A 230,686-nucleotide genomic window follows, 5' to 3' on the forward strand; every position below is an offset into this window, starting at 1 on the left:
AGATCTCGAACCCTGCGGCCTGCCGCAACATCCAGACCATCCGCTGGCATCGCAGCCGATACAGGGTGCCGATGGCCGCACCGACTTCCCGGCCGGAGCCCAGCTTGTCGCTGGTCAGAACCTTCGGCGTATGCACCACCGCGCTGGCTGGCATGGCCAGCCCCCGCATCATCCAGCGCAATCGCGCCCGAATGGTGGTTCCGTTCAACTGAAAAGCCTCTTGAGTGGTTCGCCGCCATTTGGTCTTCAGCGCCGGCCAGTCTTGGCGCGACGGGTGGCTGACGCGGAACCTATCCTCATAGATCAGGCTGTACCCGTGCGAGACCGCCCGCATGGTCCATTCCCGATCCTCAGACACGCCGTTCGTGAAACCGCCGATCGCGTCGAACACGTCCCGTCGCGTCAGCAGGTTTCCGGCACCCGAGAAGCCCTGGACCTCAATGTAGCGGCGGAAGTTGAAGGCAAAAACAGCCTCGAATGCCTCGGCCCCGCTGCGCGGTGGCGGGGTTTCGTCAAACACGTCGACCCGCCCGCCGATCAGGTCGGCGGTGTCGGCGACCTGGCGTCCGACCGTCAGCCAGTCGGCGGCGGGAATGCAATCGGCATCCAGAAAGAACAGCCGCGGGGCGCTGGTTTCGGCCACGCCCCTGTTGCGGGCATGGGCGGCGCCTTTTTGCGCTTCGACCAGAAACCGAACCATCGGGAAAGCGCGCTGAATTGCGTCCAGCGACACCGACGAGGCATTGTCCACGACCACGATCTCGGTGCTGGTGGTGTCATTTTCCATCAGTGCCCGCAAACAGCGTTCGAGCCTGGGAAGGTCGTTGTAGTGGGGAATGATGACCGCGTTTTCGGGGGCCGCGTCAGTACGATCCGTATTCATTGCCGAAGGCCCCGCTGACGTAGCGACACTTGGTCAGGACGATCCCCATGATCTTGGTCAATTCGGCCAGCTGGCGTTCCGCCACATCTATATGGTCGATGCTGGTTTCTTCTGCCGCAGCCAGCAGCAAGGCGCAATCGACGTTTCTGAGGAACCCGTGGCTGTCGTCGCTGACCATCAGCGGCGGCGTGTCGAACAGCATGATATCGGGCTGGTATTCGGATTCGATCCATTCCAGCAGCTCGATCGTCCTGCGGCTTTGCAGAATTTCGGCGGGATTGCGGGTAGGGCTGAAATTCAGTCCGAAAATCACGTTGTTGCCGTGCCGCCGCGCATGCTCCTGAAACGGCACCGATCCGGATATGATGTCCGCCATGTTGTGCGCGCCGCTCTGCCCCAACACGTCGGCCAGCCCACGGCGCCGTAGGTCGAAATCGATCACGACGGTGCGCAGATCTTCCTGCCGCCCCAGGCTGAAGGCAAGATTTGCGACCGCCGTGCTCTTGCCGCATCCGGCATAGGGCGACGTCAACGCAACCCGGCGCCAGCCATTGGACAGGATCTGTTGCAGCATCTTGGTGCGCAGCATGTCATAGGGCGCGGCGTCCGACCCGCCCTCCAACGACACCAGGCGGTTTTTGGAGGCGACGCGCGGGTTGATCTCGATGGCGGGTAGATCCGACCACAACGTTTCGACATTCGTCACCGAGGGCGCAACAGCCTGATCCGGGTCAAGCCGCAGCGGTTCCGCGGGCACGGTTCTTTGACGGCTTTCCCGTTCCTCTCGGGCCTTTTGAATCGCCTGTTGCAGACGGTCCATCACGCGCTCCCATCGCTGACTTGAACAGAACTCACCAATACACCTCCAGCTTGTCGATCACCTTTTCGGCAATCAGGTCGAGCGGTAAATAATACGTGTGAACCGACCAGACGGCGGCCGGCACGCTGCCCAAAATGGCCAGGATGACAACGGCCCAGGCCAATCGCGCGCGAATGACCTCGCCGCGCGTGCGGACATAAGGGATTGTCGCGATCGGCCAGACCTGCAACTTGTTGATCAGGTCTTCGGGTCGGCGGACGGATTTGTTCAGCAGTTCCAGCAGAACGACCAGCCCGATCCCCAGGGCGATACCGAAGGCGGTTCCGCCGCCAGCGATCATCAGGCGGTCCGGCTTGGTCGGTGAACTGGGCGCGACCGGATATTCGATCACAGAAATCCGCTGCCCCTGCGAGGTTACCTCGATCCGCTCGCCGGTCGAGGCCGAGGCCAGCCGCGCCACCGCTGTGTTGTACTGTGCCTGGACGTTGTTGTAGTCGCGCTGAAGCTCGGCGAGGGTAATCGCATTCGCCGGGGTCTGGTCGATGGTCCGTGTCACCTCGGCCAGGCGCTTTTCGGCATCGGTTTTCTGATCTTCCAGAGACTCGATCTGCGAATCCAGTTGCGCCAGTTGCAGATCCAGAGTCGAGTTCCCGGTCTGCGCGCCCGATGTTGCGGCGCTGGTGGCCTGCTCCGCGGCTACGACCTCTTCCAGGCGGGCGATCCGCGCGCGCAGGATTTTGATCTTGGGGCTGTTTTCCGAATAGATGCCCAGGTCATTGTCCAGCTGATTGCGCAGCTGCGCCAACTGTTGCTGGGCCTGGGTCTGCGGTTGTTGTCCGATCGTCGAGATCTGACCGGTCGTGGCATAGATCTCCAGCAACTTTTCACGCTGGTTTCGCAGTGAGAAAAGTTGTTGATCAAGCTGCTGGATGTTGGTTTGCAGCGTCGCCTGCTGGGTCAGTCTGAACTGCAGGCTGGCCGGCAGCGAGTCCGAGTTTTCGTTCTGGAACTCGAGGATCTGCGCGCTGCGCCGGTCCAACTCGTCACTCAGCCGGTCCACCTCCTGTTCGAAGAATTCCAGCGTGTCCGAGGCTCGCTCCTTGCGGTAATTCACGTCGAGCTTCTGGATTTCCGTCAGATAGGCGTTCAGGACACCGGCCGCGACCCGACCGGAACGGGCCTCGAAAGTAATGGTCATCAGGTTGGCCTGATTGCGCCCGGTGGCGATCCGGATTCGGGTGTTGGCGCGCATCGTGTCGACGATCTGGTCCGGGCTTGCCTCGTCTTGATTAGGCAGAACGTCGAACTCCTCGGCGATGTCCAGAAGGATCGGACGGGTCAGCAGGCGCTGTTCGATGATCTGCAGTTGCTCGGCCGCCGTGGTGTTGACGGTGCTGGCCGCCAGATTGCCCGGAATCTGCGGGGATTCGACGATCAACCGCATCTGCGACACATAGGTGGGCGGCAGGGTGCGTGCGATGATGATCGACGCAGCGGATACGATCAGGGCAACGATGAGGAAATACGGCAGGCGCCGCAGAAAGATCGAGATGTAGTAGCGAACCGGGCCCATGTCAGTCTGTCAGCTCCTTCTCGAGTGAGTTCCCGCCAAAGAACACGCCGTCGTCGATCACTTGTTGCACTATGTTTTCATCCACGTTTCTGGTCTCGTTGGTCCAGGCGTACAGCAAGGTGAAGTCGCACAGCTGGTTCACAAGCCGGGGAACGCCACGGGTCTTTTCGAAGATCAGCTTGCAGGCGTCTTCGGTGAATTCGTCCCCGGTCCCCCCGGCGACCTTCATCCGATGCCGGATGTAGCTTTCGACCGACGGCGCATCCATCCGCTCCAAGTGAAAGCTCGCGGCCACCCGTTGGGTCAGCTGGCGCATCTTCGGGTCCAGCACCATGTCGCGCAATTCGGGTTGCCCTACCAAGACCAGCTGGATCAGTTCATCGGTGTTGGCATTGATGTTGGTCAACATCCGGATCTCTTCCAACCCTTCGACGGTCAGGTTCTGCGCCTCGTCGAATATCAGCACGACACGCCGGCCCTGCGCGTATTCGGAGACCAGGAATTCCTGCAGCGCCTGAAACAGCTGGACATAGGCCGCGTCCTTTTCAAACGGCAGGCCCAAGGCATGCATGACCCACTGGAGCAGCTCGCCCCGCCCGCCCTGAGCGTTCGAGATCAGCCCGACGGTGATCGACTCCTCCATGTCCTTCAGAAGATGCTGGATCAGCGTGGTCTTGCCGGCGCCGATCTCTCCGGTCAGAACGGTGATCGGCGCGCAGCTCATGATTCCGAATTGCAAGATCGAATAGCCGCGTTTGTGCAGCGGCGACCAGTACATGAAACCGGGATCGGGCAGCAGAGTGAATGGCCGCTGGTCTAGGCCGAAATAATCCAGATAGAACCCGTCGCTGGAGGCCATGGCACCTCGGTCGCCTTCCGACTTGTCGAAAAAAATCCTGGCTCTCCAGAGATTACCCAAACTTGCACCCTGAACCACAGGTAAATCCTAACAAAATAACGAGACGCCACTATATCGGCCCTCAACATGCACGTCATTGTGCCACAACATCAAGATAGAGAGCATCCCCCATATCTCCAGAGTGACACATTAACCCGCCCAGAAGGTGCAATGGAAACATTTTTCGGTGATTGTTTCCGTCTGGCTGTCGCGCCCAAGCCGGTGCAACGCAGAATCAACGGGCGGGCCCGCAAAGCCAAATCGGGGCAAGATCGGGATTAAAGGGACCCATGCGGCTGCATTGATCCCGAATCATGCACAATGGACGGATGTTTTCTGACCGGGCGACCCGTGCGCTTCGTCACGCCATGCCGTTGAAATTCCGTGCGCTTCCCACTCAAACAGTGCGGTCCGAGCCCATTAATGTTTTGCAAGCCATTAAGAATTTGTTAGTCTTTTGGACGCAGGCGTTCATCAATTCATGTGAACAATGAAGAAAGGGTGAAGCGTCCCATTTGTATGAAAAAAATTTGAATAGCGCTTTGAGGCCGTGCGAGTAGTTGGTTCCTGAGTGTGTGATTGAGTGTAGGTGTCCGTTGTGTGCTGGGGGTTTAAATAGTGACAATCCATTCCAAGGAGGTAGCCGGGACTGGTTACCGCAGAGTTCCGGTATTGCCGGCCGCAGATCGGTGTTCCGGTTTTTATGGTCGCTTCGGAAAGCGAGCCTTTGACATTGTATTCGTGATCGCTGCCGCGCCCATCGTCGTGCCGCTGGTGGTGGTTTTCTCGGTGCTGCTGGCCTTTCAGGGCGCACAGCCCTTCTATCGTCAAAAGCGTGTCGGCCAAAATGGCAAGACCTTCCACCTGCTGAAGCTTCGCACGATGGTGAAGGACGCCGAAACCGTCCTCGAGGCGCATCTGGCAGCCAACCCTGACGCACGCGCCGAATGGGAGCGCAATCAGAAACTCACAGACGACCCCCGGATCATCCGCTTGGGTTCCTTCTTGCGCAAGTCGTCGCTGGATGAACTGCCGCAGTTCTGGAACGTGCTGGTTGGCGAGATGTCCCTGGTTGGACCGCGACCTATGATGGTCAAGCAGCAAAGCATGTATCCCGGGCACCTGTATTATGTGATGCGGCCGGGCATCACCGGCCGGTGGCAGGTATCCGAGCGCAACCAGTCCTCATTCGCCGAGCGGGCGCATCACGATTCGGAATACTGGAAAACGATGTCCTTCGGCACCGATCTTTCGATCATGTTCAAAACGCTCTTCGTGGTCCTTCGCGGCACCGGCTGTTGAGAATGGCCCGGCATCAGGCAGCGACGCTGGCAGTTGCAGGAGTGACGTGATGAACGCATTCGGAAACCTTCTTGGCAGGACCTTCGCGGCATTCCTGCTGACTGCCGCGCTTTTCCTCAGCGCCTGCGACACAGCGGAAGAACGGGCCGAGGCGCATTATCAGGCCGGTCTTGCCCATCTCGAGAACGGCGACGTCGAGCGCGCGCTGATCGAGTTCAAGAACGTTTTCAAACTGAACGGACAACATAAAGAAGCGCGGTTGACCTTCGCCCGGCTCGAGCGCGAACGCGGCAACGTGCCACTGGCCTATCGCCAGTATCTGCTGTTGGTGGAACAGTATCCTGACAACCTCGAAGGCAATCGGGCCTTGGCGGAAATGGCGTTGGAACAGGGGCTGTGGGAAGATCTGCGGCGCTATGTCACCAAGGCCGCGCAGTTGGCCCCGGAAGAGGCCGAGATAGCGTCGTTGCAGAACACGCTGGCCTATACCGACGCGGTGCGGGATGGCAACGATGCCGGCGTCGGACAGTCCGTCGCTGCGGCGCGCGCAATGCTGAATGACCGCCCCGACATGATGACGGCTCGGCACGTGGTGATCGATCACCTCGTGCGCGCCCAGGATTGGTATGATGTGATCGACCAGGTGGATGCCGCATTGGCTTTTGCGCCGACCGAGGGGAACCTTTACACTATCCGGCTCCACGCTCTTCAGCAGCTGGGCAAGACGGGCGAGATCGAAAAGCAGCTGCGCCAGATGATCGACGTCTTCCCCGGCGATCAGGGCGTCGAGCAGATGCTGGTAGAACATTTCATCGATCAGCGCCGTTTGGACGATGCCGAAGAGATCCTGCGGGCCAAGGCGGATCCGCTGTCCGAAGACTATTTTCCCGTTCAGCGTCTGATTGCCTTTCTGACCGAGCATCGCGGCCATGATGCCGCCATCGCGGAAATGACCCGGACCATCGCGGCGGGCGGGCCGAATGCCGCGCGATACCGAATGATGCGTGCCGCGCTGCGGTTCCAGTCGGGCGATACCGATGGGGCGCTGTCCGAGATGCGCGCCTTGCTGGATGGTGCTCCGCGCACGGCACAGACACGTGAGAACGAGGTGGAGTTCGCGCGGATGCTGATCCTGTCCGGCCATCGGGAAGAAGGCCGCGCCGTGATCGAACGCGTCCTGAGCGAAGACCCGACCCAGACCGAGGCCGTCAAGCTCAAGGCGGCGTGGCTGATCGAGGATGACACCATTGGAGACGCGATCCTGCTGTTGCGCGCGGCGCTCGAGACGAACGCACGCGACCCGCAGCTCGTGACCTTGATGGCTCAGGCGCATGACCGAAACGGCGACCGCAACCTGAAGGGCGAAATGCTGGCGCTTGCGGTCGAGTTGTCCGGCAACGCGCCGACCGAAACCCTGAACTATGCCCTGCACCTGATCGAAGAGAACGATCTGAAGATCGCCGAAAGTGTCCTGATCGACGCGTTGCGCAAGGCCCCGACCGACCCTCGGCTTCTGTTGACGTTGGGCGATGTTTATGTCGCCTTGCAGGACTGGCCCCGGCTGGACTCCGTGCTGCAGGCGCTCGACCCGCTGGATGATCCCGATACACGCCGCAAAACCAGCGAGCTGAAGGCGCGGATGATGGAAGGGCAGAACCGCACCGGCGATCTGGCGGCGTTTCTGGGCGAACTGGCGGAAGACCCGGAATTCGGATTGCCAGCCGATCTCGCCCTGATCCGTCTGATGGTGGTTCAAAACGACTTTGCCGGAGCCGAAGCCCGCCTGGATTCCCTGCTGGCTGAGGAGCCGGAGTCGAACATCCTGCGGATCGTCAAGGCGCATGTGCTCGAAAAGAAGGGAGAGCCGGAAGCGGCCGCGCGGCTGTACCGCGCAATCGTGGCCGATGACCCGGAATCGGCGCGGGCCTGGCTGGGGCTGATCGCGTTGCAAAAACGCCATGAAGATCCGCAGCAGGTCCGGGCCACGGTGCAGCAGGCACTGACCGCCTTGCCCGACAACGCGGACCTGCTGATGTTGCAGGCCGAAGGCTATGAGTGGGCCGGCGAATGGGAAGCGGCGATTGCAGCATATGAAAAGGCTTATACCGCTAGCAACCGCTCGCCGGTCGTGGCGAACAATCTGGCCAGCCTTTTGACGACCCGCCGCGATGACGACGAAAGCCTGCAGCGGGCGCAAGTTCTTGTGCGGAGCCTGCGTGGCAGCCGCATTCCGGCCTTTCAGGACACATATGGCTGGGTCGCCTATCGCTTGGGCAACTATGACGAGGCGCTGACATATCTGGAAAGTGCGGCAAAGGGGTTGCCGGATCATCCCGTGGTCCTGCAGCATCTGGGCAAAGCCTATGAGGCCGTCGGGCGTAGAGAGGACGCCCTGCGTGTCTATCAGGCTGCGCAATCGAGGGAAGCGGCCCCGGATGTGGTGACAAACATCGAAGCCGAGATCGAACGGCTGCAGATCGAGTTGAGCGGCGGTCAATAGAAGGTCCGCGGCAATTCTGCCGCACCGATCCCGTTTGCTGCGTCAGGCCGATTGTGACGAATGGAGAAAATGGGCATACTTTGGGAAAATGAGAGAATTGAACATGCGGACAGTCATCGGATCATTGATCACTTTCGTGACGGCCTTGGTGCTGTCGACCGGCGCCTTCGCGCAGGGTTCCTATCAGATCCAGCCGGGAGATGCGCTCAAAATCGAGGTTCTCGAGGACCCGACCCTGAACCGAACCGTGCTGGTTTTGCCTGACGGCTCCATCAACTTCCCGCTTGCGGGAACGATCCGGGCGGCCGGTAAGTCGACCAGCGGGTTGCAGACCGCGCTGGCGTCGGCACTGGCGAACAACTTCAACACACCTCCGACCGTCTATGCGTCGATCGCAGCCCTTGCGGCCCCGGCCCTTCCCGGCCTGACGCCGACAGGGCCAACGATCGACGTCTTCGTCATGGGCGAGGTCAACATTCCCGGAAAGCTTCCGGCGACGGAAGGCACGACAATTCTTCAGGTTCTGGCCCAGGCCGGCGGCCTGACCAACTTCGCGGCCCGCAAACGCATCGAATTGCGACGGGTGGACAGCAAAACAGGCGTGATGAACAAATACCTCTACAACTATGATGGCGCGGGCGGTGGCATTCAGGGCAATACGGTGCTCAAACCCGGAGACGTCGTGGTCGTACCCTCGCGCCGCTTGTTCGAATAGGGGCAGATACAGGTGGGGAAATTCAGGAAGAGGCAGGGCCTGACGCTTTTGGGCAGCGTCGCTTTCGTTGCGGCAGTGTCGCCCGCCACGGGCCAACAGGTGTCGGGGCAGCAGACAACGACGCAGCCGGCCACCACGCAGCAAGCGCCCAGCCAGCAGCTGATCGTGCAGCAGGCGCAGCGCAACCCTGCGCGACGGGTGGGCCAAGCCGCAGGTGCAGCGGGTACCGGCACCGGTCTGACCGTGACGCTGGACTATCTGTCGTCGCTGCGGCACGACGACAACCTGCGTCTGACGGATCCATCTTTGGGCTCGACCACCTGGTGGGAGAATACGCTGGCCCTGGGGATTCTGAACCAGACTCCGAACTCGACCCTGCAATTCGACCTGTCGGGGCTGTATCGCATCGCGAACGAGCCGATCATCGGGACCGATGGCAGCTTTTCCGACCCGTTTACCCAGCTGAACTATCAGCGCAGAAACGCCAACAGCAACTTCAGTCTGCTGGCTTCGTATCGCGAACGGGATCTGGCCTTCAACCGGTCGCTGACCGACGTCAACCTGGATGGGGTGATCGATGCTGCCGATGTCATCGGTACGATCGGCGATCAGGTCGATACCCGCGGCAATCTGAATTGGCAGACGGGACTGAACGACCCCCTGGGGTTCCGGTTTTCCTACAACTATCGTGAACGCAGCTATTCCAACACCATCGATCCAGGACTGTTCGACAACAACGCCAATGACTTCTTCGGAAGCGTGCTGACGCGGATCTCTCCGGTCTTGCAGACCAACGTCAGCCTGAACTACCGCGAATTCCAGGCCGATGACGCCGTGCAGACGGATCGCAACACCACTGTTCTGTCAACTGGCGCCACTTATGATGTTTCGGCCACCACGACCGTCAGTGCGAATATCGGCTACAGCAAGGTTGACGACACCCAGCGCGTTTCGAACACCAGCAACGTGACCGAGGATTTCGTCTGGGACTTTTCTTGGAACAAGACGCTGCCGGACGGGTCAGCCGATATTCTGATCGACCAGACCTTCGGCGTGAACGGCTCGCGCATCAATGCGACCTTCGGGCGTGATTTCCAGCGGGCCAACGGGACTTTTGGGTTTGATATCGGATTCACCCGAGGACCGTTCGACGAGGTGACGCCGATCGGACAACTGGACTATAGCTACAGGTTGGCCAGTTCTCGGATCGGGGCAACCATCCAGCGCCGGGTCGGCACCAGCACACAGAGTGTGGAAACGCGGCAGACGCTGGCTTTTCTGACCTATGACTACATCATCAATCCGGTGTCGGCCCTGTCGTTCAGCGTGAATTACATCGACCAGGAAAACGAAGGGTCAGGCCCTAAAAATCCGCGCCAGCGTAGTGTGTTCAACGCCTCCTATTCCCGTGCGATCACCCGGGACTGGGCGGTCAACATGGGTTATCAGTACGAATACGACGACCAGAACGGGTTCCGGGCAACATCCAACGGCGTGTTCGTGACACTGGGGCGGCGGTTCACCCTCAAGCCGTGATCGGCGCGATGCGTCGCAGGTGGCGATCACGATTTCGGGATTTCGATCTGCGAGGATGCTTGCGCCGCGGTTTCGATGCAATATGAGGGTTGATGCAACAGCTTGAGTCGAAATCCGGTCAGTCCGGCGGACCTCTGGGAACGGTCTGGCCACGGATCAACGTGGCCGGATTTGGCTGGTTCGTGCTGTTGCTGGCCGGATCGGTCCCGGTGTTCTGGATCGGGATCGTGTCGCTGGGCACTGCCTGGAGCACGCCTGAATACAGCCACGGCCCGCTGATCCCGATCATTTCGCTGTATCTCTTCCTGCGGGAATTGCGCAACGCGCCGGCGACGCTCCCCGAAGTTCAAGACCGCTGGCCCGGGGTTGCGGTCATCGCCCTGGCGCTTGCGGTGGCGGTTCTGGGCAATCTGGCGCGGATTCCGGACATCGTGACCTATGCCATGATCATCTGGACCGGCGGAGTCGTGCTGACCGTGTTCGGCTGGCAGCGCGGCCGCCACCACCAATTGCCGGTCTTTCACCTGGTTTTCATGCTGCCCCTGCCCCAGTTCGTGTACTGGAAGCTGACGATATTCCTTCAGTGGATCTCGTCCGAACTAGGCGTGTGGTTCGTGCAACTGGCTGGTGTGTCGGTCTTCATCGAAGGCAATGTCATCGATCTGGGTGTCTACAAGCTGCAAGTGGCCGAGGCCTGCTCGGGCCTGCGCTATCTGTTTCCCATTCTCAGTTTCTCGTACCTGTTCGCCCTGCTCTATCGCGGCCCGATCTGGCACAAGGTCGTGCTGCTGCTGGCGGCCGCTCCGCTGACCGTTCTGATGAATTCGATCCGCATCGGCGTGATCGGCATTTTGGTCAATCAATACGGCATCGAACAGGCCGAAGGATTCATGCATTTCTTCGAGGGCTGGATTATCTTCCTGCTATGCGTGGGGGTCCTGTTCCTGATGGCCATCGGGCTGCAGCGCATGGCCCCCGATCCCAAGCCCTTTGCACAAGCGATCGATCTGGATGTCGATGGGTTCGGCCCCATCGCGCTGCGCATTTTTGGTCTGAAGCCTTCGCTGCAACTGGCTGCCGCGGCCCTTCTGACGCTGTCGGTATCCGCGGCTTGGGTGCTGCGCCCCGCGGCCGATGTGCAGCCGGTGGAGCGCGATCCTTTTGTTCTGTATCCGCGGCAACTCGGAAACTGGTCGGGGTCGACGGCCAGCCTCGACCCGAAAGTCGAGCGGACCCTGGGCGCCAGCGACTATCTGAACGCAACATATGCCGACACCACGTCGGGCGAATTCGTGAACCTGTTCGTGGCCTTCTACGACAAGCAGACCGACGGCGACGGGATCCATTCCCCCGAGGTCTGTCTGCCTGTCGGCGGGTGGGAAATATTCAGCCTCGAGCCGTATCAAATTACCTTGGACAAGACGCCCTATGGCAGTTTCACCGTCAACCGGGCGGTGATCCAGAAGGAACTGTCGAAACAGCTGGTCTACTACTGGTTCGAACAGCGCGGAAAGCGGATGGTCAACGATTTTCGGGCCAAGCTGAGCGTCATCCAGGATGGCTTTGTCATGGGGCGGACGGATGGCGCCCTTGTCCGTTTCGTCACGCCCATCCTGCCCGGTGAAACCGAGGCGGATGCCGACGCGCGGCTGCAGCGGTTCATGGTGCCCAGCCTGAACCGCATGCCGCATTTCGTACCATTCTAGGCCCTACCCTTTCCACACCCGTTCGTAGGCCGCGATCAGGGCGGGCACCTGATGAGGCCAGGCCATTTCAGACTCGACCCGCGCGCGGCCATAGCGGCCCATTCGGGCCCGACGCTCTTCATCTTCAAGCAGTTCGGCAATCTTGGCCGCCATGTCCACCGGATCATTCGGCCGCGCGTACAGTGACGCGTCCTGCGCCGAGAACCGGCCCTCGGTCACGTCGAACTGGACGATCGGTTTTTCGAAGGCCATGTATTCAAGGATCTTGTTCATGGTGGATTTGTCGTTCATCTCGTTTACCCGGTCCGGGTTCACGCAGACATCCGCCGTCGACAGGATCTCGAACAGGTCCCGATCCGGTGCCCGCCCGGTGAAGGTGACGTAGTCCGACAGGCCCATCGCGGCGGATTGTTCGCGCAGTTTCTCGAGGCTGGGTCCGCCGCCGACCAAGCAGAACTGGATGTCGTCCCGGCCCTGCCCCTGCACCAGGTGGGCCACGGAATCAAGCAGCAGGTCGATCCCCTCCTGATCGCCCATCACGCCGACATAGCCCACCATGTATTTTCGACCGTTCCGCCAGGCCGGGTTGGGCGGGACGCGCTCCAGACGGCTCAGGTCCGGGCCCGAGCGCACAATGAATACATCCTCGGGCGCCATGCCCCCGCGATCGATGGCGATCCGGCGATAGCTTTCATTGGTCGCGATCGACACCCGGGCCGACGCGAAGGTCAAACGTTCGAAGGTCCTCATCAGTTTCCAGAAGAACCCGCGCCGGCCGAATTTGGCCTCGTAGAGTTCGGGATTGATGTCGTGATGATCGAACAGGTACCGCACGCCGAACAGTTTGAAGGGCAACGCCACCAGAAAGATCAGGTCAGGCGGGTTGCAGCCGTGGATGACGTGAAAGCCCCGGCTGAGCTTGATCCGCAACGCCAGCCAGGATTCCCAGAACAGCGCCGCGCCGTATTCCAGCAGATAGCCAAGCGCGCCGCTTGCATCCAGCGGCAGCGGGTGGCGATAGACCTTGATGCCTTCTTCTTCCCAGATACGCTCTTCGTGGCCCTTTCCGGTCGGGCAGATCACCGAAACGACGGCGCCGGCAGCGGCCAGCGTGCGCGCCTCCATCCAGACGCGCCGGTCGAAGGGGACGGGCAGGTTTTCGACCACGATCAGAACTTTCAGCCCCTGCAGCGGCCGGGCCCGCCGCAATTCATCCATCGAGACCGGCTGAACGGCCAGGGTGGTGTCAGTCATATTCATAGGTTCGCACCACCGGAAAATCGCCAAGGTTCAAATCGTTCACGATCGCATTCGATCCGATCACCAGATCCCACGGCCCCTTTTCGGCCGTGGCCCGATCGACCAGCAGGCTGCCGACCGAAGGCAGATGCGTGAAGGCATAGCCCAGGTTCTGCCCGCGCAGGTCGGCAGGGCGGATGGCCGGGTCGTAGACCGACAGCTTGTACCCGCCCTGAAGCAGCCGGCGCGCGATGTCGACATTCGGGCTTTCACGCAGGTCGTCGGTGCCGGCCTTGAAGGCCAGGCCCACCATCAGCACCCTGCCCCCATCGGGCAGACGGGCCATGATGTCCTGGGCCTGGTAGGTCTTGTGCGCCTCGTTGGTGCGCAGCAGGCTGTCGATCAGATGCGTATGCGCACCGATCTCGCCCGCGATATGTTGCAGGGCCCGCACGTCCTTGGGCAGGCAAGACCCCCCGAAGGCGCCGCCCGGCCGCGTGTAGTAAGGCGAAATGTTCAGCTTGGTGTCCGAGACAAAGATCTGGTGCATGGTTTTTGCGGATACGCCCATGCGATGGCAGATGCGGCCGATTTCGTTGGCAAAGGCCACCTTGGTGGCATGCCAGGTGTTGTCCACGAACTTGGTGATCTCGGCCTCTTCGTACGAGGTGTAGAAAACTGGCGCGTCAAGGCCCTCGTGCAGCGCGTCCATTACATCGGAGCGGCAGCCATCTTTCGTGCCGACGACGATCTTGGGTGGGTGAAAGAAGTCATGCACGGCCGAGACTTCGCGCAGGAATTCCGGATTGTAGACGATTTCGACCGCTTGCGCGACCCGATCGCCCAGAAAGCTTCGAAAGATCGGCTCGACCAGTTGCGCGACGGTTCCGGGCCGAAAGGTGGACCGGTAGGCAACCGTCAACGGACGCGCCCGGTCGTCGGATATGGTTTCGGCAATCTGCCGGGTGACTTCGGCCACATAGCTCATGTTGTGGGAGCCGTCGGTCGAACTGGGCGTTCCGACGCAGACGATGGCCAAATCGCAGGTTGAAAGATCGGGGCATTCGACGACCGCACGGATCAGTCCCCTGTCCAGTGCGTGGGTCAGCAGTTCGCCAACCTGCGGTTCCTTGATGGGCGGTTTGCCGGAGTTGATCTCGGACACCTTGTCGGCATTGACGTCGATGCCCAACACTTCGTGCCCTTGATGGGCCAGACAGCAGGCCGCAGTGAACCCAACATACCCCAAGCCAAAAATCGCGATTTTCATGTGGCGTCTCCGAACACCGAGTGGGCATCGCCGCCCTGTCGTACGGCTGCAGCAAGAGGCCGCAATGCTTGCCCAAGACCGAACCAGTCTGAGAAACTACCTGTGAAATTCACCTTGATGTGGGGTGCAGTGTTCTGACACGAAATGACAAGTGGTGTTGGAAGCCCTCGAAATGTTTTGATACCATTCAGGAAATGCATGTGACCATGTCTCAAATAAGCGGTTTTTTCTTGGTTATCAGTCAAATTCTTCGGTTGCCACATTCGGCCCCCTGTCGGGTACAGCAATGTACTTGTCGGCTCATGTCAAGAAACGACCTCGTCGAAACCGGCCTATTGGCTCAAGTTAGGAAACAGAATTTCCGTGCTCCAGCCCAACAACATTGATCCCGCGCCGAGCGGGCTGACACGGCGTTCGGCCTTGGCCGTCGGCGTGGCGACATTGCTTGCCTCGGGTGTCTTCCGGCAAGGGCTGGGGCTTGCGACAATCGCCATAACTGCTCGCTTGCTGACCCCTGAAGACTTTGGCGTCGTTGCCTATTTCCTGATTGCAACGGCTTTGCTGGAGATGTTCCAGCGGCAAATCGGGATGGTCCTGATTCGACTCGACAACATAACGCCCGAACATCTGCACACCGTCTTTTCGTTTCAGATCATCTTCGGCCTGCTGGCGGCGGCGATCTTCTGGGCCGCCCAACCTTTGGTAGAATTGCTGGGGATCCCGGCACTTGTCGACTTGATGCCGGTGCTTTCGGCGATGTCACTGATCGTCGCGATCAAAAGCCCGCGCTTTTTGCTGTTCGAAAGAGGATTGCGGTTTGGATACGCCGCTGGCGAGGAAACCCTGAGCCGCCTTGTCTATGCAATCTTCGCCATCGGCCTGGCGTGGTACTGGCGCGACTATTGGGCGATCGTCGTGGCGACTTTTGCCGGACAGATCACGCGCGGCCTTTGGACGTTTTCGATCGCACCGATGTCCCTCAAACTGTCCCTCAGCAGGTGGCGGGACAGCCTGTCTTTTTCGTCCTGGTCCATCGGCGCACAGCTTGCCCAGTTTTTGTCCACAAATGCGCCGCAGCTGATCATCGGCAGCACACTCGGTTTGGCGGATGCGGGACTGTTTCGCATCGGTACCCGGCTCGTGAACGTTGTGACGCATCAGCTGTTCACCCCCATCCTGCGGGTGGTTTATCCCGGCTTGGCGGATCTGTCGCGCAAGACTGACCAGGCCAAGGAGGGGTTCAGAAAGATCAATGCCGGTTTTCTGGCCATTCTGCTGCCGTGCAGTGTGGGGTTCGCTTTGCTGTCGGTCGACATCATCTGGATGTTCCTGGGATACAAATGGGTCGCAGCCGCGCCGGTGATCTGGGTTCTCGCACCGCTCTATGCCTTGAACGCGCTGCAGGCTTCGGTGCGGTCCGCCGTTTATATAGAAGGGTCGACTTCGCTGCTGTTTCTCCGCAATACGATTGTCTTGCTGGTCGTCTGCGCGGTGATGCTGATTGGTGTCCAATACGGGTTCAACGGCGCACTGATCGCTGCAGGTATCGCCAATCTGGTCGGCCTTTTCGCAACCCTGGTCATCGCGAAAAGATATGGAAACGGCCGCTTCTTCGAGCCACTGGCCGTCGGATGGCGCAGCTTCGTGGCCTGCGCCGTTATGGCGGTTGCCGTCATTGCCACCAACTATGTGTTGCGGGTGGGCATTCACTACTCCTACACGCCGTTCATCGTGCTGACCAAAGCCGGTGTCGGGGCCGTCGTCTATACCGGAACGCACATCGCATTGTGGGCCGTTTCCGGCCGCCCGGAGGGGTTCGAAACCATGGTGTTTTCATTGTTGGCGCGCATGCGCGATCACTTCCGGGGGCAGAAAGCCTAGGGGTCGCGCAGCGTTTTGCGCAGTTGGTCGGCGATGTGCCGGATGTGAGCAGGCCCCAGATACTGATGCAAAGGCAGAGAGAGGATGCTGTTCTTCAAATCGATCGCTTCGGTCTGTCCGGTCCAGTCGAGATTGCGGTTGAACCCGGCCCACCAGGGCGTGGCGCCGATCCCCAGCGCCTGCAATTCGCGGGCCACCCGGTCGCGATGGGCAATCCTGATCGGCATGTTGAGCGGACATGTGTGGGGCGCCAGATCGGGGTTCACCAACCGGACGCCCGGCATGTCATCCAACAACTCGCGGTAGATCTGCCAGTTTTGCCGACGGGTCCCTGACACGTCCGACACAGAAAAGGACCGGAGTGGCCGCAGCGCAAAGCTGCTGATCCGACGGTTTCGCAATGTGGGATCGAAATAGTAGTGCGGGGGGATGTCTTCCATTTCATCCGGCTTGCCGCGCTGGGTATTCGGGGCGTCTCCCCGACCCAGGCTATGTTTTAAAGTGCGTACCCGATCCGGACCCAAAGCCCTGCTGATCGTCGTTCGGAGCAGCGTTTTGGCAACGGTTTTTCGCGGCGGCGGCCGGACAAATGGCGGGTCGAAATCAAGGTCGTCTGCGTTCACGACCAGCGCGCCCCCTTCAAGCACAGGGACGAACTTGTAAAAGCAGAAGACCGACACATCCCCGGTGACGCCCTCTGCCGGTGCTGCCCCGCTCAACAGGCTCAGCGCGCAATCCTCGATCAGCCGCAGCCCGTGGCGGTCGCACAATGCGCGGAGCGCGGCCAGTTCGGGTTGGAGGATGCCGAAATAGTGTGTCACATACACCGCTTTTGTGCGTTCGGTTATCATCGGTGCGATGCGGTTGGGATCGGCCCGAAGATCCGCCGAGACCGGATACATGCGGATCGACAACCCCGCGTGGACAAGCGGATCGACTTCGGATCCGCAGTTGTAGGCGGGCACCAGTATCTCGTCACCGGGCAGAAGCTCCAGAAGGTCGCAGGCCGCGCGGATTGCGACCCTTGTGTTGAAACTCCAGTGAACATGACGGCCGTCAAAAAGACGCAGAAACCCGCCATCGGGATCTGTTCGGACCATTTGGCCGAGCCGCATCGGCGGATCACCACATGCAAGGCGGGCCTGACTATGCGCCATCGGCTTCACCCTTTTGGTTCAACTCGGCCTCTTTCGCGATTTTTTCAAGACACCCCATGATCTGACCACGAACGTCATCCTGCATGTGTCGCCGGGCCGAAATTCCCGGCAGAGTTTCCGTCTTGTGCTTTCGTGTGGGGGAAACGCCGTTTCGTCTGAAAAAGGATTCGACGTCCGAAAGCACTTGTTCGGGCTGTTCGCACAGGGTCTCGTAGCTGACTTTCATGACGCGTTCTGGTGCGCCCAGCCTCTCGAACCCCAGCCGCAGGTCCCGGTGGCTGAGAACCACTTGCGCGCAGGACTGGGTCATCGCATCGGCGTCGGCATAGGTTTCCCAACCTGTCGGCCGAAGCGACCACCAGCCGGTCGCGTCCATCGACGACTTGTCCTGTCTGGCCCGCACGAGCGAATCTGCATTGTCGGCCCAGTCGCGCTCGATGTAGATGAAAATCGCGTTCGTGAAGGTATCGAGCAGAAGCGGGAAATCGGACTGCAGGATCATGTTCTTGACGATCATGGGCTGCCCTGAAATCCGGCCGATGGCGGCCAGCTTCCGCTTCATCCGGGCGACCGGCACCCCCGGTTCGTCCAGAAAGTAAGGGGCCGCATAGGGCATCCAATACGCCCAGATCCGCCCCGCTTCGCTGGGGGCGGCGTTCCCTTCAAGCTCGCCATAGGAGCTGTCAAAGGATCCTTGCCTGTCCCGCATGGCCCGCCGGCAAAGCCAAGTGGCCGCCACCGGAACCCGGAACAGGCGTTTCGCGAAATTGCTGAAATAGCCACATTGGAACCGGGTGACCAGCAGCTCGTACAACAAGGTCGAGCCCGAACGAGGCGGCCCGACGATGAAACAAACGGGCTGCTCGCCCTGGCCGGTCCGGAGCTCCAGAAAGCGTTCCAGCGGCGACAACGCCCCGGAGACGACCAAGTTCAAATACTTAGCGCGTCGGCTGGAATAGGTAACCAGTGGCCCCTGATCGACCGCGCGCGCCATCAGTTGCCGCCCCGCGGAAACAGCCGGGCCGGGTGGAGATTGCGCAAGTGCGGGAAGGAGCGCTTCACGTGAGCTTTCAGTCGGCCGGGCAGGGTGTTAGCAAAATGATGGGCGGGGCTCAGGGCCAGGGTGTGCTCGGCAATGCGCCGCGCATGTGTCGGTTTGAACTCGCGCTTGTACTCGTAGACGTTGAAATTGGGGTGGGTCTTGTCTTCGACGGGCAGAAAACCTTCGACGTCGAATCGGGTGCAGCCGGCGCGCTTGGCCCAGAACATGCCCTCGAGCCACAAGGCCGGCGCGACCCGCAGATTGCCGATGGCCTGCGCAGCCCCGGGGTCGGCGACATAGCGTCGGGCATGGGCCGTGGTCCCGCTGCGGTACAGCAGAAGCCCGCCCAGGAACGCCTCTTGGTGATAGGCGCAGAGGATCACGCCGAGCGCACCGTCGCGGAATATCTGGTCGAAACCGGCGCTGTATTCGGCGCGGCTTACCGGGGTCAGATTGTGGCGCGCCACAACCAGGGTATTGAGTCGTTCAAAGAACGTCTCGGCCTCGGCGAAAGTGCGGGCGGTGCGAATCTCGATTTCGGATTTGTCCACCAGGCGGACCTTGCGGCGCGCGCTGCGCGAGAACGAGGCCCGCAACTCGTCCTCGGTTCCGGTCAGGTCGATGATGCCCGTATCGCGATGGGGTTCCGGGTCGCTGATCCGAAATCCCGCCTGTGCCAAAGCACTGGCCAGCCCGTCGCCTTCCTGGTCCAGCCAATAGGGCGTTATACGCAAGGAGTCCGTTCGAGAAAATGCCGGATGTTCCGACAGCCCTTGCAGAAATGTGACCATTTCCGCAGCCGTGTCACAAACAGGGCCGCTCAACGCGACGGCGGACGCCGACCGGCCGGGCATCACCCGGCTGGGCTGCATGACAAATATCCCGACGGCGACCAGTCGCCTACTGCGACGGCCGATCGCGAATATGACCCGGTTGCCAATGGCCTTGTCCACCTCGGCGAATTGTGGATGCTGGCGCGGGTGTTGATGTTGAGAAGTGGAAAGAAACTCACACCATTCTGTTCTTTGTGCCTCGGTCAAATCTTCCAGGCATTCAATGTCCATCTACAATCACTTTCTCTCTGCGCGCCGGGAGAAATCCACCGGCAATGCAGCTTCGGCACCAACGCCCAAAAATAATATTTGCAGAACCCATGGCTTCAAACCCAAAATCATGTAGCAGTCACGGGATCGTCCCTTTTTTGCACTTAGTTTAGCAGGATTTTTGCGGCCATGGCGTCAAATACCGATCATTCTCAGTCAGGCTGTACTGTTTCCATTGTCATTGTAAGCTGGAATACACGCGAAATTTTGCACGATTGTCTCGAATCCGTGGAAAAACAGACCAACCTGCCGCACGAAGTCATCGTGGTGGACAATGCCTCGACCGATGGCACGCCCGACATGGTCCGGCGCTGTTTTCCAAACGTGAAACTCATCGCCAATCCCGACAACCGGGGGTTTGCGGCGGCCAACAATCAGGGCCTGAAAATCGCCCGGGGTGACAAGCTTCTGCTGCTCAATCCCGACACGATCATCCTCGACAATGCGATTGACGTCATGAATGCATGGCTGGACGCCCATGCCGATGTCGGCTGTGTCGGGTGTCAGGTCTGGGAGGACGCCGACACCATTCAAAAGACCTGTTTCGCGGACCCAGGTCCGCTGAGCCTGGCGGTGGTTGAATTCGGCCTGAAGCGCGTGTTCCGCTGGCCGGAATACGACGATTGGGATCGGCGGTCGCAGCGGGATGTCGACGTGGTGTCGGGCATGTTCATGATGGTCCCGCGCGCTGTCTTCGAAGCGGTCGGACCCCTCGACGAGGCGTTCTTCATCTATTCTGAGGAAGCCGATTGGTGCCGTCGCATCCGCAACGCCGGCTGGCGGTGCGTCTTTGCTCCTCAGGCTAGGATCATGCATCTTGAAGGCGGTTCTAAAAGCACCGCCCAGATCAAGTCGCGCATGTATGTGCAGAAGCAAAAGAGCAAAACCATCTATGCCAGAAAACACCATGGCCGGTCCGGCGAGTTGGCGACGCGCGCGATTTTCGTGGCAAGTGCGGCCTTGCGGGGGATGGTTTTCGGATTGGCGGGCCTTGTAAAGCCCAGCCCGGACCGTGCCGCCCGATTGCGGCTGTCCCGGGCGGCGATCCGGTTCCATCTTTTTGGGCAAGAGCCGGCGACGTGATGGAAAATACGAAACCCAGGCCGGATACGGCTCTGAAATTCATCCGGTTGTCGGCGCATGAACTGCTGAACCGCGCCGAGTGGGATGATCTGGTCGCAGAAACTGGCGCCGACATCTATTTTCTGACCGAATGGCAGGCGGCGTGGTGGTCGCACTATGGCACGTCGTTTTCCTCCAGCCGCCAACCGGTCTGCTATGAGCTTCGCGACCAGACGGGATTGCGCGCAGCCCTGCCCTTCTGCATCGAGACCATCTGGGCCGGACCGGTTCCGGTGCGTGTCGCCCGCCTGGCCGGGGTCGATCCCAACTTTGCCGTCATGAGCCTGCCCATTTCCAAGGGGTTTGACGCGACCTTCTTCGATGCAGTCTTTGACCATCTGGTCAGCCAACTCAACTGTTCCGCAATCAGCCTGTCGCCGATGTCCGACCGCGCACGGCATCTTGCGTGCATGCGCAGGCCTGCCGGTCAATGCGTCTCGCCCCTACGGGATCAAAGCCCTCGTGGCCATACCCTGATGGCGTTGCCGGACAGTCTTGATGCGTTTATGTCGGCACTGTCCAAAAGCCGCCGCCGCGAAGTCCGCCGCGACCTCAAGCGCCTGAACGAAATCGCCCCGCTGAGGAACACCAGTGCGCGCCCGGATACGGTTGACCAGGCCATGGACCGGTTCGTCGAACTGCACACCCAGCAATGGGTGGCCGCGGGCAAAGGTGGGCATTTTTCGGATTGGTCAAAGGCTGCCGATTTCTATCGCGAGTTGCTGCGGCGGTTGGCGGCCAAGGGTCAGGCCACGATCGACGAGCAATGGCAGGAGGACAGGCTCTTGTCCAGCCAGCTTCGGTTCACCTTGGGGGCCAAGGCCTATTGGTGGCTGAACGCGCGCGAAACCGACCCTGCGTTTTCCAAGATCGGATTGGGACGCGTGGGATTGGTCGAGCGCGTCGCTGGGCTGATCGCGGAAGGAATCGGCTTGGTGGAGGCCGGTGCAGGGGAGTATGAATACAAGCTGAGTTATGGCGGCGAGCTTGTTCCGCTCCACTCAATCGTTCTGGTGAACGACCGCCCCTTGCCGCGCTTACGAACACGCTGCTTGCTTTTGTGGGCCGACGGCCTGCATCTGTTTTACTATCGGCTGTGGTTTCTCAGACTGCGGCCCCGATTGGGGACACGGCCCCGCGCGCTGTGGACAAGCTGGATTCGGACGCGGTTATGAACAGGCCCCTGAAAATGCGATGGGTCCCGGCCGAGGACTGGGGAGGGATTAGTGGTGAATTCGAGGATCTGACCTACGAACAGACCCTCGGCTATTCTCAGGCGGCCGCAAAGCGGATCGGGGCGGATGCCCGGTTTCTGTCGCTTTCGGATCACGCAGGCCGCCTCATCGCTGCGGCGTGCCTGCGCATTAAGCCGGTGCCCGTTCTGGGGCGGGGAATAGCGTGGATCGCCGCCGGCCCCTTGGTGCGGCATCGCGATAACCCGGATCCGGACTCCGAAACCCTGGCCAGAGTGTTTTCCAGTCTGCGCACCTATGCACGGGACAGCGGGCATATCCTGCGATTCAGGATGCCAGCCGTACCGCCACTGGATCCCGGATTTGTGGATCTTGCGGCTGCAGCCGCCGGGTTTGGCGCGACGAACCGCTCGCCGGTCTATCGGACGGTTGCCATAGATTGCCGGCAACCGGACGAGGAGTTGATGCGCTGCCAACACGGAAAATGGCGAAATCCCCTGCGTAATGCCCTCAAGGCTGGGATGGAAACCGAGACGCTGCCCATCGCTGAATGTGCCGCCCGGTTCAACGCATTGTATCGACTGGTGAGTTCGGCAAAAGGGTTCAGCCCGGATATCCCGCCGGAGTTTTACTATCCACTCAAGGAGGCGGATTTCAGTCACAAGGTCCTGTTTGCAATGAAAGACGGCGTGGACCTGGGTGCGATGACGATCGGGGCCGCGGCCAGTAACGGCATTTACCTGTTCGGCGCCACAACCGATGCCGGGCGGCGGTCGAACACGGGCCACTTCCTGATGTGGCAGGCAATACAGCATTGCAAATCGCACGGGTTGGAGTGGTTCGACCTGGGCGGCATCGATCCAGAGAACAACCCCGGGGTCACCCAATTCAAACTGCGAACCGGAGGGGTAGAAATAGTGGCACCGGGGCCATATCAATACCAGCCGCCGGGGCTGACGGCATCGCTGATCAGCCTGGCCGAAACCGTGCATCAACGCGTGAAAGGTCGCGGATGAAACCAGCAATTGCCCTGATTTTTCACGGCATTGGCCAACCAAGCCGGCTAGTGGGGCCGGACGAAGCGCCCTTTTGGGTCTCGGTGCCTCAGTTCGAACGGGTTCTGGCGGCCGTGGCGGACACCCCGGAAGCCTATCAGATAACCTTTGATGACGGAAACCTGTCGGACCACGAGATCGCGCTGCCGATTTTGCAGAAATACGATCTGCGTGCCCGGTTCTTTGTCCTGTCCGGGCGGATCGGTACCAGCGGCAGCCTGGACAAATCGCATATTCGGGACCTGTCTGCCGCAGGCATGACGGTCGGAAGCCACGGCATCGATCACGTGGCCTGGCCCACCCTGTCCGATGCCGAACTGCAAAACGAATTGCAAGGCTCGCGTGCATGTCTCGAGGATATTTGCGGCCATGCCATAACCGAGGCGGGAATTCCTTTTGGCCGCTATGACGCACGGGTTCTGCGCGCTCTGCGTTCAGCCGGTTATCACTCCGCGTGGTCCAGCGACGGAGGCCGGTACCGCGACTCCGGTTATCTCAAACCCCGGACATCCCTGCGGGGTGACATGCATGCAGGGGAAGTCGAAGCCGTTCTATCTGGTGAGATGCCCCTTCTGCGGCGCTTGCGTCGCACTGTGCGGATGGCCCAGAAACGCTGGACGGTCACGGGTTGATGACACCAGCACTAACGTAAAGACGTCGCATCGGCATGCGGGAACCGCGTATACCTGATCTCTCGGTTCGGGGTCTCGGGTGGGTTGTCCTTGTCCTCGTTGTCCTGCGTGCAGTCCGGATCGGACAGCCATACCCCGGCGCCCATCATGAACATGAAGAGGCAATATGTGGCGTCCCACAAATGCACGGTGAAGGCCGAAACGATCATGCTGATGAAGGCGATCAGATAACCCCGCCGAACCCCCGCAAGCAATCCGGTCAGAGGCGCGGTGATGGCCTTCCAGCAAATTAGGATGGTTGTAAGAGACAACAGGAACCACGCAATAATCCCGTAGCGCATCGCAAGCAGCAGCCAGAAATTGTCAACGCTTGATCGCAGCCAGTGCGGCCGGGTCCAATCGCGCAGCCCAAGGCCGAAGATCGGATTCGCGAAGACGTCGTCGATCGCATTGTTGAAGATATGAATCCTGTTCCAGGCGGCCCCCGGCGAAAACGTCAACTCCGTCGCGATGATCTGAAAGGCGTTTCGATTGGATGCCAGTTCCAGGATCACATAGAGGATACCAAACAACACCAAAAAGATCTTCCACCTGTTCTTGACCGTTTTCAATACCTCGTCCCATCCGATCAGCAAGGCCTGCAGCAGCACTCCCATGAAGGCGCCTGCCGACAATGAGCTGAACACGGCGACCCCAACGAGGAATGGTCGGCGCGCGCGTTTGAAAAGCCCGGCCTCTGGGTTCAGCGTGTACCATGACAAGGCGAAGGCAGGAGCGCAGAACACACCAAACAGGATGGGATGCGGCATGGTCGCCTGCGCGCGTTCAAGCCCTAGCCTGGGTTCCTGATGCACATCGAAATAGACGGAAAAAACGCCGCGGAAGGTTTTCAGCAGGATGGGGGTGCCTGTCATGTTTTCGTACAGCGCAAATGGCAGCAGAACCGCAACAACCAAGAAATACCAGCGGACGAATGCCTGAAAGGATGACAGGCTTCGGATCAGAACACGCGCAGCCAAATAGGGAACGACGGTTTCGATCACCAATATACCTGCAAACTGCCATTGCGCGCTCATCCCGTGATTGACGAACATTGCTATCATCATCCACAGGCTTGCCGTGATCACCAGAATGTCCGGCGCACGGATTTTTCCGGCCGAGCCATTTACCCAGCGGACAAAGAACAATAGCGCAAAGACAAGAAGGTAGAGGCGATAGACGCTCAGCCGAAGGCCGCCCAGAAAAAAGAAGAACGGCATCACCAGAGATACGACGAAGAGCGCAATCAAAAGCCGGTTGGGCGAGACGTCTTCCGCGCGCCCCCCAGATTGAATTCTGTCCTGTGCAGCCAGTGTCATCACTCTGTGTCTTTCACCGGCCCAATTGGGCACGGAGCCTCTTTTCGGCGTCCTCGATATCATACAACGAACCCAACAGATCATAGTCGGGCTGGGTTATTTCCAGCAACGCATCGATCTGTCGCTCTGTCAGAGTGCTGTCGCGCGGCCCAGGCTTGGATTTGTTGACATGCTGCACCGGAAACGGCCGCCCCAGGCGTTCGGACAGAAAAGAATACATGTCGTTGACCGACTCGAGCCGGAAGACATGATCGAAAAACCCCAAATCGGGGCCCAAGTGCCATGAATACGGGGTCGTGTGCACCCGAACGGGGCGGCTGACAGCGCGGTATTCACTGAAATGGTCGATAAATTCGCCAAAGGTCGGATCAAGGGGTAGCCCCTCGTTCTCGATATCCATCTCTTCGTCGCGCCAGCGGAACTGATTGCGGTGGACCTTGTCGCGCCAGGCCGATTGCAGCCGGGCGACCGGGTCACGGACCAGCGTGAATGTCGCAAAGCCATCCGGCACCACGGCCTTTCGGAAGATCTGGGTTCGAAATCCGTCTTGTTCATGAATGTTGCGCGCGCGTACCAGCTTGGCCCGTGCCAGGCGCCAACGCAGGTTGTTCAAGACGCGGGTGGCGCCGCGGCCCTTGAATGGTTCACCACGATCCAGTTCCCAGAGCATTTCCTTCAGGCTGCTGCTGCCAACTTTCGTGATGTCAAAATAGACTGCTTGCAGAACCTGCGAGACAACCGCCATCACTCTTCCTCGAAAACCGGAAAACCAATCGCTTGGAATCATAAAGCGACACCCATTGATTACAATGACCCTTTGACCGCAACGGAAACTTGTCTGCCCATCGGGCAACAATGGCTTGAAGCGCTGGTCATTGTTATGCCAACTGCACCAGGAAGGCTGGCGCGGCTTTCAAAGTAAATGACGTGCCGGCTGTTGTTGGTACATAGTGCGGATGGCCCTTGTGGCCGTTTGGTTGGTTCAGTGGAGATCGCATGCCCGCCGGCAAACTCAGGACGTGGCTCTTTGTTCTTATCGTGGGCGCGCGCATGTTGCCGACTTTCGGGCGAAGAGCCCGGAAGAAGATATGGGGCAAACCCAATTTCTTTTCGAAATCCGCACCGCGCAGCATTCCCAAGACGATCTGGATCTATTGGGATCGCGGTGAAGAAGGCGCGCCGCAGCTTGTGAAGGAATGCATCGCCTCGTGGCGCAGGCACAATCCCGGCTGGAGCATTCGTGTTCTTGACGCGAACACGGCGGCGGATGTCGCCGAGCTGCAGCACGATCCGACGGTGTTGCCTGTTCAGTCCTACGCGGACCTTCTGCGCCTGCGCCTTTTGCGGCGATTTGGCGGAGTTTGGGTGGACGCAACGACCTATTGCCTCCAGCCGCTCGACAATTGGCTGCCGTTTGCGTCGCAGCGCGGGTTCTTCGCTTTCACTTGGACAAAGAATGATCGCTGGTTCATCTGGCCGGGTATGCGCCGCTCCATGACCAATTGGTTTCTGGCCTCCGAGCCTGACGGCATAGTCGTATCCTATTGGGAGCACGCCAGTTTCCAGTATTGGGACGGCCGATCGAAACCGCACAACTACTATTGGCCGCATGTCATGCTGGACTATCTGCGCCTGACCAGCCGAACGTTCCGGCGCGCGTTCGACGACATTCCCAAGATCAGCTGCTATGGGCCGCATCTGGTGCATGATGCGGTGACTCACAGCATCAACATCGAAGAAACCTCCCTGGCCCTGAAAACCGGCGCGGTGCCCGTGCAGAAACTGCGCTGGAACTGGAGCGAGGAGCGTATCGAACAGGCGCTTGCGCTGCTGCGGGATGCCGAAGCGAGCACCGGCAGCCGCGTGAAGGAACCGCAGCCCTGAGCGCCGCCTCGGAGCGTCAAGCGGATTGGCGTATTCGCTGCCGGACCTTTTGGTGCAAGGCAACATCCGCGCTGTAATGGTTGGCCACGAAGTCCCGAACCTGCGCGGAATCGAAGACCGGCTGAGGGGTAGTTACGATTGGCTTCATCAGCAAACGGCGCGCTGATCGGCGCACGGCGTCGTGCACCGGGTCAGGCAGCATTCGCCGCGCCGCCGCACTGCCGGCCTGTGCCAGATTCTTCAACTGGGGATGACGAAATACCTGGGTCTTGTTGGCATGTCCCACCGGAAGGGTTTTCAGACCGATACGTTGCGCCAGTGCCTCCGCCAGATCATCCAGCCGTTCAACGGGGAACAGGTTGTGAACGAGAACCTCGTCGCCAATCTGTACAAAATCCGACTGGCGCGCGAAATGAATGAACTCCGGCGCGATCACGTCAGGTTCCTGCCGCAAATAGTCCTGAACGATCTGCAGCTCGGATCGTATCCTGTCTTCCGGCATCTGAGCGAGTTCGCATCCCAGATACATCTTGGCCCTTTGGGCCATCGCCGAGCGAAAGCGCTCAAAAGGGTCTCGGATCAGCGCATAGCTTTCGTAGACCGTCAGCTTTTCGAAGGCTTCAGGGTCCACTTCGCGCAGCAGGTGCAAAGGAAGATGGCGAAAATCCAACTCGCCGAACCTGGGGTGCCGCTCAATGGTGCGGATAAAGCGCTCATCGGCATCATGGTACGGCATCACCGCAACACGAACCGACGTGCCGGCGCATTTCGGGATGTGGATGAAGACAAACCTGTGGCGATCCGAAAAAATCATGAACAAACACTTTCAATTCAACCACGACTATATGCCGAATCCACAGAGGACTTGGCAATGAATTGGTTGAAAAACCACGAAGCGGGCAGAATGGTCGCCACCCTGCCCGCTCCTGTACCAAATCAGTCAGGTCTTCCCAGCCTCAGGCCAGAAAGTCGCCCGCGTTGCCACCCAGCGGATCGACAAACTGAACGTCATCGTCGATTGCGAAACCGCCGAGGTCACCGTCGGCATAGCGACCGTGGCTGAAGCCGATGTCCCAGCCCCATTCGCGGCCTCCGGAAAAATCGAGATCGATGTCCGTTCTGTCCAGAACGACCTGACCGTCAACCAGCACCTGCAGCCGATCAGCGACCTGATCGGCCATCACGACGATCTCGTGTTCCTGAGTATCGTTCAGCCCAAGATCCGCGACATAGAAGCCTTCGTGGAACTTGCCATCGTTGTTTCTGACATGGGCTTTCAACCCGTCGTCAACGATCGTGAGGCCGATGTGACCCTTATTCCAGACCAGCCGTTGCGCGCTGCCATCGGCCTCATCCCTGGCGAATTCCACCGCGAATGCCAGCTGATCCGAATTTTCGAACTGCTGCAGGCGGCCGATCTTCAGCTGGTCCTTGTGGCCATCGAAATGAACGACAGGGCCGTTCGCCGTGTCAACGACCTGCGCATCGTCCTTCAACGTGGCCTGCCCGTTGCCCGGAAGCCCAGCGATGTCTAGGACAAAGTCGTCGAATACCATCGCAGTAGACGCGCCAGATCCCGCGGACCCATTGCTAGGAACGACGGGTGCCGAAGTTCCCGCATCCGGCGACGTGGGCGCGGACAGACCGGAATCAGGGGCGGTCGGCGTCGATGCATCGTCGTTGGGTGTGGTCGTCGATCCCGATCCATCCGCTGGCGCAGACGTGCCGGTATCAGGGGTCGTTGGCGCAGAGACCGTTCCCGAACCACTTCCGTTCGACGGAGCAGCGCCGGTCCAGCTGCCCATGTCCATCGGATACCCGTCAACGATGCTGGATCCTGCATCCAGCAGGTCGACCGTACTGCCCGTCACGACGCCATACTGGTTGTAGCCGTCGGTCGCGGACGTAGCGTGGTACACGAACTGCGTGTCATAGTAGCCCGGCTGGGAGGGATCATTGTTCTGGATGATGGCGTTGTTCTGCACCGACCAGTGCGATTGGCCGTTGTAGCCCACAACCGAAGGCGTGGCGTTCTGTTCGATGGTGACATTCTGCGACCCGCCACCGACGATGATCTTGGGGGTGGCCACACCACCCGTCTGCTGGGTCGGCACCGCGATCAGAGTGTTGTTGTTGATTGTCAGGCCGTCGATCATATGAACCGCGATACCGTTGGCATGCGCGTTGTACAGAACGTTGTTTTCAATCACGATGTTGTGGTTCCAGTGCGTCGGATCGGAATAGACCGCCTTGTCTGCGCCTGCCCAGATCCCCTGGGTGTAGTCCCCTGCACCGATGTCCAGAACGTTGTTCCTGATGATGATATTGTCGCTGCCTGTCCCGTTCGAACGCTGAATCTGGATCATGTCGCGATGATCACCGGAACCTGCGGCGCCGCCGAAGTCGTGAATATAGTTGCCTTCGATCAGAACATTCTGCACCTCGCCCAAGGAGATACCGTCCGATCGGATGGTATGAATGTTGTTTCCGATGAAGTCGATGTCGCTCGACCGCGAGGCGCCCAGGGCCTTCCACCAAGAATGGAACTCGGTGTTCGTTACGTCGATATTGTTCGAGTCGCGAATGACAAGACCCTTTCCGAAGCCGGTGCCATCCGCACTGGTTCCCGTTCCGCTTGCAAAGTCACCGTCGAAGACCGAGTTGTCGATGGTGACGTTGCTGCTGTGCGAGATCAGGAACTTGGTGGTGTGGTTCCGATCACCTTGAGTGTAGGTATAGTCGAACACGATCTCATCGAACTTGATGTTAGAGACGTTCGTCAGGTAAACTTCTGAAAAACTTGCCATCGCATTCGGATCGGCGGATTTGATCGTCACATCCGACGCGAATTGAATGTTTTTCAGGCTGAGCTTTCCGTAGTCGCCGGCCGCAAGCAGTATCGTTTCCCCACCGACCGCTTTCGACAACGCCAATTTCAGTTCGGCCTCGGACGTCACAGTGATTGCTGTCGTCATGTTTCACCTTCTTTGTGTCAGGCGCTGTGAGTGCAGCGCTCCATTTCCCGCTACTTGGGACCAGAGGGAACAGCCGCACGAAGGCGACAGGTTGTCCGGAATGTGGCTATGTCTGGAAATTGTTGCCTGTATTGAGACAAAATTGCCCCAACGCCGTCATTTCCGAGCTAACTCGTTACTCGATACCGGGAATTGTTCCCCTTCCCTTCGCGGTAGCCTCTCGTTTGACGTATTGATTCGCTTAGCGCAACAACGGACACAATTTTGCCATTATCCGGGCATTTCTCTGCGCAACCTCGTGGGCGATGAGCAATCATTTGCTGGATGCCGCTACGTCAATTTGGCCTGCTACCACCTTCGCTCCTTTCAGTCGCTGTAGATTCGAATTGTGGACATGGCCTTCGGGCGCGCTTAGCCTGTTTGCATGCCCTTTGGGATTGTTCAGACAAATAGGTTTCAAATGTGTTTATTGTTGCGAGTTCTCACCCTAATCGCGGGTGTGTGCGCCCTGCAGCCTGGACGCACCGCCGCGGCCTCTTCGACCTGCAACGGTCACACCGTTCCAGCACTTGGGCCCGCGACGATAAAGAGCTTGGCCATCGCGGACGCAAACGCCCTGTCAAGCGCGCTGAAAACGGCCACCGGGGGTGAGGTATTTGTCTTGCAGGCCGGGAACTACGGTGCGCTGAAGGTCAAAAGGGCGTTCAAGGCGCCGGTCACGCTTCGGTCGGCATCTGCGGCGTCACCTGCCTGCTTTACCGAACTGAGGATCGATGCCGCGGGGAACCTGGTTCTTGATGGATTGGTCTTTGACTACGAGTATTCGCAGGGCGAAAAGGACTCGGCCAACCGTTTCAGCATCCTGAACAGTCGGGGCATCACTATCACCAATTCGGTTTTTGATGGAGGGCACAGGGCTGGGGCCGGCCATGGTCGGGGGCTGCGCATCCGGGACAGCGCCAAGATTTCCATTTCCGGCTCGGTCTTTCGCAAATGGTGGAAGGCACTGACAGGTGACAGCGTCGTCGACCTGACCATCCGGGGCAATGATTTCTCGGACATCCGATCGGACGGCATAGCGCTGGGAGTGATCGACGGGTTGGTGATCGAAGCCAACCGGATGCACAATTTCCGGGGCGTGAAGGGCAACAAGGACCATCGCGACATGGTGCAGATCCTGCGCAGTTCGAACCGGCGCAGCACGAACATCACGATACGGGACAATATCTTTGACATGGGCGCCGGCGACTATGCCCAGACCATATGGATGGGCGGCGACCGAAAGAACCTGGCCGATCCGATGCTGCGCCATCAGAACGTCCTGATCGAAAACAACGTTATCTACAATGCGCACACGCATGGAATTTCGGTTCATGGTATCGACAACCTGTCCATTCGAAAGAATTCGGTCATCCGGGTGCGCCGCGCGGAAACCGGCAAGGTTACGATCCCGCGGATCAATGTTTCCGCATCACGATATGTCGTGATCGAACAGAACGCCGTTGCAGGCATCATCGGCTACAAGAACCAACCCGACTGGGTCGTTCTGAACAACGCCCTCATTCAGGATCAATCCCCCTCGGCGCCCGGATACTACGACCGTGAGTTCATCTACTATGCCACCGGAGCAACCGACGGCTACAATGAATACGGCGTGCGCCCCGGTGGCCTGATCGACCAGCTCGACGCAGGGTCACCGCTGGTAGAGACCTATCCGACCCGCTAGTTCGGCCGATTTTGTCACGGCTGTTCGAGTTCTGAGGCGGAGATCGGGCCTCGGGTGAAGACCACATGATCCTGATCGCTGGATCGCCCTTTCAGGAAATAGATCGCACGTCCTGGATAGGCAGCGGCAACGGTCCGGTTGCTTTCCGGCCCCAAGTCCATCGCAAACAACGGGCTGTCTGCGCCCGGGGTGAAATCGTTCAGCCAGAAGGCGCTGCCGTATTCCCGGTCTGCATCGGTCGAAATAAACATAAGGCTGTTGCGGTATGCGTCCTGACGGGCCAGCGTTTCGTATTCGTCGTGATACCCGTTGATTTCGGGATACCGGTTGAAGCCCAGCCAGCTTTCGAACACCAGAACCGAGCACAGGCAGAGAAACGCGACGCCCGCGCCGATCCGCTGCTGCGCCAGCCCGTCGGGGTACAGTTGCGAAAACCTGCGCGCAGCCGTCGTGATCCCCAATGCCGTCAGGATCAACAGCGGGACGCTGGTCATGAACCAGTATCGCGGCCCGGCGAAATAGCCGCCATAGAACCAGAACAGCGCGTACAGGCAGATCGTGGTCACGACGATCAACGCCATCCCGCCGGCAAATCTGCTCCAACGGCCCCACAAGACGAAGAACAGCACAAAGGCCAGCGAGGCTCCACCCCAACCGAACAGCGAAAAGTTCAGTTCATAGAGGTTTTGCTGGCTGTTGATCAGCCCCTCAAGCGGGCTGTGCCCGGGAAAGACATCGACATTGCCCCAGTCCGGCGCGCCGATATCCGGCCCGAAGCCAAGCGCGTTGGATCCCGGCCCCCAATATTCTTCGTAATAGGCGTTCAACGGCGTGGTCAGCGGGTCGCCGGTCAGATAGGCGTTGTAGGGAAAAATCAGCCCGCCCACGACGATACAGCCCAACCCATAGGCCAGAACCGTGCGCCAATGCCGCCGGTCCGCAAGGAATGTCAGCGTCCAAAGCCCGGTCAGAACCCCCATGAACAACCCTTCCAACGGCCGTGTCATCAGCAGCCACCCCATCAGCGCGCCGGCGATGAACGGAAAAATCACAGACGGCTTTTCCCGGGCCTTCAGCAGAAGGACCCAGGCCCCCAGAACCAGTGCGTAAGTAAAGGTGTGGATCAACTGAGTGGCCGCCATCGAGATGATCCAGGGCGATACGGCCATGAGCAGAACCACCAGGTTGGCCGTGCCCCGGTCGGTCATCTTGCGGGTAAAGACGTGCAGCAGCAGAACGCTGATGCCAGCCAGAACCGGATTGACCAGCCAAGGCGCCCCCAGCTTGACCCCCAGCGCCAGGGCTGCCGCCCAGCCCGGGAAGGTCGTGACGAACCAGCGGTCCTGATAGGTATCCATCAGATAGTGGTCGAAAGCTTGGGTCGATGGCGGCACCGGCAGGGTCAGCAGCCCATCCGCAAGATAGCGGGCGTGGAACTGGTACAGAATGTCGTCCAGGTGCGGGACGCCCTCCAAAGCGGCCAGACTGACCAGAAGGGACATCAGCAACAGAAAGACCGCTCCACAGATCGGCACAACCCTGTCTAGCCTTCGGACCTGATCGCCGCTGCCCGGCAGGCTGAGGTTTCGCGCGACTCGCTGGGACAGGTCGCGCAACCGATGCGCTGGCAGGGACATCATGATAGCGAGGAAGCTGGCCAGGTTGATGCCGATGAAGGCCGAACCGATGACGACATGTTTGACCAGCCGGGGATAATTTTCGGTCGCTACGAAGCCCATCGCGCCCTTTGCTGCAATCACCAGAATGGCCAGGAAGATCGCCACCCGAAGAACGCCCAGATCGAGCAGCACTCGTGGCGCCTCGGCCAGCGCGCGATGTTTGAACAGGACCAGGGCCGCGACGGCGGACTGCGCCAACACGGCCCCCATCATTGCCACGGAAAAGACGTCGGACCGGAAGCGGACGTTCTGAAACCACGTCGGCTCTCGGACTGCAAGCTGAGCGCCAAACCCCACAAGGAAGGTTGCCGCAGTCAACCCGGCCGTCTGCCAGGGCGTGCCCAGCGTCAACGCGACCCCGAACAGCGCCACGGCCGCGACCATGAGCCACCAGCATTCCACGCGTCGGAGCACGGATAGGTCCAGCGCACCCCAAAGCGCAAAGGCAAACAAGCCCAGGGCCAGCATCGCCACGACAACCCGGATCGCCCCGAATGGCCAGGCCTCGGCCCGGCTCGAAGCTTGCATGTTGTCTTCCATTGCACCCCTCCCGTTTTGCGCAACCGGTTTGTCAGAATCCCTGGGCCAGAGCACCCGGAGCCCCGTCAACTTGCTCCGACGTCGACGACCAGAAACAGCTTGCGGATCAACGGCGGTTCGCCCCAGGAAAACAGCTGGGCGCATTTCACGTCGTATTTTTCGACGATCTCCTTGTGGGCCCGGCTTTCGCCAGCGGTCCAAAGATCGGTGTCGCCCCAGTCGTCATAGCCGATCAGCGTTCCCGGGCGGATCAGGCGGTGTTCGAACATGAAGTCCAGAACATCCATCGTGCTGTTGTAGAGGTCGGCATCGATATCGACATAGGCCGCGGGCTGAAAGACGCCGCTTTCCACCAGTTCGGGGCGCAGCGTTTCGGAAAACCACCCCTGGTGGATCGTGCATCGATCGTCGGTCATGTCCATGGCGGCCAGTTTTTTCTTCAGCTCGGGCAGCGGCGCGGAGAAGGCACCGACATTCCACACCGCCGGAACCTGGATACCCGGGTCTTCCTGGGGCAGACCTTCGAACGAGTCGAACAGGTGCATGAACGGAATCTCCATGCCGCGGTTCTGCAGGCCCATGACCAGCCCTTCTACTGTGCTGCCATGGGCAACGCCGAAACAGTAGAACTGACGCTTGTCTTTCAGCGTATCAAATCGCGCAAGATACCAGGGAATCAGCTGCCGCCACGAATGGATGCCCCATTTCATCTCGGCGATTTCATCATCAGTGAGGTCCAGATCGGTCGTGGCCATCAGCCGTTCGACTGGCCATTTGCGCGCCACGCGGCCCCATTTCACCAGAAACAGCTTTTTCTTGATCCAATCGATCATCACGTCCTCACACTCATACCAAAACCTTACCAAAACGAATTCAAACAAGCTTAGGGCACAATCCGGCGAACTGCACCCTTTCCTTTATGGCGGGCTCTGCAGAAACGCCCGCAACCGGTCCACCGCACGCGGCATGAAGCCCAGCAGAATAACCCCTGTCGATACCACGCCGATCCCGATGGCCGCGGCGACATAGATCGCATCGGGGATACGCCCCAGCATGGCCAGCCGCCAGCCGCCCACGACAACGGCCATCCCCGCCGCCAACAGCAACGGCGCGACCAGCATCTTGCAGAACTGAATGGGTCTGATTGCCTCGGGGGCGTGCGCGGCCCGCATCCGCAGCGGAAACGCCAGAAGCGCGCGCAGCGCCACCGCTGCCGCGGCCGTGACCGGCCCGAATTGGCTGGCCAGTCCGATCAAGACGAGGCCCAGCACCGCCTCGGCCCAAGCAGCCCAAAGAAGCGGCTGCACCCTGTCGAGCGCCAGCAGGTAAGCCTCCTGGATCGAACTCAGCGCAATGATTGCATAGGCCAGGCACAGGAACGGCAGGATGCGGCTGGCTTCATGCCATTCGGGACCCAGCAAAAGATCGACCAGCGGAAAGGCGATCAAAGCCAGCCCGGTATAGGCGACAAAACCGCTGAGTGCGGCCAGCTCGATCAGGTCGAGGTAGAAATCCGCCGTCGACTGCCGGCTCCGCCGCAGCGCCGCGATTGCCGGTTGCCCGACCCCCTGCAGGCTTTTGACGAACACGGTCAAAACGATCTCGGACAGTCGGGCCGCAAAGGCGAACAGGCCGACGGCTCGCGGATCGGCCATGTATCCCAGCATCACAGTGGGTGTCTGAAGAATCACAAGGGTGATAAACCGCAGCCGCAGAACTTGCGCCCCCAGCCCCTTCACCATGGCGAAATCGGATCGCGACGGCCATTTCTTGGGCACCCAACCCGCCGCGAGGAATGCCAGCAGACTGTTCACACCGATTTCCGTCAGCCGTTGGCCAACAAGGCTCCAGGCACCAAAACCCTTGGCCGCCATGGTGATGCCCACCACTCCGCCGGCCGCCACGCCGGCGATGGTGCGAATGGCCAGCGCCTTGAAGGCCAGCTGGCGCCGGAGCAAGGCTGTCGGCACCCCGGCGGCGGCTATCATCAAGACTGTCGGACTGGCGGCCATCAACAAGGGTTTGACGATGGGCTCTTGGTAAACAAACGCCGCGATGTTGGCGATTGTCGTCAAAATCAGAACGATCGCGACGGCCAGCCCCAGCAGAACAACCCATGTGGCCTCGAGCCGCCCGGGCTCGATGACTTCGCGTGCGACGATGCCTTCAGTGATCGTGTCGCGCACCAGAAATTCGCCCAGAAACAGGAAGGCAAAAGCCATGGACACCACGCCAAAGCTTTCCACGCCGATGAGCTTGGCAATCACCAGAAAAATAAGCGCTGCCGCGATTTGTTCGAGCCAGCTGGCGACCGTGCTCCATGCCACGTTCTGGGTGAACTGCCGTTTCATTGGTTTCCCGCTGCCGCCGATCGCTTTCTTGGCCCCTGCCCCGCAGCCGTCAAAACCGGGCGGGCCAGAGACCTGAAGCAAATGCGTGCATACCGGTCCGAACCTGTCAATCGCCCGTGTTGACGGGTGAATGATTTGCGGTCAGAGTTTTAAGGTGCGTCTCGGACGTTTCGGCCTTTCTGTCGCGGCCCTGCAGGCAGAGAGACCCTTGGTGAGTATACTGATTGAATTGGTTTGAAAGGATTTGAAAATGGATTGGTCTAAGAAGAACGTGCTCGTCACCGGCGGGTGTTCTTTCATCGGATCCCACCTTGTGGAAAGCCTGGTCGAGCGCGGCGCATATGTTCGGGCGGTCGATGACCTGTCCAGCGGCATCCGCGAAAATCTGGATGACGTCCTGAACAGCGGCCGCGTCGAATTTCGCGAGGCCGACCTGCTGGACCCGACCACCGCAGCCGAGGCCGTCGCTGACATGAATGTCGTGTTCCACCTGGCCGCGACCCATGGCGGACGGGGATATATCAGCACCCACCAGGCCGCCTGTTCGACCAACCTGGCGCTGGACAGCATCATGATCCGCGAAGCCCACAAGGCGGGGGTAGAGCAGTTTACCTTTGCCTCGTCAGGTTGCGTCTATCCGACCAGCATCCAGGCCGATCCGAGTGAAACCCTGTACCTGACCGAAGATCTGGTCAAACCGCCTTACGAGGCTGACGATCTGTATGGCTGGGCCAAGCTCATGGCCGAGCTGTCGCTGAAAGCCTATCACGAGGAGCATGGCTTCAAATGCGCCTCGGTGCGGTATTTCACGGCCTATGGCGAACGTTGCCCGGCCAACCATGCGGTCGTGGCGATGATCGGGCGGGCCTTTCTGCAGCAGAACCCATTTGTCGTGTGGGGCACCGGCGAACAGATTCGCAACTGGACCTATGTATCGGACATCGTCGAAGGCACGATCCGCGCGGCTGAACGGATCGAGGACGGCACCGCGGTCAATCTCGGCACGATGGAGCGTACCTCGGTTCTGCAGGCGGCCAAAATGATCCTCGAACGGACGCAGCTCGACGCCGAGATCCAGCGAGACCTGAGCAAACCCACCGGCCCCTACAACCGTGTGGCCGACAACAGCCTGGCCAAAAAGCTGCTGGATTGGGAGCCCAAGGTCAGCTTCTCGGACGGGCTCGACCGCACGATCCGCTGGTATTTCGCATCGCATGACCGCGATGCCCTGGCCAAGGATTTCGAAGAGTCATTGACCGAGCGCGGCTTGGAAAAGCCCGGACTGAAAACCGCGGCCGCAAACTGAACGCGCCTCCGGGTCGGACACCTGGGGGGCCGATCCGGCCTTGGCCCGCAGAGGGTGATATCAGTCATTCAGCAAGGCCGACAGCCGCTCGGACCCGTCGCGCAGCACGTCCAGAAACCCCAGCAGGCCGGAAAGATCGTGGCGCTGGGTCGGGGCGTGAACCGACAGGGTGGCCACCAGGCGCTGGCGCCTGTCCGGGACCGGTACGGCAACCGCCGCCATTCCGGTCATGAATTCTTCATCGTCGGTCGAATACCCTTGGCTGCGGATTTTCTCCATCTCGGCCCGCAAGGAATTCGGGTCGGTCATGGTCCGCTGGGTCCGGGGCTGCAGCGGGCGTCCGGACAGGACCCCATTCAGCGGCTTCTGCCGCAGGGTGGACAGATACATCTTGCCGCTGGCAGTGCAATGAAACGGCACTTGCGTCCCGATCGGCAACTGAATGCGCAGGGGCCACTTGGTCTCGACCCTATCCAGATAGATCATCCCCTCGCGGTCGGGGATGGCCAGGTTGCAGGTTTCTCCGATTTCGTCCGCCACCCCCCGCAGGATCGCAAGCCGCGCGGTGCGCAGATGTTCGGCCGAGATGGTATTGACCGCAAGGCGCCGCAGCCTTGGCCCCGGACCGTATGAACGGCCATCGAGGTCGCGCTGCAGAAACCCCTCGGCCTCGGCCGTCTGCAGCAGCCGGTGAACGGTTGGCTTGGCTAGGCCGAGCGTCTCGATCAGGTCGGCCGGCCGCACCGCCACTCCGCGCCGGGCCACCTCCTCCAGAATGACCAGCAGGCGCAGGTTGGGGGGAATCTGCGTGTCGCGTTCGGTTGCCTCGGGGTCTGTCATCCGGCCACTGTTCAGTTGTTCGGCAGCAGGATCAAGGCCAAATCGGGAACCATCGCCACTAGGAACCAGACCGAAAGCAAGGCCACCAGATAAGGCACCGTATAGCGCAGAAGGCGGAAATACGGCACCCCGGTCACGCCCGAGGCCACATAGAGGTTCAGTCCATAGGGCGGCGTGATGAAGCCGATCGACGCGCCGACGAGGAAAATGACAGAGAAATGGATCGGGTCCACACCCACCGACGCTGCGATCGGGGCCAGGATCGGAGCCAGAATGATTGTCACCGGCAGGCTTTCGAGGACCATCCCCGAAAAGAACACGATCACCATCGAGGTGAACAGCACCGCGTGATAGCCGCCCATCGAGGTCACGAAATCTCCGATCGTCTGCTGAGCCCCCAGCAGAGACAGGATCTGCTGCATCACGACGGAAATCGCGATCAGGGGGGCCAGGATGCCGGTGATCTGCGCCGACCGGATCACGATCGAGGGGATCTCGGGGATGGTGAAGCCTTCGACCACGATCATCTCGGCAAAGCTTTTTTCGGTGGGGGAAATGTCGCCACGCGCGCCCATGATCCGGTTGATCGGGTGGCTGACCAGACCGGCGATCACGCAGAACCCGACGGTAACCCCCGCGGCCTCGGTCGGAGAGAACTTGCCCGTGTAGATCCCCCACAGAACCAGCCCTATGGCAAAGAACCCCAGCCAGGCGCCAAAGGCGGTTTTCAGGATGCGGTTCATCTGCAGCGGAATCAGATGGCCCCAACCGTTCATGCGGCAGATGACCCAGCAGGCAAACTGCATCCCGATCACCATCAGCGCGCCGGGCAGGATGCCAGCCACGAACAGCTCGGAAATCGGCAGGTTCATCAGAAACCCATAGACGATGAAGATGATCGACGGCGGGATGATGATGCCGACCGTGCCGCCGGCCGCGGCGGTGGCGGCGCTGAACCGCTCGTCATAGCCGCCCTTGACCATCTCGGGGTGCAGCATGGACCCGATCGTCGCGGTGGTGGCCGAGTTCGACCCCGATATGGCGGCAAACAGACCACAGGCCCCCAACGAGGCCATGGCCAGACCGCCGCGTATCCATCCCAGACAGGCATAGGCGAAATCGCTCAGCCTTCGGGCGATGCCGGATTTGTTGATCAGGTCACCCGTCAGGATGAACAGCGGCATCGCCAGCAGCGCAAAGCCCTTGTTGAACACGTTGAGCAGCTCGGCCCCCATGTTGTCGAGCGTCAGCCCCAGCACGAAGGAACAGCCGACCACCCAATAGCCTATGACCAGCAGCACGGGCACGCCCAGCATGAACAGGAACGTCACCCCAAGCGAAATCAGTGTAACCCAGGTTCCATCGGTCATCAGTCTGCTCCGATCACGGCTTGCTGGATCAGCGGCTGCCCGGTTTTCCAGTTGTGCAGATCGTCGGCAAGGTTTTGGAACACCCTGCCGACCATCAGGAAGAAGGACAGCGGCGCAGTCAGCAGAAACCACCACTGCATCACGTTGTCGGTGCCCAGCACGATCTGGAAATTCGACGCCGACAACGCCACCAGACGCGAGGTCGTCACGATGACGATCACGGCAAACCCGTACCACAGAACAGCATCCAAGATCAGGCAGGCCAACTGCCCGCCGCGCGGCATGGCCGACCGGAATTCGCTGAAGCTCAGATGGGTGCGCAGCCGCACGTTGTACGAGGCGCCGAACCACGCCATCACCATGAACAGCAGCGGCGGAATGGTGGTCGACCAAGGCTCCTGATCGTTAAACACGAAACGGTCGATCACGCCCCAGAAAATGATCAGTGCGATCGCAAGATAGGAATACACCATGACCGACCGCTCGAAATGGCGTTCGATGAATGGAACCTTGCGATAGACGAACATGACCAACAGCCCCCCCAACGCCGCCACCACCGCGCCCACGGCCCAGGCGGCGTCTGATCGCAAGGCTGATTGAATCTCGAATGAATCCCTGCTGAGCAAGGCACCGAAAATCGCGCCGACATCTGCCCAAAACGACATGAACCCCGTCCTCCCAATCGGTCCCCGATAAAACCGGCCCGCCGATGCAGGCCGGTCCTGTCAGCCCTGGTCAGGCTTCGCCCTTCCACCAACGGCGCGGTTCGACATTTTCCGGCAGCGTGTCGGCCGGGATCTCGCGCGCGATATCGTAGATCTCTTGATAGGTGTCGATGCCGCCGGCCCATTTGTTCAGCCGCTCGCGCCATTCGGCCCAGGGTTCAGGATTGTAGTTCGGAGCACACATTTCCTCGGCCAGCTTCAGCTGATCGTCCGGCAGGAAGGCCGGGCGCACGCCGTTCTCGGCAAAAATCGTGTTGGGCAGTTGCGGGTCCGAGAAGCCCACGGTATTGACCAGCGCGGCTTCGTTCGCCCCCTGGATCAGGGCCTGCGTGAAATAGGCCGACTCCATGACCGCGTCCTGCAACTCACCGCCCAGACTGTCGAACACCTTGGCCGACATCGAGGTGTGTTCGGTGCCGCAGAAGAACTGCAGGTTGACCGACTGCGACACGACCGGCGCCATGTTGGCATAGGCCACAGCCGAAGCCCAGGTCTCGGCCCCGTCGATCAGGCCGGTTTTCAGTGCATCCAGCGTTTCCTCCCATGCGACGGGCACCGGATTTAGGTTCAGAAGCTGCATGGCAATCCGGCCTAGCTGGGTGCCGGTCACGCGGTTTTTGGTGCCGAACAGCTCCTCGAGCTTGGTAACCGTCGGCTTGTCGGCGAAGGTCGATCCCATCTGCAGGCCGCGCAGTTCGCAATGGGTGAACAGGAATTTCAGCCCGTGGCGTTTTTCAAGCGGGTCGCGCAGGATGCGCTGGCTGGCCGGGCTATAGAAGAAATGATATTGCGCAGCCCGGCTGGGGAACATGTAGGCATAATCCAGAACGTTCAGATAAGGCGCTCCGCCGGCCGAATTCTGGGTCGAGGCCGCATAGATGTCGACGATTCCCTGCTGGGTCTTCTCGACACAGCTCAGCTGCCCGCAGATCTGGTTGTCGCCGATGAACTCGATGCGAATCTCGCCATCCGTGCGCTCTTCCAGATCGCGCGCGAATTCGATCGCTCCGGCGCGCTCGATCAGCAGGTTGCGCGTGTTGAACCCCGCCGCACCAAATTTCAGCGTGTGCTTGGGTTCTTTCGAGAACCTCTTCTCATATGTAGATTCAGCCGCTTGGGCTAGGTTGGCCAAGCTCATCGCCCCTCCGAATCCGCCTGCGGCCAAAAGGGTCGAGCTCATCCCGTAGCGTCCAGCGACGCGGAAAAAATCCCTCCGGGAAATTCCACTCAGTTTCCGTCCGATCTCCATTGCCATCCTCCCTATCGCAATTTTTGAGACGTTATGTATCAAAAAATGCTAGTTTAGTTGATGCGTTTTGCATAGAGTTTTTTTCATCGGCAGCAAAAGGAGGCGATGATGGAGGTTGATTACGCGATTGTCGGGGCTGGATCTTCGGGCTGTGTCATCGCCAATCGCCTCAGCGCCGATCCCGGTACGCGCGTCGCGTTGCTCGAGGCCGGCGGTCCGGACACCAACCCGTGGATTCACATCCCTGTCGGCTATTTCAAGACGATGCACAACCCGTCGGTCGACTGGTGTTACCGCACCGAACCCGATCCGGGCCTGAACGGCCGTTCGATCGACTGGCCGCGCGGCAAGGTCCTGGGTGGTTCGTCTTCGCTGAACGGGCTGCTATATGTGCGCGGGCAGAAACAGGATTATGACCGCTGGCGCCAGATGGGTAACGCGGGCTGGGGCTGGGAGGACGTTCTGCCCCTGTTCAAACGCAGCGAGGATCAGGAACGGGGTGCTGACGACTATCACGGAACGGGCGGCCCGCTGTCGGTGTCCAACATGCGCATCCAACGCCCGATCTGCGATGCCTGGGTCGCCTCGGCGCAGGCGGCGGGCTATCCGTTCAACCCCGACTACAACGGCGCCACGCAAGAGGGCGTCGGCTATTTCCAGCTGACCACCCGCAACGGGCGGCGGTGCAGCGCGGCCGTGGCCTATCTGAAGCCGATCCGCAAGCGGCCGAACCTGAACATCATCACCCACGCCCTGGTGACGCGGATCCTGCTGGAGGGCAAACAGGCCGTGGGTCTGACTTATCGCGATCGGACCGGCGCCGAACAAAAGTTGCGGGTCCGGCGCGAGGTCATCCTGTCGGGCGGCGCGATCAACTCGCCCCAAATCCTGATGCTGTCCGGCATCGGTGACCCCGAACACCTGAAGGACAATGGGATCGAACCGATCCACGCCCTGCCCGGCGTCGGCAAGGGTCTGCAGGATCACCTGCAGGCACGGCTGGTGTTCAAATGCAACGAACCCACGTTGAACGACGAGGTGCGCAGCCTGTTCAACCAGGCCCGGATCGCCATGAAATACGCCTTGTTCCGCACCGGCCCCATGACCATGGCGGCCAGCCTGGCCACCGGTTTCCTGAAGACCCGCCCCGAGATCGAAACCCCCGACATCCAGTTCCATGTCCAGCCCTGGTCGGCCGACAGCCCGGGCGAGGGCGTGCATCCGTTCTCGGCTTTCACGATGTCGGTGTGCCAACTGCGCCCCGAAAGCCGCGGAGAGCTGCGGCTCGACGGGCCGGACCCGACATCATACGTCAAGATCGTTCCGAACTATCTGTCAACTGAAACCGATTGCCGAACCATCGTCGACGGCATCAAGATCGCGCGCAGGATAGCACGGCACAATCCGCTGGCTTCGAAGATTTCCGAGGAGTTCAGACCCAGGTCGGACCTACCGCTGGACGACTACGAGGGCACGCTGGACTGGGCCCGGTCGAATTCCGTCTCGATCTATCACCCGACCGGAACCTGTGCGATGGGGTCGACGCCGCAATCGGTGGTGGACGCCCGGCTGCGGGTGCACGGAATCGGCGGTCTGCGGGTGGCCGATTGTTCGATCATGCCGGAAATCGTCAGCGGAAACACCAACGCCCCGGCCATTATGATCGGCGAAAAAGCCAGCGACCTGGTGCTGGGAAACAGCTAGGCGCCACACCCCCTAGCGCGAGGACGGGCGCTCGGCATAGGCATAGCACTGCGCCGCAAGTGTCCGCAGCGCCCAGTCGAACCCGTCCGAGACGAAGCGCCGCGAAAACACCGGCGGCCGCGGGGCCTTTTGGCCTTCTTCGCGCTTGGTGTTCAGCGGCCGCGGCGTCCGGCCCACCATGACGACCTCGTCCCGAACGGAGACCACCCGCTCGAGCGCCATTCCGTTTTCGGACAACACCCGCCAAAGCGTGCTCAGCGCCCGGATGCAGGGCACGGCCACCGCGCGCAGGGGCTTGGGCCCGGCCACCATCGGCTGGTGGGCATAGTTCAGGTCGACGAAGTCGACGTCGGGGTTGAGGGTCACCGCCATTTCGCCCACAGCCGCGTGGCATTTGACGATGTAGTCGCAGCGGGACAACAGCAGCAGATCCATCAGCACCTCGGCGCCACGCGCGGCCTTCTCTTCGGCGTCATGGAACCGGTTGGCATCGGAGTCGCTCAGGGATTTCTCGGAATACGAGATGATCTTGCCCGGATAGGCTTCCTCGAGAACCTTCAGCCACTGCCGCTGATCCGTGGCGACGAAGATACCCCCGCAATCGGGATGGTCCGCAAGGTAGCGATCGATCACCGGAAAATACTCCTCGGGCACGACCTTGCGCGACAGATTCGGTCCGACTCCGAAATCGAACTTGTCCGAGCCGCGCAACTGCAGCCCAAGCGTATGTTCCGGGAACTTGGCGCGGGCAAAGCGCTCGGCCTGGCTCAGCAACGACGACCGGAACCGCACGGTCCCGTCGTCCAGCAAGGTTCGCATCTTCTGGCGTTCCTCGTGCCACCAGGCGGCCGGATATGTACCGTCGGCACGGTTTTCCACGCTGCGGAAATAGCCATAGGGGTTCATGAACCAGCTTCTGGGCTCCCATCGGTACAGCCGCATGAGTTCGGAGGCCGTTGACAGGGTGCAGACCTTGCCGGAGCGCACCAGCGCCTGCAGGTCAGAGCCCGACGCGCCAACGGGTTCGTAGTAGTAATCCCACACGTTGGGGCCGGTCTCGGCATCGAAATAGGGGTTGGGGCCCCCGAACATATAACTGCGTTCGTGCAGATGGATGATCGGCTTCAGGCCCATCCGGCGGGCGAACTGCAATTGCACGACCACCCCGTTGAGCTGCGCCACCAACCCGTCAGAGGTGTTGCAGATCAACAGGTACTCAAATTCACCAGATTTCATCGGCCAACACTCAACCTTTTCAACAATACAACAAACGGAACGGATATTGCCGCGTCCACCGCAGGTGGAACCCGCGCACCAGCCAACCCAGAGACCGCACCAAAAACATTTTCATTTCAACAACCTGTCCAGATAGGCCCCATAGTCATTCTTGGCGAACATCTCGGCGCGCCGGCGCAGCTGTTCTTCGTTGATCCACCCCAGTTGCCAAGCGATCTCTTCGGGGCAGCCGGTCTGCAGGCCTTGGCGTTCTTCCAGCGTGCGGACGAAATTGCCCGCATCCAGCAGGCTGGCATGGGTGCCCGTGTCCAGCCAGGCATAGCCCCGCCCCATCGTCTCGACCCGCAGCCGCCCCTCGGCCAGATACATCTGCAAAAGGTCGGTGATCTCGAACTCTCCGCGTGCCGAGGGCCGGACCCGACGCGCCCGTTCGGGGGCGGTACCATCCAGGAAATACAGCCCGGTCACCGCATAGTTCGAAGGCGGGTCGGCGGGTTTTTCGATGATTTCGCGCGCCTGCCCGTCCGAGTCGAAGGCAACCACGCCGTATCGCGACGGATCGGCCACGTGGTACCCAAAAACCGTCCCGCCCTCGGCCTGACGGTCCGCGGCCGCCAGCAGTCTGGGCAGACCATGTCCGAAAAAGATGTTGTCTCCCAGAACCAGGGCCGAGGGTGCGCCGTCCAGGAAATCTTCGGCCAGAATGAACGCCTGCGCCAGACCGTCGGGGCTCGGCTGCACGACATAGGTCAGGGATACGCCCCACTGGCTGCCGTCGCCCAAGGTGCGTATGAATTGGCCCTGGTCCTGCGGGGTGGTGATGACGCAGATATCGCGGATACCCGCCAACATCAGAACCGTCAGCGGGTAATAGATCATGGGTTTGTCATACAGCGGCAACAGCTGCTTGGACACGGCCATCGTGATCGGATAAAGCCGCGTGCCCGATCCGCCCGCAAGAATGATGCCTTTTCGCCCGCTCGTCATACCATTTCCAAATCGTTCAGAATATCTTTCAGACCCGCCCGCCAATCGGGGCGGGGAATGGAAAAACACGCCTCGAGTGAGGAACAATCCAGCCGGGAATTCAACGGCCGCCGCGCCGGTGTCGGATATTCGGACGTGGGGATGTCAACGACGTCACAGGTTAGACCCGCGGTGTGGAAAATCGCCCGTGCGAACCCGGCCCAGCTGATATCGGGCGCGCCCGCAAAGTGATAGATGCCGGCCTTGCCCGGATCGTCGGCCAGCTGCCGCGCCATCTCGAGACAGGCGCGCGCGATGTCACGGGCGGGGGTCGGCCCGCCGATCTGGTCGGAAACGATATTCAGCCGGCTTCGGTCGGCCCCCAGGCGCAGCATCGTCTTTACGAAGTTGTCGCTATGGGCCGAGACCACCCAGGAGGTGCGCAGAATGCCGTACGCCCCCCCTGCCCGCGCGATGCCCCGTTCACCCGCCAGCTTTGACCGGCCATAGGCCCCCAACGGGCCGGTCGGATCGCTGGGCTTGCGCGGCGACATGCCCGATCCGTCAAACACATAGTCCGTCGAGATCGAAACGAAGGGGATACCCAACTCCGCACATTCCCGCGCCATGGCGGCGGGTGCGCTGGCGTTGATCACCGTGGCGCGTGCCTCGTCTTCCTCGGCCCGATCGACTGCGGTGTAGGCCGCGGCGTTGATGACGGCCCGAGGTGCGGCCGCGCGGATCGCCGCGGCGCATTGGTCGGGGTGTTCCAGATCGGCCGTCATGCGATCGAGGCAGGTCACGCCGGTGTGACGGGCTAGTTCACGCGCCACCTGCCCGGTTCTGCCAAAGACCAGCACGGTCATGCGCGCACCCCCAACCGCTGCCCGACGCCGTTGCGGTCTTGCAGCGCCGTCCACCAGGCTTCGTTTTCCAGATACCAGCGGACGGTACGCTCCAGCCCCTCAGCCAGCGTCACCGACGGTTGCCAGCCCAACTCGGTGCGGATTCGGGTCGCATCGATGGCATAGCGTGCGTCATGTCCCGGCCGGTCGGCGACGAAGGTCATCAGCTCGGCATAAGGGCGCGACGCCGGGCGCAGCCGGTCCAATATGCCGCATAACATCCGCACCAGCTCGAGATTGGTGCATTCGCTGTCGCCACCGATGTTGTAGCTGCGCCCGACCCGGCCTTTTTCCACGACCAGCAGCAGGGCTTCGGCGTGGTCTTCCACAAAAAGCCAGTCCCTGACATTCGACCCGTCGCCATAGATGGGCAAGGGCCTGCCCGCCAGCGCATTGAGGATCACCACCGGGATCAGCTTTTCGGGGAAGTGAAACGGCCCGTAGTTGTTCGAGCAATTCGTCAGCACCACGGGCAGGCCGTAGGTTTCGTGCCAGGCGCGCACCAAGTGATCGCTGGCCGCCTTGCTGGCCGAATAGGGCGAACGCGGATCATAGGGCGTCTGTTCGGTGAACCGACCCGCGGGACCAAGCGAGCCATAGACCTCGTCGGTCGAGATATGGTGGAACCGGAACCCTTCGGGCCGACCTTGCCCGTCCCAATATGCCAGGGCGGCCTCGAGCAAGGTGTAGGTGCCGGTGATATTGGTGTCGATGAAAGCCCCCGGCCCGTCGATCGACCGGTCGACATGGCTTTCGGCGGCCAGGTGCATGATCGCATCAGGGCGGTGTGCGTCCAGGGCCGCATCCAGCGCACCCCGGTCGCGAATATCGGCCCTCACGAAGCTATAGCGCGGGTCCTGGGCGACCTCGGCCAAGTTGTCCAGGCAGGCCGCATAGGTCAACGCGTCCAAATTGACGACCTTGTGTCCGTCTCGAATGGCGCGGCGCACCACAGCCGATCCGATGAACCCCGCGCCACCGGTTACCAACAGCTTCATGGCGCTCCCTCCCAGACGAACGGGCTGTCGAACCGGGAAAAGGCCGGCGCATCCCTGTCCTTGTCCGACACGATCGGTTCGGTGGTCAGGCCCCAGTCAATGCCGCAACTGTTCCAATGCACGGCTCCGTCACATGCGGGCGCATAATAGTCGGTGCATTTATAGCAGATTTCGGTGTCGGGTTCGCGCGTCACGAAACCGTGCAGAAACCCTTTGGGAACCAGCAATTGCTTTGCGTTCTGGGCCGTCAATTCAACCCCCGTCCACCGGCCATAGGTCGGCGACCCCTTGCGGATGTCCACGGCGACATCGAACAGCGCGCCACGTCCGCAGCGCACCAGCTTGTCCTGCGCATGCGGCGGCGACTGAAAGTGCAGCCCTCGCAACGTACCGGCCGCGGCGGAAACCGAGTGATTGTCCTGAACGAATTCCAGATCGATCCCATACCCGGTCAGAACCCGGCGGTTCCAGGTCTCGGAAAAGAAACCCCGCGCATCGCCAAACCGCCGGGGCGTCAGGATCAGGACACCGGGCAAGGCGGTTTCTTCAATCTGCATGTACTCAAAACCCATTCAACACAGCGCGTTCATACCAATATGGGCCCTGCCTGTCACGAAACAGATGTCGTGGGAAAGTTCCGGAATCCGGCGCGTTTCGTGCTGAAGGTGCGCAAGCAATGCTGCCAAACCGCTGTCTGTCATTGTGCCGATGGCTTTGGAACACTCGCGTCGCGCCCAAACAATTCACGAAAAGCATACCAAATGTGCGGAATACAGAAACAATATCCCAGTGAGCGCGGCGGCATCGGTGGGATGTCGGCCGGAGCCATGGAATAGTAAGGGTTGATGCACCAAAGCACCCATCGTGGCCAAGGAAAAGCCATAGCGACGAAATTATTGTTCTTTGCACCGTGTCGCGACATTCCTACCATGAATGCCAAGCGAAACGGGGCGCCGTTTGGCGCGACATCCATTGGTTTGTTCGCTTGTGTCAGTGATTGAAGAGGTAACGGGTTGGATAAGTTTCTTTTCAAGAAGATCGAGATGTGGGTCGTTGCCCTGATCGTCGTCTTTCTTTTGCTAGTGACATTCGCATTCGGGGTCATCGTCCGCGATGCCGTCTATGGCAACAACCGACTTGGCGCCATCAGCCGTGTCTCACTGAAAATCGCGGCCCTTCCAGCCGAAGCCGCCAAGGCGGTTCGTATGGCGGCCGGAGGCGACCTGGCGGGCATGGCCACAAACAATTCGGGTCGGTTTCCCGACAAAAGCGGGTGGACCTTTTTCGATGAACGACTGGACAGCGGGCTGGACGCTTACCTGTTCTTCAGCCGTCACGACGGCGATGTCGGACATCACGTTTTGGAACTGGTGGATCTGAAGGCCGGTGCGGTCGTGCATCGCATCGATTTCGACTTCGAGAATACTTTTCGCAATGCGAGCCGCGACTCGCGACTGATCAACTATGACGATTGGCGCAATGAACGCTTTCAGGTCGTCCATCCCCTTGCGCTCGAGAACGGCGACATTCTGGTGAAAAGCATGTTCAGCCCCATGGTGCGCATGACCCCGTGCGGCGAACCGGTTTGGACACTGGAAAACGGCGTCTATCATCACACGACGGAACCGGGCCTCGACGGCACGATCTGGTCCTCGGCCTATGTCGAGCCTCCGCGCATCGAGGGGCTGAACAAATACTACCTCGATCCAGGCATCACCCAGTTTTCGGCAGATGGAGAGGTTCTGTATGATCGTTCGCTGACCAAGGTCATGCTGGAACAGGGGCTGGGCTACATGATCCTGGCCAAGCAATTCGACCCGGATCCCATCCACCTGAACGATGTGGAACCCATATTCGAAGATGGCCCATACTGGAAACGCGGCGACGTCCTGCTGAGCTTGCGCAACATTTCGACCATCATGCTTTTTCGCCCGTCCGAAGACCGGATCATCTGGTGGTATCAAGGCCCGTGGGCGGCCCAACATGACGTTGACGTCATCGACGAGAAGACATTTGCGGTCTACAACAACAACTCGCTGGATATCGGAGACGGGCGCGAGCTGGTCGTGAACGGAACCAGCCAGATCGTCTATTTCGACCTCGAAACCGAAACCGCATATCGGCCCTTCCAGGCGGTTCTGGATGCACAGGACTTCAAGAACGAGGCCGCCGGCCTATTCACACTGCTGCCAGATGGTCATCTGTATGTCGATGAATCCGAGTCTGGCCGCAGCATGATCTTCACCCCTGACGGCAAGTTGGCTGTCGAGCATGTGAACCGCGCCGAAAACGAACTGATTTACCATTTGGGTTGGAGCCGGATCATGGACCGCGAATCCGGTGACCGGTTTCTGGCTCAACTCAAGGAAAGATCCTGCGATGGTTGATGCCGTAGCCGATGATCCGGTTGCCGATCTCGGTTTTGAGACTGCGACGCAGCTGCGGGCCCGCAAACTATCACTCTTCCAAGTGGAGGACCGCCTTTGAAACAGCGCTCACCGGAAATCGGCCGCAGCGATCTGGGCATCCTTCTGTTCATTCTTTTGTTGGCCACCGTTCTCAGAACCGCAGGGTTGAACGGGCCGCTGTGGTACGATGAAATCTGGACCGTCGATACGCATGTCCGCCAGCCCTGGGGCGACATGATGCGCGAGTATTCGATGAACCATCACTATTTCTTCAGCATGAAGGCCAAGCTGTCGGCACAGCTGTTAGGGGAGACCCCGTGGGCCTATCGGTTTCCCGCCCTGGTATTCGGGGTTGGCACCGTGGCTGCGATCGGGTGGCTGGCCCGCGAGGTGGCAAATACCCGCGTTGCGCATGTGTCGGCCCTGCTTGTGGCGCTGTCCTATCACCAGGTCTGGTTTTCACAGAACGCCCGCGGATACACCGAGCTTGCGTTCTGGAGCGTTCTGGGCCTCATCCTGTTCCTGCGCGGGGTGCGCCGCCCGACATACGGCACATGGATCGCCTTTGGCCTGACCGCCGCAGCCGCCGTGTTCACGCATCTGACCGGGGCGTTCTTTTTCGTGGCGCTCGGGTTGGTATGGCTGCTGTCTTTGGCCACCGGTATCGGCCGGGATGCGCTAACCCGTGCATGGGTCCTGCGTCCTCTGGTCGGGGTCGCGATCGCGCTTGCGCTGACCACCTTGGCCTATCTGCCGATTTTCCCGAGCCTATTGGAAGCCATGGGCGAGGTCTCGGCGTCGTCAGCCGTCGACCCGATGCAGGAATACCAGAACCCGCTCTGGACGGTGGCCGAAGGTCTGCGGACGGCCTTGGGCAATACCGGTGGATTGACCCTGCTGATCGCCGTCAGCGGGCTTGTGGCCATCATCTTCGGAGCGATCGGGTCACACACCCGGCAACCTCTGTTCTTTCCGGTTGTCGCAGCCCATGTCGCCGTTACCCTGCTGTTGCTTTCGGCGCTGGACATGCGGATCTGGCCTCGGTTCTTCTTCGTCGATATCGGCCTCATCATCGTGCTCGTCGTGGTCGGGTGCCAGTGGGCCGCCGGACTCATTTCACGCATCGTTGGACGCGCCGGCCTTGCTCGGCCCTTGTTCAACCTGGGCGCCCTGATCATGGTCGCCCTGTCGGTTTTTCTGGTCCAGAAGAACTATGCCGCGCCGAAACAGGATCTGGCTGGCGCTTTTGCATTGGTCGAAAGCCAGCGCAGCCCCACCGAGCGCGTCTATGCCATCAATCCGGGCGGCCCGATCTTTCAAAGTCACTTCCAGGCCGACTGGGGCACCATCGACACTGCTGCGAATTATGATGCGGCGATGTCCCAACCCGGTCCGGTGACGTTGGTCGTTCTGTTCCCGAACCGGATGTTCCGCGCCATTCCGCAACTGGGCCACGATGCCGAAACCGGCCTGGAGCTGGTCAAGGAATTCCCCGGCACCCTGGGAGACGGCGCGGTTCTGGTTTTCCGACGCCCATAGACAGACCGAACGGCCAGTTTCAGCACCCGCTTTGTTCGATCGCCGCCAAAGCCTTGTCTCCGTGGGCCTGGGGGATGTAGCGCGACCAGCCCATCGTATAGAGCTCGCCATTTTCCGCTCTGTTTACATATGTTGCCACGAGGTCGCCAATCCTGTTGAGAACCAGTATTCGGCCCCGGTTTTCCTCTTCAACGATCAAGTGGCCAGAAGGTGTGAAATCCTGCAGACCTTCTGTCATCGTTGCCGTTTTCAATTCCATGAATGCGTCATGAAAGGGCCTGGACACAGCGCCGGTCTCGAAATCGTAGATAACAGGCTCACTGGCACCGTCGACGCGCGACCCAAAACCGCGATCGAACGCAGCATTGTCAAAAACAGCTATTCGGCGATCACTAACTATGTCTACATCGTGTTGCGATTGCCATGGTCCGGCCTTCCACCAAACGAATTTTTGGATTGATGGGCGATACAGCGCGACAAGAGACGGACTTCTAAAGCTCAGAAAGAGGTCTCCTTTCTTCCAGAATGGCCCGTCCTTTAAAACTGGTTCTATGTCGTTAAGATGCATAGGATCTTTCCAGAAATGGGACGCCGGAAAAATCAGGTGCTTCAGCCCGCTGTTCTCGAATATTGGGGCCAAGGGTTCCTCGAAATCAACTTGGCCGTCCGCGGTTACATGCACAAGCGAGTCGCGCACAAATCGTTCTGACAGATCGCTTGGTCTGGACTTCAACGCCAGACCCGGCAGCCAATAGCCTCCCGCACCGTCTGAATTGGTGGAATGGTGGACCAGCACGTCGTTTTGCGCCCAACGGACGTCACCGCAGGCCGTCAGCATGATCAACGGCGAGTGATGACTCTTGACCAGCAACTCTCCTGCTTCGGTCAGGTATGGGTGTATGTAGCGAAAGTAGCCATCGTTCCAGTACTCATACGGAGCCCACCCTTCAAATTCGGGCTTGCGTTCAAAGCTTGCCAGGACCGTCTCGGCATCCGGCATCCAAGTTCGAAGCGTTTCGCCAGTTTGCAACGACACAAGCTCGACCACGTGCCGCGTCCGGTCACCGTCATAGCGACTGAGCAACAGATATCCGTCCAACCCGTCCGAACCCGGCGGTTGCGACCAAGACCACTTTGCCGGAGCGGTGCTTCCCGGAGGAAGCTTCAGAAATGAAATCATCGTCGGGTCCGGCCCGATCACAGTTTTCAACGACTGGCGCGCGTTTTCCGGCAGTTCGGCCAAGGCCAAGGCTGCGTCGCCGATCACGCCGAAATGGTCACCGCCCAACTCCTCCTCGCCACGTTCCTCATCCAGAACGATGGCTCCGAACAGAACCATGCCGAAAAAACCGAAGACGGCCAACACCCCCAAGACCCAGAGCTCGATCTTCTTGAAGAGGATTTTTTCCATCCGATTACCTCCGATTTGGTTCCCGGGTCCGCGCTTCAATTGGCCCGTTGCACCGGGCTGCGGGCCGGTCTTGGCCGGCCGGTGACGGCTTGCGCCGCCAGATCCTGAAAGATGTCCTCGGCCTGCTTCAATAATGTGTCGGAAAACCCGTCCTGCCGCCGCGCGTCGGGCTCAGCCCGGAAGAATCCGCGGAAGTCCATATCTGCGACGTCGATATCCAGGCGCTCACCGAGGTCGGCCAGAACCTCGTTCGGACGGGCCCTCAGGTCGTCCTGGACCACGAAATGGCACCGATCCCCCTGTGCGGCGATGTCGCGGAAGGCTGCAATCCAATAGGCCAGCCAATAGTTCGGGTCCTCGAGGTGATAGCCTTCGACCGCAAGTTCGGGAAAATCCAGCGGGCGGTGGAGGAGCCCGAACTCAAAATGCCCGATATCGCGCATGTAGCGCAGCACGAACGGATCCTCGGCCTGTCGTACAAGGAAATTCCGATGCTGGCGCAGCATCGACCAGGCATGTGCGCCGGGATGCCGGATTGGCACGACGACCGCACAGCCCGGAAACAGATCGTGCAGCAGACGAAGACGGGCGATGTTGGCGTTGTTCTTGGACAGGTAGCGCGGCGGCGCCGTGGCGCCGCCGCCGGATCCTCCAGTGCGCAGATGGCAAATCTTGCGAAAATGTGTGTCGAAAAAGCTCTGGGCCTCGCTGTGCAGATCCGTCGCGTACCAAAGCTCGATCCGGTCGTCGCGATATTTTGCCGGCCAGAACAGATGCCAGAAAATTTCATCAAAGGCCTCGGGGCTGTCCAGCCCGATCGTCAGACCATCGCCATGCGCCCGTTCCACCTGCGCCACATCCCGCCTGAGCGCGCCGCCTAGCCCGTTCCACAAATAGGGGGCGGCAATGAACGGCATGTCTCTGTATCGGTGCGTTGCCATTCCCTCGACATGAGACAGGGCGTTCAATACCGAGGTGGTTCCGCCGCGCGCCAGCGAGGTGACGAAAATAGGCGGGCGGGTTTCAGCCTCGGGCACCCGGCGCCGGAAGGCATAATCATCGACTTTCGCCGATACCTTGTGAAATTTCGGACCGGAAAAGGCCAGCATATGTGCAAACCGGTCCGCCGAACTGTACGGGCCTGGTGCATTGGCATCGCTTTCCACCCGGCCCTTCCGACGTAGGAAAAAGCGGCCAACCAGAATGGCGGCCAGCGACACACCCACGATATAGTCGAGGCGTAGCATCAGGGAAAAGACCGCGTCCGCCGTGGTCAGGCCGATGGCGTCAGCAACCATGATAGGCAGAGCAGCCGCCGCCAGAGCTACACCAAACCGCCAGAACAGGCGCCACGCCCCCTGGAGCAGAGTGACCCCGGCCTGCCGGACCCGCACTTCCTTGACCTCGTCGCTCAGCTCGCTGTCAAGCATCGCCGAGATGCCTTGCATGGCATCCTCGCCCAGACCTTTCGACAGACTGATGATATTCAGCGCCCAGATGCCGAACCCGAAACCGGCCACGGCAAACAGGGACACGATGAAGGCAACGATCATTGGGACAGGTCGGCTTCTTCGCCTTTCGCCTCAGAGTTTTTCCTTTTGCGCAGCACCCGTTTGATTGGGTACCAGAGGAAACCGACGACCAGCAGAAAGCCGCCGACCACGATTGCCAGCAGAGTAAACAGGGCGCCCAAGCCCGCGCCCGGTCCGATATAGGCATGCGCCGGCGTTGTCAGGGCCAGAAACAAAAGGGCCGCGTTGATCCAAATCCGCATGGGTACCTCACTCGCAACAAACGAAACCGACCGTGTGGTACAGGCCAACAGTCAATCATATTCAAGAAACGGTACCACGAACCGATGAAAATCCAAAAAAGAAACCCAGCCTCCGACGATTTCGTTGGTCTTCTGTGCAACAATCGCAGAATTCGCCATTCATTATCTAGGGTGCGTGCCGGACCAGCAGGCGCTTAGAAATCAAGGCCCAGATCGACTGTCCGATAGGAATGGGTCAGAGTCCCGGACGAGATATAATCGACCCCGGTGGCCGCGATCGCCGCTACCGTACCCACGGTGACATTGCCCGACGCCTCGGTCACCAGACGCCCATCCACCATCGCCACGGCCTCGGCCAGCATGTCCGGCGTCATGTTGTCCAGCAGCACGACATCAGCGCCACCAGTGTCCAGAACCTCGGCCAGCTGGTCCAACCGGTCCACTTCGATCTCGATCTTCATCATGTGCGACGCACGCGCCTTGACCGCCCCCAACACCGCACGCACCCCGCCGGCGGCGGCAATATGGTTGTCCTTGATCAGGATCGCATCCGACAGCGAATGGCGGTGGTTGAACCCGCCGCCATGCAGCACGGCCAGCTTCTCGACGATCCGCAGGCCCGGCGTGGTCTTGCGGGTGCAGGTGATGCGCGCCTTGGTCCCGGCGGTCTGCGCCACCAGCTCGGCTGTCAGAGTGGCTACCCCTGTCAGACGACCGGCAAAGTTCAGCGCAACGCGTTCCCCCGACAGGATCGAAGCCGCGCTGCCGGTGATCTCCATGAGGGTTTGGCCCTTGGTGCAACGGTCCCCGTCGGCCACAAGCGGATCGATCTTCAGCGTCGGGTCCACCAGCCGGAACGCCAAGGCCGCCACCTGCATACCCGACACAACCGCATCCTCGCGCGCGTTCAGCCGCGCGGCATAGGTCACGCCCGCCGGGATTACGGTGCGGGTGGTGATGTCGCCGCTGGTGCCGAGATCTTCGGTCAGCGCGGCGCGGACCATTGGTTCAAGGATCAGGTCGGGGACAGTGGCATGATGCATGTTGCGGTTTCCTTGAAGATTTTCGACCGCAGTGCCACGGCCTCGTCCAGTGTCAGATCAGACCGCCGCCCCGGCCCCGTGGCCGAAGCAGGACAATCGGATCGGTAATGCGCGCCGCGGCTTTCGGTGCGCATCAGGGCGGCCGCCGCGATCAGCGTGGCGGTTGCGGTCATGTTACGGAACAAGTGAGACTGACCGTGCAGCGACTCCAACACGGCGATCCGGCCCAAGGCGCGGCGCAGCACATCGGCGTCGCGGACCACGCCCACGCTATCGGTCATGACCTGGCGCAGTTCGGCCACTGCCTGCGGGTCGGGCTCGGTATCGCCCGATGGCAGGCGCAGCCGCACCTCGGGCGCGTCGGCAACCGTCAGGGTGCCGGCAATGTCACGGGCGCAGGCGCGGGCAAAGACCAACGCCTCAAGCAGACCGTTCGACGCCAGCCGATTCGCCCCGTGCAACCCGGTTGACGCCGCTTCGCCACAGGCCCAGAGCCCGGCCAGAGAGCTGCGGCCATTCAGGTCGGTGGCCACGCCGCCCATGTGGTAATGCGCCGCCGCCGCCACCGGGATCGGTTGGGTCACGGGGTCGACACCGTTGCGCAAGCAGGCCTCGGTCACCGCCGGAAACTGACTGCGGATCGCCGCGCCGATCGCTGCGCGCGTATCCAGCGCGGGGCGGTTGCCGGCCTTGGTTTCCAGATAGACGGCGCGCGCCACGACATCACGCGGGGCCAGCTCGGCATCCGGGTGGATGCCTTGCATGAACCTTTCGCCGTGGCGGTTGATCAGTATAGCGCCCTCGCCACGCAAAGCCTCGGTGGCCAGAGGCATCGGATCCTCGCCCACGTCGATTGCGGTGGGGTGGAACTGAATGAACTCGGCATCGGCGATCCGAGCCCCGGCCCGTGCGGCCATACCGATCCCCTGCCCACGGATCCGCGCCGGGTTGGTGGTGCGGGCATAGAGCCCCGCCGACCCGCCCGTGGCCAGTACATGCGCAGCCCCGCGCAGCAGCACCGGTTCGGCCCCCGGCGCATCGGTCGGCGCCAGATATACGCCCGAGACCTTGGCCCTGTCGCTTTCCAGCCCGACCGCCAGCGCCCCTTCGATCACCTGGACCGAAGCACGCCGCCGCAGCTCGGCGATCAGGGCGCGCATGATCTCGGCACCGGCCTGGTCGCCCTTGACGCGCACCACGCGGGCCACCGAATGGGCCGCTTCCTGCGATTGGATGAACCCGCCATCGGCGTCCCGGTCGAACCCGGTGCCCAGATCGGACAGGTCCAGAATATGATCCCGCGCCGCGCGGGTGACGAACTCGGCCACCTCCTGCAAGACCGACCCTGCGCCGGCGCGCATCGTGTCGCGGGCATGGGCTTCGGGGCTGTCGGACGGATCCATCGCCGCCGCCACCCCGCCCTGCGCCCAAGCCGAACTGGCACCCGAGCCCAGCGGCTCGGGCGAGATCATCACCACTGGGTGCGGGTCGAGCTTGAGCGCGGTATAGACCGCTGCCAGACCGCCGCCGATAATGACCACCCGAGGGGTTGAGACCGTCTGCATCGCCCCGGTCAAATTCCCAGCTTGCGCGACAGATCGATCATCCGCTGAACCGAAAGGCGCGCTTTTTCCGCCACTTCGGGGTCAACCTCAACCTGTCCGGTCATGGTATCGAGCGCATACAGCACCTTTTCCAGCGTGATCTTCTTCATGTAGGGGCACATGTTGCAGGGCCCGACGAAATCGACCTGTGGCAGCGCGCCCGCGATGTTCGACGCCATCGAACACTCGGTGATCAGCATCGCCTTTTCGGGCTGTTCGTCGGTGACGTATTTGATGATGCCGCTGGTCGAACCCGAGAAATCGGCCTCGGCCACCACGTCGGGTGGGCATTCGGGATGCGCGATCAGGCGGGTGCCCGGGTTCCATTCGCGGAACTCGCGCAGGTCCTGCGCCGTGTATTGTTCGTGTACGATGCACGAGCCTTCCCACCAGACCACGTTCTTCTGCGGCACGTCGCGGGCCACGTTCTGCGCCAGGTACTGGTCGGGGGTCATGATGACCGTGTCGCTGTCCATCGCTGCCACGATCTGCGCCGCGTTGGACGAGGTGCAGCAGATGTCGGATGCCGCCTTCACCTCGGCCGTGGTGTTCACATAGGACACGACCGGCGCACCGGGATAGCGGCGGCGCATCTCGGCGATGCCCTCGGCGGTGATCGACTCGGCCAGCGAACAGCCGGCCTCCATGTCGGGCATCAGAACAGTCTTTTCGGGGCTGAGAATCTTCGAGGTCTCCGCCATGAAATGCACGCCGCATTGCACGATCACGTCGGCCTCGACCTCGGTCGCCTTGATGGCCAGCTGCAGGCTGTCACCGACGAAATCCGAAATCCCATGATAGATCTCGGGCGTCATGTAGTTGTGGCCCAGTATCACCGCGTTGCGCTCGGCCTTCAGACCGTTGATCGCCTTGACATAGGGCGCGTAGATCGCCCAGTCCGCCGGCGAGACGACGCGCGACATACGGTCGTAAATGTCGCTCATGCTGGCGGCCAACTCGGGCGAGGGGGTCAGGTCGTATTTCTCGGCTAGATGCGCGCGCTGCGCGGGATGGTCGAACACTTGGTCTGATTTCCGCCTGGTGAGTTCCTGTGCCGCTTCATATGGGGATTCCGTCCCGTTGGCCACAACCTGCCAACGGAAAATATGCCGCATCACCAAGCGTTATGCCCCGCGCGGCTGTGGAACTCTGGGCCGATGGGGCGGGTCAGAGCTCGACCCGGCACCACACGCAATCATGATCCGACAGCGGCTTGCCCTCGGCCGTCAGCGAGGGCAGCAGCCCTCGGTCCGGGCATGTCAACCCCCTGCCCGCGAACCAGTCCAGCTTCATCACCCGGTCCGGGTGCGGCGTGATCAGGCTTGGGCGCGTGGTGTGACCTTCGGCAGTGAACGCCCAGCTGTATCCGCGGCGCTCGGCCAGGGAAAACAGCGTTTCCCGGCGCCAGTCGAAATCGGGCGGCAGGTGGTTGCCGGTGTTCAGGTCTCCCCCGATCAGCACCGGCATGTCCGGCGCAAACGCCTCGACGGCATCCAGCAGTTTTTCGAACTGCGCGTGCCGGTGGTCCGAGGCGGCGTTGCTTTCCAGATGCGTCGACACCACGCAGAGCGGCCCGGCCTTTGTCGGAACTTCGGCCAAGATCGCCATGCGCCCGCCCAGTCGCGGCTGATCGGGGTCGGCCGCGCCGCTGTCGGCGGCGAACCAGTGGCCGTGATCGTCCAGCCGAAGCAGCGAGGTCCGGCTGAACGGCACCGCCGACAGGATCGCATTGCCGTGCCAACCCAGCGTGTTGAAATCGTCGCTGCAAAATGCGCGTTCGGTCGGACCACCCATACCCAACTCGTGGAACTCGACGCCAAAGACATAGGCCATGTTCAGATGGGCGGCCATCTCCTCGGTCGTGTGGCGCTGTGCGGTGCGGGCCATGCCGTGATCGACCTCGGACAGCAGAACGATATCCGGTGCGACCGGCGCCAGATGCGCAGCCGTCTCAGCCGGAAAAAGGCAACGCTCGACGTTCCAGGCCGCAACCGTCAGCGTCGGGTCAAGCACGTCACGCGACGCCCGCCCGCCCAGTTGCAGCGCGTTCATGGCCGGCGTTTCCGCCATCAGGGCACGATGCGCTTCGGCGGTGCGCGGCGCGGACAGAATGCGCGCGCGCGCGGCTTCGGAAACAGGCGGCAAGGCCGCGACGGTCTTGGTGATCACAGGGCTTTTCCGGTTTCCGGGTGGAACAGAGTGATGGCGTCGGACTTCAGCGCGATCCGGGTCTCGCCCGGCGCGGCCTCGACATCCTTGCCGACATGGATGGTGAACTCCTGATCAGCCAGCCGCCCGTGCAGCAGCCGATGCGCGCCCAGCTCCTCGATGATGTCGACATGGAAGGAAATCGAGCCTCCGGCGCCCAACATCACGTCCTCGGGGCGGATGCCCAGAGTGACCGGGCCAGACCCTTCGGCCGCGCCCAGCACCGTCTCACCGTTGATCATGACATTGCCACCGTCCAGCCGGGCCTGGATCAGGTTCATCGGCGGCGCGCCCATGAAGCTGGCCACGAAGGTCGAGGCCGGGCGGTGGTAGATCTCGGACGGGGTACCGATCTGTTCGATCCGGCCCGCGTTCATCACGATGATCCGATCAGCCATGGTCATCGCCTCGACCTGGTCATGGGTCACATAGATCGAGGTCACGCCCAGACGCCGCTGCAGCGCCTTGATCTCGATCCGCATCTGGTTGCGCAGCTTGGCGTCCAGGTTCGACAGCGGCTCGTCGAACAGGAACAGCGCCGGGTCGCGGACGATGGCCCGGCCCATGGCGACCCGCTGGCGCTGACCGCCCGACAGCTGAGAGGGCTTGCGGTCGAGATACTCGTCCAGGTTCAGCATGGCGGCGGCCTCGGCCACCTTCTGCTCGATCACGTCCTTGGGCGTTTTGCGGTTTTTCAGACCATAGGCGATGTTCTTGCGTACCGTCATGTGCGGGTACAGAGCATAGTTCTGGAACACCATGGCGATGTCGCGATCGGCCGGATCGACGTCATTCATGACGCGGCCATTGATCGTCAGTTCGCCTTCGGTGATCTCTTCCAGCCCGGCCACCATGCGCAGCAGGGTGGACTTGCCGCAGCCGGACGGGCCGACAAGAACCACGAACTCGCCATCACCGATATCGAAACTGGACGGGGTCAGCGCCTCGGCGCCGTTGGGATAGATTTTACGGATGTTCTTCAGGGATACCTGAGCCATTTGCTTTACTGCCTTACTTGTCGGATTCCGTCAGGCCCTTGACGAACCAGCTTTGGAAGAAGATGACGACCATGACCGGGGGGATGATGGCGATGATCGCCAGCAGGTTGGCCCGGCCGTATTCGGGAATGCGGTTACCCTCCAGCACCTGCGTGATCTGCTTGATCCCGCGCACCAGGGTGAACATGTCCTCTTCGGTGGTGATCATGGTGGGCCACAGATACTGGTTCCAGCCATAGACAAACATGATGATGAACATCGCCGCGATCATCGTACGCGACAGCGGCACCAGGATGTCGATGAAGAATTTCACAGGACCGGCGCCGTCGATGCGCGCGGCCTCGACCAGTTCTTCGGGGACTGAGCGGAAGAATTGCCGGAAAAAGAACGTGGCCGTGGCCGAGGCGATCAGCGGAATGATAAGGCCCTGATAGGTGTTAAGCATCCCCAGCTTCTGCACCACCTCGTACGAGGGCAGAATGCGCACTTCGAGCGGCAGCAGCAGCGTGGTGAAGATCACCCAGAAGGCCAGCGTGGCAAACCGCATCCGGAAATAGACGATCGCATAGGCGGCCATCATCCCGATGAGGATCTTGCCCAGGGCAAAGCCGATGCCCAGGATGAACGAGTTCTTGAGCATGTTCAGGCCGGTATTCTGCCCTGAGAAGCCCGAGGCCTGGAACATAGCCTTGTCGAAATTTTCGGGCAGCTGATCGCCGATCGTCAGGCTGGGGCCGGTCTTGATCACCTCGACATCCGGAACGGTGGTCATTTGCAGGACCATCAGCAGCGGCAGCATCATGAACAGCGAGCCCACGATCAGAACCGCGTGATCGCCGATGGCGCCCCACCGGATGCGGCGCTTGCGTGGCGGCGTTTGCGAGGCGGCGTAGTCGATCACACCTGCATTTGCTTCGGTCATCGTCTGCCCTCCTCAGGTATAGTGAATGCGGCGTTCGACCAGCCGGAACTGGAACACCGTCAGCGCCAGGACCAGTACCATCAGAACCACCGACTGCGCCGAGCTGCCGCCCAGGTCATTGCCGCGGAAGCCGTCCACATAGACCTTGTAGACCAGCGTCATCGGGTTGTTCCCCGGCTCGCCCTTGACCATGGTGTCGATCACGCCGAACGTGTCGAACAGCGAATAGGTGATGTTCGTGATCAGCAGGAAGAACCCGGTCGGCGCCAGCAGCGGGAAGGTCACGTCCCAGAACCGTCCAGAGGCCGAGCGGTTGTCGATCAACGCCGCCTCGCGCACCGATTTTGGGATCGATTGCAGCCCGGACAGGAAAAAGATGAAATTCACCGGCACCTGCTTCCAGACCGACACGATCACCATCGCGGTGGCGGTGTCATTGAAATTGACGCCCAGTTTGAAATCCCATCCGATCGAACGCGCCAGTTCGGTCAACGGTCCCCAGCTTTGGTGGAACATGATCAGACCGATGAAGCCCGCCACCGGCGGCGCCACGGCATAGACCCACATCAACAGCGTGCGATAGGTCTTGGCCCCGCGCAGAACGTTGTCGGCCTTGACCGCCAGCAACAGCGCGATGGACAGCGACAGAAAGGTGACCAGAACGGTGAAGATCACCGTGAACCAAGCGATGCTGAGGTATTCGCCGTTGCCTGCAAGGTCCCTGTAATTGTCCAGCCCGACAAAGGTCGATCCGAATCCGAACGGATCCTGCAGGAAGAATGACGACTGAACCGCATGCGCGGCGGGCCAATAGAAAAAGACCGAAATGATCACAAGCTGCGGCATCAGCAGCAGGATCGGCAGCCAGCGGGCGGTAAAACCAGCGCGTTTCATGAATTCTCCGTATAACGGAGGGCGGCCGCAGGACCTGCGGCCGCCCGTTTTGCGTCAGTGGGTCAGTTCTGGGTTTTCGCGAACCGATCCAACAGGGCGTTGGCTTCGGTTTCGATGTTGTTGAACGCGTCCTCGACCGAGGTCTCGCCGGTCAGGATGCGGCCGTATTCACGGTTCATCACGTCGCGGATCTGGACGTAGAAACCCATACGGTAACCCTTGGTATGCTCACCGGCCGGCAACGACAGCTGCTTGATGCCAACCTCGGCCGCGGGGGCGCGGTCATAGTGGCCATCGGCCTTGGCCATTTCATAGGCGGCGGTGGTGATCGGAACGTAACCGGTCTCGCGGTGCCACATGTACTGGGTTTCCGGCTTGGTCAGGAACTCGAAGAACGCGGCCGTAGCCTTGTTTTCCTCTTCGCTCTTGCCGGCCATCGCGAACAGGGCCGCGCCACCGATGAAGGTCTGCTTGGGCTCTTTCGTCACGGCTTCCCAATAGGGCAGGAAGGTGGCTGAAAACTCGAACGGCAGGTCCTTCTTGGACAGGCCGCCGAACGAACCGGACGACCCCAGCCAAATGGCAACCTTGCCTTCTTCAAACGGGGTCTGGTTGTCGCTCCAGCCGGTGCCGTACCATTCGAAGAACCCGTTGTCTTTCCAGTCTTTGACGGCGCTGAAATGTGCCTTGATCGCGTCGTTGTTGACAAGAATATTGGTGCCGTCAGCGCCTTCATAGCCGTTGTCGTTGGTGGCGAACGGCAGGTCGTGACGCGAATGGAAGTTCTCGGTGAAGATCCACGGCAGGTGCGATTGCGACAGACCGATATAACCGGCCTCTTTCAGCGCGGGCGCGGTGACGGTCTGGAACTCTTCCCAGGTTTTCGGCGGGGTCACGCCAGCTTTTTCCAACGCATCCACGTTGTAATACATGATGGGCGAGGACGAGTTGAACGGCATGCCGATCATCTTGCCGTCGCTGTCGGCATAAAAATAGCGCACGCCCGAGATATAGTCTTCGATGTCGAACGCAACGCCGTTCTGTTCCAACAGGTCCTGAACCGGAACGGTTGCACCCTTGGCACCGATCACGGTGGCGGCGCCGGCGTCGAATACCTGCAGGATGTTGGGCTGTTCACCCGCGCGGAAGGCGGCGATGCCTGCGGTCAGGGTTTCCTCGTAGGTGCCCTTGAAGACCGGAGTGATCTTGTAGTCGTCCTGCGAAGCGTTGAAGTCCTCGGCAATCTGGTTGACGGTATCGCCCAGTGCGCCGCCCATGGCGTGCCACCATGTGATTTCAACCTCGGCCATGGCGGCGCTGGCCACCATCGCGATCGCTGCGGCCGACGCGCCCAACTTGAATTTCTGCATGTGAATCCTCCGGTTCGTGTTTGGCCCTTTCGGGCGGGCAAAGCCCATGAAGCTGTGCGGGCGCAAGGCCCCGAGAACGCGTGAACATTGTTCAAAATTTTTTTCTGGCCAATGTGCACACGTGTTCACTAACTTCTAAGCATGACATTTTGGTGAAAGAATCGATTCAATTCAACAAATTCCTGCACCTCGCATCTGGTGCCGATCAGACATGACCGACACATCGAAAAAACCACCCTCGCGCCCCCGTCGGGTCACCGCCAAGACAGTTGCCGATCTGGCCGGGGTTTCGCGTTCGGCGGTGTCGCGCGCCTTCACGCCAGGCGCCTATGTTGATTCGGAGAAACGCAGGCGCATCCTGCAGATCGCCGCCGAAACCGGGTATCAACCCAACGCCTTGGCGGCGGGGCTGAAGGGCGGCCAGTCGAACCTGGTCGCGGTCTTTGTCGGCGACATGCGCAGCCCCTACGACGCCGCCTTCGTCGGACAACTGACGCGGCGGTTGATCGGCATGCGGAAATGGCCGATCTTGGTCGATCAGGCGAACGGCCAACCCGAAGCCGCCTTGGACGACCTTCTGCGGTTTCCCCTGGATGCGCTGATCCTGCGCGGAGGCAGCATGTCGCAGCAGATCGTCGAACGCTGTGCCCGGTTTAACGTGTCCACGATTTCGTCGGGACGACCGGTCGAGGGGCCGGGTATCGACACCGTGTGCTGCCGTAATGCCGATGGCCTGCGCCGGTTGACCGAGTTGCTGATTCAGCGTGGCTATCGAAGGTTCGGATTTCTCAATGGTCCGAGCGAGTTCTACTCGTCATCACGGCGGCGCGCCGGGGTGTTGCAGGCTCTGAACACGGCCGGGCTGCCGCTGGTGGCCGAAGCCGGGGGCGACTATACGGTGCAGGGCGGGCACTCGGCCGCGGTTGAGCTTCTGAACCAGCACCGCATCGATGCGTTGATCTGTGCCAATGACGCAATGGCGATCGGCGCGCTGGCGGCGGCGCAGGCATTGTCGCTGGACGTGCCCGGCGACCTTGCCGTCACGGGATTCGACGATATCGACATGGCCGGTTGGCCGATCTTCGACCTGACGACGGTGCGCAACCCAATCGACGAGGCTGTCGATGCGATCATCCACCTTCTGGATCTGCGCCAGGCCGAGCCGAAGAAGACCCCGGACCGCATCGACATCGATCCGGTCGTGATCGAGCGCGGCACGCATTGAGCAGCGGCGCACAGCTCGGCCTTCTAGGGTCAGGCCGGACCGCCGGCGAATTGCCTGAGCTCAACACCGCTCTTCTGCAGGGCGTGGCGCACTTGGGCTGCGATCTTCACGGCCGTCGGCGTGTCTCCGTGCAGGCAGATCGTGTCGATGCGGGTGGGAATATGCTTGCCGCTTTCAGTGATGATTGCCCCGGCCTTGACCATCTCGACCATGCGCGCGGCGGCACGGTCGGGGTCATGGATCACCGCGCCGGGCAGGCTGCGGTCGACCAGCGTGGCATCATCGTTGTAGGCACGATCGGCAAAGATCTCGCAGGCTACGGTGCAGCCCAGGTCGCGCGCGGCGCGTTGCTGGGCGGTTCCGGCCAGAACCATGATGATCAGATCCGGAGCCACCGACAGCGCCGCCTCGTAACAGGCCCGCGCCATCGCCTGATCTTCGGACGCCATGTTGGCCAGCGCGCCGTGCAACTTCAGATGACGCACCTGCCCGCCGGCCGCACGCGCCATCGCCTGCGCCGCGCCGACCTGATAGCGGATAAGGTTCTGCAGCGACGGCAGGGGATAGTGCATCCGCTGACGCCCGAAGCCGTGCAGATCGGCAAACCCGGGATGCGCGCCGATGCCCACGCCGTTCTCCACCGCCTGCGCCATCGTCGAGGCCATTACGTCCCAGTCGCCCGCATGAAACCCGCAGGCCACGTTGGCCGACGTCACGATCTTCAACAGCGCCGCGTCATCGCCCATTTTCCAGGGGCCAAAGCTTTCGCCCATATCCGCGTTCAGATCGACTTGATGTGCCATGGCACAGGCTCCTTTTCTACAAAACGTCCTCTTCGCGGGCGATGGCGCCGCTGATCAGTTGATGGGATAGCAGGTCGGACATACTGCGCGGATCGCGGATCAGCGGGCGCAGCGCCCGAGGTAGCGCGACCCTGACCTGGGCGGCGGCCCGCTCGGCGGCCACCGCTTCGTCCAGCGACACGAAGCGGAACCGCAGATCGGCCCCGGCCGGGGCCTGCGCCACCTTGGGCAGGTCGCAGGGCAGAACGGTGCCGATGCGGGGATAGCCGCCGGTGGTCTGGCACTCGGCCAACAGCACGAAGGGCGTGCCGTCGCCGGTGACCTGGATGTCACCCGGCACGATGGTTTCCGACAGCACGCTGCGCCCGCCCGAGACATGAAAGCCCGGTCCGTTGCTCTCCAGCCGCACGCCCATGCGATTGGCGCGCGCGTCCCGACGGAACGCGGTGGCTTGCAACCGCTCCAGAACGTCTGGGGCGAACAGGTCGGTCTGGAAACTTGCCACGATACGGATTTCTCCGCCCGAGAACCGGTCCTCGGGGTCGAAGGTCATGCCGGTTGCACCGCCCGAATCCGCGCCGATCGCCAGCCGGTCCCCCGCCTTCAGCAGGGCACCGATCCCCGCCGTCAGATGGGCCGAACAGGCGCCCAAAAGCGGGTCGCCCTTCACCCCGCCGCCGATGCTGAGATAACCATAGCTGCCGGCGACGGCGGGCCCGATGCTTAGCCGGGCGCCCGCAGGTAGAAGGTGCGAGGCGTTCCAGACTGCGGTCGCGCCATCGATCTGCGCCCGCATCCGCGCGCCAGTCAGGGCGATGCGTAGATCCTGATCGGCCTGAAATTCTCCGCCCATGCCAGCCATTTCCACGGCGGCAAGACTGTCGGCCTGTCCCAGCAACGCTGCGCCCTCGGCCAATGCAAGCCGGTCCACCGCACCCCCGCGCGACAGGCCCATGTCCAGATATCCGGGCCGCCCCAGGTCCTGCACCGTTAGGCCGGGCCCGACACGCAGTATGGTCAGATGCGCGCTCATGCCAGCGCCTCGCAAGTGGCGCCGCCGCGCGGATCGCTGCGCATCCGCGCCAGCGTTTCCGGGTCGGTGGAGGTGAACTGTACTTCATCCCCGGGGCGCAAAAGGAAAGGTTCGGGCACATCGGGCTGGAACAGACGGATGGCGGTCTGGCCCACATGCTGCCATCCGGTCGGCGTGGTGACAGAGAACAGCACAAGCTGCCGCAGCGCCACCACCAGAGCGCCCTCGGGCACGCGCGGGGTCAATTCCTTTTGCCGGGGGATGTCCCAGGCGGGCGGCAATTCACCTAGATAAGGCTGACCCGGGGCAAAGCCGATGGTCTGCACCCGCACCCGCGCTTCGGAAAGCGACCGGATCGCCTCGGCCTCGGACAGGCCCGCCGCCTGCGCCGCCTGCCCCAGCCGCGGCGCCAGATCCGTGCCGAAGACGGTGGGTACCCGCCAGAACCTGCGCCCGCCGGGCAGGTCGGCCGCGTACCAGTCGCGCTGGTCCAGCAGCGCCTGCACCTGCTGGTGCAACGCGGCATGCGACAAGTGCAGCGGATCGAACCGGACGAAGGCCGACACCAGCGAGGACGAGGTTTCCTCGACCCCCGCCCAGCTTTCCGCCTCGAGCGCGGCGCGAAAGGCCAGGGCAGCGCGGTTGGCCGGTTCGCTCAGCGCGGCTGCAAAGCTGATCAGCAGCCCGTCCACCCCAGCGGTTCGTATGATCGGAAAATCCTGCATCGCCCCCGTCACATCTGGTTCGGCAGATAGGTCACGATGCCGGGGAAAACCACGATGATCACCAGCGCCACGATCATCAGGAAGAAGAACGGTAGCGCCGCATGGGCCACCCGCAGGATGTCGCGCCCGGTCAGCGATTGCAGCACGAACAGGTTGAAGCCGACGGGCGGGGTGATCTGCGACATCTCGACCACGATCACCAGGAAGATGCCGAACCACAGCGGGTCGATCCCCGCCTGCATCACCATCGGCATGATGACTGAAGCCGTCAGCACCACAACCGAGATCCCGTCCAGAAAACACCCCATGATCACGAAGAACACGGTCAGCGCCGCCAGCAGCGTGAAGGTGGACAGGCCCAGCGATCCGATCCATTCCGCCAGCACGCGCGGAATGCCGGTAAAGCCCATCGCCACGGTCAGGAACGAGGCCCCTGCAAGGATGAAGGCGATCATGCACGAGGTCACCGTGGCCCCCATCAGCCCGTCGACAAAGCTGGCGCGGGTCAACGTGCCCTCGCGCCAGGACAGCAGCAGCGCCAGCACCACGCCCACAGCGGCCGCATCGGTGGGCGAAGCGATCCCGGCATAGATCGAGCCGATCACACCGACGATCAGCAGGATCACCGGCACCAACCGGCGAGAACGTCGCAGCTTTTCCCCGAAACTCGCGCGGATGTCCTCGGTGGGTAGGTTGGCGCGGTTGATCAGTGCCCAGATCGCCACATAACCCACGAACAGCCCCACGAGAAGCAGTCCCGGCAGAACTCCGGCCACGAACAGGCGGGCGATGGACTGCTCGGTTGCCACGCCATAGACGATCAGGATGATCGACGGCGGGATCAGCAGGCCCAGCGTAGCCGACCCGGCCAGCGTGCCGATGATCATCTTCTCGGGATAGCCGCGGCGCGAAAGCTCTGGAATCGACAGCTTTCCGATCGTGGCCGCCGTGGCCGCGGACGACCCGGACACCGCCGCAAAGATCCCGCAGGCAAAGACGTTCACATGCAACAACTGCCCCGGCAGCCGGTTCATCCAGGGCGACAAGCCCGTGAACATGTCCTCGGACAGGCGCGAGCGGAACAGGATCTCGCCCATCCAGATGAACAGCGGCAGCGCCGCCAACGCCCAGGAATTGCTGTGCCCCCATAATGTGGTCGCCATGACCAGCCCCAGCGGCGCATCGGAAAACAGCGCCATCGCCGCAATCCCGACCCCCAGCAGCGAAAACGCCACCCACAGGCCCGACCCCAGAAAAGCGAACAGCAGAACAAGAAGAATGATGGAAAGCGTGGCAATCGACATCTGCTGGCCCTATTCGTTCAGAAGGTTTTCGCCCTTGCCGTCCCAGCTGGGCGCGCGGCCCGCCAGCAGGCCGACCAGCTCGTCGACCAGGGCAAGAGTCAGAATGGCCAGCCCCAGCAGGACCGGCATCTGCACGATCCACAACGGCACCGAGACCATGCCCGGGCTGCGGTCGCCATATTCCAGCGACTCCAGAACCAGCAGGCCCAGATACCAGGTGGCATAGGCGCTCATGGCCAGGGCAATTGTCACCACGCAGATCTCGGTCAGGCGGCGCGGCCCCTTGGGCATCCGTCCGATCAGCAGCGTGACCCGGATATGCCCGCCGGCGCGCAGCGCATAGGCCAGCGCCAGAAAGCTGGATGCGGCCAGAAAGAACCCGGTGAAATCGGCATAGGAGGGGATGGTCAGGCCCACGCCCTGCCCGGTCAGCGCGGCCCAGATCTTGTCGGCCAGATTCAGCCCGACCTGCGCAAAGACCAGCACGACGATGGCCAGAATGAACAGCGCCGCCAATCCGCCGGCTGCACGATAGATGAAATCAAGACTGCGCCGCAGCATCGCCATCCCCTCCCCTTGTTGTCGAACCCGGCCGGACGTTTGGCACCCGGCCAGGTCGGATCGTTTACTGCTGATAGGCCTGCAGCAACGCGGCGCCTTCTTCGCCGGCCTCAGCGGTCCAGTTCTCGAGCATCTGCGCGCCGATCGCGCGCAAGCCGGCCATCAACTCTTCGGATGGCTGCACCACGGTGATGCCGTTTTCCTGCAGGACCGCGGTCTGCTTGGCGGTCTCGGCCTGACTCATCTCCCAGCCGCGGGCTTCGGCGGCGGCCGCCGCCTCCAACACGGCGGCCTGGGTCGCTTCATCCAGACGGCGGAAGGCGCGCTTGTTCACCACGACCACGTTCTTGGGAATCCAGGCCTGGATGTCGGTGTAGTGGGTCAAAAAGTCCCACGCCTTAGAGTTCACCCCGGTCGAGGGCGAGGTAATCATCGCTTCGACCCGGCCGGTGCTGAAGGCCTGCGGAATGTCCGGCACCTCGACCTGCGTGGGTGCGGCGCCCGCCAAGTTGGCGAATTCTTCCAGCGTGGCGTTGTAGGTGCGGAACTTCAGGCCCGCCAAGTCATCCACGCTGTTGATTTCCTTGGTGGTGTACAGACCCTGCGGCGGCCACGGCACGGCGTACAGTACCATCATGCCCTGTTCATCCAGCAGACCGCTGATCACGTCCTTCTGAGCCGCCCACAGCTTTTGGGCGTCGTCATAGTTGGTGGCCAGGAACGGAAGCGAGTCCGCACCGAAGGCTGGGTTGTCATTGGCCAGCAGCGACAGGAAAAACTCTCCGATCGGAACCTGACCGCTGCGTACGGCCTTGCTGATCTCGGGGTGCTTGAACAGAGACCCGGCGGAATGGACCTTGATTTCAACGGCACCGTCTGTGGCCGCGGCGACGTCCTTGGCGAATTCGTGGATGTTCACCGTGTGGAAGGTGGCGTCCGGATAGGGGGTCGGCATGTCCCAGGTCTCGGCCTGCACCTGCATGGCCAACCCGGCCAGCGCGGCCACCGCGCCACCGGCAATCTGCATCAGTTTCATTTTGGCTCTCCCTGCTTGAGTACTGGCGCAGAAGCTGACTCAACGTCAGCGATTTGTCAACGTTTTGTTATTGTTTTGGCCGAAACGCTGCGGGTTCCAAAGGTCAGGACGTTGAAAACGCACGCACTCCATGCCAAAACACTGATAATTTCTAAGCGTTTTGCAGATCAAAAGGCCGCAACATGACCGATTCTTCCCCCGACACGCGCCGCATCGTTTCCTCTCGCCACCTGGCCGAGGGCGAAGGCTGGGAACTGTCCGAACTCGAATTCGGCCTGATCATCGTCTACAACGCGTTCTCACGCTGGATGACCCGCTGCATGGCCGCAGCCGGGCAGGCCGATCTGGGACCGCTCGACATTCTGATCCTGCACAACGTCAACCACCGCGGCCGCGACAAACGCCTGACCGACATCTGCTTTCTTCTGAACATCGAAGACAGCCACACCGTTAACTACGCCCTGCGCAAACTTCTGAAGGCCGGGCTGCTGACGTCGGAAAAGCGCGGCAAAGAGGTGTTCTACCGCACCTCGCCCGAGGGCGTGGAGCTATGCGACGCCTATCGCAAGGTGCGCCAACAATGCCTGCTGGAAGGGCTGCCTGCCACCGACCTGTCCGGCGACGATCTGCGCGAGTTGGCCCGCAACCTGCGCGCTCTGTCCGGTCACTACGATCAGGCGAGCCGCGCTGCGGCGTCGCTCTGACCGTCGTCGCTTGTGCCATTCACCCTGTGATCTGACGACCTGAGGCTGGCAGCGCAGGTTGTATCCCGCCCTGCAGCCAAAAGCGCGACAAAGACCGATACCCGCGCCCACCCGGCCTATTTGCACCGTTAGCCCGCTTTCCCAAAAAGCACACCTGGCCAAGCGCAAAGCGTTGGGGCTCTATCCGGCAATTCTTGCCCCTCGGGAGATATTCATTCATATTCCGATGTGAGCATTTAGGGAGTTGGACATGAATATCTCACGGCGCAGGATGATGCAGGTCATGGCGGCCATTCCGCTTGCAGGCGGGCTGCCGGTCTTGGCACGGGCCGACATTTCGTTGGGTTCGGCCAGGCTGACGACGGTCAGCGACGGCCATCTGATCCTGCCCGCCAGTTTTATTTTTGAACCCATGCCCAAAGATGAGCTTGGTCAGATTCTGGCGGACTTCGGGATATCCAATGAAACGCTGGAACCCGAGTGCAACCTGACCCTATATCGCGACGGCGAAAACACTGTTCTGTTCGACGTCGGCGCGGGGCCGGATTTCGTTCCGACTGCAGGCACCGTTCTTGATAGCCTCGACGCGGCCGGTGTCACCCCCGAAGACGTCACCCATGTCGTGTTCACTCATGCACATCCCGACCACATCTGGGGGCTGTTGGATGATTTCGACGAGATCGTCTTCCCCGATGCAATCTTCATGATGGGCCGAGCCGAGTGGGATTATTGGTGGAATCCCGAGACCGTCAACACCATCGGCGAGACCCGTGCCGCTCATGCCGTCGGCGCAAAAAGAAGAATGACCGCGATCGAAGACCGCGTTCAGCTTTTCGACGCCGATCAGGAAATCCTGCCCGGAATCGCTGCGGTTTCGACCCCGGGCCATACACCCGGACACATGGCGTTCGAGATCCGGAAGGGCAACTCGGCCGCACTGGTCGTCGGCGATGCCATCGGCAATCACCACGTCGCCTTCCGCCGGCCCGCGTGGCACAGTGGTGCGGATCAGGACGCAGAGACGGCGGCCGCCACGCGGCAGGTTTTGTTCGACCGCCTGACGCACGAGGACCTGGCCCTGATCGGCTTCCATCTTCCCGGCGGCGGCATCGGCCGCGCCGAAAAGGCCGGTGACGGTTATCGGTTCGTCGAGGCATGAATATGCGTATCGTCCTGTTTGCGGCGCTGCTTGCGTCTCCGGCCCTGGCCAGCGAAGACATCGCGGATCAGTACCCGGCCTCACCCCTGTATTCGAAACCGGTGGAGTTCATTCCGAATGTCTGGTCCGCGATCGGTGCGACAGCTCCGCCGACCTATGAAAACTCCGGCCACAACAACAACCTCAGCTTCATCGTCACCGGCGATGGGGTCGTGGTGATCAATGGCGGCGCGGCCTATGTCCTGGCCAAGGCGCTACACGAAGAGATCAAGGCCATCACCGACCAGCCCGTGAAGCTGGTGATTGACGAGAACGGCCAGGGGCACGCGATGCTGGGCAACTCCTACTGGGCCGAGCAAGGCGTTCCGATTCTGGCCCATGTGGATGCCGCGCATGAAATCGAAGAGCGCGGCCATCAGTTGCTGGAGGAGATGAAACGGTACAACCGCGACAAGGCCGAAGGCACGTTCGTCGCGCCGCCCACCGAAACCTTCGAGGACACACGCGTCGTCGAGATGGGCGATTACCGGATCGAGGTGCTGCATCTGGGCCCGGCACACGGGCCAGGCGACACGCAGGTCTGGCTGCCCGAGCAGAGTCTGGTCATTGCCGGTGACATGGCCTTTCACGAACGGATGCTGCCCATCTTTGAGGATACCATCGTGGCGGACTGGATCGAAACCTGGGAAACCGGGTTCGAGCCTCTGGGCGCCACCTATGTCATTCCCGGTCACGGACATCCCACCAACATGGACCAGGTGCGGCGCTATACCCGCGATTATCTGGTCTATCTTCGGGAAAAAATCGGCGCGCATCTTGAAGAAGGCGGCGATCTGGCCGATGCCTACTACATCGACCAAAGCCCCTACGCGCATCTCGACACGTTCGAGGAACTGGCCACGAAGAATGCCGGGCGCGTCTATGAACAGATGGAGTTCGAGTGACCGACCACCCAGCCGAACCGTTTCTGACCCAGGGCAACAGAATCCACGTTCCGGATGGCACCTGCCTGTTCCGGCCCGGCGACGAGAGCCGGGCCTTTCTGTTTGTCCTGTCTGGCTCGGTTCGGGTGGAACAAACCAACGCCGCCGGTCGTACTGTCGTCCTGTACAGGGTCGAGGCTGGGGATAGCTGCGTTCTGACCACCACCGGGCTTTTGTCCGGGCGTCCCTATTCGGGCTATGGCTACGCCGAGGGCAATGTCACCGCAGTCTCAATTCCCGCCCAGCGGTTCCGCTCGCTGCTGAGTTCGGAACCAAAATTCCAAGAGATCGTGTTCCGCAATTTCGCCGCCCGTGTGGGGGAATTGACCGATGTTATTGACGATCTGCTTATTCACCGGACCGACCAACGCATTGCCCGCTGGCTGGCCAATCGTGCAGGACCGACCATCCACGTCACGCAGCAAGAGCTGGCTCAGGAATTGGGAACTGTGCGCGAGGTCGTCTCGCGAACACTGAAGTCCTTTGAAAGGCGGGGCTGGATCAATTCTGGCCGCGGGACGATCACGGTTCTTCAGGTCGCTGCCCTCGCAGAGCATGCCGAGCATGCCTGACCGTGATTGAGTCACATACGACCCGGTGGTTTTCCGGCTACATAGGTGGCACAGAAATGAAGGAGACCCGCTATGACTCGCAATCTTGGACAATTTGACCGCCTCGCCCGCCTGGTTCTGGGGGCTGCACTGATCATCCTGGCGGCCATGGGCACCATCGGTATCTGGGGCTATTTTGGCGTTATCTTCGTTGGTACTGCATTCCTGAACTTTTGTCCTATCTACCGAATTCTGGGAATCAAAACTTGCAGAGATTGCTGAAACAACATTTTCCGGTGCCGCGCACCCTTCTGGCCAGCCTGCTGCTGTACTTGTTGTCTGTTGCTCAGCCAGCTGGTGCAGCAGGTCAGGACATGTCAGCTCCGGAAGCTGCCGGCCTGGTGGAGGCGGGACGCCTTGTTCTGCTGGACATCCGCTCTCCGCAGGAATGGGAAGAGTCGGGCGTTGCCCGTGGGGCCTTGCCCATTTCAATGCACGAGCCGGATTTTCCGAAGCGCCTGCAAGAAGTTCTGTCCCGTGTTCCACCGGAACGCGTCGGCCTGATCTGTGCGACCGGCGGTCGCTCGAACTATGTGGCCGAAATTCTTGAGAAGAACGGCGTGACCGATGTCGTAGACGTTTCCGAAGGGATGTTCGGGAATGGAAAATCCCCCGGCTGGATCGCCCGCGGCCTGCCTGTCGTTCGGGCCCGCGAGGCGCTGGACAACTATACCCTGTGGCGCTTGAGCGAAATCAAGGCAGACTAAAATAGTCCCACCCTATATTGCCACGCAACAAGGACTGCTGGTGAACACGGATGGAACAACTAATTGATCAGTTCGGCGAGCCCACACTTCTGATGATGTCAGGGGCACTGGTGGGGCTTTTGTTCGGGGCCGCCGCCTATCATTCCCGGTTTTGCCTGCGGGCGGCGACCGTCGAAGTGGCCGAGCGTACGCTTGGGCCAAAACTGGCAATTTGGCTGATCGCATTCTGCACGGGTCTGGCCCTGGTCCAGCTTTCGATCCTGACTGGGCATCTTGACGTCAGCATGGCCCGGCAAATCGCCGGCATAGGCAGTCTTTCTGGGGCGATCATCGGCGGGTTGATGTTTGGCATCGGCATGATCCTGGCGCGAGGCTGTGCCAGCCGTCTGCTGGTACTGTCTGCTTCGGGGAACTTGAGGGCCATCGTGACAGGACTGGTTCTGACCCTGACGGCGCAGGCATCGTATCGCGGGGTGCTGGCACCTCTTCGCGAGAGGCTGGCCAGCCTGTGGACAATTCCGGGCGGGTCTGAACGGATGATGTTCGACTCCTCGGTTATGGTTGGCGCTGTCGGCGTTCTGGGTCTTGTCGCAGCCGTCTCCTACGGAATATCCCGAAACCTGCGCTGGTCCGAGCTGGTCTCGGCGGCCTTGGTAGGTGTCGCTGTTTTTGCTGGTTGGAGCGTGACCTACGCGATCGCCTCGGCCTCGTTCGATGTGGTGCAGGTGCAATCAGTTACCTTTACCGGGCCATCAGCGGACACGCTCATGGCATTGGTCAACGAACGGAACCTCTCGCTTAGCTTCGGAGTGGGTTTGGTCCCCGGCGTATTCCTTGGTGCCCTGACGCTCGCCCTGCTGCGGGGCGAGGCCAGGATACAGCGGTTCGAGCCGAACACACCAATGGAAAGATACCTGATCGGGGGCGTTCTGATGGGGTTCGGCAGCATGTTGGCTGGCGGTTGCGCCGTGGGCGCCGGAATGTCAGGCGGGGCAATCCTTGCCCTGACAGCCTGGGTGGCCGTGTTCTGCATGTGGGTCGGCGCCGTTGCGACGCACACTTTGCTGCAAATGCGAGGTGGCCGGATGTCGGCCACCGCCTGACCCTATCGGGCGTTACTGTGCGGCCAGCGGTTGACGCCCCAGTTGACACTGTGACCAGAGCATTTCGAGTGCAGAAATCAAACGATCGATGTCCCGATCGGTGTGAACCGGTGAAGGTGTGATCCTAAGCCGCTCGGTTCCTTTCGGCACCGTTGGATAATTGATCGGTTGGATGTATAGACCGTGCTCTTTCAAAAGCATGTCCGAGATGAACTTGCATTTGACAGGGTCGCCGACCATCACCGGAATAATGTGGCTGGGGTTTTCGATATGCGGAAGGCCGATTTCGTCCAGCCGCGCCCGAACCTGCGCCACACGCGCCTTGTGGGCTTCGCGTTCCGACGCGCTGTTTTTAAGATGCCGGATAGAGGCCGCCGCTCCGGCTGCAAGTGCCGGGGGCAACGCCGTGGTAAAGATGAATCCGCTGGCAAATGAGCGTACGAAGTCGCAGATCTCGGCCGAGGCGGCAATGTATCCGCCCATCACGCCAAAGGCCTTGCCCAGCGTGCCTTCGATGATGGTCAGCCGGTCCATCAAACCTTCGCGTTCGGCAATGCCACCACCACGCGGGCCGTATAGTCCAACAGCATGTACCTCGTCTAAATAGGTCATGGCGTTGTATCGATCAGCCAGATCGCAGATCTCGCGGATCGGAGCGATATCGCCGTCCATCGAATAGACACTCTCGAAAGCGATCAGCTTGGGCTGATCGGGCGGCAAGGCAGCCAGCTTTGCCTCGAGATCAACCAGATCGTTATGTTTCCAGATTACCTTCTGCGCCCGCGAGTGGCGGATGCCTTCGATCATCGAGGCGTGGTTCAACGCATCCGAAAGGACGACACAATTGGGAATCCGCGCCGCCAAAGTGCCCAGTGCCGCCCAGTTTGATACATAGCCCGAGGTAAACAACAGGGCAGCTTCCTTGTTGTGCAGATCCGCCAGTTCGGATTCCAGAAGAACATGGTCATGGGTGGTGCCGGATATGTTGCGCGTACCACCTGCGCCTGCACCGGTCCGGTCCAGCGCCGCGTGCATGGCCGACAGAACTTTCGGGTGTTGGCCCATGCCCAGGTAGTCATTCGAACACCAGATCGTCACCTCGCCTGGCCCGTTGTGGCAATTTGCGGCCGGAAAACGACCGCGATGCCGCTCGAGCTCGGCGAATTCGCGGTAATTGCCTTCCTCGCGCAATTTGGCCAGTTCAGACCGGAAAAACCCCTGGTAATCCATCAGTTGCCAACAGCCTCCGAGACGATATCGTCCAACAGAGCCTGAACCTTCTGCATCGGCCCTTCAGGATAGGGGCGATATCCGACCATCACCTCTCCGTCACGGTCGGTGACGAAGATGCCATAGGGACAGTGCTGGATATTCATCGGATCGGCCTCCATCACTTCGCGCGACAAAACCGCCGAGCAGAACAGGAAAATATCTGCGTTTTCGAAGACTTTTTCAGAGCTTCCAACATCTTCGCCAGTACGGTTCAGCATGTCGCCCACATGGCTGACGTAGTCAATCACCAGCCCCTTTCCAACGATCGCGCTTTCAACGGCAAAGGTCGCTTCATCGAAACTGCCATCGAAAGGAACAAGGATGGGGTCTGCTCCTGCTGCACCAGCAGTCAGAACAAGTGCCATAAATGCGTTTTTCATCTTCCTAGTCCTTTCATTTATCAAGGGCGAATAACCGTCCAGCCCGCTTCGCTGAGAGTCATCAGATCGACTACTCCGGCCGGGACATGCTCGGCGATTTCGACGATAGGTGGCTCTTTGCCTTCTTTCTTGGTCATGCCGGCAATCGTATTTCCGCAGGCTGCGAACGTGACGTTCGGCATCGAGGCACCGAACGCATCCAGACGTTCGAGAACCGGCGATGTATCCTTGCGCAGCATGTGAAGCCCCGCATTGAACGCTACAATCCGAACTTCGACGGTTTCGCCCTGGCTTTCATAGTACCGCGTCACATTTGCCGCCACGTTCAGGACCGTGTTCATTTTCTGCGGGTTGTTGTCGCTGATTTGCAGAGCCAGTTTGTGGTCTGCAAGACCGTCTTGCGCCACGGCTGCGGACGTCCACAGCGCCATGACGCAGACCGCGATCATTCCCATTATTTTTCTCATTTTTTTCCTCCCACTGGATTACTGATCGCCCCGAAACCCGCTTTGCCAGTCGGGGCGCCCTATAACATCAACCGAACATGTCGGACGTGATACCAGTGTACCAGCCTTCAGACTCTTCGTAAGTCGTCTTGCGCACTTCCGCGCTTTCGCCGGTCTGTGAAATAAACCCGTCCACCTTGGCGATCTTTTCCGGCGTCGCCTCATAGGTGGCGCCGACCTTGACACCGTCGTCGGTATCGATCAGCGACCAGCAGGTGTTCGAGAACTTGGCCGGGAAAACCTTGGACCCGGTCAGCGCCCCACGCACGGCATTGGCACAGACTTTTGCCTGACTGTTGGCCGAGAACCCGGATTTCGGCATGTCGCCTTGCTGCGATGCATCGCCCAAAACGTAAATGTCTGCATCAGCCTTCGACGACATGTCAGCCGCGTTCACCGGAGCCCAATTGCCATCGGTCACGCCTGCCAGTTCGGCGATCCGACCGGCCTTCATCGCGGGGATGACGTTGCACACATCCACTTTGGTTTCCTCGCCGTCGATGGTCAGCGTCATCGCGGCCGGGTCCACGCTGACATTGCCGCCCCCGAATTCTTCGCCAATCCAATCGATCATGCCGTCATAGTGATTGGCCCATCCTTCCTGGAACAGCGCCATTTTCGAGAATTTTGGCTTGGGATCGGCCACGATGATCTTGGCCGTCGGATTGTTGGCCTTCAGGAAGTGGGCGACCATGGACACGCGCTCGTACGGTCCCGGCGGGCAGCGATACGGGTTGGGTGGCGCAACCATGGCAAATGTGCCGCCTTCGGGCATTGCCATCAACTGCGCTTTCAGCAGCTCGGTCTGCGACCCGGCCTTGTAGGCGTGCGGCATGGCGTTCTGTGCCGAGATGTCCCATCCTGGCACCGCGCCATCGACGAAATCAATGCCGGGGCTGAGGATCAGCTTGTCATAGGGAAGGCTTCCGCCCCCGGCCAGCGCCACCGTCTTGGCATCGCGGTCCACCCCGATGGCCCAGTCATGCACCACGTTGACGCCGCCGGCCGCCAGCCCGCCATAGCTGTGGCCAAGGTCTTTCATATCCTTGAACCCACCCAGATAAAGGTTCGAGAAAAAGCAGGTATAGTAACGGCGCGTCGGCTCGACCAAGGTGACGTCGATGGCGCCCTTGCTGTCCTTGGCGATGTAGCGCGCAGCGGTGGCCCCGCCGGCCCCGCCACCGATCACGACGACCCGCGGCTTGCCGTGACCATCGGCAAGAACCGCCGGGGCGGCCAACGAGGCCGTGACCAGCGCCGTCTTTCCCAGAAATGCGCGTCTGTTCATCGTCATGTGCAGTCTCCTCCCTGCAGTGCTCAGTGTTCGAGGCGGTTGAAATACGCCGCAAGCGCGGCGATTTCCTCGTCATTGAGACGCCCGGCCATCATCTGCATGACCGGATGCTGACGCTGTTTGTTCTTGTATGCGTGCATCGCAATGACAAAGTCTTCTTCGGGCCACAGCACGATTGACGGAATACCGTCATCGCCTCCGTCCGCCTGGTGACAGGTCGTGCATTCGCTACTCAGGTATTCGCCGTATTCCGGATCACCCTGGATCGCCAGGATCGCCGGGTCCAAGTCATGATCGGTGGCCGTGGCCGTTGGATCCGCCTCGGGGATGTTTGCAGGATCGTCGGAAAACAGCCGAAGATAGGCGATCACGTCGTGACGATCCTTGGCGTTTTTGATCCCCCGAAAACTCATGCGCGTTCCCGAGGCATAGGACCGTGGATTTTCCAAAAACGCATCCAGCGTATCCGCATGCCATTCCAGCCCGCTGGCCGCGGCGCGCCGGAAACTTTTGGAATACTTGAACCCTTCAATGCCGGCCGCCGGCCGGCCAAACAGTCCGTTCAGATGCGGGCCGATCCGGTTCTTTGCCCCGTTGCCTACCTGATGGCATCCCTTGCACTGGTCGAACACCACCTTTCCGGCCTCGGCATCGCCCAAAGCATCGGCAGCCACGGCGGTTGAAACCACCGTGGCACAAGCCGAAAGGATCACCCCCAGCGCCCGTTGCATCATCTACTCGCCGAATGTCGCAAGATAGGCATTGAGCGCCGCGCGGTCCTGCTCGTCCTTAAGCCCGGCAAAACTCATCTTGGTGCCCTTCATGTAGGTTTTCGGCTTGGCCAGAAACGCGTCCAGCGCGGCCTGGTCCCAGATCCGGCCTTCTTCGTTGGCTTGCTTGAAAACCGACGAGTAACCGAACCCGTCCACCGATCCGAAGGTCCGCCCGAACAGACCGTTGAGATGCGGACCGGTCTTGTTCTTGGCGCCGTCCCCCACTTGGTGGCAGGCCGAGCACTTCCTGAACACCTTCTTGCCGGCGGCGATCAGCTCGGCATCACCGGCTTCGGCCGCATCTCCGGAAGCGGCTTCTTCCACCGTCGCGGTGGCAGCCGCAAACGTGGGCGTTTCGGATGTGTCGGCGGAATTCATGACCGAGTCGCCGCCATGGTCCGGCGTCACATCCAGGAACGTCGCGCGCTTGGTGATCTCGACACTGTCCTTGCAGTTTTCCATGCAGGGCTCGGTGCGCCATTCCGCGTATTCCAACTGAGGCCGGTCGTCGATCACGAACCCGTCCCGGTTGGGCATTTCGAACGTCGCCAGATTGTCGTGGTTCAGCTCGAACTCGTCATCGACCAAGTCGTTGGAATACAGGATGTAGGCCACGATCGCATAGGTCTCATCGGCGCTGAGTGTTCCGGCCTCGCCGAAGGGCATCGACCGGTGCACATAGTCCCAAGCCGTGGTCAGGTAGGGCCAATAGGACCCGACCGTCTTGACGGGGTCTTCGTCGGCCAGCGTGCCAAAGCCACCGGCCAGAACCGGCCAGTTGTCCACGCCTTCGGCAAAGTCACCGTGGCAGGCCGCGCATTTTTCGGCGAAAACTTCCTCACCCGTAAACACATCGCCCGACCCCTCGGGCAGCCCGCGCCCATCGGGCAGCACGTCCACGTCCCAGGCCGCGATCTCTTCGGGCAAGGCCGGACGGCCCAGACCAAAGGTTCCGTCATGCGCCGAAACCGGCTCACCCCCGGCAACCGCGTTGCCGGCCTTGCTTTCCAGTTCGGAAAGGCGAGTCTCCAATTCCGCCAAACGGGCCGCGCTTGCTTCGGCCTCGGTCAGCGCCGAGGCCTTTTGCGCCTCGACCTGTGCAAGTCGCGTCTGCAGCGTCTCGATCTGGCTGTCACCATATCCGCGGTTCGCGACCGCAACCGCGACACTGCACACCAAGGCGATCCCGCCAAAAACGGGAAGATAGATGCCACTAAGAGACTTCGACATTTTCGGCGATCCCTTCTGCGTTGACGTACCAGGTCTGGATACAGTTGTTGTGATAGACCGAGTTTTCGCCGCGCTTCTCGCGCAGTTGGTCTTTGGTCGGCTGGACATAGCCGGTTTCGTCCATGGCGCGGCTTTGCAGCAGCATCGGAGAACCGTCCCACTCGGTATCCAAATAGAAGCGGGTCAGCGCCTTGGTATCAAGCTGCTTGCCCAGCCGCGCGGTCTCCCAGGTGATACCGCCATCCTTCGAGACATCGACCCGCGTGATGCGTCCGTGACCGGACCACGCGAGGCCGGAAATCACCAGCGGCCCCTTGCCGTGCTTGATCGGCATCTGCGGACTGGGCGAAGTGATGACCGACTTGGCATCCATCACCCAGGTCCATTTCCGGGCGGTGCCATCGGCGTATACATCCGTGTATTTCGAGGTCTCCTCACGGCTTTCCACGGCCGCATCGGTCACTTCGATCCGGCGCAGCCACTTGACCCACATGTTGCCCTCCCAGCCCGGAACCACCAGCCGGACCGGATAGCCATGCTCCATCCGCAGCGCCTCGCCATTGGCCTTGAAGGCGACCAGAACGTCGTCCAGCGCCTTTTCCATCGGGATCGAACGGCCGTTCGACGAAGCGTCGGCGCCCTCGACATAGACCCATTTGTCCGACAGGTCTCCGGCGGCGTCCAATCCGGCCTCTTGCAGCAGGACGCGCAGCGGGACGCCGGCATATTCCATGTTGTGGATCATGCCATGGGTGAACTGGACGCCGTTCAACTGGGCGCCGGCCCATTCCATGCCCGTATTGGCCGCGCATTCGCAGAAGTAGACGTGATTTTCGCGCGGGAACCGTTCAAGATCATCGTAGGTAAAGACCAGCGGCCGATCGACCAACCCGTTGATCATCAGCCGGTAATCCTGCTTGCTCAATTCGATTGCGCCGGAATGGTGCCGCTCGAAGGCGCAGCCTTGAGGGGTAATGGTGCCGTCCAGCGCGTGGATCGGCGTGAAGTTGATCGACGAGATCGGCGAGGCGGTCAGCCATTCGACGTTGCGCCGCACGACGTCGCTTTCAAAACGGATCGGCAGACCATAGGGCGTTTCATCGACACCGGCGCCGGTGTACGAGGCCCAGTCCTGCAATTGGGTGATCAACGGGTCCGCCTCCTGCGCCGCGACCGACCCCGCGACCGATCCTGCGGCGATCGCGGCGCCGCCTCGCAGAAAGGCGCGGCGGGAAGGCTTGAACATATCATCCATGTCTCAAGTGCTCCGGGTAGTGTCAGACGCCCACGACGTCGACGTTGGTGTTTTCCTGAACCGTGACGGTTCCAAGCTTGCGGATATGGCTTTCGACCACGTCCCAGATCGGCGGTCCCTCGGTGCCCTCGTTGACCGAGGCCCAGCCAGCCACGACATAGGCCCTGGATGCTTCGATCAGCTCACCGGTCTTCAGCAGGGTCATGTTCGAGATACGCTCGCCCTGCGGCTTGGACACGTCGATCCGATAGCCGAGCCCACCGGTGCGCACCATGTCGCCGCCCTGCTGATAATAGGGATCAGGGTTGAAGATGTTGTCGGCCACGTCTTCCAGAACCACCTTCAGGAATTCGCCGGTCATCTCGGTCCGGTAGGCTTGGCCGTAGGTCATCGAGGTGACACCGAAGATATCCTCGCGGGTGATGTCCTGCCCCGGTATCAGAGACGGCCCCCAGCGCACGCCCGGGCTGAGCGCGATTTCCGCTTCGCGCTCGCTGAGCAACGCGTCGCAGATCAGGTCATCCCAGGTGCCGTTGAAATTGCCCCGTCGATACAGCAGGCCGTCGGTCTGGCCGATCACCTCGGACATCTCGTCCAGATAGGGCGCGCGCTGTTCGTCGATCAAGGCGGAAACTTCGGGATCGGGGGCGATCACGTCCGAAAAGATCGGGATCAGCTTGGTGCGATAGCCCATCATCCGGCCATCGCGGATATCCAGATCCACCCGGCTTACGAATTTGCCGTTCGAGCCCGACGCAACGATGATCGTTTCACCCACCAGCACCGGCTCGGGCAGAGCGTCATGAGTATGGCCCGACAGGATCACGTCGATCCCCGGCACCACGCTGGCCATCTTCTTGTCGACGTCAAAGCCGTTGTGGCTGAGAACCACGACGCATTCCGCACCGGCGGCGCGGACCTCTTCAACCATCTGCGCCATGTGTTCGTCGCGGATGCCGAACGCGTATTCGGGGAACATCCAGCCGGGATTGGCAATCGGCATGTAAGGGAACGCTTGGCCAATCACGGCGATCTTGGTGCCGCCGCGCTCGAACATCTGGTAGGGCGGGAACAGCTCGGCCGGCTCGTCCCATTCCGCGTCGAAGATGTTCTGTCCCAAGGCCGCAAAGGGCAGTTGTTCGACCAGTTCGGCCACGCGGTCGCTGCCCAGGGTGAATTCCCAATGGAATGTCATCGCGTCCGGCCGCAAGGCGTTCATCACGTTGACCATGTCCTGACCCTGGGTCTTCAGGCAGGTATAGGATCCGTGCCAGGTGTCGCCCCCGTCGAGGAGGATCGCATCGGGACGATCGGCGCGAATGGCGTTGATCACCGTGGCCACGCGATCCAGACCGCCAACCCGGCCATAGGCCTTGGCCAGCGCGGCAAAATCGTCGGACGTCAGGGCATAGTGGCTGGGGCTGCCATCCTCGATCCCGTAGAGCCTGCGGAAATCGGCCCCGGTAACATGCGGCACAACCCCCTTGTTGGCCCCCACCCCGATATTAATCGACGGTTCGCGGAAATAGATTGGCTTGAGCTGTGCGTGAATGTCGGTGATATGGATCAGCGACACATTGCCGAAGGTCTCGAACTCCAGCAGCTGGTCCTGGGTCAGAGACTGCTGCGCCGCCAGCCGGGCCCAGTTGCCGAAGCCGGACGCGCCCACCAGCGCCGAGGCTGCCATTGAAACCTGCAGAAAGTCACGTCTTGAGATCATCTGATGCGCCCTTGATTCACATTTAAATTCGTGAATGTTTTAGGAAAGAAATACCCGCACCAGACGATCCGGCGCGGGTGTTCGATTACTGGCGGACCGCCGGGGTTTCGACCGACAGACCATTTCCGCGCGAAGCCACGTAAAGTTCGAGCGCGCGGAACTCATCCGAGCCTTCGGCAAAGGTTTCGGCGCGCGTATCGCGGATGCAGCCGCGGAACCGGTTGTGGCGCGAAATCAGCTTGGCCTGTTTCAGGCGATAGGTCGGAAAGCCGTTGATCATGCCCTGGCTCAGGTGGTCGGCCCGGATCATGTTGCCGTAATTGTCTTCGTGGCAATTGGCGCAGCTCAGCTCAAGCTGGCCATACCGGGTATAGTACATCTCCTTGCCCTGCTCCCAATAGGGCGCGGCGGGTCCGTCAATGGCTACGTTCATCGGCATGCCCCGCGACTGCAGGCCGATCAGCGCGACCATGCCCTGCATGTCGGCGCCCGACCATTTCCAAGCGTCAGCCTCCATGCGCTCGGTCCGGCATTCGTTGATAAGGTCTTCCATCACCACCAGCTTGCCGGTTTCAGGGTCAACCTTCGGCATCTGAGCGGCAAGACCGGCAAAGCTTTCGGCACCGTCATGGCACGAGGCGCAGCTCTTGCCGGCGGCGCCGTCCACTGCTTCAAAAGTGTCAGCGGCCTGATCCACGAAAATCATGGCCGGGTTGTCGAAGTCGTCGACCTGCAGCGCCTGCGTCTCGTCGGTGCGGAAATGCCAGCCGGAATAGATCGTGTCGAAGTTTTCCAGATGTTCGGGCGCCTTGGCGACCGAAATCATCTCGGTCTCGCCATTGATGATCAGCTTGTCGTCATCGGGGCCGGCCAGAACCACAGTCGGCATCGCCGCCATTGCAACAACAGCCGTCAAAGCCTTCAATTTCATTCCGTTTCCTCCCTTGGTCGATCGGCGCCCAGATACACCCGGGCACCGCTCTGCCGATTTGCCGAGCCGTCAAGCGATCTCGATCTTCTTGTTGGTGTCATAGACCGACCCGTCATCGTCATACCAGGTGAAGACGAATTCCCCGGCCTCGGGCACGGTGGCTTCGAACTGGAAATACGGGTTGGTCGAAATCGCCGGCTCGAGGGTCACGTCGATGACCATCTGGCCGTTGAATTCGCAGGTAAAGCGGTTGATGATCGAACGCGGAATGACATTGCCTTCCTTGTCCTTGCGCTGACCGCTTTCCATCGTGTGGCTAATAAGGCTCTTGATCGTCACCGCCTCGCCGGCCGCTGCCGTTTTTGGGACCTTAACGCGGGGTTTCACTCCGGATGCCATGGGGTTTCTCCTGTTGTTCTAAGGGGAGCGCGGGCGATCAGCCGCCGCAGCCGCCGATTGTGACCTTGACCGTTGCCGATGCCTTGGCAAAGCTGCCATCGGCCATCTTGGCCACGGCGATGACGTCCTGTGTTCCGGCCAGTCGAATCCGGGTCGATGCCGACTGCGACGCGGCCAGTGGTCCGAAGTTGAACGTGGCAACATCCGGCGTCGGGTTGCCTGCGGCGAACACTGCGATGGCCACGGCCCCCGGGGCGCTGACTTCGATCGGTACGGTGTTGCCGTTTTCGGCGATTTCCGGCGCGGTCAGGGTGACGCCACCGTCGGCGATGTCAGCCCCACCGGTGAAAGCCGAGATCGAATCCTCGATCGCCGCATTCACCCGGAACGGCAGCATCGTCAGAACCGCAGCCCCCAGACCCAAGGCCAGGGTTTCGCGTCGCGAAATTTCCATTTTACATCTCCTTTGAGTGTGTGCCCCTCGGACAGGCGAAGGCGACTATTGTTCGTTGAGTGTCATCAGGAACGCGACCACGTCCTCGACGTCCTGTGCGCTCAGGATCGGCTCAAGCGGCCCGCTGGGCGCCTTGCCGGTATAGGCATCGCCAGGTCGGATATAGCCATCGGCCTTGAAGAAGGCCGGCATCACGGTACCTTCGAAGGTCATTTTGGCATTTGCCACCAGACCGCGCAGCTCGGCCTCGGTCCAGCGGTCCCCCGCCCCATCCAGCGGCGGGCCGACCTCGCCCTGAAACGGCACGTCCGCCAGCGCCGCCACCTGATGGCAGGCCACGCAGTTGCCCATGGATTTCTCACCCACGATCATCGCGCCTTTTTCAGGGTCGCCCGGAGTACCGGTCAGCGACTGTTCGATGGCGCCGTCGGCAAACGACACATCTTTCGGCTTGATCTCACCCGCCATCGCCGTCGATGCACACAGCATTCCGGCCAGGCCAAGTTTCAACGCTTTTGTCATGCCTCCTCCCAAAGACGATTCCCTGCTTTGTCTTTGCACACTAGTGCACACCAACACCGACTCGCAACATTAAATTCGTCTAATTGAATTTTTGTATTTTTACGCAGGGAAGGCGGGGTTCAAACTATTGTTGCGCCGAGCCAAGGGAGCTTAGCCTTTGCGCGCCTCGATCATGCGGGCATGATATTTCTGGAACGGCTCGTCCCCGTCGTAACCTTTTTCCAGCACCCAGTTCAGCATGTCGAACGTTGTCCCGCGACCGAAAGCGCCCGGCATTGTGGCCACCACTGCCTGTGTCGCCGCTGCACCCTCCGGCACCTCTTGGGGGAAAAAATAGACAGTTGGAGTGAACAAGGCTCCCCAGCGTTTGACCATGTCTTTCTCGGGCAGGACCGTACCGTCGAAATCAGTCACTTCGACATCGCCGAACATGTTGATCTGAACGACGAAGAACCGGTCTTCCAACAGGCTTTCGATCTCCGGATCGACAAAAACCTCTTCATGCATCTTCTTGCAATATATACAGCCGCGCTGCTCAACGATGACCATCAGCCGCCTTCCCTCGGCATTGGCTTCCTCAAGGTCTTCGCGCAGATCCTTGAAAGTATCGCGCATCCACGAGGCCTTGTGCAGGCCGTCGTCACCCAGTTCCGCTGCCAGAGTCATCGGTGCCAACAAAATCGTAGCGAACAGGAGAAGCATTCTGATCATGGTGAGAGTCCTTTCGAGTTTCATCCGATTGCGCTGAACCAGGGAATGGTCTCAAGCATCCATTGCGCAATGTAGTTGATCGAATTCGTGGCGATCAGAACGCCGAAAAGGACCAGCATCAGCCCCATCAGCTTCTCGATCAGCCCAAGATGTTTGCGGAACCGCGCCATCCACGTCATGAACGGACCGATGAACATGGCGGCCACGATGAAGGGCAATGTCATGCCCAGACCGTAGGCAAGCAACAAAGCGGCCCCTTCGTTGGCCGTTTCCTGCCCGGCCGCAGTGAATAGAATCGCAGCCAGGACTGGCCCAACGCAAGGGGTCCATCCAAAGGCGAAGGCCAGCCCGATCACATAGGCCCCGATCAGACTTACATTCGATATATCCCCTGCGTCCGCCCGGAACTGACGGTACAGGAATCCGATTTTGACCACGCCAAGAAAGTGCAAACCCATCGCAATGATGATCGCCGCCGCGACCCAGCGCAGCACGTCAAAATACTCGCGCACCAAGCTGCCGAACACAGTCGCGGTGGCGCCGAGGCCAACGAAAATTGTTATCACTCCCAACGCAAAACAACTCGCTGCCAGTACGGCACGAAAACGGACTGCCGGCGAAATCTCGGACCCGGCAGAAATCTGGTTCATACCCGCTCCGGCCAGATAGCTCAGGTAAAACGGGACGATCGGCAGGATGCAGGGCGACAGGAAAGAAAGTAGCCCGGCGACAATTGCACCCCAAAAAGTGACATCAAACACTTGGTCGCCGCTCCACCGCTTGAGATATTCAAAAATACTATTATGATGGAAACATAGCCTACGTCAATTTGGGAGCGTATCAACTTGGGACAACGTCGATGATGAAAACACTGGCTTTCGTCTTGGCCATGTTGCTTCCGACGGCTGTCCTGGCGGATACTTACCTGCTGATGGCCGAGGAAAAAGGGTGCAGTTGGTGTGCCCGCTGGAACGCCGAAATTGCCCCCATCTATCCTAAGACCCTCGAAGGCCAGGCCGCGCCATTGCGCCGATACGACCTGCGCACAACGACGCCAGACGTACAACTGCAGCGCGGCGTGCGGTTTACCCCGACTTTCATTCTGATTGAAGACGGGCTCGAGGTCGGTCGAATCGAGGGCTATCCGGGTGAAGATTTCTTTTGGGGTCTCTTGGGAATGATGCTTGACCGGGCGGGTATTGATTGGAAGCAAGCTGGGTAAGGAAAACAGTTTCGTGACAACCAATCCTGAAACCCCAGCGTCACGTCTGCCGGTGTTCGACAAGAACATTTGCGCCGAAGACATGCAAAAGATGGTGAACAACGCTCAGCGGGCGTCGAACTTCCTGAAGGCGATCAGCCACGAAGGGCGGCTGATGATCCTGTGCCATCTGGCATCCGGCGAAAAATCAGTGACCGAACTGGAAGAACTTTTGTCCGCGCGCCAGGCTGCAGTGTCCCAGCAGCTGTCCCGCTTGCGCTTCGAGGGGTTGGTAACCCCGCGCCGAGAAGGCAAGGCGATCTACTACAGCTTGACAGACGACCGCCCGAAACAAATCATGGAGGTTGTGTACGACTTGTTCTGTCGTGCCGACTGAGCGGCCCTGCCCTGTTGTGGCATCCGGCCGAGGGAGGATACCGTGCTGGAACTCATCGGAGAAGCGAACTCCGCAGCCCTGATCGGGTTGATCGGGGGCGTGGCGCTTGGGTTGGCGGCTCGGATTGGCCGCTTTTGCACATTGGGCGCCATTGAGGACGCTCTGTACGGATCTGACAACCGGCGCCTCAAGATGTGGGCCATCGCCATCGGTGTGGCAGTAATCGGTGTGCATTTGGCTATTGCGGCGGGCAAGTTCAACAGCCTTGAAACGGCCTATCTGGATCGCGCATGGAACCCGCTGGGAACGATCATCGGCGGCCTCATGTTCGGCTACGGCATGGCACTTAGCGGAAATTGCGGATACGGCGCGTTGGCTCGGTTGGGCGGAGGCGACTTGCGGTCTTTTCTCATCGTTGTCGTGATGGGTCTGTCGGCCTATTTCGTCATGTCCGGACCCCTGGCACAAGCGCGCGTTTGGCTGTTTCCCGAAATTATGGGCGCTGAGTCACCTCAAGGTTTCACCCAACTTTTTGAAACAGTTGGGATCGAACCTTTGGCAACCGGTTTGGTCGCAGGGGCGGTTCTTATCGGCGCAGCTCTTGTTCGGGCGGGGCAGCGCCCGTCGGCAAGCCAGATCATTTGGGCCAGCGTGGTGGGACTTGCCATCGTATCAGGCTGGGTCGGCACATATTGGGTTTTTTATACCGGTTTTGACGCCGAACCCGTCCGGACCCACACGTTTGCAGCCCCGATCGGAGATACAATCATCTATGCCATGACCGCGTCGGGCAATACATTGTCGTTCAGCGTCGGTTCAGTTGTAGGTGTGGTATTAGGGGCGGCACTTGGGTCGTATTCCAAGGGGCATTTCCGGTGGGAAGCCTGCGAAGACCCGCGCGAATTGCGACGTCAAATCATGGGGGCCGCGATCATGGGCCCGGGTGCGATCCTTGCAGTAGGATGCAGTGTCGGCCAAGGAATTTCAGCTTTTTCGGTTCTTGCCTTCAGCGCGCCTGTCGCCTTCGGTTCGATCTTTGTCGGTGCAGCCATCGGTTTACGTCAGCTGATTACGGGATTTGCTCCGGCAGAATGATTTTGCGTGCCCGGGTATGGAGTTGCGTAGGTGTTGTCTGGGGTCTGTAGCCTAAAACCTGTAACCGCGGAGTGATAGCCGCAGCGTCTCCCGTCACGCAGCTTCGGGGAAGAGATCTGCAACGAAGGCCGTTTCCCTGGCAACCCCTGTCTGACAGTCTTCGAACTGGCCCTTTCGGATCGTGCGGAAGGTCTCGTTTCCCGGCGAGCGCCGCGATGGCTCCGGCCATGGTCTGGAACCCGCGGATCGGGCGCAATCGCTGCATGATCGATGGCACAATAGACACGCCCGCGGATCTTGGGGCCGAACTTCCTGACGCAACGGTGGATCGCCGAGGCATCGACTGTCATCCCGCACTCGCCCACCATACCGCGAACGTCGCGACACGACAGCGGATAGCGGCAAGACCAGCACACCGTGCCAGTTTCCTATTTTTTGACGGAAAACCTCTTTTCGCAAACGCCCACCGGCGGGCTTCGAACCGGCGACCGGACTGATCCAGCTGAAGCCACCGGGTTTGAATGTTCGTCAGTTCGTACAAAAACGCACCCGAACGGACTGGCCCAGTCGTGGTGCTTGCGCCGCGCGATAGCGACACGGCGGAACACCTGAATGACCAGCACTTCTTTTGCGCTGACCATATCCACCCTGATGGCATGCGCCCTTGCAACCGCCGCCGCCGCTGGCGATGCCCCGGTCCTGACCGGGAAACTGGGTGATCAGACCTTTCTGATGGATGCCAACAAGATGACGCTGTACACGTTCGACAAGGACGAAACGGGCAAGTCCAACTGCTATGACCAATACGCCGTGAACTGGTCGCCGCTGGCCGCCGCCGGAACCGACCTGCCCAAGAACTATTCGTTGATCCAGCGCGATGACGGTACGATGCAGGTCGCCTACAAGGGCCAACCCCTGTATCTGTGGATCAAGCACAAGCAACCCGGAGACATGACCGGCGACGGCGTCAAGGGTATCTGGCACACTGCGCGACCCTGACCCCGGACCTGAAGGGCGACCGGATCCGGTCGCCTTTCGTCAACGCGAAAAAACAGACATTCGACAAGCAGATCGAAGACGCTCTGCCCGATCTTTGGCGGTTTGCGTTCGCGCTGACCCGGAGCCACAACCAGGCCGATGACCTGGTGCAGGATGCCGTTCTGCGTGCGATAAGAAAAAAGGGGCTTAGATGGCCGGACCACCCGGTCAAACCTTGGGCGATGAAGATCCTGCTCAACTGCTATCGCAACGACAGCAGGCGCGCCGCCGGCGTCCCGGCCTCTGACCCCCAAGCGCTGGATCAGCTGGCCTCGCCCGAGGCCGCCGCCGAAGAGCGTTTGGAACTTCGCTGGCTGAGGTGTCAGATCGGTGCCCTGCCGGAGGATTAGAAACTTGTACTGCTGGCGGTCAAGGTCGCGCAGCAGACCTATGCCGAGAGCGCCCGATTGCTGGGGATCCCGTAGGGCACCGTCACGTCACGTCTGTCGCGCGCGGGCACGACTGCAAGCCGCCGAAGAACCGCCGAAAACGTCACGATTGCGGAGCGTGAAATGACGACCGAACCGACCATTGAAACCCTGCGGCAGGCCGCTTTCGACGGCCAGTTGACGCCATCTCAGCAGGACCGTCAGGAGCGGCACCTGGCTGCACATCCGGCCGACCGTACGCGGCTTGCGGCAATGATCCGGCAGCCGGGATGATCGGTGCCTTGGTGCCGCAGCCTGATCCCGCGCAACTGGACCGACTGATGCGCGGGGCACTTCAGAGTACCGGTCATGCCGGGTGCAGGCGGCTGGCCGCGGCGGTTTCGATTTTGCATTGGGTCTGGGCAGTGGCCTGTTCCTGTCGCGGGACTCCGCCAAACCAGTGACACTGATGTCGCAGGCACCGATTCAGGCTGCGGCGGCACACGCCCTGTATTCGCCCCAGGTTCTTAACCCGGTCGAGGTGTTCGCCGACCAACGCGATCATCTGCAAACCTGGCTGAGTATCTGGCTGGGCGCACCCGTGATCGCGCCGGAACTGGGGGACACCGGTTACCGGCTGATCGGTGGGGGGGTGTTGCCTCTGGGTCATGGCCCGGCACCAGTCTTCCATTATGAAAACGAATCCGGCGACCGCCTCAGCCTGTTTGCCGACCTGGCCACGGGCCCGGCTCAACCCTCGTTTCAATACCGGCGCGACGGGGATTTGGGCATCGTGATCTGGCAGGATGGGCGGTGGGAATACTCCATGGTAGGCCGCTCCGGTCACCAGGTCATCGAAACCATCCCGCGCAAGGCCCATGAAGAACTGATCTGACCGGATTATTCCGCCGCGCGCACCCGGTCAGGCGCGGTCAGTCTTTGCCACGCGTCGTATTGTGACAGGAAGACCTGCCCGTTCAGTTCGTCTAGGAAGTGGGACTGTTTCAAGCGGTCCATGACGGGGCCCTTGACCTCGCTCAGATGCAGGCCGACGCCCATGTCGCGCAGGCGGTAATTGATCGCCTCGAGGCTTTCGAGCGCCGAGAAGTCGACCTCGTTCACCGCCGAGAACATCAGCACCACGTTGCGGATCTCGCAGCCCTCGGTCACGCGCGACTGGATTAGGTCCTCGAGGAACCGGGCGTTCACGAAATACAGGCTTTCATCCACCCGCAGCGTGACCAGCGTGGGGTCGGTTTCGACCTTGTGGCGCTTGATGTTGCGGAAGTGCTGGGTGCCCGGCACCAGCCCCACCTCGGCCACATGTGGGCGCGAGGTCTTGTACAGATGCAGCAGGATCGAGATTGCCACACCGCTGGCCACGCCGGTCTCGACCCCGGCCAGCAGGGTCAGCACGATGGTGGCGGCGACGGCAGCAAAATCGGCCCGCGAATAGCCCCAGGTCTTTTTCAGGATCGACAGGTCCACCAGGCTGAGCACCGCCACGATGATCGTCGCGGCCAGCGTCGCCTTGGGCAGGAAATAGACCAGCGGGGTCAGGAACAGCGCGGCGATCGCCAGCCCGCCGGCGGTGTAGATGCCCGCCGCCGGGGTCTCGGCGCCCGCGTCGAAGTTCACCACCGAGCGCGAGAACCCGCCGGTGACCGGAAAGCCCCCGGTGAATGCCGCGCCCAGGTTGGCCGCGCCCAAGCCGATCAGTTCCTGATCGGGGTCGACGCGCTGGCGTTTCTTGGCGGCCAGCGTCTGCGCGACCGAGATACTTTCGACAAACCCGATGATCGAGATCAAGATGGCGGGCACCAGCAGCGCGCCGATCAGATCCGAGGACACCCCCGGCAGGGTCAGCGGCGGCAGGCTCTGGGGCACCTCGCCCACGATCTTGACGCCTCGCGCGTCCAGCCCGAAGGCCCAGACCGACAGGGTTGTGGCCACCACCGCCGCCACCGGCCCGGCCTTGGTCAGCACATCCGCCAGCAGCGGTGGCACCCCCATACGCCGCAGCGCGGGTTTGAGATTTTTGCGCACCCAGAACAGGAACGCCGTGGCCAACACGCCAATCACCACGGTGATCGGGTTGGTCTGGTTCAGATGCGCAAGGATCGAGCCCAGCATCTCCGGCAGGGTATGCCCATGCGCGCTGACCCCCAGGATATGTTTCAGCTGGCTGGTGGCGATCAGGATGCCTGAGGCGGTGATGAAGCCGGCGATCACCGGATGGCTGAGGAAGTTGGCCAGAAAGCCCAGCCGCAACACGCCCAGCAGCACCAGGAACCCGCCCGACAGAAAGGCCAGCGTCAGCGCCGCCACCGCATATCCGGCGGTGCCCTGTTCAGCCACCTGCCCCACCGCACTTGCCGTCAGCAGCGACACCACCGCGACCGGACCCACCGCCAGCGCCCGGCTGGTGCCAAAGATTGCATAGAGGATGATCGGCAAGATCGAGGCGTAGATCCCCGCCTCGGGCGGCAGCCCCGCCAGCAGCGCATAGGCCAGCGATTGCGGGATCAACATGATCGTCACGATCACCGCCGCGATCATGTCATTGGACAGCGCCGCCCGGTCGTACCGGCGGCCCCAGTCGAGAATGGGAAGGTAGCGAAAAAGGCTCTGCATGGGGTCTCGTCCTGGAAAGGCGGCGGTCAGAGCGAGGAGGCTCTGACCGCCAGGTCTCGGCCGGACATCCGCAGCGTCAGGCCAGAACTTGCACCGGTTCAGCCGGCATCGGGTTCGGAGGCGGCAGGTTGTTTATTCGGCCGCCACCTTCAGCGGTTCGGGCTTGGCCATCCATTCCTTGCCCTTCAGCATCGCCGACCAATAGACCGGCGGCAGCAGCTTTTCCTTCAAGAACCAGGCCGCGCGGCTAGGTTTGGTGCCGTCAATAAGGAACTTTGGGAAGCTGGGCTTCAGGACACCGCCATAGCCGAACTCGGCCAGCACGATCTTGCCGCGTTCCACTGTCAACGGGCACGAGCCGTATCCGTCATAGGCCGCCACCGGAGCGCGGCCCTCGATATCGGCCACGATGTTGTCGGCCACCACCGGCGCCTGCTTGCGCGCCGCCGCCGCGGTCTTGGCGTTTGGCGCGTTCATCACGTCGCCCAGCGACCAGATGTTGTCATAGCTCTTATGGCGCAGCGTCGCCTGATCGACATCGACCCAGCCCACCGCATCCGCCAGCGGCGAGACCCGGATGAAGTCTGGCGCCACCTGCGGCGGGCAGACATGCATCATGTCGAATTCGACCGTCACCTGCTCGGGCTGCTCGTTGGGCTTGGCCACCTTGAACGTGGCGGTCTTCGCCGCCCCGTCCACCGCCACCAGATTGTGGAAGAAATTGAGCGTGGCGTCATATTTCTTTACGTATTCCATCAACGCCGGGACATAGTCGTTGACCCCGAACAGCACTCCACCAGCGTTCATGAACTGGATGTCGATATCCTTGAGAACCCCGCGCCGGACCCACGCATCTCCCGACAGATACATCGCCTTCTGCGGCGCGCCCGCGCATTTGATCGGCATCGGCGGCTGGGTGAACAGAGCCCAGCCCGCCTTCAGCCCTTCGACCAACTGCCAGGTATAGGGCGCCAAGTCATAGCGATAATTCGAGGTCACGCCGTTGCGGCCCAGCGTTTCTTCCAGCCCTTCGACCGCGCCCCAGTCCAGCTTGAGCCCCGGAGACACCACCAGACGGTCGTATTTGACCACCCGGCAGCCATCCAGAATGACGGCATTGTTCTGCGGCTCGAACGCGGCAACGGCGGCCTTGATCCATTTGACCCCGCGTGGGATCAGCGAACCCATGGTCTTGGCCGTCTGTTCCGGCGTGAACACGCCGCCGCCCACCAGGGTCCAGCCGGGTTGATAATAGTGCACGTCCGACGGGTCGATGATGGCGATCGACAGGTCGGATTTGCGCGCATGCAGGCTAGCGGCGGTGGCGATGCCCCCTGCCCCGCCGCCCACGATCACCACGTCAAAGGACGCATCGCCGGTGTCGGTGGGCGTCTTGCCGCCATTGGCGATACGGCGGGCGACACCGCTCATGTCGTACCCGGCAACCTTGGTCGCGGTCAGGATCTCCGAAACAGGGCGTTTGTGCGCGGCCTCGTGCAGCGACCACAGGGTGGCCGAGCGCGTGCCCGTCCGGCAATAGGCCAGGATCGGACCCGGCAGCTCGGTCAGGGCCTGACCGAAGGCGCGGGCATCTTCGTCGCGGACCAGGCCAGATTGGACCGGAACGTACCGGGCTTCGATACCCAGCCTTTCTGCAGCGGCCTCGATTTCCTCGAAAGTGGGCTGGTCGGCGCCTTCACCGTCGGGCCGGTTGCAGATAATGGCGCGGAACCCCGCCGCCTTGATGGCGGCAAGGTCGTCCGACGTGATCTGCGGCGAGACCGACAACTTGTCGGAGATTTTCCTGATTTCCATCGTCGCCTCCCGCGATCAGAGCTTGTTGACCGGCACCTTCAGCATCTGATTGCCGTCTTGGTCGGTCGGAATTTCGCCCGCCCGGATATTGACCTGGATCGACGGGATGATCAGCGTCGGCATCGCCAGCGTCGCGTCACGCTCGGTGCGCATCTTGATGAACTCGTCCCGCGACTTGCCGCCGCCCACATGGATGTTGTGCGCCTTTTCCTCGGCCACCGTGGTCTCCCACTTCACCTCGCGCCCGCCGGGCATGTAGTCGTGGCACATGAACAGCCGGGTCTCGTCCGGCAGGCTCAGCACCTTCTGGATCGAGTCATAGAGCGTACCGGCATCCCCGCCCGGGAAATCGGCGCGCGCCGAGCCACCATCGGGCATGAACAGTGTATCACCCACAAAGGCCCCATCGCCGATCACATGGGTCATGCAGGCCGGCGTATGGCCCGGCGTGTGCATGGCAAAAGCGGTCATGTTGCCGATCTTGTAGGTCATGCCATCGTTGAACAGCGCATCAAACTGGCTGCCGTCGCGCTGGAACTCGGTGCCTTCGTTGAAGATTTTGCCGAAGACCTCCTGCACGATCTTGATGTTCTCGCCGATACCGATCTTGGCGCCCAGCTTCTGCTGGATGTAGGGCGCCGCCGACAGGTGGTCGGCATGCGCATGCGTCTCGATGATCCACTCCAACTTCAGCCCCTGCTTTTCGATCTCGGCGATCAGCAGATCGGCATGTTCAAAGGTGATCCGGCCGGCGGCATAGTCGATGTCCATCACGCTGTCGATGATCGCGCAAGCGTTCGACGTGGGGTCCTTGACGATATAGCTGATCGTCGCCGTCGCCTCGTCGTAGAAGCCCTGAACCTCGGGCTTGACGCTCAGATCGACCGGATACTCGGCAATCGGCGTTGCAATCGCATCCGCCATCCGCTGGTTGTGGGCGTCGATTGATTTCTGATCGTTCATGATTGTGTCTCCTCTTGGGCGCTCAGGCCTTGGCCGAGCGCGAAAACAATGGTTTGCCCTGCAGGATCCGGGCCAGGACCAGGCCCACGGCGACGGCCCCCAGGAACAACACCACCTCCCACCGTCCGGTACCCAGGGCCGGGAGGGCCGCTCCAGGGCAGAACCCGGCAATACCCCACCCGATGCCGAACAGGGCCGAACCACCGATCAGCTTGCCGTCGATGACGGTCGAGGTCGGAATCTGGAACCGCGCGGCGAACAGGGGCGCGTCCCGGCGCCAAATCAGCCGATATCCGATGAAGGTCACCACAAGCGCACCGCCCATCACGAAGGCAAGGCTGGGGTCCCAGGTGCCGGCAATGTCAAAGAAGTTCAGGACCTTGGCCGGGTTCATCATGCCCGAGATGGCAATCCCAACGCCGAAGACGAGACCGGTCAGGAAGGTATGAAACAGTTTCATCGGCTTACCCCCCGATCACATGGCGAATGATGAAAACGGTGATGGCCGCGGTCGCCATGAAGGTCGGTACCGCCACCAGCGACCGCACCGACAGGCGCGACAGGCCGCAGACACCGTGGCCCGACGTACACCCGGACCCGAGGCTGGCACCGAGTCCGACGATGACACCTCCGACGGCAATCATCAGCGGGCTGACCGGTACGTCAATCGCGGGCATCGTGCCGGTGACCGCGAAGATCAGCCCCGGCGCCACGACCATGCCTGCCACCAGAGCCAGACGCCATGAGAACTCCGAGACGTTCTCGGGAAAAACCAGCCCCGACATGATCCCGGTCGCCCCCATGATGCGACCCAGCCCCAGCATCAGAAGAACGGCCCCCAGGCCGATCAGCAAACCGCCCCCGAAAGAAGCGAAAGGTGTAAATACAGTCTCCATGTCAGGTCCTCTTACAGGTTTTGATGCCGAAGGCACCGTAAAGCGGGCAGATCCGCAGCGCCGAAGTGATCAGCATCACTACGCCGACAATTACTGCACCCCATTTTCCGATGCCGCCGTCGAAAAACGGCAGTTTGCTGGCAAATGCCAAGTACAACAGGACCAGCCCCAGCGTTGCACGCAGAATTCGGTCGAGCGTTCCCACATTGGTGGCCATTATGCCCTCTACATTCCAAGTCTTGAATGACACATAGGGCAGGTTTCCGGCCCCTTCAGTGACAATGTCACGAAAGCCGGTGGATTTCAGGAAAAACTCAGCCGCTTTGCGCCAGCGACTGCAATGCAGCCTTGTCGGCAAGGGTGACTCGCCCGCGCGACTGGGTGATCAACTCGCGCTTCTGAAAATCGTTCAGGACACGCGAGATCACTTCACGGGCGGTTCCAAGCTCGTCGGCCAGTTGCTGGTGGGTCACCTGTATCTCGGACGCCTCGCCTGCCAGCGCCAGCAACCGTTCCGCCAACCGCACATCGATGCGCCCGAAGGCGACATCATCAACCACCCGCAACAGATCGATCAACCGGCGCGAATAGGCCTCGAAGACAAAGCTGCGAAACGCGTCTTCTTCGGCCGCCAGCCGGTCGAACTCGGCCTTTGGCAGAACAACGGCCGTCACGTCCGTTTCCGCGATCCCCTGGGCATTGTATGCCTCCTCGGCCAGCATGCAGGCCGTAGTCAGAACGCAGCTGTCGCCGGCCTCGACGCGATACAGCACGATCTCGCGCCCCGTATCGGACCGCTGGGACACCCGAATTCGACCAGCGTAAAGAAACAACAGGCTTTCGGGCACATTGTCCGGGCCAAACACCTGCGCACCCTTCGCAACCCGCACGATACGCGCCGCCTTGCGCAGCCGGTCGCGGACCCGGTCCGGCAAGCGGCGAGTTCCATTGAACCGGTCGGTCCAGTCCGGCTGCGTCATGTTGGCGTTCGCATCTATATACCGATGCTCCTATCCATCGTTGGCCCCACCGGCCACCATGTTGCGGACCCAACTTGCGGGCCGCATCCGCGAACGTCAAGCAATCGCCGCCGGGGTTTCAAGTGGCCCGGCGTTGCGCTTACAGCGCCGCGCGGAACAGCTGGGTCAGGTTGTCCTCGGTCAACTCGATCGGGTTTCCGCCGCAGGACGGATCGACGATCGCACCCTTGACCAGGTCGGGGATCGCATCCTCGGTCACGCCCAGATCGGACAGCTTGCGCGGGATGCCCAGCGAGTCGTTGAATTCCTGCACGAAGGCCCGAAATCCGTCGAACCCACCCGAAATGCCCAGATAGGCTGCGGCCGCGTCGAACCGGTCGGCAATCGCAGCGGCATTGAACTCCAGAACCGCGGGCATGCAGACCGCGTTGGTGGTGCCATGATGGGTGTTGAAAACCGCGCCGATCGGGTGGCTCATGGCGTGGATCGCACCCAGCCCCTTCTGGAAAGCCGTCGCTCCCATGGCGGCCGCACTCATCATCTGGGCGCGGGCCTCAATGTCGGTGCCGTCCGCATAGGCGCGCGGCAGATAGTCTTTGACCAGCCGCATCCCTTCCAGCGCGATGCCCTGGCTCATCGGATGGTAATGCGGGCTGGAATAGGCCTCGACACAATGCGCAAAGGCATCCAGGCCGGTGCCGGCGGTGATGAATTTCGGCATGCCCACGGTCAGTTCAGGGTCGCAGATCACCACGGTCGGCAGCACCTTGGGGTGGAAGATAATCTTCTTGGCATGGGTTTCCGAGTTGGTGATGACGCTGGCACGGCCCACTTCCGAGCCGGTGCCGGCCGTCGTCGGCACCGCGATGATCGGCGCGATCGCGTCGGCGTCCGCGCGGGTCCACCAATCGCCAATATCCTCGAAATCCCAGACCGGGCGGATCTGACCGGCCATGAAGGCGACCATTTTGCCCAGATCCAGCCCCGAGCCGCCACCAAACGCGATCACACCGTCATGTTCCCCCGCCTTGTAGGCGGCCACACCGGCTTCGAGATTCTTTTCGTTCGGGTTCGGGTCGACCTCGCTGAACAGGCTCCGGCCCAGGCCTGCGGCCTCGAGAATGTCCAGCGTTGTCGCGGTGATCGGCAGATCGGCCAGACCGCGGTCGGTCACCAACAGCGGGCGCTTGATCCCCGCCGCCGCGCAGGCCTCGGGCAGTTCCTTGATGCGGCCAGCACCGAATTTGATCGTGGTCGGATAGGACCAGTTTCCAACAAGACTCATGTCAGCTTTCCTTGTGTCTAAGGCCTGCCCCGGCGAGGGGGTCGGTCCGGGGCAGGCAAATCGCCCTCAGCCCGTCACCTTCTTCAGGTGGTAGGATTTGGGACGTGTCAGGTTGTGATATCCGATGACCGACAAGCCGCCGCCACGGCCGGTATTCTTGCACCCGGTCCAGCACAGGCCCGGGTCCAGATAGTCGGCCCGGTTCATGAACACGGTTCCGGTCTCGATCCGGTCGCCGATGCGTTCGGCCCGCGCCACGTCGCGCGTCCACAGCGAGGCGGTCAGGCCGAATTCGCTGTCATTCATCAGGGCAATGGCCTCGTCATCCGAGAACACTTTCATGATCCCCACGACCGGGCCGAAGCTTTCGTCGCGCATCACGCGCATGTCGTGGGTGACATTGGTCAGGATCTGCGGCGTCAGATAGGCGCCGCCGTCATCCTCGGCAAAGGTCTCGATATGCGCCACGGCGCCGGCGGCCACGGCCTCGGCGATCTGCGCGCGCACCTCGTCTGCAAAGCGCACGTTGGCCATCGGTCCCAGCGTCGTCTCAGGGTCCAGCGGATTGCCCAGCTTGTAGCCCATGACGATCTCGACCGCCTTGGCAACGAAATCGTCATACAGGCTTTCATGCACATAGATCCGCTCGATCCCGCAGCAGCACTGGCCCGAGTTGAACATGGCCCCGTCGATCAGCGTCTCGACCGCCGCATCCAGATCGGCGTCGTCCATAACATAGCCAGGATCCTTGCCCCCCAACTCGGTGCTGACGGGGGTAAAGGTGCCGGCCGCCGCCCGTTCCATCGCCTGCCCTCCGGCAACCGAGCCGGTGAAGTTCACGAAATCGAACGCCTTGCCAGCGATCAATTCGTTGGTCACGTCATGGCTCAGAAACAGGTTCTGGAACACATCCTCGGGCACCCCTGCCGAATGGAAGGCCCGCGCCATCCGCTCGCCCACCAACAGGGTCTGCGTGGCATGTTTCAGCACAACCGTGTTGCCCGCGATCAAGGCGGGCGCCACCGTGTTGATCGCCGTCATGTACGGATAGTTCCAGGGCGCCACAACGAACACCACTCCATGCGGCACGCGCTTGATGTAGCGCTTGAATGTTTCGTCCTCACCCACGGCAATATCGGCCAGCGCATCGCGCGCGATGCCCGCCATATAGGTCGCGCGTTCGTTGAAACCGCCGAACTCGCCGCCATAACGCACCGGCCGGCCCATCATCCGCGCCAGTTCCGGCACGATCTCGTCATTCATCGCCCCCACGGCTGCAACGCCGGCCATCACCAGATCGATCCGCTCCTGCAAGGGCCGCGCTGCCCAATCCGCCTGCGCCGCCCGCGCCCGGCCTGCTGCGGCGAATGCCGTGTCACGATCCAGCGCAGTCCGCTCGGCAAACACCGATCCGTCGATCGGCGAGATACATTTCAACACCTGACCCATGGTCACTCCATCCTCAAGCAAAACAGGCCCGCTGCTTCATCTGGCCAAAAATATCCCGGGGAGCGTGAGGGGCTGGCCCCTCACATCCGCCCTTTACGCCCGCTCGAACCCGCGGGCAATCTCCCAATCGGTCACCACGCGCTCGAATTCCTCGATCTCGACCTCGGCGGCACGCACATAGTGATCCACCACGTCATCGCCCATGGCCGCCCGCAGCATGGACGACCCATGCAGCGCGTCCCGTGCCGCACGCAGGTTGCCCGGAATCATGCCCGTATCCCCCTGATAGACATCGCCCTTGGTCGGCGGCTGCAGCTCCAGCCCGTCCTCGATGCCCGCGATCCCTGCGGCCAGCATTCCGGCGATGGCCAGATAGGGGTTCATGTCCGAACCCGGAATCCGGCACTCCACCCGCACCGCCTTGGTGCCATCGCCGCACAGCCGGAACCCCGCAGTGCGGTTGTCCACCGACCAGATGATCCGCGTCGGCGCGAAGGTGCCCTTCATGAACCGCTTGTAGCTGTTGATGTAGGGCGCCATGAAATAGGTATAATCAGCCGCGTATTTCAGCAGGCCCGCCATGTAGCTCTTCATAAGGTCCGACATGCCCAGCGGGTCGGCCTTGTCAAAAAATGCCGGCTGCCCGTCCGCCCAAAGCGACTGATGCACATGCGACGAACTTCCGACCCGGTCATGATGCCATTTCGGCAGGAAGGTCGCCGCATGGCCCTGCTGGAATGCAATCTCCTTGACCGCGTTCTTGGCGATCGAGTGATACTCGGCCGTCTGCATGGCCGGGGCGTATTTGATGTTCAATTCTTCCTGGCCGGCCTCGGCCTCGCCCTTTGAATTCTCGACGGGAATGCCCGCGTTCCACAGGTGATTGCGGATCGGTCGCATCACATGCTCTTCCTTGGTGGTCTGAAGGATGTGGTAATCCTCGTTGTAGCCCGAGATCGGCTGCAGGTCGCGGAACCCCTCCTTGCGGATCTGGTCGAAGCTCTTCTCGAACAGGAAAAACTCCAGCTCGGTCGCGCACATCGCCTCATAGCCCATGGCCTTCAGGCGATTGACCTGCTTCTTCAGAATGGCGCGCGGAGAATGCGGCACCTCTTCATGCGTGTGGTGATCCAGCACGTCGCACATCACCATCACCGTGCCCTCGAGCCACGGCACCGGGCGCAGGGTGCTCAGGTCGGGCTTCATGACATAGTCGCCATAGCCGCGCTCCCAGCTGGTCGAGGCATAGCCGTCCGGCGTCGCCATCTCGAGATCGGTGGCCAGCAGGTAGTTGCAGCAATGGGTCTCGCGCCACGCTCCGGCCACGAAATGCCCCGCATGAAAGCGCTTGCCCATCAGGCGGCCCTGCATGTCCACCATGCAGACAAGCACGGTATCCACATCGCCTTCATCGACCTGGACCTTCAGATCCGCCAAAATCGCGTCAATGCCCATTGTTCTCATTCCTCGTCACTTCCAAGACCCCGGCCTAGTCTCACACTGGCGAACTTGCTCTTGCGGTCACCCGCGCCCGAACGGGCACCGGCCAGAACCCCCGGCGCACGATTGAACCCGCGCGCCGGAGTATCAGATTTAGCTATAGCGATATGGACGCCCGGCCTTCTGCATGTCGGCGTTGTAGCGCTTGATGATCTCGACGACCTTGGCCTTGGTCTCGGACTCGGCGGCGATCTCATCCCAGAAGGCAACGGCGGCCGCTTCGACCTGCGCCCATTCCTCGTCGGGGATGGTGGTCAGCTTCAACTTGTCACCATTCACGCGCAGCGATGCCTCGCCGCCCCAGTACCACCACTGACGGTAGTAGTGCGACTGGTCGGTGCAGACACGGAACAGGGTCTGCAGGTCTTCGGGCAATTCGTTCCAGCGGTCCATGTTGGCAAAGAACGACCCGGCCCAGGCGCCCGAGATGTTGTTGGTCAGGAAGTAGTTGGTCACATCCGCCCAGCCGACGGTGTAATCCTCGGTGATGCCCGACCAAGCGATGCCGTCCAGCTCGCCGGTCTGCACGGCAACCTCGATGTCCTCCCACGGCAGGGTCACGGGGACCACGCCAAACTGCGACAGGAACCGGCCCGCCGTCGGGAAGGTGAAGACCCGCTTGCCCTTCAGGTCCTCAAGACTGTTGATCGGGTCCTTGGTGGCGAAATGGCACGGGTCCCAGGCGCCGGCCGAGATGTGCTTGACGCCCACCTTGGAATATTCTTCGTCCCAGATCTCGTTCAGACCGTACTGGTTGAACAGGACCGGAACGTCCAGCGAATAGCGCGAGGCAAACGGGAAATAGCCGCCGAACACGGTTACCTCAGTGGGCGAGGCCATCGAGTCATCATCCGACTGCACCGCGTCGATCGTGCCGCGCTGCATGGCGCGAAACAGCTCGCCCGTGGGCACCAGCTGGTCGGCATAGAACAGCTCGATCTGCATCCGGTCGCCGGCGATCTGGTTGAACATCTTGATGGCCGGATCGATCACATGCTCGGCCAGCGCGGGGCCGGCATATGTCTGCATGCGCCAGCGGATCGTGGATTGCGCCAGTGCGGGCGTGGCCAGCGCGGCTGCCGGGGCCGCGGCGGCCCCTTTCAGGAATGTGCGTCTGTTCGTCATCTTCTCTCTCCGTTGTCGGTTTCTATGGGCGAGAGACCATCCTCTCGCATGTGCCCCGGTATGTCCGGGGTCATTTGTTGTAGATGTAGTCGGGCAGCCACAGCGCGATCTGCGGGAAGGTCATTATGATGGCTAGCGCCAGCGTCATCACCATCACGAAGGGCAGAATCGAGCCGTAGATGTCGCGCAGCGAAATCTCGGGCGGGGCCATGGCCCGCATCAGGAAAAGGTTGTAGCCGAAGGGCGGCGTCATGTACGCAATCTGCGTGGTGATCGTGTACAGCACCCCGTACCAGATCAGGTCGAACCCCAGTTCCCCCACCAGCGGCACGTACAGCGGCGCAACGATCACCAGCATCGCGGTGTCGTCCAGGAAGGTGCCCATCACGATGAAGCTTAGCTGCATCAGGATCAGGATCACCCACGGGTTCAGGCCCAGCCGTTCGGTGAACAGCGTCTCGATCGCGCGCACGGCGCCCAGCCCATCGAACACCGCGCCAAAGGCCAAGGCGGCCAGGATGATCCACATGAACATGCAGGTGATGCCCAGGGTCGAACGGACCGAGACCTCGAACACCTTGCGCGTCATCCGCCCTTTCAGAACCGCGGCGGCAAAGGCCGTCAGCGCACCGATGGCCGAGCTTTCGACCAGCGAGGTCCAGCCATTGACGAAGGGCACCATCATTGCCGCGAAAATCGCCAGCGGCAGCAGACCCGCGCGCAGCAGCCGTAGCTTCTCCGCCATTGGCACGTCGCGCTCTTCCTTGGACAGGGCCGGGCCGAGTTCCGGGTTTATCCGGCAGCGGATCACGATGTACAGGATGAACATCCCCGCCATCATCAGGCCCGGCAGGATACCCGCCAGCCACAGCTGCCCCACCGGCTGACGCGCGATCATCGCATAGAGAACCAGCACCACCGACGGCGGCACGAGAATGCCCAGCGATGACCCGGCCTGGATAACCCCGGTCACCATCTTCTTATCATAGCCGCGTTTGAGCAGCTCGGGCAGCGCAATCGTGGCCCCGATCGCCATACCTGCCACGCTCAGCCCGTTCATCGCCGAGATCAGCACCATCAACCCGATCGTGCCGATAGCCAGCCCGCCATTCAGCCCGCCCATCCAGACATGGAACATCTTGTACAGGTCGTCGGCGATTTTGGACTCGGCCAAAACGTAACCCATGAAGATGAACATCGGCAGTGTCAGCAGCGGGTACCATTTCATCAGCTTCATCGCGGCCGAAAACCCGATATCATAGCCGCCGCGGTCTCCCCACAGCAGCAGCGCAGCCACCACGGCCACAAAGCCGATGGCACCGAACACGCGCTGACCGGTCAGCAGCATCAGCATCATGGTCGAGAACATCAGAATGGCGATCAATTCATATGACATCAGATCACCTCGCGCGGGATGTCATCGCCCTTGAGGCGCAGAATATCTTTGAAAAGCTCGCAAATGGCCTGCAGCAGCATCAGGATCAGCCCCACAACCATGATCACCTTGATTGGCCACAAATAGGGGCGCCACGCGGTCGGGCTGCGCTCACCATACTGCAGGGAATAGCTGAGCGAGTCGAAGCCGCCATAGATCATTACACCCAGGTAGAAGATCAGGAACAGCACGGTGATGGCGTCGGTCCAGGCCCGGCGCCGGTGCGACCATTCGCTGTAGAGAAGGTCCATCCGCACGTTCGAGCCCATCTGGATCGAATACGGCCCGCCCAGGATGTAATAGGCCGCCATCGCGAACTGCGCGACTTCGAGCGTCCAGAGCGACGGAAGGAAAAAGGTCTTCGAGATCGACGACCACAACAGGATACCCATCATCACGAAGATGCCGTACATCACGACCCGCCCGATCCAGCGGTTCATGCGGTCGATGACCGCAACATATCCCCGCATGAAATTCATACCTGCTCCTCTGTTCCGGTTGGCGAAAATGCCGCGATGGTCCGGGTCAGAACCGGGGACAGAATGCCAGCCATACGGTTGACCCCGGCGGGCGTGTCGATCAGGTCGTTGCGGACCTCGATCATCACGTTCGGAAGGCCGCGGGCGACGCCGTGCTCGCTCAGGGTGTGGGTCACGCCATCGGCGGCCGAATAGGGTTCGTTCAAAGCGGTCCTCAGGCCGCAGCCTGCGACATGGTCCAGCATCACCCGAGCCGCGCGCTCGTCCTGATCGTGCAGGATGCCCAGTTCGACGTCGCGCCTTTGTCCTTTGTAGACCGGGGTGAAACTGTGGATCGTGATCAGAACCGGTGGTTCCGGGCGCGCGTCCAGCGTCTTGGACAACAGATCCCGGAACGGTTCGTAGATTTCACGCACCCGTTGGGCACGTTGGGCCGGGGTCAGGTTCCGGTTGCCCGGCACCTCGAACACTTCGCTGACCTCGGGCATGGAATCGGCGCGTTCGGGCGGGCGGTTGCAGTCATAGACCAGCCGGCTGACCCGGGCCTGCACCAGCGGCGCATCCAGGGCGCCCATCAACTCGACCGCAAGCTCCAACGCGCCGATATCCCAGGCAGCGTGAGAGCGGGCCGCATCCGCTTCGAGCCCCAGACCGTCCAGCGCCGCCGGAATGAACCGGCTGGCATGCTCGCACACCAGCACTGCCGGGGCGCAGCCAAGCGCGTTCAACACCCGTGCGGCGGGTGCTTCGATCGTTGACAGCAAAGGAGACTCGGGTGCAGCAATCATGAGTAGCATTTGTTACAGCGAAATTCAGCCTGTCAAGAAAATTTCTGTAGACAAAATTACATTCGATCATATTCTGTAACGAATTGAATAATACGAGGGCGCCGATGGCCTCTGTCGCCAAGACCGTCAAGCAACGCATCCAGGACGAGCTTGATGACCTGACCCGATCCGAACGTCAGCTGGGCTCGGTCCTGCTGCAGGATTATCCGATGGCCGGGTTGCAATCGATCACCAAGCTGGCCGCGGCGGCGCAGGTCTCGACCCCGACGGTGATCCGCATGGCGCGCAAACTGGGCTTTGACGGCTTTCCCGCCCTTCAGGACGCCCTGCGCGAGGAGGTCGCCGCGCAGATCAAGAAGCCGATCTCGAAACGCGACGCCTGGATCGTCGACGACGAGACCGAGCACCCGATCACCCGTTTCGCGCAGGCCGTCTGGACCAACATGCGGCACACGCTGGAGCGGCTGGACAAGTCCATGTTCGACGCCGTGGCCCAATTGTTGGCCGATACCGAGCGGCATCTCTATGTCGTGGGCGGCCGCATCACCCGCTCGAACGCCGACTATCTGTTCAACCACATGCAGATCATCCGGCCCAACGTGACGATGCTGGGCAACTCGGCCAACGTGTGGCCGCAATACCTGTTGGACATGGATGACAGCTCGGTCCTGGTGATCTTCGACATCCGCCGCTACGAAGCGCATCTGGAGAAGCTGGCGCAGGTGGCGTCGGATCGGGGTGTGACGGTCGTTCTGTTCACCGACCAGTGGGGCTCACCCATTGGGCGGACGGCGGATTACACGTTCCACGCGCTGGTCGAAGCACCGTCGAGCTGGGATTCCACCATCGCATTGCAGTTGATCTCCGAGACCCTGATCGCCGAGGTGCAGGAAGCCCGCTGGGAAGAAAGCAAGGAACGGATCGAAGAACTGGAGCGGTATTTCTCGACCACGCGGATTTTCCGTAGCCTCGACAACTGACCGTTCACGAGCCTTGGCAACCGGTGGACAAAACTGTTGTTCCACCGATGTCACCCATATATCGTAGCTGCGACGAGGCTCGCTGCAACATCGGGTAGCCGCACCCCCAGAGTGCCTGAGTGAGGCGGAATCCGGCCGGTCAATCTGGCAAGAAACCGCCGCACATTGCACTCCGGCGCCCCTTGCGACTTCAGAAGGCCGGGCGAGGCTGGTAAATCCCGGGTTTGGCTGCGGCCCAAGCTTGTCACAGCCCCGGATCCGCGCATGAATGACAAAGGTTGACCGATCGTGAGCCCGAAGCACCCTGAAAATCTCCGCCCGGACCCCGAGCTTCAATCCGCACGCAGGCAGGGATCGACCTTCCTGTTGCTGACCTTCCTGTTCAGCGTCTTCGTCAACATCCTGATGTTGACCGGGCCGCTGTTCATGCTTCAGGTCTATGACCGCGTCCTGTCCTCGCGCGCGGTCGAGACGCTGACGGCGCTGTTTCTGCTGGTCGCCCTGCTCTATGGCCTGATGGCAATGCTGGACTATGCCCGCGGGCGAATCATTGCCCGGTTCGGCGCCAGGTTTCAGTCCGACCTGGACGAACGTGTGTTCGACGCGACCCTGCGCCATGCTCTTTATCCTCAAGCCCGGGCCACACCCGCCCGGTCGCTGCGCGACCTCGAGACCATTCAGGCCCTGTGTGCCTCGCCCGTATTTCTGGCGATAATGGACCTGCCTTGGACGCCGGTGTTTCTGGCCGCCATCTTCATTTTCCACCCTCTTCTGGGCTGGCTCGCGGTGGGGGGCGGGATTCTTCTGATCGTCATTGCGGTCGTGAACCAGATCCTGACCCACCATAAGGTCGCCGAAGCCCAGGTCGCGTCGGCCAAGGCCAACGCCTTTTCCGAAAGTGCCCGTCAGGCGGTCGAGGTGGTGCGATCGCAGGGCATGCAGCGGGACGTTACCGACCGGTGGCTGCAACAGAGATCGCAGGCCTTGTCGCAGAGCATTTCGGCCAGCGACTGGACCGGCAGCTTCAGCGCGCTGACGAAATCCCTGCGGCTGTTTTTGCAGTCGGCCATGCTGGCACTGGGCGCCTGGCTGGTGCTGCAGAACGAGATGACGGCGGGCGCGATGATCGCGGGGTCAATTCTGCTGGGACGGGCGCTGGCACCTGTGGAACAGATCGTGGGCCAATGGGCGATGGTCGAACGGGCGCGCATGGCGTGGAAGGGCCTGAACCAGTTTTTGGCCCGAACACCCAGGGAGCCGTCGCGCACCAAGTTGCCGGTTCCCGCCGCGCGGCTGGTGGCCAAGAACCTGACGGTGATCCCTCCGGGCACCAAGACACCGACCCTGCGTGGGGCGTCTCTGGTGCTGGAGCCCGGCAAGGCGCTTGGCGTGATCGGCAAGAGCGGATCGGGCAAGACCACACTGGCCAAGGCGCTGCTGGGACTGTGGGCGCCGGCGGCGGGCGAGGTTCGCCTGGGCGGCGCAACCCTTAGCCAGTATGACCCGGACGATCTGGGCCGTCACATCGGCTATCTGCCGCAGCAGGTCACCCTGTTCAACGGAACCGTGGCCGAGAATATCGCTCGGATGTCCCTGTCGCCTGACGCCGAGGCCGTCGTGGCCGCCGCCAAGAAGGCCAATGCGCATGAACTGATCCTGAGCCTCGAGAAAGGGTATGACACGTTTCTGGAAGGCAATGACAGCCAACTGTCGGGCGGTCAGAAACAGCGGATCGCCCTGGCGCGCGCTCTGTATGGCGACCCGGTCGTGCTGATCCTGGACGAGCCCAATTCGGCGTTGGATGCCGACGGAACGGACGCGCTGAACGCGGCCATCCGAAATCTCAAAGCCGAAGGCAAGGCGGCCATCATCATGACGCACCGGCCCCAGGCCATTTCAGAGTGCGACGACCTGGCTGTGGTCGAACGAGGCCAGATCGTTAAATTCGGACCGCGCGACGATGTTCTGAGCGCAATGGTGCAGAACGCGGGCGTCATCAAGCGACAGCTCAAGAAGGTGGGTGAATAGACATGGCCAACCAAGTTTCGCGCCCGGCCTGGCGGATCACCGTTCCGGCCCTAGTGGGTTTTGCCGCACTGACGATCCTGATCGGCGGCGTCGGCGTTTGGAGCACGCGGACCAGACTGGCCGGGGCGATCGTCTCGCCCGGCGTCGTCGAAGTCCAGAGCAACCGGCAGGTGATCGAGCACCCTGACGGCGGGGTCGTGGGCGAATTGTACGCCCGCGATGGCGACCATGTCGCCCAGGGGGACCTTCTGTTGCAGTTGGACGGCACCTTCCTGACGTCCGAGAAGGCCATCATCGAATCTCAGTTGTTCGAGTTGCTGGCGCGGAAGGTGCGGCTGGAAGCGGAACGCGATGGCGCCAAGGTCGACGAACTGGACGCGCGCATGCGCGATCTTGCGCGGATGGAACCGATCGACCCGGATTTGATCACCGGACAAAGAAACCTGTTCCTGGCGCGGTCCGATACCTTGGCCCAGAAGATCGACCAGCTGGGCAAGCAACGGAATCAAATCGAAAGCGAAATCGCAGGAACCGACGCCCAATGGGTGTCGCTGACCAAACAGGTCGATCTGATCCGGCAAGAGCTGGAGGATCAGAACGACCTTCTGGCCAAGGGCCTGACCCAGGCCAGCCGGGTGCTGGCCCTGCAGCGCGAAGAGGCCAGCCTGACCGGTGAAATCGGGCGGCTGGAGGCAACGGTGGCCCGCCTGAAGGGACAGATCGCCGCGACCGAAATCCAGATCGTCGAGCTGGCGTCCGCACGGCGCGAGCAGGCGATCACAGAGTTGCGGGAAGTGCAGGCGCAGATCGTGGAGCTGTCGCAGCGTCGCCTGTCGCTGACCGAGCGCCTGTCGCGCCTGGACATTCGCGCCCCGGTCGCTGGTACGGTCTTCGGCAGCCAGGTCTTTGCAGCGCAATCCGTGGTTCAGCCCGGCGAACCCATGATGTACATCGTCCCCGACGATACGCCCTTGCTGGTGGCGGCGCGCGTGGACGCTATCCATGTCGACCAGCTGCACGTGGGACAACCCGTCACCCTGCGGTTTCCGGCCTTCAACCAGAGGGAAACCCCCCAGATCGACGGCCATGTAATCAACGTGTCGGCCGACGCGCTGACCAATGAAAAGACCGGGCAGGCCTATTATCGGACCGAGGTGGCCCTGGACGATGGCCAGACCGAACGGCTGAATGGCCAGACCCTGCTGCCCGGCATGCCGGTCGAAACTCTGATCAAGACCGACGAGCGCACGCCGCTGTCCTATCTGGTCAAGCCCATGACCGACTATTTCAACCGGGCCTTCCGCGAATAGCGCGTCACGGGCCTTCGAGGTTGCCCAGCAAGATGGATGTCATGTCAGTAGCGATCACGCCATCGACGGCCGCCACGGAAACTCCGGTGTCATACGAAACGTTGTGCCGCGTGATGCCGGACAGGTCGGCGTTCTGATCCAGAAAGACCCACTCGGGCTCGTGCAATGACGGCATGCCGACGGCCACTTGCAGGATCACCAGTGCATCCATAGCCGTCACCTTGCCATCACCCGTGATATCGGCGGCGATCAGATCTTCGGGGCTTGCTGGACCCCATGTCGGATCCATGCCGACCGAGATTCGCAGAACCTGCAGGGAATCCAGCGCGGTGATTTCGCGCGTGGCATTGGAGTAGGTTTTGATGATGTCCAGATGGCCGTTCAGGGTTCCGTCCGGAAGGCCCAGATCGAACTGCCCCTGCCCGTCCGCCTGCGCCGTGATCGTCGCGTTGCCGGAGGGCGTGAACCGGATTTCGGCATCGGTGAGGCCCGGATTCGCGGTTCGCGAGTCGATCGAAACGAGACCGACTACCCCACCCGAGGATTGCGGGCTGGCAAACACGCCGTAGTCGACCGGCATGTGATCGGGACCCTGAAACCCCGCACCGAACATAGCCGCACCGTCCAGCGGCGACCCGTCGGCCGAGACGACATGAATCGTCTCGTTGCGATAGTCAATCTGCGCACCCTGCGCGGTCGAGGTCACGGTCAACTGGCCGGGATTGCGCAGCAGCAGATAGTCGAACAGGTCCAGGCGGTCGGTGCCAGCCTGAAAATCTGTGATCGTGGTTGGCCCGCTGCCGGACCGCATGACGAAGATGTCGGCACCCGATCCGCCGGTCAGGGTTGTCGCGCCACGCCCGGCAATCAGGATGTCGTCTCCGGCCCCGCCCTGCACGACAGTATCCAGAACGCCACCGCTCAGCATGTCGTCCTGCGCGGTGCCGGTCACGGTGCCATAGCCTTCGGCAACCACGCCCAAATCCTGCAGAGACACACTCAGTTGGGTCAAGCCCGGCTCCTGCTGCGAGCCGGCAAAGATCTGCAACTCGTTCCCGACATGGGCAACTTCGATCACCTCGACATTCTGAAGGCCGCTGGCCAGCGTATCGGCAAAGCTGTCCAGATAGACCAGCTTGCCATCCGGCGTCATCGTCAGCAGCGTGACCCCGTCGTCGCCGCCACCGGCCACCACGAAAACATGGCCGCCCGCTTCGACGACCTTCATGTCCTGAACCGATCCGAACCGGGTGCCAAGCGTGTCGAGGGCATGGTCGGTTGGAACCAGGCTGCCATCCGCGCCCAACCGCATGACGCTGATCGAGTTGCTGCCCGACCCCGCAACCAGAACCCAGGTCTGGCCATGGGCCTGCACGATCTCGAGCGCCGTGGGGGTATGGAAGCCCAACGTTGCGAGCGATGCGCCCGTATCGGTCAGGCTCAGACTGCCCGTCATCAGGTCGACTCCGAAGACCTGAACCGTGCTGTCGGCTGCATTGGCCGCAACCACGAATGAACTCGGGCCAACCTGTGCAGCCTGCATCGAATCAGCCTGACCGGCGAGGGACCCAACCTCGAAAAGCGTTCCGTTCGTTTCAATCCGGTATGTCGTGACCTGCGCAGTATCTTGATGGGAAACCGTCACGAATTCGCTTGCCCCGGCGGAGTACTGAACCAGGCTCGTCACGTCCCCACCTCCCGAAACCGCGGCGGCTTCGCCCAAGGCCCCGATCGTGCCGTTCCCGTTCAGCTGATAGCCGACAAGCCCCGTCGCGGTGTCGATATCCAGCACGATCCAGTCTTGGGCGCCAAAGGTTACGGGCTGCCCGAACCGCCCGGCCTGAAGGGCAATCGTACTGCCGAAATACTGATCATCATGGAACACGGGCGCGCCGCCCGCTGTCAGTTCCCAAACCGAAATCCCGCCTGTCGCGCCAGTCACGCCGTACAGGTACGTGACACCGTTAAACGTTTTTAAAGCCGTATCGCCGATACCGGAATCGAGCGCCGGGCTTCCCGTTGCCACCACTCTTTCGAACTGAAGATTCACTTTCGATTTCCCCCACGCCACTTGCGGCACACGTCAAGGGTCATCCGAAAGAGAAGCAGGGATCAGAACGAAAATGTGGTGAAAACGAGGATTTCGGTTCCAGTTTTAAACAACTTTTTGGGTTCGACCGCATGAGAAAACAGGCGACAGGAACGAAGATCGAAACACGCTGCGTCTCTGCCTGCCGACCTGCTGTTTGTGGCCACCGATGGTGAGGGCATCATGACGATGAAACAAGGTTCGCAAAAGGCCTCTTTGGCTGACAAGGCACCGGAAACGGGCAAAGATATCACAGCCCGCCACCTGATTGAAAAACAGCTGCGCAAATGGGCCGGTCGCGGCTTTGCGGGCGGTCTCGTTTCGACCTTGCTGACCCTCCCTGCATTGGCCCAGGCCAGCCGAGAAGACCTGGACTCGTTTCAGTTCGCCGAAGTGTTGCCCGGCGTCCGGTCGGTAAAACTGCTTGAGAATGGCGACGTCCAACTCAAGATGCTTGACGGCCGAACTGTTGTCGTGGCAGCCGAAGACGTGCGCGTACTGGACGGCGGCGCGATCATGATCGCCGAGGGCGTCGCCGTCGAGATTGCCCAGTTCGCCGCCGCAGCCGAAGCCGCGGCCGCTGGGGCCGCAGCCGGAGGCGGAGTCGGCGCAGCCGGCGCGGTGTTAGGCGGCATAGGCCTTGCCGGCGCGGCTGCCGCCGGCGGGGGTGGCGGCGGGGATGAATCGCCCGAGCCAAGCCCGATGCCGCCCCCCGAACCGGCACCCGTCACACCCTCTGTCCCTGCGCCCCCCAGCCTGAACCTTGCCGAACTTCAAGGCACGTCGCTCAACAGTGTCAGCACAGGGGCAGAGGCAGCGGCGGGGGCTGCCGCCGTGGAGGTAACAATCGGCTCGGTCACCACAATCGCCGCGCCCGCGCCCGATGGCACATGGAGCGTATCGCTGACGCAGGCCGAGGCCGCGGGGCTGCCACAGGGGGTGACGACCGTTACGGTCCGAAGCTTGGACAGTGACGGAAACGAAATATCGGTCGCCACGGCGGATTTCTCGGTCGACACGATTGCACCGACGATCTCGATCACCGGGTTTTCAGACGGTGCGGTCATGAACACCGCCGAAAGCGGTACGGATCTGACTGTCACCGGAGTCACAGACGCCGAAAACGGGCAGACCGTCACCGTGAACATCAATAGCCAGACCTATTCCGGAACGGTGTCAGGCGGCACCTGGAGCGTCACCATCCCGGCCGCGGATCTCACGTCCTTGCCCGACGGAGCGATCATTTCCGTAACTGCAGATGTCGAAGATCGCGCCGGGAACCCAGCTCTTCAGGCGACTGGCAATTTCAACACCGACTTCACCGATCCCACCGTGACCCTCGACCCCGTGGCCGGCGGGCAGATCGATCTTGCCGATGTCAGCGCGGATTTGACCCTGACCGGCACGTCTACAGCGGAAGACGGACAGGCCGTCACTGTCACCTTCGCCGGAAACAAGTATTCCGGCACCGTCTCTGGCGGTGCGTGGTCAGTTACCGTCCCCGTCGCGGATCTGGCGACCTTGTCCACCGGAGTTCCGGTAGACGTCAGCGTCACCGTCGACGACGCCGCCGGCAATCCGGCGTCGCCAGTTTCGGCCTCGGTTCCAGTCGATTTAACCGGTCCGTCCATATCCATCGCTCCTCTGTCGGTCGGGTCAGTTATGAATTCCACGGAAACCGGCTCGGATCTTGTGATCTCGGGAACCACGGGCAACGTGACCGACGGCCAAACCGTAACGGTGACCCTGGACGGACAACCCTATGTCGGTACGGTCGCGTCCGGAAGTTGGAGCGTCACCGTCCCAAGCACTGATCTGATGGCGCTGGCGGATGGTGGCAGTTTCACCATCACCGCCGACGTGATTGATGCGGACGGCCTGTCTGCGCCTCAGGCCAGCATCGGATTGTCCAAGGACGCCACCGCGCCCGTGGTCACCATCGACGCGCTTTCCGACGGCGCCGTCATGAATGCAGCCGAGCAGGCCACGGACCTTACCGTCTCCGGATCGACGACCGCCGAGGATGGGCAGGCCGTGACCGTCAACCTGAACGGACAGAGTTATTCCGCGTACGCAACCGTTGGAAGCTGGGCAGTGACCGTTCCGACGGCTGACCTGGCCGCGCTCGCCGACGGGTCCACGATCTCTGTCACGGCGGATGTCTCGGATGCTGCCGGCAACCCTGCTACTCAGGCATCTACCAGTTTCGACACGGATTTCACGGCCCCGACGCTGGCGATTTCGGGCATTTCGACCGGAGCGGTGATGAATGCAACCGAACGGGCTGGCGGTCTTTCGGTCAACGGAACGACGGATGCGCCGGACGGATCGATCGTATCCATCAGCATCGCCCGGGCCGATGGCACGGTCGACGCGACCGGCTCCGCAACCGTCAGCGGCGGCGCCTGGAGCTTCGTGGCGACCAGTATGGACATCTCCTCGTTGCAGGACGCCGAAGCGTACAACGTTACCGCGACAGTAACCGATCCAGCCGGAAACACCCAAAGCGCGACCACCGGCTTCGCAACCGACTATTCGGCGCCGACGATCACGTTGGACCCGCTACTTGTGGGCGCGACACTTGATGTCGTCGAGAGAGGTTCAGACCTGCCGGTTTCGGGTTCGACCACAGCCGAAGACGGGCAGACGGTCACTGTATCGTTGAACGGTCAGACCTACACGGCCACCGCCAATGGTGGAAGCTGGACAGCGACGATTCCTGCGTCGGACCTTTCAGGTCTGTCGGATGGCGGAAACTACACGATCACGGCCACGGTCGCAGACGCTGCAGGGAACCCGGCCTCGGCCACGCCCGCGAATTTCGCGACCGATTTCCGTCCGATCCTTTTGCTGGACCCGGTGGGTACAAACGACAGCATCGCTCTGGCCGACGCGCAAGCGAACGGCACTGTGATCAGCGGAACGTCGTACGGCCTCGCCCCCGGCCAGTCGGTGGATGTAACCGTCAACTCCAACGTAGTGGGCGCCGCTACCATCGCAGCAGACGGGTCATGGAGCATCTCGGTCCCGGCCGCGACTTTCGCAGGGCTCGACGGCGGCGACGCCATCGACGTTCAGGCTACGGCAAGCGTCGCAACAGGGCCTGACCCCGTGCCCGTCAGTGACCAGGTTTTTGCGCATGTGCCCTCGGCTTACACGATCGCCGAATTCGGCCGAACCGGGTCCGAAGTCACACTGGCCGTCTACGCCGACGCAGACCGCGATATCTCCAGCGGCATCGATTACAATGTCGACGCGACCTTCGACCCGACGGTCGTCACCTTCAACGCCGGATCGACGGTTCCAAACCCCGAACTCTTTTCGGAGCTCACTTATTCACCCGGTCCGGGCGCCGTCAACTTTGCCGGTACGGCCCTGACCTTCACCGACCTGTCGCAACCGCTGTTCACCTTCACGATCACGGTGCAAGATCCTTCTCAGCCCATCGCTCTGGCAATAACGACACCGAATGGCGGACCAGCCAAATGGCAAATGGGAACCGATGGCGCCGATATCCTGTCGACCTCAAATGTGGACGACGTCGTTCGAGGCGGCGGCGGCGACGACGCAATTAACCTGACGGGCGCCGGGCGCGATCTGGTCGTGTTTGAAGCGGACCCCGCGATCAACGGCACGGATACAATCACCGGCTTCAATCTTGGTCCGGCGACGGATGTGACCGATGCATTGCTCTTCAGCGGGCTTGATGCTTCGACCTTGCGCGGAAGCGGGACAGATATCGAGATTTTGGGGCTGGGAGGTTCTCTTGGCGCGAACACCGGCTTTGTCGGACTGAACACCCAACTGGCCGATCTCGATGTGGGAACCTTGACGACCGCAGCCGAAGGCTTGGGTGGCGCTCAGTCTGGCGATGAGATCTATCTGATGGCCACCGACGGAACCGACAGCGTACTGGCCAAGGTGGACTATACAGCCCCGGGAACGGCCTCTGTCGACATGATCGCGCACTTCCAGGGGGTTGGCGATCTCGGAAGCCTCAGCAGCGACAACATCCTGCACACGGATCCCACCGGCGCGACCGCCTGATCCAGCGAAGGAACATGCAACATTCCCAAGGGGGTGTTGCCCATAGCGAGCATCGAGAGGGAAAATGGTTCAGAACGACCGGGTCGCAGTGACCACACAGAGACATTCCAAATGCTCTTGGCATCGGTTCACATCCTATGATTTCGCCCGAACCATGGCAGTTTGCGAGGTCGTTGCCTCAGAAATCCCGATCGTCGCAGCTTCGTTCCCGATCGGGTTTCTCTCCAACGGCGAATCGCTGCGACCGGTCAGCATCATGTCTGTCTTGGAAGGGGAACCAAACCCCTTCGTCGCAAACGACGGCCGATGGTTGGCACCCTATGTGCCGTCTGTCCTGCGGTGTCACCCCTTTTTCGCGGCGCCGGCCGACCGTCGGAAAGCCGGGCACGAGAGCACCTTTACCTTGCTTGTGGACGAAACGACGGGCCTTGTCACACCAGATTCGACAGGACTGCCGTTTTTCACGTCCGACATGGCGCCCTCGCAAGAGCTTGGGACAGTCGTCGACTTCATGCGACACTATTTGGCGGAGCAGAGAGCGGCTGAGTCCGCCTGCGCCGTCCTTGCCGAGCTCAAGCTGTTTGCACCCTTGCAATCAGGTGTGCCGCTGAGCCTGGATTTGCCTCTTTGCGGCATCGATTTCACGCGTTTGGCCGAGTTGTCACCGCCCGAAACCTCGCTGATGATGACGAGTGGCGCAATGCAGATCGCATACAGCCATCGGGTTTCGCTCGCTCATTGTGAATGGTTGGGCAAGTTGCAGATGGCCGCCGGCCGAACTCAATCCGCTTGCGCAACCTCCCAGCCGTCGGAACTGGACGGGTTCCTCACTGCGCTCGCTACGGCACAATCCAAGGCCGAAAACGAGGCTTCCCATGCATTTTTTTGAACGGTCTGCGCAGAAAGTACTTGGCTGCATTCTTTTGGCTCTTGTCTCCGCGTGCGAACCCGTGCCGGATCTGGCGCCAGTCGAAATGGCCTTCTCGGCCGGCACGGCCGGAGCGGGCGCTACCGCACCGTCTGAGCGACTGACCAGCAGCGAGTTCGGCCGCCGCATCCGCCAGGCGGTGGAATCCAGTCCGACGCTTGCGAAGTCAAATACGGAAATCGACCTGGCACGCGCGAACCGGGACGTCGCCGAAGGTGCATTTCTGCCGCAGCTGTCCTTGGGATTGAATGCGCGTTCCGAGCGCGTGGATTCGGATGTTTCTGACGTATCGCCCTATCTACGCGTCTCTCAATTAGTCTATGACGGCGGCGCGGCCTCTGGCAATCTGGCCGCTGCCCGGGCCAGGATTTTGGAAAGCCGCGGCAACCAATTGCAGACGGCTTCCGCGACCGCCTTGGCCGCAATCGAGGCTTATGTTTCGGTTCTGAACCGGCGCGAGCTTGTTGACATTGCTCGGCAGAATGTAGCGGCGCACGAACAGATCGAACGACAGATTTCCGAGAGGACCGACATCGGAGCCGGATCGACTGCTGATCTTCTGACCGCCCGGTCCAGGATCGCGGATGCCCGCACGAAACTGGCCGACGCGCAGGCGCAGGCTGATCGGTCCATCGCCCGTTTCCGGGAGATATTCGGCTATGACCCCGGTGCTCTACCCGCTCCGCTTCCCGCGCCCGTTTTAAACAGAAGCGACAGCCAGATCGTGCTGAACAGCCCACAGGTTCGACGCGCGGATGCGGCGCTTCTTGCCGCTAGGGCCGAGCAGTCGGCGGCCTTGGCCAGGCGCCAACCGGATATTCGCGTATCCGCCTTCGCCAACCAGGACGACAACCATGACGCGAATTTCGGAGTGGACCTGTCCGTCAATTACGAGATTGACAGCACCGGCAAACGGCGAGCCCAAATCGCCGCTGCCTCGGCGCGCATCAAGCAGGCGGAATTCGAGCGGGAAACGCTGATCCGCGAAATCGGCCGCGAACTTGGCTTCATTCGGTCAGACCAGAAAGCCGGCGCCGAACGACTGAAAGAGGCGCGCCGCGCCGTTCAGGCAAACATCCAGAATGTTTCGGCGATGCAAGAGCAGTTCAAGATCGGCCGCAGCAGCCTGATCGAAATTCTGGATGCACAACGCGATCTGGTCGCCGCGCAGGAGCGGATGATCCTCGCCGAGCAGAACTTTTTCCTGACCAATTACGCCGCCATCAGCCTGACCGGCGACATCCTCGACCTGTTTGATATCCAACTGGAAAACTGGAACGGCATGCCATGACCTCGGAGCGCCCGGAACCCACAAAGCCGAACTTCAAAGCACTGGAGCGTTGCCTTCTGCACGTCGCAGCCGAATTGGGGCGGCCACTGACGCCATCGCGGGTCATTGCGGCCCAGCACAACCCGGAAAAGGGGTTGAACGTCAAAGAGACATTGGCTCTCGCTCAGGATGCCGGCCTGCAGGCCGGTTTTGGTGCACGTCGACTGGAAGACTTCGACGATGTGCTGGCACCTGCTGTTCTTTTGATGCAGGGCGACAAGGCGGTCGTCTATCATGGACGGGGTCACGGCGGAGACCTGTTGATCTTTGACCCTGAACTGGACAATGGCGTTGTGGAAATGCCCCAAGAGACGGTTGCCTCGCTTTATTCCGGTTATGCCATCTTGTTCCGTAAGGCCCACAGGGACGGTCCGAAGCCGGACACCAGGGACGACGGTCACTGGTTCTGGTCGGCCCTGATGGCGAACCGCTGGTCCTATGCGCAAGTCGCTCTGGCTGCCGCCATGACCAACTTTCTGGGTCTGGCCACATCGGTCTTCATCATGGTCGTCTACGACCGGGTACTTCCCAACGAGGCGACGGAATCCCTTGTCGCGCTGACGGTCGGCGTCGGTCTTGCGTTGCTGTTTGATTTCATCCTCAAGATCTTGCGGGCCGAGTTCATCGACAGGGCCGGCCAGAGGGCCGACATGCTGATGGGGCGACGGATCTTCAACCAGATTCTGAACATCCGGATGCAATCGCGCCCCGGGTCGATTGGTGCCATGGCGAGCACCGTCCGCGAATTCGAAACCCTGCGCGAGTTCTTTACGTCAGCCACGCTGGTTGCCGTCGTCGACCTGCCCTTCATCGCGTTGTTCATTTTCGCGATCTACATGGTGGGCGGTCAATTGGCGGCCATTCCGGCGCTGGCGGTGCCTGCGGTCCTGCTGGCGGGCTTGGTGGTGCAACCCTTTCTTTCCCGGCTCGCGGCACGGAATTTTGACGAAGGGCAGTCCAAGCAATCAGTATTGGTGGAAACTCTGGCCGGTCTAGAGACGATCAAGACCACGACGGCCTCGAACCGGATGCGCAAGCGCTGGGAAGAGGCGGTCGAGCGGCATTCGCAAAACGGGATCAAGAGCCGGGCGATCACCCAGTTCGCGCTTAGCCTGACCGGATTCGTGCAACAGGCCGCGCAGGTTCTCATCGTCTTCTACGGGGTATTCCTGATTGCCGACGGTCACGCCAGCATGGGTGCCCTCGTTGCATCGGTCATGTTGACCGGTCGGGCCCTGGCCCCGCTGGGGCAGGTTGCGCAAACACTGACGCGGGTCAATCAGGCGCGCAGCGCCTATCGCAACCTGCAATCTCTGATGTCGGCAGACTGCGAACAGCCAGCAGGACGAACCTGGATCAGCCGGCCCGGCTTTGCAGGCCGCGTTTCCTTCAATAACGTCTGCTTCGCCTATCCCGGTCAGGAAGAAGATACGCTGCGAAACGTGACCTTCACCATCGAACCCGGGGAAAAGGTCGCAATTCTTGGGCAGATCGGCTCGGGCAAGAGCACAATTGCCCGGTTGCTTCTGGGACTGTACCAGCCGCGATCGGGGTCGGTTCTTCTGGACAATATCGACATCCGGCAGATTGACCCGGGCGACCTGCGGAGAAGCATTGGATCGGTTCTGCAGGACATATGGCTGTTTTCAGGATCCGTGCGTGACAACATAGTCAGCGGCGCCTATCGGCCCAGCGAGGAAGACCTGATCCGCGCCGGCCACATCGCCGGAGTCGAAGATTTCGTGAACCGACACCCCAGCGGCTACGACCTGCAACTGGCAGAGCGCGGCGAAGGTCTGTCAGGGGGTCAGAGACAGGCCATCGCCCTGGCACGGGCCTTGATCGGGCGACCACCGGTCCTGATCCTGGATGAACCGACAAGCGCAATGGACGTAAAGTCAGAAGCCGAGATTATCCAGCGCCTCAAGACGGCCACAAAAGGAACCACGACCATCGTCGTCACCCACAGAACCAGCCTTCTAGAGATGGTGGAGCGGGTGATCGTCATCGAGAACGGCAGGATCGCCGCCGACGGCCCCAAGTCGATACTGACCCATCGCGCCCGCAGTACACGGAGGCATCTGAATGTCGCGGCATCCTGATTTTGCTTCCCTTGAGCGGGAACTGCGCGGCCGCCCGGGCGCGCGAGGTTCGGTTCTGCTGCTGGTGACCTTGAGCTGCATCCTGGTTGCGGGTGTCTGGGCGTATACCACCGAACTGGATGACGTCGTACGCGCCGATGGGCGCATTGTACCGTCGGCCGATGTTCAAGTCATCGAGGCCACCGAACCCGGCGTTCTGTTGGCCCTGCATGTTCGCGAGGGTCAGGTCGTCGACAAGAATGAGCTGTTGATGGAATTCGACGCCACGCAACTTGACAGCGACCTGGACCGCGAACGGCAAAAGGCCTTTGGGTTGATGGCAAAGGCACAAAGGCTACAGGCCGAGATCGATGGAACCGATCTGAGGTTTGAGGACGATCTGGTCCGGCAGGCGCCCGAAGTCGTCCAGTCCGAGACGGCCTTGTATCTGGGGCGGCAGGCGGAATTGGCCGATGAGATCGCGATTCTGGAGCGACAACGCGAACAACGCCAGCGCGAGTATGAAGAAGGTCTGGTCGACAAGGTCACGGCGGAGGAAACGCTCAAGGTCCTGGCGGAGGAACGTGCCCTGATCGAACCCCTGGTTAAACGCCAGATGGAGCCGGCGACGACCTTGATGGCCCTGCGCCGCAGCGAAGCCGAATGGAAAGGGCGCAAGGTCAGAGCCGAGGCGGCCACATTGCGGCTGAACACCGGGTTGAGCGAAATCGATGATCGGATCAAGGCCGCCCGCAGCCGGTTTCGTACGTCGGCCTTGACCGACCTTGCCTTGGTCACGGCCGAATTGGCCGCACTGGAGCCGACGCTGCCCGCGCTGGAAAACAGAGCTTCGCGGGCGCAGGTCCGGGCACCGGTCAAAGGAATCGTCAACCGATTGCACCGCAGCACACTAGGCGGCTTGGCCCGCAGCGGAGAGGAGCTGGTCGAGATCGTCCCCTTGGATGACAGCCTGCTGGTCGAAGCCTATGTCCGGCCCGAGGACATTGCGTTTCTGCGTGCAGGCCAGAAGGTCAGGGTCAAGATAACGGCCTATGATTTCGCGCGCTATGGCGCACTTGACGGTGAAATCATCCGCATCGGTGCCGACACGATCACCCGATCCGAGCGCAACGACGAAGAGGTTTTCGTGGTCGAGGTGCGGACCGAAGACAAGCTGCTGGACGCGGCCGGGAACCCTGTCGAGATCATTCCGGGCATGATCGCCGAGGTCGATATTCTGTCCGGGCGGAAAACCGTCCTGGAGTATCTGTTGCAGCCGGTTCTGAAGATCAAGAACCGCGCGTTCAGGGACTAGGGCACGCCACCTGCGTCAATTGGAGGACGTCTTGAACTGTTGGTCGAACAAACCCCGGAATCTGCCTTTCATTTCCAGCAATTCATCCAGATTGCCTTGTTCGACCACCTGCCCGTCTTGCACCACCATGATTTTGTCCGCGCCCAGCACCGTCGACAGCCGGTGCGCGATGACGATCGTGGTGACGTTTTCGGTCAATCTGTCCAAGGCGTCCTTGACGAGGGATTCGGAATCCGCATCCAAAGCACTGGTGGCCTCGTCCAGCAACAGAATCTCGGCCTTGCGCAGAATGGCCCGGGCGATGGCCAGGCGCTGTTTTTGCCCACCCGACAGGAAGGCTCCGTTTTCGCCAACCTGCGTATCATAACCTTTGGGCAGCGCCATGATGAAGTCGTGCGCATGCGCAGCACGCGCCGCCTCAATGACCTCTTCGTCGGTGGCATCCGGTCGGGCAAAGCGCAAATTCTCCATCACGGATGTCGAAAACAGGAACGTGTCCTGGCCCACAAACGAGATTTTGCGCCGCAACGAGGCAAAGCTGACATCCTGCAAGTTCTGCCCGTCGATTTCGACGGTACCACTTTTGGGATCGTAGAACCGCATGATCAGGCCGAAGATGGTCGATTTTCCGCCGCCGGATTGCCCCACCAGCGCGGTCGTCTTGCCAGCCTCGAAAGTCGCGCTCAGATTTCGGATGACCGGGTGCGAACCGCGATACCCGAACGTGACGTCCTTCAGGCGAATTTCACCGGGCCCCGGAGCAAGGTCGATTGCCCCCGGCTTTTCGCGCATCGGGTCTTCCTGATCCAGCAACTGAAACATCATACCGATCGGCACCAATGTGGTTTCGATCGCCACACGCATGCGCGACAGCCGTTTGGCCGGCTCGTAGGCCATCAGAAGAGCCGTGATGAACGACATCAACTGACCCGCCGATGGCGGCTCGCTGCCGGCGAGTCCCATCGTCGAAACCACGAGAACGCCCGCCACCGCCAATCCAGCCAAAAGCTCCATCAAGGGGCTTGCGATCGCCTGCAGCTTGGCGATCGAGTTGGCGCGGCGTTCGACCGAGCGAATGGCGCCGTGCATCCGGTCGACCATCATGTCCTCGAGCGCAAAAACCTTGATCACCTTGATGCCGGCCGAAGTTTCCTGAAGCACCTTGATGATCTCTGCCAGCGATTTCAGCTCGGATTCCATGATGACGCGCACGCTTTTCAAAAGCGCCCTCACGCCCCACAGGGCCAATGGCCCCACCACAAAGAACATAACCGACAGAACCGGTTGCTGGTAGACCATCACAAAGACCAGGCCGACCAGCGTCAGGGCGTCTCGAACGAAACTGGTGACGATGACATCCACAAGACGCCGCGCAGCCTGGGCCCCATTGGTCACGCGCATCAAAAGACTAGACGACTCGGTCTTGGCAAAAAACCCGACCCCGCGGGTGATAAGCTTGTCGTACAGCTTTTCCTGCTGCTCGGCGATGATGCGGTTACCGGCGCGTGCCAGAAACACGGCCTGAGCATAGGAGGCCACCGCCTTGGTGAAAAACAGCGCAACGACCCCAAGCGCAATCCAGTAAACCTGCGATTGCATTTCGGGGGTGGTCATCGCGTCGACGATGCTTTCCATCATCCACGCGGTTCCGGCTGTCGTCGCGGCCACGATCGCCATGGCGACCATTGCGATGGCATAAAGCCGCCACTGCGCCCGCAGACTATCGCCCACCAGCCGGCCGATATGGCCGGAGCGCCACTTGGCCCAGGTCTTTCCGATCATCAGGGTCTCCAAACGTTCTGACGCCTTGTTGCGTGTCAGAACCGGATTTGCAAGTTGTCAAAGCGCCGACCGGCAAAGCCGTGCCACGACGCGCAGAAGCCTTCAGTTAGGGGCTGAGCTCGAAAATACCAGTGACAATGCGGGTTTTCGTCAAAGCATCGGGTGACCAAGACCTGTCGGGCCGTTCGCTCGAAACCCTATCACCGCCACTCGACGTCGCCCAAAAAGATGTAACCGGCGCCGTAGATGGTCTTGATCAGGCGGGGGTTCTTGGGGTCTTCTCCCAGTTTGGTCCGCAGCCGCGATATGCGCACGTCCATGGCCCGGTCAAAGCTTTCGCCCGCAGCCCCGCCCAAAGCCTCCTGCATCTGCGCTCGACTGATCAGGCGTTTGGGGCTTTCCAGGAACAGCCGCAGAACTTCGCCCTCGGCATGGCTGAATGCGGCTTCCTCACCGGTATCAGACAGCAGAACATAGCGGTCGAAACACGCCGTCCAGCCATGGAACCTGGCCACCTGCGATTGCTGCACCTGGGATCTGGGCGCACGCAGACGGGCGCGGATGCGGGCCACCACCTCAGCTGGGTCAAACGGTTTGGTGATGTAGTCGTCGGCCCCCAACTCCAGCCCCGTCACCCGGTCCTGCACCTGTGCCCGACCCGAAATGATGATGACCGCCGCCCCCTGTTCAAGCGCCAGCCGGTGCACCAGCGCCAATCCGTCGGTGTCGGGCAGCGACAGGTCCACGAGGCACACATCCGGCGTGACCCGTTTCAGAGACGCTTCGAATTCGCGGGCGCGGGCAAAGCTCTGGGTTCGAAATCCAGCGTCTTCAAGCGCTTCGGTCAGAATCCGGCGGATTTCCGGCTCGTCGTCCAGAATGGTCACCAGGGGTTGCGTCATGAGGCGGCCTCGGTTCGGATCAGCGCGGACAATTGCGCGCGGGTGAAGGGTTTGCGCAGGACCGGCGCCTTGGCAAGAGCTTGACGGTGCAGCGGGTCATCATAGGGCAACGAGGTCATCAGGATCACCGGAATTGGTAGAGCAAGTCGTTCGATCAGATCAATGCCGGTGGCAGTGCCCTCCAGCCGAATATCGGACAAGATCAGCGAGATGTCATTCAAACTGGCGGTCAGTGCCAGCGCCTCATCCGCCGAGGTCGCCTCGATCACCGAAAGACCCAGATCAACCAGCATGTCGCGGAACTGGTGGCGCAGATCGTCGCTGTCTTCGACCAGCAACGCCAGGCCCGACTGGACAGGCGGCGCGGGCCGATAGGGCAGCCGCAGCATTACGGATGCGCCAGATGGCGTATTGCGCAGTTGCAGGTCTCCGCCTGCCAGCTTCACCGTGTCATAGACCATCGGCAGGCCCAGCCCCGACCCCTTGCTGCCCTTGGTGGTGAAAAACGGGTTTAACGCCTTGTCCAGCGCATCGGGTGAAAACCCCGGGCCTGTATCGGACACGGTAATTTCCACCCAGATCCGACCGATCGCATGGGCGCTGATGGTGATCTGCCCGCTACTGCCGCAGGCGTCGCGGGCATTCAGCACAAGATTCAACAACGCGTCCTGAACCATGCCCGGGTCCAACATCAGCGCTTCATCCGGCAGAGTATTGACCACCGATAGCCCCACGCCACGCGGCAAGGAAGGCGAGGCCAACACCCGCAGATCCTCGAGCAGGCCGCGCATGTCGGTGGCCTGCGGCTGCGGGGTGCGGTTGCCGGTCATGTCGGCGATGCGGTTCAGCAGCTGCCCGCCGCGCCGCGCGGTCTGCTGGGTTGCGACCACAAGCTCGGCGGCGTCTTCGGGCAGGTCCATCTTTTCCAGCTTGGCCTGCATCCCCAGGATGATGGTCAGCAGGTTCGAGAAATCATGCGCCAGCCCGCTGGTCATCTGCGCGGCCATAGCCCGGCGTCGGGTCTGCTGCAGGGCCACGCGGGCCTGCGTTTCCTCGGTGATGTCCACCGACATGATATAGACGCCGCCCGCGCCGTCGGGCGTGAACGAGACACGGATACGGCGTGAATCCTGATCCTCGGTGAATTCGAACACCGAGGCCTGCCCGTCATAGGCCTGTTTCAGATGCGGCCGGACCCGCTCGTAAGCGTGCGCGCCGAGGGCCTGCGAGATGTGCAGACCCAGGATGTCCGACGGCCGCCCCGGCAGGACCGAACTGAGCCGCCGGTTAGAATAATCATACCGCCCCTCGGCATCCAGATGGGCGATATGGGCGGGCATCATCTCGGTGGTCATGCGGGTGCGCGCTTCGATCTCGGTCAGCTGGCGCTTGGCCTCTTCCAGCGCGCTGATCGTGGCGGCCAGTTGCCGGTTGGTGGCCGAAAGCTCTTCGGCATGGCTCAGCAACTGGTCCGACAGTTCTTCGGACCGGCTGCGCAGAAGCTCTTCGACCCGTTTGGTGCTGGTTATGTCTGTATAGACGGCAACCCAGCCACCGGTGGGCAGGGGTGCGCCCTCGATCGCGATCACCTGCCCGTTGGGGCGCACGCGTTCCATGTAGTGCGGCTCGAACGCCAAGGCCTGTTCGACCCGGACGCTGACCAGATCCTCGACCGATTGGTCGTGACCATATTCCCCGCGGCTGGCCAGAAAATGGATCGTGTCGCTGAACAGCGCGCCCGGCTGCACCAGGCGTTCGGGCAGGTCGAACATTTCCTGAAAACGCTTGTTGCTGACCACAAGGCGCAACTGGTCGTCATAGATCGACAACGCCTGACCAATCAGGTTCAGCCCTGCGGTTGTCATCTCTTTGATGCGCTGTTCAGATATGTCCACGCCGATCCTCCCCTGGGCACAGGCCTATCACCAGTTTTCGGGCAGGTGTAGAGGGGCCGGATGCGACCGGTTGGCCCCTAGCCGGGTTTGCGGGCGATGATCCAGACGGGGTGATAAGTCAGGCGCACGCCTTCGGGGCCGGAAAACGCGGCGCGATAGCGCGTGCTGAAATCGGTCAGGTCGGAGCGGGTCCAGACCTGCGCCGCGCGGCCGTTCACCCCGGTCTCACGCAGGTGGCGCAGCACGTCCAACGGCGTGTCGAACCACAGCGGTTGCCGATCCTGCCACAGGTCGAGGATTTCAGCATCGGGGCCGATCCCCGCGGCCAGATCCTCGGGGCCGCACAAACCGGGCGCGCGGGCGGCCGACCCCAGCGCGGAAAGTTCGGCGTACTGGTCGGGGCCAAATCCCGAAATGGCAACCCACCCGCCGGGTGCGACCTGATGCATCGCGCGGCGGACCACGGCCGTCGGATCGTCCAGCCATTGGACCGTCGAGGCCGAGGCAATCAGGTCGGGCCGCGCGGGCCATGTCACATTGCGGATATCGCCCGGCAGGAAATCCGCGCCCCATCGCCGCGCAGTCTCCTGGGCCTCGGCCATCAGGTCGTTGAGCGTGGACCGGGTGAACGAAAACTGCTGGTGCAGCGCCTCGGTCAGATGGCCGGTGCCGCAGCCGATTTCGAACAGGGTGCCAAACTGGCGGGGCGCCCCGAGATCGACCAGCCGATGCGGCAATGCGCGGGCGATCCGGGCCTGCGGGCCAGCGGCGCAGTGATAGCTGCCGAAGCTGCGGCTGAAACTGCGCCGGATGCGGTCCGTGGGCATGGCGTTCATGCGAACCACTCCGCCCAAGTCTGCCCCGCCGCGAAAGGCTGGTGCGGGCCAGGGATGCGTCGCACGGTGTCCGATTGGCCCCAGGCCACCTCCTGCGCCGCCGTCGGCACGATGCGGTCCGAGGCAGAAATCCAGACCCGGTCGAACTCGGGATCGGGCGCAGGTCCGCGCGCCGCGATGGCCCGGAGTTCCTCGGCCGCGACGGCAAAATCGATCCCGGGTGCGGGGCCTTCCAGCCCGGCCCGGCGGCAGAACCGTGCAAAGCTGGCCGCGCTCAGGCCATCGGCCGTGGCCGCGACCGTCTCGGGCGCGATGCCCCGGTCTGCATCCGCCGGAAACAGCGTGCCGTTGACCGCAACCTTGCGGACACAGGTCAGCCCGTGACCCGCCAGCCAATGCGCGGCCGACGCGACCCCGAAGGAATAGGCCAGCAGCCGGACCGTGTCATAGTCGCCGGTTTCGGGCAGGGCGTCGTCGAGGTTGCGATAGTCGTCAACCACCAGAACATCCGCCGCCCCGGTCAGGCGCGTAAACGGCGCAGGCCCCAGCGCCCACCCGCCGAACACCAGCGTCAACTGCGCTCCGCCGTCACGGTTCAGCCAGTGCCGCCTCATGCGTCGCCTCGCGCCAGTTCGACCATGGCCGCCGTTACCCGGCTCAGCTCGTCGCCCGAGATCACATAGGGCGGCATGCAATAGATGTTGCGCGCAAAGGGGCGTAGCCAGACACCGGTTTCCGGCGCCCGCCGATGAGCGATGCGCGGATCGACCGTGTGCTCCATCTCGATCACGCCGATGGCGCCCAGCACCCGCACATCGGTGACGCCGCGCAGGCCGCGCGCCGGCTCCAGTTCGGCCTTCATCTGCGTCTCAATGGCCCGCGCACGGGACTGCCAGCCGTTGTCTTCAAGCAGCCCCAGGCTGGCGATGCCGGCGGCGCAGGCCAGCGGATTGGCCATGTAGGTTGGGCCGTGCATGAACACGCCGGCCTCGCTGTTGCCGATACCATAAGCCACCTGTTCGGTGGTCACCGTTGCGGCGAACGAGATATGCCCCCCCGTCAGCGCCTTGCCCAGGCAGATGATGTCCGGCGTCACCCCCGCATGGGTGGTGGCAAACAGCTCTCCGGTCCGGCCGAACCCCGTGGCGATTTCATCGAAGATCACCAGAACGTCATGGGCCTGACACAATGCCTTGGCCCGGCGCAGCCACTTGGGGTGATAGAAATACATGCCGCCCGCGCCCTGCACGACCGGTTCAAGCACCAACGCAGCCAGCCGGTGCGCCTTGTCGCGCAGCAACTGTTCCAGAGCGTCGAGCCCGTTCTGCGCGGAGTCCTCTGGCCAGTCATCGCCCAGGCGAACGGACGGGCGTGGCAGAAAATGTTGGATCGACAGCGCACCGCGGAACAGCCCGTGCATGCCGTTGACCGGGTCGCAGACGCTCATCGCCTTCCAGGTGTCGCCGTGATAGCCGCCACGGATCGTGGCGAACTCGACCTTGTCGGTGCGGCCATGGGCCATCTGGAACTGCACCGCCATCTTCATCGCCACCTCGATCGAGACCGAGCCGCTGTCGCAATAGAAGATCCGGTCCAGCCCCTCGGGCAGCAGGGCCACCATCTTGCGGCCCAGATCAATGGCGGGCCGATGGGTCAGGCCTCCGAACATGACATGGGGCATCCGGTCCAGCTGCTGCTGCATGGCGGCTGTGATCGCCGGGTGACGGTGCCCATGGATGGCGCACCACCACGAGGACATGGCGTCGATCATCTTCACCCCATCCTCGCGGTACAGATACACGCCCTCGGCCCGGTCGATCAGATGCATCGGGCCCGGGTCGGCCACGTTCGTATAGGGGTGCCATAAGTGGCGGGCGTCAAACTCGAGCGGGGTCACAGGGCACCTCGGATCGTGTCCATGTCGATCGCCTCGAACGCGCGGCGCAGGGTGGCGGGTGTCAGATTCTCGATCCGGCCGAGGCGTCCAACGTGGGGCACCTGCGACATCTGGGCGATGGTCTGTTCGACCTCGGGTTCGGGGTCTCCGATGAAGGCCACACCGACCACCGGGCAACCGGCGCCGCGCAGCGCCATCAGCGACAGGGTCGTGTGGTTGATCGTGCCCAAAGCCGTCCGCGCCACTAGGATCACCGGTGCCTGCCAGCGGGCGAACAGGTCAAGGTAATAGGCCTGCCGGGTCAACGGCACCATGACTCCCCCTGCCCCTTCGACCACCAGCGGGCCATTGGTCTGCGGCAGGGTCAGTCGGTTCAGGTCGATCGCGACCCCCTCGGCCTCGGCCGACAGGTGCGGCGAGGCGGGCAGGTTCAGCAGATACGCCTCGGGCAAGACCGGTTGGCCGGACAGGCGCGCTACGATCTGGCTGTCGGTCTCTTCCTCAAGCCCCGATTGCACGGGCTTCCAGTACTGCGCGCCAAGGGCCGCAGTCAGCCCGGCGGAAAACACGGTCTTGCCGACACCGGTGTCGGTTCCGGTCACGATCACTGTGGTCATGCGGTTCCTGCCTGTTGTTCGGCGATGGCCTGAAACACCGCCGTGATGTCCTGCGCGCCGACGTTGCCGGTGATCGAGACCCGCAGTCGCGAGCTGCCTCGTGGTACGGTGGGCGGGCGGATGCCGCGCACGTCAAACCCCATCTGCTGGAGTTCCGCCGCGCGATCCATCGTGGCCGCGTCCTGGCCCACGATGACGGGCATGATCTGGCTGTGAAATCCGGTCAGACCGCACAGGCGTGCGGCTTCAGCATGGGCATGGGCCATCCGGTCGCGCGCGGCCAATGTCAGGCCCGGGTCCTGTCCGACGGCCCGCAACGCGCCCCGCACGATGGCGGCGTCCAATGGCGACGGGGCTGTCGCAAAGATGAACGGCCGTGCCCGGTTGATCAGGGTGTCGATCATTTCACGCGGCCCGCAGATCAACCCGCCGCTGGCGCCCAGCCCCTTGCCGCAGGTGTGCAGTGTCAGCATCTCGGCGTTCAACCCATGGGCCAGTCCCTGCCCGTTCGGGCCGAAGACGCCCGTGGCGTGGGCCTCGTCCACCACCAGCACTGCCTGCTCGGCTCGGGCCAGTTCGGCCAGGGCGTTCAACGGGGCCAGATCGCCCTCCATCGAATAGACGCTTTCGACCGCGATCCAGACCTGGCCCGTGCCGCCTTGCGCACGCCAATCGGCCAGCACCGCGCGGGCCGCCGAAATGTCGTTATGCGCAAAGCCACGGGTGTCGGCCCGACCCAAGCGCATCCCTTCATGCGCGCTGGCATGGACCAACTCGTCATGCAGGATCAGATCCCCGGCCGCCGGCAGGGTCGCGAAAATGGCTTGATTGGCCTGAAACCCGCCGCCCATGTACAGCGCCGCCTCGGCGGCGAAAAAGGCGGCGGCCTCGGCTTCCAGCGCCTCATGCTCGGGGTGGTTGCCGCGCAACAGGCGCGACCCGCCGGAACCCAGCGGAACACCCCGGTCCAGCGCGTCCTGCGCCGCACGTTTCAGAACATCGGACCCGGCCAGGCCCAGATAATCGTTGGATGCGAAATCCAGCCCAGTGCGGGGCGCAAGCCTGCGCAGCCGATGGCGCGTTTCCAGCACCTTCAGCGCATTGCCCAGCCTTGCGATCGCTGTCATTCGGCCGCGTCCACGCGGGCCTCGGACTCCGCCTCCATCGGCTGGATGCCCAGCTTGGCGAACAGGATCGCGTCCTTGCTTTCCTCGGGGTTCTCGGCGGTCAACAGCGTGTCGCCGGCAAAGATCGAGTTGGCACCGGCAAAGAAGCACATGGCCTGCATCTCGTCGCTCATGTCGCTGCGGCCAGCGGACAGGCGGACATGGGATTTCGGCATCATGATCCGCGCCAGCGCGATGATGCGCACGAAATCGATCGGATCGACCGGCTTGGCGTCGGCCAGCGGGGTATCGGGTTGCGGCATCAGCATGTTGATCGGCACCGAATCCGGCGGCTCGGGCAGGTTGGCCAGCGTGACCAGCATGTCGATCCGGTCCTCGCCGTTTTCGCCCATGCCCAGAATGCCGCCCGAGCAGACCTTCATCCCCGCCTCGCGCACGCGGTTCAGCGTGTCGATCCGGTCGGCAAAGGTGCGAGTGGTGATGACCTCGGGGTAGTAACGCTCGGACGTGTCGATGTTGTGGTTGTAATAATCCAGCCCGGCATCGCGCAGCTGCACCACCTGGGTGTCGTCCAGCATACCCAGGGTCATGCAGGTTTCCATGCCCATCGCCTTGACGCCCTGAATCATCGCCACCAGCGCATCCATGTCGCGCGCCTTGGGCTCACGCCAGGCGGCGCCCATACAGAACCGGGTCGAGCCGGACTCGCGGGCCTTGCGGGCCTCGGCCAGAACGCGTTCGACCTCGATCAGTTTCGAGGCGCTCAGCTTGGAGCCGTTGCGCGCGGATTGCGAGCAATAGGCGCAATCCTCGGCGCAGCCGCCGGTCTTGATCGACAGAAGCCGCGACATCTGCACCTTGTTGGGGTCAAAATTCTCGCGATGTACGGTCTGCGCCCGATACAGAAGATCCATCAGCGGCAGGTCATAGATGGCCTGAGCGGTTTCGCGGGTCCAGGTGTTCGATGTAGCCGACATTTTATAGATAATTTTTCCCGATGATTCAGATTTACTCGGGTTTATCAATAAAGCCGGAAAACGCAACATCCGCGATGTCACAGGGGGTGGAACTGGCGTGGGTCAGGAATAGCGCCACACCGATCTCGGCCCATCCGGCGTGATTGAATGCAACGAGAGTGTATGGTCCATGTTGCGCATCCGGTGGCGCAGCATCTGGCGCGTCAACCGCGCAAGGTCCGACGCGAATTCGGGCTTGTGCGCGACATTCTCGGCCTCGCCCTTGCCATGGTGATCGAACAGCAGGGGCGGCAGATCGGCGGCGAATTCCACCAATGTAAACCGCGCATCCCGCAGGATGCCCAGGCACGAGTCGCTGTGCCCTGTCCCCAGCCGCCTCTGCCAGACGGTCGGGTGTTCGGGGTCGGAAAAATCCAGCTCACTGAAAGAATGGCTGCGCCAGTCCGCCGGTGTCTGGCCCTGCAGAAGCGGCAGCAGGGAACGCCCGTCCATCGAATTCGGGATGGCCTGCCCCACCCAATCCATAATGGTAGGCGCGATGTCGATGGATTCGGTCGGAACGTCGACACGCAGCCCCGCATTCCTCGCGTTGCCCGGCGCGCGGATCACCAACGGCGTGTGATAGGCCGCGTCATAGACCGACATCTTGCCCCAGGCATGGTGGTCGCCCAGCATCTCGCCATGATCGGCGGTGATGACGATCAACGTGTCATCATATTGACCACTGTCCTTAAGAAACCGCAGCACCCGACCGATGTGATGGTCGACCTCACTCGCCAGCCCCAGATAGACGGCGCGCAGTGTCTGGGTGTTCGGATCGGTCGGTGACACCTCGGCAAAGCCATGCACGCAGTCACCGGTCCCGCAGTTTTCCAGCGCCGGACCAAAGAACGGATGAACGGCGGCTTCGGCGTCAGGCGTATCAAGGCGCGTCGGCAGGGGCAGCGACGCCGGATCATACATGCGGTTGTACGGCGCCGGCGCAACCAGCGGCGGGTGCGGGCGGATATAGGTCAAATGCGCGAACCAGCCGGGCTTTCGATACGACGCGATCTCGTTCAAAAACGAGTCGGTCAGGAATGCCGTGTCACTGTCTTCGGCGCTGTAAGGGGCCGGATCATTCAACCGAGGCACGGACCCGTCCTGTGAAACCGGCTTGTAGAGGTCCCAATAGTTGTCGAACTCATATCCCTTGCGCAGCAGGTGCGATTGCCAGGGAAAAGATTCCTCGAGCCGCATTTCGACGACCTCGTGAAAGCCGTTCATCGGGTTTTCGTAGGTCTTTACCGCCGGGTCGTTCGGGTGATGCACCCTCGGGTCGGCCGAGGTGTCGGTATAGCCGAACAGCTGCGGCAGGTATCCGGCCTTGCGCATTTCGGTGGCGATGTTTGGCGTATCATGCCGCAGCGGCGTGCCGTTGCGCACCGATCGGTGGTTCATGGCATATTGTCCGGTCAGCAGCGACGCCCGCGACGGCCCGCACGGGTTGGTGACCGAGAAATGGCGGGTGAACGTGACGCCCTCGGCCATGAAGCCGCGCAGGTTCGGCAGATCGACATGGTCGGCCAGCGCCCCGGTCAGGCAGTCGGCACGCAACTGATCGATGATGATGAACAGGACATTTCCCCTTCGCCGCATTCCGAACCACCCTGTCTGGATCCCGTGTTCCGTCCGAAAGCGACTGTGTCTGCGATCCTTGGGCCGGGCAACCGATTCCGTCGGTCAGGCGAGATTTTCCGACGGCGCGGCAGCCCCTGAAGGACACGCCCCACGCCCAGTTTCACCTAATGTGCAAGAAAGCCGTTGCAGCAGGGGGCCGTTTCCCATCTGATACCCACATGACACAGCCCTCGATTGCATTGGAGCAGGTCAACGACGACCTGCGGATCGCCGTTTCGGGTGAGATGGTGACCCAATCGCTGGAGTCGGTGGAAAAGGGATTTCGGTCTGTTCCCCCCGACGCGAGAAGCATTGTTTTCGATCTGTCCGGGCTCAGGTCGCTGGACACCGGAGGCGCCTGGCTGATCTGCGATCTGGCGCGGCGCGCCTCGGCGGCGGGCGCAACCGTGACTTATGAAAACGTCTCGGCCACGCAATCGGCGCTGCTTGAGACCGTCGCGCAGAACATCGCAACCGAGATACCGGCAGAGGCCCCGCCGCGCGGCTTCGTGCCCTGGCTGGAGTCTCTGGGCCGGAGGACGGTCGGGGCCGGGCGCGACACGGCGTCGATGCTGGGCTTTCTGGGCCTGACGCTGCATCGGCTGGCGCGCACGTTGGTCATGCCGTGGCGTCTGCGCCGGGCCGCGCTGGTGTCGCAGATGGAGGAAACCGGGCTCAAGGCGCTGCCCATCGTGGCGCTGATGGGGTTTCTGATCGGCGTGGTTCTTGCCTTTCAGGGGGCAACCCAGTTGAAACAGTTCGGCGCCGAGATCTTCGTGGTCGAGCTGATCTCGATCTCGGTTCTGCGCGAATTGGGCGTCCTGCTGACCGCGATCATCGTGGCGGGCCGGTCGGGCTCGGCCTTCACAGCCTCGATCGGCTCGATGAAGGTGCAGGAGGAGATCGACGCCATGCAGACGCTGGGCCTGGACCCGATCGAGGTTCTGGTTGTCCCTCGGGTGCTGGCGTTGCTGATCATGCTGCCGATCTTGGGCTTTGTCGCCGACATTGCCGGCCTGTTCGGCGGCGCCTTGATGAGCTGGATCGATCTGGGCGTCAGCCCCGGCATGTTCGTCACGCGCCTGAAGGAAAACACCGATGTCTGGCACCTGGCAGTCGGCCTGATCAAGGCTCCGTTCTTTGCCGTGGTCATCGCGGTGATCGCCTGTTGGCAGGCGATGCAGGTCAAGGGCTCTTCCCAGAGCGTGGGGCAGCGGACGACATCATCGGTGGTGCAGGCGATCTTCATGGTGATCGCCATCGATGCGCTGTTTTCCATCTTCTTCTCTGAGGTGGGCGTCTGACATGGATGGCGCAATCCAGCAGCAGGACACCAAGGCAGAGGCACAGCGCGAGGCGGTGATCCGGGTGCGTCACCTGCGCAACCAGTTCGGCCCGCAGGTGGTGCATGATGACCTGAACCTGGATGTCTGGCGCGGCGAGGTTCTGGGCATCGTCGGCGGGTCGGGCACCGGCAAATCGGTCCTGTTGCGCACCATCGTCGGGCTGAACAAGCCCGCCGCCGGCAGCATCGAGGTTCTGGGCGTTGACGTGCTGAACGGTCCCGAGGTGGACCGTCGCCGGATCGAGAAACGCTGGGGCGTGGCCTTTCAGGACGGCGCGCTGTTTTCATCGCTGACCGTGTTGCAGAACGTGATGGCGCCGCTGCGCGAACATACGGGCCTGAGCGAAAGCCTGATGCGCGCGCTCGGCAGCCTCAAGATCAGCCTTGTGGGCCTGCCACAGCTGAGTTGCGGCAAGTTTCCGTCCGAGCTGTCGGGCGGGATGCGCAAACGGGCGGCACTGGCGCGCGCGCTGGCGCTGGACCCCGAGATCGTGTTTCTGGACGAACCCACCGCCGGGTTGGACCCGATCGGGGCGGCGGCCTATGACGAACTGATCGGCGAATTGCAACAGGCCTTGGGGCTGACCGTTTTCATGGTCACCCATGACCTCGACAGTCTTTACGCCATCTGCGACCGCGTCGCGGTGCTTGCGGAAAAACGCGTTCTGGTCGAAGGTCCCATAGACGAGATGACCAAGGTCGATCATCCTTGGGTACAGGAATACTTCACCGGCCCCCGGGCCCGCGCGGCGCAGCAGAAGGGGCACGACAGGTAGAGGCGATGGAAACCCGGGCGAACTACATCCTGATCGGCACTTTTACGCTTGTGGGTATCCTCAGCGCGTTCGGCTTTTTCCTGTGGCTGGCCAAGTTCGAGGTGACCCGGCAATACGCCTACTACGACGTGTTGTTCGACAATGTTTCGGGCCTGTCGGCGGCCGGGGGCGTCAACTACAACGGACTGCCCGTGGGCCAGGTGATCTCGCTGGATCTGGACGATGACGACCCCTCGAAGGTGCGTGTGCGCCTTGAAATCGACGCCGATATTCCCGTCACCACGGATACCATCGCGCAATTGCAGTCGTTGGGGGTGACGGGCGTTAGCTATGTCGAACTGTCGGGGGGGTCGCCCGATGCAGAGCGCCTGCCGCAGTTCAGCGTCATCAAAAGTAAACGCAGCGCGATCCAGTCGCTGTTCGAAGGCGCGCCAAAGGTGCTGGACGAGGCGGTGACCCTGTTGGAAAACCTCAACGCCGTTGTCGATGACGACAACCGCAAGGCGGTCGCCGACATTCTGGACAACCTCGCCTCGGCCTCGGGGCGGCTGGACAAGACGCTGACCGATTTCGAAACCCTCTCGGGCGATCTGGGCGGAGCGGCAAAGGAGATTGGTGCCTTCACCCAGCGGCTGGACCAGCTTGCGGATACGGCCGAAACCACGCTGACCACCGGGACTGACACGCTCAACAGTGTCAAGACCGCCGCGGAATCCGCAAAAACCGCACTGGATGGTGCCAACAAGACGCTGGCCACGGCCGATCAGGTGCTGGAACAGGATATCCGGCCCTTCATCGCGCAGGGGTCTGAATTGGCGGACCGGCTGATCGGGCTGTCGGATGAGGCAGGGGTGACCATGACAACCGTCAACAACACCTTCGCGAATGCCAACCAAACGCTCGACTCCGTCACCTCGGCGATGGAAACGGCCAAGGGCACGCTGACCTCGGCCGAACGCGCCTTCGACTCGGCCAATCGTGTCATGGACGAAGACGTGGCCGCCGTGGCCGCCGATATCCGCACCGCAGCCAACCAGGTGGCAGAGACCGTGTCGAACGTCACCGAGCGGATCGACGCGATTTCCGCCGATATCCTCAGCGCCTCGCAATCGGCGTCGGACCTGCTGAGCACGATCGACGGCATTGTGCAGCAGAACCGTCGCCAGGTGTCGGACTTTCTGCGGGTGGGCCTGCCCCAGTTCGTGCGCTTCGTCCAAGAATCCCAGCGCCTTGTCGTTGGCCTTGATCGGCTAGTGGACAAGCTGGAACGCGACCCGGCCCGGTTCCTGCTGGGCACACAGGCATCGGAGTTTCGCCAATGATCAGAGCAGCAATCGTCGCGTTGGGCCTGGCAGGGTTGACCGGCTGCACCGGGTTGGGAACGCTGAAGCAGGCCTCGAAACCCAACGATCTGTACCTGCTGACGCCCAAAAGCACGTTCTCCAGTTCGCTGCCACGTGTGGGTAAGCAGATCGTCGTGCAGGAGCCGACGGCCACAGCCGCGGTCAACACCGACCAGATCGCGGTGCAGCCGACGCGCCTGCAGGTGCAATACCTGCCGCGCGCGCGCTGGGTGGACAGGGCACCGCTGATCGTGCAGGCCCTGCTGGTCGAGAGCTTTGAAAACAGCAACCGTGTTGCGGCCGTGGGCCGCTCGACCGTCGGTCTGAGGGCGGACTATGTGATCGTTCCAGACCTGCGCGAATTCCAAGGAATCGTCGTCGGAGACACCGAAGATTCCACCTCGGTCAAAATCGAAGTTCGCCTCAACATCAAGATCATCGACGAGTTCGAAGACAAAATCATCGCCTCGAACTCGTTCCAGCGCGACGTGATTGCTGCCAGCGACCAGACACCCGACCTGGTCGCTGCCTTCGATCAGGCCCTCGGCAGCACGATGCGGAACGCTGTTGAATGGAGCATCCGCAAGATCCACGCCCATGCCGCCAGCAACCCGCGGCCGTCGCTGAACTAGGCCCGGATGTCAGAACTGCGCGGGTGAGGCACGGGCCCAATCATCGGCGAATTCGGCAGGAATGTCGGCACCCAACAAGGCGCCGTCTTCGAGAAAGGTATAAAGCTGGGCATAGGACCACTCGCGTTCGTCCGCCGTCCGGCGAAAGATGTCGGACGGGCGCAGATCCGACACCCGTTCCTTGCCCATGGCGCCCAGGATTTCGCGGAAGCTTTCCAGCGTCGCATCGTGGAACCGATGCACGCGCTTGCGCTTTTGCGGGACATTGACCGCGCGGCCGCGCACCGGGTCCTGCGTGGCCACCCCCGAGGGGCAGCGGTTGGTGTTGCAATGCAGCGCCTGGATGCAGCCCACCGCGAACATCATCGCCCGCGCCGCGTTGCACATGTCGGCCCCCAGGGCGCATTTCTCGATCATGTCATACCCGGTGGCCACCTTGCCCGAGGCGATCACCCGGATCTTGTCACGCAGCCCCACGCCACGCAGGCTGTTGTCGACGAAGATCAACGCCTCGTTCAGTGGGGTTCCCAGGCGATTTGTAAATTCCACCGGGGCAGCGCCGGTGCCGCCTTCGGCCCCGTCCACGGTGATAAAATCGGGCAGGATGCCGGTTTCCAGCACGGCCTTGCAGATCGAAAGGAATTCGGATCGCGCCCCGATGCACAGCTTGAAGCCGACGGGCTTGCCGCAGGACAGGTCGCGGAGCTGTTGGACGAAATTCAGCAACCCGGTCGGGCCGTCGAAGGCCGAATGAACCGGCGGCGAGATCACGTCCTGGTGCACGGGCACGCCGCGGATCACGGCGATTTCGGCATCCACCTTGGCCGCAGGCAGCACGCCGCCATGCGAGGGCTTAGCCCCTTGCGACAGCTTGATCTCGATCGCCTTGACGACCTCCATCCGCGCCCGTTCGGCGAACTTGTCCTTGTCGAACCCGCCCTCAGGGGTGCGGCAGCCGAAATAGCCGGTGCCGATCTGCCAGATGATGTCACCGCCCTCGGCCAGGTGATGGGGCGACAGGCCGCCCTCGCCCGTGTTGTGGGCAAAACCGCCGTCGCGCGCGCCGCCGTTCAGCGCCCGGATCGCATTGGCGCTGAGCGCACCGAAGCTCATGGCCGAGACGTTCAGACGCGACGCCAAATAGGGTTTTTCACATTGAGGCCCGCCAAGCAGGATGCGTTCCTCGCTTTCCGGCACCTCCTTGGGGACCAGCGAATGGTTGGCGCGGTGGTACCCGACCTTGAGGATGTCGTACTGCGTACCGAAGGCCTGCGTATCGACCTGCCCCTTGGCTCGGGAATAGACCAGAGACCGCACGATGCGGTTGAACGGGCGGCCGCTTTCGTTGGTTTCCACGAAATATTGCCGGATCTCGGGGCTGACGAATTCCAGCATATAGCGGAAGTGCCCCAGAACCGGATAGTTGTTCAGCACGTTGTGCCGCGTGGTTAGCAGGTCATAGAGACCAACCAGCGCATAAGGCACCAACAGGACCAGCAGCCAGAAAGCAGGCGGCCAGAACAGCCCCAGAATGACCGTCAGCGGCAACGCGACAAAGGTCACGGCAAAGTAGATCCTGCGTACGATCATCCTGCTCTCCCTCATGATCTTCGGCCGATCGTGGAAAGCTTGTCACGCGATTGCAAGCCTTTGTGCGGATCGCGCGGCCTGTCTTGCGCCATCGTGATCGCCCTTGAGCCTGATGGGCACGCCCTTTATCCATGCGCAGACACGCAGGAACAGGGACAGACGTTTTGGCCAGAGCGCAGGCTGCCATAGCGGGACGACCGCTGATGTATGCCGCCGTCTTCATCGGCGGCGCGGCGGGATCGATCCTGCGCGAACTGTTTGCGCTGGAGATCCCCGGTGCGCCACTGCTGACGGCCACGTTCGGCATCAACGTGGCGGCCTGTTTCGTGCTGGGCTGGCTGTATGCGATCCGCACCCGTGTGCATGCCCATGTGCTGCATCTGGGCGCTGTGGGTTTCTGCGGCGGGCTGTCGACCTTTTCCTCGTTCGTCGCCGAGCTGGAGCGCTTCGCCGAAACCTCGGGCTGGGTGGTGCTGATACCGCTGGCGGCCGAGATCTCCGCCGGACTGGGCGCGGCCATTCTGGGCGAGGCCATCGGCCGTCGCAGGTCGGCCCGAGGGTTCGGCGGATGACCGATCTGCACCTGCACTTGATGTTCGGGCTGGGCGGCGGGCTGGGCGCCGTGCTGCGCCATTGGGTTACACGCGCGGTCACCCATGACCTGCCCGTGGCAACTCTGATGGTGAACGTGGGCGGCAGCCTGCTGTTGGGGCTTTGGATCGGGTATCTGGGCGGCACCGTCGATCTGGTCGAAGATCAACGGCGCCTTGTCTTCGGCTTCTGCGGCGGTTTCACGACCTTTTCCAGCTTTGCCTGGCAGTCGCTGGAACTGCGGCGCGAGCGCACCATCGCGACCGCAGCCGCCAACATCCTGCTGAGCGTCGGCCTGTGCTGGCTGGCCCTGTGGCTGGGCCTGTGGGCAACGCGCTGAGCGCGCTCACATGACGGGCATATGCATCCGCATCGCCAGATTGCCCAGAATCCAGACCGTTCCCCCGATTATGATCAGAAGAACCAGCGTCGAGAACAACACCAGATCGAGATCCTCGCGGCTGCTGCGGCGACGGTCGATATGCAGGAAATAGATCAGCTGCACGATCAGCTGCGCCAGCCCGAGCAGGCCGATCGTCAGATAGACGCCGGGGGTTTCGATGCCGAACCAATGCGCCGTGCCAAACATGCCCAGCGTCAACAAAAGCGAGCCACCATAGCCGATCGCATAGCGCCGCCGCTCGCGCCGGTGCAGTTCGGAATGTCTATCCATAAGTCAGCCCTCCGAAATAGACGATAGTGATGATGCCGATCCAGGTCAGGTCGAGAAAATGCCAAAACAGCGCCAGCCGGACCATGCGCGAGATCACAAGGTCGGTCATCCCCATGACCCGCAGTTGAATGCCCTGCACCACCAACCACACGCAGCCCGCGGCCACATGCAGACCGTGCAGAGGCACCAGCCCGTAGTAGGCGGACAGGAAACCGCTGCGCTGTGGGATGCCGCCCTTTTCCACCATCGACATGAAATCGCGGATCTCGAGAACCAGAAAACTCAGCCCCAGCAGTAGCGTGACCCCGAACCACAAAACGATCCGGCCGCGCGGCAGGTTGTATTTCAGCGCCAGCATGGCCAGTCCAACGGTCAGGCTGCTGGTCAGCAGGATCAGCGTCTGGGCAAAGATGCTGTACAGATCAAACAGCGCGTGCGGGCCCGGACCACCGGCCTGTGCGTCTATCATGGTGATGTAGACGCCGAACATCAGCCCGAAATAGACCAGATCGCTCATCAGAAAGACCCAGAAACCGAAGGTCACAACCTCGGTCGCCTTGTGGGCCCCGGGCCTGCCTCGGCCCAGGTTCAGGCCCGGATAGCTGTGGGTTGGTGCAGGCCTCATGTCGTCGCCTCCAGATCCGGTCGGGCAAGCCCGGTGTTTTCTGGCGCGCCTTCATGATCCCTGTTTACAGGGGTCGCGTTGCGGACCAGGTCCAGCCAGGCCTCGTGCTGCCTGCGCACGTCTTCGGCCGCAACAACGTCTTCGTTATCGGTCTGAAAGGTCCAAAGGATGAACGACAGGATCATCATCACGGTCATCAGCGCCGCCAGCCACCAGATCCACCAAACCAGCGCAAACATCCACACGCCGCTGAGCACGCAGAGCACGAAACCGATGCTGGTGTTGCACGGCATGGTGATGTCCTCGTACCGGTCGGGGTGCGGGTAGGCCTCGCCGCGCTCTTTCGCGGCGGCGAAATCGTCACGGTCCGTGACAAGCGGGATGATCGCGAAATTGTAACGCGGCGGCGGGGCCGCGATCGACCATTCCAGCGTGCGGGCGTCCCAGGGGTCGCCAACCGGAACGCGGCTCTGTTCGCGGTTGCGGATGCTGACCCACAGTTGCACGACGATCGACAACAGCGCGGCCAGAATAACCAGCGCTCCGATGACGGCCGCGATCATGTAGGGATGAAAGTTCGGGTCCTCCCAGCTGTAGGACCTGCGCGGCATACCCATCAGACCCACCACATACAGCGGCAGGAAGGTCAGCATAAAGCCCACCGTCCACAGGACGACTGAAATCCGCCCCCAGGCTTCATCCAGGCGGAAGCCGAAGGCTGTGGGGAACCAATAGTTGTAGCCCGCCAGCAAGCCGAACAGGACACCCGGCAGCAGCACGTTGTGAAAATGCGCGACCAGGAACAGCGTATTGTGCACCTGATAGTCGACGGTCGGATTGGCCAGGATCACCCCGCTGAGCCCCCCGATCACGAACAGCATCAGAAAGGCCAGCCCGTACAGCATCGGCACCGAGAACCGGATGCGGCCACGATAAAGGGTGGCCATCCAGTCATAGACCTTAACGCCGGTGGGAATTGCGATCAGCATCGTGGCAATGCCGAAGACCGCGTTGATCAGGGCGTTTTGGCCCATGGTGAAGAAATGGTGCAGCCAGACGGTGAACGACAGCACCGCGATCGACATGGTCGCGATCACCAGCGAAGTGTAACCATAGAGCCGCTTGGCCGAGAAGGTCGCGAAGACTTCGGAAAAGATGCCATAGGCCGGCAGAACCAGCAGATAGACCTCGGGGTGGCCGAACAGCCAGAACAGGTTGGCATAGTTCATCATGTTGCCGCCCAGGTCATTGGTGAAGAAATGGAAATCAAGATACCGGTCAGCGGCCAGCAGCAGCGCCGCTACCCCCAAAGGCGGCATTGCGAACACGATCAGGATCGAGCTGCAGATGATCGTCCAACAATACATGGGCAGCCGCATGAAAATCATCCCGGGCGCGCGCAGCTTGTAGATCGTGACGGCAAAGTTGATCCCCGTCAGCGTGGTGCCGATACCCGACACCACGATCGCCCAGATCCAGTAATCCGGCCCCACACCCGGATTGAAGGCCGCGCCGGTATAGGGCGGATAGGCCGTCCAGCCGCCGGTGGAAAACTCGCCCACCACCAAGCTGACCATCAGCATCATCCCCGCCGAAACCGTCAGGCCGAGGCTGATCTGGTTCATCACCGGAAAGGCCACGTCGCGCGCGCCGATCATCAGCGGGACAAGGAAATTCGCCAGTCCGAACACGAAGGGCACCGCCACGAAGAAGATCATGATCGTGCCGTGGGTGCTGAACAGCTCGGCAAAGTGTTCGGCCTCGAGGAATCCCTCGCCCGGCCCGGCCGCCTGTTGGGCACGCATCACGACGCCTTCCAGAACGCCGCGCGCCAGCATCACGATGGCAAAGACGATATACATGATGCCGATTTTCTTGTGATCCGCGCTGGTCAGCCAGTCGCGCCACAGCGGCCCCCACAGGCGAAACCACGTGAGCAGCCCCAGAACCAAGACCACACCGACGATCACCACGCCCGCCGCCGCGTTGGCGACGATCTCGTTCGTGTTGGGATCTTGAATCAGCCCGGTGATGGGGAATGCTTCCCAGGTCAGACGACCGAAGAAACCGGACTCGGCAGCTGTCATGGCTTGCCCTCCTGCCCGTACTGGGCGGTTCCCGGTTGCTGATCCTCAGGCAATGGTTGCCCGTTGTGATACCGGTCCAAAACGCTGTGGAACAGATCGCCATCATCCAGACGAAAGTACAGCGCATTGTCCGGCATCTGCGCGGTGCCAAGCGCGGCCTGAACTTCGTCCCGGTCGGTCCGCATGGCCAACGTCCGATAGGTTGCCGGGTCCAGAACGATTCCGTTCTGCCCAACCCGGTCAACCCATGCGTCGAAGTCCGGGGGCGACATCGCGACCGTCTGGAACTTCTGCTTGGTAAATCCGCGCCCGTTGTACTGGGTGTTTTCGCCCTGCATTTGTCCGGGGGCATCAGCCACAAGATGCAATTGGGTCGTCATGCCGGGCATGGCATAGATCTGCCCCGCCAGGGCAGGAACCATGAAGGATTGCATCACCGTGTCCGTCGTCAGCGTCAAGGCGACCTGACGCTGCGTGGGAATCCCGAATTCACCCACCGTCGCGATGCCCAGATCGGGGTAGATGAACAGCCATTTCCAATCCAGCCCCACCACCTGCACGCGCAGGGCCGGTTCATCGCCGAACGCGGCCGCGTAGGGGTCCAGCCGGTGGGTCGCCTTCCACAGATAGAAGGACAGCAGCGCCACGATTACCACTGGCACGCCCCACATCGCGGTTTCGAGCAGGGGCGAAAACTCCCATTTGGGCCGATAGGTAGCCGGGCTTTGCGCGCGACGTCGATAGCGCAGAGCGATCAGGGGAACCAGAACCAGAACCGGAATGACCGCAACCAGGATCAGCGCGGTAGCGCGCAACAGATGAACCCTCTGGGCCTGGGCTATCGGGCCTTGCGGGTCCAGAAAGCTATTACTGGCCAACCCAGGATGGGCGGCGACCGCCCAGACCGTGATCGCGATCAGCGTCGCTCGTACTGCCGGGGTCGTCGGTTCTCTGGCCACGTCAGATTGCCTTTTGTTCCCGCTGGTTTCGGCAACTATCGGCAGAGTTGACCGACTTCACAAGAAATTTCAGGCAAACTATCGGTATGAGTTGACTTGGGTCGCGGGGTGGAGACACTCGGAACCTGCCATGCGTGTGCTGTTCGTCATCCTCGGCCTGATCTGGGCCACCGCCGTTCCGGCGCTGGACAGGGCCGCCGTGGAACAACAATTCCAGGCTTGGCTGAGCACCGAACTCTGGCCCTTGGCCCGGGGCGAGGGAGTGTCGCGCCGCACGTTCCAAAACAGTCTGAACGGCGTCAGGATCAACTGGGATCTGCCGGATCTGGTGCCGCCCGGAACCACACCAAAGACGCCCAAGACGCAGCGCCAGGCCGAATTCGGCGCACCGGCGCGTTATTTCAACGCCAACACGGTGCAAGGCACCGCCGCGGCCGGGCGCAGGATGGCCAAACGCCATGCAGCGACCCTGCGTCGGGTCGAGGCGGACACAGGCGTGCCCGCACGCATCATCCTTGCGATCTGGGGCCGCGAAAGCGGGTTCGGGCAGGTGCCCATCCGGCATGATGCCTTTCAGGTGCTGGCCACCAAGGCGTTCATGAGCACGCGCGCGGCGTATTTCACCGACGAGCTGATCGCCGCCCTGCAGATCGTCGAGGCCGGCCACGTAAGCGGCCGGGCGATGAAAAGCAGTTGGGCCGGCGCTCTGGGCCAGCCGCAATTCATGCCCAGCAGTTTTCTGACCTATGCCACCGACGGCAATGGCGATGGGCGCGCCGATATCTGGAGGTCGGCCGAAGACACGATCGCCTCAATCGCTGCCTACCTTGAACGACATGGCTGGGTGCCCGGCCGCGACTGGGGGTTCGAGGTGACGGTGGATGCGTCAGTGTCCTGTGCGCTGGAGGGCCCCGATCAGGGTCGCCCGATCCGCGACTGGGCCGCGATGGGCATCACCCGCGTCTCGGGCCGACCCTTTCCCCCGCACGAGCTGCTCGGCGAAGGATACCTGATGATGCCAGCGGGCCGCCACGGGCCGGCCTTCATCGTGACACCCAATTTCTACGTTCTGAAGGACTACAACACCAGCGACCTCTATGCCCTGTTTGTGGGCCATGTAGGCGACCGCATCCAGTATGGCGTGGGCGATTTCAAGGGGCGCTGGGGCAAGATTGACGGCCTGTACCGGTCGGACATCGCAGCCATGCAGAAAGCCCTGATCGCCATGGGGCATGACGTGGGCGGTGCCGATGGCCTGCCGGGATACAAGACGCGCCGGTCGATCGGCCGCTGGCAAGAGGCGACAGGCCAGCGCCCCACATGCTTTCCCGACGCGCGGATGAAATCGCGGTTGCGCCCCTGACCGCGGGCGATTCGCCGAATTCGGCGAAAACGGGCCGCGATACTCTGCCGAAACAGGCCGCTCCACAGGCGGAATTCCGGGCAGCCTGGGCACGAAAATATCCCAACGACAAACGCCATCGTTACAAAATTTCGGCGACCTCGCGTCACGAAGTTTCTTTCTACCTTTAGGCGATCCGGGTTCATGGGAAGGCTTTAACCCTGCCCAAAATAGTGGCACGGTCTTGCACAGCGAGAGGAAGCTCTTGCATCCACTTCACCGACTGCAATCCACAAAGCTGCGACGCAGTGTTCCTTGCGAATTGGCACAATCCAAAATCGAAAAGAACCGGGTCCCAGCGGATGTCGGGCAACCAGGGCCGCCGGACGCCATCCCACGGGGATGCGCAGACCGCCGCCACAATAAATGGGAGAAGATCATGAACACCATCCTTCGAAACTCGGTGGCGGGCCTGCTGTGCTCGACCTTCATCACCGGTGCCGCGCTGGCCGCAGGCACCCATCCGGTCACCGGCGAGCCGCTGGCCGACGACCAGACCTTTGTCTACCGCGTGCTGGACGAGCACAGCTCGGTCGACCCGCAGGTGGTCGAGGACGTGTCGGGCGCCGAGATTGTCCGCGACCTGTTCGAAGGTCTGATGAACCAGGACGAGAACGGCAACCTGGTTCCGGGCGTGGCGACCGGCTATACCACCAACGAAACCAAGGACGTGTACACCTTCACCCTGCGCGACTACGCCAAGTGGTCGAATGGTGACCCGGTCACCGCGCATGATTTCGTATACGCTTGGAAGCGCGCCGTCGATCCGGCGCTGTCCTCGCCCTATGCGTGGTTCATGGAACTGATGTCGATCGAGAACGCCGCCGAAATCATCGCGGGCGACAAGCCGGTCGACGATCTGGGCGTCAAGGCGATCGACGACCACACGCTGGAAGTGAAGCTGAGCGCGCCGCTGCCCTATTTCCCGCAGATGACCACGCATTCGACCACCTTCCCGGCCCCGCGGAAGGTTATCGAGCAGTTCGGCGATGAATGGACCAAGCCTGGCAACATCGTGTCGAACGGCGCCTATGTCCTGACCGAGCACCTGCCCAACGAACGCTCGGTGCGCGAGCGCAACCCGATGTACTGGGACAACGACAACACCATCATCGACAAGGTCGTGGCGCTGGTCATCAACGATGAAAACGTGGCCCTGACCCGTTATCTGGCCGGCGAGCTGGACCGTACCGAGGTGCCCGCAGGCCAGTTCCCGCGCCTGAAGAAGGAATACCCGAACGAGGCGATCAGCTTCCCGCGCCTGTGCAACTACTACTACACGTTCAACCTGTCCGACGGCGGCCCTGAGGCCTTCAAGGACCCGAACGTGCGTCAGGCTCTGTCGCTGGCGGTTGACCGCAAGATCATCACCGAGAACATCCTGGCCGGAGGTCAGCCCGAAGCCTACACCTTCGTGCCCGAAGCCACCGCAGGGTTCACCCCGCCGGTCGTCGAAATGGCGACGATGACGCAAGCCGAGCGCGACGAGCTGGCCAAGGAACTGCTGGCCGAGGCCGGGTACGGCCCCGACAACCCGCTGACCTTCTCGATGGTCTACAACACCTCCGAGGCGCACAAGAAGGTCGCCGTGGCCCTCAGCCAAATGTGGAAGCAGAAGCTGGGCGCGCAGGTCGAGCTGGCCAACATGGAATGGAAGATCTTCCTGGAAGAGCGCGGCAACCAGAACTTCGAGCTGGCCCGCGGCGCATGGTGCGGCGACTACAACGAAGCCTCGACCTTCCTGGACCTGCTGCAGTCTGATTCCGGCTATAACGACGGCAAGTACAGCAACCCGAAGGTGGACGAGCTGCTGGCCCAGGCCAAGACCTCGGATGATCCGGCCCCGCTGTACACCGAGGTCGAGCGGATCATCGCACAGGAAACCCCTGTGATCCCGATCTACCACTATGCCGGCGTCTACATGATGGACAGCGACGTGGGGAACTGGCCGGTGAACAACGTCGAGCAGAACTGGTACTCGAAGAACCTCTACAAGATCGCCGAGTAATCATCATCCTTTGATCGCGCCCTGCCCCGGACATGCTCTGGGGCAGAGCCAATAATTGGGGGCATGAAATGCTTGCCTATGTCATCCGGCGACTGCTGATCGCCGTTCCGACGATCCTGTTGCTGATCGTCGCCAGTTTCTTTCTGATGCACTTCGCGCCCGGCGGGCCCTTCACCTCTGAGCGGCCGTTGCCGCCGCAGGTTCTGGCCAATATCGAGGCGCGCTACGGGCTGGACCAGCCGCTGTGGAAACAGCTTTGGGACTATTTGTACAACATCGTGGTGCATTTCGATTTCGGCCCGTCCTTCAAGTTCAAGGACCGCGACGTGAACGACATCATCGCGCAGGGCTTTCCGATTTCGCTGACCTACGGGATGCTGTCATTCATCGTGGCTACGCTGGTGGGCGTCGGGCTGGGCATCGCCGCCGCGATCCGCCACAACAGCTGGATCGACTATTTCGCCGTGGGTCTGGGCATCGCCGCCCAGGCGCTGCCGAACTTCATCATGGGCCCGATCCTGATCCTGACTTTCACCCTGTGGCTGGGCTGGCTGCCGGGCGGTGGCTGGAACGGGGGTCAGTGGCAATACCTGATCATGCCCGTCATCGCTCTTGCGACCTCGTACATGGGCTCGATCGCGCGGATCACCCGGTCGTCTATGCTCGAGGTTCTGAATTCGAACTTCATCCGCACCGCCCGGGCCAAGGGCCTACCGACCCGCACCGTGATCTGGCGCCACGCGCTGAAACCCACGCTGCTGCCGGTGGTGTCCTATCTGGGCCCGGTCTTCGTTTATGTACTGACCGGGTCGGTGTTTGTGGACATCTACTTCTCGACCGGCGGGCTGGGGCAAGCCTATGTGGGTTCGGCCCTGTCGCGCGACTATGCCGTGCTGCTGGGGGTCACGATACTTTATGGCGTGCTGACCGTTCTGGTGAACCTGCTGACCGACCTGGCCTATGCCTGGTTCGATCCGAAAATCCGGTACTGAGGGGCAATCCATGCTTGGAAAATCACAAAAAGCCGCTCGGCTGGCCGAGACCATCACCGATCACACCGCCATCCAGGGCCGGTCGCTGTGGCAGGACGCGCGGATGCGTTTTGTCCGCAACAAGGCCGCCATGGCCAGCGTGTTCATCTTGGGCTTGATCGTTCTGTTCACGATCATCGGGCCTTACTTCGCCGTCTGGAACAACGAGGAAATCGACTGGGCCGTCATGGGCGACGTGGCCGGCATGGGGATGCCGTCCATCGAAACCGGCCACTATTTCGGCGTCGACGATCTGGGGCGCGACCTGTACAGCCGGGTCATCCAGGCCACCACCACCTCGTTACTGGTGGGCCTAGTCGGGGCGGCCACCGCGCTGATCGTCGGCACCTGCTACGGCATCGCCGCCGGTTACATCGGCGGGCGCGTCGACAGCGTGATGATGCGCTTTGTCGACATCCTGCTGGCCATTCCGGCCACGCTGGTCATCATCCTGCTGCTGGTTGTGGCGGGGCGGTCTTTCTTCATGCTGTTCATCGCGCTGGGTGCGGTGGGCTGGCTGACCATGGCGCGGATCGTGCGCGGCCAGACCCTGACCCTGAAGAACCGCGAGTTCATCGAAGCCGCCCGCGCCGCCGGTGTCAGCGAGTTCACAATCATGTACCGCCACATTCTGCCCAACCTGCTGGGCGTAGTGATCGTCTATGCCTCGCTGCTGGTGCCCGAGATGATCCTGACGGAAAGCTTCATCTCGTTCCTGGGGCTGGGGATTTCCGAGCCCTATACCTCGTTGGGTCGTCTGATCGCCGAGGGCGCCGGAACCATGGGTTACGGCACGTTGTGGCAACTGATGTACCCCCTGGCATTTTACGTCACCATCATCATCACGATGTTCTTCATCGGCGATGGCCTGCGTGACGCACTGGATCCGAAGGACCGCTGACATGAGCCTGCTTTCCGTAAAGAACCTGAGCGTTCAGTTCGACACGCCCGATGGGGTGGTCGAGGCCGTCAAGAACATCAGCTTTGACATCGCCCCGGGCGAATGCCTGGGCATCGTCGGCGAAAGCGGGTCGGGCAAAAGCCAGACCTTCATGGCCGCGATGGGCCTGCTGCCGCCGGCGGGCCGGGCCACCGGGTCGGTGCTGCTGAACGGGCAGGAAATTCTGAACCTGCCCGTGAGCAAGCTGAACCAGATCCGCGGTGCCGATGTGGGCATGATATTTCAGGACCCGCTGACCGCGCTGACCCCGCATCTGCGGATCGGCCAGCAGATGCGCGAAGTGCTGAGCGTACACGAAGGCCTGCAGGGTTCGGCCGCGCGGCAACGGTGCCTGGAATGGCTGGACCGCGTCCGCATCCCCGAGGCCGCGCGCCGTCTGGACCAGTTCCCGCACGAGCTGTCGGGCGGGATGCGCCAGCGGGTGATGATCGCCATGTCGATGCTGTGCAATCCCAAACTGCTGATCGCCGACGAACCGACCACCGCGCTGGACGTGACCGTTCAGGCCGACATCCTGGATCTGATGGTGCGTCTGCAAAAGGACGAAGGCACGGCCATCGCCCTGATCACCCATGACATGGGCGTCGTGGCCCGCATGTGCGACCGGGTGCAGGTCATGCGCCTGGGTGAGTTCGTCGAGGCCGGTGACACGCGCGAGATCTTTCACGCGCCCAAGCACGACTATACTCGCACCCTGATCGAGGCCATGCCCCGCATCGACGCGGGCGATGCGCCCAAGGCGGTGGAGACCGACGAGGCCCCGCTGCTGAGGGTCGATGACGTCAAGGTGCATTTCCCGATCCACGTTCCGGGCGGCATTTTTGGCCACAAGGTGCCGTTGAAGGCGGTGAATGGGGTCAGCTTTGACATCCGCAAGGGTGAAACCCTGGGCGTGGTCGGTGAATCGGGCTGCGGCAAGTCTACCCTCGCCCGTGCCGTGCTGCAGCTTATCGAGCCGAGCGCCGGCAATGTCAGCTGGCTGGGCCATCCGATCGTCGGGCTGAAACGGGCCGAGCTGAACAAGTACCGCAAGGACCTGCAGATCGTGTTCCAGGACCCGCTGGCCAGCCTGGACCCGCGGATGACGATTTCTGCCTCGATCGCGGAACCGCTGAAAACCTATCGCCCCGACCTGACCGAGCGCGAGCGCAAGCAGATGGTCGCCGAGATGATGGAACGGGTCGGCCTGAACGCCAACATGATCAACCGCTACCCGCACGAGTTGTCGGGCGGGCAGAACCAACGCGTGGGCATCGCCCGGGCGATGATCAACAAACCCAAGCTGATCATCTGCGACGAGGCGGTCTCGGCGCTGGACGTGTCGATCCAGGCGCAAATCGTGCAGCTGCTGAAGGAACTGCAGAAGGAGTTCGGGCTGTCGATGATCTTCATCAGCCACGACCTGTCGGTGGTGCGCGCGGTGTCGAACCGGATCATGGTTCTGTATCTCGGCCGCATCGTCGAACTGGGCGATGGCGAGGTGATCTGCTCGAACCCGGTTCATCCCTATACGCAATCGCTGATCTCGGCGGTTCCGATCCCGGACCCGGATGTCGAGCGCAGCCGCCAGCGGTTGAAACTGCCGGGCGAGTTGCCCTCGCCGATGGATCCCAAGGCGGCGCTGCGGTTCCTGCCCAGCCGTCTGGCGGCGGGTCAGACCGACTATGTTCCCAAGCTTACCGAGGTTGCCCCCGGGCATCTGGTGGCCGAGCACGACCCGCTGGATGCCATTCTGGGCCAGGCCTGATCGCCGCCCCCCAAAGCCGGAACTTCGGCTTTGGGGGTTCGTCCGCTTGCCTGGTTCCCGGGCCCATAGCGTTTCACGGGTCGATCACACCAATAAGGATGCTTTTGACACAGTTAATTTCAGATGGCACGGTTCGGAAAGTTTCCGCCGGGTCGCTCAAGAGTCATTGAATGCGCTGGCCTCCCGGCCTAAGAGGGATCCCCGGCGGCAGTTTGTTCGCCCGCAGCGTATTTATTTGTGAGGTATCATGTCACGAAAGGTCACCAAGGCGATTTTTCCGGTCGCGGGATTGGGGACCCGATTTCTGCCCGCCACGAAATCGGTTCCGAAAGAAATCATGACGCTGGTTGACCGGCCATTAATTCAATACGCCATCGACGAAGCCCGCGCGGCCGGGATCACGGAATTCATCTTCGTGACATCGCGCGGCAAGTCGGCGCTGGAAGACTATTTCGACCACAACCCCGTTCTCGAGGAAGAGTTGCGGGCCAAGGGCAAAGACAAGCTGCTGAAAACGCTGGATGCGACCAACATGGAAAGCGGTGCGATCGCCTATATCCGCCAGTACAAGGCCCTGGGCCTGGGCCACGCGGTCTGGTGCGCACGACGTTTGATCGGCGACGAACCTTTTGCCGTGATGCTGCCCGACGACGTCATCGCCGCCGAAAAGCCCTGTCTGCAACAAATGGTTGAAGCCTATGAAGAAACCGGCGGCAACATGGTCGCCACGATGGAGGTGGCGCCAGAGCGCACCAGCGCCTACGGCATTCTGGACGTGGCCGAAAACGCCGGCACGGTGGTCCGCGTGCGCGGAATGGTCGAGAAGCCCAAACCCGAAGAGGCGCCCTCGAACCTGGCGGTGATCGGACGCTACATCATGGGTCCTTCGGTGCTGTACAACCTCAACCACATGAAGAAAGGCAGCGGCGGTGAGATCCAGCTGACCGATGCCATCGCCGAGGACATCGGCAACGGCGTGCCGGTCTTCGGCTATCGGTTCAAGGGCCAGCGGTTCGATTGCGGCTCGAAGGCGGGGTTTCTGCAGGCGACGGTGTCCTTCGCGCTGGCCCGCGACGACCTGCGCGACGACTTAGCCCGATACCTGAACGATATCGTCGCCACAGGCAAAGCCGCGCAGTGATGCACCGCGCCATACCTAGCCGTCAAACGGTGTAACCACCCAAATCACATCAAAAAAAGAGTATTTTTTAACATGAGCAACGTCCATCCCGTCATCTTGTGTGGAGGCTCCGGAACCCGGCTGTGGCCGTTGTCCCGCAAGAGCTATCCCAAGCAATTCGTGCCGCTGCTCGGTGAAACCAGCCTGTTGCAGGATTGCGCCGATCGGATGCGGGGTCCGGCCGAGGCACCTTTTTCCAAACCCCTGATTCTGACCAATGAGGCCTTCCGTTTTGTCGTCACCGAGCAGTTGGCCGCTGTCGGAATCGACCCCGGCCCAGTGCTGATCGAGCCCGAAGGACGCAACACGGCACCGGCTATTCTGGCGGCGGCCCTGTACCTGCAACAGCAGGACCCGGACGCGCTGATGCTGGTGGCTCCGTCGGATCATGTCGTCCCGGACAAGGCCGCCTTCTACGCCGCCGTCGAAAAGGGCTTGCAAGCTGTCGCGCAAGACCGGCATCTGGTTACGTTCGGCATCACGCCGGACCGGCCCGAGACCGGCTATGGCTATCTGAAGCTCGCCACGACGCCGGACGCTTCGGGCAAGGCCGTCCCGCTGGACCATTTCGTTGAAAAACCCGATCTCGAACGCGCCCGCCAGATGGTCGCCGACGGGAATTATCTGTGGAATTCCGGGATCTTCCTGTTCGCCGTCCGCGACATCATTTCCGCCTTCGAAGCCCACGCGCCCGATCTGATCGACCCGGTTCGAGTCGCCGTTGAAAAGGCCAAGGCCGATCTGGGTTTCCTGCGGTTGGACCGCGACGCATGGGAGCCGATCGAAGACATCTCGATCGACTATGCCGTTATGGAGCGGGCCGACAACCTGAGCGTCGTGCCCTTCGCAGGCGGCTGGTCGGATGTGGGCAGCTGGTCTGCCGTGCAGGAACTGAGCAACCCATCCGAGGATGGCGTGGCAACCGCCGGCGAGGTGACGGCGATCGACTGTCGCAACGTTCTGATCCGGTCGGAATCGCCAGCCCAGGAAGTCGTGGCGATGGGACTTGAGAATATGATCGCCGTGGCCATGCCCGATGCTGTGCTGGTAGCCAGCATGGACAAGGCGCAGGACGTCAAGACAGCGGTCGCGGCCCTCAAGGCAAAGGGCTCCAAACAGGCTGAACAGCTGCCGGTGGACCATCGCCCGTGGGGCTGGTTCGAAAGCCTGGTCGTGGGCGACCGGTTTCAGGTGAAGCGCATCCATGTGCACCCCGGCGCCGCGCTGAGCCTGCAGTCACATCACCATCGGGCCGAACATTGGATCGTCGTCGAAGGCACCGCAAAGGTCACGATCGACGATAAGGTGCAGTTGGTCAGCGAAAACGAGTCGGTCTATATCCCGCTGGGCGCTGTGCACAGGATGGAAAACCCCGGCAAGGTGCCGATGGTTCTGATCGAAGTTCAGACCGGAAGCTATTTGGGCGAGGATGACATCATCCGGTACGAGGATGTCTATGCCCGCAGCTGAGCATCCCGGCGGATGACCCCAGGGGCGGCCCCATGGCGGCCCCTTTTTTTGTGCGGCCAACAGAATCACCTTGATGCGTCGCCGCCCTTAGATGGCAACAAACCACACCATCGCCCCGATTTGTTTCGCCATTGGAAATCACCACTTTCGAATTCGTTTCCGTACCGTTCGCACGGGAAAGCGCGCCTTGACCACAGGCAGGGCAGAGTGACGCGCAAAGCACTCACTGACCCGACAGCCCAAGGAGGATGCCCGCCGTGTCACAAACCACTCCCCGCCTGAACCTGCCCTTTCTGCAACCGTCTCAGGCGCAAAAACATGTCACCCACAACGAGGCCCTGCGTGAGCTGGATCTGGTCGTACAGCTCAGCGCGATTGCGCTGAACGAAAACACCCCGCCTGCGGTACCCGCGCAGGGGGCGGTCTATGGATTGGGATCCGCGCCCACCGGCGCCTGGGCCGGGCACGCGGGCAAGCTGGCGGCCTGGCTGGACAATGGCTGGTATTTCGTGACCCCCAGAACCGGCTGGCGGATCTGGGATGAAACCGCCGGGCGGTTGAAGTCGTGGGACGGGAACGGTTGGATAGATCCGCCGGTCGAAACGTCCAACCTTGCGGGCATCGGTATCGCAACCGGCTATGACGGCACGAACCGTCTGTCGGTCCGCAGCCCGGCCACGCTGCTGACCCATGACGGGGCCGGGCATCAACTGAAGATCAACAAGGCCGCTGCATCCGACACTGCATCCCTGCTGTTTCAGTCCAACTGGACCGGCCACGCCGAGATGGGTCTGGCGGGAAACACCGACTTCTCGATCAAGGTGTCGCCGGATGGCGGCAGCTGGACCGAGGCCCTTCGTTTGGACGCGGCCACGGGCACTGTGGCCGGGGCCGCAGTTCAGGCTAGCGCGACTGACGTGACCCCCGGCCGACTGATGCGGGCGGATTTTGGCTATGGGCCGGGCAACCTGCTGGGCGCAGTCAGCCAGTCCGGCGGCACACCGACCGGAGCGGTGATCGAACGCGGCGCCTCGGCTGACGGCGAATATGTCCGCTTTGCCGACGGCACCCAGATCTGCACAACAAGCCCTGCTGGGGTCGGCTGTATCGCCAATGCCGGTGCCCTGTTTGCAAGCGCCACCCAAACCTGGACCTACCCGGTGCCCTTTGTCAGCGGCAGCTCGCCTGCCGTCTCGGGCAGTGGCGGGGCCACGGGCCGGTTCCTCAGCCTTGGAGCCGCAACCGACAGTCAGGCCGACTGGCAGGTCTTGTCGACAATCTCGGACACAACGGCAATCGCGCCTGCACTGGTCGCAATCGGTCGGTGGATCTGACCTGCTCAGCCACCCGGCCTTCGGGCCGGGCCGCTACTTGGCGCGTAGGCCGTGCTCGGGCTGCTCAAGGAACCAGGCATAGGTCTGGCGAATGCCGTCCTCGAGCCCGATGCGCGCCGTCCAGCCCATCCTCGCCAGCCGCGAAACATCCATCAGTTTGCGCATCGTGCCGTCGGGTTTGCTGGGGTCCTGGGTGATCCTGCCCTGGAACCCCGTGACCTTGGCCACCAGCGCGGCCAGTTCCGCGATCGAGACGTCCTGCCCGCACCCGACATTGATGTGGCTCAGCATCGGCTGGGTGTTGGCCTCGTAGTCGGCTCGCGGCAAGTCCAGCACGAACAGCGACGCCTCGGCCATGTCATCGACATGCAGGAATTCGCGCCTGGGTTTGCCGGTGCCCCAGATCACCACCTCGTCCAGCCCGTCGCGCGCGGCTTCGTGAAACCGGCGGATCAGGGCGGGCAGAACGTGGCTGTTTTCAGGGTGAAAGTTGTCGCCCGGTCCGTACAGGTTCGTCGGCATGACCGATCGGTAGTCGACCCCGTGCTGGCGATTGTAGCTTTCGCACAGCTTGATCCCGGCGATCTTGGCAACGGCATAGGGCTCGTTCGTGGGTTCCAGCACACCGGTCAACAGCGCATCTTCGCGCATGGGCTGGGCGGCCTCGCGCGGGTAGATGCAAGAACTGCCCAATTGCAGCAGGCGCCGCACACCGGCGGCAAAGGCCTGATGGATCACGTTGCACTCGATCATCAGGTTGTCATAGATGAAATCCGCCGGATAGGTGTTGTTGGCGTGGATGCCGCCAACTTTGGCGGCGGCAAGGATCACCACATCGGGGCGTTCGGCCTGCATGAAGTCGCGCACCGCCGCCTGATCGGTCAGGTCCAGTTCTGCGTGGGTGCGCGTGATCAGCTGCAGGTCCTCACCCTGGGCCTGACGCGTCTGAAGACGGCGCAGAATCGCGCCTCCGACCATGCCGCGATGTCCGGCGATATAGACCTTTTGCATTTTGACCCCCCTCAGCCGTTTTCGAGGCTGACCGGCAGTTCATAGCCATGCTCTTTCAACAGGGCGTGGCGTTTGGCCGTTCTCAGATCTTCCCGGACCATTTCGGCGCACATTTCCCGCGCCGTCAGTTCCGGCTCCCAGCCCAGTTTTTCCTTTGCCTTGGTCGGGTCGCCCAGCAGGGTGTCCACCTCGGCCGGACGGAAATACTGCGGGTCGATGCGCATGATCACGTCGCCCGGTTTCACAGCCGGAGCGTCCTCGCCTTCGATCGCCGTCACCGTTGCAACCTCGTCGACGCCACTGCCGGAGAACTCGACCGAGATCCCTAGTTCGGCCGCCGACCATTCGATGAACTCGCGCACCGAATACTGCTTGCCGGTGGCGATCACGAAATCCTCGGGCTGATCCTGCTGCAGCATCATCCACTGCATGCGCACGTAGTCCTTGGCATGGCCCCAGTCGCGCAGACTGTCGATATTGCCCATGTACAAGCACTGTTCGAGGCCCTGGGCGATGTTGGCCAGACCGCGGGTGATCTTGCGGGTCACGAAGGTTTCGCCCCGGCGGGGGCTTTCGTGATTGAACAGGATCCCGTTGCAGGCATACATCCCATAGGCCTCGCGGTAGTTCACCGTGATCCAGTAGGAATACAGCTTGGCGACGGCATAAGGCGAACGGGGGTGAAACGGCGTGGTCTCGCGCTGCGGGATTTCCTGGACCAGCCCGTACAGCTCGGAGGTCGAAGCCTGATAGAAGCGCGTCTTTTTCTCGAGCCCCAGAAAGCGGATCGCCTCGAGCAGCCGCAGGGTACCGATTGCATCGACATCGGCGGTATATTCCGGCGCCTCGAAACTGACCGCCACATGCGATTGCGCACCTAGGTTGTAGACTTCGTCGGGTTGAACCTCTTGGATGATCCGGGTCAGGTTCGACGTGTCGCTGAGGTCACCATAGTGCAGGCGTAGTTTGGGGTTGGGCTCGTGCGGGTCTTGATAGATATGGTCGATCCGCTGCGTGTTGAACGAAGAGGCCCGCCGCTTGATTCCGTGAACTTCATACCCCTTGGCCAAAAGAAACTCTGCCAGGTAAGAACCGTCCTGTCCGGTGATCCCGGTAATCAGCGCCGTTTTCGTCATCGAATGCCTCAAAAATCCTAGGGGTATTTGGGTTTCGCTCCTAAAACAGCAAGACGAACCAGATTGCAAGCCGGTCCGGCAGACAGCCATTGAAACCGGCGGAAGATTCTCAGAATGTGTGCCCGCCCGCCACGGTGGGTACCAGAAAGGGATAGTGGACAATGCGTATTGCGATGATCGGCACCGGTTACGTAGGGCTGGTGTCGGGGGTGTGTTTCTCGGATTTCGGCCATGACGTGATCTGCGTGGACAAGGCCGAAGACAAGATTCGGATGCTGCAGGCGGGTCAGGTTCCGATCTATGAGCCGGGGCTGGACATGCTGATGGCCAAGAACGTGGCCGCCGGACGGCTCAGCTTCACCTCCGATCTGGCCCGGGCGGTCGATGGGGCCGATGCGGTGTTCATCGCCGTTGGCACGCCGACCCGCCGCGGAGACGGGCATGCCGACCTGACCTATGTGATGGCCGCTGCCGACGAGATCGCTCGCGCCCTGACCGGCTATACCGTGGTCGTCACCAAATCGACCGTGCCCGTGGGCACCAACCGCAAGGTTCACGAGACCATTTCGGTCGCCAACCCCGTGGCCGATTTCGACGTCGCCTCGAACCCCGAATTTCTGCGCGAAGGCGCGGCGATCGACGATTTCATGCGTCCCGACCGGGTCGTGGTGGGCGTCGAGAGCGACCGCGCCGCTCAGGTGATGGCAGACATCTATCGCCCCCTGTACCTGCGGGACTTTCCGATCCTGACCACCGATCTGGAAAGCGCCGAGATGATCAAATACGCGGCCAATGCCTTTCTGGCGACCAAGATCACCTTCATCAACGAAATCGCCGGCCTGTGCGAGCGGGTCGGCGCCGACGTCAAGGAGGTGTCGCGGGGCATCGGTCTGGACGGGCGCATAGGCAACAAGTTCCTGCATGCCGGTCCCGGATATGGCGGGTCTTGCTTTCCCAAGGACACTGCCGCGCTGGCGCGGATCGGCCAGGATCACGCCTTTCCCATGCAGATCACCGAGACAGTCATGCGGGTGAATGACGAGGTCAAGAAGCGCATGATCGAAAAGATCCGCGACGCCTGCGGAGACAGCTTCAACGGCAAGACCATCGCGGTGCTGGGCGTGACCTTCAAGCCCAACACGGATGACATGCGCGATGCACCCTCGCTGACCATCGTACCGGCGCTGATCGGCGGCGGCGCTCAGGTGCGCGTGGTCGATCCGCAGGGCCGCGCCGAGGGCGAGGCCCTGCTGCCAGGCGTAGTATGGGAGGACGACCCCTATGCCGCCGTGCGCGATGCCGATGCAGTCGTGCTGCTGACCGAATGGAACGAGTTCCGCGCTCTGAACCTGTCCCAGATGGCCCGGGCGATGAAATCCCCGCGGATGGTCGATCTGCGCAACATCTACGCCCGCGAAATGGCGCTGAAATCGGGTTTCGACACCTATGTTGGCGTAGGCCGCTAGGCCCGCCGCATCACAGCGCCGCCGCCCAGACGCGGTACCGCCCCTGCCCAGTCACCTCGCGGATCAGCCTGCGGCTGGTGAACTTGTCGAGATTGCGCTGCACCGCCGCGCGCGAGGCCTGCGTCAGTTGCTCGGCCAGCGGCGCCGAAACCATGGGCCAGGCGGCCAGAACGTCGATCAGAACCGGCGGTGTCCGGCCGCTCAGATCATCGGTCGCGGCGCGAGCGCGCGACTCCCAGGCGCTGACGCGATCCAGGTGCAGCAGGGCGGCCAGCGCCGCCTGCCCCGCGCCGCGCACCCACGCGCCCAGCTTGTCTTCGGGCGCTCCTGCGCTGCGCAACGCCCCCGGCCCCGACAGCGCCAGCGGCATGAACAGCGCCCCACCCCGCCCCATCGTGGCCGCGTGGCGAGCGGCGATGACAGCGGCCTCGGTGTCCTGACCCATCCCTTGCGACAGCGCGCGCCAGGCGTGAAAGGCGATGGCCGACTGGGTCACCGGGTGCAGATCGGCGGCAGTGTCCATTACTTCGGCCAGATCGGCCACGGCCTCAGGCACCTCGTCGATGCCCTGCGCCATCCGGTCCAGAAACGCAGCCAGCCCGTGCTGCCAGCCCCCGTCGGACGGACCGGCCCCTGAGGTCAGCCGCCGCACCGCCCAGCCCGCCCGAAACAGGGCCTGTACGTCGTCGCCGGTGGCTCCGATGCGCAGCCCGGTCCACAGTGCCAGCCGGTCGACGCTGATCCGATCGCCGGTCCACCAACCCAGATCGGACACGTCCATCAGCGCCAGCCGATGCGTCCAGCCCGCCGGACCCGCCCGCAACCGTTCGTCCAACGCGCCGAAGGTCAGGGTCAACTCGGCCAGGTCCTGCGCCACGGCGGCCTGCGCCGCGCGCCACTCGCGCGGATCGAACAGCAGGCGCCGGTCCGCCCGGGGACCGGGCGGAAAAAGATCCTCGGCGGCCGGGTCGCTGTCGGGGGGCAGAAACCACAGGTCCTCGTCTTCCGGGGGATCGACATCATAGATGCTGCGCGGGCCGGCAAAGGGCTCGTCCTCGTCGGGGTCGGGGGAATGCGGTCCTGACATCATGACCTGCATTCTTCGGCGATTTTCAACGCTTCACAAGAGGGCCGGCGGCATTTCCGCCCAGCGGTGCCGGTGCTGGCGGTTATCGGGTTGAACAGGTCCGAGCTTCCCCGTTACCCCTTGGGCGACCAAAATCAGCCCAAGGGGACAGAACATGAGCGAAACGGTAAGGCTGACGCCCGAGGAAATGACCGATCTGAGCCTGAAGGTCCTGACCCATGTGGGCTATGGCCCCGACCACGCGCAGGCGATTGCGCGGATGCTGACCACCTGCCAGATGGATGATTGCCAGTCGCACGGGTTGTTTCGCCTGTTCATGTGCGCCCAGACCATGCAGGCCGGCAAGATCGACGGCCATGCACAGCCCGAGGTCACCTCCTCGGACAATGCCATCGTGCGCGTCGACGCGCGGGGCGGCATGTCGTTGCTGGCATTCCAGACCGGCATGCCGCATCTGGTCGACAAGACTCGCACCCACGGGATCGCGGCCATGGCGATCAACCGCTGTTTTCATTTCTCGGCCCTGTGGCCCGAGGTCGAGGCCCTGTCGGCCGAGGGGCTTGCGGCCATGGCGATGGTGCCCAGCCATTCCTGGGTGGCCCCGGCCGGGGGCACGCGCGGCAGCCTGGGCACCAACCCGCTGGCCTTCAGCTGGCCCCGCAGGGGCAAGGACCCGTTCACCTTCGACTTCGCCACCAGCGCCTTCGCCCGCGGCGAGATCGAGCTGTACAAGCGCGCGGGCAAACCCCTGCCCGAAGGCGTGGCGATCGACAAGGACGGCAACCCCACGACCGACCCGCAAGCGGCGCTGGACGGCGCGATGCTGACCTTCGGCGGCTACAAGGGCTCGGCCCTGTCGATCATGATCGAGCTTCTGGCCGGCCCGCTGATCGACGACCTGACCAGCCTGGAGAGCATGGAATTCGCCCAAGGAACAGGCGGCGCGCCATACCACGGCGACATCATCATCGCCTTCGACCCCGACCAGTTCAGCGGCGGGCGGCGACAGGCCAACGACGCGCGGGCCGAGCGCCTGTTTGCCGATATCCTCGATCAGGGCGCGCGCCTGCCGTCGCAGCGCCGCTTTGCCGCCCGGGCGCGTAACACCGCCCGAGGATATGCCGAGATTCCGACGCAACTTTACAGCGACCTGCTGGCCCTTCTGGACTAGGCGCCCCAGGTGTCGCGCAGGCGGTAACCTTGCGGCCAGGGATCGTCCGGGTCCAGCATGTGCTGGTGGATGCCGGTGATCCATCCGCGACCCGAGATCTCGGGCAGGATGGCGGCGCGGTCGCCAACATGGGTTGTGCCCAGTATACGGCCGGTAAACCGCGAACCGATGATCGAGACGGCCTCGAAGCTCTGGCCCGGCCGCATCTGCCCCCGCGCGGCCATCAGCGCCATGCGGGCCGAAACGGCGGTGCCGGTGGGTGAGCGGTCGACCTTGCCGGGCTGGATCGCCACCGCGGATCGGCCGGTCAGGCCGGTTTCGGTTGCGGCCAACGGTCCGCAGAAGGCGCAAAACGAAATGTGGTCCCAATCCGGGATCTCGGGATGCGCAAAGCCCAGCTGCGCATTGGCGGCATAGGTAATCGCCACCCCCAAGCGGGCGATGTCGGCGGCCTCGTCCTCGGTTATGCGCAGCCCCAACGCTGCGGCGTCGACCACGACGAAACTGTCCCCGCCATAGGCGGTGTCCACCGTCAGGGTCCCCAGCCCTTCGACTTCGAGCGGCGCGGCGAGGCGGTCGGCAAAGCTGGGCAGGTTCTGCACGAAGATCCGTTCGGCCTTGCCGTTGCGGCATTCGGCCCTCACCCGCACCAGCCCGCCCGGCGCTTCGAGCGTCAGGTGGGTCTCCGGCTCGGTCATCGGCAGGATGCCCCCGTCCAGCAGCACTGTCGCCACGCAGATCGCGTTCGAGCCGGACATGGGTGGCGTGTCTTCGGGTTCCATGATGATGAAGGCGGCGTCGGCCTTTGGGTGTTTGGGCGGCACCAGCATGTTGACATGGCGGAACACTCCGCCGCGCGGCTCGTTAAGTACGAAGTTGCGCAGGGTCTGGTCGCGGGCGATGAAGCTGCGTTGCTCCCAGATCGTGTCGCCGGGCGGCGGGGCGACGCCGCCGACGATCACATCCCCCACCTCGCCCTCGGCATGGGCCGAGATCACGTGGATGGTCTTGCTGCTGCGCATCACCCGCTCAGAACCGGGTGGCGGCGAAGGGATCGACCTGGATGGCCGGATCGGTGCCGTCGACCAGCGCGCCCACCAGTTCCGCGGTGCCGGCCGACTGGGTCAGGCCCAGATGGCCGTGCCCGAAGGCATAGACCAGGTGCGGCGATTTCGGAGACCGCCCGATCACCGGAATGCTGTCGGGCAGCGAGGGGCGGAATCCCATCCATTGCGTCCCGCCTTCGGTCTTCAACCCCGGCAGGAACTGGCGCGCCTTGTTCAACAGGGTATCGGCGCGTTTGAAATTGGGCGGCAGGTCAAGCCCGCCCAGTTCGACCGCACCACCGATGCGAACACCGCCGTTGATTTTGGTGGCCACGAAAGCATGCCGCGAGAACGCCAGGTGCAGCCGCAGGTCGAACGCGCCCGGCGGCAGGGTCGTGTTGTAGCCGCGCTCGGTCTCCAGCGGAATCCGGTCGCCCACCGTACGGGTCAGGTGGTGCGACCATGCGCCCGCGGCCACCACGACCTTGCTGGCATCCGCCGCCCCCTGATCGAAGCGCACCCAGACGCCCGTGTCCGACAGCTCCAGCGCGCGCACGGGGCGCGTCTCGATCACCCCGCCACGGTCGCGGAACACCTGCGCCAGATGCTCGACCCAGCGTTTGGGATCGACGGTATTCCACCAGTGCGGCGTGAACCCGGCATGGGTAAAACGTGGGCTGAGCCCGGGCTGGATCTCAGCGATCGCTTCGGGGCTTTCCAGCAAGTCGAAGGCGATGCCATGCTGGCGACGCAACTCCCACGTGGGCAAGGCGGCACGGAACTCGGCCGCGCTTTCGTACAACTGCAACTGCCCGTCACGCTGCATCATCGCCTCGCCACCCGTATCGGCGATCTGCCGTTCGGTCGCGGCCTGGCACAGGCGCATCAGGCTGGCCTGCGCGGCGACCAGCGCTTGATACCGGCTGGGGCGACTGGCCCGCCAGAACCGCCACATCCACGGCGCGATCTGCAGGGCATAAGCGGGCGGGATCGACAGCGGCCCCAACGGATCGAGCAGCCATTTTGGGGCCTTCTTCATGATCCCGGGGGTGGCCAGAGGTTCGACCTCGGGGAAGGCGAACGCTCCGGCATTCCCCGCCGAACTGCCCGCGGCCACGCCTTCGCGGTCCAACACCTGCACGGCGTAACCCCGACGCTGCAGCTCAAGTGCCGCGCTGATGCCGACCACGCCGGCACCTATAACGATGACGTCTGTCTTCATGTGATCTCTATTTTTTCATGTGATCGCTATACCCGAACGGAATGCATCGGCGGGATCAAAAATCAAGCGGCTTTCGGCCATCACGAAAGCCTGACCGGTGATCGAGGGGATCACCCCGCCGTTCGGACCAGGCTGATAGGACAGCCGATAGGGGCTGCCGATGACGCTGGCCTGCACGATTTCATCACCGGGCGCCAAGCGCCCGTCGGCCGCCAGACACGCCAACCGCGCTGAACTGCCCGTGCCGCAGGGCGAGCGGTCATAGGCGTCATCGGGGCACAGAACGAAGTTTCGGCTGTGGACGTCGGGGGCCGGCGCGGCCTCCTGAAAGATCACATGATCGATCGGCTCTCCGGCTTCGCCGCCGATACCCGCGGCATTGGCCGCACGGCGGATGGCGACGCCCAGGTCGGTCAGGGCTCGGATATTCGCGGGCTCGACCGGCACCGGGCTGGGATCGACGATGAAGAACCAGTTGCCGCCATAGGCGACGTCACCGGTCACCGTGCCGTGGCCCGGCACCTCGATCTCGACCGCGCGGGCCACGCGGCGGCTTTCGACATTCGTCACCGTCACCGTGTGCGCGTCATGCAGCCGGACCGAGACCACCCCGGCCGGTGTCTCGATCCGATGCGTGCCAACCCCGATCCGGCCCAGATGCGCAAGCGTCACGGTCAGCCCGATCGTGCCGTGCCCGCACATGCCCAGCACCGCATCCGCGTCGAAATAAATTACCCCGGTCACGCAGTCCGGGTCGACCGGCGGCACCAGCAGCGCTCCCACCATCGCCGGCTGGCCGCGCGGCTCGCGCAGGACCGCGTGGTAGAAATCGGCGTGGTCGCGGGCCAGCCTCCCGGCCCGGTCGGCCAGCGGGCCGCTGCCCAGATCCGGCCCGCCCTCCAGGATCACCCGCGTGGGTTCGCCGCCGGTATGGCTGTCGATCACATGCATTCGGCGATCACCCCGCCCTGCCGCGACCAGTCCGCGAACCAGTTGCGGAACAGCGCATATTGTTGCTCGCAATAGCGGCGCTGCGCGTCGCTCAGCTCGTCAGTCTCGTTGAAATGCAGGCGGTATTCCTCTTCGCCGTTCAGCACCAGCAGGTATTTGTAGTACAGCACCAGGTCAGTGCCCTCGTCGAAACTGGACAGCACGCCAAGCGCCTCGTCCAGTTCGCGGGCGCGCAGGCGGGCCTCGGTATGGCCCTCGGCCGCCTTTTTCGACAGCGCCGCCAGCAACAGCGCCTCTTTCGGCAGCGCGGTGCCAATGCCGGTGATCGACCCGGTGGCCCCGCAGTTGACGAAGCCGTTGTAGACCTCGGTATCGACGCCGACCATCAGCGTCACCTCATCGTCGCGGCTGGTGATGTGCTCGGCCGCATAGCGCAGGTCGGCGCTGCCGCCGAATTCCTTGAAGCCCACCAGGTTGGGGTGTTCGGCCCGCAGCGCAAAGAACAGATCGGCGCGGGTGGCAAAGCCGTAGACCGGGCTGTTGTAGATAATCGCAGGCACGTCGGGCGCCGCCGACAGGATGGCCTTGAAATGGTTGCGCTGCGCCGCCAGCGAGCTGCCGCGCGACAGCACCCGCGGAATCACCATCAGCCCCACCGCACCGACTTTCTGCGCATGCGCCGCATGCGCCACCGCCGAGCGCGTGTTGATCGCCCCCGTGCCCACCACGACCGGAAGGCCCGCCTGCACCAGACGCTCGACACCTTCCATACGCTGGTCATCGGTCAGCAGCGGCCAGTCGCCCATCGACCCACAATAGACAACCGCGGACATCCCCGCCTCGATCATCTGCTGCCCTTTGCGAACCAGAGCGTCATAGTCAGGGGTTCGGTCGGCCTTGCACGGCGTCATCAAGGCCGGCATCGTGCCCGAGAAAACATTTGGTCGCATCGGCAGTCCTTTTCTTGCAGATCCTGCCTCTGCGTTAGCGGTTTTCGGGTTCGGAATCCACGGGAATCACAGCGCGCCCAGCCCCCGGCCCGGCGCGTGTGGACGTGGTTGTCGAGGACCGTTCAGCGCAGCCGCTGGCCGGTTTCGGAATCGAACAGCATTGCGCGTTCGGGCCGGACCGAAATCCCGATCCGCTCGCCCGTCTTGCTGCGCTGGTCGTCGCGCTCTTCGACGATCAACTTGTCACCATTTGGCGTCAGAAGATAGCTGTAGGACACGCCGCCTAGCGCCTCGGTCAGATCGACGGTGCAGCTGTCACCGGACCGATCGACGCCGATATGTTCCGGGCGGATCCCCAAGGTCACCTTCCTGGCATCAGCCGGCACCCCTTTTGTCACGGGAATCGTGTCCGTCAGGGCGGGATGGCGCACCGTTCCATCGACGACATCGCATTCCAAAAAGTTCATTGCGGGCGAGCCGATGAACCCCGCCACGAACCGGTTGTCGGGGTCGCGATACAGATCCATCGGAGCGCCGACCTGCTCGATCCGGCCATCGCGCAGCACGACGATCTTGTCGGCCATCGTCATCGCTTCGACCTGGTCGTGGGTGACGTAGATCATCGTCGCGCCGATCTCTTGGTGCAATCGAGCGATTTCGACCCGCATTTCTACGCGCAACTCGGCATCGAGGTTCGACAGCGGCTCGTCAAACAGGAAAACCTCGGGGCCGCGCACGATGGCCCGGCCGATGGCGACCCGCTGACGCTGCCCACCCGACAGGGCCTTGGGCTTGCGCTTGAGATACGGGTCCAGTTTGAGGATTTCTGACGCTTCGGCCACCTTCCGGTCGATCTCGGCCTTGGGCACGCCGTTCATGCGCAGACCAAAGCCCATGTTCTCGGCCACGGTCATGTGCGGATACAAGGCATAGGTCTGGAACACCATCGCCACGCCGCGCTTGGCCGGGTCCATGTGGGTCACGTCACGCTGACCGATGCGGATTTCGCCTTCGCTGGTTTCCTCCAGCCCGGCGATCATCCGCAACAGGGTGGATTTGCCACAGCCCGACGGCCCGACGAAAACGCAGAACTCTCCGTCCTCGATTTCCAGATCAATGCCGTGAATGACCTGGGTCTGGCCATACCGCTTGATTGCGCCCTTCAGGGTAACGCCTGTCATGATGCTTGCATCCTGTCCTTGCGGCCCTCGGGGAACCGCCATGCTTCGGCTTCGGCCCCGATCTGGTCGGCGGCACACCGCACCCGAGGGACCCATTTCTTCAACTGATCGAAATCCATGCGCTGGGTCGACCCGGTGATCGAGATCGCCCCCAGCATCCGTCCGCCCGATGTCAGAATCGGACAGGCCACGCAGATGATGCCGGGCTCGTGCTCTTCATCATCCATGGCAAAGCCCCGTTGGCGGATCCGGGCCAGATCGGCCCTCAATTCGGCCTCGGAGGTCAGCGTCCTGTCGGTGAAGCAGTGAAAGCTTTGCTGCGAAATCGCCTTGTCCAGCAGGTCGTCATCCAGATAGGCAAGCATCGCCTTGCCCACGCCGGTGCAATAGGCCGGGCCGACCTTTCCGGCTTCGGAATACATCTCGACCGGGTTCTTGGCATTGCGCTTGTCCACATACAGAACCTGACTGGAATCAAGCTGCGCAAGGTGCACCGTCTCGCCGGTTTCCAGGCTGAGCGCATCCAGGATCGGCCGCGCGATCGGCGCCAGAGAGCTTTGCGTCCAGGCCGAATGCGCCAGCCGCACCAGCCGCAGCCCCGGCGAATAGGTCTGCCGGTCTGGGTCGTAAGACAACATGCCTTGATTGGTCAGCGACTGCAGAAACCGGTACAGGGACGCCTTGGGAAAGCTGCTACTTTCCAGCAATTCGGCGAACCGCACAGGCCGGCCGAACGCCGCGACCTGCTCCAGCACCTCACATGCCTTGCCGATGGTTCCGTCACCTGCCACGGGTCTGAACTCTCCTCCACCTCCCCTTGCGGACGGGCCGCGAGGGTATTGACAAGCCTAGCCGATTCGATGTGTAGTTTTCAATATATAAAACTTGGTTTCACTATTTGGAACCGCTAAATGGAAGCTAAGGGAGGAAACCATGCATTCCATGTTCAAGCGCACGACGGCGGCACTGGCTGTCAGCGTGGCAATTGCAGCCCCGGCCGCGGCGGAACTGACCGGCGAGCTGCGCATTTTCCTAGACACGTCGAACCCCGCGCCGCGCGCGACGATGGAGGCGATGATCGGCCGGTTCGCCGAGAAACACCCCGGGCTCGAGATCGAGACCACCGTGATCGACCGCGAAGCCTACAAGACCCAGATCCGCAACTTCCTGACCGCCGACACGCCTGACGTGGCCACTTGGTACGCGGCCAACCGCATGCGTCCCTATGTCGAGGCGGGTCTGTTCGAGGACGTGTCGGACCTGTGGGCCGAGCCCGAGATCGCCGAGAACCTCGCCTCGACCAAGGGGGCGCTGACCATCGACGGCAAGCAGTGGGGCGTGCCCTACACCTACTATCAGTGGGGCGTCTACTATCGCAAAGACATCTTTGACGAACTGGGCCTGAGCGAGCCGAAGACCTGGGACGAGGAAATCTCGAACTGTCAGAAGATCGTGGATTCGGGCCGGGCCTGCTATACCATCGGCACCAAGTTCCTGTGGACCGCGGGCGGCTGGTTCGACTATCTGAACATGCGCACCAACGGGTTCGATTTCCACATGGACCTTGCCGCGGGCAAGGTCAGCTGGGAAGACGAGCGGGTCAAGCAGACCTTCGCCAACTGGAAACAGCTGATCGACATGGGTGCGTTCATCGACAACCACCAGACCTACAGCTGGCAAGAAGCCCTGCCCTTCATGGTTCAGGGTGATGCCGCGGCCTATCTGATGGGCAACTTCGCCGTGGCACCGCTGCGCGAGGCCGGTCTGACCGATGACCAGCTGGACTTCTACCAGTTCGTCACCATCAACCCCGATGTCGAACTGGCCGAGGACGCGCCGACCGACACCTTCCACATTCCGGCCAACGCCTCGAACAAGGAAGCGGCCCGCGAATTCCTGCGCTTCGTCGTCTCGGCCGAGGAGCAGACCATCATCAACAATGGCCAGAACCTGGGCCAGCTGCCGATCAACGCCAAATCGTCAGTGGATGATGACAAGTTCCTGCAGGAAGGCTTCAAGATGCTGTCGACCAACAGCCCCGGCGGCGTCGCCCAGTTCTGGGATCGCGACGCACCGGCGGAAATGGCCAAGGTGTCGATGGAAGGCTTCCAGGAGTTCATGGTCAAGCCGGACAACCTGGACAAGATCCTGGCCAAGCTGGAACGAGCGCGCCAGCGCATCTACGACAATTGATCGGGTGGTGGCCGGGGCAACCCCGGCCACGCCTCAGCCAATCACAGGACGGGTCTGACCCCGTCCCGCCTTCTCCAAACCGGGATTGACCATGACCGCCGTCGACGTCACCGAACACGAAAGCTGGTTCCACAGAAATCAGCAACGTATCGCACCCTGGCTGTTTCTGGCTCCGGGCGTGCTGTTCTTCATGGTCTACGTGATCATCCCCGTTTTCCAGTCCTTCAACCTGTCGCTTTACGAATGGGACGGGCTGGGCGCCGCCGAATATGTCGGCATGCGCAACTATGAAGACCTGTATTGGGAATGGGTCGACCGCGACGCCTTCTATGTCTCGTTGAAGAACAACCTGATCTGGCTGGTCATGTACCTGCTAGCGATCCCGGCCGGCCTGTTCATCGCGCTTTTCCTCAACCAGACGGTCTGGGGCATCCGGCTGTACAAGTCGCTGTTCTTCTTTCCCTTCGTCATCAGCCAAGTCGTGGTCGGGCTGGTCTTTACGTGGTTCTACGACCCCACATTCGGCCTTCTCAACGAGTTTCTCAGCTGGTTCGGGCTGGGCCCTGTGAACATCCTGGGGGATGAACGCTTCGTCACCTACGGCATAATTTTCGCGGGACTCTGGCCGCAGACCGCCTATTGCATGATCCTGTACCTGACCGGCCTGAACGCCGTGGACCCCGAACAGATCGAGGCCGGCCGGCTGGACGGCGCCAAGGGCGGGCGGATGCTGTGGCATATCATACTGCCGCAACTGCGCCCCGCGACCTTCATCGCCTTTGTCGTGACCATCATCGGCGCGCTGCGGTCGTTCGACCTGATCTCGATCATGACACAGGGCGGGCCGTTCGGATCCTCGCGCGTGCTGGCCTATTACATGTTCGAGGTCGCCTTGTCGGAATACGGGTTCCGCATGGGCTATGGCGCGGCCATCGCCGTGATCCTGTTCCTGATCATGCTGTGCTTCATCGCCTACTTCCTATGGTCGATGTACCGCGAAGAAAAGGGTTACTGAGATGTTTCCCAAACCGATCGAAAAACAACCCCGCGCGGCGCAGATTTCCTATCAGGCGATGCTGCCGATCGCCCTTCTGCTGTGGCTCGGCCCTCTGCTGGCCGTGGCCCTGTTCTCAATCAAGCCCGAGGCGGATTTCACCAACGCCAACTACTGGGGCCTGCCCTCCAGCTTTGAAGGCGCCAGGAACTACGGTCAGGTGTTCTTCAACTCGGACATGCCGCGCTATCTGCTGAACTCGTTCCTGATCACGGTTCCCACGGTGATCGGCGCGGTGGCGCTCAGCTGCATGACCGGGTTTGCGCTGGGGATTTACAAGTTCAAGTCGAACCTGTGGATCTTCTTCATGTTCGTGGCGGGCAACTTCGTACCCTTCCAGATCCTGATGGTGCCGGTGCGCGACCTGACGCTGGACTTGGGGCTCTACAACACGAAAACCGGCCTGGTGCTGTTCCACATCGCGTTCCAGACGGGGTTCTGCACTCTGTTCATGCGCAACTTCATCCGCGCCCTGCCGTTCGAGCTGATCGAGGCCGCCCGGGTCGAGGGCATCAGCGAATGGCGCATCTTCTGGTACGTCGTCCTGCCGCTGATGAAGCCCGCGATCGCCGCGCTCAGCGTGCTGATCTTCACCTTCATCTGGAACGACTATTTCTGGGCCGTCGTGCTGACCCAGGGGGCCGAGAGCCAACCCGTCACCGCCGGCATCACCAGCTTCAACGCGCAGTTCCGCGCCGCCTATCACTTGATGAGTGCCGGCTCGATCGTCGCGGCCCTGCCGCCGGTGGCCATGTTCTTTCTGATGCAGAAACACTTCATCGCGGGTCTGACCCTCGGTGCCGTAAAATAACGCCTAGTCAAGGTTTACAGTCATGACCAAGATCACCTTCATCGGTGCAGGTTCCACGATTTTCATGCAGAACATCGTGGGCGACGCCCTGCTGACCCCATCGCTGGCCGACAGCCATTTTGCCCTGATGGACATCGACCCCGAGCGTCTGGCCGAGAGCGAAACCGTCGCACGCGCCATGATCCGCTCGGTCGGGACCGGCGCGACCGTGTCCACCCACACCGACCGCCGCGCGGCGCTGGACGGGGCTGATTTCGTCATCACGGCTTTCCAGATCGGCGGCTACAGACCCTGCACCGTCACCGATTTCGAGATCCCCAAGCAATATGGCTTGCGCCAGACCATCGCCGACACGCTGGGCGTGGGCGGCATCATGCGCGGCCTGCGCACCGTGCCCGTCCTGTGGGATGTGGCCCGCGACATGGCGCAGCTGTGCCCGGATGCCACGCTGCTGCAATATGTCAACCCGATGGCCATCAATACCTGGGCGCTGGCCGAACGGTTCCCGGCGCTGAAACAGGTCGGTCTGTGCCACTCGGTCCAGAACACGGTCGAGGAGCTGGCCCATGACCTCGACCTGCCCAAGGATGAAATCCGCTATCGCGTTGCCGGCGTGAACCACGTGGCCTTCTTCCTGCGGCTCGAACATCAGGGCCGCGACCTGTATCCGGCGCTGCGCCGGGGCTATCACGCGGGCCAATTGCCCAAGGCGCCGCTGCTGATGCCGCGCTGCCCCAACAAGGTGCGGTACGAGGTGATGGATCACCTGGGCTATTTCTGCACCGAAAGCTCGGAACACCTGGCAGAGTACGTCCCGTGGTTTATCAAGGATGGGCGTCAGGACCTGATCGACCAGTTCCAGATCCCGCTGGACGAATATCCCACCCGATGCGAAGAGCAGGTCGCCAACTGGAAAGAACAGGCCAAGACCCTGACCGACGGGCGCGACATCGAGGTGATCCGCAGCCACGAGTTCGCTGCCGACCTGATGAACGCAATCGTCACCGACACGCCGTACGTCGCCTATGGCAACCTGCCCAATACCGGGCAGATTCCGCAGCTTCCGCTGGGCGCCGCGGTCGAAACGCCCTGTCTGGTCGACAGCAACGGCGTGCAGCCCTCGGTCGTCACCGACATTCCGCCGCAGCTGGTCGCCCTGATGCGCACCCAGATCAACGTGCAGGAACTGACCGTGCGCGCCTTGGTCGAGGAAAACCCCGAACACATCTATCACGCCGCCATGATGGACCCGCACACCGCCGCCGAACTGGACCTGCGCCAGATCCGCAACTTGGTCAGTGACCTGCTGACCGCCCATGCCGACTGGCTGCCCGACTGGTGCCAGCCCGCCAAAGCCGCTTGAAAGGGCCCCGCAAATGACCAAGAAACGCCGCTCACAGCATTGGTATGGCAAGCTCGACAAGGACGGGTTCATCCATCGGTCGTGGATGAAGAACCAGGGCTTTCCCGATCATGCGTTCGACGGTCGCCCGATCATCGGCATCTGCAACACCTGGTCCGAGCTGACGCCCTGCAATTCAGGCCTGCGCGACCTGGCCGAAGGCGTCAAGCGCGGCGTGTGGGAGGCGGGCGGCTTTCCCGTCGAATTCCCGGTGATGTCGCTGGGCGAAACCCAGATGAAGCCCACCGCCATGCTGTTCCGCAACCTGCTGGCGATGGATGTCGAAGAATCGATCCGCGCCTATGGCATCGACGGCGTGGTGCTGCTGGGTGGTTGCGACAAGACCACGCCGGGCCAGCTGATGGGCGCGGCCTCGGTCGATCTGCCTACGATCGTGGTCAGTTCCGGGCCGATGCTGAACGGCAAGTATCGCGGCAAGGATATCGGCTCGGGCACCGATGTATGGAAGTTCTCGGAAGCCGTGCGCGCCGGCGAGATGACCTTGCAGGATTTCATGAACGCCGAATCCGGCATGAGCCGGTCCAAGGGAGTCTGCATGACCATGGGTACGGCCTCGACCATGGCGTCGCTGGTCGAGGCGATGGGCATGAGCCTGCCTACAAACGCCGCCCTGCCCGCTGTCGATGCCCGTCGCATGGCGCTGGCGCACATGACCGGCAAGCGCATCGTCGAGATGGTGGACGAAGACCTCAAACCTTCGGACATTCTGACCAAGGCGGCGTTTGAGAACGCCATCCTGGCCAATGCCGCGGTGGGTGGATCCACCAACGCCGTGGTGCACCTGCTGGCGCTGGCCGGCCGGGTGGGCGTGGACCTGACTCTGAAGGATTTCGAGATCGGGTCGGACATTCCGCTGCTGGTCAACTGCATGCCCTCGGGTAAGTACCTGATGGAGGATTTCTGCTATGCCGGCGGGATGCCTGTGGTCCTGTCCGAGCTGAAATCGCATCTGCGCCCGGCCATAACCGTTCTGAACAAAGACATCTCGGCCCATTACGAAGGAGCAGAATGCTTCAACCGCGACGTGATCCATTCCTTCGACGATCCGGTAAAACCGGCCGCCGGGCTGCGCGTTCTGCGCGGCAACCTGGCGCCGAACGGGGCGATCGTAAAACCCTCGGCGGCCACCGACAGCCTGCTGGAAACGGAAGGTGAGGCCTATGTCTTCGACAGCATCGAGGACCTGAAGGCCAATATCGACCGCGATGACCTGCCGGTGACGCCCGAGACCATCCTGGTGCTCAAGGGCTGCGGGCCAAAGGGCTATCCGGGCATGCCCGAGGTCGGCAACATGCCGATCCCCGCCAAGCTGGTGAAACAGGGCGTGCGTGACATGATCCGCGTTTCCGACGCACGCATGTCGGGCACCGCCTTCGGCACAGTGATCCTGCATGTCAGCCCCGAGGCGCAGGCGGGCGGCCCATTGGCGCTGGTGAAAACCGGCGATCGCATCCGCGTGTCCGCCAGCAAGGGCGAGTTGGAATTGCTGGTCGACGAACAGGAACTGGCGGCCCGCCGCGCGGCCTGGCAGCCCGACGACCCGCATTACACCCGCGGCTATGCCAAACTGTATATCGACCATGTCCTGCAGGCCGATCAGGGGGCCGACCTTGATTTCCTGGTGGGCAAGGACACCCGCCTTGTGACCCGAGAGAGCCATTGATGAGCCAGCCAGCCACTTTCCATGACCTCGACGGGGCGTCCGTCTTCATCACCGGCGGTGGGTCCGGCGTGGGCGCGGCCCTGACCGACGGGTTCCTGGCCCAGGGCGCCAAGGTCGCCTTTATCGGCCGGTCCGACGCCAGCGCGTTCGTCGAAGAGATGCGCGCCAAACACGGCCGCGCGCCCTTGTTCCTGCAGGGCGACATGACCGACACTGCGCTGCTGCGCAAAACCATGACAAAGGCCGCCGAGGCCCACGGCCCGCTAAACGTGCTGGTCAACAATGCCGCGAACGACAAGCGCCACAGCCTCGAGGAAACCACGCCCGAGTTCTGGGACTGGATGATCGCGGTGAACCTCAAAGCCTATTACTTTGCCTGCCAGCAGGCCGCGCGGCAGATGGCAGAAACCGGCGGGTCGATCATCAACTTCAGCTCGATCAGCTACATGATGGGCAATGCGGGCTATCCGATCTATACGACGGCCAATGCCGGAATCACCGGCATGACCCGCTCGCTCGCGCGTGAGCTGGGGCCGAAGAACATCCGCGTCAACGCATTGGCGCCCGGCTGGGTGCTGACGCAGAAACAACTGGACATGTGGGCCACGCCCGAAGATCTGGCCGCGCATATGGATCGCCAATGCCTGAAGGAACATCTGAGCCCGGACGACATGATCGCGCCGACGCTGTTTCTGGCATCAACGGCCAGCCGCGCCATGACCGGGCAATGCATGGTCGTCGATGGCGGCGTGATCACAACGGGGTGAGGACATGAACACCGAGTGGATCGCAATAGACTGGGGCACCTCGCATCTGCGCGCCTGGGCGATGCAGGGCGATACGGTGCTGGACCACGCCCAATGCGACCGGGGCATGGCGACGCTGGGCCGGGATCAGTTCCAGGACGCGCTGCTAACGCTGGTCCAGGGCTGGCTGGGCACGGCGCCCGTCGATGTGATCGCCTGCGGCATGGTCGGTGCCCGCCAGGGCTGGGTCGAGGCGCCCTATGTGGCTGTTCCCGCCAAGCCGATCTCGACCGTTCCGGTGCGCGTGCCCGGCACCGATCCACGCATCCGCGCCTTCGTGGTGCCCGGCCTGAAACAGGACGACCCCGCGGACGTGATGCGCGGCGAGGAAACCCAGATCGCCGGCTACCTGTCCACGCGCCCGCATTGGGATGGCGTGATCTGCCTGCCCGGCACCCACACCAAATGGGTGCAGGTCAGCGCGGGCGAGGTCGTCAGCTTCCGCACCTTCATGACGGGTGAACTTTTCGATCTGCTGGGCCAGCACTCGGTACTGAAACACTCGGTGGGCGAAGGCTGGGACGAGGACGCCTTCGCCACGGCCGTGGCGGACACGCTGTCAAAGCCCGAGCAACTGGCCGGGCGGCTGTTCGGGCTGCGTGCGGCCGACCTGCTGCACGGCCAGGACCCGGCCACCGCACGGGCCCGCCTGTCCGGTGCCCTGATCGGTGCCGAGCTGGCCGCCACCCGCCCCTATTGGCTGGGTCAGCAACTGGCCATCGTCGGCGCCGAGGCCTTGTCGCACATCTATGCCGCGGCGCTGCAGCAACAGGGCGCGTTCGTCGAAACCGCCGACGCGACCCAGGCCACGCTGGCCGGTCTGCTACAGGCCCGCACCCTCACGAGGCAAACCGCATGAGCCGCCCCATCATCGCCATTCTGCGCGGGCTTGACCCGGCGCAGGCCGAGGCCGTCGGCCAGGCCATTCTGGACGCAGGGATCGACCGGATCGAGGTACCGCTGAACTCGCCCGACCCGCTGGACAGCATCGGCCGTCTGGCCCGTTCGATCGGCGACCGCGCGCTGGTCGGGGCCGGAACCGTCCTGACCGTGGACGAGGTCGAACAGGTGGCTGCCGTGGGCGGCAAGCTGATCGTGTCGCCCAATTGCGATGCCGAGGTGATCGCGCGCACGGTGGATCTGGGCCTGCAAAGCTGGCCCGGTATCTATACCCCAACCGAGGCCTTCGTCGCCCTGCGGGCCGGGGCCACCGGGTTGAAACTGTTTCCCGGTGTGATGGCCGGACCGGCGGGGCTGGCTGCCATGCGCCCGATCCTGCCCAAGGGTACGCAAGTTTATGCCGTGGGCGGCGCGGGGCCCGAGAATTTCGACGACTGGCTCAAGGTCGGGGCTGACGGGTTCGGCATCGGCTCGGCCCTGTTCAACCCCGGCATGTCCGTGGACCAGATCGCCGAGAACGCCCGCAGGATCGTAGCCGCCTATGACGAGGCCGCGAGATGAGCCAGGTCTTTGACGACCGCCCGTGCGAGTTGGGCGAGGGCCCGCTGTGGCACCCCGAACGGCAACAGCTGTTCTGGTTCGACATCGTCAACAAGCGCCTGATGACCCGCGACGCGGATGGTCCGCAAAGCTGGGATTTTGCCGAGCAAGTCTCGGCCGCAGGCTGGATCGACCGCGACACGCTGCTGATCGCGTCGGAAACCGGGCTGTGGACGTTCGGGCTGGAGAGCGGTCGCAAGGACCGCATCATCGCGCTCGAGGCCGACAACCCGGTGACCCGCTCGAATGACGGGCGGGCTGATCCGTGGGGGGGATTCTGGATCGGCACCATGGGCAAGCGCGCGGAACAGGGCGCGGGGGTGATCTATCGCTTGTGGCGGGGTGAGCTGCGGCAGCTGGTGCCGGACGTAACCATCTCGAACGCGATCAGTTTCGCGCCCGACCGGTCCTGCGCCTATTTCTGCGACACGGCCACCGGGCAGGTGCGGCGCTGGGGTCTGAACCCCGAAACCGGCTGGCCCGAGGGCGACAGCGCGGTGTTTCTGGACCTGCGCGCCGAGGGTCTGAACCCCGATGGCGCGGTCGTCGACGCCGCGGGTAACCTGTGGCTCGCACAATGGGGCGCGGCGCGGGTTGCGACCTATGACGCCGGCGGAACCTTCCTGCGCGCGGTGTCCTTCGCGGCAACCCATACCTCATGCCCCGCTTTCGGCGGGCCGGATCTGACGACGCTGTTTTGCACCTCGGCCCGCGAAGGGCTGGATGCGGACACCATCGCGTCACACCCCACTAACGGAATGACCTTTGCCGCCGAAAACGCGGGCCAAGGTCAGGCGGAACACAGAGTTATCCTATGACCCCCGAACTTGGCGTTTGCTATTACCCTGAACACTGGCCGCAAGAAATGTGGGCCGAAGATGCCGCGCGCATGGTCGAGGCCGGTCTGCGCTGGGTCCGGATCGGCGAATTCGGATGGAGCCGGATGGAGCCGGAACCGGGCCGGCTGACATTCGACTGGCTGGATCAGGCCATCGAGACCCTTGGTGCGGCCGGGCTGAAAGTGGTGCTGGGAACCCCAACCGCCACGCCGCCGCGCTGGATGCTGGACCGGCACCCGGACATGCTGGCGGTGGACGAAAACGGGCAGCCGCGCATGTTCGGCTCGCGCCGTCACTACTGTTTCAGCCATCCCGGATATGTCGACGAGTGCGTCCGCATCGCCCGGATCATGGGCGAACGCTATGGCCGCAACCCGCACGTCGCCGCCTGGCAGATCGACAATGAATATGGTTGCCACGACACCACCGTCAGCTACAGCGAGCCTGCCCGGGAGGCCTTCCGCCGCTGGCTGGCCGAACGCTATGGCTCGGTCGAGGCGCTGAACGCGGCCTGGGGCAACGTGTTCTGGTCTATGGAATACAGCGATTTCGATCAGATCGACCTGCCCAACCTGACCGTAACCGAACCCAACCCGGCGCATGTTCTGGCCTTCCGCCGGTTCAGCTCGGACCAGGTGGTGGCCTTCAACCGGGCACAGGTTCAGGCGCTGCGGCCTCTGACCGACGCGCCGCTGCTGCACAACTACATGGGTCGGATTCTGGATTTCGACCATTTCGAGGTGGGCGCCGATCTGGATATCGCCACTTGGGACAGCTACCCGATCGGGTTCCTGTCCGACCGGCTCGAGGCCGACGCGGCGCACAAGACAGCCTTTCTGCAACAGGGCGATCCCGACATGCAGGCCTTTCACCACGATCTGTACCGCGCCGTCGGGCGCGGCCGCTGGTGGGTGATGGAACAACAGCCCGGACCGGTGAACTGGGCGCCCTACAACCCGGCCCCCCTGCCGGGCATGGTGCGGCTTTGGTCGCTTGAGGCTGTGGCCCACGGGGCCGAGGTGGTCAGCTATTTCCGCTGGCGGCAGGCGCCTTTTGCGCAGGAACAAATGCACGCGGGCTTGCTGACGCCGAACAACCGCCCTGCCCCCGGTCTGACCGAGGCGCAGCAGACGGTCGCGGATTTGGCCGCGCTGGGGCCGGTCGAACCGGTGCAGGCGCGGGTGGCCATCCTGTTCGACTACCCGTCGGACTGGGCCTGGGCGACCCAGCCTCAGGGCGCGGGGTTCAACTATTTCCGGCTGGTGTTTTCCGCTTATCGCGCCCTGCGCCGCGCCGGGCTGTCGGTCGATGTCGTGCCGGCCACGGGCATGGACGAAGCCGAGTATGATCTGATTCTCGCCCCCGGGCTGGCCACGCTGGACGACGCGCTGGCCGACCGGTTGCGCGCGGCGACCAAACTGACGGTTCTGGGCCCGCGCACCGGGGCAATCACGGCTGATTTCCAGTTCCCGACCCAAGGCCGCCCCGGCCTGCAAGCGCTGGACTGCGACGTGGCGCTGGTGGAATCTCTGCCGCCCGAGATCACCCGCCCGGTTCAGGGCGGCGGCGCCGCGCAACACTGGGTCGAGCGGCTGACCGGCAACGCGCCCGATCTGTTGACGTTTGCGGACGGGACCCCGGCGCTCAAGGGCAGTGACCAGCTTTGGTATCTGGCCGGATTCCCGGACGAAGACCTGTGGGACCGGATCGTTGAAATGGCCGCGCAGAAGGTCGGGCTGACCCTGCATCCGATGCTGCCCGGCCTGCGGCAGCGCGAGACCGCGACCCATCAGTTCCTGATCAACTACAACGCTCATTCCGTCGAATGGAACGGCCACACGATCGCGGCCTGCGACGTGGCCATTCTGAAACGCAATCCGCCCGGCTGGGGCTGACCTCAGGCCGGGCGGAAGCCTTGACCGGCGCGCCTATTGGTCGCCGCTCAAGCTGTTGGGATCGAACACGTTCCCAAAACCGCTATTGCCCTTGGGCGGTGCTTCGGCTTCGGGCTCGGCGTCGCTGCCGCCACCCAGAGTGCCGGGCGCGAACACACCGCCAAAGCCGCTGTTGTTCGAGGGTTTGGGCGCCGATTGCGTGGCTCCGCCCTGCTCGGCCTCCTGGGCTTCGCGCTGCTTGCGCTGCTCCTCGCGCTGCTTGCGCAGCTCTTGGATACGGCGTTCGGCCTCCAGGCGTTTCTGCTCTTTCACGTTGGCGATGCACTGGTCGGGGCTGTAGACCGCCGCCGTGCCCACCACCGTGATCGTCGCCACCGCAAAGACCACCAGCAACACCGCCGCCATGTTCCCGGCAAAGAAGCTGGGCAGGCGGATCTTGCCGCCCAGGTCCTGCACCGTCGCGTTGCGGCGGGCGGCGGCGACCAGCTCCTGCCGGCGCAGCTTGGCCTCGTTCAGAAGGGCAAAGAACACCGTCAGCGCCACGATGATGAAGGCCAACGCCGAGATCGAGGGCGTGATGCCGTACCGCACCTTCTGCGCCAGCTCGATGGTCAGCGTCGGATACTCACCGAAGGTGAAGGTGGTGGTGTTGTAGTTCTCGAACGAGGCCAGAAACGCCAGCACCGCCGCCGACGCGATCGCCGGGCGCATGAACGGCAGCAGGATCTTGCGAAACGCCTGCGCATGGGTCGCACCCAGATCCAGCGCGGCCTCGGTCAGCGCCGTGTTATAGCGCTGCAACCGCGCCACCAGCACCAGCATGCAATAGCTGGCGATGAAGGTCGATTGGCCGATCACCGTCAGGAACACCCCGTTCGACAGGACGCTGTCCGCGCCCAGCCCCAGCATCCGGTTGATCCGGTCCCAGAACACCAGGGTCGAGATGCCCAGCACCACGCCCGGGATCAGGATCGGCGCGATGATGATCGTATAGTAGGTGGCGCGTAGCCGGGGCCAGATCTGGGTCAGCATCAGCGCGCCGGCCAGCCCCATCGCCACCGACAGAACCACCGTTCCCGCCCCGATGATCAACGAGTTCTTGATCCCGTTCAGGATGCGCTGATCTTGGAACAGTTCGGTGAACCACTGGAAGGTCAGGCATTCCCACGGGCTAATCCGCGGGAAGCTGGACGAGTTGAAGGCGGTGATCGACATGATCACCAGCGGACCCAGCAGATAGGCGAAGAAGATCGCCAGATAGACCCAGATGCTTATGCGGAGGAAGGAATTGTTCATTTCCCGATATCCCCCATGTTCACCTTGAACAGGCGCATCATCGCCAGCACGAACAGGATGCAGGTCACCAGCAGCACCACCGCATAGGCTGCGCCCTGGGGCCAGTCATTGTTGTCGTTGAACTGCTGATAGATCAGCTGCGTGAACCACAGGCTTGACGGCCCTCCCAGGATCTGCGGCGCGGCCAGCGCACCGGCCGACAGCATGAACACCATGGTACAGCCCGAGCTGATCCCCGGCTTGGCGTATGGGATGACCACCCGCCAGTGGATCCGCCACCAGGGCGCCCCCAGATCCCGCGCCGCCTCGATCTGGTTCCGGTCGAGGCTTTCGATCACGTTGTAGATCGGAAAGATCATCAGCAGGATGTAGGCATAGCCCAGACCGGCATAGAGCGCGATGTCGTTGCGGATGAAATCGAAGGGCGTGTCCCAGATGCCCAGGCCTACGAACAGCGTGTTCAGAACGCCAGTTTCGCCAAAGATGATACGCAGCGCAAAGGCGCGCAGGATCTCGTTGATCCAATAGGGGATGATCAACATGACTGCGAAGATGCGAATGTGACTGCCCTTGGACTGGCCCAGGTAATAGGCGATCGGATAGCAGAGGATCAGGTTGAAGATCGTCACGCAGACCGCCGCCACCAGTGTGCGGAAGAACACCCGTAGATCGACGGTGTTGTAGTCCTGACTGCCGCCCTCGGGGCCGTAGATCAGGTATTTGTAGTTCTCCAGCGTGTACACGTCCTTGGGGCCGCCGATTTCCGGGGGCGGCAGGTTGGGACGGAAGGAGAAGTCCAGCATCGACAGCTGCGGCAGGATGATCAGGCCGATCGTCCAGAACAGGACCAGACCCAGAATCGTCAGCCCCATGCCGGTGCCGTTGCGGTTGAAGAAATCCTTCAGAAAGGAGGGCATGTCTCGGGCCTCCCTATTCCGCGGCCAGTTCACCGGCCGGAACCACGACCGCGTTGCGGGTGTCGTATTCCAGCGTGATGTTCTGTCCCGTGTGATCCTTGAACGACTGGCCGTGGTTCGGGATCGAGACCTTGATCTCTTTCCCGCCATCGCCTTCGGTGAAGATGTTGAAGACGTTGCCCTCGAATTCCTCATGGGTCACGCGCGCGGTCACGAAGTGATCGCCGCTGGCGCCCTCGGGCGCGATCGAGAACGCCTCGGGCCGGATGAACATCATGGCGTCGTCGCCCTCGGCCAACTTGCCCCGGTTGGCCGTGGAAATACGCGCCACCAGCTCACCCGAACGGTTGGTTGCGATCAGCGCCTCATCCCCCATCACCCGCTTGACCTTGCCGCGGAACACGTTGTTTTCGCCCACGAAAGAGGCGGCAAACGCCGTGGCTGGATCGTTGTAGATGGTCTTGCCGTCGGCGATCTGGTCGATCACCCCGGCGCGCATCACGGCGATGTTGTCCGACATGGTCAGAGCCTCGCCCTGGTCATGGGTGATGTAGATGAAGGTGATGCCCACCCGCTGCTGAATTTCGCGCAGCTCGGTGCGCATGTGCTGGCGCAGCTTGAGGTCCAGCGCCGACAGAGGTTCGTCCAACAGCAGCACGTCCGGCTCGGCGCACAAGGCGCGCGCGATGGCCACCCGCTGGCGCTGACCTCCCGACAATTCGCTGGGCAGCTTGTCGCCCTGACCCGGCAGCGCAATCATGTCCAGCAGTTCGTCCGCGCGTTTGCGCCGTTCGGCGGCGCTGGCACCTTTTATCTCCATCGAAAAGGTGATGTTCTCCCACACCTTCATGAGCGGAAACAGCGCGAGGTTCTGAAAGATCAGCGCGGTCGGACGCTTGTTCGGCCCGATGCCCTTCATGTTCTTGCCGCCGATCAGGACATTGCCTTCGCTGGGCTCGAGGAACCCAGAGACCGCCCGCAGGATCGTGGTCTTGCCGCAGCCCGAAGGCCCAAGGAACGAAAAGAAGTCGCCGCCGTTTATGTGAACGTTCGCATCGCGTACGGCGACAAAATCGCCGAAGCGAATCCACAGGTTTTCCAGATCAACTCCGATCCCTGCACTCATATTTAGTTTCTCCCTGTGACACAGCCTTTGGCCGCACCGTATCGTTGTCCGTCACGCGGAGCGCGTGCGGGGTCCTGTGGCCCCCCGCTGTGTTGCGGGGGGCGCGATCGAGTTACGATCAGGCGCTCTTGAACTTGTTGACGAACTCGGTCCGGGTTTCGGCGTACCAGGGGGCCTCGGCCGGCCAGGGGTTCAGGTTGGCCAGCGAGTCGCCCGGATAGGCCTCGGCAAAGTTCTTCTTGTAGGTATCGCCGGAATATTGGTCGGCGCCCAGTACCGGCGAGTTGTAGCCGTGGCTGTCGATCGCCACGCCCGCGGGCTCGGGTTGATAGGCGAATTCGATGAACGCATAGATCTGGTCGATGTTCTGCGCGCCCACGGGCACCGACATGCCATCGACCCAGGCCATCGCGCCTTCGACCGGCGCCTGATAGTGCACCGGCTCGCCGGCAGATTTTAGCGCCAGCGGCGGACCGTCCCAGGTCTGGCCGACGACCACACCTTCGTTCAGCAGGCCATTCTTTTGGGTGTCGGCATCGTTCCACAGCAGCTTGATGCGGTCCTTGCGGGCGATGCACCAATCGGTGATCTGGCCCCAGACCTTGCGCATCGTTTCTTCGTCATTGTAGGCCGACCAGACCGAGCCGGGCTCCATCTCGCCCACACGCTCCATGTACAGGCCCGCGCCCAGCATCATCGAATGCGCGCGGCCCATGGTCTTGCCGGCGTTCTCCTCGGACCAGACATCGCCATAGGACGGCGCGTCGCCATCCGGCAGCCACAGGTCGGTGCGATAGGCGATGCCCTCGGTGCCCCAGATATGCGGCAGCCAGTGCACGCCTTTGCCGCCGAAGTTCCAGGCATCGGTGCCGATCTTGGCCATAGCCGGGTTCACCTTGTCAATCGGCACGCGGCTCATGTCAAACGGTTGCAGAAGTTCCAGCGGCTCCCACTGCAGCGACCGGTTGTTGGTGGGCGACACGATGTCGAAGCCCTGGCCTTTGGTCGCCTTCATCTTGTTGATGATTTCCTCGTTCGAGCCGATGCCGGTATAATTCACCTTGATGCCGGTCTTGGCCTCAAATGCCTCAAGGAAGCTGGGCGGCAGGTAATCCGACCACATCAGGATGTTGACCTCGCCCGAGGATGCCAGCGCGCTTTTGCTGTAGAGCGGCGCTGCCAGAGCGGCCGCACCGGCCCCTTTCAACACCGTACGACGGTTCACATTCGACGATTTCGCCATTGGTTTTCTCCCGTGTTTGGACTGAGTTTTGTTGTTGTATGTGCGTCACGTTAGAGTTTTGCGGCCGCTGCGTCAGTCCAAAAAGCGACAGATTGCGAAATTCATAGGTCCAGATTGACGACCGCGACAGGCGACGGCGGCTCACCGCAGTCGGAAATTTCTCTTCATTCGCCCGCAAATCAGGCTTCAGATCATACTTCCCCGCAGACATCGGCTGCGCCTGCCCAACCGGATCAGCGAACCCCTGTGTCTCGACCCGCGTGAATAGTTTACAAGAAAAAGGCCGCACCTGCCCCGCCATGGGGCCGGATGCAGCCTTTTTGTGCAGAATCAGAAGCGTCAGGCGCGCGGGCGCATCGACAGCCCGTTATGGAACAAGTGCACTTTTTCGGGCGCCGCCGTGACCGAGACCGTCTGCCCACGCAAACCGCGATGAATGCCCGGCAATTTGCCGATCACCGACTCGGCCCCCGGGGCCTTGGCGAAATAGAGCAGCGTCACCTCGCCCAAGGCTTCGGTGAAATCCACGACACCGGTCAGCAGGGGCGCGCCATCGGCAACCACCAGGTCCTCGGGCCGGACGCCCACATTGACTTTCTTGCCGACGTCCGCGTCTTGGGTCGGGATGGCCGAAACCGCCGTGCCGCCGGAATCCAGCGCGACGGTCGTGGTGGCACCGGTGCCGGTGATCGTTCCGGGCAGCAGGTTCATGGCGGGCGAGCCGATGAACTGGGCCACGAATTCGTTGTCGGGCGTCTCGTACAGTTCCAGCGGCGTGCCAACCTGTGCGATGCCCTTGTTGGCCAGAACCACGATCCGGCTGGCCAGGGTCATTGCCTCGACCTGGTCGTGGGTGACATAGATCATCGTGCTGTCGGGCATCGCCTCTTTCAGTCGCGCGATCTCGATCCGCGTGGCCACCCGCAGCGCAGCATCCAGGTTCGACAGCGGCTCGTCGAACAGATAGACCTTGGGGTCGCGCACGATGGCACGTCCGATGGCGACCCGCTGACGCTGACCGCCCGACAGAGCCTTGGGCAGCCGGTCCAGAAACGGTTCCAGCTGCAGGATCTGCGCCGCGCGGTTCACCGCCGCGTCGATCTGATCGGCGGGCATCTTGGCGATTTTCAGGGCAAAGGCCATATTCTCGCGCACGGTCATGTGCGGATACAGCGCGTAGCTTTGGAACACCATGGCGATGCCGCGCTGTGCCGGGGGCACGTCGTTCATCACCTGCCCCTCGATCTCCAGCGTCCCGCCCGAAATGCGTTCCAGCCCCGCGATCATCCGCAGCAGGGTGGACTTGCCGCAGCCCGAGGGGCCGACGAACACGATCAACTCGCCGCGCTCGATCTCAAGGTTGATATCCTTCAGGACATCGACATTGCCATAGGTCTTGGCGACATCGGTCAGCTTGAGTTCGGACATGGGTTACCCTTTCTCTCGGACCATCAGGCAGAATTGCGACGGCGCCAGCGTGGCGCTTGCCTGCGCGTCGACTGCGCCAAGATCCTGACCGATGCAGCGCCAGTTGCCCTCGGGCAGGTCGATTTCCGCGGTGTCATCGCCCAGGTTGAAGGCACAGAACACCTGCTGGGTATCATTCTCACGCAGGAAGCTCAGGATCGGGCCGGTTTCGCGCATGTGCGACTGGGTGCCCGACATCAGCGCCGGATACTCATGGCGCAGAGCGATGGCGCGGCGATAGTGGTTCAGCACCGACTGCGTGTCGGCTTCCATCCGGTCCACGGCGCGTTCAGCCTGCGCGATACTGACGGGCAGCCAGGGCGCACCTGTGGTAAAGCCCGACTGTTCGGCCTGCGCGGCCCAGACCATGGGCGTGCGGCAGCCGTCGCGGCCCTTGTATTCAGGCCAGAATTCGATGCCATAGGGGTCCTGCAGGTGCTCAAAGGCCACGTCTGCCTCGGGCAGGCCCAGCTCTTCGCCCTGATACAGGCAGGCCGAGCCGCGCAGGCACATCATCAGAACCGCGTGCTGCCGGATGCCGGCCTCGTCCAGATCCCAGCGCGAGGCGTGACGCTGCACGTCGTGGTTGGAGAACGCCCAGCACGGCCAGGCGTCGCCGGCCTTGGACAGAAGCTGGTCAAACACATGCTTGGTGTATTCTGCCGTCAGGCGGCGTTTCTCTAGAAATTCAAAGGCATAGCACATGTGCATGCGCTTGTCGCCACGGGTGTATTCGCCCATGATCTCAAGCCCGCGCTGTGCGTCGCCCACCTCACCCAGACAGGCGCGGCCGTCATATTGATCGGTCAGGGCGCGCAGCCGTTCCAGAAAAGCGATGTTTTCTGGTTGGCTCTTGGAATAAAGGTGGTCCTGATGGTTGTAGGGGTTGACCATCGGCGCGATGGTGGCGTTGCGCTGATCCAGAGGCAGCGCCGGGTTGTCGCGCAGTTGCGCGTCGTGGAAGTAGAAGTTGATCGTGTCCAGCCGGAACCCGTCAACGCCCATGTCCAACCAGAACCGCGCCACGTCCAGCAGCGCGTCCTGCACATCGGGGTTGTGGAAATTCAAGTCCGGCTGCGAGGTCAGGAAATTGTGCAGATAATACTGCTGCCGGCGCGTATCCCACTGCCAGGCCGAGCCGCCGAAGATCGACAGCCAGTTGTTGGGCGGGGTCCCGTCGGGCTTGGGGTCGGCCCAGACATACCAGTCGGCTTTGGGGTTCTCGCGGTTGCTGCGGCTTTCGACGAACCACGGATGCTGGTCCGAGGTATGCGACAGCACCAGGTCGATCATCACTCGCAGACCCAGACCATGGGCGCGGTCCAGCAACGTCTGGAAATCCTCCATCGTGCCGAACATCGGATCGATGGCGCGATAGTCGCTGACATCGTACCCGAAATCCTTCATCGGCGACTTGAAGAAGGGCGAGATCCAGATCGCATCGACCCCCAGACCGGCGATGTAATCCAGCCGCTGGGTGATGCCCCGCAGGTCTCCGATGCCGTCGCCGTTGCTGTCCTGAAAGCTGCGCGGATAGATCTGATAGATCACCCCGCCGCGCCACCAGTCGGACTCCGTCTTGGTTGAGTGCTTGAGGTCCACGTTGTTCTGCACGTTCATCACACGCCCTTATTTGACTGAACCGGCCAGCAATCCGCGGACCAGGTATTTCTGCATTGCAAAGAAGACGACCAGCGGCACCGCGATCGACACGAATGCCGCCGTCGCCAGGATTTCCCAATTGCCGCCACGGGTGCCCAGAAGCTCGACGATACTGTTGGTCATCACGGTGGTTTCTCCGGATGCGTCGATCAGGAACACCTTGGCCACCAACAGGTCGTTCCATGTCCACAGGAACTGGAAGATCGCGAACGAGGCCAGCGCCGGAAAGCTCAGCGGGAGGATCAGCTTGGTGAAGATTTGAAACTCGGTGGCGCCGTCGACCCGCGCATTCTCGATCAGGTCGCGGGGCAGACCGGCCATGTAATTGCGCAATAGATAGATCGCCAGCGGCATGCCAAAGCCAGTATGGGCCAGCCAGACGCCCAAATACCCTTTGCCGATGCCGATGTTCAGGTGGAATTTCAGCAGCGGGATCAGCGCCAACTGCAAAGGCACAACCAGCAGACCGACCACCGCGGCGATCAACAGCGCACGGCCCGGAAAGTCCATCCAGGCCAGCGCATAGGCCGCAAAAGCCGCCACCAGGATCGGGATGATCGTGGCCGGAATCGTGACCGTCAACGTGTTAAAGAACGCCTTGGCCATGCTGTCGGTGCTGTCCTCGGCCAGCAGGACCTTGTGGTAATTGTCCAAAGTGAACTCGGGCGGCAGTTCGGCGGTCACGAAGACGCGCGCGCCCCTGCTGCCGGTGAATTCCTCGGTGTTCTCCATCCGGTAATCGCCATTGACCTGAACGGTGATCGTTCCGCCCTTGCGCAGTTCGGCCGTCTGGCCCGGCTCAAATGCATCGATCTCGCGCGAGCTGATGCCCCATTTCGAGATGCGCGCGTTGGTGCCGGCGTCGAACAGATTGCCCTCGATCACATACAGGCCATTTTCCTGCACCTGGGTATCGGGCGCGGCGCTGCGCAGCGTCAGGTTCTGCTCGGACGGGAAAATCGCCCGCCACCAGCCGCTGGTCGCGATCTGGTCCGCCGTGCGAAACGACGAGATGAACAGGCCCAGCGTGGGCACAACCCACAGCACCACCAGAAACAGAACCGAGGCATGTACGGCCCATCTGAGCGCCGGGCGGGTTCCTGCGATCTCACTCATGGCGGACCCCCTATTCCATTTCCTTGCGCGCGTTGCGGACGTTCCAGACGAGGATCGGCGTCACCAGCAGCATGATCACCATGGCCGAGGCCGAGCCCACGCCCCAGTCGTTGGCGCGGAACAGCTTGTCGAACATGTAGTTGGCCAGCACCTGTGTCTCCCACTGGCCGTTGGTCATGGCGAACACGATGTCGAAGACCTTCAGCACGACTATGGTGATCGTTGTCCACACCACTAGGATCGTCGTCTTGATTTGCGGCACCTTGATCTTGAAGAAGATCTGGAGCGGGCTGGCGCCATCCAGAATGGCGGCCTCGACCGTTTCTTCGGGAATTCCACGAAGGGCCGCCGACAGGATCACCATGGCAAAGCCCGTTTGGATCCAGATCAGAACGATCATCAGGAAGAAATTGTTCCAGAACGGAATGGTCAGCCAGGTCTGCGGCTCGGTTCCGCCAAAGAAGATGTACAGGGCATTTAGCATGCCGATCTGGTCCTGCTCGATCGGGCGGGTGTCATAAACCAGCTTCCAGATCACCGAAGCGCCCACGAACGAGATCGCCATCGGCATGAAGATCAACGACTTGGCAATATTGCCCCAGCGGATGCGGTCGGTCAGCTGGGCCACCAACAGGCCGAATGCCGTCGACAGCGCCGGCACCACGATCAGCCACAGCATGTTGTTGCGCATCGCTTCCCAGAATTTCGGCTCGGCGACCATCTGGGCATAGTTGTCCAGACCAACCCACTCGTACCCGCCGCCGGGCACGCGGTCGGTCAGGGACAGGCGCAGCGTTTCCACCACCGGATAGGCGAGGTACAGCCCCAGTGCGGCCAGGGCGGGGAGCAGAAACAGCCAGGGCCGGATCATGTTGGCCCTGTTGATGTTGCGCCCGGCATTCGGGCCGCGCGGCGGGAACAGAACCTTGTCCAGAAACTGGTTGGACAGGTAGAAATAGCCGACGCAGGCGGATACGCCGATGGCGATCGTCAACAGACCTTGGATTGCGGGATGCATGTCACCCTCCGTGGCGACGATGGGTCGGGCAACCCGCATGCACGGGTTGCCCCTGGTTCACGGGTTTACTGGATCGCGTCCCAGGACGCCTGGATCTCGCCGGCGACCTCTTGCGCGGATTTGCCACCGACATAATCGACCATGCCGGTCCAGAACGTACCAGCGCCCACCGCGCCCGGCATCAAGTCGGACCCGTCAAAGCGGAAGGTGGTCGCGCCCAGAAGAATGTCGTTCATCTTCTTCAGCGTCGGGTCCGAGAAGGCCGAGGTATCGACACCCTTGTGTGGGGTCAAAAAGCCGCTGAGCGCCATCCAGGTCTCATGCGCCTCGGGGGTCTGCAGATACGCGATCAGGTCGTGCGCGGCGGGGCTGTCGTTGGTGATCGCCCACAACGTGCCCGCGCCCAGAACCGGGCTGCCCAGATCCTTGCTTTCATAGGCCGGGAAGTAAAAGAAATCGGCATCTTCACCCACGACCGTGCCTTCGGGGAAGAAAGCCGGGATGAACGAGGCCTGACGGTGCATGTAGCACTGCGGCGGTGAGCTGAACAGACCCTTGGGGCTGTCGCGGAAATCGGTTGTTGCAACCGCCCCGGCCCCACCGGCCACATAGTCGTCATTGCGGGCGAATGCACCGAATTCCTCGATTGCGGCCACGACCTTGGGGTCGTTGAACTTCAGGTCGTTGGTGACCCAGGCGTCGTAGTCCGCCGGGGACAGGGTGCGCAGCATCATGTCCTCAACCCAGTCGGTCGCCGGCCATCCGGTCGCGCCGCCCGACCCCAGACCGATGCACCAAGGCGTGCCGCCATCGGCGACGATCTGGTCGGTCAGGGCCTTGAGCTCTTCCATCGTGGTCGGGACTTCATAACCCGCGTCCTCGAAATTCTCGGGCACGTACCAGACCAGCGATTTCACATCGACCTTGTAGAAGAAGCCGTAGAGATGGTCCTGACCGTCCGGGCCGGCATAGGTGCCCAGATCGACCCAGGACTGGCCCGCGGCATAGTTGTCGCGCACCCAATCCGCCGTTCCGTCCGCCAGCGGCGTCAGGAACCCGGCCTTGGCCATGTCAGCCGCCAGTCCCGGCTGGGGGAACACGGCGATGTTCGGTGCCGAACCGGCCTCGGCGTCGATGCGGATCTGCTGTTCGAAGCTGTCCGAGCCGACATAGGCATATTCATGCCCGGTGGCAGCGGCAAATCCGTCCAGAACCTTTTCGACATTCTCCTGGTCCGGGCCAAGCCAAGGGCCGAACACGGTGACCTTTTCGGCCTGGGCCGCGCCCGCCATCAGGGCAAACGTGGCCGCACCTGCCAAAAGCGAGTGTTGCATTGATTTTCCTCCCAACTGTATCTGGCGCATATGAGACTCGGTTTTCAAAGCGCTTTGGATGCCCGCTGTTATCCGCTAACGGAATGCGGCTGTCAATCGTCTGTTTTCTTTGAGCCCCATGTTTTATTGATGCAGTCGCAGAGAAAATGAAACAGCTTGACGCAAGCAAAAATTGGCCACACAACAGGGACTGAACCGCAGATTTAAGGCGCTTTGACAGCCGCTATGAACCTCAAACAGCTCTCTCAGATCCTGGGCCTGTCACAGACGACGGTCAGCCGCGCGCTGAACGGCTACCCAGAGGTGAGCGAGGCAACACGCCTGCGGGTTCAGGCGGCGGCGGCCAGGCACGGCTATCGTCCGAACGCGCGCGCCAAGGGGCTGGCGACGGGTCGGTCGATGGTGATCGGCCACGTGATTCCCAGCTCGGCCCGGCACGAGATGGTAAACCCGATCTTCGGCGATTTCGTCGCCGGCGCGGTCAAGAAGTATGCCGAGCACGGCTATGACATGATGTTCACAAATGCCGACGACACCTCGATCGAGGACGCCTATCGCAGCCTCTTCCAGCGCGGCGCGGTCGATGGCGTGGTGCTGCAGGGCCCCAAAGTGGACGAACCGCGGATCGAGGTTCTGACCCGGATGCAGGTGCCGTTCATCGTGCATGGCCGCTCGACCGGCGTCAGCCTGCCCTATGACTGGATCGACGTGAACAACAAAAGTTCGTTCCAGCGCGCGACCCGCTTTCTGATCGACCTGGGCCACCGGCGGATCGCGCTGATCAACGGGCTGGAGGACATGGATTTTGCCCAAAGGCGCCGCGACGGGTATCTCGAGGCGCTGAAACAGGCCGGCCTGTCGCCCGACCCGGCCCTGATGCGCAGCGCCGAGATGACCGAAGTCTATGGCCACCACGAAACCCGAGACATGCTGCGGCTGGACGATCCGCCGACCGCGATCCTGACCTCATCGATGATCTCGGCCATCGGGGTGCGGCGCGCGCTGGACGAGGCCGGGCTGAAGATGGGCCGCGACGTATCGGTGATCGCCCATGACGACGACCTGTCCTATCTGAAGAACGGGCAGGACGTTCCGATCTTTACCGCCACCCGGTCTTCGGTGCGCCACGCTGGCGAACTGGCCGCCGAGATGCTGATCGAGCGCATCCGCGCGCCCCACGACCCGACCAAGACTAGATTGCTCGAGGCCGAACTGGTAGTCGGCGGCTCGACTGGTCCCGCCCCCAACAGGTTCTGAACATGAAATACACCCGTGCTGATTTCCCCAAAGACTTCCTCTTTGGTGTCGCAACCTCGGCCTATCAGATCGAAGGCCACGCACAGGGCGGCGCCGGCCCGACCCATTGGGACAGTTTCGCGGCCACGCCCGGCAACGTGGTGCGCGCCGAAAACGGCGATCTGGCCTGCGACCACCTGCACCGGTTCGAACAGGATTTCGACCTGATCCGCGAGGCTGGGTTCGACTGCTATCGCTTTTCCACCAGCTGGGCGCGCGTGCTGCCCGAAGGGCGCGGGCCGGTGAACCAGGCCGGGCTGGACTATTATGACCGGCTGGCCGACGCCCTGCTGGAACGCGGCATCCGCCCCTGCGCCACGCTGTATCATTGGGAGCTGCCCTCAGCCCTGGCCGACCTGGGCGGCTGGCGCAACCGCGACATCGCCAACTGGTTCGCCGATTTCACCGAGATCATCATGGGCCGCATCGGCGACCGCATGTACAGCGTCGCCCCGATCAACGAGCCCTGGTGCGTCAGTTGGCTGAGCCATTTCGAAGGCCACCACGCCCCCGGCCTGCGCGACATCCGCGCCACGGCCCGCGCCATGCATCACGTCCTTCTGGCCCATGGCCGCGCGATTCAGGCCATGCGGGGCCTTGGCATGTCGAACCTGGGCGCGGTGTTCAACCTGGAATGGGCCGAACCCGCCGATGAAACCCCCGAGGCCCGAGAAGCCGCCGATCTGTATGACAGCATCTACAACCGGTTCTTCCTGGGCGGCGTGTTCAACAAGGCCTACCCCGAGAACGTCCTGCAGGGGCTGCAGGCCCACCTGCCCGACGGGTGGCAGGATGATTTCGACACGATCGGCACGCCGGTCGACTGGTGCGGGTTGAACTACTATACCCGCAAGCTGATCGCACCCGCCGACACGCCCTGGCCCAGCCTGCAAGAAGTGCCCGGCCCCCTGCCCAAGACGCAGATGGGGTGGGAGATTGAGCCAAGCGCGCTGACCCGGTTCCTGACCCGTACGGCCCGGGACTACACAGGCGATCTGCCGATCTATGTCACCGAAAACGGCATGGCCAGCCCCGAGCGGCAGCAGGATGACGACCGCATCGACTATCTGAATCGGCATCTGGCTGCGGTGCAGGACGCGCTGGATCAGGGCGTTCCGGTCAAGGGCTATTTCATCTGGTCGCTGCTGGACAATTACGAATGGGCGCTGGGATACGAAAAGCGGTTCGGCTTGGTCGATGTCGATTTCGAAACGCTGGAACGGCGCCCCAAGGCGTCGTTCCGGGCGATGCAGGCCGCTTTGGCCCAGGGCGATCCGGTCTCGGTTCCGATGGCGCAGCCCAGGGGCGCAATGCACGACCACTGGAACCTCGTGGCCGATATCGGCGGCACCAACACGCGGCTGGGGGTCGTCACCAATGGCACGCTCACCGATCTGCGCAAATCGCCCACCGGCACCCTGCCCGAGTTTCTGGCCGCCCTGCACGACCTGTGCGCCGAGATCGGAACGCCGCCGCGCGCCGTGGTCGCCGCGGGCGCGGGCCCGGTGCGCAATGGCACGATCCGTCTGACCAATGCCAATCTGGACCTGTCCGAGGCCGACATCGCCACGGCCACCGGCGCGGACCACACCTTTGTCATCAACGACTTTACTGCCGCCGCGTGGTCGGTGGCCGAGATCACGGGCGATGACGTGCAGGCCCTGCAGGGCGACCCGACCCCGCCCAAGGGCACCCGACTGGTGGTCGGCCCCGGCACCGGGCTGGGCGTCGGCGCACTTTTGTATTCCGAAGGCCACTATCACACCGTCTCGGGTGAGGGTGGCCATGTCGGGCTGTCGCCCCGCACCCGCGATGAAGTGGACGTGTTCGAAGCCGCCCGCCGGATCGCGCCCGAGTGTTTCTTTGGCGACAGCCTGACGCTCGAGGCCGAGATGTTCCTCAGCGGCACCGGCCTGCCGATCCTGTATCGCGCTGTGGGCATGGCCGCAGGCCAGCCCGAAACACCCGTCCTGCCCGCCAAGGACATCCTGCAGGCCGCGCGCGACGGATCCGACCCGCTGGCCGCGCGCGCCGCGCAGATGTTCACCACCCATCTGGGCGCTGTAATGGGCGACATGGCCGTGACCGTGATGCCCACCGGCGGCGTCTTCCTGGTGGGCGGCGTGGCCGACAAGAACCGCTGGCTGTTCGGTGACGACTTCCTGGCGGCCTTCAACGCCGGAGGCCGGTTCGACGCGCTGCGGCAGGGCTTTGGCGTTTATGTGTCGGAGCAGGCCGAATTTGGCATTGTTGGCGCTAACAACTTCTGCAAAAATGCGCTCGCGCGGTAAATTCACCGCCTGATCTTTGCAGAAGGAAGGAGCCGGGACATGATCCTGTGCTGTGGCGAAGCCCTGATCGACATGATCGCGGAGCCGACGGTTTCGGGCGCGCAAGGTTTCGTGCCGCATTCGGGTGGCGCGGTGTTCAACACCGCCATCGCCCTGGGCCGGCTGGGTGCGCCTGCCGGAATGCTGACCGGGCTGTCGAGCGACATGTTCGGCCAGCAATTGGCGCAGGCGCTGAAAGACAGTCATGTGGATGGCTCGCAGGTTGTTCTTTCGGATCGTCCGACCACGCTGGCCTTCGTGCAACTGCAGGACGGGCACGCCACCTATTCCTTCGTCGATGAAAACTCGGCCGGGCGGATGCTGCGCCCCGAGGATATGCCGGACCAGTTGACCGCGACCTCGGCGCTGTATTTCGGCGGCATCAGCCTGGCCTGCGAGCCCTGCGCCGATGCCTATGCCGCCCTGCTGGACCGCCACGGGGCCGAGCGCGCAGTGATGATCGACCCCAACATCCGCCCCGGCTTCATCCAAGACCAGACCCGCTATCGCACCCGGCTGAACCGGATGATCGCGCAGGCCGATATCGTCAAGGTCTCGGACGAAGATCTGGACTGGATCGTCCCAGGCCCCGAAACGCTGGAAGAAAAGGTGCCGCTGCTGCTGCAGGCCGGCCCCGCCGTGGTGATCGTCACGCGCGGCAGCCAGGGCGCGACCGGGTATCTGGCCGATGGCCGCACGGTTACGGCGCCGGTCACGCCGGTTCAGGTCGTCGATACGGTGGGCGCGGGCGACACGTTCAACGCCGGGGTGTTGGCGCAACTGCACCGCGCCGGGCTGCTGACCAAACAGGCGCTCCGCGCGATCTCGCCCGACGACCTGCGCGCCGCGTTGGAACTGGGCGGCAAGGTCGCCGCCGTCACCGTATCCCGCGCCGGGGCCAACCCGCCTTGGGCGCACGAGCTGTAAGTCATCGAAAGCACCGATATGAAACGATCCGAGATCAACCGCATCAAGGCAGAGGCACAGGACTTCATCAATTCGTTCGGCTTTGCCCTGCCGCCTTTTGCCGACTGGACGCCCGAGCAGATGCGCAGCCCGCAGGCCGCCGGCATCCGCGCCCGCGGCCTTGGCTGGGACATCACCGATTACGGCCAGGGCAAGTTCGACGAGCTGGGCCTGTTCCTGTTCACCCTGCGCAATGGCGACGAAAAGGACCTGAGCGCAGGACGGGGCATGCTCTATGCCGAGAAGCTTTTGATTTCGCGTGACAAACAGCTGTCGCCGATGCATCGCCACATCGTCAAGGCCGAGGACATCATCAACCGCGGCGGCGGCGATCTGGTGATGGAGATCTACGCCTCGGCCCCCGATGGCAGCATCGACCGCGACACCCCTGTTACCGTACCCAGCGACGCCTGCCCGGTGACCATCCAGCCGGGCGAGCATCTGCGCCTGAAGCCGGGCGAAAGCGTCACGCTGATGCCCGGCATCTGGCACGCCTTCTGGGCGGAAAAGGGCGATTGTCTGATCGGCGAGGTCTCGACCGTCAATGACGACCGCACCGACAACGTGTTCGAACAGCCCATCCCGCGCTTTGCCACGATCGAGGAAGACACCGCGCCCGAATTCCTGCTGGTCGCCGATTACTGAGCGCGCGGGGCCGGGCCAAGGTGCGGGTCAGAGGCCAATGTCAACGCAACCCGGCCCCAAGGCTCAGCACTCCGTCGACCATCGCGGCCCGGGCCTCGACCCGCAGCAGATCGCTGGTCTTGCAGGTGCGGCGCCAGTTCCAGCGCTGATAGGCGAAGAACGCCAGGCAGATCGCCGCCATCGCCCCGGCATAGATCAGGACCCATTCCAGAACCACCGGCGCGGCTTCGCCCGTCTTGGCATAGGCCAGCAGACGATTCACCGCCGAACCGGCCGCCATCACGATGATCCCGAATAACAACAGGCTGCGGAACATCACGTAGACGGACTCGTCGATCTCGTATCCGAAGGCGCGGTTCTGGTCCGGGGCGCGCCGGATCGGGGCGGCGACCCATCCCGCCACCAGAGCCGTTGCGAAATTGAGCCCCGAGAACAGCCCGTCCAGCAACAGCGCGTCGGAGTTTGCCAGCAACCCGACCGCAACCCCTGCGCCCGCCATGAACAGGCTGGCCCATCTTGCCGCGTTCAGCGACCGGCGTTCAAAAATCAATGTGCCCTGCGTCGGTTCAGCATTTCCGGTTGATGAGGCAGGCGCTCATTTATGTCCGGCGGGCCGGGGCGCATTCCCCATGTTCCTTGATCATGCCCGTCCGCGGATCATGTCGGCAGCCTTTTCCGCGATCATGATCACGGGCGAGGCGGTATTGCCCGAGACGATCTTCGGCATGACCGAGGCATCGATCACCCGCAGCCCCTCCAGCCCCCGAACGCGCAACTGTGGATCGACCACCGCGGCGGCGTCACTGCCCATGCGGCAGGTGCCGACCGGGTGAAAGATCGTGGTGGCGATGTCGCCCACCGCATCGAGCAGACCCTGTTGGTCGTTGATCTCGGGGCCGGGCAGAACCTCTTGCGGATTATAGGGTGCCAGAGCCCGCGCCGCCATCACCTGCCGTGCCTGCTGCACGGATTTGACGGCCACCTGCCGGTCACGCTCGGCCGAGAGGTAATTCAACCTGATCTCGGGCTGGGCCTTCGGATCGGGCGTGGTGATGTGGCAGTGCCCCCGGCTTTCGGGCCGCAGATTGCAGACCGAGACGGTGATCGCGGGAAACGGATGCAGCGGATCGCCCAGCCGGTCGGTAGACAGCGGCTGCACGTGATATTCCAGATCCGGCGTGGCCAGCATCGGGTCGGATTTGGTGAACATGCCGAACTGGCTGGGCGCCATCGCCATCGGACCCGACCGGGTCAGGGCGTATTGCGCTGCGATGCGCGCCTTGCCCCACAGGCTGTTGGCCATGGTGTTCAGAGTTTTGGCGTTCTGCACCTTGAACACGGTGCGGATCTGCAGATGGTCCTGCAGGTTCGCCCCCACGCCCGGGCTTTCATGCTGGACCGCGATTTCATGCGCCGCCAGTACCTGGGGGTCGCCGATCCCCGACAGTTCCAGCAGCTTGGGCGAGTTGATCGACCCCGCCGCCAACAGAACCTCGGCCCTGGCCAAGGCCCGGTATTCGGTGCCGCCACGGGCAAATCGTACGCCGCGCACGGTCTTGCCCTCGAGGATCAGGCCCAGCGTCTCGGCCTCGATCAGGAGCCGCAGGTTGGGCCGTTTCATCGCGGGGCGCAGAAATCCCTTGGCCGTGTTCCAGCGCACGCCGTTCTTCTGGTTGACCTCGAAAAACCCCGAGCCTTCGTTGTTGCCGTCATTGAAATCGGCGCGCGGCTGGATGCCGATCTCGCGCGCGCCATCCTGCACGGCTTTCAGAATCTCCCAGCTCAGCCGCTGTTTCTGAACCTTCCATTCGCCGCCGGCCCGGTGCATTTCGCTATCGCCGGCGTGGTGATCTTCTGATTTCAGGAAATAGGGCAGCACGTCGTCCCAGCCCCAGCCCGCATTGCCCAGTTGCCGCCAATGGTCATAGTCGGCCGCCTGCCCGCGCATGTAGATCATCCCGTTGACCGAGCTGCACCCGCCCAGCACCTTGCCCCGCGGATAGACCAGCGACCGTCCGTTCAGACCCGGCTCGGGCGCGGTTTTCATCATCCAGTCGGTGCGCGGATTGCCGATGCAGTACAGATACCCCACCGGGATGTGGACCCAATGGTAATTGTCCGACTTGCCCGCCTCGAGCAGCAGAACCCGTGTTTTGGGGTCCTCGGTCAGCCGGTTGGCCAGCACGCAGCCCGCGGTACCCGCGCCTATGATGATATAGTCGTATTCACCCTCAAGCCGGGCGGTTTCCGATGTGGCGGAATTCATTCTCGGTCTGCTCTGTGCATTGTTCCTGATCCTGCGGAGCGCAGCTTAGCAGCTGTTGCGGGCAATGCACGGGCTCGATGTCGCATTCCGCAATAGTATTTCGCAATCCGGCAGGTCGCGCCCCCGGTTGATGGTCAGACTGGTATCAAAGGAGGCCCAGAATGACCCAGACCGCAACCCGCGTCCGCAACGGAGGCCGCGCCGCCCGCCGCGCCCTGCGCACCGCACCCAGCTTTGACATGTTGCCGGGCCTGACCCGCAACATCCCGCTGTGCGAAGTGATGGACGGGTCACAGGTCGAGCGGATCGACGCGGCGTCGATGGATATCCTCGAAAACGTGGGCGTGCAGTTCCGCGACCCGATCGCGCTGGCCGACTGGAAGGCGGCTGGTGCCAAAGTCGACGGCGAGCGGGTGTATCTTGATCGCGGGCTGGTCCGCGAATTGATCGCGACGATCCCCTTGGATTTCACCTATCACGCCCGCGACCCGCGCAAGAATGTGCGGCTGGGCGGACCGCACGCGATCTTCGTGCCGATGACCGGGGCGCCCTTCCTGCGGGATCTGGATGACGTGCGGCGAAACCCGACGCTGGACGATCTGGCGATGTTCCACAAGCTCAGCCACATGCTGCCGGCGCTGCATTCCTCGGCCCACCACATCGTCGAGCCCTATGACCACCCGATCAGTCAGCGCCATCTGCGCATCACCTATTCGTCGATGAAATATTCCGACAAGACCTTCATGGGCATGACCACCTCGCCCAAGAACGCCGAAGACGTGATGGAGATGTGCACCATCCTGTTCGGCGAGGAGTTCATGGAGGATCACCCCGTCACCACCGGCAATTGCAACGGCAACTCGCCGCTGGTCTGGGACGAGACCATGCTGGGGGCGATGCGCGCCTTCTGTCGCCGCAATCAACCGGTGCTGTGCTCGCCCTTCGTGCTGGGCGGGGCAAACACGCCCGCCAGCGTGCCCGCCACCGTCGCCCAGTTGAACGCCGAGGCGCTGAGCGCGCTGGCCTACACGCAGGTGATCCGGCGCGGCTGTCCGGCGATCTACGGCCATTACCTGTCGACCGTCAGCATGAAATCCGGCGCGCCGATGGCGGGCACACCCGAAATCAGCCTGATGAACTTCATGATCGGCCAGATGGCGCGGCATTACGGCGTGCCGTGGCGCAGCTCGAACACGCTGGGCGGGGCCAAGACATTCGATGCGCAGGCGGGGTACGAATCCGCGACCACGCTGTCTGCGGTGATCCATGCCGGGGCAAACTACATCTGGCATTCGGCGGGCTGGAACGAGGCCGGGATGCATTGTTCCGTCGCAAAGTTCTTAGTGGATGCCGAACAATGCGCCATGGCCCATCGCATGGCCGAGGGGCCGAAATGGGACGATTTCGATCAGGCCGTCGCGGCGGTGTCGGATATCGGCCCGGGCGGGCACTACCTGGGCCACCCGCACACGCAGGAGAACTTCCAGGAGGCGTTCTTCATGCCCGAACTGTTCGACAACAACTCGATCGAGCAATGGGTGGCCGAGGGCGAGGTCGAGATCACCGAGCGCGCCCTGAACCACGCCCGCAAGCTGCTGGCCGAGTATCAAGAGCCCCGGCTGGACCCGGCCATCGACGAGGCGCTACGCGATTACATTGCCCGGCGCGAGCGGGAAATTCCCGCCGCCGACGAATTGAACCAGCATTATTAGGAAACACACCACGTGCCCGCCTGCCTGTCAGGCGGGCCTTTTTCATTCGTCGCGCGCGCGCCATTCCTTCCAGCGCAGCACCATGTTGGCCCCGATCTCAGACAACGGCCGGGGCGGCAGGCGTCTGGGCCGATCCTCGGCTCCGAAATGCTCGCTGATCCCGGACCGCACGGCGCAGGCCATTTCGGCCGCGGCGATCCCGGTCAATGTGCCGCGCGCGGTGCCCAACCCGTTCTGGACGCAGGCTGAATAAACGCCGGTCTCGATCTCGCGGGTGACCGAGACTCCGTTCAGGCTCAGGCACAGATGACCGGCCCATTCGTACTCCATCGCGATGCCGCGCAACGGCGGGAAGCGCCGGTCGAATTTGCGCCGCATCACCGCAGCCGCGCGCCGCAGGTCCGATGCCCGCGCCTCCATGCCCGGACGCAGCACCGCACAGGTGCGGGCAATGATCCGGTTGCCACCCTGCCCGGTGTCGATCCGGCGCATGGTGGTGCCCATCGGATCGGACGGGGTCACGCCCCAGCGCGGCTGACCACCCAGCCGGGCCAGTGCATCAGCGTCCAGTTCTCGCGTCATCGCCGCGAACAGAAACAGCTGCATCAGACGACCACGTTCGACACCGAAACTTTCCAGGTGACCGTTCACCGACAGGATCAGCCGGCCGGTCGAGACCTGCCCGCGCGCGGTCTGCACGCGCCAGCCCGCCCCGTCGCGCTGGAACCCAGTGACCGCGCCGTGTTCAAAAATCTGCACCCCATCGGCCGCCAGCCCCGCCGCCAAACCGCGCACATAGCCCGCCGGCTGCAGCATGACCGTGCCCGGCGTAAACAACCCCGATACATAGTGCCCGGACCCGGTGAGTTCCTGCATCTGATGCCGGTCCAGCATCTCGGACCGCTCGCCGAGGCTGTCCAGATAGCGGGCATAGCTTTGGTTGTGCGCATGTCCCGCCGGGCTGGCCGCGCCGTTCACTTTGCCCGCTGGATCGAAATAGTTGGGGTCGATGCCGTACTCCTCGACCGCCGCGTGAGCGAAAGCGATTGCCTGCCGGTTCAACCCGATCATCGCCCGGTCATCGCCCGCCCCGGCATAGTCGTCCGAGGCCAGATCATGCGGCAGATCGATCATGAAGCCCGAGTTGCGCCCCGCCGCGCCTTCCGCCACGCGCCCGGCTTCAAGCACCACGATCCGCGCATCGGGCACCAGCTGCCACAGACGCCGCGCCGCAGACAGGCCGGCAAAGCCTGCGCCCACGATGGTGAAATCTGCGGTGATATTGCCCGAAAGCTGCCGCGCGGGAGGTTGCGGGCCCAGCAGGGCATTCCACGCCGCCGGGCCGCGCTGCACCGGCAGGCGGCAAGCGGTGAACCGCGTCAATCCACCGCCTCGTCGGCATCATCCGACAGGTCGATCCACAGCGTCTTCAGCTGCGAGTACTGGTCATGCGCGTGCAGCCCGTTGTCCCGACCGCCAAAACCCGACTGCTTGTAGCCGCCGAACGGGGTCGAGATGTCGCCCTCGCCAAAACTGTTCACCGTCACGGTCCCGGCCCGGATCGCGCGGGCGCCGCGCAGCGCGCGCTTGGCGTTGGCGGTGAACAGCGACGCGCAGAGCCCATATGGCGTGTCATTGGCCATCGCGATGGCCTCGTCGAACCCCGCGACCTCGATCACCGACAGAACGGGCCCAAAGATTTCCTCGCGCGCCAGCGGCGCGTCATTGTCCGGCAGCTCGACCACGGTTGCCTCGACGAACCCTTTTTCAGCCTTGCCGCCCAGAAGGACTGAAGGCGCCTTGTCCAGATAGCCGCAGACCTTGTTGAAATGGTCTTTGCTGACCAGCGCGCCCAGCCGGGTTGCAGGGTCCAGCGGATCGCCCACAGTCCACTGGCGGGCGTGGTGGGCGATGCGCTCCAGTAGGTCGGCCTTGACCGCGCGGTGCACGATCAGGCGCGACGTGGCCGAGCAATTCTCGCCCATGTTCCAGAACGCCCCGTTCACCACATGGGCGGCAACCCGATCGAGGTTCTCGGCATCCTCCATGACGATGGCCGGGTTCTTGCCGCCCATTTCCAACACCACCTCCTTGGCGTTGCTTTCGGCCGCATAGGACAGGAATTTCTTGCCCGTCACGGTCGAACCAGTGAAGGACACCATGTCGATATCCATGTGCCGCCCGATGGGTTCACCCACCTCGGCGCCGCCACCAGGAACCACGTTCAGAACACCGCGCGGCAGCCCGGCCTCGACGGCCAGTTCGGCCAGACGCAGGGCAGTCAGCGGGGTTTCCATCGCCGGCTTCACCACCACCGAGCACCCGGCCGCCAGCGCCGGGCCGATCTTCCACGCCAGCATCAGCAAGGGGAAGTTCCATGGCAGAACCAGCCCCACCACCCCGATCGGTTCGCGCAGGATCATCGCGATGTGGTCGTCGCTGGCAGGCGCGACTTGATCGTAAATCTTGTCAATCGCCTCGGCATGCCATTTCAGGCAGTGGATCGCCTCGGGCACATCCACCGTTTCGCAGTCAAAGATGGTCTTGCCGCTGTCGATGCTTTCCATGACCGCCAGTTCGCGGGCATTACGGGTCATCAGCTTGGCCAGGCGGATCAACACATCCTTGCGCGCCGACGGATGCAGGCGCGACCAGCGGCCGTCATCGAAGGACTCGCGCGCCTTTTCCACGGCCAGGTCCACATCGGCGGCGTCGCAGGCCGCGACCTCGGTCAGCACCGCGCCGGTAGCCGGGTTCACCGTCGGAAACACCGCGCCCGAGATCGCCGGGCGATAGCCACCATCGATGAAGGCACCGGTGGGCAGGTCCAGCCCGGCGGCGATGGATGCGTATTCGTCCCGTGTCAGCAAGCCCATGCCTCAGCCCTCCGCCATGATGTCTGCGATCTTGCGTTTCAGCACGCGGGTCACCTGTTCCAGCGCGCGCTTGTCATCCTTGTTCAGCCCCTTCAGAGGCGGCCGTACCGCGCCTGCCGGGATGCCGTTCATCGTGACCCCATGCTTGATGGTCTGGATGAACTTGCCGCCCTGTTCGAGCACCCGCATCAACGGCATCAGCGCCGACATGATCCGGCGGCCCTTGGCGAAATCGCCCTGCAGCACGCAGGCCTCATACAGCGCCACATGCTCGCGCGGCAGAAAATTCGACCCACCACAGACCCAGAACGGCGCGCCCCAGGCAAAGAATTCCAGCGCCTGATCGTCCATGCCGCAGCCCAGCTGGATATGCGGATAGTCCCGCGCCAGCATGTGTACGCGGTTGATGTCGCCCGAGCTTTCCTTGATGCCGCAAAAATTGCGGCTGCGCCCCACACGGTCGAGGAACTCGGCCCCCATCATCGTGCCGGTGCGATGCGGATAGTTGTACAGCATCACCGGCAGATCGGCCGCCTTGTCAATGGCCAGCGCATTCAGAGCGTTTTCCCGATCTGTCGGCACCGAATAGGGCGGGCTGGCCAGCAGGATGGCATCGGCCCCAATCTCACGCGCGCCTTGGGCCAACGCGATCGAATCCGGCGTCATCATCGCGCCGGTCCCGACCACCAAAGGCAGCCGACCCTTCAATCGCTGGTGAGTAAAACGCGCCAATTCCAGCCTTTCATCGACGGTCTGGGCATAGTTTTCGCCCGTGGACCCGCCCGAGATCATCCCGTGCACGCCATTCTCGACCAGGTATTCGATCACCTCGGCCAGCGCATCCCAATCGACGCTGAAATCATCCGCATAGGGCGTCACCACCGGGGTATAGATCCCCTGAAATCTGAACACGGGTGTCATCGTCGTCCCTTGTGCATGGCGCTTTTCCGGGACGCTACAATAGAATACAATTTGTGTACAATAAAATCTTGCAGAAAATAAGACGCGCCGAACCGGCGCGCCTTCGGGCCGGGTCGCAACGCAGTGACCTAGCGCGCCCAGTTCTCGGCCGGATCGCTGTCGGAATAGTCGCGCAGCAGCGGAATATCCGAGATTTCCGCGTGGTTGCGGTTGATCTTCACCCCACCGCCTTGAGCCGTGAAAACGCACGGCCCAGGCTGTCGGGCTTCATGCCCAGACGACCGGCGATCAGCATCTTGTCATAGAGCGATTCCACGACGCAGGCGCCCTCGTCGCAGTCACACAGGTTCAAAAGGAACTCGGCCACCCGTTGTGCCCCGGTCTGGACCTTGAGCTGTTCCAGCTGGGACACTAGCGCATGACCCGCCTGTCCCGCCGCTGTTTCCTGACGATCTCGGCCGCCTGTGCGGCCTTGCCGACCGTGGCGCGCGCCGCACCGCTTGCCCGCTGGCGCGGCACCGCTCTAGAGCCGCCCGTCGGCCTGCAATTGGTCGGACTGAGTGACACGCAAGCCGCGCCGATCATTGCCGCGCTCGAGGCCGAACTGGACCGGCTGGAGAACATCTTCAGCCTGTACCGTCCCGACTCGCACCTGCTCCTTAACCGCGACGGCACCCTGCCCGCCCCGGCGCCGGAACTGCTACAGGTGCTGACCCAAAGCGCCGCCCTGTATGACGCGACCGGCAGCGCATTCGACCCGACCGTTCAACCGCTGTGGATGGCGCTGGCCGCCGGCGCACCGGATGCCGAGGTGGAACGGCCGCGGGCGCTGGTCGGCTGGCATGGGGTTTCGGTCTCGGCCCAGGCGATTCGCCTGCCCCATCCGGGCCGCGCGGCGCTGATGCTGAATGGCATCGCGCAGGGCGCAGGGGCTGACCGATGAGCTGGGCGACATGGGCGAAATCGCCGCCATCGACAACCGCGCCGACGGGCTGTCGACCGCGCTGTGCCTGCTGCCTGCGGACCGGATCGCATCGGCTCTGCAACGCTTCCCCGGCGCCCGACTCGAGATGCTGATCTGACCCTAATGGCCGTCCCGAAACTCTGCCGTTGAAATTTGTCGCGCGATAAGAAAAGGTAAAACACCGACAAATTCACAGTGGCGCGGGCCTGGCCCGCGCCAGAGGCAAGGCATGGCACCCAGAAAAATTCGGAACATGGAGGAGTTTGCGGCGGTCAGCGGGATATCGCGCCCGACGGTTTCGAAATATTTCAACGATCCCGACAGCGTCCGGCGGTCGACCCGGGAACGGATCGAACAGGCGCTGGAACGTTTCGACTATCGCCCCAACATCTTTGCCATGAACCAGAACCGCAAGCTGACCAAGAATGTCGGCATTGTGGTGCCCTACCTGGCCGACCCGTTCTTTGCCGAGATCGCCCGTAACATCGAGGAAAAATGCATCGAGGCCGGGTTCCGTCCGACGCTCTACAGCGCCTATGGCGACCCAGTGCAGGAGACTGAGATTCTCGACAGCCTGCGCGCGCTGAAGCCGGCGGGCGTGCTGCTGGCGCCGCTGGGGCGCGACTCCGACCGGTCGTTCATCGAGAAATTCTGCAAGGACATCCCCACCATCCTGTTCGACAGCAACCTGGAAGGCATGGGCGCCGCCTTTGTCGGGTCGGACAACGCGAGCTTCATCGAACAGACCGTCGATTACCTGTGCCGCAGCGGCGAGCCGCCCGCGTTCTTCGAGATGCGGCACCCCGCCAACCCCAACGCCAACAAGCGCCGCATCGCCTATGTCAAGAAGATGGAGAGCCTGGGCTTCGAGCCGCAAGTGATCAAGGTCGACGGTCGCGGCTGGGGATTCGAGGGAATCGGACGCCAAGGCGCATTCAAACTGTTGGAACAGCCTAGCCTGCCCTCGCGCACCATTCTGTGCAGCAATGACCGGCTGGCCATCGGGTTCCTGTCTGCCTGCTATGAAAAGGGCCTGCGGGTCGGGTTGGGCGACGACTGCGACCTGCGCGTCGCGTCGCATGACGACCATCCGTTTTCCAAGTTCACCTGCCCGTCGCTGACCACCGCGGCGCATGACTACAACGCGGTTTCGAATCGCACCGTTGAGACGCTGACGCAACTGGTCGAGGGCGGCGGACGGCTGAGCGCGCGCACCGAAACGCTGTTTCCCGCGCGCCTGATATTGCGGAGTTCGGCCTGATTCTCGACACTATTTTACGCGCGTAAAATTTTAGTTGACGCGCGACAATTAATTCACGATGCTTTCCTTTAGGTAATTCGACACCAGGGAGGAAAGAATGTACCTGAAATCCGTTCTATGGGCGGCAAGTGCCGCGGCGTTGACCGCCGGCGTGGCGTCTGCCGAAACGATCACGATCGCCACCGTCAACAACGGCGACATGATCCGCATGCAGAAATACACCGACAAGTTCACCGAAGCGACCGGCCACGAAGTGGAATGGGTCACGCTGGAAGAAAACGTTCTGCGCCAGCGTGTAACCACCGACATCTCGACTAAGGGCGGCCAGTTCGACATCATGACCATCGGCATGTACGAAACGCCGATCTGGGGCGCGAACGGCTGGCTTGTGCCGCTGGACGGCATGTCGGCAGAATATGACGTGGACGACATCCTGCCCGCGATGCGCGGCGGCCTCAGCCACGACGGCACGCTGTATGCGGCACCGTTCTACGGCGAAAGCTCGATGATCATGTACCGCACCGACCTGATGGAGAAGGCCGGTCTGGAGATGCCCGAGGCGCCGACTTGGCAGTTCATCCGCGAGGCGGCGGCCAAGATGACCGACCGCGAGAACGACATCAACGGCATCTGCCTGCGCGGCAAGGCCGGCTGGGGTGAGGGTGGCGCCTTCATCACCGTGACCGCGAACTCGTTCGGCGCGCGCTGGTTCGACGAAGACTGGAAACCCCAGTTCGATCAGCCCGAGTGGAAAGAGGCGCTGACCTTCTTCGTCGACATGATGAGCGAATCCGGCCCCGCCGGGTATGCTACCAACGGCTTCAACGAGAACCTGTCGTTGTTCCAGCAGGGCAAATGCGGCATGTGGATCGACGCCACCGTTGCGGCGTCTTTTGTGACCAACCCCAACGACTCGACCGTGGCCGACAAGGTTGGCTTTGCGCTGGCGCCGAACTCGGAAGGCGTTGACAAACGCGCCAACTGGTTGTGGGCCTGGGCCCTGGCCATCCCCGCCGGCACCCAGAAAGAGGACGCCGCCAAGCAGTTCATCGAATGGGCCACCTCGAAAGACTATATCGAGCTGGTCGCCGAGAACGAGGGCTGGGCCAACGTTCCGCCGGGTGCGCGCACCTCGCTGTACGAGAACCCCGACTACAAGGACATCCCCTTCGCGCAGATGACGCTGAAGTCGATCCTTGCGGCCGATCCGGAAAACTGCTGCGTCAAGCCGACGCCGTATACCGGGATCCAGTTCGTCGCCATCCCCGAATTCGCGGGCATCGCCACCCAGGTGAGCCAGGAATTCTCGGCGGTCTATGCCGGACAGCAGTCGGTTGACGAAGCTCTGGCCAAGGCGCAGGCCTTCACGGCCGAAGAAATGGAAGCCGCAGGGTACTGAGGCCTCCTCCCGGCGGGTGGGCAGGTTTCTGTCCCCCGCTCTCCCCCTTCCACAACCCGTGTTAGTCTCGCAGGCAACAAGCCGCCTGAACAGAGAGGTCTTGCGTCATGGCAACTCAACACTCCCGATCCGTCGCACGCCTGATGATGGCCCCCGCCGTGGTTCTGTTGCTGGGCTGGATGCTGGTTCCGCTGACGATGACGCTGTATTTTTCCTTCAAGAAATACCTGCCGCTGCGCGGCGGCGACCTGGGTTGGGTGGGGTTCGACAACTACGTCCGCTTCGTGACTTCAAGTTCATTCTGGCCCGCCGTTCAAGCGACGCTCGTGATCGTGGGTGGCGTGCTGGCCATTACCGTAGTTCTGGGCATCCTGCTGGCTCTGCTGCTGGATCAGCCGATGTGGGGTCAGGGCGTCGTGCGCATTTTGGTAATCGCCCCGTTTTTCGTGATGCCCACCGTTTCGGCGCTGGTATGGAAGAACATGTTCATGGACCCGGTCAACGGCCTGTTCGCCCATCTGTGGCGGTTCTTCGGGGCCGAGCCGATCTCGTGGCTGTCCGAGGCGTCGATGCCATCGATCGTCATGATCGTGTCCTGGCAATGGCTGCCCTTTGCCACCCTGATCCTGCTGACCGCGATCCAGTCGCTGGACAGCGAACAGCTGGAGGCCGCCGAAATGGATGGTGCGCCGCCGCTGAAACGCTTCTTTTTCATCATACTGCCGCATCTGAGCCGCGCGATCACGATCGTCATCCTCATCCAGACGATCTTCCTTCTGTCGATCTTCGCCGAGATCTTCGTGACCACCGGCGGTGCCTTCGGCACCCGCACCCTGACCTATCTGATCTACCAGCGTGTGCTGGAAAGCCAGAATGTCGGGCTGGGCTCGGCCGGCGGGGTCTATGCCATCATCCTTGCCAATATCGTCGCCATCTTCCTGATGCGCATCGTCGGCAAAAACCTGGACGCGTGAGGAGGACGACGACATGGCCCGTACCGTCACCACACAACGCAAGCTGATCAACACCGCCTTTGCCTGGGCTGTCGGCCTGCTGATCTTCTTCCCGATCCTCTGGACGATCCTGACCAGCTTCAAGACCGAGGCCCAGGCCATCGCCAGCCCGCCGATCTTTCTGAACTTCGACTGGACGCTGGAAAACTACGCGGTGGTTCAGGAACGCTCGAACTACACGCGGTTTTTGTGGAACTCGATCATCATCGCGGGCGGGTCCACCCTGCTGGGCGTGATCGTCGCGGTTCCCGCCGCCTGGGCCATGGCCTTCGTGCCCTCGGCGCGCACCAAGGACATTCTGCTGTGGATGCTGTCCACCAAGATGCTGCCGGCGGTGGGGGTGCTGTACCCGATCTACCTGCTTTTCATCCAACTGGGCCTGCTGGACAGCCGCGCCGGCTTGGTGGTGGTGCTGATGCTGATCAACCTGCCGATCATCGTCTGGATGCTATACACCTATTTCCGCGAAATCCCCGGCGACATCCTGGAAGCCGCGCGCATGGACGGCGCCACGCTGAAAGAGGAAATCCTTTACATCCTGACGCCGATGGCGGTGCCGGGCATCGCCTCGACCGTGCTGCTGAACTTCATCCTGGCCTGGAACGAAGCGTTCTGGACCCTGAACCTGACCGCCGTCGACGCGGCCCCGCTGACCGCGTTCATCGCCAGCTATTCCAGCCCCGAGGGCCTGTTTTTCGCCAAGCTCAGCGCGGCATCGACCATGGCCATCGCCCCGATCCTGATCCTTGGGTGGTTCAGTCAGAAACAACTGGTCCGCGGCCTGACCTTCGGCGCCGTGAAGTAAGGAAAGACACATGGGACGCATCGTACTTGAGAAAGTCAGCAAGAGCTTTGGCGACGTGGAAGTCATTCCGCCGCTGGATCTGGAAATCAACGACGGCGAATTCGTGGTGTTCGTGGGCCCCTCGGGCTGCGGGAAATCCACCCTGCTGCGCCTGATCGCGGGGCTGGAGGACGTCAGCGGCGGCCGCATCCTGATCGACGATCAGGACGCCACCGCGGTGCCGCCGGCCAAGCGGGGCCTGGCCATGGTGTTCCAGTCCTATGCGCTGTATCCGCACATGACCGTGCGCAAGAACATCGCCTTTCCGCTGCGCATGGCTGGGCTGGACAAGGCCGAGCAGGACCGCCGCGTGGAACAGGCGGCCGAGGTGCTGAACCTGACGGACTATCTGGACCGCCGCCCCGGCCAGTTGTCGGGCGGCCAGCGCCAGCGGGTCGCCATCGGCCGCGCCATTGTGCGCGAACCGGCGGCGTTCCTGTTCGACGAACCGCTGTCGAACCTGGACGCAGCGCTGCGCGTGGGCATGCGGCTGGAGATATCCGAGCTGCACAACCGGCTGGAAACCACGATGATCTACGTCACTCATGACCAGGTCGAGGCCATGACCATGGCCGACAAGATCGTGGTCCTGCAGGCGGGGGTGATCGAACAGGTGGGCTCGCCGCTCGAACTGTACCGCGCGCCGCGCAACAAGTTCGTGGCCGGCTTCATCGGCTCGCCCAAGATGAATTTCATCGAAGGCCCCGAGGCCGAAAAGCATGGCGCCCACACGATCGGGGTACGCCCCGAACACATTGCCGCCTCACCCAGCGAGGGCCTGTGGAAGGGCACGGTCGGGGTGTCCGAACATTTGGGCTCGGACACGTTCTTTCACGTGCATGTGGACGGCTTCGCCGAGCCGATGACCGTGCGCGCCGGCGGCGAGGTCGGCCTGCGCCACGGCGACACGATCCATCTGACGCCGGAGGAGGACAAGATCCACCGGTTCGACGCGGCGGGGCTACGGATCGCATGAACCGGCTGGTTGGAAAACGGGCCCTGATCACCGGGGCGGCGCGGGGTATCGGGCTCGCCTTTGCCCGCGCCTATGCCGCCGAGGGCGCGCAGGTGGCGCTGGCCGATATCGACGTGCCGCAGGCGCGCAAGGCCGCGCGGGAAATCGGGCCTCAGGCGATTGCGGTCGAAATGGATGTCTCGCAGCAGGATAGCATCGAGGCGGGCGTGGCCGACGCCGTGGCGCGGATGGGCGGGATCGACATCCTGATCAACAACGCCGCGATCTTCACCGCTGCCCCGATCGTGGAAATCACCCGCGCGGATTACCAGCGCGTGTTCGACATCAACGTCGCCGGTACCCTGTTCACCTTGCAGGCGGTCGCGCGACACATGATCGACCAGGGCACCGGCGGCAAGATCATCAACATGGCCAGCCAGGCCGGCCGCCGAGGCGAGCCGCTCGTGGCGGTCTATTGCGCCAGCAAGGCGGCAGTGATCAGCCTGACCCAATCGGCCGGGCTGAACCTGATCCGACACGGGATCAACGTGAATGCCATCGCCCCCGGCGTGGTGGATGGCGAGCACTGGGACGGCGTCGATGCCTTCTTTGCCAAATACGAGGGCAAGGCGCCGGGACAGAAGAAGAAGGAAGTGGGCGAAGCGGTGCCCTTCGGCCGGATGGGCCGGGCCGAGGACCTGACCGGAATGGCGGTGTTTTTGGCCTCGTCCGAGGCCGATTACATCGTGGCCCAGACATACAACGTGGATGGTGGAAATTGGATGAACTGATGGTGGAGCGCCCCGCAGATACCCGACCGGTCCGGTTGTGTCAGACCAATCTGGGCGCGTTGCCCAACAGCGTGCTGCGCCCGGAATACGACCGCGCCGCGCTGACGCCGGGGATCGTGCATATCGGGGTGGGCAATTTTCATCGCGCGCATCAGGCCTGGTACCTGCACCGGCTGATGCAGCAGGGCGCGGCGCAGGATTGGGCCATCATCGGCGCCGGCGTGCGCGCCTATGACGCCGAGATGCGGCGCAAGCTGCTGGCGCAGGACTGTCTCACCACGCTAGTCGAGCTGACCGAAGGCCAGCGCCGCGCCGAGGTGACCGGCGCGATGATCGACTACCTGCCCCCGCAAGAGGACAACGGCCCGCTGATCACGCAGCTGGCCGATCCGGCGATCCGCATCGTGTCGCTGACCGTGACCGAGGGCGGCTATTTCTTGCACCCCGTTACCAAGGGGCTGGACACCGACCACCCCGACATCCGACACGATGCCGCCAATCCTGACCGGCCACGCACCGCCTTCGGCGCAATCGTCGCGGGCCTGCGACGGCGGCGCGATGCGGGCGTCGGTCCGCTGACCGGGCTGAGCTGTGACAACCTGATCGGCAACGGGCAGGTTCTGCGTCAGGCGGTGGTGGGGCTGGCGCGCCTGTCGGACCCGGATCTGGCCGACTGGATCGACACGCAATGTACCTTCCCCAACTCGATGGTCGATTGCATCGTGCCCGCCACGGGTCCGACCGAGCTGGAGCTGGTGCGCGCGCTGGGGATCGACGACGCCGCGCCGGTCACCCATGAAAGCTTCCGCCAATGGGTGATCGAGGATGCCTTCTGCGCCGGGCGGCCGAATTGGGACAAGGTCGGCGCCACCTTTACCGACCGCGTTCATGACTATGAGGTCATGAAACTGCGCATTCTGAACGCGGGCCATCAGGTTCTTGCCAATGTCGGCGAGATCCTGAACCTGGGCACGATCGCGGAGTGCATGGCGCATCCGCTGGTGTCCGGGTTCTTCAGCAAGGTCGAAACCGAGGAAATTGCCCCTTTCGTGCGTCCGGTGCCCGAACGGTCGGTGGCCGAGTACATCACCCTGATCGAAAACCGGTTCCGCAATCCGGCCATCATCGACACCACGCGCCGGGTCGCCTTTGACGGCTCGTCCAGGCATGTAGGATTCGTGCTGCCCTCGATCCGTGACGCCCAGGCAGCCGGCGCCTCGGTCGAGGGGCTGGCGCTGGTCGAGGCGTTCTGGGCCCGCATGTGCGCCGGCACGCGCGAAGACGGGACGCCGATTGACCCCAACGACCCGTTCTGGGACGATCTGGTGGCCGTCGCGACACAAGCGCGTGAAACCCCAACCGCGTGGCTGGAGCAGCGCCAGTACTATGGCGATCTGGCCGATTTCACCGCGTTCCGCGAGGCATTTGCGCGGTGGCTGACCATGATCTGGACCCAAGGCACCACCGAGACCTTGAAAACCTATCTGGCACACTGATCCCGGCATTCTCCCCCGCCTGCGGCCGGTGCACCACGCGGGGGCGAACACCGTTTTGGATATACAAGTGGACCGTCAAGCCTATCCCAAGTATCATTATGGCATTCATTAAAGTCTGTTCGTCACAATGTTGCTTGGGGGCCTGACCATGAAAAACACGCATATTTCCGCAATCGTCGCGGCATCCTTGGCGGTGTCCATGCCCGTTACGGCAGCCGCGGATGCAGGTGACTTCATCGCCGGCGGCATCGTCGGGGCCTTGATCACCAAGGGGATCACCGACAACCAGAAAGCCAAGAAGCAGGCGCAACCACAGCGCAGCTATTCATCCAGCGGGGGTTCGGCGTCCAGCCTGAACAGCCAGTACAGCCGGGCCGAGCGTATCCAGATCCAGACCGCCTTTCGCGATTTGGGATACGATATCGGAACCGTCGACGGCGTGCTGGGCAAGCGCAGCCGGGCGGTGATCCGTCAGTTCCAGGCGTCGCGCGGCGAGGCCCAGACCGGCCAGTTGACCCGGCCGCAATATGCTGCGCTGCTGAGCCAGACCGGGGGCATGAACCCCGCCCTTGCCCGTCGCGATCTGAACCCGACCGAAGTCATGATGTTGCAGGAAGGGCTGCGATCGCTGGGCTATTACGGCGGCGTCATCGACGGGGCCAACGGGCCGGGGACAATCGGCGCGCGCAATGCGTTTCTGGCGCAGTCCGGGACCAGCCCGGCCATGGTGACGCCGGTCCAGGCGCTGGTGATGGCCCGAACCGCCGCGGGCCTGCCCACCCCGCTCTATCTGCAGAACGAAGCCAATGCCCAGACGGCTCCGACACAGCCCTTCGGCACGCAACAGGCCGGGTTCGGGGCGGCCGGTCAGCAACCCACGACGCCTTTTGGCGCCCCGGCAGCTCCGCCACCGGCATCAGGTTTTGCACCGCAGGGCCAGCAGCCCGCGGCAAACCAAGGTCAATACACAGCCGCACCAACCCAACAGCAGCCCGCCACGACCACATTGTTCGGAGCCCCGGCCGCCCAACCCGGGCAGGTCCCAACCCAGCCCGGTCAGGCGCAGCAGCAGAACCTGTTCGCACCGGCGGCCCCGCAGCAACAACAGCCGGCCCCGCAACCCGCGGCTCCGCAGGGCGGCACCCTGTTTGCCAGCGGAACCCCGACGGCCCCTGCGTCACAGCAGGTGACGCAACAGTCCGCGCCCAGCAGTCTGGACATCTATTCGGGAAACCCGCAACCGCAGACCGAGGTGGCAAACCAGGCCACGGCGCTGGACTGAAACGGCCGGGCCGTGCGGAAAAACGGCCCCTGCCCGCTCACTCGCTGGCCGACGGCGTTTCCGGCTCGGCCTGAGCCGAAGCCTGAAGCGGCGTGAATTCTCCGGTTATCGGGAAAGGCTGCGTTTCCGACAGCGTTCCGTCGGCCGAAACCTGCAGCACCATCGCCTGGCCCAGGATGGGGGCGCTGCTGGTGGTGACATTGTTGAAATCGATTTCACCAAACACTGTCAGGAAACGCTGCGCTCCGGGTACATCCGGCAGGCCCTGCACCTGCCCGGTCAACTGCGGCGCGGACATGCGCATGATGAAGCTCGACGCCCCGACCGCAGCCGACCCGGTAATCGTCCGGGTCCCACCCGCAGTGACCCCGGTTCCCGGGCTCTGCGCGACGCCCGTGGCCACCGCACGGAAACCGTCCTGCTGCAGCGTCACCGTGACATCCAGATGCGGAACGTAGGAATAAGCGTTGTATCCTTGCTGCTGCGGGGGCCGCTCGGTCCGTACCGTCAACTGGCTGGCGATATCCAGATAGTTCGGCTGGCTGAGCGTGGGATGCGCATAGGTCTGGACCCGCACAACGGCGGTGTCCGACAACCCGAAAAGCTGGGCATCGGTTGGGATCACCTGCACCCTGTGCGAGCCGTCAGAGGCCGCCAGCACCTGATAGGCCACGATCGAATAGAGCTGCCGGCCGAATTGCTGGAACAAGGTGCGGGCATCGGCGGGGCTGAGTTGCAAGGACTGGACGAAAGGAAATTGCGGTGCCTGCGATTGGCCGGATTCGTCGATGACCGTAAAGTGCCAGGGAAAGGCCCGGACATCGACGTTGGTTCCCTGCAACATCTGGTGGGCGCAGCTTTGGGCGTTGTCCGAACCGATCATGCGATCGAGCCGCTGGCCGATGCTGCGTATGTTCCCGAACGGCAAAGAGCTGGCTTGGAAATCGTATTCGTTTGTCGTCACGCGGTAGCTCACCTCGAAGCGCTGCGGGATGGTCTTGCCGGCGATGATCTGTTGCACCTGCGGTTGAACCTGAAAGGCACGGGTATAGTAGTCCCGGCGTTCGAACTCGTTGGCAAAGGCTTTCCGGCAGTCTTGCCCGATCTGTGTCGATACCAGATAGGACACGAGTCCGACATAGAATTGCTGATCGTTCATCACCGCCGGGTTGGACCGGACATACAGGAACAAAGCCCGCGCATAGGCGTCCTGCATCGACAGGGTCCGGGCCGCCTCGACCAGATCGACGCTGCTGGCGCGCCCTTCGCCGGACGACAGAACCTGCGCAAAAACAGGCTGCGCCCCAAGTTGACCCATCAGCAAGACCGCGCCAGCCAGGCGCCCAAATCTGTGGAAAATACGTGAAATCTTCATGAACTGAATCCTCGTTAATAATCGTCACACGTGGTTTGCGCCTGACCGCAGATCAGCCGGGCCAGGGGGTCGGCCACTCGGTCTTGGCGTTTTCGATCAACGCCAGAAGCGTCGGGCAATGAATGCGGTAATCCGGCCCTCCGGCGTTCGAGACCTGGTTTCTGGGCTTCAGCATCCGGGTCCAAAGACCTGCGGCCAGGTGCCGGCTGGCCTGCGAATCCGTCGGATAGTGCACGCCGATGCGCTCGCGGTTGACCGCGATGCGGTGGGCGATCTGCAACAAGGGCGACTTGATCGGCGCCGTCCCGGCCAAGTCGGCCGACACCGGCTTTTGCAACAGCCCGCCACCCGATGGCGCACCATCGCGCGACACGCCGAACCGCTGGTACAGCCCGGGGATTTCAAGCAGCAGCAGCGCGATCAGATGCGCAAGGAAGGAATGGCCGGACGGAAACGCCGGATGCGCAGGCGGGCCGAACGGAACTGTCAGCCCCGGCCGCAGCACCGAGGGCCGCACCCGTTTGTAATAGGCCTTGTACGACATGTAGGCCACGTTGCCCAAGGCCAGCCCCGCGTCGATCAGCTTCAAGGTGTAAGGGTGATCGAAGGAATTGGCACCGATGAAATGGATGATGTAGTTGGGCAGACCGTCGGCCTGAACATCGGATTCCACCAGATAGCTGCTGCGGTCGTCCTCCATGTAGATCTTTAGGGTTTCCAGCTCGCCCTGAATGAATCGGAACGCGTCCGAGGCATCCGTTTCGTTCTGCGCCACGGTCTTGTTGACATCCACGACATAGCGCCATTCAAGGTCACCCGCTTCCAGATACGGCCCCACCGGATCGAACCCGGGCCGTGGCAGCCATTCCCGCCATTGGCCGGCGAATTCCAGCGCAGCCAGGGTTGCCGGTTCGCTGCGGTCGGCGGCGCGCAACCACTCGGTCAGGTGTTCATCGAAGGGAAGCGCCCAGAACCGCAGGGCTGGATCCCAGTCCTGCGTGGTCCATTCCAGAACCTTGGGATAGTCGATGCCGGCCGGGTCTGCCTGATAGGGATTGATCACATATTCGAGCGGGAACGGCGACACGCCCGCGTTGTCGGGCGTGAAATTAAGCGCCCAAGGCAGCAACGCCAGCTCGATCGGGGTCGCATAATAGCTGCGGACCAGACCGATGCCGCCATCCGCACCGACGGGAATGACCGGGTCTGTTCCAAGCCCCAGCCCGTTGCCCAGGCCCAAACCATTGCCCAGGCCCAGCCCGTTGCCGAGACCGAGGCCAAGCCCCAATCCAAGGCCATTCCCCAATCCAAGGCCATTGCCGAGGCCCAGTCCAAGCCCATTCCCCAACCCAAGACCATTGCCGAGGCCCAATCCCAGTCCCAGACCGTTACCGAGACCCAAACCGTTGCCAAGGCCCAGTCCAAGCCCCAATCCGCGCGATGCGCCGAGACCCAGACCCAGCCCCTGACTTCCAGTGCCAAGCCCGGACGATCGAGCCGAGGCGTTTGTTCCGAAATCCGTCATGTCAATGTCCTCGTTTGAAATGGACCTTGTTCAAAAAGACGCCAGCGCCGCCTTTTCATCGAAATATGCTCGAGATCATTATGAGTTCCGGCGGTTTCGCCATTGCCGCATGTGCCTGCGTGCGGGTCACTGCGGCCACAAGGCGCGCAGCGGCGGTGAAACGCGTCAGTTCGGCAGACCTGCAGTGCTCAGACCAAGCACCAGCCGTTCCCGCGTGTCCGGGGTCTTCAGGGGGTACCATGCCATAAAACGCGAAATTGAAAAACCTGGATCTTTCTCGAGAAGCTTTTCGGCGGTCACGCGGGCCTGTTCGACCTGCCCGTCCAGCGCGTAGGAAGCCGCCAGAATGCGCAGCGCCGCCATGAATCGCGGCCTGGTGCGGCGCGCGCGTTGCAGGGCACGGATCGCTTCGGGATAGTTGCCGTCCACGAACTCGGCCAGCCCCGCCGCCGTCCAGAAAAAGAAATTCAGCGGCCCGAACGGGGTCAGCCGCCAGACGTTCAGCATGTGCTCGCGCGCGATGGCGCCGTTGCCCAGATAGGCATGGGCCGTCGCGCTGATCCCCCAGGCCAGCGGCAGATTGGGATTGAGCGACAGCGCCTGATCCATGATGTCTATCGCCTCGTGCGGGCGGCGTTCCAGCAGGCTGAGGATATGGCCGCGGATCGACAGGTTCAGCGCGTCCTCGGGGTCCAGCTCGACACCCTTGCGGGCATGGAACACGGCGGCGGCGCTATCGCGCTCGACATTCGGGCTTTTGCCCTCGGCGATCCAGAAATTTAGGCACCAGGCCAGATAGGAATGCGCCTGCGCATAGCCCGGGTCCAGTTCGACCGCCCGCCGGAACAGGGACATGGCCGTCTCATAGCTCTGGCCCTGGAACCGGTAGAGTTCGGGCAGGCCCCGCAACACGCAGTCATAGGCATCGAGGCTTTCGGTCGGGCGGGTGACCAGATTTGCCGCCTCGGCCCGCTGAACGCTGGGTTCGACCGTGGCGACGATGCTGGACACGATGCGGTCCTGAAAGGTGAAGATGTCCGAGGCGTCGCCATCGAAATTGTCGGCCCAGACGGCCCGGTTGCGCACCACGTCCACCAGCTCGGCATGGATGCGCAGCAGGTTTCCGCTGCGCCGGATCGATCCGGTCAACAGGTATTTGACCCCCAGCGCCGCGGCCACCTCGCGCGAGGGCACGGATTCCTTCGACATCTGCAGGGTCGAGGTGCGCGCCACCACGAAAATCGCGCGGCTGCGTGACACTCCGGTGATGATGTCCTCGGTCATGCCCTCGCCGAAATACCTGTCTTCGTCACGGCCTTGCAGGTCGCGAAACGGCAGGACGGCCAGCGACGGCCGCGCCTCCCATTGCGCGTGTGGCCGCAGGATCGCGCGCGCCTCGGAACTCCGCTGGGCGATGAACACCCGCACCGGACGTTCGATATTCTTCAGTATCGGCGCCCCGATCTCGTGGAACCGAACCGAGATCCGGTTTCGCACGATGTCGCGCACTTGCTGGGTCAGCACCACGTCGCCGCCCGCGGCCAGATCCTGAATGCGGGACGCAATGACGACGCCGTCGGATTGCAGAGACCGCCCGTCATCGACGACCTCGTCCAGATTGATGCCGATTCGGACATGCATGGGGGTTTCATCAACCGGCCGGTTCCGAACCTGGTGCTGTTTGTCCAGGGCCCACCGAACCGCATTGGTGGCGCTGTTGAACTCAACCAAGATGGCATCGCCGGAGTGCGAGACCAGCCGCCCGCCATAGTCCGAAATCCGGTTCAGCAGAACGTCTTCGCGCAACCTGCCCCAGTCTCTGGCGGCCTTGATGCTGTCGGCCTCCATATGGCGCGTATAGCCTTCGACATCAGCGAAGGCAAAAGCCGCCAGACGTAGGTTGGACACATCAAGGGATTTCGCGCTGATTTTGGACATTGCGAAACCACCGCCCCCACTGGTTACGTTCTCAGTCTAGTGGCCCAACGCCACGTTGGCAAACATTCCAGACTTAATATTGTTTAAATCTACGCTAAATTGAGCTCCGGCTATGGCCGGACAACCACAAGGCCCAGATTGTTGTCATTGGCCACCAGATCGGCCAGCGCCCGCGGAGTGCCGGGCAGTCCGGCGCCCGAGTCCTCGGCCCTGGGCGGCAGCTGCGCCAGCGGATCGGTGTTGGCTCGATCGTTCGGGCAGGTGACCTCGAACAGGATGAGACCCAGCGTCCCTGCCGCGACCGCCGTGCCGGTCACAAGGTTCTGGACCTGGGGCAGCGACAACAGGTCGATGGAGCCACCCGCGGCCAGATTGCCCAAGGGCAAGTCGATGGCCGCGGCGTTCCAGGTGATCGGGGCCAGCAGGTCCCACGGATCCGGCCCGACGGGAACCGATCCGACCCAGACCCGCAGCCCGACATTCTGGGCCTGCGCGGTGCCCCGGTTGCCGACCCGCAGGTTGGCGGGGTCCGACAACCACCGGGCATCGGCCCGCCAGTCCAATGAGACCGGCACATAGGCGCCCGGCCCATACTGAACCGGGCCGGCCAGGGTGTCCTCGGTTAGCGGGCGGCGGTCCGAAACATAGATGTCCTCGGGCGGCGGATCGCCGGGCGCATTGTGCATCTGTTCCGGATCGGGCGGGAACATGCCCTGCGCCTCGAAGGCCCAACGCACAACCTTGTGCGCCGTGCCACCCTGCCACGGGTCGGGCGTGCTGCCCGGAGGCCCCAGCGGCAGCGGCGGCAGGGTCATCCACCCGGCCTCTTCCAGGCCCAGTTCGAGCATCTCGGCCCGCGACGGTGGTTGTGCAAAACCGGCCGTTGCCCGGAACAGCAGGAACAGCGCCATGCGCGCCGCCCGTCGACGCTGATAGATGTCGGCCCGGCCATCCGCCTGAACCGTGTCGCCCCCCAGCGCGCGGTACAGGCGGAATAGGGTCGTCGACAGGATCTGTTCAGTCAGATAACCCTTGGTGTCGCACGGATCCGCCGCAGAGTTTTCGATCACGGATCGGTTCAAAGAGCCGTACCAGGCCCAGCCCATTTCCGCGATGCGGTCATGGCGGCGAGTCGCAAAGACGAACGGATAGGTGATGCCGCGGAAACTGGCGGCGACTCCGTTTCCGGGGGGGGCTGCCAGGGCAGAGCCCGGGTCGGACATGATGGCGGCGATGGCATCGCCGGCGCTGTGGGCAAAATCGAATTCCAGCTGACCCAACCGGGCCGCCAGCAGATAATGCCCGAATTCATGCCCGATCCACCGTCCGCTGGTCGCGATGCTTAAGGGTTGCGCCCAGCCTGGAGGGTCGGGCCTGTCCCATTTCGTCAGCTCGGCCAGCGCAAGGTTCATGTGGATCACCGGCTTGCCCTGCGTTTTGCAATCCAGCTTTACCTGCGCGTTCACCGTGCGGCCGCTCTTGCCCGGTCCGGGCGAGATGCCGTAACGGTAGAAGACCAGCATCTCGGGCTGGGCCCGGACATTGAACAAATGCGGCGGCAGCCCGAACCGCTTCATCAGGCGGAACAGGCGGAAACAGTTGAAATAGGCGCTGACCGCGCTGAACGTGTCCCGGCGCGGCTGCAGATCGTGACCGTTCGGCAGGTGGACCGTCTTGGTGGTCAGGGGCGGCAAACCGGCGTCCTCGGGCGCGTATCCGGGGCAGACGCAAACGCGAAAACCGTCGCTTTTTAGGTCAACATGCGCTGATGGATCCAGTTGGAACAAGCTGCGGAACCTGTCCAGAACACCGTCATCACGGGTTGGTCTGCGCTCTGACCAATCATACGCCTCACCGTCAGGCGCGGCCCAGCCCGGAGGGGTCTGGGCGAATACGAACGCGTTGCCTTGCGGGGCAGCATGGGTCACCAGCGGCGTCCGCTCGACAGAGACCAGAACCGGGTCGGATTGTTTGGCCACGCCGCCGGGCGTCGGCTCTCCGATCCTGTCGAAGCGAAAAATGCCGTACACCGCATACCCCAACGGGCTTGGGACGCGGGTCGGATTGGCATTGTGCGCCGTCGCCTGAATAGTGAACTCCCAGGGTGAGCTCCGCCAGTTCTTGAGGTCCTGCGGGTGGAACTGGATGTCGTTGATTGTCACCGACTCTTGCGTAACCCCGGCCTTGTTGGCGATCTCAGACGCGACGTCATCGCCCTTGTACAACCGCTCCAAAGCCGCGGACACCGCGAGAAGCATGCCGGGCCCGGAAGAAGGACCGGCCCGCGCGGCAAGGTCGGTCAAAAAGGCATCTTCTCCTGCCGGAAACTCGACCGTCGCCGACCGGATCCGCACGGTATAGGTGTTTCCGTCGGCCTCGACGGTCATAGGGACGCGGATCCCGGCTTGCGGGGAAATCTGGTTGTCACCGCCATAGACTTCGGCCGCGACCATGATGACCGATGCCGGTACATCGTGATTCGCAGCCCGCGACAGGTTCCACGAAGCCAGACGCGGCACGGGCGAAGAACCAATGGGCGTTCCGAATTTGGGCCACAACGGCAACCACTTGAAGGCATTAACGAATTTGCCGGACAGGCTGTCCACGGCGTATTTCAAATAGACCGGCGTGTGCCCCCGAGCCAACAGGAAATCGTGGAGCTTCTTCAGGTAGTCCAACCCCACCTGTCCCAACTCTGCTTCCGTGGGACGAGAATTCAAGGTTTGCGTCGCAACATAAGGGACACCGGGATGAGATACCAAACGCGATGGCTGATGGGCGTTCGAGTATTCCTGTTCGAACCGCAACCATGTTTCGGGCCAGTTAGGTTGGCTGTAGGGGACGTTGGGCCATTTGGGGGTTTTCCAAGGCATGGTTCCGGTCCTTCCGGAAATGAGAAAATGAAATGAACTAAACGCGGATTAACCGCATGGTACATTAAAAAGGCCGTTCTTGACAGTTTTGACGGAAAGCGGCGCCAGCCGTTTGGCCGCGCCGGGGCACAGGCCGCCAAAAGCAGCGCGCCAATCAGTGGTTCGGAAGAAACTGTCGCTAGATGGAATCGAGATCGTCGAGCGGTTCCATCCGCCTTGAGTTTCGCCGGATGGCGCCGAGTGCATCGGCCTGTCCCGTCAGGCCGACCTCTTGAAGAATGTCTCGTCGCATAGCGATGGTCAGGTCGGCCAGCGCATGCATAACCTTTTCGCCATCGGTATCGGTCAGCGACCTGTCTTCAAGCCCCTCGCCAACTTGGTCGACCTTCCATTCCAGCGACTGGCCTGCCCGGCCGAGGCGTCGTTGCCTTCCTCGTAGCCAATGTACATCGCCAACTTCGCCCCCGGCATCCGCTCCAAGAGCTTGACCTTCAACTCGTTCATCAGCCCGGCATTGGCGAACAGGTCTCAGGACGCTCCACACCTTTCAGCAATTCGCCGGACTGGCGGGCCAAACTCACGTCCAATTTCAACGATGCTTAACCACCGTCCAAAAAACAGAGCCTCAAGACGTGCCGCCGGCTAGAAAACAAGACCGAACCTAAGAGCACTGGCAAACAAAGACGCAGCCAAAATAACGCGCATTATTTGACCAAAATGCGCACAAGGCACGAGTTACGCATTTTTGCTTAAAGTACCCATTTACGGGATCTGCCCGGCCCATCCTGTTTCGACCGGCCAGGCAGGTGTTTCGTGGCGAAACTAGCCTAGATGTGCGGCGATCGCATCCAGAAGGTCCTGGGCGTCTTCGGCCGACAAATCTTGCCGCCGCAGGCGGATTCGTAATTCACCCGCCGCGACTTCGGCACGGATATCGCCTCCTCCGGGCAACGGCTGCGGCGGAATGCGTTGAACCTGCTTTGGACGTCCGCCTCGAGCCTTTTCACGCGACGGCTCGGGAGCCTCTTTCAGCGCAGCCTCGATCAAGGCCCACTCGCTCTTGGCATCGGGCGCGTCCGCTCCGGCCAATGCTGCGCGCAGTTTGGCTTGAGCGCCCTCCCGCAGGGCTGCAGCCAATCGCAACCCCGCCTTTTCCGACAGGGATACCGGGTACCGCAACAGGTCGCCCAAAGCCTCGTGTACCATCGCAAAGCTGCGCACCTTTGACCGTTTCGCCTTGGACGCCGCCGCAAACAAGGCGTCCACTGCGGCTTCGGTCGAAGGGAATACCCCCTGCCCTGCCGCCAGAACCGCAATGCGTCCACGTTCGTAGGGGCTGAGATTGGCGCGCAGCTCGTTTTCCTCGACCATCGAGACATACGCCCCCTGCCCTGCCCCGGCCTGGCGGACAAAAGCCGGAATCTGCGCGAATGCAGGATCCGTTCTGGCGAGACGGCGAAAAGCGTCCAGGCGCCGATAACCCGAGATCAGCCCGTAGCCGTCGGCCGTCGGCGTCACCTCGATCGGCGTGCGCAAACCGTTGACTCGCAACGACTCCAGCAACTCGGCCATCGCTTCTTCGTCCTCGACCATCCGGTCGCGACGAATATAGTCCGCGTCGATCTCGTCAATCGGCAGCTTTTGCGCCACCAGCCCCGCATCCTGCGCATCGCGCCAACGGGCCGCATCACCCTGGTCGCGGGCCAAAGCTTCGCGATCGGTCACGGCGGCCATTCCATTCAATGTGGCGGCTTCGGCCGCGACTTGTGCGATTGGAGGCACAACCGATTTGGTTTCAAACGGGCCGATCGAGGGTTTCGTGGCGAAACCCGCCTCGAGTTGCTCCAACTCAGCCGCGTCCGGTGCCGTCAGTCTTCTGCGTTTAGCCATCTGCCTCTCCTCCCATCTGCGCGTCGCGCCACCAGCAGCCGATCAGAACTTCCTTGAACTCCGCGTAGGTCCGGTCGAAAGTTTCTCGGCCGCGCACGTATGTGTCTCGGTTGAAATCCCGGTAGTCCGCCTCGTAGATCCCGTTCACCTGCTCACCGGCCTGCCCGACCAGAGCAGTGTAATCCTGCCGGTAGGCATTCATGAAGTCACCAAAATAGGCTTGGATCACGTTCGCCATGTCGGTCTGCTGGCTGGCGTCGAACCGCGTGATGATCGCGCGGACAACATCCCATTCGAATTTGAGCTCGGGCAATCCCGCCGCCCGTTGGGCCGCGTTTTCACCGTCCTCGATGCTAGCAAAGGTAGTATAGAGCATGTCGAAGAACCGGCCTGTGGAATCAAATTCCAGAAACGAAGCTCCCAGCGGCACCAGCAGAATATCCGCCGCAGCCAGTGCGTTGATCGTAAGGTACCCAAGTGCAGGAGGCGTATCGAGGAAAACGATGTCATAATCGTTCAACACACCTTCATCCTGCAGGAAGTTTGTCAAACCATCCCACAAAGGCCAACTGCGTAGCCCCATGCGCCAGACCGGGATCTGGAATTCAGCCCAATACAGATTCAACTGCGCGCCGATCAGGTCGATATTGGGCCAATGCGTTTTCTGGATCACGTCTCGGGGAAGAGTCGTCAGAGCTTCCTGAAGCGTTTCGTCCAGAGGAATTTCAGGTTGACCGGCCGCCGCGCGCACGCGGTTTTCTTCCTGAACGGCCCGGGCATAGTCCTTGGCGATCAACGGAAACACCGTTTGCCACTCATCGGCGACGCGACCGCCGAGGATCGACGTCATCGACCCCTGGCTGTCCAGGTCGATCACGAGTACTTTGTACCCGTCCAAGGCGGCCGACATTGCCAGATGTGCCGCAGTCGATGTTTTTCCAACGCCGCCCTTGAAATTCGCCACTGCCACGACTTTGGCGGGCAGCCCCTTGGGCCTGTACGGCAGGTACTCCTTGGTGCTGACACCCTCTGCGGCGAAATAGTGGCGCAGCGCCAGGACTTCTTCGAGCGTAAACCACTTCGACCCGGCCTCTCCTTCGCCCTGAGGGAGATCCGGATTGGCCTTAAGCACACGGCGCAAATGGGCCGGAGCAACCGGAATCAGGTATTTCGTGATTTCCCAGATCGAGAATCGGCGCAGCCGCTTTTCGCCATCCGGAGCATAGCCACGTCTTGCCAGATCCTCGCGTCCTTTCGCGCAAAACGCCGCTGCTTTCGCGAATCGGGATGTCCCGATAGGATCAGGCAGCTTTGACGCCGCCTTGGCCGGGTCCAGGTTGAAATAAGGTGGCAGAGAAGGTTGGTTGGTTTTGCTCACTGTCGGTGCCTCGATAAATGTTCGCCTTTGCGGCGTATATCGCAAAATGTACCGAACATTTTCTTCCTGCGCTATCCTGTTAAACAGATTTTTCCACAAGATTTGGGATGATCCGGGTGTTTCGTCGCGAAACCGAATGAAATAATCAGAAAACAGGCAACAAAAAGTTTGATTCCTTTAATGGTTTTAGATTCTTTAGCAATCGGTTTTACCATTTAAAACAATAACCTAGGGGTTGTTGGGTGCCCATTTTCAGGACGGAATGGACCAGTGTTCAGGATCAAGGGGACCCATATACGGGATGTAAGGTCCCAGAATCCGGTTGGAATGGTACCGATTCCCGGTAAGACACTAAATTGAGCAGTTTAGACTTCGGAACGTGCTGGTAATCAGCGTAAGGATGGCTTCGGAACGCCGGGTGCAGTGTGACGAAGCGGGTTCGCTGTGGATAACTCAAGGGGCGATTCGGAAAGGTACCTGTCTGCGGGATGGCAGTCATCCCGTATATGGGGACCCAAAATAGGTTGATTGCCGGGTACCTTTCGTGCAACAGAATCGACAAACGAGCAGCCAGGCAGAATCATGCCGGATACAGAATTGGACATGGATCACCTCTCGGGCGCGCTGCGACGGGAAACGGTGAAAAAAAATGTTGCCGCGATCCATATCAGCGGCAAGCTCACCTTGTTGCAGCGAAAGCTGTCCAATGTTCTTCTGCTCAATGCCTATGACGCGCTGACCACTGCACCGACCCACACGATCGACGCCCGGACCCTGGCGATGATGGTCGGATACAATTCGAACGACTTTGACACGTTGCGTGCCAGCCTTCGCGCTTTGGCCGAAACCGTGGCCGAGTGGGACATGTTGGATGAGCAGGGGCGCCAGGAATGGGGCGTGTCGTCGTTGCTGAGCTTTGCTAAACTCAAAAACGGGGTGTGCGAATATGCTTATTCCCCGGCTTTGGCGCAAAAGCTGTATGATCCCAAGATCTATGCGCTGATCAACGTGCACATTCAGCGCAATTTCAGTTCGGGTCACGGGTTGGCCTTGTATGAAAACTGCTATCGCTTCGTACGGACCGGCTCGACGGGCTGGTGGACGCTCGAGGTATTCCGTAAACTGATGGGGGTGGACGGCAGCGACTACTACACTAGTTTCAAGCACCTGAACGCCAAGATCATCAAGCCTGCCGTTTGCGAGGTGAACAAAAGCTCGGACATCCTGATCGAGCCAGAGTTCCGTAAGAAGGGCCGCAGCGTCACTGACATAAGGTTCCTGATCCAGCGCAACCCCCAGAAAGCGATGTTCGAGATCGACGACAGCGATGGCGTGCGCAATCTTCCTGTCTACAAGACCTTGCGCAAACAGGGGGTCTCGGACAGGCTGGCACGGCAGTGGATTTCCGAGCACGGTGAGGAATACGTCCAGCAGAAGCTGGATTATGTGAAAGGGCAGGGGGATGTGAAATCCACTGTGGGCTACCTTTCGGCCGCTCTCAAGGAAGATTACAAGGCCCCAGTGAAAGAGACCCCGGCGCCACCCAGTCCCGAGGCGCTGGCCGCGGCCAGGCAGCGAGAAGAAGAGAAGGCGCGCGAGGATCAGGCCTATGCCGCGCGGGCGGCGGAACGTGCCGAACGGGCCCGCAAACTGGCCATCGTCGAAGAACTGGTTTCGCGGCGAAACCCAACCCAGCGGGATGCTGACAAGCGCCTGTTCATGTCGACCCTGTCGGACGAGTTGGACCGCGAACACTTCCGGCAGCACGGCTGGCGGTCGGGTTTGAACGCCAACGCCATCTTTGCTTTTTGGGAAGAGTTGGAGCCCGACGCGTTCCAGACGGAAACGCCCGCCTGATGCTCAGGCAGGGCAAGGGAGGTTATCGGTTTTTGAGAGCATTTTGCAAAGCATCCCCAAGCGCGCCGTGCTGCGCATTTTGTTTATTTTTTGCGCGTTGTGATTTCTGAGCGCCTGAATTCTTTCCTCGTGCGTTATGCCCTTTTGGGGCGCGATCTTGCCGGGCAGAAGCTCCGCCATCCTTGCGCATGCTCAGCCCGATCCGCTTGCGCGGCACGTCAACTTCGACCACACGGACGCGTACGACCTGACCGGCCTTGACCACCTCGTGCGGGTCCTTGACGAAGCGGTCGGCCAGCTGGCTGACATGTATCAGGCCGTCCTGATGCACACCGATATCTACGAAGGCGCCAAAGGCAGCGACATTGGTCACTGTGCCTTCCAGAACCATGCCGGGTTTGAGGTCGGTGATCTCCTCGACGCCCTCTTTAAAACTGGCGGTCACGAAGCTGGGGCGCGGGTCGCGACCGGGTTTTTCCAGCTCGGCAAAGATGTCGCGCACCGTGGGCAGGCCGAACCGGTCATCCACGAACTGTTCGGCGCGCAGACCACGCAGCGCACCGTCATGGCCCATGATCTGACGGATGTCGCGGCCGCAGGCCTGCACGATGCGGCGGGCCACGTCGTAGGCCTCGGGGTGGACGGCCGAGGCGTCCAGCGGCTCGTCCCCGTCGCGGATGCGGAGGAAGCCCGCGCACTGTTCAAAAGCGCGGGGGCCGAGGCGCGCGACCTTCAGCAGATCCTGCCGCGACCGGAACGCCCCATTGAGGTCGCGATGCGCCACGATGGCTTCGGCCAGACCGGGGCCCAGGCCCGAGACATGGGTCAGCAGCGGCGCCGAGGCGGTGTTCAGATCGACGCCGACGGCGTTCACCACGTCTTCGATCACCGCTTCCAGAGACTGGCTCAGCCGGTGTTGATCTACGTCGTGTTGATACTGGCCGACGCCGATGCTTTTGGGTTCGATCTTGACCAGCTCGGCCAGCGGGTCCTGCAGGCGGCGGGCGATCGACACCGCGCCGCGCAGCGAGACATCCAGATCGGGAAACTCGCGGGCCGCCAGTTCCGAGGCGGAATAGACCGAGGCCCCGGCCTCGGACACCACGACCTTGGTGGGGGCCTGCACCCCTTTGGGCAGCAGTTTCAGCGTGTCGGCCACCAGCCGTTCGGTCTCGCGGCTGGCGGTGCCGTTGCCGATAGCGATCAGTTCGACCTTGTGCGTGGCGATTAGGTTCAGGATGGTGGCCTGTGCGCCGCGCAGATCGTTCTTGGGTTGGAACGGATAGAGCGTGTCGGTCGCCACCAGCTTGCCCGTCGCGTCCACCACCGCGGCCTTGACGCCGGTGCGGATGCCCGGGTCCAGCCCCAGGGTGGGGCGGGGGCCCGCCGGGGCGGCAAACAGCAACTCCTTGAGATTGCGAGCAAAAACTTGAATGGCCTCCTCCTGCGCACGGCTGCGCAGATCGGCCATCAGCTCGACCATCATCGACAGCGACAGCTTTACCCGCCAGGTCCAGCCCGCGACCTTGCGCAGCCACACGTCGCCCGGCCCGTCACCGCGCGTCTGCAGATGGGCGGCTACGATCGCCTCGGCCCGGGCAGCGCCGGTTTCGGGGTCGGGGCCGATGTCCAGCGTCACGATCCCCTCTTTCGATGCGCGCAGCATCGCCAACGCCCGGTGCGAGGGCACCTTGGCCCAAGGCTCGGCATGGTCGAAATAGTCGCTGAACTTGGCGCCGTCCTGTTCCTTGCCCTCGATCACCTTCGAGGTCAGCAGCGACTCGGCCTGCATGAAAGTGCGCAGCTCGCCCAGAAGGGCCGCGTTTTCGGTCAGACGCTCGGTGATGATGTCGCGCGCGCCGTTCAGCGCATCCTTGGTGGTGGGCACGGCCTCGGTCACATAGGCCTGGGCCAGCGCCTCGGGGTCGGCGCTGCGGTCGGCCAGGATCGCGTCGGCCAGCGGCTCCAGCCCGTTTTCCCGCGCGATCATCGCCTTGGTGCGACGCTTGGGTTTGTAGGGCAGGTAGATGTCTTCCAGCTGCGCCTTGGTCTCGGCGCGGGCGATGAATTTGGCCAGATCGTCGGTCAGCTTGCCCTGATCCTTGATCGAGTTCAGGATCGTCTCGCGCCGCGCCTCGAGCTCGCGCAGATAGGCTAGCCGGTCGGACAGGGTGCGCAGCTGGCTGTCGTCCAGCCCGCCCGTCACCTCTTTGCGATAGCGCGCCACGAAGGGCACGGTGGCGCCTTCGTCCAGCAGCTTGACCGCCGCGTCCACCTGTTCGGGGCGGGCATTGATTTCCGTGGCGATGGTACGGGCGATGCGGTCCAACGGGGCCTCCTTGATCTTTGGTTGGAGGACCGTCTTAGCCAGCGCCCGCGCCAAGGGAAAGGCGTCGCGTATCGTCGGCGGGCTGAAAATACGGGCATATGCGCGGTTTTGCGCAAACTGGGTCAAAATGCGCGTTCGTATGCGATTGATCCCATGGCCCGGGTGATTTAAGGGAAGCCCTGTCAAATCAGAGTCACCCCGGAGCGGAACAGCATTCACGCTCCTCGCACTCCGCGCCGCACGCGGCACAACTCTCGGATCGCACGCCCCTGAAAGGCTTAAAAAAGGTAAGGGAACATGGCAGAAAAATCGAACTTCGACATATTGTATACCATCGTAGACGAAGCGCCGGAGCTGGCCAGTGCCTCGTTCCTGCCCATCATCCGCAAATTCGCGTCGGCTGCTGGCGTCAGCGTCGGCACCAGGGACATTTCGCTGGCTGGTCGCATCATCGCGGCCTTCCCCGAAAACCTGACCGAAGAACAGCGTCAGCCCGACGACCTGGCCGCCTTGGGCGAGCTGGTGAAAACCCCCGAGGCCAACGTGATCAAGCTGCCGAACATTTCAGCCTCGGTTCCGCAGCTGGTCGCTGCCATCAAGGAACTGCAGGGGCAGGGCTATGACATCCCGAACTACCCGGAGGATCCCAAGACCGACGCTGAGAAAGAGATCCGCGCCCGCTATGACGTGATCAAAGGCTCGGCCGTGAACCCGGTTCTGCGCGAGGGCAACAGCGACCGCCGCGCCGCCAAGGCGGTCAAGCGCTATGCGCAGCAGCATCCGCATTCGATGGGCGAATGGACGGCCGACAGCAAAACAAAGGTGTCGTCGATGCCGGGCAACGATTTCTACGGCAACGAGAAATCGGCCACCATCACCGCCGATCAAGCCGGTGATGCGCGGATCGAATTCGTGGGCAAGGATGGCGGCGTGACCGTTCTGAAAGACGGCTGGACGCTGGAGGAAGGCACCGTTGCGGATGCTACCTTCATGTCGGTCAAGGCGCTGTCGGAGTTCCTGGATGCCGCGATCGAGGACACCAAGAAAGACGGCACCATGTTCTCGCTGCACATGAAGGCGACGATGATGAAGGTCAGCGACCCGATCATCTTTGGCTATGCGGTCAAGTCGTGGCTGGCGCCGGTGTTCGAGAAATTCGGTGACCGCATGGCACAGCTGGGCGTCAACCCGAACTCGGGGCTGGGGGACTTGCTGAACCGTGTCAAGGACGATACCGAGATCATGGCCGCGATCGAAGCGGTCAAGGCCGACCGTCCCTCGATGTACATGGTGGACAGTGACAAAGGCATCACCAACCTGCACGTGCCGTCGGACGTGATCATCGACGCCTCGATGCCCGCCGTGATCCGCGCAGGCGGCAAGGGCTGGGACGAGAACGGCAAGAAGGGAGACACCAACTGCGTGATCCCCGACCGCTGCTATGCGCCGGTCTATGACGAGACCATCAACTTCTTCAAAGCCAACGGTGCGCTGAACCCGGCCACCGCCGGTTCGGTCGCCAATGTGGGCCTGATGGCGCAGAAGGCCGAAGAATACGGCAGCCACCCGACCACCTTCGAAGCGCCTGCGGACGGCATGATCCGCATCGTTCTGGCCAATGGCGAGGTCCTGCATTCGCATGAGGTCGAAAAGGGCGACATCTGGCGCGCCTGCACCGCCAAGAAGGCCCCGATCGAGAACTGGATCCAGCTGGCGATGGATCGTCAGCGCCTAACCGGCTCCGAGGCGATTTTCTGGCTGGATGCGAACCGCGCCCATGACGCTGAACTGATCAAATACGTCAAGCCGGCGCTGGAAGCTGCGGGCGTGGCCGACAAGTTCCTGATTCTGGCCCCGCGCGAGGCGACCCGCAAGACGCTGGAAACCATCACCGCCGGCAAGGACAG

At 62.3% G+C, this 230,686-nt stretch carries 200 protein-coding genes and 1 pseudogene (2 of these 201 cut by a window edge); 83 read left to right on the top strand and 118 right to left on the bottom strand.

The window, feature by feature from the left end; all coding sequences use genetic code 11:
- The 4 genes in view from AC2FMD_RS07475 to AC2FMD_RS07490 are tightly spaced (at most 31 nt apart) and all read right to left on the bottom strand, a layout consistent with a single transcriptional unit that may run on beyond the window.
- Positions 1-883, bottom strand: the 5' portion of a protein-coding gene (locus AC2FMD_RS07475) for a glycosyltransferase family 2 protein (RefSeq protein WP_496742943.1). Its footprint begins 2 nt before the window's first position; the window shows 883 of its 885 coding nt (coding positions 1-883); its start codon is at positions 881-883; its stop codon straddles the left edge of the window (only 1 of its three bases is visible, at position 1).
- Entirely contained in the window at positions 864-1,703 is an 840-nt protein-coding gene (locus tag AC2FMD_RS07480; protein WP_496683752.1) for a CpsD/CapB family tyrosine-protein kinase, read from the bottom strand. The genes AC2FMD_RS07475 and AC2FMD_RS07480 overlap by 20 nt, the downstream gene beginning before the upstream one ends.
- A 31-nt stretch (positions 1,704-1,734) precedes the next feature.
- Positions 1,735-3,276, bottom strand: coding sequence for a GumC family protein (locus AC2FMD_RS07485; protein WP_496742942.1), 1,542 nt, complete (start codon positions 3,274-3,276; stop codon positions 1,735-1,737).
- Position 3,277: 1 nt separating this feature from the next.
- Positions 3,278-4,135: an ExeA family protein gene (locus AC2FMD_RS07490; RefSeq protein WP_496742941.1), complete on the bottom strand. Its 858-nt coding sequence runs from the start codon at positions 4,133-4,135 to the stop codon at positions 3,278-3,280.
- A gap of 657 nt (positions 4,136-4,792) precedes the next feature.
- On the opposite strand from AC2FMD_RS07490, the gene AC2FMD_RS07495 reads away from it, so the two are divergent.
- The 5 genes from AC2FMD_RS07495 to xrtD all read left to right on the top strand — a co-directional run bounded on the left by AC2FMD_RS07495 (position 4,793) and on the right by xrtD (position 11,933).
- The gene (locus tag AC2FMD_RS07495) at positions 4,793-5,476 is read left to right on the top strand and encodes a sugar transferase (protein WP_496794863.1); all 684 of its coding nucleotides are present in this window, start codon (positions 4,793-4,795) and stop codon (positions 5,474-5,476) included.
- A gap of 49 nt (positions 5,477-5,525) precedes the next feature.
- On the top strand, positions 5,526-7,976 hold the full coding sequence (locus AC2FMD_RS07500; RefSeq protein ID WP_496741781.1) for a tetratricopeptide repeat protein: 2,451 nt from the start codon (positions 5,526-5,528) through the stop codon (positions 7,974-7,976).
- Between the two features lie 103 nt (positions 7,977-8,079).
- The gene (locus AC2FMD_RS07505; RefSeq protein WP_496685662.1) at positions 8,080-8,691 is read left to right on the top strand and encodes a polysaccharide biosynthesis/export family protein; all 612 of its coding nucleotides are present in this window, start codon (positions 8,080-8,082) and stop codon (positions 8,689-8,691) included.
- A 12-nt stretch (positions 8,692-8,703) separates the two neighbouring features.
- Positions 8,704-10,227, top strand: coding sequence for a hypothetical protein (locus AC2FMD_RS07510; RefSeq protein WP_496794864.1), 1,524 nt, complete (start codon positions 8,704-8,706; stop codon positions 10,225-10,227).
- 92 nt (positions 10,228-10,319) lie between these two features.
- Complete coding sequence (gene xrtD / locus AC2FMD_RS07515; protein ID WP_496794865.1) at positions 10,320-11,933, top strand: VPLPA-CTERM-specific exosortase XrtD; 1,614 nt, start codon at positions 10,320-10,322, stop codon at positions 11,931-11,933.
- Between the two features lie 3 nt (positions 11,934-11,936).
- Here xrtD and AC2FMD_RS07520 read toward each other — a convergent pair whose 3' ends face one another.
- A complete protein-coding gene (locus AC2FMD_RS07520) occupies positions 11,937-13,193 on the bottom strand; it encodes a glycosyltransferase family 4 protein (protein WP_496794866.1) in 1,257 nt (418 codons plus the stop codon).
- A complete protein-coding gene (locus AC2FMD_RS07525) occupies positions 13,180-14,442 on the bottom strand; it encodes a nucleotide sugar dehydrogenase (protein WP_496794867.1) in 1,263 nt (420 codons plus the stop codon). The genes AC2FMD_RS07520 and AC2FMD_RS07525 overlap by 14 nt, the downstream gene beginning before the upstream one ends.
- 420 nt (positions 14,443-14,862) lie before the next feature.
- Here AC2FMD_RS07525 and AC2FMD_RS07530 point away from each other — a divergent pair, with 420 nt between their 5' ends.
- Positions 14,863-16,323, top strand: coding sequence for an oligosaccharide flippase family protein (locus AC2FMD_RS07530; RefSeq protein WP_496741777.1), 1,461 nt, complete (start codon positions 14,863-14,865; stop codon positions 16,321-16,323).
- On the opposite strand, the gene AC2FMD_RS07535 is transcribed toward AC2FMD_RS07530, so the two are convergent.
- The 3 genes from AC2FMD_RS07535 to AC2FMD_RS07545 are packed head-to-tail and all read right to left on the bottom strand — an operon-like array spanning position 16,320 to position 19,562.
- A complete protein-coding gene (locus tag AC2FMD_RS07535; RefSeq protein WP_496741775.1) occupies positions 16,320-17,423 on the bottom strand; it encodes a DegT/DnrJ/EryC1/StrS family aminotransferase in 1,104 nt (367 codons plus the stop codon). The genes AC2FMD_RS07530 and AC2FMD_RS07535 overlap by 4 nt on opposite strands.
- A 46-nt stretch (positions 17,424-17,469) precedes the next feature.
- Complete coding sequence (locus AC2FMD_RS07540; protein ID WP_496741773.1) at positions 17,470-18,474, bottom strand: sulfotransferase; 1,005 nt, start codon at positions 18,472-18,474, stop codon at positions 17,470-17,472.
- A complete protein-coding gene (locus AC2FMD_RS07545; protein WP_496741771.1) occupies positions 18,474-19,562 on the bottom strand; it encodes a lipid II:glycine glycyltransferase FemX in 1,089 nt (362 codons plus the stop codon). Before AC2FMD_RS07545 ends, AC2FMD_RS07540 begins: the two co-directional genes overlap by 1 nt.
- Before the next feature lie 192 nt (positions 19,563-19,754).
- Here AC2FMD_RS07545 and AC2FMD_RS07550 point away from each other — a divergent pair, with 192 nt between their 5' ends.
- The 4 genes from AC2FMD_RS07550 to AC2FMD_RS07565 are packed head-to-tail and all read left to right on the top strand — an operon-like array spanning position 19,755 to position 23,627.
- Positions 19,755-20,708, top strand: coding sequence for a glycosyltransferase family 2 protein (locus AC2FMD_RS07550; RefSeq protein ID WP_496711923.1), 954 nt, complete (start codon positions 19,755-19,757; stop codon positions 20,706-20,708).
- Positions 20,708-21,922, top strand: a complete 1,215-nt coding sequence (locus AC2FMD_RS07555; RefSeq protein ID WP_496741769.1) for a GNAT family N-acetyltransferase — start codon at positions 20,708-20,710, stop codon at positions 21,920-21,922. Before AC2FMD_RS07550 ends, AC2FMD_RS07555 begins: the two co-directional genes overlap by 1 nt.
- Positions 21,919-22,956 (top strand): lipid II:glycine glycyltransferase FemX, encoded by a 1,038-nt coding sequence (locus AC2FMD_RS07560; protein WP_496711921.1) that lies wholly within the window; start codon positions 21,919-21,921, stop codon positions 22,954-22,956. Before AC2FMD_RS07555 ends, AC2FMD_RS07560 begins: the two co-directional genes overlap by 4 nt.
- Positions 22,953-23,627 carry a polysaccharide deacetylase family protein gene (locus tag AC2FMD_RS07565; protein WP_496741767.1) on the top strand — a complete coding sequence of 225 codons (675 nt, stop codon included), beginning with the start codon at positions 22,953-22,955 and terminating at the stop codon, positions 23,625-23,627. Before AC2FMD_RS07560 ends, AC2FMD_RS07565 begins: the two co-directional genes overlap by 4 nt.
- A gap of 11 nt (positions 23,628-23,638) precedes the next feature.
- Here the strand turns inward: AC2FMD_RS07565 and AC2FMD_RS07570 are convergent, their stop codons facing one another.
- Positions 23,639-24,988 (bottom strand): O-antigen ligase family protein, encoded by a 1,350-nt coding sequence (locus AC2FMD_RS07570; RefSeq protein WP_496684553.1) that lies wholly within the window; start codon positions 24,986-24,988, stop codon positions 23,639-23,641.
- Between the two features lie 10 nt (positions 24,989-24,998).
- Complete coding sequence (locus AC2FMD_RS07575; RefSeq protein ID WP_496685687.1) at positions 24,999-25,838, bottom strand: sulfotransferase family 2 domain-containing protein; 840 nt, start codon at positions 25,836-25,838, stop codon at positions 24,999-25,001.
- 197 nt (positions 25,839-26,035) lie between these two features.
- Between AC2FMD_RS07575 and AC2FMD_RS07580 the strand changes: the two genes are divergently transcribed.
- The gene (locus tag AC2FMD_RS07580) at positions 26,036-26,869 is read left to right on the top strand and encodes a capsular polysaccharide synthesis protein (RefSeq protein WP_496711917.1); all 834 of its coding nucleotides are present in this window, start codon (positions 26,036-26,038) and stop codon (positions 26,867-26,869) included.
- 16 nt (positions 26,870-26,885) lie between these two features.
- On the opposite strand, the gene AC2FMD_RS07585 is transcribed toward AC2FMD_RS07580, so the two are convergent.
- A complete protein-coding gene (locus AC2FMD_RS07585; RefSeq protein ID WP_496794868.1) occupies positions 26,886-27,683 on the bottom strand; it encodes a sulfotransferase family 2 domain-containing protein in 798 nt (265 codons plus the stop codon).
- A 142-nt stretch (positions 27,684-27,825) separates the two neighbouring features.
- On the bottom strand, positions 27,826-29,844 hold the full coding sequence (locus AC2FMD_RS07590) for a right-handed parallel beta-helix repeat-containing protein (RefSeq protein ID WP_496794869.1): 2,019 nt from the start codon (positions 29,842-29,844) through the stop codon (positions 27,826-27,828).
- A gap of 592 nt (positions 29,845-30,436) precedes the next feature.
- On the opposite strand from AC2FMD_RS07590, the gene AC2FMD_RS07595 reads away from it, so the two are divergent.
- The gene (locus AC2FMD_RS07595) at positions 30,437-31,570 is read left to right on the top strand and encodes a right-handed parallel beta-helix repeat-containing protein (RefSeq protein WP_496741757.1); all 1,134 of its coding nucleotides are present in this window, start codon (positions 30,437-30,439) and stop codon (positions 31,568-31,570) included.
- A 14-nt stretch (positions 31,571-31,584) separates the two neighbouring features.
- On the opposite strand, the gene AC2FMD_RS07600 is transcribed toward AC2FMD_RS07595, so the two are convergent.
- From AC2FMD_RS07600 to AC2FMD_RS07610, 3 genes are all read right to left on the bottom strand, one after another.
- Positions 31,585-33,789 (bottom strand): hypothetical protein, encoded by a 2,205-nt coding sequence (locus AC2FMD_RS07600; RefSeq protein WP_496741755.1) that lies wholly within the window; start codon positions 33,787-33,789, stop codon positions 31,585-31,587.
- A 65-nt stretch (positions 33,790-33,854) separates the two neighbouring features.
- Positions 33,855-34,622 (bottom strand): TylF/MycF/NovP-related O-methyltransferase, encoded by a 768-nt coding sequence (locus AC2FMD_RS07605; protein WP_496794870.1) that lies wholly within the window; start codon positions 34,620-34,622, stop codon positions 33,855-33,857.
- A gap of 84 nt (positions 34,623-34,706) precedes the next feature.
- Positions 34,707-36,140 (bottom strand): oligosaccharide flippase family protein, encoded by a 1,434-nt coding sequence (locus tag AC2FMD_RS07610; protein ID WP_496741751.1) that lies wholly within the window; start codon positions 36,138-36,140, stop codon positions 34,707-34,709.
- Positions 36,141-36,390: 250 nt separating this feature from the next.
- Between AC2FMD_RS07610 and AC2FMD_RS07615 the strand changes: the two genes are divergently transcribed.
- Positions 36,391-37,446: an NAD-dependent epimerase/dehydratase family protein gene (locus AC2FMD_RS07615; protein ID WP_496711910.1), complete on the top strand. Its 1,056-nt coding sequence runs from the start codon at positions 36,391-36,393 to the stop codon at positions 37,444-37,446.
- A gap of 60 nt (positions 37,447-37,506) precedes the next feature.
- Here the strand turns inward: AC2FMD_RS07615 and AC2FMD_RS07620 are convergent, their stop codons facing one another.
- The 4 genes from AC2FMD_RS07620 to AC2FMD_RS07635 form a co-directional block, all read right to left on the bottom strand.
- Positions 37,507-38,286, bottom strand: coding sequence for an IclR family transcriptional regulator (locus AC2FMD_RS07620; RefSeq protein ID WP_496794871.1), 780 nt, complete (start codon positions 38,284-38,286; stop codon positions 37,507-37,509).
- A gap of 11 nt (positions 38,287-38,297) precedes the next feature.
- Positions 38,298-39,656: a TRAP transporter large permease gene (locus AC2FMD_RS07625; RefSeq protein ID WP_496684027.1), complete on the bottom strand. Its 1,359-nt coding sequence runs from the start codon at positions 39,654-39,656 to the stop codon at positions 38,298-38,300.
- Positions 39,656-40,321, bottom strand: coding sequence for a TRAP transporter small permease (locus tag AC2FMD_RS07630; RefSeq protein ID WP_496794872.1), 666 nt, complete (start codon positions 40,319-40,321; stop codon positions 39,656-39,658). The genes AC2FMD_RS07625 and AC2FMD_RS07630 overlap by 1 nt, the downstream gene beginning before the upstream one ends.
- 70 nt (positions 40,322-40,391) lie before the next feature.
- On the bottom strand, positions 40,392-41,630 hold the full coding sequence (locus tag AC2FMD_RS07635) for a TRAP transporter substrate-binding protein DctP (RefSeq protein ID WP_490361249.1): 1,239 nt from the start codon (positions 41,628-41,630) through the stop codon (positions 40,392-40,394).
- 108 nt (positions 41,631-41,738) lie between these two features.
- Between AC2FMD_RS07635 and AC2FMD_RS07640 the strand changes: the two genes are divergently transcribed.
- On the top strand, positions 41,739-43,334 hold the full coding sequence (locus AC2FMD_RS07640; RefSeq protein WP_496741747.1) for a GMC family oxidoreductase: 1,596 nt from the start codon (positions 41,739-41,741) through the stop codon (positions 43,332-43,334).
- Positions 43,335-43,346: 12 nt separating this feature from the next.
- Here the strand turns inward: AC2FMD_RS07640 and AC2FMD_RS07645 are convergent, their stop codons facing one another.
- The 5 genes from AC2FMD_RS07645 to rfbC form a co-directional block, all read right to left on the bottom strand.
- Positions 43,347-44,570, bottom strand: a complete 1,224-nt coding sequence (locus AC2FMD_RS07645) for an O-fucosyltransferase family protein (RefSeq protein WP_496741745.1) — start codon at positions 44,568-44,570, stop codon at positions 43,347-43,349.
- 111 nt (positions 44,571-44,681) lie between these two features.
- The gene (gene rfbA, locus AC2FMD_RS07650; RefSeq protein WP_496711906.1) at positions 44,682-45,557 is read right to left on the bottom strand and encodes a glucose-1-phosphate thymidylyltransferase RfbA; all 876 of its coding nucleotides are present in this window, start codon (positions 45,555-45,557) and stop codon (positions 44,682-44,684) included.
- The gene (rfbD, locus tag AC2FMD_RS07655; protein WP_496794873.1) at positions 45,554-46,402 is read right to left on the bottom strand and encodes a dTDP-4-dehydrorhamnose reductase; all 849 of its coding nucleotides are present in this window, start codon (positions 46,400-46,402) and stop codon (positions 45,554-45,556) included. Before rfbD ends, rfbA begins: the two co-directional genes overlap by 4 nt.
- Positions 46,399-47,439 carry a dTDP-glucose 4,6-dehydratase gene (gene rfbB, locus AC2FMD_RS07660; RefSeq protein ID WP_496685714.1) on the bottom strand — a complete coding sequence of 347 codons (1,041 nt, stop codon included), beginning with the start codon at positions 47,437-47,439 and terminating at the stop codon, positions 46,399-46,401. The genes rfbD and rfbB overlap by 4 nt, the downstream gene beginning before the upstream one ends.
- Entirely contained in the window at positions 47,436-47,996 is a 561-nt protein-coding gene (rfbC, locus tag AC2FMD_RS07665; RefSeq protein WP_496684165.1) for a dTDP-4-dehydrorhamnose 3,5-epimerase, read from the bottom strand. The genes rfbB and rfbC overlap by 4 nt, the downstream gene beginning before the upstream one ends.
- 456 nt (positions 47,997-48,452) lie before the next feature.
- Between rfbC and AC2FMD_RS07670 the strand changes: the two genes are divergently transcribed.
- Both AC2FMD_RS07670 and AC2FMD_RS07675 read left to right on the top strand, forming a co-directional pair.
- Entirely contained in the window at positions 48,453-49,826 is a 1,374-nt protein-coding gene (locus AC2FMD_RS07670; protein ID WP_496711904.1) for an arylsulfotransferase family protein, read from the top strand.
- Positions 49,827-49,922: 96 nt separating this feature from the next.
- Positions 49,923-51,386, top strand: coding sequence for a glycosyltransferase family 39 protein (locus AC2FMD_RS07675; RefSeq protein WP_496741740.1), 1,464 nt, complete (start codon positions 49,923-49,925; stop codon positions 51,384-51,386).
- Positions 51,387-51,405: 19 nt separating this feature from the next.
- On the opposite strand, the gene AC2FMD_RS07680 is transcribed toward AC2FMD_RS07675, so the two are convergent.
- The 11 genes from AC2FMD_RS07680 to AC2FMD_RS07730 form a co-directional block, all read right to left on the bottom strand.
- A complete protein-coding gene (locus tag AC2FMD_RS07680; protein ID WP_496741738.1) occupies positions 51,406-52,797 on the bottom strand; it encodes an arylsulfotransferase family protein in 1,392 nt (463 codons plus the stop codon).
- A gap of 35 nt (positions 52,798-52,832) precedes the next feature.
- Entirely contained in the window at positions 52,833-54,350 is a 1,518-nt protein-coding gene (locus tag AC2FMD_RS07685; protein ID WP_496794874.1) for a sulfotransferase, read from the bottom strand.
- Positions 54,347-54,571, bottom strand: coding sequence for a hypothetical protein (locus AC2FMD_RS07690; protein WP_496741734.1), 225 nt, complete (start codon positions 54,569-54,571; stop codon positions 54,347-54,349). The genes AC2FMD_RS07685 and AC2FMD_RS07690 overlap by 4 nt, the downstream gene beginning before the upstream one ends.
- Before the next feature lie 194 nt (positions 54,572-54,765).
- Complete coding sequence (nadC, locus tag AC2FMD_RS07695; RefSeq protein WP_496741732.1) at positions 54,766-55,614, bottom strand: carboxylating nicotinate-nucleotide diphosphorylase; 849 nt, start codon at positions 55,612-55,614, stop codon at positions 54,766-54,768.
- Entirely contained in the window at positions 55,587-57,179 is a 1,593-nt protein-coding gene (locus AC2FMD_RS07700; RefSeq protein ID WP_496794875.1) for an L-aspartate oxidase, read from the bottom strand. The genes nadC and AC2FMD_RS07700 overlap by 28 nt, the downstream gene beginning before the upstream one ends.
- Positions 57,180-57,187: 8 nt before the next feature.
- A complete protein-coding gene (gene nadA, locus AC2FMD_RS07705) occupies positions 57,188-58,240 on the bottom strand; it encodes a quinolinate synthase NadA (RefSeq protein ID WP_496794876.1) in 1,053 nt (350 codons plus the stop codon).
- Positions 58,241-58,385: 145 nt separating this feature from the next.
- Entirely contained in the window at positions 58,386-59,384 is a 999-nt protein-coding gene (locus AC2FMD_RS07710) for an endonuclease/exonuclease/phosphatase family protein (RefSeq protein WP_496684170.1), read from the bottom strand.
- Positions 59,384-60,424 (bottom strand): ABC transporter ATP-binding protein, encoded by a 1,041-nt coding sequence (locus AC2FMD_RS07715; RefSeq protein WP_496794877.1) that lies wholly within the window; start codon positions 60,422-60,424, stop codon positions 59,384-59,386. The genes AC2FMD_RS07710 and AC2FMD_RS07715 overlap by 1 nt, the downstream gene beginning before the upstream one ends.
- A 13-nt stretch (positions 60,425-60,437) precedes the next feature.
- Complete coding sequence (locus AC2FMD_RS07720; protein WP_496684448.1) at positions 60,438-61,346, bottom strand: ABC transporter permease subunit; 909 nt, start codon at positions 61,344-61,346, stop codon at positions 60,438-60,440.
- A 12-nt stretch (positions 61,347-61,358) separates the two neighbouring features.
- Positions 61,359-62,240 carry an ABC transporter permease subunit gene (locus tag AC2FMD_RS07725; protein ID WP_496684445.1) on the bottom strand — a complete coding sequence of 294 codons (882 nt, stop codon included), beginning with the start codon at positions 62,238-62,240 and terminating at the stop codon, positions 61,359-61,361.
- 62 nt (positions 62,241-62,302) lie between these two features.
- Positions 62,303-63,610 carry an extracellular solute-binding protein gene (locus AC2FMD_RS07730; protein WP_496684442.1) on the bottom strand — a complete coding sequence of 436 codons (1,308 nt, stop codon included), beginning with the start codon at positions 63,608-63,610 and terminating at the stop codon, positions 62,303-62,305.
- Positions 63,611-63,821: 211 nt separating this feature from the next.
- Between AC2FMD_RS07730 and AC2FMD_RS07735 the strand changes: the two genes are divergently transcribed.
- Entirely contained in the window at positions 63,822-64,835 is a 1,014-nt protein-coding gene (locus AC2FMD_RS07735) for a LacI family DNA-binding transcriptional regulator (protein WP_496741726.1), read from the top strand.
- Positions 64,836-64,864: 29 nt separating this feature from the next.
- Here AC2FMD_RS07735 and AC2FMD_RS07740 read toward each other — a convergent pair whose 3' ends face one another.
- The 6 genes from AC2FMD_RS07740 to AC2FMD_RS07765 all read right to left on the bottom strand — a co-directional run bounded on the left by AC2FMD_RS07740 (position 64,865) and on the right by AC2FMD_RS07765 (position 70,297).
- Positions 64,865-65,638: a LamB/YcsF family protein gene (locus AC2FMD_RS07740; protein ID WP_496741723.1), complete on the bottom strand. Its 774-nt coding sequence runs from the start codon at positions 65,636-65,638 to the stop codon at positions 64,865-64,867.
- A gap of 16 nt (positions 65,639-65,654) precedes the next feature.
- Positions 65,655-66,671, bottom strand: coding sequence for a 5-oxoprolinase subunit C family protein (locus tag AC2FMD_RS07745; RefSeq protein ID WP_496741721.1), 1,017 nt, complete (start codon positions 66,669-66,671; stop codon positions 65,655-65,657).
- The gene (locus AC2FMD_RS07750; RefSeq protein ID WP_496741719.1) at positions 66,668-67,396 is read right to left on the bottom strand and encodes a 5-oxoprolinase subunit B family protein; all 729 of its coding nucleotides are present in this window, start codon (positions 67,394-67,396) and stop codon (positions 66,668-66,670) included. The genes AC2FMD_RS07745 and AC2FMD_RS07750 overlap by 4 nt, the downstream gene beginning before the upstream one ends.
- Positions 67,397-67,404: 8 nt before the next feature.
- Entirely contained in the window at positions 67,405-68,700 is a 1,296-nt protein-coding gene (locus AC2FMD_RS07755) for a TRAP transporter large permease (protein ID WP_496741717.1), read from the bottom strand.
- 9 nt (positions 68,701-68,709) lie between these two features.
- Positions 68,710-69,261, bottom strand: coding sequence for a TRAP transporter small permease (locus tag AC2FMD_RS07760; RefSeq protein ID WP_496711895.1), 552 nt, complete (start codon positions 69,259-69,261; stop codon positions 68,710-68,712).
- Positions 69,262-69,325: 64 nt separating this feature from the next.
- Positions 69,326-70,297 (bottom strand): TRAP transporter substrate-binding protein, encoded by a 972-nt coding sequence (locus tag AC2FMD_RS07765; RefSeq protein WP_496741716.1) that lies wholly within the window; start codon positions 70,295-70,297, stop codon positions 69,326-69,328.
- 182 nt (positions 70,298-70,479) lie between these two features.
- Between AC2FMD_RS07765 and AC2FMD_RS07770 the strand changes: the two genes are divergently transcribed.
- From AC2FMD_RS07770 to AC2FMD_RS07800, 7 genes are all read left to right on the top strand, one after another.
- Positions 70,480-71,001 carry a winged helix DNA-binding protein gene (locus AC2FMD_RS07770; protein WP_496685171.1) on the top strand — a complete coding sequence of 174 codons (522 nt, stop codon included), beginning with the start codon at positions 70,480-70,482 and terminating at the stop codon, positions 70,999-71,001.
- 250 nt (positions 71,002-71,251) lie between these two features.
- A complete protein-coding gene (locus tag AC2FMD_RS07775) occupies positions 71,252-72,160 on the top strand; it encodes an MBL fold metallo-hydrolase (protein WP_496741714.1) in 909 nt (302 codons plus the stop codon).
- Between the two features lie 2 nt (positions 72,161-72,162).
- A complete protein-coding gene (locus AC2FMD_RS07780) occupies positions 72,163-73,104 on the top strand; it encodes an MBL fold metallo-hydrolase (protein ID WP_496684478.1) in 942 nt (313 codons plus the stop codon).
- The gene (locus AC2FMD_RS07785; RefSeq protein ID WP_496741712.1) at positions 73,101-73,715 is read left to right on the top strand and encodes a Crp/Fnr family transcriptional regulator; all 615 of its coding nucleotides are present in this window, start codon (positions 73,101-73,103) and stop codon (positions 73,713-73,715) included. The genes AC2FMD_RS07780 and AC2FMD_RS07785 overlap by 4 nt, the downstream gene beginning before the upstream one ends.
- 72 nt (positions 73,716-73,787) lie before the next feature.
- Complete coding sequence (locus AC2FMD_RS07790; protein WP_496684469.1) at positions 73,788-73,976, top strand: YgaP family membrane protein; 189 nt, start codon at positions 73,788-73,790, stop codon at positions 73,974-73,976.
- 14 nt (positions 73,977-73,990) lie between these two features.
- A complete protein-coding gene (locus tag AC2FMD_RS07795; protein WP_496727666.1) occupies positions 73,991-74,461 on the top strand; it encodes a rhodanese-like domain-containing protein in 471 nt (156 codons plus the stop codon).
- Positions 74,462-74,511: 50 nt separating this feature from the next.
- Positions 74,512-75,564, top strand: coding sequence for a YeeE/YedE family protein (locus tag AC2FMD_RS07800; protein ID WP_496794878.1), 1,053 nt, complete (start codon positions 74,512-74,514; stop codon positions 75,562-75,564).
- 12 nt (positions 75,565-75,576) lie between these two features.
- Here the strand turns inward: AC2FMD_RS07800 and hemA are convergent, their stop codons facing one another.
- The 14 genes from hemA to AC2FMD_RS07870 all read right to left on the bottom strand — a co-directional run bounded on the left by hemA (position 75,577) and on the right by AC2FMD_RS07870 (position 87,772).
- Entirely contained in the window at positions 75,577-76,794 is a 1,218-nt protein-coding gene (gene hemA, locus AC2FMD_RS07805; RefSeq protein WP_496683822.1) for a 5-aminolevulinate synthase, read from the bottom strand.
- Complete coding sequence (locus AC2FMD_RS07810; RefSeq protein ID WP_496741787.1) at positions 76,794-77,201, bottom strand: DUF302 domain-containing protein; 408 nt, start codon at positions 77,199-77,201, stop codon at positions 76,794-76,796. Before AC2FMD_RS07810 ends, hemA begins: the two co-directional genes overlap by 1 nt.
- Positions 77,202-77,236: 35 nt before the next feature.
- Positions 77,237-77,647, bottom strand: a complete 411-nt coding sequence (locus AC2FMD_RS07815; protein WP_496794879.1) for a DsrE family protein — start codon at positions 77,645-77,647, stop codon at positions 77,237-77,239.
- Between the two features lie 103 nt (positions 77,648-77,750).
- Positions 77,751-79,016 (bottom strand): FCSD flavin-binding domain-containing protein, encoded by a 1,266-nt coding sequence (locus AC2FMD_RS07820; protein ID WP_496683828.1) that lies wholly within the window; start codon positions 79,014-79,016, stop codon positions 77,751-77,753.
- A gap of 23 nt (positions 79,017-79,039) precedes the next feature.
- Positions 79,040-79,747 carry a c-type cytochrome gene (locus AC2FMD_RS07825; protein WP_496794946.1) on the bottom strand — a complete coding sequence of 236 codons (708 nt, stop codon included), beginning with the start codon at positions 79,745-79,747 and terminating at the stop codon, positions 79,040-79,042.
- A gap of 3 nt (positions 79,748-79,750) precedes the next feature.
- Entirely contained in the window at positions 79,751-81,019 is a 1,269-nt protein-coding gene (locus tag AC2FMD_RS07830) for a c-type cytochrome (protein WP_496683833.1), read from the bottom strand.
- Positions 81,003-82,274 carry a sulfite dehydrogenase gene (soxC, locus tag AC2FMD_RS07835; protein ID WP_496683835.1) on the bottom strand — a complete coding sequence of 424 codons (1,272 nt, stop codon included), beginning with the start codon at positions 82,272-82,274 and terminating at the stop codon, positions 81,003-81,005. Before soxC ends, AC2FMD_RS07830 begins: the two co-directional genes overlap by 17 nt.
- A gap of 22 nt (positions 82,275-82,296) precedes the next feature.
- Positions 82,297-83,994: a thiosulfohydrolase SoxB gene (soxB, locus tag AC2FMD_RS07840; protein ID WP_496794880.1), complete on the bottom strand. Its 1,698-nt coding sequence runs from the start codon at positions 83,992-83,994 to the stop codon at positions 82,297-82,299.
- 85 nt (positions 83,995-84,079) lie between these two features.
- Positions 84,080-84,925, bottom strand: coding sequence for a sulfur oxidation c-type cytochrome SoxA (gene soxA, locus AC2FMD_RS07845; RefSeq protein WP_496685193.1), 846 nt, complete (start codon positions 84,923-84,925; stop codon positions 84,080-84,082).
- Between the two features lie 69 nt (positions 84,926-84,994).
- Entirely contained in the window at positions 84,995-85,324 is a 330-nt protein-coding gene (gene soxZ, locus AC2FMD_RS07850) for a thiosulfate oxidation carrier complex protein SoxZ (protein ID WP_496683844.1), read from the bottom strand.
- Between the two features lie 37 nt (positions 85,325-85,361).
- Positions 85,362-85,778, bottom strand: coding sequence for a thiosulfate oxidation carrier protein SoxY (soxY, locus tag AC2FMD_RS07855; RefSeq protein WP_496794881.1), 417 nt, complete (start codon positions 85,776-85,778; stop codon positions 85,362-85,364).
- 45 nt (positions 85,779-85,823) lie between these two features.
- Positions 85,824-86,300 (bottom strand): sulfur oxidation c-type cytochrome SoxX, encoded by a 477-nt coding sequence (gene soxX / locus AC2FMD_RS07860; RefSeq protein ID WP_496683849.1) that lies wholly within the window; start codon positions 86,298-86,300, stop codon positions 85,824-85,826.
- A gap of 150 nt (positions 86,301-86,450) precedes the next feature.
- Positions 86,451-87,011, bottom strand: coding sequence for a thioredoxin family protein (locus tag AC2FMD_RS07865; RefSeq protein ID WP_496794882.1), 561 nt, complete (start codon positions 87,009-87,011; stop codon positions 86,451-86,453).
- Between the two features lie 20 nt (positions 87,012-87,031).
- The gene (locus AC2FMD_RS07870; RefSeq protein ID WP_496683855.1) at positions 87,032-87,772 is read right to left on the bottom strand and encodes a cytochrome c biogenesis CcdA family protein; all 741 of its coding nucleotides are present in this window, start codon (positions 87,770-87,772) and stop codon (positions 87,032-87,034) included.
- A gap of 98 nt (positions 87,773-87,870) precedes the next feature.
- Between AC2FMD_RS07870 and AC2FMD_RS07875 the strand changes: the two genes are divergently transcribed.
- The 7 genes from AC2FMD_RS07875 to AC2FMD_RS07905 all read left to right on the top strand — a co-directional run bounded on the left by AC2FMD_RS07875 (position 87,871) and on the right by AC2FMD_RS07905 (position 92,005).
- Positions 87,871-88,233: a hypothetical protein gene (locus tag AC2FMD_RS07875; protein WP_496794883.1), complete on the top strand. Its 363-nt coding sequence runs from the start codon at positions 87,871-87,873 to the stop codon at positions 88,231-88,233.
- Between the two features lie 82 nt (positions 88,234-88,315).
- Positions 88,316-88,609 (top strand): ArsR/SmtB family transcription factor, encoded by a 294-nt coding sequence (locus AC2FMD_RS07880; RefSeq protein ID WP_496683887.1) that lies wholly within the window; start codon positions 88,316-88,318, stop codon positions 88,607-88,609.
- A gap of 42 nt (positions 88,610-88,651) precedes the next feature.
- Complete coding sequence (locus tag AC2FMD_RS07885) at positions 88,652-89,704, top strand: YeeE/YedE family protein (protein WP_496794884.1); 1,053 nt, start codon at positions 88,652-88,654, stop codon at positions 89,702-89,704.
- A 612-nt stretch (positions 89,705-90,316) separates the two neighbouring features.
- Entirely contained in the window at positions 90,317-90,703 is a 387-nt protein-coding gene (locus AC2FMD_RS07890) for a COG4315 family predicted lipoprotein (RefSeq protein WP_496794885.1), read from the top strand.
- Positions 90,628-91,092 carry an RNA polymerase sigma factor gene (locus AC2FMD_RS07895; protein WP_496794886.1) on the top strand — a complete coding sequence of 155 codons (465 nt, stop codon included), beginning with the start codon at positions 90,628-90,630 and terminating at the stop codon, positions 91,090-91,092. The genes AC2FMD_RS07890 and AC2FMD_RS07895 overlap by 76 nt, the downstream gene beginning before the upstream one ends.
- Before the next feature lie 162 nt (positions 91,093-91,254).
- Positions 91,255-91,404, top strand: a complete 150-nt coding sequence (locus AC2FMD_RS07900) for a hypothetical protein (RefSeq protein WP_496794887.1) — start codon at positions 91,255-91,257, stop codon at positions 91,402-91,404.
- A 175-nt stretch (positions 91,405-91,579) separates the two neighbouring features.
- The gene (locus AC2FMD_RS07905) at positions 91,580-92,005 is read left to right on the top strand and encodes an anti-sigma factor family protein (protein WP_496794888.1); all 426 of its coding nucleotides are present in this window, start codon (positions 91,580-91,582) and stop codon (positions 92,003-92,005) included.
- A 5-nt stretch (positions 92,006-92,010) separates the two neighbouring features.
- On the opposite strand, the gene AC2FMD_RS07910 is transcribed toward AC2FMD_RS07905, so the two are convergent.
- The 14 genes from AC2FMD_RS07910 to AC2FMD_RS07975 all read right to left on the bottom strand — a co-directional run bounded on the left by AC2FMD_RS07910 (position 92,011) and on the right by AC2FMD_RS07975 (position 106,459).
- On the bottom strand, positions 92,011-93,744 hold the full coding sequence (locus AC2FMD_RS07910; RefSeq protein ID WP_496794889.1) for a SulP family inorganic anion transporter: 1,734 nt from the start codon (positions 93,742-93,744) through the stop codon (positions 92,011-92,013).
- Positions 93,745-93,876: 132 nt separating this feature from the next.
- Complete coding sequence (locus AC2FMD_RS07915; RefSeq protein WP_496794890.1) at positions 93,877-95,559, bottom strand: bifunctional protein tyrosine phosphatase family protein/NAD(P)/FAD-dependent oxidoreductase; 1,683 nt, start codon at positions 95,557-95,559, stop codon at positions 93,877-93,879.
- A 15-nt stretch (positions 95,560-95,574) separates the two neighbouring features.
- Entirely contained in the window at positions 95,575-96,459 is an 885-nt protein-coding gene (locus tag AC2FMD_RS07920) for an MBL fold metallo-hydrolase (RefSeq protein ID WP_496741785.1), read from the bottom strand.
- 85 nt (positions 96,460-96,544) lie between these two features.
- On the bottom strand, positions 96,545-96,982 hold the full coding sequence (locus AC2FMD_RS07925) for a DUF6691 family protein (RefSeq protein ID WP_496684259.1): 438 nt from the start codon (positions 96,980-96,982) through the stop codon (positions 96,545-96,547).
- A gap of 4 nt (positions 96,983-96,986) precedes the next feature.
- On the bottom strand, positions 96,987-97,418 hold the full coding sequence (locus AC2FMD_RS07930) for a YeeE/YedE family protein (RefSeq protein WP_496741684.1): 432 nt from the start codon (positions 97,416-97,418) through the stop codon (positions 96,987-96,989).
- Between the two features lies 1 nt (position 97,419).
- Positions 97,420-97,635 carry a YgaP family membrane protein gene (locus AC2FMD_RS07935; RefSeq protein WP_496685214.1) on the bottom strand — a complete coding sequence of 72 codons (216 nt, stop codon included), beginning with the start codon at positions 97,633-97,635 and terminating at the stop codon, positions 97,420-97,422.
- 97 nt (positions 97,636-97,732) lie between these two features.
- Positions 97,733-98,398 carry a Crp/Fnr family transcriptional regulator gene (locus AC2FMD_RS07940; RefSeq protein WP_496727712.1) on the bottom strand — a complete coding sequence of 222 codons (666 nt, stop codon included), beginning with the start codon at positions 98,396-98,398 and terminating at the stop codon, positions 97,733-97,735.
- Between the two features lie 139 nt (positions 98,399-98,537).
- Complete coding sequence (locus AC2FMD_RS07945) at positions 98,538-99,683, bottom strand: iron-containing alcohol dehydrogenase (RefSeq protein ID WP_496741682.1); 1,146 nt, start codon at positions 99,681-99,683, stop codon at positions 98,538-98,540.
- 66 nt (positions 99,684-99,749) lie between these two features.
- Positions 99,750-101,132, bottom strand: coding sequence for an aldehyde dehydrogenase family protein (locus AC2FMD_RS07950; protein WP_496794891.1), 1,383 nt, complete (start codon positions 101,130-101,132; stop codon positions 99,750-99,752).
- 93 nt (positions 101,133-101,225) lie between these two features.
- Positions 101,226-102,587, bottom strand: coding sequence for a glutamine synthetase family protein (locus tag AC2FMD_RS07955; protein WP_496741783.1), 1,362 nt, complete (start codon positions 102,585-102,587; stop codon positions 101,226-101,228).
- A gap of 138 nt (positions 102,588-102,725) precedes the next feature.
- The gene (locus AC2FMD_RS07960) at positions 102,726-103,757 is read right to left on the bottom strand and encodes a TRAP transporter substrate-binding protein (protein ID WP_496684279.1); all 1,032 of its coding nucleotides are present in this window, start codon (positions 103,755-103,757) and stop codon (positions 102,726-102,728) included.
- 70 nt (positions 103,758-103,827) lie between these two features.
- Positions 103,828-105,153: a TRAP transporter large permease gene (locus AC2FMD_RS07965; protein WP_170448192.1), complete on the bottom strand. Its 1,326-nt coding sequence runs from the start codon at positions 105,151-105,153 to the stop codon at positions 103,828-103,830.
- Entirely contained in the window at positions 105,153-105,671 is a 519-nt protein-coding gene (locus AC2FMD_RS07970; RefSeq protein ID WP_496794892.1) for a TRAP transporter small permease subunit, read from the bottom strand. Before AC2FMD_RS07970 ends, AC2FMD_RS07965 begins: the two co-directional genes overlap by 1 nt.
- Complete coding sequence (locus AC2FMD_RS07975) at positions 105,668-106,459, bottom strand: N-formylglutamate amidohydrolase (RefSeq protein WP_496713580.1); 792 nt, start codon at positions 106,457-106,459, stop codon at positions 105,668-105,670. Before AC2FMD_RS07975 ends, AC2FMD_RS07970 begins: the two co-directional genes overlap by 4 nt.
- A 104-nt stretch (positions 106,460-106,563) precedes the next feature.
- Here AC2FMD_RS07975 and AC2FMD_RS07980 point away from each other — a divergent pair, with 104 nt between their 5' ends.
- The 3 genes from AC2FMD_RS07980 to AC2FMD_RS07990 all read left to right on the top strand — a co-directional run bounded on the left by AC2FMD_RS07980 (position 106,564) and on the right by AC2FMD_RS07990 (position 110,777).
- Positions 106,564-107,439, top strand: a complete 876-nt coding sequence (locus tag AC2FMD_RS07980; RefSeq protein ID WP_496713582.1) for a MurR/RpiR family transcriptional regulator — start codon at positions 106,564-106,566, stop codon at positions 107,437-107,439.
- Positions 107,440-107,727: 288 nt separating this feature from the next.
- The gene (locus AC2FMD_RS07985) at positions 107,728-109,467 is read left to right on the top strand and encodes a type I secretion system permease/ATPase (RefSeq protein WP_496727645.1); all 1,740 of its coding nucleotides are present in this window, start codon (positions 107,728-107,730) and stop codon (positions 109,465-109,467) included.
- A 2-nt stretch (positions 109,468-109,469) separates the two neighbouring features.
- Positions 109,470-110,777: an HlyD family type I secretion periplasmic adaptor subunit gene (locus AC2FMD_RS07990; RefSeq protein WP_496727644.1), complete on the top strand. Its 1,308-nt coding sequence runs from the start codon at positions 109,470-109,472 to the stop codon at positions 110,775-110,777.
- Between the two features lie 4 nt (positions 110,778-110,781).
- Here AC2FMD_RS07990 and AC2FMD_RS07995 read toward each other — a convergent pair whose 3' ends face one another.
- Positions 110,782-112,719 (bottom strand): M10 family metallopeptidase C-terminal domain-containing protein, encoded by a 1,938-nt coding sequence (locus AC2FMD_RS07995; protein ID WP_496794893.1) that lies wholly within the window; start codon positions 112,717-112,719, stop codon positions 110,782-110,784.
- Between the two features lie 330 nt (positions 112,720-113,049).
- Here AC2FMD_RS07995 and AC2FMD_RS08000 point away from each other — a divergent pair, with 330 nt between their 5' ends.
- From AC2FMD_RS08000 to AC2FMD_RS08020, 5 genes are all read left to right on the top strand, one after another.
- On the top strand, positions 113,050-116,913 hold the full coding sequence (locus AC2FMD_RS08000; RefSeq protein WP_496794894.1) for a beta strand repeat-containing protein: 3,864 nt from the start codon (positions 113,050-113,052) through the stop codon (positions 116,911-116,913).
- Positions 116,914-116,977: 64 nt separating this feature from the next.
- Positions 116,978-117,802 (top strand): SapC family protein, encoded by an 825-nt coding sequence (locus tag AC2FMD_RS08005; protein WP_496794895.1) that lies wholly within the window; start codon positions 116,978-116,980, stop codon positions 117,800-117,802.
- Positions 117,789-119,132 carry a TolC family protein gene (locus AC2FMD_RS08010; protein WP_496794896.1) on the top strand — a complete coding sequence of 448 codons (1,344 nt, stop codon included), beginning with the start codon at positions 117,789-117,791 and terminating at the stop codon, positions 119,130-119,132. The genes AC2FMD_RS08005 and AC2FMD_RS08010 overlap by 14 nt, the downstream gene beginning before the upstream one ends.
- Positions 119,129-121,273, top strand: coding sequence for a type I secretion system permease/ATPase (locus AC2FMD_RS08015; protein ID WP_496794897.1), 2,145 nt, complete (start codon positions 119,129-119,131; stop codon positions 121,271-121,273). Before AC2FMD_RS08010 ends, AC2FMD_RS08015 begins: the two co-directional genes overlap by 4 nt.
- Positions 121,257-122,567: an HlyD family type I secretion periplasmic adaptor subunit gene (locus AC2FMD_RS08020; RefSeq protein ID WP_496741668.1), complete on the top strand. Its 1,311-nt coding sequence runs from the start codon at positions 121,257-121,259 to the stop codon at positions 122,565-122,567. The genes AC2FMD_RS08015 and AC2FMD_RS08020 overlap by 17 nt, the downstream gene beginning before the upstream one ends.
- A gap of 15 nt (positions 122,568-122,582) precedes the next feature.
- On the opposite strand, the gene AC2FMD_RS08025 is transcribed toward AC2FMD_RS08020, so the two are convergent.
- The 10 genes from AC2FMD_RS08025 to AC2FMD_RS08070 all read right to left on the bottom strand — a co-directional run bounded on the left by AC2FMD_RS08025 (position 122,583) and on the right by AC2FMD_RS08070 (position 134,238).
- A complete protein-coding gene (locus AC2FMD_RS08025; protein WP_496741666.1) occupies positions 122,583-124,349 on the bottom strand; it encodes an ABC transporter ATP-binding protein in 1,767 nt (588 codons plus the stop codon).
- A 200-nt stretch (positions 124,350-124,549) separates the two neighbouring features.
- Positions 124,550-125,251, bottom strand: coding sequence for a response regulator transcription factor (locus AC2FMD_RS08030; RefSeq protein ID WP_496685249.1), 702 nt, complete (start codon positions 125,249-125,251; stop codon positions 124,550-124,552).
- Positions 125,248-127,116 carry a PAS-domain containing protein gene (locus tag AC2FMD_RS08035; protein WP_496685738.1) on the bottom strand — a complete coding sequence of 623 codons (1,869 nt, stop codon included), beginning with the start codon at positions 127,114-127,116 and terminating at the stop codon, positions 125,248-125,250. The genes AC2FMD_RS08030 and AC2FMD_RS08035 overlap by 4 nt, the downstream gene beginning before the upstream one ends.
- Before the next feature lie 107 nt (positions 127,117-127,223).
- Positions 127,224-127,982, bottom strand: a complete 759-nt coding sequence (locus AC2FMD_RS08040) for a methyltransferase domain-containing protein (RefSeq protein ID WP_496741664.1) — start codon at positions 127,980-127,982, stop codon at positions 127,224-127,226.
- On the bottom strand, positions 127,979-128,596 hold the full coding sequence (locus AC2FMD_RS08045; protein WP_496794898.1) for a pimeloyl-ACP methyl esterase BioG family protein: 618 nt from the start codon (positions 128,594-128,596) through the stop codon (positions 127,979-127,981). Before AC2FMD_RS08045 ends, AC2FMD_RS08040 begins: the two co-directional genes overlap by 4 nt.
- The gene (gene bioA / locus AC2FMD_RS08050; protein WP_496794899.1) at positions 128,593-129,879 is read right to left on the bottom strand and encodes an adenosylmethionine--8-amino-7-oxononanoate transaminase; all 1,287 of its coding nucleotides are present in this window, start codon (positions 129,877-129,879) and stop codon (positions 128,593-128,595) included. The genes AC2FMD_RS08045 and bioA overlap by 4 nt, the downstream gene beginning before the upstream one ends.
- A complete protein-coding gene (bioD, locus tag AC2FMD_RS08055; protein ID WP_496794900.1) occupies positions 129,876-130,496 on the bottom strand; it encodes a dethiobiotin synthase in 621 nt (206 codons plus the stop codon). Before bioD ends, bioA begins: the two co-directional genes overlap by 4 nt.
- Positions 130,493-131,623, bottom strand: coding sequence for an 8-amino-7-oxononanoate synthase (locus AC2FMD_RS08060; protein WP_496794901.1), 1,131 nt, complete (start codon positions 131,621-131,623; stop codon positions 130,493-130,495). Before AC2FMD_RS08060 ends, bioD begins: the two co-directional genes overlap by 4 nt.
- Entirely contained in the window at positions 131,620-132,600 is a 981-nt protein-coding gene (gene bioB, locus AC2FMD_RS08065) for a biotin synthase BioB (RefSeq protein WP_093963112.1), read from the bottom strand. The genes AC2FMD_RS08060 and bioB overlap by 4 nt, the downstream gene beginning before the upstream one ends.
- Positions 132,601-132,702: 102 nt before the next feature.
- A complete protein-coding gene (locus AC2FMD_RS08070) occupies positions 132,703-134,238 on the bottom strand; it encodes an alkaline phosphatase family protein (RefSeq protein ID WP_496741656.1) in 1,536 nt (511 codons plus the stop codon).
- Positions 134,239-134,438: 200 nt separating this feature from the next.
- Here AC2FMD_RS08070 and AC2FMD_RS08075 point away from each other — a divergent pair, with 200 nt between their 5' ends.
- The 4 genes from AC2FMD_RS08075 to AC2FMD_RS08090 are packed head-to-tail and all read left to right on the top strand — an operon-like array spanning position 134,439 to position 138,355.
- Positions 134,439-135,563 (top strand): ABC transporter permease, encoded by a 1,125-nt coding sequence (locus tag AC2FMD_RS08075; RefSeq protein WP_496712349.1) that lies wholly within the window; start codon positions 134,439-134,441, stop codon positions 135,561-135,563.
- Position 135,564: 1 nt separating this feature from the next.
- Positions 135,565-136,380: an ABC transporter ATP-binding protein gene (locus AC2FMD_RS08080; protein ID WP_496794902.1), complete on the top strand. Its 816-nt coding sequence runs from the start codon at positions 135,565-135,567 to the stop codon at positions 136,378-136,380.
- Positions 136,381-136,385: 5 nt separating this feature from the next.
- Positions 136,386-137,702: an MlaD family protein gene (locus AC2FMD_RS08085; protein ID WP_496741655.1), complete on the top strand. Its 1,317-nt coding sequence runs from the start codon at positions 136,386-136,388 to the stop codon at positions 137,700-137,702.
- Positions 137,699-138,355, top strand: coding sequence for an ABC-type transport auxiliary lipoprotein family protein (locus tag AC2FMD_RS08090; protein WP_496741653.1), 657 nt, complete (start codon positions 137,699-137,701; stop codon positions 138,353-138,355). Before AC2FMD_RS08085 ends, AC2FMD_RS08090 begins: the two co-directional genes overlap by 4 nt.
- Before the next feature lie 9 nt (positions 138,356-138,364).
- Here AC2FMD_RS08090 and AC2FMD_RS08095 read toward each other — a convergent pair whose 3' ends face one another.
- A complete protein-coding gene (locus AC2FMD_RS08095) occupies positions 138,365-139,945 on the bottom strand; it encodes an FMN-binding glutamate synthase family protein (protein ID WP_496741651.1) in 1,581 nt (526 codons plus the stop codon).
- A 203-nt stretch (positions 139,946-140,148) separates the two neighbouring features.
- Here AC2FMD_RS08095 and AC2FMD_RS08100 point away from each other — a divergent pair, with 203 nt between their 5' ends.
- The gene (locus AC2FMD_RS08100) at positions 140,149-140,517 is read left to right on the top strand and encodes a fluoride efflux transporter FluC (protein ID WP_496685272.1); all 369 of its coding nucleotides are present in this window, start codon (positions 140,149-140,151) and stop codon (positions 140,515-140,517) included.
- Positions 140,514-140,876: a fluoride efflux transporter FluC gene (locus AC2FMD_RS08105; RefSeq protein ID WP_496741649.1), complete on the top strand. Its 363-nt coding sequence runs from the start codon at positions 140,514-140,516 to the stop codon at positions 140,874-140,876. Before AC2FMD_RS08100 ends, AC2FMD_RS08105 begins: the two co-directional genes overlap by 4 nt.
- A 6-nt stretch (positions 140,877-140,882) precedes the next feature.
- Here AC2FMD_RS08105 and AC2FMD_RS08110 read toward each other — a convergent pair whose 3' ends face one another.
- From AC2FMD_RS08110 to AC2FMD_RS08125, 4 genes are read right to left on the bottom strand one after another with little or no spacing between them, the layout of a single operon-like run.
- On the bottom strand, positions 140,883-141,209 hold the full coding sequence (locus AC2FMD_RS08110) for a cytochrome o ubiquinol oxidase subunit IV (protein WP_496681513.1): 327 nt from the start codon (positions 141,207-141,209) through the stop codon (positions 140,883-140,885).
- The gene (locus AC2FMD_RS08115; RefSeq protein ID WP_496741648.1) at positions 141,202-141,834 is read right to left on the bottom strand and encodes a cytochrome c oxidase subunit 3; all 633 of its coding nucleotides are present in this window, start codon (positions 141,832-141,834) and stop codon (positions 141,202-141,204) included. Before AC2FMD_RS08115 ends, AC2FMD_RS08110 begins: the two co-directional genes overlap by 8 nt.
- A complete protein-coding gene (locus AC2FMD_RS08120) occupies positions 141,831-143,921 on the bottom strand; it encodes a cbb3-type cytochrome c oxidase subunit I (RefSeq protein WP_496794903.1) in 2,091 nt (696 codons plus the stop codon). The genes AC2FMD_RS08115 and AC2FMD_RS08120 overlap by 4 nt, the downstream gene beginning before the upstream one ends.
- Positions 143,918-144,880, bottom strand: coding sequence for a cytochrome ubiquinol oxidase subunit II (locus tag AC2FMD_RS08125; RefSeq protein WP_496685283.1), 963 nt, complete (start codon positions 144,878-144,880; stop codon positions 143,918-143,920). Before AC2FMD_RS08125 ends, AC2FMD_RS08120 begins: the two co-directional genes overlap by 4 nt.
- A 130-nt stretch (positions 144,881-145,010) precedes the next feature.
- Between AC2FMD_RS08125 and AC2FMD_RS08130 the strand changes: the two genes are divergently transcribed.
- The 8 genes from AC2FMD_RS08130 to AC2FMD_RS08165 all read left to right on the top strand — a co-directional run bounded on the left by AC2FMD_RS08130 (position 145,011) and on the right by AC2FMD_RS08165 (position 156,013).
- Complete coding sequence (locus AC2FMD_RS08130) at positions 145,011-146,243, top strand: lytic murein transglycosylase (protein ID WP_496681522.1); 1,233 nt, start codon at positions 145,011-145,013, stop codon at positions 146,241-146,243.
- Positions 146,244-146,661: 418 nt separating this feature from the next.
- Positions 146,662-148,290: a peptide ABC transporter substrate-binding protein gene (locus AC2FMD_RS08135; protein WP_496741642.1), complete on the top strand. Its 1,629-nt coding sequence runs from the start codon at positions 146,662-146,664 to the stop codon at positions 148,288-148,290.
- A gap of 68 nt (positions 148,291-148,358) precedes the next feature.
- Positions 148,359-149,282, top strand: a complete 924-nt coding sequence (gene oppB, locus AC2FMD_RS08140; RefSeq protein WP_170367374.1) for an oligopeptide ABC transporter permease OppB — start codon at positions 148,359-148,361, stop codon at positions 149,280-149,282.
- A 10-nt stretch (positions 149,283-149,292) separates the two neighbouring features.
- A complete protein-coding gene (locus tag AC2FMD_RS08145) occupies positions 149,293-150,222 on the top strand; it encodes an ABC transporter permease subunit (protein WP_496681526.1) in 930 nt (309 codons plus the stop codon).
- Between the two features lies 1 nt (position 150,223).
- Positions 150,224-152,029, top strand: a complete 1,806-nt coding sequence (locus AC2FMD_RS08150) for an ABC transporter ATP-binding protein (protein WP_496794904.1) — start codon at positions 150,224-150,226, stop codon at positions 152,027-152,029.
- 247 nt (positions 152,030-152,276) lie between these two features.
- Positions 152,277-153,170, top strand: a complete 894-nt coding sequence (galU, locus tag AC2FMD_RS08155; RefSeq protein ID WP_496681531.1) for a UTP--glucose-1-phosphate uridylyltransferase GalU — start codon at positions 152,277-152,279, stop codon at positions 153,168-153,170.
- A gap of 72 nt (positions 153,171-153,242) precedes the next feature.
- Positions 153,243-154,679 (top strand): mannose-1-phosphate guanylyltransferase/mannose-6-phosphate isomerase, encoded by a 1,437-nt coding sequence (locus AC2FMD_RS08160; RefSeq protein ID WP_496713334.1) that lies wholly within the window; start codon positions 153,243-153,245, stop codon positions 154,677-154,679.
- Between the two features lie 248 nt (positions 154,680-154,927).
- Positions 154,928-156,013 carry a DUF2793 domain-containing protein gene (locus AC2FMD_RS08165; RefSeq protein WP_496794905.1) on the top strand — a complete coding sequence of 362 codons (1,086 nt, stop codon included), beginning with the start codon at positions 154,928-154,930 and terminating at the stop codon, positions 156,011-156,013.
- Between the two features lie 33 nt (positions 156,014-156,046).
- Here AC2FMD_RS08165 and fcl read toward each other — a convergent pair whose 3' ends face one another.
- Together fcl and gmd are read right to left on the bottom strand one after the other, a co-directional pair.
- Complete coding sequence (gene fcl, locus AC2FMD_RS08170; protein ID WP_496741636.1) at positions 156,047-157,024, bottom strand: GDP-L-fucose synthase; 978 nt, start codon at positions 157,022-157,024, stop codon at positions 156,047-156,049.
- 11 nt (positions 157,025-157,035) lie between these two features.
- The gene (gene gmd, locus AC2FMD_RS08175; RefSeq protein ID WP_496681540.1) at positions 157,036-158,160 is read right to left on the bottom strand and encodes a GDP-mannose 4,6-dehydratase; all 1,125 of its coding nucleotides are present in this window, start codon (positions 158,158-158,160) and stop codon (positions 157,036-157,038) included.
- A gap of 161 nt (positions 158,161-158,321) precedes the next feature.
- On the opposite strand from gmd, the gene AC2FMD_RS08180 reads away from it, so the two are divergent.
- The gene (locus AC2FMD_RS08180; protein WP_496741634.1) at positions 158,322-159,626 is read left to right on the top strand and encodes a UDP-glucose dehydrogenase family protein; all 1,305 of its coding nucleotides are present in this window, start codon (positions 158,322-158,324) and stop codon (positions 159,624-159,626) included.
- A 10-nt stretch (positions 159,627-159,636) separates the two neighbouring features.
- Here AC2FMD_RS08180 and AC2FMD_RS08185 read toward each other — a convergent pair whose 3' ends face one another.
- Positions 159,637-160,725 carry a helix-turn-helix domain-containing protein gene (locus AC2FMD_RS08185; RefSeq protein ID WP_496741632.1) on the bottom strand — a complete coding sequence of 363 codons (1,089 nt, stop codon included), beginning with the start codon at positions 160,723-160,725 and terminating at the stop codon, positions 159,637-159,639.
- A 142-nt stretch (positions 160,726-160,867) separates the two neighbouring features.
- On the opposite strand from AC2FMD_RS08185, the gene AC2FMD_RS08190 reads away from it, so the two are divergent.
- The gene (locus AC2FMD_RS08190) at positions 160,868-161,884 is read left to right on the top strand and encodes an Ldh family oxidoreductase (protein ID WP_496741630.1); all 1,017 of its coding nucleotides are present in this window, start codon (positions 160,868-160,870) and stop codon (positions 161,882-161,884) included.
- On the opposite strand, the gene AC2FMD_RS08195 is transcribed toward AC2FMD_RS08190, so the two are convergent.
- From AC2FMD_RS08195 to AC2FMD_RS08220, 6 genes are all read right to left on the bottom strand, one after another.
- Positions 161,881-162,906: a trans-3-hydroxy-L-proline dehydratase gene (locus tag AC2FMD_RS08195; RefSeq protein ID WP_496741628.1), complete on the bottom strand. Its 1,026-nt coding sequence runs from the start codon at positions 162,904-162,906 to the stop codon at positions 161,881-161,883. The two genes, AC2FMD_RS08190 and AC2FMD_RS08195, sit on opposite strands and share 4 nt — an antisense overlap.
- Before the next feature lie 7 nt (positions 162,907-162,913).
- Entirely contained in the window at positions 162,914-164,152 is a 1,239-nt protein-coding gene (locus AC2FMD_RS08200) for an NAD(P)/FAD-dependent oxidoreductase (protein WP_496741626.1), read from the bottom strand.
- 15 nt (positions 164,153-164,167) lie between these two features.
- The gene (locus AC2FMD_RS08205; protein WP_496713348.1) at positions 164,168-165,103 is read right to left on the bottom strand and encodes a 4-hydroxyproline epimerase; all 936 of its coding nucleotides are present in this window, start codon (positions 165,101-165,103) and stop codon (positions 164,168-164,170) included.
- A complete protein-coding gene (locus AC2FMD_RS08210) occupies positions 165,094-166,053 on the bottom strand; it encodes a dihydrodipicolinate synthase family protein (protein ID WP_496713350.1) in 960 nt (319 codons plus the stop codon). The genes AC2FMD_RS08205 and AC2FMD_RS08210 overlap by 10 nt, the downstream gene beginning before the upstream one ends.
- Positions 166,054-166,175: 122 nt before the next feature.
- Positions 166,176-167,234, bottom strand: coding sequence for an ABC transporter ATP-binding protein (locus AC2FMD_RS08215; protein ID WP_496741624.1), 1,059 nt, complete (start codon positions 167,232-167,234; stop codon positions 166,176-166,178).
- Complete coding sequence (locus AC2FMD_RS08220) at positions 167,231-168,025, bottom strand: IclR family transcriptional regulator (protein WP_496741622.1); 795 nt, start codon at positions 168,023-168,025, stop codon at positions 167,231-167,233. Before AC2FMD_RS08220 ends, AC2FMD_RS08215 begins: the two co-directional genes overlap by 4 nt.
- A gap of 142 nt (positions 168,026-168,167) precedes the next feature.
- Between AC2FMD_RS08220 and AC2FMD_RS08225 the strand changes: the two genes are divergently transcribed.
- The 10 genes from AC2FMD_RS08225 to AC2FMD_RS08270 all read left to right on the top strand — a co-directional run bounded on the left by AC2FMD_RS08225 (position 168,168) and on the right by AC2FMD_RS08270 (position 179,418).
- On the top strand, positions 168,168-169,427 hold the full coding sequence (locus AC2FMD_RS08225) for an ABC transporter substrate-binding protein (RefSeq protein ID WP_496741620.1): 1,260 nt from the start codon (positions 168,168-168,170) through the stop codon (positions 169,425-169,427).
- 91 nt (positions 169,428-169,518) lie between these two features.
- Positions 169,519-170,442 carry a carbohydrate ABC transporter permease gene (locus AC2FMD_RS08230; RefSeq protein ID WP_496794906.1) on the top strand — a complete coding sequence of 308 codons (924 nt, stop codon included), beginning with the start codon at positions 169,519-169,521 and terminating at the stop codon, positions 170,440-170,442.
- Between the two features lies 1 nt (position 170,443).
- A complete protein-coding gene (locus tag AC2FMD_RS08235) occupies positions 170,444-171,292 on the top strand; it encodes a carbohydrate ABC transporter permease (protein WP_496682354.1) in 849 nt (282 codons plus the stop codon).
- A gap of 22 nt (positions 171,293-171,314) precedes the next feature.
- Entirely contained in the window at positions 171,315-172,655 is a 1,341-nt protein-coding gene (locus AC2FMD_RS08240; protein WP_496743498.1) for an alpha-glucosidase/alpha-galactosidase, read from the top strand.
- Positions 172,656-172,668: 13 nt separating this feature from the next.
- Entirely contained in the window at positions 172,669-174,378 is a 1,710-nt protein-coding gene (locus tag AC2FMD_RS08245) for an IlvD/Edd family dehydratase (RefSeq protein ID WP_496711748.1), read from the top strand.
- Positions 174,378-175,145 (top strand): SDR family NAD(P)-dependent oxidoreductase, encoded by a 768-nt coding sequence (locus AC2FMD_RS08250; RefSeq protein ID WP_496794907.1) that lies wholly within the window; start codon positions 174,378-174,380, stop codon positions 175,143-175,145. Before AC2FMD_RS08245 ends, AC2FMD_RS08250 begins: the two co-directional genes overlap by 1 nt.
- 4 nt (positions 175,146-175,149) lie before the next feature.
- On the top strand, positions 175,150-176,043 hold the full coding sequence (locus AC2FMD_RS08255) for a 2-dehydro-3-deoxygalactonokinase (RefSeq protein ID WP_496794908.1): 894 nt from the start codon (positions 175,150-175,152) through the stop codon (positions 176,041-176,043).
- Positions 176,040-176,645, top strand: a complete 606-nt coding sequence (locus tag AC2FMD_RS08260; protein WP_496794909.1) for a 2-dehydro-3-deoxy-6-phosphogalactonate aldolase — start codon at positions 176,040-176,042, stop codon at positions 176,643-176,645. Before AC2FMD_RS08255 ends, AC2FMD_RS08260 begins: the two co-directional genes overlap by 4 nt.
- Entirely contained in the window at positions 176,642-177,502 is an 861-nt protein-coding gene (locus AC2FMD_RS08265; protein ID WP_496794910.1) for an SMP-30/gluconolactonase/LRE family protein, read from the top strand. Before AC2FMD_RS08260 ends, AC2FMD_RS08265 begins: the two co-directional genes overlap by 4 nt.
- Positions 177,499-179,418 carry a beta-galactosidase gene (locus AC2FMD_RS08270; RefSeq protein ID WP_496794911.1) on the top strand — a complete coding sequence of 640 codons (1,920 nt, stop codon included), beginning with the start codon at positions 177,499-177,501 and terminating at the stop codon, positions 179,416-179,418. The genes AC2FMD_RS08265 and AC2FMD_RS08270 overlap by 4 nt, the downstream gene beginning before the upstream one ends.
- A gap of 33 nt (positions 179,419-179,451) precedes the next feature.
- Here AC2FMD_RS08270 and AC2FMD_RS08275 read toward each other — a convergent pair whose 3' ends face one another.
- From AC2FMD_RS08275 to AC2FMD_RS08315, 9 genes are all read right to left on the bottom strand, one after another.
- On the bottom strand, positions 179,452-180,714 hold the full coding sequence (locus tag AC2FMD_RS08275; RefSeq protein ID WP_496743491.1) for an ABC transporter permease: 1,263 nt from the start codon (positions 180,712-180,714) through the stop codon (positions 179,452-179,454).
- Complete coding sequence (locus AC2FMD_RS08280; RefSeq protein ID WP_496682376.1) at positions 180,711-181,631, bottom strand: ABC transporter permease; 921 nt, start codon at positions 181,629-181,631, stop codon at positions 180,711-180,713. The genes AC2FMD_RS08275 and AC2FMD_RS08280 overlap by 4 nt, the downstream gene beginning before the upstream one ends.
- 13 nt (positions 181,632-181,644) lie before the next feature.
- Positions 181,645-182,757: an ABC transporter ATP-binding protein gene (locus AC2FMD_RS08285; protein ID WP_496711754.1), complete on the bottom strand. Its 1,113-nt coding sequence runs from the start codon at positions 182,755-182,757 to the stop codon at positions 181,645-181,647.
- Positions 182,758-182,875: 118 nt separating this feature from the next.
- Entirely contained in the window at positions 182,876-184,000 is a 1,125-nt protein-coding gene (locus tag AC2FMD_RS08290) for an extracellular solute-binding protein (RefSeq protein ID WP_496682379.1), read from the bottom strand.
- A 339-nt stretch (positions 184,001-184,339) separates the two neighbouring features.
- On the bottom strand, positions 184,340-185,428 hold the full coding sequence (locus AC2FMD_RS08295) for an ABC transporter ATP-binding protein (RefSeq protein WP_496794912.1): 1,089 nt from the start codon (positions 185,426-185,428) through the stop codon (positions 184,340-184,342).
- Positions 185,429-185,431: 3 nt separating this feature from the next.
- Complete coding sequence (locus AC2FMD_RS08300; protein WP_496742672.1) at positions 185,432-187,087, bottom strand: alpha-glucosidase; 1,656 nt, start codon at positions 187,085-187,087, stop codon at positions 185,432-185,434.
- A gap of 9 nt (positions 187,088-187,096) precedes the next feature.
- Entirely contained in the window at positions 187,097-188,245 is a 1,149-nt protein-coding gene (locus AC2FMD_RS08305; protein WP_496742671.1) for a carbohydrate ABC transporter permease, read from the bottom strand.
- Positions 188,246-188,255: 10 nt separating this feature from the next.
- Positions 188,256-189,263, bottom strand: a complete 1,008-nt coding sequence (locus AC2FMD_RS08310) for a carbohydrate ABC transporter permease (protein ID WP_496682388.1) — start codon at positions 189,261-189,263, stop codon at positions 188,256-188,258.
- 65 nt (positions 189,264-189,328) lie between these two features.
- The gene (locus AC2FMD_RS08315; protein WP_496742670.1) at positions 189,329-190,597 is read right to left on the bottom strand and encodes an ABC transporter substrate-binding protein; all 1,269 of its coding nucleotides are present in this window, start codon (positions 190,595-190,597) and stop codon (positions 189,329-189,331) included.
- Positions 190,598-190,822: 225 nt separating this feature from the next.
- Here AC2FMD_RS08315 and AC2FMD_RS08320 point away from each other — a divergent pair, with 225 nt between their 5' ends.
- The 5 genes and pseudogenes from AC2FMD_RS08320 (at position 190,823) to AC2FMD_RS08340 (ending at position 195,834) form a co-directional block, all read left to right on the top strand.
- A complete protein-coding gene (locus AC2FMD_RS08320) occupies positions 190,823-191,854 on the top strand; it encodes a LacI family DNA-binding transcriptional regulator (protein ID WP_496682393.1) in 1,032 nt (343 codons plus the stop codon).
- A gap of 2 nt (positions 191,855-191,856) precedes the next feature.
- Positions 191,857-193,155 (top strand): annotated as a pseudogene (locus AC2FMD_RS08325) (GH1 family beta-glucosidase); the annotation flags it as partial.
- A gap of 48 nt (positions 193,156-193,203) precedes the next feature.
- Positions 193,204-194,184: a glucokinase gene (locus tag AC2FMD_RS08330; protein WP_496794947.1), complete on the top strand. Its 981-nt coding sequence runs from the start codon at positions 193,204-193,206 to the stop codon at positions 194,182-194,184.
- 39 nt (positions 194,185-194,223) lie between these two features.
- The gene (locus AC2FMD_RS08335) at positions 194,224-195,150 is read left to right on the top strand and encodes a carbohydrate kinase family protein (RefSeq protein WP_496682396.1); all 927 of its coding nucleotides are present in this window, start codon (positions 194,224-194,226) and stop codon (positions 195,148-195,150) included.
- A gap of 18 nt (positions 195,151-195,168) precedes the next feature.
- Positions 195,169-195,834, top strand: coding sequence for a D-lyxose/D-mannose family sugar isomerase (locus AC2FMD_RS08340; protein WP_496682398.1), 666 nt, complete (start codon positions 195,169-195,171; stop codon positions 195,832-195,834).
- A 40-nt stretch (positions 195,835-195,874) separates the two neighbouring features.
- Here the strand turns inward: AC2FMD_RS08340 and AC2FMD_RS08345 are convergent, their stop codons facing one another.
- Entirely contained in the window at positions 195,875-196,384 is a 510-nt protein-coding gene (locus AC2FMD_RS08345) for a cation efflux transmembrane domain-containing protein (RefSeq protein ID WP_496794913.1), read from the bottom strand.
- A gap of 90 nt (positions 196,385-196,474) precedes the next feature.
- A complete protein-coding gene (locus AC2FMD_RS08350) occupies positions 196,475-198,100 on the bottom strand; it encodes a GMC family oxidoreductase (protein WP_496794914.1) in 1,626 nt (541 codons plus the stop codon).
- Positions 198,101-198,261: 161 nt separating this feature from the next.
- Here AC2FMD_RS08350 and AC2FMD_RS08355 point away from each other — a divergent pair, with 161 nt between their 5' ends.
- On the top strand, positions 198,262-199,812 hold the full coding sequence (locus AC2FMD_RS08355; RefSeq protein WP_496742666.1) for a trimethylamine methyltransferase family protein: 1,551 nt from the start codon (positions 198,262-198,264) through the stop codon (positions 199,810-199,812).
- Positions 199,813-199,854: 42 nt separating this feature from the next.
- Here the strand turns inward: AC2FMD_RS08355 and AC2FMD_RS08360 are convergent, their stop codons facing one another.
- The 4 genes from AC2FMD_RS08360 to AC2FMD_RS08375 all read right to left on the bottom strand — a co-directional run bounded on the left by AC2FMD_RS08360 (position 199,855) and on the right by AC2FMD_RS08375 (position 204,021).
- Positions 199,855-201,195 carry an NAD(P)/FAD-dependent oxidoreductase gene (locus AC2FMD_RS08360; RefSeq protein WP_496794915.1) on the bottom strand — a complete coding sequence of 447 codons (1,341 nt, stop codon included), beginning with the start codon at positions 201,193-201,195 and terminating at the stop codon, positions 199,855-199,857.
- On the bottom strand, positions 201,192-202,688 hold the full coding sequence (locus AC2FMD_RS08365) for an aldehyde dehydrogenase (RefSeq protein WP_496742664.1): 1,497 nt from the start codon (positions 202,686-202,688) through the stop codon (positions 201,192-201,194). The genes AC2FMD_RS08360 and AC2FMD_RS08365 overlap by 4 nt, the downstream gene beginning before the upstream one ends.
- A gap of 3 nt (positions 202,689-202,691) precedes the next feature.
- Positions 202,692-203,609 carry a dihydrodipicolinate synthase family protein gene (locus AC2FMD_RS08370; RefSeq protein ID WP_496742663.1) on the bottom strand — a complete coding sequence of 306 codons (918 nt, stop codon included), beginning with the start codon at positions 203,607-203,609 and terminating at the stop codon, positions 202,692-202,694.
- A 217-nt stretch (positions 203,610-203,826) separates the two neighbouring features.
- Positions 203,827-204,021 carry a hypothetical protein gene (locus AC2FMD_RS08375; RefSeq protein WP_496711763.1) on the bottom strand — a complete coding sequence of 65 codons (195 nt, stop codon included), beginning with the start codon at positions 204,019-204,021 and terminating at the stop codon, positions 203,827-203,829.
- A 6-nt stretch (positions 204,022-204,027) separates the two neighbouring features.
- Between AC2FMD_RS08375 and AC2FMD_RS08380 the strand changes: the two genes are divergently transcribed.
- The 10 genes from AC2FMD_RS08380 to AC2FMD_RS08425 all read left to right on the top strand — a co-directional run bounded on the left by AC2FMD_RS08380 (position 204,028) and on the right by AC2FMD_RS08425 (position 213,614).
- On the top strand, positions 204,028-204,552 hold the full coding sequence (locus tag AC2FMD_RS08380; protein ID WP_496711764.1) for an FAD:protein FMN transferase: 525 nt from the start codon (positions 204,028-204,030) through the stop codon (positions 204,550-204,552).
- Positions 204,518-204,691 (top strand): hypothetical protein, encoded by a 174-nt coding sequence (locus AC2FMD_RS08385; protein ID WP_496711765.1) that lies wholly within the window; start codon positions 204,518-204,520, stop codon positions 204,689-204,691. The genes AC2FMD_RS08380 and AC2FMD_RS08385 overlap by 35 nt, the downstream gene beginning before the upstream one ends.
- A gap of 111 nt (positions 204,692-204,802) precedes the next feature.
- Positions 204,803-205,834, top strand: coding sequence for a LacI family DNA-binding transcriptional regulator (locus AC2FMD_RS08390; RefSeq protein WP_496742662.1), 1,032 nt, complete (start codon positions 204,803-204,805; stop codon positions 205,832-205,834).
- Between the two features lie 97 nt (positions 205,835-205,931).
- Positions 205,932-207,233: an ABC transporter substrate-binding protein gene (locus AC2FMD_RS08395; protein WP_496682424.1), complete on the top strand. Its 1,302-nt coding sequence runs from the start codon at positions 205,932-205,934 to the stop codon at positions 207,231-207,233.
- A 107-nt stretch (positions 207,234-207,340) separates the two neighbouring features.
- Positions 207,341-208,207: a carbohydrate ABC transporter permease gene (locus AC2FMD_RS08400; RefSeq protein ID WP_149775359.1), complete on the top strand. Its 867-nt coding sequence runs from the start codon at positions 207,341-207,343 to the stop codon at positions 208,205-208,207.
- 13 nt (positions 208,208-208,220) lie between these two features.
- Positions 208,221-209,051 carry a carbohydrate ABC transporter permease gene (locus AC2FMD_RS08405; protein WP_093963212.1) on the top strand — a complete coding sequence of 277 codons (831 nt, stop codon included), beginning with the start codon at positions 208,221-208,223 and terminating at the stop codon, positions 209,049-209,051.
- Between the two features lie 10 nt (positions 209,052-209,061).
- Complete coding sequence (locus AC2FMD_RS08410) at positions 209,062-210,066, top strand: ABC transporter ATP-binding protein (RefSeq protein ID WP_480727771.1); 1,005 nt, start codon at positions 209,062-209,064, stop codon at positions 210,064-210,066.
- On the top strand, positions 210,063-210,836 hold the full coding sequence (locus AC2FMD_RS08415; RefSeq protein ID WP_496742661.1) for an L-iditol 2-dehydrogenase: 774 nt from the start codon (positions 210,063-210,065) through the stop codon (positions 210,834-210,836). Before AC2FMD_RS08410 ends, AC2FMD_RS08415 begins: the two co-directional genes overlap by 4 nt.
- A complete protein-coding gene (locus AC2FMD_RS08420; RefSeq protein WP_496794916.1) occupies positions 210,836-212,332 on the top strand; it encodes a mannitol dehydrogenase family protein in 1,497 nt (498 codons plus the stop codon). The genes AC2FMD_RS08415 and AC2FMD_RS08420 overlap by 1 nt, the downstream gene beginning before the upstream one ends.
- A 148-nt stretch (positions 212,333-212,480) precedes the next feature.
- Positions 212,481-213,614, top strand: a complete 1,134-nt coding sequence (locus AC2FMD_RS08425) for a peptidoglycan-binding domain-containing protein (protein WP_496742659.1) — start codon at positions 212,481-212,483, stop codon at positions 213,612-213,614.
- A 37-nt stretch (positions 213,615-213,651) separates the two neighbouring features.
- Here AC2FMD_RS08425 and AC2FMD_RS08430 read toward each other — a convergent pair whose 3' ends face one another.
- From AC2FMD_RS08430 to AC2FMD_RS08460, 7 genes are all read right to left on the bottom strand, one after another.
- Positions 213,652-214,989 carry a hypothetical protein gene (locus AC2FMD_RS08430; protein ID WP_496742658.1) on the bottom strand — a complete coding sequence of 446 codons (1,338 nt, stop codon included), beginning with the start codon at positions 214,987-214,989 and terminating at the stop codon, positions 213,652-213,654.
- Positions 214,990-215,041: 52 nt separating this feature from the next.
- Complete coding sequence (locus AC2FMD_RS08435; protein ID WP_496684498.1) at positions 215,042-216,514, bottom strand: phosphatase PAP2 family protein; 1,473 nt, start codon at positions 216,512-216,514, stop codon at positions 215,042-215,044.
- Between the two features lie 165 nt (positions 216,515-216,679).
- Positions 216,680-218,452, bottom strand: a complete 1,773-nt coding sequence (locus AC2FMD_RS08440) for an adenylate/guanylate cyclase domain-containing protein (protein WP_496711774.1) — start codon at positions 218,450-218,452, stop codon at positions 216,680-216,682.
- A gap of 110 nt (positions 218,453-218,562) precedes the next feature.
- Complete coding sequence (locus tag AC2FMD_RS08445) at positions 218,563-221,136, bottom strand: hypothetical protein (protein ID WP_496794917.1); 2,574 nt, start codon at positions 221,134-221,136, stop codon at positions 218,563-218,565.
- Between the two features lie 367 nt (positions 221,137-221,503).
- Positions 221,504-221,869: a hypothetical protein gene (locus AC2FMD_RS08450; RefSeq protein ID WP_496794918.1), complete on the bottom strand. Its 366-nt coding sequence runs from the start codon at positions 221,867-221,869 to the stop codon at positions 221,504-221,506.
- Positions 221,870-222,147: 278 nt separating this feature from the next.
- Complete coding sequence (locus tag AC2FMD_RS08455) at positions 222,148-223,215, bottom strand: ParB/RepB/Spo0J family partition protein (protein ID WP_496685396.1); 1,068 nt, start codon at positions 223,213-223,215, stop codon at positions 222,148-222,150.
- Entirely contained in the window at positions 223,208-224,593 is a 1,386-nt protein-coding gene (locus AC2FMD_RS08460) for an AAA family ATPase (protein WP_496683622.1), read from the bottom strand. Before AC2FMD_RS08460 ends, AC2FMD_RS08455 begins: the two co-directional genes overlap by 8 nt.
- A 582-nt stretch (positions 224,594-225,175) precedes the next feature.
- Between AC2FMD_RS08460 and AC2FMD_RS08465 the strand changes: the two genes are divergently transcribed.
- Entirely contained in the window at positions 225,176-226,450 is a 1,275-nt protein-coding gene (locus AC2FMD_RS08465; RefSeq protein ID WP_496742655.1) for a replication initiation protein, read from the top strand.
- 22 nt (positions 226,451-226,472) lie between these two features.
- On the opposite strand, the gene AC2FMD_RS08470 is transcribed toward AC2FMD_RS08465, so the two are convergent.
- Positions 226,473-228,779, bottom strand: a complete 2,307-nt coding sequence (locus AC2FMD_RS08470; protein WP_496742654.1) for a Tex family protein — start codon at positions 228,777-228,779, stop codon at positions 226,473-226,475.
- A 297-nt stretch (positions 228,780-229,076) separates the two neighbouring features.
- Between AC2FMD_RS08470 and AC2FMD_RS08475 the strand changes: the two genes are divergently transcribed.
- A protein-coding gene (locus AC2FMD_RS08475; protein ID WP_496794919.1) for an NADP-dependent isocitrate dehydrogenase crosses the window boundary here: on the top strand, positions 229,077-230,686 show its 5' portion. The gene runs 604 nt beyond the window's last position; the window shows 1,610 of its 2,214 coding nt (coding positions 1-1,610); the start codon lies at positions 229,077-229,079; the stop codon falls past the right edge of the window.

The sequence above is a fragment of the Ruegeria sp. BHSC276 genome (assembly GCF_059612945.1).

Bases quoted from the DNA above. Each gene is read 5' to 3' on its own strand.
- AC2FMD_RS07480 (WP_496683752.1), bottom strand. From the start codon at position 1,703: ATGGACCGTCTGCAACAGGCGATTCAAAAGGCCCGAGAGGAACGGGAA.
- AC2FMD_RS07485 (WP_496742942.1), bottom strand. From the start codon at position 3,276: ATGGGCCCGGTTCGCTACTACATCTCGATCTTTCTGCGGCGCCTGCCG.
- AC2FMD_RS07490 (WP_496742941.1), bottom strand. From the start codon at position 4,135: ATGGCCTCCAGCGACGGGTTCTATCTGGATTATTTCGGCCTAGACCAG.
- AC2FMD_RS07500 (WP_496741781.1), top strand. From the start codon at position 5,526: ATGAACGCATTCGGAAACCTTCTTGGCAGGACCTTCGCGGCATTCCTG.
- AC2FMD_RS07505 (WP_496685662.1), top strand. From the start codon at position 8,080: ATGCGGACAGTCATCGGATCATTGATCACTTTCGTGACGGCCTTGGTG.
- xrtD (WP_496794865.1), top strand. From the start codon at position 10,320: ATGCAACAGCTTGAGTCGAAATCCGGTCAGTCCGGCGGACCTCTGGGA.
- AC2FMD_RS07520 (WP_496794866.1), bottom strand. From the start codon at position 13,193: ATGAATATGACTGACACCACCCTGGCCGTTCAGCCGGTCTCGATGGAT.
- AC2FMD_RS07525 (WP_496794867.1), bottom strand. From the start codon at position 14,442: ATGAAAATCGCGATTTTTGGCTTGGGGTATGTTGGGTTCACTGCGGCC.
- AC2FMD_RS07535 (WP_496741775.1), bottom strand. From the start codon at position 17,423: ATGGTCCGAACAGATCCCGATGGCGGGTTTCTGCGTCTTTTTGACGGC.
- AC2FMD_RS07540 (WP_496741773.1), bottom strand. From the start codon at position 18,474: ATGGCGCGCGCGGTCGATCAGGGGCCACTGGTTACCTATTCCAGCCGA.
- AC2FMD_RS07550 (WP_496711923.1), top strand. From the start codon at position 19,755: ATGGCGTCAAATACCGATCATTCTCAGTCAGGCTGTACTGTTTCCATT.
- AC2FMD_RS07555 (WP_496741769.1), top strand. From the start codon at position 20,708: ATGGAAAATACGAAACCCAGGCCGGATACGGCTCTGAAATTCATCCGG.
- AC2FMD_RS07560 (WP_496711921.1), top strand. From the start codon at position 21,919: ATGAACAGGCCCCTGAAAATGCGATGGGTCCCGGCCGAGGACTGGGGA.
- AC2FMD_RS07565 (WP_496741767.1), top strand. From the start codon at position 22,953: ATGAAACCAGCAATTGCCCTGATTTTTCACGGCATTGGCCAACCAAGC.
- AC2FMD_RS07580 (WP_496711917.1), top strand. From the start codon at position 26,036: ATGTTGCCGACTTTCGGGCGAAGAGCCCGGAAGAAGATATGGGGCAAA.
- AC2FMD_RS07585 (WP_496794868.1), bottom strand. From the start codon at position 27,683: ATGATTTTTTCGGATCGCCACAGGTTTGTCTTCATCCACATCCCGAAA.
- AC2FMD_RS07590 (WP_496794869.1), bottom strand. From the start codon at position 29,844: ATGACGACAGCAATCACTGTGACGTCCGAGGCCGAACTGAAATTGGCG.
- AC2FMD_RS07600 (WP_496741755.1), bottom strand. From the start codon at position 33,789: ATGGAAGACAACATGCAAGCTTCGAGCCGGGCCGAGGCCTGGCCATTC.
- AC2FMD_RS07605 (WP_496794870.1), bottom strand. From the start codon at position 34,622: ATGATCGATTGGATCAAGAAAAAGCTGTTTCTGGTGAAATGGGGCCGC.
- AC2FMD_RS07610 (WP_496741751.1), bottom strand. From the start codon at position 36,140: ATGAAACGGCAGTTCACCCAGAACGTGGCATGGAGCACGGTCGCCAGC.
- AC2FMD_RS07615 (WP_496711910.1), top strand. From the start codon at position 36,391: ATGGATTGGTCTAAGAAGAACGTGCTCGTCACCGGCGGGTGTTCTTTC.
- AC2FMD_RS07620 (WP_496794871.1), bottom strand. From the start codon at position 38,286: ATGACAGACCCCGAGGCAACCGAACGCGACACGCAGATTCCCCCCAAC.
- AC2FMD_RS07625 (WP_496684027.1), bottom strand. From the start codon at position 39,656: ATGACCGATGGAACCTGGGTTACACTGATTTCGCTTGGGGTGACGTTC.
- AC2FMD_RS07630 (WP_496794872.1), bottom strand. From the start codon at position 40,321: ATGTCGTTTTGGGCAGATGTCGGCGCGATTTTCGGTGCCTTGCTCAGC.
- AC2FMD_RS07635 (WP_490361249.1), bottom strand. From the start codon at position 41,630: ATGGAGATCGGACGGAAACTGAGTGGAATTTCCCGGAGGGATTTTTTC.
- AC2FMD_RS07640 (WP_496741747.1), top strand. From the start codon at position 41,739: ATGGAGGTTGATTACGCGATTGTCGGGGCTGGATCTTCGGGCTGTGTC.
- AC2FMD_RS07645 (WP_496741745.1), bottom strand. From the start codon at position 44,570: ATGAAATCTGGTGAATTTGAGTACCTGTTGATCTGCAACACCTCTGAC.
- rfbA (WP_496711906.1), bottom strand. From the start codon at position 45,557: ATGACGAGCGGGCGAAAAGGCATCATTCTTGCGGGCGGATCGGGCACG.
- rfbD (WP_496794873.1), bottom strand. From the start codon at position 46,402: ATGACCGTGCTGGTCTTTGGCAGAACCGGGCAGGTGGCGCGTGAACTA.
- rfbB (WP_496685714.1), bottom strand. From the start codon at position 47,439: ATGAAGCTGTTGGTAACCGGTGGCGCGGGGTTCATCGGATCGGCTGTG.
- rfbC (WP_496684165.1), bottom strand. From the start codon at position 47,996: ATGCAGATTGAAGAAACCGCCTTGCCCGGTGTCCTGATCCTGACGCCC.
- AC2FMD_RS07680 (WP_496741738.1), bottom strand. From the start codon at position 52,797: ATGGAAAAAATCCTCTTCAAGAAGATCGAGCTCTGGGTCTTGGGGGTG.
- AC2FMD_RS07685 (WP_496794874.1), bottom strand. From the start codon at position 54,350: ATGATCGTTGCCTTCATCGTGTCCCTGTTTGCCGTGGCCGGTTTCGGG.
- AC2FMD_RS07690 (WP_496741734.1), bottom strand. From the start codon at position 54,571: ATGCGGATTTGGATCAACGCGGCCCTTTTGTTTCTGGCCCTGACAACG.
- nadC (WP_496741732.1), bottom strand. From the start codon at position 55,614: ATGCATCATGCCACTGTCCCCGACCTGATCCTTGAACCAATGGTCCGC.
- AC2FMD_RS07700 (WP_496794875.1), bottom strand. From the start codon at position 57,179: ATGCAGACGGTCTCAACCCCTCGGGTGGTCATTATCGGCGGCGGTCTG.
- AC2FMD_RS07715 (WP_496794877.1), bottom strand. From the start codon at position 60,424: ATGGCTCAGGTATCCCTGAAGAACATCCGTAAAATCTATCCCAACGGC.
- AC2FMD_RS07720 (WP_496684448.1), bottom strand. From the start codon at position 61,346: ATGACCGAAGCAAATGCAGGTGTGATCGACTACGCCGCCTCGCAAACG.
- AC2FMD_RS07725 (WP_496684445.1), bottom strand. From the start codon at position 62,240: ATGAAACGCGCTGGTTTTACCGCCCGCTGGCTGCCGATCCTGCTGCTG.
- AC2FMD_RS07730 (WP_496684442.1), bottom strand. From the start codon at position 63,610: ATGCAGAAATTCAAGTTGGGCGCGTCGGCCGCAGCGATCGCGATGGTG.
- AC2FMD_RS07735 (WP_496741726.1), top strand. From the start codon at position 63,822: ATGACCGACACATCGAAAAAACCACCCTCGCGCCCCCGTCGGGTCACC.
- AC2FMD_RS07740 (WP_496741723.1), bottom strand. From the start codon at position 65,638: ATGGCACATCAAGTCGATCTGAACGCGGATATGGGCGAAAGCTTTGGC.
- AC2FMD_RS07745 (WP_496741721.1), bottom strand. From the start codon at position 66,671: ATGAGCGCGCATCTGACCATACTGCGTGTCGGGCCCGGCCTAACGGTG.
- AC2FMD_RS07750 (WP_496741719.1), bottom strand. From the start codon at position 67,396: ATGCAGGATTTTCCGATCATACGAACCGCTGGGGTGGACGGGCTGCTG.
- AC2FMD_RS07755 (WP_496741717.1), bottom strand. From the start codon at position 68,700: ATGTCGATTGCCACGCTTTCCATCATTCTTCTTGTTCTGCTGTTCGCT.
- AC2FMD_RS07760 (WP_496711895.1), bottom strand. From the start codon at position 69,261: ATGCTGCGGCGCAGTCTTGATTTCATCTATCGTGCAGCCGGCGGATTG.
- AC2FMD_RS07765 (WP_496741716.1), bottom strand. From the start codon at position 70,297: ATGAAACTGATGCAGATTGCCGGTGGCGCGGTGGCCGCGCTGGCCGGG.
- AC2FMD_RS07770 (WP_496685171.1), top strand. From the start codon at position 70,480: ATGACCGATTCTTCCCCCGACACGCGCCGCATCGTTTCCTCTCGCCAC.
- AC2FMD_RS07775 (WP_496741714.1), top strand. From the start codon at position 71,252: ATGAATATCTCACGGCGCAGGATGATGCAGGTCATGGCGGCCATTCCG.
- AC2FMD_RS07780 (WP_496684478.1), top strand. From the start codon at position 72,163: ATGCGTATCGTCCTGTTTGCGGCGCTGCTTGCGTCTCCGGCCCTGGCC.
- AC2FMD_RS07790 (WP_496684469.1), top strand. From the start codon at position 73,788: ATGACTCGCAATCTTGGACAATTTGACCGCCTCGCCCGCCTGGTTCTG.
- AC2FMD_RS07800 (WP_496794878.1), top strand. From the start codon at position 74,512: ATGGAACAACTAATTGATCAGTTCGGCGAGCCCACACTTCTGATGATG.
- hemA (WP_496683822.1), bottom strand. From the start codon at position 76,794: ATGGATTACCAGGGGTTTTTCCGGTCTGAACTGGCCAAATTGCGCGAG.
- AC2FMD_RS07810 (WP_496741787.1), bottom strand. From the start codon at position 77,201: ATGGCACTTGTTCTGACTGCTGGTGCAGCAGGAGCAGACCCCATCCTT.
- AC2FMD_RS07815 (WP_496794879.1), bottom strand. From the start codon at position 77,647: ATGGCGCTGTGGACGTCCGCAGCCGTGGCGCAAGACGGTCTTGCAGAC.
- AC2FMD_RS07820 (WP_496683828.1), bottom strand. From the start codon at position 79,016: ATGACGATGAACAGACGCGCATTTCTGGGAAAGACGGCGCTGGTCACG.
- AC2FMD_RS07825 (WP_496794946.1), bottom strand. From the start codon at position 79,747: ATGCAACGGGCGCTGGGGGTGATCCTTTCGGCTTGTGCCACGGTGGTT.
- AC2FMD_RS07830 (WP_496683833.1), bottom strand. From the start codon at position 81,019: ATGTCGAAGTCTCTTAGTGGCATCTATCTTCCCGTTTTTGGCGGGATC.
- soxC (WP_496683835.1), bottom strand. From the start codon at position 82,274: ATGGATGATATGTTCAAGCCTTCCCGCCGCGCCTTTCTGCGAGGCGGC.
- soxB (WP_496794880.1), bottom strand. From the start codon at position 83,994: ATGATCTCAAGACGTGACTTTCTGCAGGTTTCAATGGCAGCCTCGGCG.
- soxA (WP_496685193.1), bottom strand. From the start codon at position 84,925: ATGAAATTGAAGGCTTTGACGGCTGTTGTTGCAATGGCGGCGATGCCG.
- soxZ (WP_496683844.1), bottom strand. From the start codon at position 85,324: ATGGCATCCGGAGTGAAACCCCGCGTTAAGGTCCCAAAAACGGCAGCG.
- soxY (WP_496794881.1), bottom strand. From the start codon at position 85,778: ATGGAAATTTCGCGACGCGAAACCCTGGCCTTGGGTCTGGGGGCTGCG.
- soxX (WP_496683849.1), bottom strand. From the start codon at position 86,300: ATGACAAAAGCGTTGAAACTTGGCCTGGCCGGAATGCTGTGTGCATCG.
- AC2FMD_RS07865 (WP_496794882.1), bottom strand. From the start codon at position 87,011: ATGATCAGAATGCTTCTCCTGTTCGCTACGATTTTGTTGGCACCGATG.
- AC2FMD_RS07875 (WP_496794883.1), top strand. From the start codon at position 87,871: ATGATGAAAACACTGGCTTTCGTCTTGGCCATGTTGCTTCCGACGGCT.
- AC2FMD_RS07880 (WP_496683887.1), top strand. From the start codon at position 88,316: ATGCAAAAGATGGTGAACAACGCTCAGCGGGCGTCGAACTTCCTGAAG.
- AC2FMD_RS07890 (WP_496794885.1), top strand. From the start codon at position 90,317: ATGACCAGCACTTCTTTTGCGCTGACCATATCCACCCTGATGGCATGC.
- AC2FMD_RS07900 (WP_496794887.1), top strand. From the start codon at position 91,255: ATGACGACCGAACCGACCATTGAAACCCTGCGGCAGGCCGCTTTCGAC.
- AC2FMD_RS07905 (WP_496794888.1), top strand. From the start codon at position 91,580: ATGTCGCAGGCACCGATTCAGGCTGCGGCGGCACACGCCCTGTATTCG.
- AC2FMD_RS07910 (WP_496794889.1), bottom strand. From the start codon at position 93,744: ATGCAGAGCCTTTTTCGCTACCTTCCCATTCTCGACTGGGGCCGCCGG.
- AC2FMD_RS07915 (WP_496794890.1), bottom strand. From the start codon at position 95,559: ATGGAAATCAGGAAAATCTCCGACAAGTTGTCGGTCTCGCCGCAGATC.
- AC2FMD_RS07925 (WP_496684259.1), bottom strand. From the start codon at position 96,982: ATGAAACTGTTTCATACCTTCCTGACCGGTCTCGTCTTCGGCGTTGGG.
- AC2FMD_RS07930 (WP_496741684.1), bottom strand. From the start codon at position 97,418: ATGGAGACTGTATTTACACCTTTCGCTTCTTTCGGGGGCGGTTTGCTG.
- AC2FMD_RS07935 (WP_496685214.1), bottom strand. From the start codon at position 97,635: ATGGCCACCAATGTGGGAACGCTCGACCGAATTCTGCGTGCAACGCTG.
- AC2FMD_RS07940 (WP_496727712.1), bottom strand. From the start codon at position 98,398: ATGACGCAGCCGGACTGGACCGACCGGTTCAATGGAACTCGCCGCTTG.
- AC2FMD_RS07945 (WP_496741682.1), bottom strand. From the start codon at position 99,683: ATGAGTCTTGTTGGAAACTGGTCCTATCCGACCACGATCAAATTCGGT.
- AC2FMD_RS07950 (WP_496794891.1), bottom strand. From the start codon at position 101,132: ATGGGTCAGGTGTTGAAATGTATCTCGCCGATCGACGGATCGGTGTTT.
- AC2FMD_RS07955 (WP_496741783.1), bottom strand. From the start codon at position 102,587: ATGGGCATTGACGCGATTTTGGCGGATCTGAAGGTCCAGGTCGATGAA.
- AC2FMD_RS07960 (WP_496684279.1), bottom strand. From the start codon at position 103,757: ATGACGAACAGACGCACATTCCTGAAAGGGGCCGCCGCGGCCCCGGCA.
- AC2FMD_RS07965 (WP_170448192.1), bottom strand. From the start codon at position 105,153: ATGTCATATGAATTGATCGCCATTCTGATGTTCTCGACCATGATGCTG.
- AC2FMD_RS07970 (WP_496794892.1), bottom strand. From the start codon at position 105,671: ATGAATTTCATGCGGGGATATGTTGCGGTCATCGACCGCATGAACCGC.
- AC2FMD_RS07975 (WP_496713580.1), bottom strand. From the start codon at position 106,459: ATGATTGCTGCACCCGAGTCTCCTTTGCTGTCAACGATCGAAGCACCC.
- AC2FMD_RS07980 (WP_496713582.1), top strand. From the start codon at position 106,564: ATGGCCTCTGTCGCCAAGACCGTCAAGCAACGCATCCAGGACGAGCTT.
- AC2FMD_RS07990 (WP_496727644.1), top strand. From the start codon at position 109,470: ATGGCCAACCAAGTTTCGCGCCCGGCCTGGCGGATCACCGTTCCGGCC.
- AC2FMD_RS08000 (WP_496794894.1), top strand. From the start codon at position 113,050: ATGACGATGAAACAAGGTTCGCAAAAGGCCTCTTTGGCTGACAAGGCA.
- AC2FMD_RS08005 (WP_496794895.1), top strand. From the start codon at position 116,978: ATGGTTCAGAACGACCGGGTCGCAGTGACCACACAGAGACATTCCAAA.
- AC2FMD_RS08010 (WP_496794896.1), top strand. From the start codon at position 117,789: ATGCATTTTTTTGAACGGTCTGCGCAGAAAGTACTTGGCTGCATTCTT.
- AC2FMD_RS08015 (WP_496794897.1), top strand. From the start codon at position 119,129: ATGACCTCGGAGCGCCCGGAACCCACAAAGCCGAACTTCAAAGCACTG.
- AC2FMD_RS08020 (WP_496741668.1), top strand. From the start codon at position 121,257: ATGTCGCGGCATCCTGATTTTGCTTCCCTTGAGCGGGAACTGCGCGGC.
- AC2FMD_RS08025 (WP_496741666.1), bottom strand. From the start codon at position 124,349: ATGATCGGAAAGACCTGGGCCAAGTGGCGCTCCGGCCATATCGGCCGG.
- AC2FMD_RS08030 (WP_496685249.1), bottom strand. From the start codon at position 125,251: ATGACGCAACCCCTGGTGACCATTCTGGACGACGAGCCGGAAATCCGC.
- AC2FMD_RS08035 (WP_496685738.1), bottom strand. From the start codon at position 127,116: ATGACAACCGCAGGGCTGAACCTGATTGGTCAGGCGTTGTCGATCTAT.
- AC2FMD_RS08040 (WP_496741664.1), bottom strand. From the start codon at position 127,982: ATGAACGCCATGCCCACGGACCGCATCCGGCGCAGTTTCAGCCGCAGC.
- AC2FMD_RS08045 (WP_496794898.1), bottom strand. From the start codon at position 128,596: ATGAGGCGGCACTGGCTGAACCGTGACGGCGGAGCGCAGTTGACGCTG.
- bioD (WP_496794900.1), bottom strand. From the start codon at position 130,496: ATGACCACAGTGATCGTGACCGGAACCGACACCGGTGTCGGCAAGACC.
- AC2FMD_RS08060 (WP_496794901.1), bottom strand. From the start codon at position 131,623: ATGACAGCGATCGCAAGGCTGGGCAATGCGCTGAAGGTGCTGGAAACG.
- bioB (WP_093963112.1), bottom strand. From the start codon at position 132,600: ATGTCGGCTACATCGAACACCTGGACCCGCGAAACCGCTCAGGCCATC.
- AC2FMD_RS08070 (WP_496741656.1), bottom strand. From the start codon at position 134,238: ATGCGGCGAAGGGGAAATGTCCTGTTCATCATCATCGATCAGTTGCGT.
- AC2FMD_RS08075 (WP_496712349.1), top strand. From the start codon at position 134,439: ATGACACAGCCCTCGATTGCATTGGAGCAGGTCAACGACGACCTGCGG.
- AC2FMD_RS08080 (WP_496794902.1), top strand. From the start codon at position 135,565: ATGGATGGCGCAATCCAGCAGCAGGACACCAAGGCAGAGGCACAGCGC.
- AC2FMD_RS08085 (WP_496741655.1), top strand. From the start codon at position 136,386: ATGGAAACCCGGGCGAACTACATCCTGATCGGCACTTTTACGCTTGTG.
- AC2FMD_RS08090 (WP_496741653.1), top strand. From the start codon at position 137,699: ATGATCAGAGCAGCAATCGTCGCGTTGGGCCTGGCAGGGTTGACCGGC.
- AC2FMD_RS08095 (WP_496741651.1), bottom strand. From the start codon at position 139,945: ATGATCGTACGCAGGATCTACTTTGCCGTGACCTTTGTCGCGTTGCCG.
- AC2FMD_RS08100 (WP_496685272.1), top strand. From the start codon at position 140,149: ATGTATGCCGCCGTCTTCATCGGCGGCGCGGCGGGATCGATCCTGCGC.
- AC2FMD_RS08105 (WP_496741649.1), top strand. From the start codon at position 140,514: ATGACCGATCTGCACCTGCACTTGATGTTCGGGCTGGGCGGCGGGCTG.
- AC2FMD_RS08110 (WP_496681513.1), bottom strand. From the start codon at position 141,209: ATGGATAGACATTCCGAACTGCACCGGCGCGAGCGGCGGCGCTATGCG.
- AC2FMD_RS08115 (WP_496741648.1), bottom strand. From the start codon at position 141,834: ATGAGGCCTGCACCAACCCACAGCTATCCGGGCCTGAACCTGGGCCGA.
- AC2FMD_RS08120 (WP_496794903.1), bottom strand. From the start codon at position 143,921: ATGACAGCTGCCGAGTCCGGTTTCTTCGGTCGTCTGACCTGGGAAGCA.
- AC2FMD_RS08130 (WP_496681522.1), top strand. From the start codon at position 145,011: ATGCGTGTGCTGTTCGTCATCCTCGGCCTGATCTGGGCCACCGCCGTT.
- AC2FMD_RS08135 (WP_496741642.1), top strand. From the start codon at position 146,662: ATGAACACCATCCTTCGAAACTCGGTGGCGGGCCTGCTGTGCTCGACC.
- oppB (WP_170367374.1), top strand. From the start codon at position 148,359: ATGCTTGCCTATGTCATCCGGCGACTGCTGATCGCCGTTCCGACGATC.
- AC2FMD_RS08145 (WP_496681526.1), top strand. From the start codon at position 149,293: ATGCTTGGAAAATCACAAAAAGCCGCTCGGCTGGCCGAGACCATCACC.
- AC2FMD_RS08150 (WP_496794904.1), top strand. From the start codon at position 150,224: ATGAGCCTGCTTTCCGTAAAGAACCTGAGCGTTCAGTTCGACACGCCC.
- galU (WP_496681531.1), top strand. From the start codon at position 152,277: ATGTCACGAAAGGTCACCAAGGCGATTTTTCCGGTCGCGGGATTGGGG.
- AC2FMD_RS08160 (WP_496713334.1), top strand. From the start codon at position 153,243: ATGAGCAACGTCCATCCCGTCATCTTGTGTGGAGGCTCCGGAACCCGG.
- AC2FMD_RS08165 (WP_496794905.1), top strand. From the start codon at position 154,928: ATGCCCGCCGTGTCACAAACCACTCCCCGCCTGAACCTGCCCTTTCTG.
- fcl (WP_496741636.1), bottom strand. From the start codon at position 157,024: ATGCAAAAGGTCTATATCGCCGGACATCGCGGCATGGTCGGAGGCGCG.
- gmd (WP_496681540.1), bottom strand. From the start codon at position 158,160: ATGACGAAAACGGCGCTGATTACCGGGATCACCGGACAGGACGGTTCT.
- AC2FMD_RS08180 (WP_496741634.1), top strand. From the start codon at position 158,322: ATGCGTATTGCGATGATCGGCACCGGTTACGTAGGGCTGGTGTCGGGG.
- AC2FMD_RS08185 (WP_496741632.1), bottom strand. From the start codon at position 160,725: ATGCAGGTCATGATGTCAGGACCGCATTCCCCCGACCCCGACGAGGAC.
- AC2FMD_RS08190 (WP_496741630.1), top strand. From the start codon at position 160,868: ATGAGCGAAACGGTAAGGCTGACGCCCGAGGAAATGACCGATCTGAGC.
- AC2FMD_RS08195 (WP_496741628.1), bottom strand. From the start codon at position 162,906: ATGCGCAGCAGCAAGACCATCCACGTGATCTCGGCCCATGCCGAGGGC.
- AC2FMD_RS08200 (WP_496741626.1), bottom strand. From the start codon at position 164,152: ATGAAGACAGACGTCATCGTTATAGGTGCCGGCGTGGTCGGCATCAGC.
- AC2FMD_RS08205 (WP_496713348.1), bottom strand. From the start codon at position 165,103: ATGCATGTGATCGACAGCCATACCGGCGGCGAACCCACGCGGGTGATC.
- AC2FMD_RS08210 (WP_496713350.1), bottom strand. From the start codon at position 166,053: ATGCGACCAAATGTTTTCTCGGGCACGATGCCGGCCTTGATGACGCCG.
- AC2FMD_RS08215 (WP_496741624.1), bottom strand. From the start codon at position 167,234: ATGACAGGCGTTACCCTGAAGGGCGCAATCAAGCGGTATGGCCAGACC.
- AC2FMD_RS08225 (WP_496741620.1), top strand. From the start codon at position 168,168: ATGCATTCCATGTTCAAGCGCACGACGGCGGCACTGGCTGTCAGCGTG.
- AC2FMD_RS08230 (WP_496794906.1), top strand. From the start codon at position 169,519: ATGACCGCCGTCGACGTCACCGAACACGAAAGCTGGTTCCACAGAAAT.
- AC2FMD_RS08235 (WP_496682354.1), top strand. From the start codon at position 170,444: ATGTTTCCCAAACCGATCGAAAAACAACCCCGCGCGGCGCAGATTTCC.
- AC2FMD_RS08240 (WP_496743498.1), top strand. From the start codon at position 171,315: ATGACCAAGATCACCTTCATCGGTGCAGGTTCCACGATTTTCATGCAG.
- AC2FMD_RS08245 (WP_496711748.1), top strand. From the start codon at position 172,669: ATGACCAAGAAACGCCGCTCACAGCATTGGTATGGCAAGCTCGACAAG.
- AC2FMD_RS08250 (WP_496794907.1), top strand. From the start codon at position 174,378: ATGAGCCAGCCAGCCACTTTCCATGACCTCGACGGGGCGTCCGTCTTC.
- AC2FMD_RS08255 (WP_496794908.1), top strand. From the start codon at position 175,150: ATGAACACCGAGTGGATCGCAATAGACTGGGGCACCTCGCATCTGCGC.
- AC2FMD_RS08260 (WP_496794909.1), top strand. From the start codon at position 176,040: ATGAGCCGCCCCATCATCGCCATTCTGCGCGGGCTTGACCCGGCGCAG.
- AC2FMD_RS08265 (WP_496794910.1), top strand. From the start codon at position 176,642: ATGAGCCAGGTCTTTGACGACCGCCCGTGCGAGTTGGGCGAGGGCCCG.
- AC2FMD_RS08270 (WP_496794911.1), top strand. From the start codon at position 177,499: ATGACCCCCGAACTTGGCGTTTGCTATTACCCTGAACACTGGCCGCAA.
- AC2FMD_RS08275 (WP_496743491.1), bottom strand. From the start codon at position 180,714: ATGAACAATTCCTTCCTCCGCATAAGCATCTGGGTCTATCTGGCGATC.
- AC2FMD_RS08280 (WP_496682376.1), bottom strand. From the start codon at position 181,631: ATGCCCTCCTTTCTGAAGGATTTCTTCAACCGCAACGGCACCGGCATG.
- AC2FMD_RS08285 (WP_496711754.1), bottom strand. From the start codon at position 182,757: ATGAGTGCAGGGATCGGAGTTGATCTGGAAAACCTGTGGATTCGCTTC.
- AC2FMD_RS08290 (WP_496682379.1), bottom strand. From the start codon at position 184,000: ATGGCGAAATCGTCGAATGTGAACCGTCGTACGGTGTTGAAAGGGGCC.
- AC2FMD_RS08295 (WP_496794912.1), bottom strand. From the start codon at position 185,428: ATGTCCGAACTCAAGCTGACCGATGTCGCCAAGACCTATGGCAATGTC.
- AC2FMD_RS08300 (WP_496742672.1), bottom strand. From the start codon at position 187,087: ATGAACGTGCAGAACAACGTGGACCTCAAGCACTCAACCAAGACGGAG.
- AC2FMD_RS08305 (WP_496742671.1), bottom strand. From the start codon at position 188,245: ATGAGTGAGATCGCAGGAACCCGCCCGGCGCTCAGATGGGCCGTACAT.
- AC2FMD_RS08310 (WP_496682388.1), bottom strand. From the start codon at position 189,263: ATGCATCCCGCAATCCAAGGTCTGTTGACGATCGCCATCGGCGTATCC.
- AC2FMD_RS08315 (WP_496742670.1), bottom strand. From the start codon at position 190,597: ATGCAACACTCGCTTTTGGCAGGTGCGGCCACGTTTGCCCTGATGGCG.
- AC2FMD_RS08320 (WP_496682393.1), top strand. From the start codon at position 190,823: ATGAACCTCAAACAGCTCTCTCAGATCCTGGGCCTGTCACAGACGACG.
- AC2FMD_RS08330 (WP_496794947.1), top strand. From the start codon at position 193,204: ATGCACGACCACTGGAACCTCGTGGCCGATATCGGCGGCACCAACACG.
- AC2FMD_RS08335 (WP_496682396.1), top strand. From the start codon at position 194,224: ATGATCCTGTGCTGTGGCGAAGCCCTGATCGACATGATCGCGGAGCCG.
- AC2FMD_RS08340 (WP_496682398.1), top strand. From the start codon at position 195,169: ATGAAACGATCCGAGATCAACCGCATCAAGGCAGAGGCACAGGACTTC.
- AC2FMD_RS08350 (WP_496794914.1), bottom strand. From the start codon at position 198,100: ATGAATTCCGCCACATCGGAAACCGCCCGGCTTGAGGGTGAATACGAC.
- AC2FMD_RS08355 (WP_496742666.1), top strand. From the start codon at position 198,262: ATGACCCAGACCGCAACCCGCGTCCGCAACGGAGGCCGCGCCGCCCGC.
- AC2FMD_RS08365 (WP_496742664.1), bottom strand. From the start codon at position 202,688: ATGGGCTTGCTGACACGGGACGAATACGCATCCATCGCCGCCGGGCTG.
- AC2FMD_RS08370 (WP_496742663.1), bottom strand. From the start codon at position 203,609: ATGACACCCGTGTTCAGATTTCAGGGGATCTATACCCCGGTGGTGACG.
- AC2FMD_RS08380 (WP_496711764.1), top strand. From the start codon at position 204,028: ATGACCCGCCTGTCCCGCCGCTGTTTCCTGACGATCTCGGCCGCCTGT.
- AC2FMD_RS08385 (WP_496711765.1), top strand. From the start codon at position 204,518: ATGGCATCGCGCAGGGCGCAGGGGCTGACCGATGAGCTGGGCGACATG.
- AC2FMD_RS08390 (WP_496742662.1), top strand. From the start codon at position 204,803: ATGGCACCCAGAAAAATTCGGAACATGGAGGAGTTTGCGGCGGTCAGC.
- AC2FMD_RS08395 (WP_496682424.1), top strand. From the start codon at position 205,932: ATGTACCTGAAATCCGTTCTATGGGCGGCAAGTGCCGCGGCGTTGACC.
- AC2FMD_RS08400 (WP_149775359.1), top strand. From the start codon at position 207,341: ATGGCAACTCAACACTCCCGATCCGTCGCACGCCTGATGATGGCCCCC.
- AC2FMD_RS08405 (WP_093963212.1), top strand. From the start codon at position 208,221: ATGGCCCGTACCGTCACCACACAACGCAAGCTGATCAACACCGCCTTT.
- AC2FMD_RS08410 (WP_480727771.1), top strand. From the start codon at position 209,062: ATGGGACGCATCGTACTTGAGAAAGTCAGCAAGAGCTTTGGCGACGTG.
- AC2FMD_RS08415 (WP_496742661.1), top strand. From the start codon at position 210,063: ATGAACCGGCTGGTTGGAAAACGGGCCCTGATCACCGGGGCGGCGCGG.
- AC2FMD_RS08420 (WP_496794916.1), top strand. From the start codon at position 210,836: ATGGTGGAGCGCCCCGCAGATACCCGACCGGTCCGGTTGTGTCAGACC.
- AC2FMD_RS08425 (WP_496742659.1), top strand. From the start codon at position 212,481: ATGAAAAACACGCATATTTCCGCAATCGTCGCGGCATCCTTGGCGGTG.
- AC2FMD_RS08430 (WP_496742658.1), bottom strand. From the start codon at position 214,989: ATGAAGATTTCACGTATTTTCCACAGATTTGGGCGCCTGGCTGGCGCG.
- AC2FMD_RS08435 (WP_496684498.1), bottom strand. From the start codon at position 216,514: ATGACGGATTTCGGAACAAACGCCTCGGCTCGATCGTCCGGGCTTGGC.
- AC2FMD_RS08440 (WP_496711774.1), bottom strand. From the start codon at position 218,452: ATGTCCAAAATCAGCGCGAAATCCCTTGATGTGTCCAACCTACGTCTG.
- AC2FMD_RS08455 (WP_496685396.1), bottom strand. From the start codon at position 223,215: ATGGCTAAACGCAGAAGACTGACGGCACCGGACGCGGCTGAGTTGGAG.
- AC2FMD_RS08465 (WP_496742655.1), top strand. From the start codon at position 225,176: ATGCCGGATACAGAATTGGACATGGATCACCTCTCGGGCGCGCTGCGA.